Genomic DNA, 230,686 nt, shown 5'->3' on the forward strand with positions numbered 1-230,686 from the left:
GCGAACTCCGATGGAAACCCTTGTGGATGGAAAGACAGTATGGCAGGATAAAAACTTGAACTGAATTTGATCTGACAGACACCTGCAAAAAACTGGTAACTGTCAGATCAAGTCGTAACTACTACACCTAATCGTTCCTAATAGCTTGGTGAAGGGGTCTGGGAATGAAGGTCGAAATTGTTTATAGGAGTCTATACCGCTTAAGCTTTTGTGCAAGGCATTGCCTGGTCAAACAAAGCTGTTTAGCAGCCTGAGATTTATTGCCGTTAGATATCTTCATAGCTTTCTCAATTAGTTTTTTCTCTAGGTAAGTCACGTGCTCGGGAATGGAGAGAGAGGTGAGAGCAGGACCGCCATTGCTGCCAGGAATTTGACTGAATTCTTGAAGGGGTGAAGAACACTGCGAGAGGCGAATTATCTCATTATCGGCTGTTAGAGCGACAAGTCTTTCGACCTCCCGGATCAGTTGGCGCACATTGCCTGGCCACTGGTATTGTTCAAAAAGATCCAAAACATCAGTGTCAAATCCTGCGACATTCCTGGCGTAACGAAGGTTGGTCTGTTCGAGAAAATGAAGTGCCAATGGAAGGATGTCCTCCCGTCTCCTACGAAGTGGTGGGACTGTGATTTCAACAGAGAAGAGGCGAAAATACAAGTCTTCACGGAATAGGCCTTTTTTGACCAGTACTGAGATGTCTTTGTTCGTGGCGCAAATAAGGCGCAAATCATAGGATATGGTTTTATTGCCTCCCAACCTTTGACCTTCTTGTTCCTCTAGGGCGCGCAGTATTTTGGGCTGAACGGTAAGCGGCATTTCGGCGATCTCATCAAGAAACAAAGTACCACTGTCCGCATCTTCAAATTTTCCTTTTCTACTGCTGTCTGCGCCTGTAAAGGCCCCCCTTTCGTGTCCAAAAAATTCGCTTTCGACGAGACTTTCAGGAATGCAGGCACAGTTGACCGGGACAAACGGTTTGGTTTTTCTTGCGCTCTGTTCGTGAATCATGCGGGCAATAAGTTCCTTCCCCGTACCGTTTTCACCGAGGATCATGACGTTTATCGGAGTGGTGCTTACCACCTTGACGAGATGGAGCACTTCACGCATAGCCGGGCTTTCAGCGATGAAGAGTTTTCCCCGAACAGAGCTCTGTCCGAGTCTGTCCACTTCCTGGCCCAGAAAATCGGCTATATGAAGGATTTCCTGGTTAAAAGCGGTTGATTTGATAGAGGTAGAAAGGATATAGGCGACTTCTTCTAACTGTAATCGATCATCTTCAGAAAACACTCCTCTATCCAATTTGTTCAATAATTGTACAGCACCAAAAACTTGATTATCATCCTTTGCTTTGATAGGGCTACAAAGCATGCTGTGGCATGCAAATCCTGTTTGTTCTGCAATTTGTATGTGATAGCCCTGGTGACTGGTTAGGTCATTGTCAATGACACTTTTCCCTGTGGATATAACCCTGCCGACCACACTGCCATCCATTGGCGGAACAATTCGTATTTCTTCCAGCCCCGTACCGAACATTGAGCATATCCGGTTTGAACCTATTTCCATAATGAAAATAGTGCAGCGCTCCACCCTCATAAGTGTTGGTAGTATCTTTGTGTAAAAGATTACCGATTCCTTGTGGTCGTCCAAAATTCTTGAGGTGGACACTTGGGCTAAACGCTTACGAAGGTGGCTGATTTCAGTTTTTATTGGCAGCATCTTGGAGGAGGTGGTTGAGTTTGTTGTGTAAAAGCTATTAACAACATTGTTAATTGATTTGATATGGCTTGACACCTTCAAAGGGTGAAAGTGTTGATATGCATTAACATATTAAATAGATTGTTTAATCTATTAAGTAGATGATAAAAAAATGACAGATATATTAACAAGCTGGTTCCTTCATGTGTAATATATTTTACCACAATTGTAAAAGGTTAAAGAGAAAAGGATAACCGAGTCAGAGGTAACATATATTTTATTTACTTGTATTATCAGGCTGTTGTTGGGTAGAAGAGGTGTCCTTGATATGGTTGGCATGGAAAATGCTCTCAAATTCGTCGTGGTGCAAAATGTATCATGAAGAGAATCACAACATCGTAACCAGTTAGGAATGAAGTTGGGGGGGACCCGCCGATTTCCTGCCAGCAAATTGATAAAAAACACCGATGGATTTAATAAAAAATTCAAAATCCGGCGGATATTTTTTGTTCTTTGCTGTGTAACCATGAATCCGCAAATGGCGACGCTTTGTTCGTCATCAGGAAAAGGGAAAATGAACAAAAAAAGCATGTTAGTAAAAGAACACGAAAAGCTACAATTTCGCGAAGTGGGACGGGGGTTCATTGTAACGAAGGCCGTCTCAGGGATGCCTCAGGGAAGAAAACTCGCAAAAACCTATTTGGATCAATTCAATCGGCGACATGTCCAAATCGATGGCAACATCGAATTGCTCAAAGAACACCATTGCTATTTAGGGGCAGATTAGTCTCTGTTATTTTTTGGTTCTCGTTAACCGACTTTTTCCAAGAGATTATGTTTTTTATTAATGCGGTGGAAAAGTCTGACTGAGGAGATCTTGTTTCGTTATACAAGGCCACAACCAGATGACTTGTCTTGAGAGGCTATCAAGGAGTTATTCGCAACTCGGTGAACGCTCCTCCCTGAGGAGATCGGTAACGAACCATTGCCGAGATATCGCCGCTCAATGGACTCTTGAGCTTAATTGATAGAGAAAGAATGCCGTCTTTGGTTTTTTTGAACAGCCATTTGACTTTACCTTCGGCCTTATCTATTTTCCTCGCTTGCGGTGAGGTACTTATAATCTCGTTGCCAGACGCAATATGTTGTTCGACTATGAGATTAGCTGGGGCAGGATTTGGGATGGAGATGTTCAAAATTATTTCAGTCTCGGACGAGAAAAAGTATTTTCCGGATACCAGGTTGTCTACAGCATAGGCCGGAACGGACCATGATGCGGCCACAATTATAGCATAGAGGAGTATAGTTTTAGGGTGGCACCAAGTTGTATGTGAGTTTGACAAGGGGTGTTCTCCGTATAACCAAATAAACAATCTTTTTTACCGGCCCGAATTACTTTAAAATTTCGATCATCTGAGTCGATTCATTCCACTTATACCCCGATCCCAGCCACATTTTCTCTATCATATTGATATCCAGATTGATTCCCTCAATTTCATTGTAACGGTCATGTACTGCGAGAATTTCACTGTCGCTGATGGTGTTGTCTTTATCAGTATCGGCCCAGTGGTGATGACCTATGCGCACTGAACTGCTTCCTCCTATCGGGGGGGCAGTGTTTGGATCGCCACTTATTGCGGCAGTACCATGAAAGCCAATTTGTTCGTCTTTCCCGCCATTTACGCTGATAACGTAGGCAAATACAGCGGTTTCGTTAATTTTTTTTAGCCATTTGATGGTATCCTTTTTTTTGCTGCCTCCCGAAATCTCCGGCGATATCTTTAAAACTGTCGCATTTGCCGGTAGATTCTCTCTAATAACGACGGCAGTTGCTTTATCCGCTGGGCCACCGGTAATTCTGATGAGCACGGGAAAGGACTGTCCCGCGATACAGTGCTCTGGCGCGCTTCGTTCGGCGGTGATAACAAGACGGGGAGAAGAAGACAAGGAAAACCAGGCAAAGGTCGCAAAGACTCCGAGGAGCGTCAAGGAGAGCATCAAAAGGGGCCAGACTTTATAAATGCCGGATTTTTGCTTTTCGGCGGATAATGGCTGCGAAGCAGTAGACTGGGGGGGAGGTGCGGCGATTTCGGCTATAATTTCATTTTCAAGGATATCCGCCAGCTGAACGTTGAGTGCTTCCGCTAGCTTTATACCGTTTTCCTTTTTAATGCTTGGATAACGCCGGTTCTCCCACCTTGAAATAGTATCGGTGGTGACATGAACGGCAGTAGCCAAATAGAGTTGCGTCAATCCTTGCTCTTCACGCAGACGTTTGATTTTTGCCCCGTCAACGTGCACCATACTCATTGGGCCAGGCAGCGGATGATCTGTCATCAAAGATTCTGGGTTTAGAGAAAGAGGCTTTAATAGAAAAACTCTCTCCGGGCATCAGAGTTCCACACATAAAAAGTTGGGTTCTCTACACGAAGGAGTAGAATGTTCTGCTGTTTCTGTACAAGCAAAACTTCCATAGTTACCGCTATGACAGAGGTGCGGATTGCATTCAATCGCACCATATATACCAATTTCCGTAAATCCAAGAAAGAAATAATTCCAGTCGATTATGTCGAGAGTCTAATGGTGTCAGGATGGGTAGCTTGAGTTCATGTATTCGATTTCTTTTCTTATGTTACGAGGGAATTAGAATACTCAAGAAGATTTACGGGAAATGGCACTTACCAATCAAGGCGCAGAACATTATCAAGCGGATCGGATTTGACAATCAATACTTTAACACACATATTCGGGCTTACAGCTTTACCACCTGGTGGTGGAAGGTCTATATCCATGAGAATATCGGTGAGCAGAAGATTTATTCTTTTTGGGTTGGTTTGGATTACCAAGGCGTCAACGTACTGCCCCTGTCGGTCGGCCAAATATTTAAGCAGCCAGTAACGTTGGCGTTGTTGGCGAACGATTTGCGCGGCAGTCAGGGTTCGAGTAAGAACCGAATTGAAATCCTTGCACATTTCCTCAGTAAAACAAGGTTCTTTGCGACGGATAATGGAATTTAACTGGTGCTGCATAACCAAGTCAAGGAGCCGGCGGATCGGTGATGTGACAGTTGTGTAATGTGACACGCCGAGGCCGCTGTGTGATTTTGCGGTAGTTGACAGCTCGCCGCGCGGAATGTTTTTTCTCTGCAAGGTGTTTTGGAACAGATCATCATCTTCTCCAAAAACGATTCTGTTTTGGAGGACCGGCTGTGATCTGAAGAGCCCAGGTACCATACGATCAGCGACATATTTTGCGGCTTCGCTGTTGGCCAGAATCATCATTTCCGACACTATTGTTCTTGCCGGGGTATCACTCTTTGAAAGGTTGACATGCACTTTGCCTTGATGATCAACAAAAATATTAACATCGGGAAATGGCAGAAGGAGCGCCCCCTTTTTCAATCGACGTGATCGCAGTTTCCGGCGGAGCATATCAAGTAGGCGGATCTCCTTGTCTGTATCAAGCATCCTGTCAACTTCATCATAGGTGAGTCGTCTCTTTACTTTGATGATTGATGGAAATATTCGTACTTTCAGAATTTCTGCGTCTGCTGAGAGCAGGATCATAAAGCTTAAAGCGGCACGAGTTTCATCCTGTATCAGGCTGCATATTCCCTGAGAAAGATGGCGGGGCAACATCGGTATCTGGCCCTCCGGGAAATAGATTGAGGTGCCTCTATGCATGGCCTCAAAAAAGAGTGGATCACCGGGGCGGACATAATGGGCTACATCTGAAATATGAATACCAACCAGATAGTTGCCATCTTGTTCCACGACTGTTAGTGCGTCATCGAAGTCAAGGGTTGTCGGTCCATCGATGGTGATAGGAGAGAGATAGGTAAGGTCAGTTCTGCCTGGGTCATCGAATAATTCTTCCTGCCCTCGCTGGAGGATAAGTTCGGCCTGTTGACGTGCAGCCAGGGAGAAATTGACGGGTAGTTCCTGCCGGAGGAGAGCAATATTCTCATTGACTGACCAGATGCCGGCCTTGACGAGCAGATGAAAAGGATCGTGCGGTTTGGTGAGTCCTGCGGTTTTCAATAATTTTTGGGCGAGATCCGCCTCAGTTGCTTCATTACCAAAAAGATAATAGTCACGAATAATTTTCAGAGTTTCCTCCTCCAACTCTCCAAGTTTTTCAGGAGCGGAGTTGGAAGTGAATAGTGCAGTGAAAAATTCTGCACCTTTTTCAATGAGTTGTTGTCGCTTCGCCTCCTTATTCAATTGTGTCTGCAGTTGTTCAACTTTTTCCGGTTGGTTGGCAAGAATCAGACCTTCTTTGTACTTAAAGAAGAGTTTGTCCTCAAATACACAGCGAAGGAGGGCGGAAATGGAATCATCATTGGCAATTTCGCCAAAGGTCAATTCGGCAAGAAAGGCGGGAGTGAAAGAATGAGGGCCATCTTCAGAGATTACTTCCCACACTTCTCGCAAATTGACGTTGTTCATCAGAGAACAGCGTTTTTCAAAGGCCTCGCGCAGCTGTTTAGTGAGGAGTTCTCTGTTTTCACTGATAGGGTGTGTTTGGTTTGAACAATGAATAACCCGGGATACTGGCAGATTGAGTTCTCGGCCATTTTGGTTGATCAAGCGAAGCCGTTTGAGCTGGCTTTCGACCACCAAGGCGCAGACAAATTTACCATTATCAAGGTATTCTATGAGTTTCCCGGCGACAATCATCGATCCTTAAACCGTTCCAAGCCTTTTTGCCCAAAAGTATTATTTTTATTCCGCATATCTTGGAAATGGTATAAAGCTGAGTTGAGCAGCTTGTCTGCTCAAAACGAAACTTATGCCCTTGCGGTATAAGTACAGGTGAAAGGTCGTATAGTACATAAACAGTACGTTTGCTTCATTTTGATAGTCTCTAAGACAAACGTCAGACAGTATAGTGTGGAATGAAATTTTGCCCACACTTATTCTTCTTCTCTCCATATTATCTTAATTATTCTATGAATCTTTCGGAAAAACCAGTCAAATCAGGGATGGTGGCCATTGTTGGTCCGCCAAATGCCGGGAAATCAACCTTAATGAATCATTTTCTTGGCCAAAAAATTTCTATTGTAACTCCTAAACCGCAGACCACAAGGAACCGAATTGTCGGGATAGCAAATGAAGAAGAGTACCAGATAGTATTTCTTGACACACCAGGACTTCACCAATCCAGGGAGCCCCTCAATATAGAAATGGCGAAGATTGCCATGGACAGTTTAACGGAGGTCGATCTTGTCCTTTTTTTGCTCGATGTTTCACTTCCCCTTCCGAAAAAACTCAAGGAAGAGAAGCAAGCTGAGCTGTTCTCCTATTTTCAAAAGATAAAATCGCCTGCCGTAATGGTTTTAAACAAAATCGATCTTATCGACCGAAAGCTGGTCCTTCCGATGATCGAGGCATACGCCAGTTTGTTCCCATTTAAGGCAATTATTCCAATTTCCGCTCTGCGTGAAGACGGCCTGGAGGGTTTGCGCAAGGAGATTCTTGATTTGTTGCCTCTTGGACCAAGGTTATTTCCTGAGGATATCCCAACCGACGCTTCTGAACGGTTCCTTTGCGCCGAAATTATCAGAGAGAAAGTGTTTCTCCTCACGGGACAGGAAGTTCCATATTCAACTGCAGTTCTCATTGAATCTTTCAAGGAAGATGAGTCAAGGCAACTGGTGACTATTCATGCCGCAATTATAGTCGATAGGGATTCGCAGAAGGGTATTGTTATTGGCAAGGGCGGGCAGAAATTGAAAAGTATTGGAACGGCAGCACGAAAAGACATGGAAACGTTACTTGGCCAAAAGGTTCTGCTGAAACTTTGGGTAAAAGTTCACAGGAACTGGTCAGAGGACAAGCGCTTTCTCAGGGAACTTGGCTTTTAGTTTTCGCTCTTGTTGTATCCCGAGAAGAGAGTAAGGCTTTTCAAGACATTGAAGGCAGTGCGCAATTGATTGTCTTGCTGGAGGCGTTCCTCCAATTTAGGCGCAATATTCTCTCCTTTCTTGCCTTTTTCCTGCAATAAACCAGGCAGATGGTTGGATAGATCGGCCTCTTTCATAAGTTTTTTATCGGTCTTTGGTTTTTCCGGTTGAGCGCAGGCAACGAAGGGCACCTCGACATCAGGCGTAATTCCAAGAGCTTGGATAGATCGATCGTCCGGGGTGTAGTAGGTGGCCGTCGTCATGCGCAGGCCTGCACCGTCCGGCAGAGGAATAATTGTTTGCACTGAGCCCTTGCCAAAGGTTTGCATGCCGACGATTATACCTCGTTTATGGGCCTGGATAGCCCCGGCCACGATTTCCGCTGCACTTGCCGATCCTTCGTTGACCAAGAGAACCAGCGGGAATTGGCGCTTCTCACCGCTGGCATGGGCGGTAAAGACTGTATTTTGATCTGGCCGGCGACCCTTGGTGTAAACTATTTTGCCCTTTTCAAGGAATATGTCGGCAATACTTACGGCCTGATGTAATAATCCACCGGGATTATTGCGCAAATCAAGAATGAGACCGTCTATTTGCCTTTCGTTCTTTAGCTGTTGCAATTTTGTTTTGAACTCACTGCTGGTATGGCTTTGGAATTTGGTGATCCGTGAGTAGACGAGGCCCGGGGAGAGAAATTCTGCCTTTACCGACTGAATTGGAATTATTTCTCTTTTAATGGTCATTTTTTTTAACTCGTCCCATCCCTCTCTGTAGATCGACAGGGTCACTGAGGTGCCTGCCGGTCCCCGAAGTTTTTCAATTGCATCATAGGGAGCCATGTTTTTGGTTTTTTGACCGTCGATTTCAAGGATTATGTCATTGGCTTTAAGGCCGGCTTGATCGGCAGGGGTATCGGCAATAGGGCTGACGATTGTTAAAAGATCGTTTTTAATCGTCACCTCAATGCCGATTCCGGAAAATGATCCCCGCGTTTCATCTTGCAGGTCTTTGAAGCTTTCCGGGGCCAGATAAGAGGAGTGGGGATCAAGAGAATAAAGAAGCCCCCTGATTGCTCCATTGAGAGCCTCTTTCGTATTGATTTCTTCAACATAATTCTCCTGGAGTATGCTCAGTATATTGGAGAAGAGTTCCAGCTGTTTATAGGTGGTTTCCTTGTCTGCCTGAGAAATCTCAGCAGATGCTGGGGGACTCAAAGACAACAGGCTAAGCAACAGGAGAACGGCGGAAGAAAAAGAATATTTATTTGAGGTGAACATAGCGTTCCTCGAGGTTAAAAAAAATAGTTCATTGAACAGGACTTCCTTTGTCAGGCGGAGCTGTGGATTGCTCAGTTGCAGTCCTTAATCTGTTAGGATTTAGCCAGATGAGTGGGTCCAGTGGTTGGTTGGAGTGGCGAACCTCAAAGTAGATACCTTCGTCAAAGAGGGTAGCGGTGCTCCCTACTATTCCGATGGCTTCATCACGTTTTAGCTTTTGTCCCTGGGTAACGAGGATTTTTTCGATTCGGGCAGTTACGGTGTAATACTGAAAACCATGGTGTATTATAACAGTGTTGCCATAACCACGTAAGTATCCAGAGAAAATCACTTCCCCATCACTAACGGCGACAATATTGGTCCCATCAGGCGCCTGCAGTTCGATGCCAAGAGATTTTCTTGAGATTCCGAGCTTATTAACCTTTTCTTGTTGGAAAAGGGTGATGAGTTCGCCGTCCACAGGGGGACGGAGATTGCCTTTGTTGGCTAGAAAATTCTGGTCTTCACTTTGGTTTTTGCTCTTTATGGCAACGATGGACTTCGTCAAATCATCGGAGGCCCGTTGCATTTCTTCCATCGCTTGCTTGTGAAGCTTTGTCTGGGTACGAACTTGGGTTAGGAGGATATGTTTTTCCGTCTTTGCCGCCTCTAAAACCTCTTTTTCGGCAATTGCCTGATTGATAAATTCCTGGAGAACCGATTTTTCTAAATCAAGAGCTGATTTTACTCGCAGAAGCTCTTTGATGGTGTCTCCATACACGCGAAGGAGATTCTGGTCATATTTTATGAGTACATCAAAGGCGTCGTGGAAGGTAAGAAGTTCGGGAAGGGTCTGGGTGGAGAAGGTTACATTGAGAAGGCCAATATCACCCATGGTGTAGTATGCGGAAATTCTTTTTTTCAGATGTTCTTCTACTCTGCTTTTGTCGTCACGAATCTTTACCAGAGCTTCCTCTTTCTTATCGATTAGAGCTTGTTGATTGCGCATTTTTTCTTCCAGCTCTGAGAGCTTGTCCTGTTGCTGGATAATTTTATTATCAAGGATCTCAAGCTCATCGAGGATATTTTGTTCCTTGATCTCCGTCTCAGTGATTTGATTTTCTTTGGTGAGGATTCCCTGTTGGAGACGGCGGATTTTTATCCTGAAGCTACCAATTTCCTTGCTCTCGGAAATATCGTTTTCTCCGGCGAAAAGGGTCGTAATCGGCGAACACAGCCAAGAAAGGATGATACAGGCAATAAAAAGGCATAAAAACGGCAGAGGTTTTCGTCGGCAGAGGGAGGTTCGGCTGATACCCGCGGTGATGCAAGAAGCGCTGAATCTCATAGTTCGAACGAAAGGAAGAGAGAAATGGCTCAAATACGTAAAAACTTCTGCATGGTCGAATAGCTGCCAACAGTGCAGAGGAGTATTGAAACGCAGATAATGGTTAAACTGACCACAGGTGGAAAGAATGAAAATTCAAAAAGATTGAGAAAACTGGGGCCGGAAAATCGTAGCTTTATCCATTTATATAGAATGAAAAGCGAAACTATCCCAAGACTAGAACCAATAATCCCTTGGAGAACTCCCTCAAGCAGGAAAGGAGTTCTGATATAGTTATTTGTAGCGCCGACAAGCTTAAGCAGTTCTAGCTCATCCTGTCGGCCTAGTATAGTGAGGCGGATGGTGTAGGCTACCATAAAGATGGTCGTCAGGATAAGCAGGGTGCCACTGAGAAGAACGATAATCGATAGCAGCTTGGTGAAATAATAAAATCTCTCCACCCAATCTTGTCCATATTGCACTTTGAGTGTACCCGGGAGGCGCGAGAGATATGCTGAAAAAAGCTTTACCTGATTGAGGCTCCGCAAATTTTTCAGGGGAATGACTTCAATTGAAGGAGGCAGGAAATCCTTCGGCATGTCATTAAGGACGTCCTGATTTGGCCCGAGTTGGCGCTCAAAACGCTGGTATGCTTCCGCTCTTGAAATGAAACGGATTTTTTCGACCTCGTCAAAGGTGGTTATTTTTTTCGTCAGCTGTTGCTGCAGTTCAGGGCCTGCTTCTTCTTCGAGGTAGACAATGAGACTGAGGTCGTCTCCAAGTTTTTCCCCAAAGGTTAGCATGTTAGCATAAATAAGGTAGAAAAAGGCGAATATCAAGACCGAGAGACTGACGGTGAGCAGGGTCATCAGTTGCGACGCCCATGTCTGACGGATATTGCGGCCAACCTGCCTGAAGACAGTAAACCAAAAACTCATATGAGTTCTCCGGAGATTGAGTGTAGTCGACCTTTGCGGAGTTCCATTACTCGGTGCGAGGTGTGGCGATAGATTGAATCATCATGGGTGGCTATAACGATAGTTGCCCCGGCTTTATTACATTTATTAAGAAGATTCATAACTCTTTCGGTGGTTATTGCATCGAGGTTGCCAGTTGGTTCGTCGACTAAAATCATTGTTGGCGAATTGGCGACAGCTCGGGCAAGTGTAACTCTTTGCTGCTCTCCCCGGGATAACTCACCGGTAATAGTGTCATGTTTGTCAGCAAGGTCGAGTTGGTCAAGCAGATCACGCACCCGCTTTTTGATGATTTGCGGTTTTTTGTAAGATACCTCCATAGAGATTGCTATATTTTCGGAGGCCGTTCTGTTAGTGAGCAACTTGAAATCTTGATACGCTACACCTATTTTCTGCCGAAGTTTAGCAAGGTGGTATCCTTTCAGCTGGTTGATTGGTCTTCCGGAAATTTCAATGAGGCCATTGGTTGGCAATTCCATGCTGCAGAGTAATTTGAGCAGGGTCGTTTTGCCAGCCCCGCTCATTCCGATGACAAAAAACATCTCGCCACTGGCTATTGACAGGGAAAGGTCTTTTAAGGCGGTAACATCGGGTGGGTATTCTTTCGAGACTTTAATCAGCTCGATCATTATCTCATTGTTGTTGTTCGAATTTGTCTTCATTTTTCAAACGTATGAAACAAACAAGATTTTTGACGCAGTATGCCGCGCTGGGCGCAAAACAATCAACCGTATGTGGGGATGGCAAGAGCGTTCCTGGTTTGATGGAGCAAGGTACTCTATTTTAAGAAAAATTGGGAAAAAATAAAGCATTTCCCGATGAAAGGTAATTCTATCAATAGTTGGCCAAGAAACTTTGGCGAAAAAAGACAATTTCCCTATGTGTAGGCTTTGCTTGCCCCTTGATGCTTGGCAATCAGACCTACAAAACGTAGGGAATACATGGGGATAATCTCGATTAAGCTGACTATGGGTGATGGCGTTTGAATCATGTTTCCGGGTGGCGGCGGTTCCTTCGATCATAGCCATAAGCGGCGAATTTACACTTGCAACTTAGCCTGCAGTTGGTATTGTTACAGGTTTCGCAGTTGACCTGATATAAAGAAATTCTATAAGTGAGTCGCGGAATTGAGGATCAAATACCTCTAACCCGATTAGCGAAATATATGAAGGAGAATGACATGGATTACAGGGAAACCCTTAATCTGCCGCAAACCGCCTTTAATATGAAGGCAAATCTTGCCCAGAAGGAGCCTCAGGTTCTGAAAAGATGGGACAAGGAAAATTTATACCAGCGCATTCAGGAAACAGCCCAAGGCAAACCGCTCTTCGTTCTTCATGACGGGCCTCCATATGCCAATGGCAATATTCACCTGGGTACTGCCTTTAATAAAATACTCAAGGATATCATTCTCCGATCAAAAAGAATGGCCGGTTTTAACGTTCCCTATGTTCCGGGGTGGGATTGTCATGGTCTGCCGATAGAGCATAACGTTGACAAGGAACTTGGCGAGAAAAAGAACACTATCCCTAAACTGTCAAAACGCAGTGCCTGTCGCAAATACGCTAATAAATGGATAAAAATCCAAAAAGAACAGTTTAAGAGACTCGGTGTTTTAGGTGATTGGGATAAACCGTATCTCACTATCGATTATTCGTACGAGGCGGCCATCGCCAGGGAATTTAACACCTTCCTACACTCAGGGGCAGTAATTCGCAATCGTAAGCCAGTTTATTGGTGTACCACCTGTACCACCGCTTTGGCCGAGGCTGAGGTTGAATATGCCGATCATACCTCGCCTTCCGTGTACGTTAAATTTGCGGCAGGGGAGGATTTTTCCGATATCCATCCATCCCTGACTGGCGGCAAGGTTTTCTTCGTTATCTGGACGACCACCCCCTGGACCCTTCCAGCCAATCTCGCCATTGCCCTCAATCCTGAATTCATTTATGCGGCTGTGGCTGTTGCCGGTGAGATCTGGATCGTGGCGAAAGATCTGGTAGAAAATGTAATGGCCGCAACGGAGATCACGGATTTCAAGATACTAGGCACATTCGTCGCAACGCCTTTTGAGCATCGTAAATGCCGGCATCCTTTTATGGACAGAGAATCTGTCTTGGTGCTCGCTGACTATGTCACCGCCGATGCCGGTACCGGCTGTGTCCATACCGCGCCTGGGCACGGTGCGGACGACTATCAGACCGGCCTGAGATACGGTCTGGATATCCTGTCGCCGGTTGACGACAAGGGAATATACACTAAAGACGCCGGACCCTATGCCGGACAGCAAATACCGCGGGTTAATAAGATAATAATCACCGACATGGCGGCCTCTGGAGCACTGTTGAAGGAAAGTGCCATCAGACACAGTTATCCGCATTGTTGGCGGTGCAAAGAACCGGTTATGTACCGGGCCACGCCGCAGTGGTTTATTTCCATGGAAAACAATGGATTGCGGACAAAGGCCCTGGCAGCCATAGAGACCGTGCAATGGACTCCGGCTTGGGGCATGCAGCGCATCTACTCGATGATTGAAGGTCGACCTGACTGGTGCCTTTCCCGCCAACGAAGTTGGGGCGTGCCGCTCACAGTGATTAGCTGCCGATCTTGCGGTGAGATCGTCAAGTCAACGGAGCTTGTTGAAAAGATAGACGAACTCTTCAGAAAAGAAGGGGCTGATGCCTGGTTTAGCCATCAACTAGAAGATTTTATAGGTAATGATACCACCTGTCGAAAGTGTGGCTCAAAAGAGTTTGCCAAAGAAGAAGACATCCTCGATGTCTGGTTTGACTCCGGGGTGAGCCATGCCGCTGTTTTAGAGGAGCGAGAGGAACTGTGCTCGCCGGCGGATCTCTATCTGGAGGGTAGCGACCAGCATAGAGGCTGGTTCCATAGCTCCCTGTTGGCCTCTACCGGAACCCGAGGGCGTGCACCCTTTAAAGGTGTTTTAACCCATGGATACGTCGTCGATGGTCAAGGGCGAAAGATGTCCAAATCGGTTGGAAATGTCGTTGCTCCTGGGGAGGTAATTGAAAAATATGGCGCCGAGATTCTCAGGCTGTGGGTTGCAAGCGAAGATTACCGCGATGATGTCAAGGTTTCCGACGAAATTCTCAAGCAGGTTTCCGATTCCTATCGCAAGATTCGCAATACAATTCGCTATTTCTTAAGTAATCTAAATGACTTCGATCCAGGAAAACACCGGGTTGCAGACAGCGAACTGGCTGAGATTGATCGATGGGCCCTGGCCAAATTCGAGGAACTGAAAAACAAGATCACCCAGAGTTATGAGCGGTATGAATTTCACGCCATCTATCAAGGGCTGAACTATTTTTGCGGCACCACCATGAGTGCCTTCTATCTCGATATCTTGAAAGACAGGCTGTACACCTCAGCCCCCGATTCAAGGGCAAGACGGTCGGCGCAAACGGTTTTGTATGATATCCTCGATGGCATGTTACGTCTGATGAGCCCCATTCTCTGTTTTACCGCCGCAGAGGCTTGGAATGTCCTCAAAGGGATTGGCGAGAATGGACCTCTTTTGCAGGAGATTCATTTTGCTGAATTTGCCCCAGCAAAGTCTATCGATTGTGACGAGCAAATGATGGAAAAATGGGCGAAACTTATCAAAATTCGCTCAGAGATTACCAAGGCCCTGGAAATAGCCCGTCGTGACAAAGTGATTGGCCATTCTTTAGAGGCAGAGGTTCTCATTGCCGCTGAAGGCGAGATGGTCGGTTTTCTCAGTGGTCATTGGGACCTTATCAAAGAGATATCGATAATCTCGGAATTGGCCATGGCCCAAAAGGACAGCCCCGTTACCGGTATACAGTTTGCAAGCGATGAGATCCCCGGAATGGTGATTCAGGTGCATCCGGCCCGGGGAGAGAAATGCGAGCGCTGCTGGATACGGTCGACAACTGTGGGGACGGTCACAGCCCATCCGGCAATTTGTGAGCGGTGCGCCAGTGTGCTTGCGGAAATGCAGCTGTAGGAGAGGAATAATTCGTGGTGTACATCGCTTGCATAGTAAGTGCAATTGTCCTTGACCAACTGACCAAGGCGTGGGTTATCGGTTACTTGCGGTTATATGAATCCGTGGAAATCATCCCGGGCTTTTTTAATCTGGTATACGTGACGAACACCGGCGCCGCATTCAGTATGCTCGCCAATTTCGATTCACCGTGGCGGCATTATTTTTTCCTGGGGATTGGACTCATTGCACTGATAGGTCTTACTGTCGCCTATTGGAAATTACGAAAAGTCAGCAGGTATTACTCGCTGGCATTGGCCCTTATCGCCGGCGGAGCTGCGGGGAATCTTATTGATCGTGTGCGCTTTGGAGCGGTCATAGATTTCCTCGATTTTTACGTTGGCCGTTATCATTGGCCGGCGTTCAATGTCGCTGATTCGGCGATTTGCGTTGGAGCCGGATTGTTTCTTGTCGTCAATTTCTTTGAAGTCAGAAATCAGGAAGTGAGGAAGTCATAATGAAAATAGCGGTTCTGTTTCCCGGTCAGGGGTCACAATTCTTAGGAATGGGGCAGGAATTTATTAAAGATGATCCAGCCAGCGCTGACCTTATGGCCATGGCTGAGGCAGTATGTGGTTTGAAGCTCGGAGCCCTCATTGCCGATGGTCCAATGGAGGAGCTCACCAGAGCGACAAACCTTCAGCCTGCTATCACTATAACCAATCTGATTTGTTGGCAGAGATTACACAATGAACTTGGCGGTCAAGTCGCAGTGAGCTGCATGGCAGGTCACAGCCTCGGAGAATATTCCGCCCTCTGTGCCTCAGGGGTTATCGGGGTTGAGGACACCATTCGTTTGGTTGGGGAACGTGGCGCCCTTATGGAAAGGGAGGGAAATAGTAATCCAGGTGGAATGCGGGCGGTGCTTGGCTTGGACAGTCAGACCCTAGATGCAATCATTGAAGGGTATAAAGGGGAGGGGGTTGTTACTGCTGCTAACCATAATACCCCGGAACAGATTGTCATCTCAGGATCTCTTCCGGGATTGGATGGGGTAACGCGGCTAGCTGAAGAGAAAGGTGCCCGGGTAATCCCGCTAAATGTCAGCGTTGCAAATCATAGCCCACTGGTTGCTGCGGCTATACCCGATTTCAAAAATTTTATGAGAAGAATTACCTTCAATCCCCCAAAAATTCCTATCTATTTTAATGTTTCAGCGAAGGTAGACAGCGATCCAGAGACCATTAAAGACATGATGGCCAGGCAAATTGCCTCGAAGGTGCGTTGGTGTGAGATTATTGAGTCCATGCTAGCAGATGGTGTCGATACCTTTATCGAGGTCGGACCCAAGGCGGTTCTCAAAGGGATGATAAAGAAAATCGCCCCGAAAGGGACAAAGATTACGGCATTGCAATTTGATTCGCCGTCTTCTTTGGCGAGTTGCCTTGAGGCTCTTCGCAAGGAACAGTAGAAACCTGTCGTTAAGAGAAATAATCATGGTCTGTGGCTCCAGGTGAAATGAGATGGACGGAACCGGGGTGATTAAAAAAGCACTTCAACAGATTGTATCCGGCCGGCAACTCGGGTTCGAGCAGGCTCTGGAACTGGCCTTGCTGGGCAACTCACTGCCGACTGCGTTGTTTCAGGCGGCAGACGAGGTGCGAAGGCATTTTCATCATAAGGCTCTTGACCTTTGCTCAATCGTCAATGCTAAATCAGGCAGATGCAGCGAAGATTGTAAATTCTGCGGACAATCCTCCCATTACCAGACCGCGGTTGCTAACTATGACGTCATCGCCGGCGAAAAGGCCATTGCTCTTGCCAAGGAAAATGAGGCACACGGTGTCAAACGATTTTCCCTTGTGACCGCCGGTCGAACGGTAACTGATGACCATCTTGAGGAGTTTAGTGCTATTTACCATGGCTTGCGAGAGAAAACCACGCTGTCGCTTTGCGCCTCTATGGGCTTTCTGACAAAGGAGAAGGCCAGAAAAATAAAAAAGATGGGGGTGACGAGATATCACTGTAACCTTGAGGCCTCTAAAAGCTTTTTCCCTCACGTCTGCACTACCCATACCTGGGATGAAAAGGTGGCAACCATTAAGATAGCCCAAGAATCCGGTATGGAGGTTTGTTCCGGGGGGATTATCGGAATGGGCGAAAGCCTCGGCCAAAGATTGGAGCTGGCCTTCGAGTTACGGGAATTGGGAGTGACTTCAATTCCTCTGAATATTTTGACCCCCATTAAGGATACCCCGTTTGCCCATTTGTCGCCGCTCACAGTTGACGAGGTTCTTATTTGTGTGGCGATGTTCCGACTTGTTAATCCCTTGGCAGTAATTCGACTTGCCGGTGGCAGAAATCTGCTGGGGAGCGAGCAGCATAAATGCTTCACCTCCGGGGCGAATGGCGCGATAGTTGGTAATTATCTGACCACTATCGGCAACAACCTCACCGAGGATATTGCGATGTTCAGATCGCTGGGATTTTACCTGGCCGACAATATACAAGGTAGGTAGGAACTGCGTGGATAAGAAGAATTCCGAGCTGTTGCTGTTTGACCGACACCATATCTGGCATCCCTATACCTCTATCGACAATCCACTGGAAGTGTATCTCGTCGATTCCGCTGAAGGAGTACGGATTCGCCTTGCCGACGGACGGCAATTGATCGATGGAATGGCCTCCTGGTGGTCGGTCATTCATGGTTACAATAATCCTCACCTCACAAGTGCTGTTCAGGGGCAGGCGGAACGCCTTTCTCACGTCATGTTTGGGGGCCTTACCCATAGGCCGGCAATCGAATTGGCGAAACTATTGATCGATATTACCCCCCCCGGTCTTGAACGGGTTTTCTTCTGTGATTCAGGGTCGGTAGCGGTAGAAGTCGCAATGAAAATGGCGATCCAATACGCCTATGCAAAAGGACGTACAGGCAAGAATCGGTTTCTTACTCTTCGCTCTGGCTATCATGGTGATACCTTTCATGCGATGGCGGTTTGCGATCCGGTATGTGGCATGCACCAAATCTACCGGGGGGTTTTGCCACAGTACTTTTTTGCCGATGCACCGCGTTGTCGTTTTTCTGACGAATGGGATGAAAGCGATATAGATTCCTTTCAAAACACACTCAAGCAAAATCACCAGGTGATATGCGCGGTTATCCTTGAACCGATAGTCCAGGGCGCGGGGGGGATGCGGTTTTACCATCCCGAATATCTGCGCCAGGTACGGCAGCTCTGCGACGATTATCGGGTCCTGCTGATTGCCGATGAGATTGCCGTCGGTTTTGGACGAAGCGGCACAATGTTCGGCTGTGACCATGCCGGCATATCGCCGGATATTCTCTGTCTCGGTAAGGCCCTTACCGGCGGCTATATGACCCTTGCCGGGGTGCTGGCAACCGAAGAGATCGGCCACGGCATCTCTCAAGGAGAACCCGGAGTGTTTATGCATGGCCCGACTTTTATGGCCAACCCCCTTGCCTGCAGCGTTGCCGTTTGCTCTATCCAGTTACTTCTTGCAGGTGATTGGCGGAAGAATATCGCACGCATTGCAAGCGGTCTACGGCAGGGTCTCGAACCATGCCGGAGCATGCCCGGAGTGGCTGATGTGCGGGTGCTTGGGGCGATCGGTGTAGTGGAGCTTGAGAGACCGGTGGTGATGGCCAGAATTCAAGAAATGTTTGTTGAACACGGGGTTTGGATACGGCCGTTTGGCCGTCTTGTGTATGTCATGCCACCATATATTATTAGCGATGCAGATCTGCGAACCCTGACAAGTGCACTTTGCCGGGTCGTAGCTCTGGAGGTATCGGCATGACCGATTCCTATTCGGATTCTCTGGCAAAACTTCAGGAGGGTGGAAGGCTCAGGACCTTAAAGCCTCTTGTCGGCCGGCATGGGTGCCGGATAACTTTTAAAGGCCGGGAGATGCTCAATGTAACCTCCAATGATTATCTCGGCTTGGCCGGTAATAAAGGTCTCCATCAGAAATTTTATTCTCATTTAGACAAAGATTCTATCCTGGATGATTTCGGCCTTGGGGCGGCCTCATCGCGGCTGCTGACCGGCGATAGCACCAACGCCCAGGCGCTTGAAGATACCTTGAGGAATGCCTACCGCAGAGAAGGGTGCCTTCTTTTTAATTCCGGATATCATGCGAATATCGGGATCTTACCAGCATTGCTCGGCAAAAATGACCTCATACTGTCCGACAAACTCAACCATGCCTCGATTGTCGATGGCATGCGCCTTTGCACGGCGCAGCATAAACGCTACCGCCATTGCGATTATAATCATCTCGCTGAACTATTGCGAGAATACAGGAGCGACTTCAACCGGGTGGTTATCGTCAGTGAGTCGGTCTTTAGCATGGACGGGGATGTGGCCGATCTTTCCCGGCTTGTGGCCCTGAAGGAGCAATACGGTTGTCTGCTTTACCTTGATGAGGCGCATGCAATTGGGCTGTACGGTGCTTCTGGACTCGGGATGGCCGAAGAACAGGGGCAGTTGTCGGGCATTGACCTCCTGGTAGGGACCTTTGGCAAGGCCCTGGCATCGATTGGGGCCTTTCTATTGTGTTCGGCAGTCATTCGCGACTATTTAATCAATCACAGCCGTTCGCTTATCTTCACCACGGCCTTGCCCCCTGTCGTAATGTCTTGGAACCATTTCGTATTTAAAGAAATGCTCGGCTACAACAAACAACGAAATGCCCTCAAGGCACTGTCGGTAGCTTTTCGGCAAAGTCTTCGGGATAATGGTTTGGTCACCGGCGGATCGACTAATATTGTCCCGGTGATGCTCGGTGATGATGCATTGGCGGGGAAATTAGCCGACGCCATGCAGGACAAAGGGTATTTGATCTTTCCGGTCAGACCGCCGACGGTACCCGAAAAAACCTCGCGCTTTCGTATATCACTCACTGCTGATATGCGCTGGTCCGATATCGCCGCCATGGGTTCCGACATTGCCCAGCTGATCCAGCGTTTAAAGCATTAATATCCGAAAAAAAACGATGCAAACAGAGTGGCTACACCAGGGAATAGGATCCGAACTGATTATCTTCTGTAATGGCTGGGGGATGGATGGCACCCCTTTTCAGCCGCTTGCCAGCAGTGCCTATGACGTCTACATGCTCTATGATTATCGGGAACTTGCTCCACCCGAGCCTTTACTCCCTATTATAGAAGGGTATAAACGAGTCTATTTGATAAGCTGGTCTATGGGGGTATGGGTGGGACAAAAACTGTTTGCCGATATGGCCGGTCTTTTTTCTCGAATTATTGCCATAAATGGCACACTGTGTCCCATAAACGACAAGCTGGGAATTCCAGGAAAGATTTTTCATGAGACCTTATCCGGGTTTAACGAAACAACCCGGATGAAATTCTATCGGCGTATGTGTCGGGAAAAAACCAATCTGAAAATGTTTTTAACACGGCAACCGCAACGATCGCATTTAGATCAGCGTGCAGAATTGGCGTGTCTGGAGAGTACTGTCGATTGTCTTTCGCCAGACCAATCTATATATCGGGAGATTATTGTGGCCGAATATGATTGGGTGGTGCCTTCGGAAAACCAGAGACAATTTTGGTTTGGTAAACAGGTCACCGAAATTGCCGGATTCCATTTCCTCTTCTATCTCTGGCAGAGTTGGGATCATCTACTGACATTTGCTGAGTCTACAGTGAAAAGGTAACTATACTACCCGGGTACTGCATTTTGGAAAAGCGCCATACAGAGCATCCTGATAAGGAGCTGGTTGCCAGCTGTTTCAAGGCCAGTGCGACAACCTACGACGGAAACGCCGTTGTGCAAAGGGGCATCAGCCGGAATCTGGTCAAGCTACTGTCGCAATTTACCAATATAGGCTACTCTCGGGTCCTGGAAATCGGCTGCTGCACCGGTATACTCACGGAGATGCTTTGTGAATCAGCAGCTATCAATACCCTTTTTGTAAATGATTTGGTGCCGGACTATTGCCTTCATACCCGAGAGCGCATTCTTAGACGAGTGAAGGCTGTGCAACTGTATCCCGGTGATATTGAAAAGGTTGTGCTCCCACATGATCTTGATCTGGTTGTCTCTTCCTCTACCCTCCAGTGGATTGCTGATCTGCCAAACCTTATCTACAATATTGCGGCGGCTTTGCACCGCAACGGCCACTTGGCCTTCTCCATTTTTAGCCCAGGAACGATGGGGGAGATAAGTACCCTTACCGGTCGAGGCCTTCACTATCATACCGGTGAAGAACTTGCAGCCATACTGGCTAAGGATTTTAATGTGCTGTCTGTACACGAAGAAAAAATGCAGCTGGTTTTTCCTTCGCTGCAGAAGGTGCTTCAACATATCAGGCAGACCGGAGTAGGGGGCCTTGGGAAAGTGCGATGGAATCTGCGAGAGTTACGCGATTTTGAGCGACGATATACCGCTCAATACGCAACGGAAGAAGGTTTGCCGGTAACCTATAACTCGATTTTTGTCGTGGCGGAGAAAAGGAAGGAAAGAATTCGATGATTGAGGCGAAGGTATACTGCGTAAGTGGCATAGACACTGGCATCGGCAAGACCATTGCCACAGGGCTCCTCGCCTGTTCCTTTGCCATTCATGGGGTGAAAGCTATTAGCCAGAAGATTGTTCAGACAGGATGTCTTGGCCTGAGTGAGGATATTCTTTGTCATAGGCGACTAATGGGAATTGAGCCTTTGCCCCTGGATTATTCCGGCCTGACTTGTCCCTATGTCTTTCCTGTTCCCTGTTCCCCTCATCTTGCAGCGAGACTGGCGGGACAGGCGATAGACACTTCGGTTCTCCGCAGGAGCATAGCTGAGCTCGGGAGCCAATATGAGGTGATCTTTCTTGAGGGGGCAGGAGGCTTGGCGGTACCCCTTACCGAAGATTACACCTTTCTCGATTTTGTAACAGAAGAGAAATATCCTCTTATTTTGGTGACTTGTGCGCGTCTTGGGTCGATTAACCATACCCTTGCCGCCTTGGAGTTGGCATACCATAGAAAGATCAAGGTCGAAGCGCTTATATACAACCGGTTTTTCGACACTGATCAGAGAATTGCCCAGGATTCTCGGGAGATATTTGCGAAATATTTAAAAAAATATGGGTTCCCTGGTCGGATTATTGATCTCCATCCCCTTGATCAGTATGATCAGAAAGGAAAACCAGACGATTTATATACCTGTTTTTTGTAACTGAAAACCACCCATGAGGTATCACCTCACAGTTATGGATTGTTGAAGATGAAGGATGCAAAAGGGCTTTGCTTGAGCTGTCGATTTTTCCACCTGCAGGATACTACGGTGGGGATTTGCCGGATAGATAAAGAGATGGAAATTGATTATCCGCGTAAAAAGATCGATGATCAATGTTCCCAATGGAAGAATGGTGGACAACAATATTTTATCAGACTGGGATGGATCAAGGCACAAAGGGCTTTGGCGAACACTTGAATTGAGGGCAGGGGGAGAAAGGTTTTCACTTGGTTGGTCTAACTTGTTCCGATAGTAGCGAATGGCCTGCAGGCAGCTGTTTTACGGTATTTCTTTGTGAATAGGGGTGGCAGCGACTTCCGCTTGGTCATTCAAGGAATATATGGTATGTAGGGAGTCTTTTTCATACGACTGACTTCTATGACCATCTATTTCTAAATAACAGCATTTGCTGTCTTGCCTATGTGTACGTCCTTGAGACAATTTTTTCATTTTCCTGCAAACTACTCACTAATGAACTTAAATCGCCGGATTTGTCTTTAGGTTTTCCCCTTCTCAATGACCTTGTGGTAGGTTGGTAGTTATATGCTAAAGATTTCCAAAGCAGCAAAAACGATTTTTAAATTCATTGTCAGTTTCGCTTTTTTTTCGGTGTTGCTCTCTTTTGTCCGGGGAAATGAACTGGTTGCGGTCTTTCAAAAAGTCAGTTGGCCATGGTTCGTCGTTTCCTTTGGAGTTACCATGATCTTACTCGCCGCAAGCTGTGCTAAATGGAAGATCATTCTTGACCTCAAGGGGAAACCGCTTTCCTACTGGGAACTTTTCAAAATATATCTCATTGGATATTTCTTTTCAAATATCCTGCCCTCGACTTTTGGCGGCGATGTCGTGCGCTCCTATTATTCAGGGAAGATAATCGAAAATCAGGCCTACGCGGCAGTCAGTATCGTTGTCGAACGACTTTCGGGTGTTTTTTTCCTCTTTCTTCTTGCTGCTATAGCACCATTCTTTCGTATCGAACTGCTTGGCAATCCCTATATGTTTGTTCCTGCTTGTGCCGGCCTTGTTTTCGCCGCCATTATCGTTTGGGTGTGCATTGCAAAGAACCCCTTTGCTATTCCCAAAAAACTTGCGGAGATTTCATTTTTATATCTACACCGGCTTACCGCATGGAAATATCTGGGGCGACTAGCAAAGTCAGTAGTCTGGTGTGAAAACCTGTACCATATCATCCTTGAACGCCTTGAAAAACTCAAGTCGGAGGTACAGATTGCCAGTGATGCGATGAAAAGCAATCAACAGTTTGTTCTTCGTTTGATCGGCCTCACCATATTCTTTAACGTACTGACCTGGATAAATGTTTACACGGCATTCAAGACATTTCATGTCGATGTCAGTTTCTTGGCAATTTGCGCAATGGTGCCCGCTATCATGCTGGTCGCCCAAGTTCCAGTTACTCTGCTCGGCAACCTCGGTTATTATGAATCGGTCTTCGTTTTCTATTTCCTTCTTATTGGCGTTGAGGGTGCGGAATCGCTTGCTATGGGATTATTTTTGCGATTAAAGATGTTGAGTCTTGGGGGCATGGGATTTGTCAGCTATCTTGTGTACCGGCAAAAACACCGCCTGCAGATTGAACAGAGGGATTTTACGGCATGATCGATGAATTCTTGGTATTATTGCAAAAATCTCATTAATTTTCGGTTGTCCTTCACGGTAATGAGGGTTGCAGTTTTAGCTTTATGAACACCTCAGGCAACTCCGGCAATCGGCTAACGACAATCACCCACCTATACTTGGAGAAATCACTGTGTTAGTCTCTGTTGTTATTCCACTCTTAAATGAGGAAGAAAATATTCCGCTTCTTTATGAAGAATTGAAGCAGGTTCTCAATGCGCTTGAAGATGACCATGAAATCCTGTTTATCGATGATGGCAGTACTGATCGGAGCCTTGAGTTATTACGCAATCTGCAACAAAAAGATAGCCATGTTGTGGTTGTCAATTTTCGCAAGAATTTCGGACAGACTGCAGCTATGGCGGCGGGCTTCGATTACGCCCAGGGCGACGTAATCATCACTATGGATGCAGATCTGCAAAATGACCCGAGAGACATCCCCCGATTACTCGAACAGATCAAAGCTGGCAATGATGTCGTTACCGGCTGGCGCTATGATCGCAAAGATGCCTTTATTAATAGGCGTCTTCCCTCGATTATTGCCAATAAAATTATTTCCAAGACAACCGGAGTCAATCTTCACGATTACGGCTGCACGCTCAAAGCCTTCCGCAAAGAGGTCATAAAGAGTGTGAAGCTTTATGGAGAGATGCACAGATTTATCCCGGCAATAGCCAGTGGCATGGGAATCGATTTCACCGAGGTGAAAGTCAACCACCGGGCTCGGCGCTTTGGTTCGTCAAAATATGGCATATCACGAACAATCAGGGTGATCCTTGATCTGATGACAGTGAAATTTCTTCTCAGTTACTCCACCAGGCCAATCCAGGTTTTTGGCCTGATGGGTGTCGTCTGCGGAGGACTCGGCTTTTTGATTGCCATGATTATGACCTTCCAGCGGCAGTTTATGGGGGTGCCCTTATCCGACCGTCCCATGCTGTTTCTTGCGGTCCTCCTTATATTTATAGGTATTCAGTTTATTTCTCTTGGCTTAATAGCTGAACTTCAGGCCCGTACCTATCACGAATCCCAGAATAAACCGGTGTACCACATCAAAAAGGTCTACCGCGCTGATAGTGAAACGCCTGATGGTAAAGAGACCGATGGTCGGTGTTGAGCCACTGATTGAGATCATCATTCCCAACTGGAATGGAAAAGAAATGCTGGAACACTGTTTGGTATCGCTTCGCCGGCAGGTATTCAGCAATTTCCGGGTCATCGTCGTCGATAACGGTTCTAAGGATGGTTCAATTCAGCTTCTTCGGGATACGTTTCCCGAAGTAAAGATTATTGAGCTCCTCTATAACACCGGTTTCTGTGTTGCCGTCAATAAAGGGATTGAAGCCAGTAGAGCTCCGTGGTTGCTGCTTCTCAATAATGATATGGAGGTGGCAACAGACTGTCTGGAAAATCTTCGGTTGGCCATGGAAAGGTATCCTGGTTGCGATGTTTTTGCCCTGAAAATGTTGAATTACCACCAGCGTGATTTCATCGATGGGGCCGGCGACGCTGTACTCCGCGGCGGAGTTGGCTATCGACTAGGAACCATGGAGCGGGATGGCGAAAAATACCAAGGTGACCGTGAGTCGTTTGGAGCCTGTGCTGGGGCGGCCCTGTACCATAGAGATGTCTTTGCCAAGATTGGCCTATTTGACACCGATTTCTTTGCCTACCTCGAAGACGTTGACCTCAATATGCGGGCAAGAAGGCATGGTCTGCGGTGCATGTATATTGCCGGATCCAAGGTTTTCCATATAGGCAGTGCCAGTTCCGGGTCAAAGATAAATCGGCTGACTGTTCGTCTGTCCACACGTAACAACCTTCATGTGATCGCGAAAAATTATCCTCTACTGGTGTTGTTGCGGTTTTTTCCGGCTATTGTTGTCTACCAGTTCGCCTGGATGCTTTTTTGTTTAAAAAAAGGTATGCTGCCTTCCTATTTTGCCGGGTTTTTTCAAGGAATACTGAGGATTCCCTATTTTGTTGTGAAGGGAAGGAGGCAGCGAAAATCCGATACAGTGATACCCTCGGAGCAATTTGCTACCATGATTCAGGCAGCTGAAAGAGAGGCTGTAGGTTCCATTATGGACAGAAGGATCGCCGCCGGTAAGAATAACTTTTTGTTGTCCTGCTATTGTAAACTCTTCTTTTGGTAAGCTTTGCTTCGCAGAGAATGGCTATCCCAATTTATGTAGTAATAGTAACCCATAATTCCGCTGAAGTTCTCGATACCTGCCTTTCCCATCTGGAAAAACAGACTGTACCGATCAAGGCGGTGGTAATTGTTGACAGCGGATCGAGTGATCCGAATTACCTCGATGATGTGGTTCATCCATGGGAAACACACATAATCAAAACGGAAAATATTGGATTTTCTCGGGCTAATAACATCGGTTTCCGGCAGATTGGTTCGGGTCGAGAGGGAATGGTCGTTTTTTTAAATCCAGATACTTTTTTGTCAGCCGATTACCTGGCCCAGGCCATCACTGTCCTTAACGAAAATCCCGATGCAGCAATGGTATCCGGCAAATTGCTCGGGTATGACGCGAATGTTGGCAAACCTACCGGATTGATCGATTCAACGGGAATATTCAGGCGCTGGTATGGGCGGTGGTATGATCGGGGGCAGGGAACAAAAGATCATGGTCAATATGACCTGATTGCCAATCCCCTAGCTCTTTGCGGGGCACTGATGTGTTGCCGCTTGAAAGCTCTGGTGCCATTTCAAGGAGAGGTGTTTGACGGGGATTTTTTCCTGTATAAGGAGGATATTGAACTCTGTCTTCGTCTGAAAGAGGCTGGCTGGAAATTGATCTACGACCCAAGGCTCCTCGCCTATCATTGTCGAGGCTGGGCCGGCAAGAGAAAGCATATCGATTACAAGCTGCGCCTGATGGCCGCGAGAAATGAAGTCCTGCTGTATCGCAAACACCCGGATCCAATGGTAGTTTGGGCCTTATTGAAGCTATTCTTAGTGCGGGTTTTTCATCTTTAGTTTCGTTTGGTTCAAACCACCAATGAGTTGCTTTTCTCCAGAATCCATTGAAGCTACGGATATAGTTACAATTCATTGGCAATCCGGGCTATGAGCCTCGAACCTAAAACATCTGGCAGACGACTGGCCGTCTGAGCGCAGGATGCATGAATATAAAGAATCAGAATTGTACGATTTCGGTTATTATCCCCACCCGCAATGGCGAGGCAACGCTTGGTGAGTTTTTTGCCGCCCTGAAACGGCAACACCGGCAACCTGAAGAAATACTTGTCGTTGATTCGTCGTCGGATGACCAAACTGTTGCCATATGCAAGTCTGCCGGGGCAGAAGTCACAAGCATAGCTAAAGAGAAATTTGATCATGGCGGAACCCGGGCAGAGCTGGCAAGAAAGGCTCGGGGGGAAATATTGCTTTTTTTCACCCAGGATGCAATACTGGCCTCCCGCGACGCCCTGGAACTTCTTGTCGCACCCCTTCTCCAACACCGGACAGTGGCCTGCAGCTACGGGCGACAATTACCCGGAGCAAATGCCACGCCCGTTGCCGGCCATTTGCGTCTGTTCAATTATCCGCCTGAATCAGTTGTGCGAGGTTTTGCAGATCGTAATCAATATGGTCTGAAAACCATTTTTATTTCCAATTCCTTTGCGGCGTATAGAAGGCAGTGCTTAGCCGAGGTCGGCTATTTCAAGAACGGTTTGATTTTTGGTGAAGATACCTGTACCTTGGGAAAGCTTCTTGCGGCGGGACACAAGGTTGCTTATGTTGCAGAGGCGGCCGTATACCACAGCCATAACTACGCAATTGCTGAAGAGTTTCGACGATCATTTGACATCGGTGTACTGCACACAAGAGAGAAATGGCTCCTTGATACCTTCGGCGGGGCGGAGGGCGTGGGGACGCAGTACGTACGGTCGTTGTTTTCTATGATCCTTAGGGATAAGCACTATTATTTACTGCCCGACTGTCTTCTGCGTACTGCCTTTAAAATGATCGGCTACAAACTCGGCAGATCGCACAAATATATACCTGCCGCCTGGCGCTCTTTTTTCAGTATGCACAGGTTGTGGTGGCAGGGACAATCATGAACGACGGTACACTGCAGATCCTTACCGGGATTTTCCACTGCGGTTGTCGATTACCTCTTATGAAATATGCTGTCTATTAATCTTCGGGAACAAAGCTCGCTCATCGCAAGATTCCTTCATCTCTTTGATTGTGTCTTCGCTGTCAGTTATCTTGCACTGCTGGTTGTCTGGTATAGGGTGCCATGGAGCCCCTATTATACAAGGCTTGTCGTCATTGCTTTCGTTTTATGCTTTATAAGCTTCCAATCTTTTCAATTGTACCGGTCGTGGCGGGGCTGGAAGTATATTCTTGAATTTTTAGTGATTCTCAAGGCTTGGGGCGCAGTTATCGGGCTCTTGCTATTCTATTTTTTCATCTTCAAGATATCAACCGCCTATTCCCGGGTGGTGATCATGATCTGGTCGACCACTACCCCCCTGTTGATTTTTGTTATGCATGTCGTAATCAGAAAATTACTGCGCAAGATACGGCAAAACGGCAAGAATGTGCGTCGGGCGGTAATCGTTGGAGCTGGCGACCTCGGTCTCAACCTTTTGAAACAGGTTGAGACCATGCCTTGGGCAGGAATTGAGGTCATTGGCTTTTTCGATGACAAGATTGACGATGAAGCGATAACCGAGGTCAATGGCAAACCGATTCTCGGCAATACCGCCGCGATAACCGAATTTCTTGAAATTCACGATATTGATTATGTGTATATCGCTCTGCCGATGCGGGCTGAAAGAAAGATTTTCAGAATTCTCCGGGAGTGCCGATCTCTCGGAGCGCGTATCTACTTGGTGCCGGATTTGTACGTTTATGGGCTCCATCATGCGGAGATTCAGTCACTTGGCGATCTTCTCATCCTTAATTTCAATCCGAACACCGAGTGGAAGCGGAGCTTTGATCTGATCTTTTCAATTGCGGTGCTTATTGGCACCCTGCCCCTCACCCTCCTTATTGCTCTGCTGGTAAAGTTGAGCGATGGTGGTCCGATCTTTTATCGCCACACAAGGATAACCTCCGCCGGTAAGACCTTTAATTGCTTAAAGTTTAGAACCATGCGAGTTGGTGCCGACCGGGAACTGGAAAAGCTGCTTGCCGAAAATGAGGATCTTCGCCAGGAATGGGCGCACAATTACAAGCTGAAAAATGACCCGCGGGTGACAACCATAGGCCGCTTTCTGAGAAAAACGAGCCTTGACGAGTTCCCTCAGTTTATCAATGTAATCCGAGGCGATATGAGTGTTGTCGGGGCCCGGCCGATCGTCGGCAATGAATTGAATGAGTTTTATAAGGAAAGTGCCGGCAGATACTGCTCGATGAAACCTGGCATAACCGGGCCATGGCAGGTAGGGCGTCGTTCGAACATCGAGGATTATGATGAGCGCGTGAAGATGGATGACTGGTATATTCTCAATTTTTCCCTTTGGACCGATATTAAGATCATCATTAAAACTGTGTTCTGCATGTTTAAAGGAAAGGGGGCGTATTGACCTTCCTCAAGGATTGTTATCTGTCTTGCCGAGGGTAGACAGCGGAATCACTTCCCATTGCGATCGAGGTTACTTGAAATGACTCAGAATATTTTTTCCGGCAAGAAGATAGTCGTCGGCATTTCCGGATCGATAGCGGTTTTTAAGGTCGCCGGCTGGGTCAGTGATCTTGCCAAGGATGAGGCAATGGTATCAGTAGTCATGACCTCGTCGGCAACCGAATTCGTTGCGCCTTTGACCTTTGCCGCATTGTCGGGTAACGATGTGCATACCGCGATGTTCAGCTCTGGCAAAGAAGAGGCAATGGCTCATATCAGCCTTGGCCGGGATGCGGACCTGGTCCTGATTGCTCCGGCAACGGCCAATGTTATCGGAAAACTTGCTGGTGGCATAGCCGATGATCTCCTGACCACGATGGTTCTTGCAACCAGGGCGCAGGTTCTCCTTTGTCCGGCGATGAATAGCCGAATGTACAGTCATCCAGCGGTTCAGAAAAATATCGTAAGACTCAAAGAGCTAGGCTATAAAATACTCGATCCAGCCTGCGGCAAGATGGCCTGTAAGGAGGAAGGGGAGGGACGTCTTGCCGAGTGGGACGGCGTTAAAGAGGCGCTTGCCCAAAACCTTACTCCCCAGGATCTGCAGGGGGTGAGGTTTCTTGTGACTGCCGGACCAACAAGAGAACCTATCGATCCGGCTCGGTATTTAAGTAACCGGTCAACGGGGAAGATGGGCTACGCGGTAGCTCAGGCGGCGAGTCGCAGGGGGGCGGAGGTGCTTCTCGTAAGCGGCCCCAGTTCCTTGCCCTGTCCTCCTGGAGTAAGCCTGCTGAAAGTGCAAACGGCCCAACAAATGTGCGAGGCGGTGTTGGCAAGTGCTGCTGAGCAGGCGGTAATCGTCAAGGCCGCGGCAGTTGCCGACTACCGGCCGGCGACGGTTTCTGAACATAAAGTGAAGAAGGAAAACATCGCCAAAGAACTGATTCTGGAGCGTAATCCCGATATCCTCTTGGAGTTGGGCAAGAGAAAAACACCGGGCCAGATATTGGTAGGCTTTGCGGCGGAAAGCACTAACCTCCTTGAAGAGGGGAGGCGAAAGCTCAAGAGTAAAAACCTTGACCTGATAGCGGTCAACGATATCAGCGGTGAAAGTACTGGATTTGAGGTCGAGTCCAATCAAATCCTGCTCGTTTCAGCGACGGGGACGGAGACCCTGCCCCATACCAGTAAACTCCATTCCGCTGATCTTCTTTTGGATAGAATTAAGCAGCTTCTGCCAAAGGCCGCCCTGTAGACTGCAGCTTTGAATCCTTTGTTTCGCCGTCGATTTTCGTGAACGACCGAATTAATGGACGGGGGTGTTGACAAGGCAGCAGCGCTTGAATTTTTTCCCAGATCCGCAGGGGCAGGGGCCGTTGCGTTCGACTTTTTGCCGTTTTACCCGGCATTCTCCGCGTAGGTAGTACCACAAGCCATCTTCACGGACAAATTCGCTGTTTTCTCGCAATATGGAGATCTGGCCATTTTCCAGATAGGTCGAAGTGAAATCCACAGAGCCGGTGCTGTCCTGATCAGAACCTCCTAAAGTTCCGTGGATTTCAAGCCCCAGCCATACAACGGGATGATTGTCGAAGTTGAGTTTTTCCGGACGGTTAGTGTGATGCCAACTGGCGAGGATATGCCTTTCGTGCTTTTCAACAAAGGCGGTGTACCTCGATCGCATCAACATCTCGGCGGTTGTTGCCTTGCGGTGGTCATCGAGAATGGGCAGACAACAGTCGGTATACGGAAGACTGCTGCCACAGGGGCACGGGTGCGAATTGGTCATGATTTGTTTTTTAGCCCTGAGGAGGAGGGGGAGAGATTGTATCTTGGCATGCGGGATTATCTCGTGAATGCCGCTACGAAAAATTGTGCAAGGATACGCAAACAGTGTAAAAACGTCTGTATACATACAATGGACAGGGCAGCTGTTCAATGAAAAAGCGTGGGCACAATGGCCAAGATTCCTCTTATCTTCAAGCGTATTCGCAGTCTCTCCCTGCCTGGTTTGGTACGGTATTTGTTCATGCGAATCCGGGGAAAATCCATTCTCGTTACCGGGAGTTGCCGCGGCTGCGGTATGTGTTGCCGGAGTATTTCCCTTGAGGGCCGAGAGGGATGGCTTCGTTCCGAGAAGGCGTTTCAGGAAATAGTCTCCAACTATCCGGAATACAATAGATTTACTATTACCGGGAAGGACTCGCAAGGTTTTCTGCTATTTAGCTGTAGCTGGAGTACCGCTGACGGAACCTGCGGTGATTATGATAACAGGTTGCCTCTTTGCCGAAAGTTTCCGGAGAGTTCTCATGTCTTTGCCGGAGGCCGGTTGCCGCCATCCTGCGGGTACCGATTTGTTGAGGTGGAACCGTTTCAAAAGGTCTTGAGCGCTGCAATGCAGAAAAGAAAATGAAACGCATTCTTATTCTTGAACCATATTATGGAGGCTCACACCGCTTCTTTCTGGAGGGTTTACAGAGGCATATTGCCGCTGATTACGTCGTCTTCACCCTGCCTGCCAGGAAGTGGAAGATGCGCATGCAGCTCTCGGCTCTGTGGTGTATCAAAAAAATAAAGGGTCTTCCCCTGGAACAGCGACGATTTGATACCGTACTCTGTTCATCCTTTGTCGATGTCGCGGTATTCCGAGCCTTGCTTATCAAAGTAAAGGGATGGGATAATGCAGCGAGGATCTGTACCTATTTTCATGAAAACCAACTGCTTTACCCACAGAGACGGGCCGATCCGAGCAACTTTCAATTCGCGGCAATCAATTTCCATTCGGCTCTTGCCTCCGATCGCATTGCCTTCAATTCGGACTTCAATGCTCAATCGTTTTTAAGCGGTTGCCGGAAGTATCTGCAGGCGGCTGGAGAAATGGAGTTGTCTGGGATCATTGAAGAATTGCGGGGGAAGAGCCGGGTTTTGTACCCGGGGATTGATTTCTCAGGTATCGATCAACAGACGAGGAATCCGGGGTCGGACGTACCGGTTATAGTCTGGAATCATCGTTGGGAGCATGACAAGAATCCCGAACGTTTTTTTCAGGCATTGCACGAAATTGCATCTTTGGGGTTTGATTTTCGTCTGATCCTTCTTGGCCAGACATTTCCGGATAGTCCGCACTGCTTTGCCGAGGCAAGGAATGTATTTAAAGATCGAATCATCCATTACGGCTATGCCGCTTCGTACTCGGAGTATGTTGCCTTGCTTTGCCGAGGGGATGTGGTGATATCAACGGCACTGCATGAGTTCTTTGGGATTGCCATTATCGAGGCGGTACGGGCGGGTTGTTTGCCTCTATTGCCCGATCGACTTTCCTATCCGGAGCTGTTTTCTGAAACCTATCTCTATCAGGAAACCGAGTTGACCAAGAAACTCGTTACAGCGCTCAGCAATACATCTCGTCTCTCACCTGAAAACGCCAGGGCAATTACCGAAAGGTTCAGCTGGCAAACGCTTGCCCCGAGCTATAGCCAATGGCTTTTCGATAATGATACTGGAAGGGAAAGTGCAATCCCGCTCAGCTCTTTTTCATGTTCGCCGCAAAGTCAAGCATCCTGCGGATCGGAATCCGTGCCTTTGCCGCCAGTTCAGGGCTGACTTCAATCTCGTTTTTGCCTGTTTCAAGGACCTCCACCAGATTTTGCAGGGAGTTCATCCCCATCCAGGGGCAATTGGCACAGCTCTGGCAAGTTGCGCCTTCACCAACAGTCGGGGCTTCGAGCAGGATTTTCCCTGGTGCTACCTGACGCATCTTATTAAAAATTCCCGCATCGGTTGCCACTATAAATTCCGGGTTGGGGAGAGTCGCCACCGCATTTATGAGGGCTGTAGTCGAGCCGATCACGTCTGCATGGGCAAGTACCGCCTCTGGCGATTCAGGATGGACGAGGATGGCGGCATCTGGATGGAGTTTGCGCAGTCGTTCTAGGGCAACAGCCCGAAATTCCTCGTGTACCACGCAGGACCCGGGCCAAAAAAGCATGTCGGCGCCGGTTAGTTTTTGCACGTAATTACCGAGATGCTTGTCGGGTGCCCAGAGAATTTTTTCCCCACGCTCGGCAAGATGGCGAATGATGGGAAGAGCGATGCCCGAGGTTACCACCCAATCGGAACGCGCCTTGACCTTGGCGCTGGTATTGGCATAAACCACTACCGTATGCTCGGGGTGCAGGTCGCAAAAAGAAGCAAATAGTTCATACGGGCAGCCTTCATCCAGAGAACAGGTCGCGCCGAGATCGGGCATCAATACCCGTTTTTCATTGTTGAGTATCTTCGAGGTTTCTCCCATAAATCGGACCCCCGCTACAACCAGGGTATCGGCTGGATGGGTGGTACCGAAACGGGCCATCTCCAGGCTATCGGCAACACAACCTCCCGTTTCCTCAGCCAAATCCTGTAGAGAACCGTCGGTATAATAATGGGCGACAAGCACGGCATTTTGCTGTTTTAAGAGTCGCTTGATCCTTTCTTTAAGGGCGGTCAATTCGCCGGCTGAAAGGGGTGGCCATTGCCGATGAGGCGGGACGGTAATCTGTGGAATATTCTGAATATCAAGAGTTTTTTTGGGAGCAGCGATCATGGCAGTGTCTTTAACTTGGGTTTACAGAGAAAGAAGCGACGGGATAGACCTCAGGGAAAGCCTTGTGCAGCCTTACAAAAACCCGCCGAAGTGAGTCGATATACTAGGACAAGGTCGGCAGACCTGCAATGTGAAAAAGATCTTAAGCCTTAAAATGACTGGCTAGAATCGGCTTTTTCGCATTTTTAATAATACTATTGCAGCTGCTGTATGGCCCTTGATAAGCCTATAAAATCAGCCACAGTAAGCGTTTCCGGCCGGGCGGCAGGAGAAAGGTCGGCGGCAAGAATTGCATTCTCGGTGAGTTGTTTCTTTTTGGGGTGATCGATTTCTCCCGGAATACCTAAACAATCACTGTGGCTCAAGGTGTTCAAAATGGTTTTGCGCCGCTGATTAAAGGTCGTCCGAACGATTTTTTTGAGGAGAGAGAAATCAAAAGAGGGGCCTTTGTTACCTTCTGCCAGCTTGCGATGCGTCGCAAAATCAATATGAATGACCACGGAATCAATTTTCGGCCGGGGGTGAAATTCAGCCGGTTTTAGGGTCATCAGCTTTTTCACCCTGGCACAGCAGGCAAGGAGGACCGTCGGGACACCATAATCTTTGGAGGACGGTAGGGCAGTCAGACGATCCGCCACTTCCTTTTGCAGCATGATAGTTGCACAATCGATGAGCGGTGCGTTGTCGATGAGTTTAAAAATGAAGGGATTTGATATGGAATACGGCAAGTTGGCTAAGATTTTCAATGAACCGCCACATTGCTTGGCGATAGCTTGAAAATCAGCGGTGAGGATGTCCTGGTGAACGAGAGTCACATTGGCTGGGAGGTCTCCTTCTTCCTCATGAAACCGGATGATACCACTATCGATTTCATAGCCAAAGACATGCTGGACGGCAGCCGCGAGGGGTGTAGTAAGCGCCCCAAGCCCAACACCTACCTCCAAAATGATGTCGGTTGCGGTTACATTGCCGGCACGAACTATCGCTTCCGCGGTATTTCTGTTTACCAGAAAGTTTTGGCCAAGGCGCTTTTTCGGGGCGAGTTGATGGCCCTTGAGGGCATTTTGTGTCTGTCGTCCGTATTTAGTCATTTTTGTTTTGTGTTTTCTGTAATCATGACATTTAGGCGGCACCCGGAGCGGAAGAAACCTTGCCTGGGCATATAACCTGCAAAACTATCAGAAAATTCAACCGAGAGGGGATCGTGAATAGACATCCTGATCGCTGTCATATGCCCCGGCATGGTTGAATGTATGAAAGCCGGCAAGAGCAATCATCGCGGCATTGTCCGTACAGTATTTGGGTTCGGGGGCGTGAAAGACAATTCCTTCCGATGGGCATCTTTGGGCAAAGGCTTCCCGCAGACGTATGTTTGCCGACACGCCGCCACCCAAGACAAGGCTGGTAATATTGTTGGTTCGGGCTGCGTGGAGGGTTTTTTCGACTAAGACCTCGACTATCGCCTCCTGAAAGGAAGCACAGATATCTGCCACCCGCAATTCAATGCCTTTGGTTTTTTGCTGATTGACGTGGTTAAGAACCGCTGTTTTCAGCCCGCTAAAACTAAAGTCAAGAGATTGATTATCGAGCCACGCCCTGGGGAAACGCACATATTGTGGGTCGCCGTCGGTTGCCATAGCCGCGATGTGTCGCCCACCTGGATAGGGAAGATTCAGTAATTTTGCGACTTTATCAAAGGCCTCGCCGGCTGCGTCGTCGCGGGTCCGGCCTAATAGGCGAAAGTGATGAAAATCCTCGGCGAGAAATATGGAAGACGTTCCCCCGGAAACAATGAGGGCAATAAAGGGAAAGTCCGGTTTTTCCTTACTGAGAAAGACCGATAGAATATGTCCGGCCATGTGGTCAACTCCAACAAAGGGAATCTTCCGCACATGGGCCAAGGCCTTGGCATAGGAAAATCCGACGAGCAGCGAGCCGATGAGTCCCGGCCCCTGGGTTGCGGCGATCAAGTCAATGTCGGCAAGGTCGACGCCGGCCTGGTGCAGTGCGCTTTGCACCACAGGGTAGATGGATTGCAGGTGCTTTCGCGACGCAAGCTCTGGAACAACACCGCCAAATTTGGCGTGAATGGCATCTTGACAATTTAGCACACTGGAAAGGATACGATTATTGTCGAGAACCGCTGCCGCAGTATCATCACAGGAGCTCTCTATACCAAGGACAAGCATGCCGAAAAGGTGTATCCCGAATTTGTATGTGCTGTTTGATAGAATTTGTGACGTTCTTATAGTGTTCTTGCAAGTAAGCGTCCGCCAGTATATAGATGGAGAGTTTGAAAGTCAATGTTCGTACACTTTATTAATTTATCCCAAGATAGCATCCTGTGACTCAGAATACCTCCCCAGCTCCACTGCTTGTTGATCAATTTTCCCGGACAATCACCTATCTCCGTCTCTCTCTCACCGATCGCTGCAATTTGCGCTGTATGTATTGCATGCCGGAAGGAGAGCTGAACCGGGATGATCAGGTCAAGACTGGAAAGTTCCTCTCCCATGGCGAATTGCTCAGTTACGAAGAACTTTTGCGCGTGGTTCGCCTTGCAGTTTCGATGGGAATGAACAAGTTGCGTCTCACCGGCGGCGAACCGCTGGTCAGGAAGGGGATTCTCGAATTTATTGATCAGCTATTTTTACTAGAGGGTCTTAACGAAGTGCGGTTGACCACCAACGGTGTGTTGCTGGCCGATTACGCGGAAAGACTCTATAGCGCTGGGATACGTCACCTTAATGTGTCACTGGACACCTTGGTCCCAGGGAAATTTACCAGGATAACCGGTAAAGACTATTTTACCAATGTTTGGAATGGCCTTCTTGAGGCAAAGCGCCTTGGTTTTAAAATTAAGGTGAACGTCGTCGCAATGAAGGGCATCAACGATGATGAATTTGCTGCTTTCGCGCAATTGGCCGTAGTACAGCCTTTTAAAGTACGTTTCATCGAATTTATGCCGGTCGGTGCGAAAAGCACCTGGCAAAAGGACCAGTTCATCAGTTCCGAAGAAATTAAGGCCAAAATTGCCGAGGTGGGAACACTGACGCCCTTTACAAAGAGATACGGTGAGGGACCGGCACGGATGTATGAATTGCATACCCCCGACGGTAAAATGGGCGAGGTAGGCTTTATCAGCCCAATAAGTCATCATTTTTGCGACCAGTGCAACCGGCTCCGCTTAACCTCTGAGGGAAAACTCCGTTCCTGTCTGCTCAACGACCGCGAAACCGATTTAAAGAAGCTGCTGCGCGGTGGAGCTTCCGACGAAGAACTCATCGGAAGCATACGGCAAACCATCATGGACAAGCCCCAGGGCCATGCCCTGAGCAAGGACCTTACCGCGGGAGAGCGCCAGTCCTGCTCGGGACAAATGTCAAGAATCGGTGGCTGAGTCCTCACTTTGCGGGTAGGACCCAAGCCACTCGAAGTACGAGCACATGGCCTTCAACCTATCGCAGCCCCGTTGTATCTTCTCATCCTCAATATGTCCAAGCATGTCGAGGAAGAACAGATATTTCCATTGTTTTCCTTTGATCGGGCGGGACTCGATTTTCGCAAGGTTTATATCCTCTTCCGACAGTGCCGTAAGGATCTCGTTCAAAGATCCGGGGCGATCCATCAGGCCGATGAGCAGGGAGGTTCGGTCAAGGCCGCTTCGTGAAGGGGACTTCTTGCCAATCACCAGGAATCTCGTGGTGTTACCCCGATAATCCTCGATGCCTTGCACGACAACTTGCAGTTGATAGGTGGTGATAGCCAGAGATGAGGCTATGGCGCCAATGTTAGGATTGTTGGCTGCCATCTGGGCCGCCGCACCGGTAGACAGTACCGGCAGGGTGGGGATTGCCGGAAGATGTTTGCGCAGCCATTCCCGGCATTGAGCCAAGGGCTGCACATGTGATGCAACTGTTTGGATGTCTTCAATGTTTCCAGATCTGCAGACGAGATTATGGCTGATTTCCAGCTGTATCTCACCGCAGATCTGCACCTTGTATTTCATAAAACAATCGAGGGTGGAAAAAACTGCCCCTTCAATGGAATTTTCTACCGGCACGATGCCGTATCTGGTCCGACCTTTGTCGACTTCGGCAAAGACATCGTCGATGGTCTCCATGGCTTTATAGTCGGCTGAATGGCCAAAATATTTCACACCGGCCAGATGGCTGAAGGTGGCTTCCGGTCCTAAAAAGGCAACTACCGCCTTTCGTTGTGACAGTCTGCATGTCGTAATTATTTCATGAAAAATCGACCGGAGAGAATCCTCCGGAAAGACCTCGCTATTATCTCTCAGTAAACGTTCATAGATCTGTCGCTCGCGGAGGGGGTCCCATTTGGCGCGGTTTCCCTCATCTTTGAACCTACCAATTTCTTTAGCACAGGAAAGTCGTTCCTTGAGCAGGGTTAATATATTATTGTCTATCGCATCAATTTTTTCTCGGCCTGAAGCGATTGCTTTTTTCTGCTCGGATTCCATGCTGCTCCTTGATATTTGTTCTGCGAAAGAGTTTTATGTTGACTGTACTGGTCAAAGAAGCCAATAAATTAGGCCAAAGAAATGGCTATGTCAAGCTGTAAAAGAGCGCTATAGTGGGGCCCTGCCGGGCAACGATGATTGCCCATAATTGCTTAAGTTTTCCTTATAAATCTATCATAACGCAGGATTTGAAAATGAGTGAAAAGACAATTAAGAAAACCTATGAGGAAATTAACGCCAGAATCAAGGCTGGTGAAGCCGTCGTCGTTACAGCAGAGGAAATGGTTGGAATAGTACGAGAAAACGGCCCCGAAGGGGCTGCCAGAAAGGTTGATGTGGTGACCACGGGGACCTTCGCGCCGATGTGTTCTTCTGGGATGTTCTTTAACTTCGGTCAAATGATACCAACAATCAAGGCATCTAAAGTCTGGGTCAATAAGGTTCCTGCGTATGCCGGACTTGCGGCGGTCGATGCCTACATTGGCGCCACAGAACCTGCCGAAGACGATCCTTTGAACAAGATCTATCCCGGTGAGTTCAGATATGGTGGTGGTCACGTCATTGAGGATCTGTTGCGCGGCAAAAAATTGCTGCTCGAAGCCAAGGCCTATGGCACCGATTGTTATGCGGGAAAGAAAATGAAGAAAGAAGTTGGACTCGCCGACCTCCCTTATGCCTTGCTTTGCAACCCGCGTAACGGCTATCAAAACTACAACTGCGCGGTTAATCTCTCCGATAAAGCGGTTTACACCTATATGGGCATGCTGAAGCCAAATTGCCGCAACGCCAATTACTGCAGTGCCGGGGAACTGAGTCCTTTACTCAATGATCCCTATTATAAAACAATAGGTGTTGGAACGAGGATCTTTCTTGGCGGGGCCACCGGTTATGTCACCTGGCGAGGAACACAGCATAACCCCAGAGCTCCTCGAGGCAGCAACGGTGTACCGAGAAAACCAGCCGGCACTGTCATGGTGCAGGGCGATTTGAAATCCATGTCAGCTGAGTGGGTGCGGGGCGTATCAATCTTGGGCTATGGAAATTCACTCGCCTTGGGGCTCGGCATTCCGATACCAATTCTTGATGCGGAAATGGCTGCATATACCGGTGTGTCTGATGCGGAGATTTTTACGCAGGTGGTGGATTACGGCTATGATTACACTAACGGTATTGCGAGGAGTTATGGTGAAGTAAACTATGCCCAGCTGAAATCCGGGGAAATTGAAGTAAACGGCAAGAAAGTTCGGACGACCCCTCTGTCGAGTGTCGTTAAGGCACGTGAGATAGCGGAAATCTTGAAAGTCAAAATCGCCGATGGCAAATTTCTGCTCAATCCTCCCGCGGAATTGCTGCCCGATGGGCTGGATTAGTCTTGCCCCACTATGTCTGAGGAAAGCAAGTATGTCGAGCTGGTGAATAGGCTCCGGCAGTTTGAAAAACTCGCCATTGCCTTTTCCGGTGGGGTTGACTCAACTTTGCTTTTGCATGCAGCTTTGGAGGTATTAAAAGCTGGGAATGTTGTTGCATTTTTTGCTCACTCATCTTTAATTTCTTCTCGGACTGTGGCACAGAGAAATGAGGTGATTGCTAGAAACTTCCCGCATGGCGTCGACTTGCGAATTGTTTTAGTTGATCCGTTAGAATGGCAGGAGTTTGTCGTAAACGATAAAAACCGTTGTTATTTTTGCAAAAAGAGGATGTACACCACCCTCCAACTTGCTATGGGTGCAGCGGGGTACAATAGACTTGCCGATGGTACCAACTGCGACGATATATTGGAGAGTCGGCCAGGGTTAGAGGCTATCAGAGAATTAGATGTGCTAACCCCGCTTGCGGATGTTGGTTTGGCTAAGACAGAGATACGAAGGTTGGCTGAGAGATTTGGACTGTCCAATTTTGCCATGCCATCCAATTCATGCCTCGCAACCAGGGTCCCACTCGGCCAACCTATTACTGCCAAGATCTTGGACCTCATAGATCAAGCGGAAAACTTCCTTCATTTAAAAGGATTTATGGGATGCCGTGTACGGATTGGCCATGCTTATACCATTATTGAGGTTCGGAGAGAAGATGTCGCTGCCTTTATGGATCTGTCGAATAGAGAGGAAGTGCAGGCGTACTTCAAAGATTTGCAGCTCCCTCAGGTAGCACTCAACTTGATTGGTCGATGACTTTTTCTGCTAATATTGGAAAAACTTATTAAAAAGTGAACGAATTATTACTTGATTCTGATTTCCGATTCAATTATGGTGCCTTGTTATGAATGTAATGCCCCGAATATAAAGGGTTGTAGCATTCTAGTTTTTTAATCAGAAAGAGCTTGCGCAGAGTTTTTTTTTGACAATTAAGAAGAGTTTGAGTAAAGCATCGTCTTCAGGGGAAAGAGGGCAACGTGCGTTGTCCTATTAGACTTGTAAAGAAAGATTAAGCAGGGAGGAATTCATGAACAAGAAGGAACTCATTGAAAGCATCGCAGGGGCAGCTGATATAAGTAAGGCAGCTGCCGAAAAGGCACTGAACGGCACGCTCGCAGCGATTGCTGAAAGTTTGAACAAGGGTGACAAAGTAACCCTGGTGGGTTTTGGCACGTTCTCTGTTTCCAAACGTGATGCTCGTCAAGGCAGAAATCCACAAACAGGAAAAGCAATTAAGATTCCTGCGAAGAAAGTTGTGAAGTTCAAAGCCGGCAGTAAACTGTCCGAGGCTATTAATTAGTTCCTGTTTCGTCTTGTTAACATAAAGATACGGTAACTGTTATTGTGCTGACGCAACAGAAACTTTCCAAAGGGTTACAGTATCTGTTCGAATGCTTGCAAGAATGCGATGGCGTAGAAAGGATATTTATTTAGATAATGTAACTGCGTTGCGCCGCATGTTTTGATAGTTTGTATCGCCGTAAAAGGCCGTTCCTGTTATTGGGACGGCCTTTTTGTTTTTTGTGATTATCGATTGACACCTTCGTTTCTCGACAGGTATTCTGCTAAAATTTCACCTCGGATTTGGCAAAAAGGAAGAAGGCTATGAAATCTTTTGAAGAACTGTTGCAGGTATCAACTCGAATTCACGGTCATATTTGTGCCGGTCAAGTTATTGGCGTTCGAATGAGCATCTTGGCATTGCGCCTGCTTGGATTGTCCGATCCACAGGGAGCTGACAGGAAGAAGATATATGTCATCGTGGAAATCGATCGTTGTGCAACAGACGCAATTCAATCTGTTACCGGCTGTAGCCTTGGCAAAAGGTCCATGAAATGGCTCGATCATGGGATCATGGCGGCAACATTTGTCAATCTCGAATCGAGCCAGGCGGTACGGGTTACTGCCCTTGAAGAAGCTCGTGACTTGGCCAACAAGTATTGTTCGGAGATTGTGGATAAATATTCGAGACAACTTGAAGCCTATAAAATTATGCCTGAGACCGAACTGTTTCGTGTTGAATCGGTGTCGCTCACAATCCCTCCTGAAGATTTGCCCGGCAAGCCGCTGCGAAGGGTTAAATGTGTAAGCTGTGGCGATTGGGTACAGGATTGCAGAGATGTAGTCGTGGATGACAAGATTTTGTGCCGGAGTTGTACACATGGCCGTTATTACAGTGTCATAGAGCAATAGCCACTCAGCTGCTTGGTTGCTTGGTTGAACTCTCTAGAAATTTCATAATTTTTGACTAAAGAAGGTAGTGGCGATGCAGATAACTCTTTTAGATTATGGTGCCGGTAATGTCCGAAGTGTCCGGAATGCTATTCGCAAGCTCGGCTATTCGATACAGGACGTTCAATCGCCAGAGGATATCTTAACAGCTGAGAAGCTGATTTTTCCCGGAGTCGGAAGCTTTGGCCTGGTAATGACACGGTTACGGGAAAAGGGATACATTGCACCACTCAAACAGCGGATTGCCGAAAATAAGCCCCTCCTTGGAATATGCGTTGCCTTGCAGGCCCTGTATGAGGGAAGTGAAGAATCTCCCGGTGTAGAAGGCTTGGGGATCATTCCTGGGCAGGTGGTACGATTTGCCAACCGGCAATTGGCAGTGCCGCAAATTGGCTGGAATAACATCAAGCTTAAGAAAAACTCTTCACTGATGAGTGGTTATAAAAACGAGAAATTGTACTTTGTCCACTCATACCACGCCCAAGTCAGCACGACGGATGCTGAGTGGCTGCTGGCGCTTACCGATTATGGCAATGCGTTCGTTTCAGCGGTTGAAAAGGGAAATGTCAGTGCCTTTCAATTTCATCCGGAGAAGAGTGGTAAGGCTGGGTTGAGGATACTCGAAAATTATCTGGCAAAAGGCACCGATCAACCATTAATGATGGCATCCAATTTATCAGCCGAAGGTTCGGAGACAAAGATTGCCAAGCGTATCATTGCCTGTCTGGACGTTCGTAGTAACGATCGCGGAGATCTTGTCGTCACCAAAGGTGATCAATACGATGTCCGGCATGACGGCGAGGTGCGAAATCTCGGTAAGCCCGTCGAATTGGCAAGAAGATACTACGAAGAGGGGGCCGACGAAATCACCTTTTTGAATATTACCGGATTCCGCGATTTTCCGCTGCAAGACCAACCCATGCTGGAGGTTTTGGAAAGAACATCTGAAAATGTTTTCGTGCCGCTTACCATTGGTGGCGGGATACGAGAGTTTACGGATTCAAATGGAAAATCCTCGACTTCATTGGATGTCGCCTCTGCCTATTTTCGATCAGGAGCAGATAAAGTATCTATCGGCAGCGATGCGGTCTATACCGTTGAAGAGTATCTCAAAACCGGTATGAAAAGCGGCCGGAGCTCGATTGAACAAATCTCTATTGTTTATGGAGCTCAGGCGGTTGTTATTTCGGTTGACCCCCGGCGAGTTTATGTGCAATCACCTGGAGATACCTCGCATACTACTATACCTACTGCCCAGCCTGGCCCCGAAGGAGAGCGCTATTGCTGGTATCAATGTACGGTTAAGGGAGGAAGGGAGGGGCGGGATGTCGATGTCGTGCAGTTGGTCAAGAGCTGCGAAGAGTTGGGTGCAGGGGAGATATTATTGAATTGTATTGACCGGGATGGCACCAATAGCGGGTTCGACCTTGAACTTATCAAAATGGTCAAAGGTGCCGTATCAATCCCGGTCATAGCATCAAGCGGTGCCGGCATTGCCGCTCATTTTGTTGATGTGTTTAAGCAAACAGAGACTGACGCCGCCCTTGCCGCAGGAATATTTCATAGGCAAGAAGTGAGCATACAAGAGGTAAAAGACGCCGTTCGGTCTGCTGGTATTGAAACGCGGTAATACTATTGAAGCCGATAGCAATGCACAGGAGAGCACAAATCTGTCGTTCCGTCGGCTTCACCTCATTTGCGCGGAGGAGTGAAATTTCAAGCTGCTGAGAAAAAACTCACCTTCGTCTTTGTAAGAATGCTCACGATTGGCAGGGGATTGCCGGAAGCTTTCGACATAAAACATGTCTATACCATTTTCGGGGGTTTCCGGATGCATGCACACCAAACCGCTTTTTTGTACCCGGATATACTCGTTGTTGTTCGAGTTCTTGGCTCCGTGGTCCTCATAATTCTGAACGTATCGGACACATAAAGGAGAGATCTCTTTGTTCAGACTGAACCGGGAAGAGATGTTTCTATAATCTTGCGTTGTGGTATCGAGCTCCTTGCCGATTTGTACATATTGCAGGAATCTGTCGACATCACGTATTGAGCTATCCAGATGTATCTCGGTTGCCTTGGTGTAGATTGAATAATTGTCTGTCTTAATTTTCTTTAAATAATACAAACTCTTGTCGTTTAGTTTTTCATACCAGTTGAGTCCGGTGGGTGGCGCTATGGAGAAACCTAGGCTGTTGGCCCGCTGATCTCGGTTTTCCACAGGGAAATAGCGATTTGTCGTGCTGAGGGGGGCGCAGGCCCCGAGGGACATTGAGAAAAAGAGGGTAATCGATATTAGCCAGGAGCAAGTCCGGAAACGCGAGGGGGACAACGTGGAGTACATAGGTGATATTATCCAGAAGAGTGTTAATGTCAGTCTCCACTATGTACCTGATTTTTCGCCCTCGTTCAACAAGAAGATTCGTGAGAAGTTTAACGATAATAAATTATTAAACGTGAAATGATAATGTCGAAAACGCAAAAAAACATTATCAGCATCCTGCCTTTTATTCTTCTTCTGATCTTGATTCTTAACGCGGTTTCTGCCTGGACCTATAAGCGAGGCTTTGCTGAACTCAAAGAACAGGGAAGCGTTCGGCTTGAGCTTTACAGCAACTATCTGCAGGGTGTTTTGAATAAGTATGAAAGTCTTCCGGAATTGTTGGCTATTGACAGTAATCTAGTAAGAACGCTTCTTAATCCTTTTGATATCGTACAAATTGAAGGTCTTAATCAATACCTGGAGACTATCAATAGAGTAAGCGATGCCCTTGACACCTATCTGATGAATAAAGATGGGTTGACTATCGCTGCCAGCAATTGGAAGGAAGAACATTCATTTGTTGGGAGGAATTTCGACTACCGCCCCTACTTTCAGGAGGCAATGTCAGGCAAACTTGGACGATATTTTGCCATCGGTACGACCTCGTCAAAAAGGGGATATTATTTCGCCTATCCGGTTCGCCACGAGAAAGAAATCCTTGGTGCCTTGGTTATTAAAATTGACATTGATTCAGTCGAACAAAAATGGGCATATCGAGATGAAAGCTTTCTGGTCACCGATCCGGACGGGGTTGTGTTTATTACCACCAACCCGGAATGGCGATACAAGACCTTACAGCCACTTCACCCCGATGTTTTGAGAAGTATAGAGGAAACCAAGAGATATCCTGATGCCGAGCTGACTCCTTTGGCTACCTCGACAACCAGTTTTGCGGATGATGTGCAGCTCCTCTCCATAGAAGGGGAAGAGGGCAAACAGAAAAAGAAAGTAATGAAACAGTCACATGCAATGCCTCATGCCGGTTGGGCCGTACATATTTTGTCGGATACCGGGGCATTGAAAACCAGGGTTTTGTTCGTAAATATCCTGGTTACGCTGGGATTGGTGGTTGTTTATATTATGACTCTTTTGTTTGTTCAGCGAAAACAGCGTGTTGCTGAGCTTTCTCGAATTGAGGAAGAATCCAAGAAAGCCTTGCGGGAGGCGAATGAACTTCTGGAAACCAGGGTTCTTGATAGGACGCAGCAACTCACCTTGGCCAATGAAATGTTGCAAAGAGAGATTCTCGACCGAAAACAGACGGAGGTGAAGCTCATGAGAACGCGGAAAGAGCTGATCCATGCAGCAAAACTTGCGGTACTTGGTCAAATGTCGGCGGGTATCAATCATGAGCTCAACCAACCATTGGCTGCTATTCGAAGTTATACCGATAACGGTAAACAGTTTTTAGAGAAAGGCCGTTTGGAAGAAGCAATGTGGAATCTTGAGCAAATTGGCGAATTGACAGACCGGATGGCGCAGATCGGCATGCAGCTCAAACTTTTTTCAAAAAAATCGAGTGGACAGATAGTCACCGTTCCCCTGCATGGGGTCATTGATGGCGCATTAGAGATACTGAATCCGAGTCTGAAAAAGGCCGGTATTGAGATGTATATCAAGGTTGATCCCGCCGACCTTGAGGTTCGTGCCAACCATGTGTTGTTGCAACAAGTGTTGGTAAATCTACTGTCCAATGCCTTGCAAGCTATGGAAGGACAGGATGATGAAAAGAAAATTGTGATAGAATGTACCGTAAACGATCATAAAGTGGTTATCGCTGTTGAAGATACCGGGCCGGGGATTGCTGGCGAAAATCTGCGAAAAATCTTTGAACCGTTTTTTACAACAAAAAAATCGGGGCAGGGTCTTGGCCTGGGTTTGACTATAAGCGATCGGATAGTTCGAGATTTTGGTGGGCAGATTGTCCTCGTTCAGGGCAAAAAGGGCGCCCGTTTTGAGTTCACTTTGGAAAGATCATAATTGTGCGATGACGACGAAAGCAAAGGTACTTTTCATTGACGACGAGAAGCACATCCGGCAAGCCAATAAACAGACTCTTGAGCTTGCCGAACTTGAGGTTATCTGTGAGGAATGTGCGGAAAATGGATTGGCGATGCTGACCAATGAGTGGCCGGGAATCGTCGTCTGCGACATTCGTCTTCCCAATATGGATGGTCTGCAGTTTCTTCTGGAGGTACAGAAAATTGATCGGAATTTGCCGGTCATCCTTATCACCGGCCATGGTGACGTTACTACCGCAGTCCAAGCAATGCGGGACGGTGCCTACGATTTTATTGAAAAGCCCTATTCGCCCGAGCGCTTGGTGAAAACTGTTTTGCGGGGCTTGGAAAAACGTTCTTTAACCTTGGAGAATCGCACCCTTCGCCGTGAATTGGAATTGCACAGTGCCCCCGGACCCCGGCTCATCGGCAGGACACAGGCGATGGAAAAGCTTCGAAGTACTATTGCCCAAGTCGCCGACACGGGGGCTGACGTCCTGGTGTTTGGTGAAACCGGTACCGGGAAGGAACTCGTTGCCAGGGCTTTGCACGAAAATAGTAAAAGGAGAGAGAAGAATTTTGTGGCGATCAATTGCGGTGCTGTCTCCGAATCGATAATGGAGAGTGAGTTGTTCGGCCATGAAGCCGGTGCTTTTACAGACGCAAAATCGACGCGAATCGGTAAGTTTGAACACGCTAATGGCGGGACTCTCCTCCTCGACGAAATAGAGTCCATGCCCTTAAGGGTACAGATAAATCTGTTGCGGGTTCTTCAGGAGCGTTCAATTGAGAGACTTGGTTCAAATCGTCTTATTCCGGTAGATCTGCGGGTTGTTGCCGCTTCAAAAGTTGATTTGCTGACGGCAGCTGAACAGGGGCTGTTTCGCCAGGATTTGTATTATCGGCTCAACGTTGTATCTTTGAAAATTCCTCCCTTACGTGAAAGGAGAGAGGATATTCCCTTATTATTTCACCACTTCTTGTTAGTCGCCGGACATCGGTATCAACAGGAGGTGTCCATGCCCGGCAGTGCTCAGATGAATGTTTTAATGGCCTATTCATGGCCAGGTAATGTTAGGGAGTTGAGAAATATTGCAGAAAGGTATGTTTTGTTGGGGAGTCAATTCGATTGGTCTTTAGAAAAGATGCTTTCTGGACAGGATTCTGAGGAGATTCGATCACTTCCGCAACAAATCGATCGTTTTGAAAAGGGTCTCCTTGAGCATGCCCTTGTTGCCTCAGGGGGAAGCATCAAGGATGTCATGGCCAGTCTCAATATCCCCAGAAAGACCCTTTACGACAAAATGCGTAAGCACGGTTTAAAGAAAGCTGACTATAAATAGTTAAATATCTATTTGATATTCGTCTTTTTGAACATAGCAGGTGAACAAAGAAAAAGTTTCCTGCTACGTTCAAGAAGACCCGTTCAACTACATCATCCCAAGTGTCTTCGGCAACCAGATCGACAACATCGGCCAGTAGGTGACGATGCCGAGGAAGGTCAGCATGGTCAGGAGCCACGGCCAGACGGCGACGGTCAGCTCGGTAATACCCATCTTGGTGAGCCCCGAGGCGACGTAGAGGTTCAAGCCGACCGGCGGATGACACATACCGACCTCCATGTTGACGACCATGAGGATGCCGAGATGTACCGGGTCGACGCCCAGCTTGACCGCCACCGGAAAGACGATGGGGGCGAAGATCAGCATGATCGACGACGGCTCCATGAAGTTACCGGCCATGAGCAGGAGGACGTTGACCGCCAGGAGGAAGGCGATGTGGCCAAGGCCCATGTCCAGCAGCCAGTTGGTCAGCTCCTGGGGGATGTTCTCGTTGGCGAGGATAAAGGAGAACATGACGGCGTTGGTGATGATATAGAGCAGCATCGCCGACATATTGGCCGAGTTGAGGAGGACCTTCGGGACATCTCGCAGGCGCATGTCCTTGTAGATGAAGACGGCAACGAAGAAGGAGTAGACGGCGCTCATCGCCGCGGCCTCGGTGGGGGTGAAGATACCGCTGTAGATACCGCCCATAACGACGATGATGAGCATCAGGCCCCAAACCGATTCGCGGAAGGTGCGGAGACGCTCGCCCCACGATGCCTTGGGCTGGCGGGGATAATTGAATTTTTTGGCCCGGTACCAAGTTATGCCGCCGAGCATGGCGGCCATGACGATGCCGGGGATGACGCCGGCCATGAACAGGGCGCCTACCGAGGTGTTGGTGGCGATGGAGTACATGACCATGACGATGGACGGCGGGATGAGAATCCCCAGGGCGCCGGAGGTGGCGATAACGCCTGCCCCGAACTTCATTGGGAAGCCGGCCTTGACCATGCCCGGGATGAGGATGGCGCCGATGGCGACAACGGTTGCCGGCGACGAGCCGGAAACGGCGGCAAAGAGGGCGCAGGCAAGAACGCCGGAAAGGGCCAGGCCGCCATGCCAGTGACCGACCATGGAGGTGGCGAAGTTGATCATCCGCCGGGCGACGCCGCCGTGGGTGAGAAAGTTACCGGCCAGGATAAAGAAGGGAATGGCCATGATCTCAAACTTCTCGATCCCGGAAAAGAGCTTCAGGGCCACCGATTCAAGCGGTACCTGGGTCATGGTAAAGAGAAAGGTCAGAACCGTCAGACCAAGGGAGATGGAGATCGGCATGCCGGTCAGCATCAGGGCCAGCAGAATTCCAAAGATGACAATTGAACTCATTGTTTATCCTCCTTGCGGGCCTGATCGTCTTTAAGGACTTCCCGTGCAACAATCCGCTCCGTCAACGATTCAACGGCATCGGCATCGACACCGTCGACATGGCTGTGGTCGTGGTGGGGGAGCTCATGGGTCTTCAGGAAATTGACCATGACCTGGAGAAAACGGAAGCACATGAGGGTGGAACCGAAGGGTACGGCGCTGTACACCAGCCAGGTGGGCCATTCGAGATCGGGGGTGGTTGGGCCCTCGGGCAGGACACCGGTATCCAGGCCAAGCAGGGAGAACACCGCATGGTGCATGCCGTTTTCCCAGATGAAGCGGTAGCCGAGAACGCCGACGATTGCCGTAAAGGTGGCGCCGGACAGCAGGCCGAAGACGATAAATTTGTTGCGCAATTTGGGCTGCATCTGATTGATCAGTACATCAACCCCGACATGGATGCCGGTGCGCACGCCGTAGGCGGCACCGAACTTGGCCATCCAGACGAACATGATAATGCACAGTTCCTGGGCCCAACCAAAATTCATGCCGAGCAGCACATCCTGCACGACAGGAATCGGCAGGCCGGCCATATAGCGATGGACGACCGCCGCAAAGATGATCGCCACCGCCCCCGCCATAAGAAAGGAAATAAATATTTCCTCAAGATGATTAAGAATTTTCATTACTGCCGTAGCCTCCCCGAAAGAGAACGGGGTGGCGGGCAAAGGCCCTCCACCCCTGCTTCTTCCCAGCTTTAAGAACTATTTTTTGAAACCGACCGCCTGGTAAACCGCATCAATGGTCTCTTTGCCGATCCGGTCGGCCATCTTGTCGTGTACCGAGACCATGGCCGCTTTGAAGGCAGCGCGCTGGGCATCGGTCAGGGCGGTGACCTCGGTCTTGCCGGATGCCTTGACCGCGGCGAGATCCTCATCATTTTTCGCCTTGGCGATGTTGTTGGCGTAATCGGTGGATTCCTTCATGGCAGTTTCCAGCTGGCCACGGACATCGGCCGGCAGCTCTTCCCAGAACTTCTTGTTGACGATGACCGCATAGCCCAGGTAGCCGTGATCGGTAATGGTCAGGAATTTTTGGACTTCATGCATCTTCTGGGTGTAGAAATTGGAGATGGGATTCTCGGTACCGTCGACAACGCCGGTCTGCAGCGCCTGATATACCTCGGAGAACGGCATTACCTGCGGAATGGACTTGATGGCCTGCATCTGGGCCTCAAGGACCTTGGAGGACTGGATGCGCAGCTTTTTGCCCTTCAGATCTTCCGGGGTCTTGATCGGGGTATTGGCGGAAAACGACTTGAAGCCGTTGTCCCAGTAGGCAAGACCTTTTATCCCCTTTGGTTCCAGTTTGGCGAGAAGGCTCTGGCCAACCGGGCCCTTGGTGATTTTATGCAGATCATCGTAGTTATTGAAGATAAAGGGCAGGTCGAAGACCTCGAACTCCTTGGCGCCGAGAGGGCCGAATTTGGCAAGCGACGGGGCGAGCATCTGCACGGCACCGAGCTGCAGCGCCTCCATTTCTTCCTTATCCTTATAGAGTTGGCTGTTCGGATAGACCTCGATCTTTACCTTGCCCTGGGTCAGCTCTTCCGCCCGTTTCTTGAAGAACTCGGCCGCCTGGCCCTTCGGGGTGTCAACCGCTACAACATGGCTGAACTTGATGGAGATCGGTTCGGCAAACACCGGGGTGGCTAAAAGAGCCGTTGAAATCGTCAAGATCCCCAATGCCTTTGTCATTGTCTGAAACATGTTTTTCCTCCGTTATAAGTTGGATTGAAAATGTCGCCCTGCCGGCTCTGTTCCCCTGTTTTCGATCATCACAGCATGTTGCCGGCAACCTGCTGTGATGCGCCTAAAGTCTAGCAAGATTAAGACCATCTTGAGAAATTAACGTATAAACCTTTTAGAAACAATTAACGGATTAAAATTGAAAGAGGATTTCACTTTAATAAATTGGCGGATATTGACCAATATCTCTAATATAATTGGGGGAAAATCACCCATCATCTAGAAGATTTTCTAAAAGGATAAGGTGTGAATTTGCGGGTTGACAGAAGCTTTGTCATTCTTGATGATTATTCATATGCCTTTATACATTGTGCAGGTATGAAACAGGGTTACAGGCATATGCTTTGCATTATAAATATTCAATTATTTTGATCTTGCCACATATGTTTTGCTAGAGAGCATGCCTATAATATTAAGAAAAGTATTTTTTAAAATTTACCACCAGGAGATGGAAATGAAAAATAAACCTAAGATATCAACTATTTTGTATGCTTCTGATCTCGGAGAGCAGACACGGCCGGTATTTCGGCATGCACTGGCACTGGCAAAGCTTTATGATGCCAAAATAATAATGATGCATGTGGTAGAGCCAATGGGGGAGACGGCAAAATCTATATTAAGTGCTTATATTTCCAAAGAATTCTCGGATGACATGTTGAAGGATTCAATGGATGGATTGTTAACCAAGATGAAGGACAGATTGCGACGTTTTTTTGAAGAGGAATGTGAGGAAGAGAAGGTTTGTTCGAATGTCAAAGAAATCATAGCAGTAACTGGGAGTCCAAGCGAAGAAATTTTGCGGGTTTCCGAGGAAGAAAAGGCAGATATAATCGTTTTGGGAAAATCAACTCGAAAAGTACGTGGTATTAGGGTGATGGGGTCGACAGCACGAAGGGTGAGTAGGATGGCTACTGTTCCTGTGTTAATTGTACCAAATTACTAATGTAAATATGTATTGTGGAATCAAAGCGTTATTTTCTAATTGGCCTCCCATTATTAGCTAAGGAGCAGTTATATCGCCAGGTGTTGGTATGGTTAAAGAATTAACGGTTTTCCTTGCATCCCCTCGCGGCTTTTGTGCAGGAGTGGAAAGGGCAATTGCAACGGTCAAGATCTGTTTGCAGCGGTACGGTAAGCCTGTATACGTATTACATGAGATTGTTCACAACAAACATGTCATAACCGAACTTGAAGGATTAGGGGCCGTTTTTGTAGAAAATCTTGGAGATATACCGGCTGATGGCGTCTGTATCTTCAGTGCTCATGGCGTATCCTTGGCAATTGAAAAACGGGCAGTACATCTAGGCTTGCGCACTGTCGATGCTACTTGCCCGCTAGTGACGAGTGTCCATGGTATGGTGGAAAAATACCATGCCATGGGATACGATGTGCTCATTATCGGCCATCATAAACATCCTGAGGTTGAAGGCACCGCTGGAAGGGTTGAAGGGCGGGTGCATATTGTCGCAAGTGAGCAAGAGGCCGAGGAAGTTCAAGTCGCCGATGAGCTAAAAGTGGCTTATGTTACCCAGACAACACTCAATAGCAATGATATTATTGGAATTGTCAGGATTTTAAAAAGACGATTTGCAAGGATTCAGGGCCCCAGATCCAATATCTGTTTTGCGACGCAAAACAGACAGGATGCTGTTAAAGAACTTGCCGAAAAATCCGATTTGCTTTTCGTAGTCGGTTCAAAAAACAGCTCAAATTCTAATAGGTTGAAGGAAGTTGCTACACTTTGCGGTGTCGAGGCTCATCTTATTGATGATTATCAGGACATTGATCCAACCTGGCTTCTTGGGAAAAGCCGGATAGGAATTACCGCTGGAGCATCAGCGCCGGAGCGACTTGTTGATGGCGTAATCCAGTGGCTTCAAAACCATGGAGCAGTCAGGGTGATAGAAATAGAGGGTATTCGGGAGAAAATACATTTCAAGCCGGCGATCCTTTCTCATTAACGAAATAGAAGGCTTTGTTTGGCAGCAAAGGACAGAGCGACATCGTGTGATGCGCTCTGTCCGGATACAAGCCCTTATCTCGCTGACAGCACAGCTGTCAGTCGTTGCATTGCTTCCTTGACCTTCTCCTGGCTGTTGAATGCCGAAATTCGTATATAGCCATTTCCACACTTGCCAAATCCAGCACCCGGTGTGCAGACGACACCAGCCTTGTCGAGAAGCATGTCGAAAAAAGCCCAGGAGTCCATCCGACCGTCGATCCAGATATACGGCGAATTTTTGCCGCCAACGTACTCATAACCCAGTTTATCCATGGTTGCGCAGACCATGTCGGCATTCGCCATGTAGTAGTCTATCAGAGCCTTTGTCTCTGCCTTTCCCTCAGGACTATATATTGCTTCGGCAGCGCGTTGTACAGGGTATGAAACGCCGTTAAATTTAGTGCAATGCCGGCGGTTCCAGAGGGAGTGGATAAAATGCTGATTTCCCATTTGATCAAATGCCCGGCATTGTTTTGGGACTACAGTGTAGGCACACCGCGTACCGGTAAACCCGGCGCTTTTCGAGTAGCTGCGAAATTCTATAGCAACTTCTTTTGCGCCTTCGATCTCATAAATAGATTTTGGCAGAGATTCGTCACGGATAAAGGCCTCATAGGCTGCGTCAAAGAGGATGAGGGCTTTGTGTTTGTGGGCATAGTCAACCCAAGTTTTGAGCTCGGCCTTGGAAATTGTCGAACCTGTCGGGTTATTTGGGAAACAGAGGTAAATGAGATCGACCTCTTGGTTTGGCAGGGAAGGCACAAAATTATTTTCTTTGGTGCTATCAAGGTAGACAATACCTTGATAGCGGCCGTCGGCAAAATCACCAGTCCGCCCGGCCATGACGTTAGTGTCGAGATATACCGGATAAACGGGATCGGGAATGGCAATTTTTATGGTCTGGGTGAACAGTTCCTGGATATTGCCGGTATCGCACTTTGCGCCGTCGCTGACGAATATTTCGTCGGCGGAAATATCCGCACCGCGACTTCTGAAATCATTTACAGCAATGGCCTCTCGTAAAAATTCGTAACCCTGCTCCGGGCCATATCCTTTGAAGCTTGCATCTTCTGCCATTTCATCTACTGCTTTGTGAAAAGCCTTGATTGATGCCGGAGGTAGTCCTTTGGTGACATCGCCTATTCCGAGTTTGATGATATCTTTATCAGGGTGATTTTTTTGATAAGTGCTGACACGTTTAGCAATATCGGAGAACAGGTAAGAGGCTTGTAGTTTCAGGTAATGCTCATTGATTGTAATCATTTATAGGTTTCTCAGTTGTTTTATAAAGAAAAGTAGTTAAGTTGCTTTGATCCAGTTAATTCTGATCGAAGTGTAAATATAATTGAATGGAGTTTGCTGTCAACCAGCAACTCTTAGGATGGGATGTTTCCGAAAAAAAGGATGTATCTATGAAAGACGAGAAAAGGGTGCCTGTCTATCGAAAAGATTATGCTGTTTTCGATTATATTGTCGAAGACCTGAATCTACGATTTGAGCTTTTAAATGACCATACCGTGGTTACAGCCTCTGCAAAATTTAAAAAGAATCCTCTTTCAAAACAGGAAAATCCATCACTATTGCTGTTCGGTGAAAATCTCACATTAGTGTCCATCGAAATGGACGGCGTGGTTTTGAGTAACAAACAATACCACATTGATGAGAAGAGCCTGCTCTTGAAGGATACACCTGCTATCTTCACCTTGAGGATAGTGACAATCATTGAACCGGATAAAAACACCGCCCTGGAGGGTCTTTATCGCTCCAGCGGCAATTATTGCACGCAATGTGAGGCCGAAGGTTTTCGCAAGATAACGTATTATCCGGATCGTCCTGATGTACTCACCAAGTTTACTACCAGGATTGAGGCAGATCGATCAAGTTGTCCGGTTTTGTTGTCAAATGGAAACCTTATTGAACGGGGCAGCCTTGAGAATGACCGTCATTATGCGGTTTGGCAGGATCCCTTTCCCAAACCGAGTTATCTCTTTGCCTTGGTTGCCGGTCAGTTGGTCAGTTTAGATGATCAGTTTATTACCCGGTCCGGAAAAAAGGTAGCATTGAAAATATTTGTGGAAAAAAGGAACGAGGGAAAGTGTGGCCATGCTATGGAATCGTTGAAAAAGGCGATGCTTTGGGACGAACAGGTGTATGGCCTTGAATATGACCTCGATACCTTTATGATCGTTGCAGTCGATGACTTCAATATGGGGGCCATGGAGAACAAGGGTTTAAATGTGTTCAACGCCAAATATGTCCTTTCCTCTCCGGAAACTGCAACTGACCAAGATTATTTGGGAATTGAGGGAGTCGTCGCCCACGAATATTTTCATAACTGGACCGGCAATCGAGTGACTTGCCGGGACTGGTTCCAGCTCAGCTTGAAGGAGGGACTGACGGTATTTCGCGATCAGGAGTTTTCTGCTGACATGAATTCGGCCGCGGTGCAGCGAATTGATGACGTACGAATATTAAAAAATGTCCAATTCAAAGAAGATGCCAGTCCGATGGCTCATCCTGTTCGCCCTGAGAGCTATATGGAGATTAATAATTTCTATACGGCAACGGTCTATAATAAAGGCGCTGAGGTCATCAGAATGATCCATACCCTCCTTGGGAAGAATAAATTCCGCGCCGGTATGGATCTGTATTTCGCCAGACATGATGGTCAGGCTGCGACCTGTGACGATTTCGTCGCCGCGATGAGCGACGCTTCCGGTGTTGATCTGTCGCAATTCAAGAATTGGTATAGCCAGGCCGGCACTCCAGTGTTGGCTATTCAGGAGCAATGGCTGGAAGATGGAGAAGAATTCCAGCTGACTGTCACCCAAGATTTGGTAAGCGTTTCTGTTAAAGCCCCCAGCCACGCCTTCCATATCCCCATTGCAGTAGGCCTTCTCGGGGCAAGCGGTAAGGATTTACTTGAGAGAGAAACTCAGGGCACCGCTATTCTTCAGCTGAAGGAGAGAAACCAGACGTTTGTCTTCAAGGGGATCAAGGAAAAGCCGGTCGTCTCATTTTTGCGCGATTTCTCCGCACCCGTCAAGGTTACACCGTTTCAATCGCGGGAACAGTTAGCTTTTCTCATGCATCACGACTCGAACCTTTTTAATCGTTGGGATTCATCGGCCCGATTGGCCGGTGAGATAATCCTGGAAGTCGCCGGACAACTCAATGAAAAGGTTTCTCCTGTTCTTGATGAGCGGTTTACTGAAGCAGTCTTTCATAGTCTTCGGCGAGAGGTTGAAGATCCTGCGCTTTTGGCTCTGTCCCTGACCTTGCCCGCGGAAACCACCCTGGCTCAGGATATGACAGTTATTGATCCGGATTCTTTGCATACAGCTCGACAACTGGTAAAAACCAGTTTGGCAAATAATAATAGGGAGGCATTCCTGGAGCTTTATCAAAGAAACGAGGGGGGAGAGGGTTACCAAATTACTGCTGAGGCAATTGGGCGAAGAAGTTTGAAGAATGTTTGTCTCAGTTATCTTATGGCGTTTGATCCGCTACCTGAAGAACATCTCAGAATTTGCCTTAAACAATACCAATCGGCCACCAACATGACAGATTGTGTGGCGGCTTTAGCTAATCTGGTCAATCTCGATCATAAAGTACGCGAAGAGGTTTTGGCCGATTTTTTTGCAAAATGGCAGGCCGATCCTTTAGTACTTGATAAATGGTTTACACTACAGGCGCTCTCAGTTCGTCCCGATACCTTGGCCAATGTAATACTATTGCTCGACAACCCGTCGTTTTCCATAGAAAATCCCAATAAGGTGCGAGCTCTCATCGGCGCATTTTGTGCAAATAACCATGTTCGGTTCCATGTAGCGGATGGGGCTGGGTATCGATTCCTCGCAGACAAAATTATTGAATTGAATGTAATCAATCCACAAATTGCTGCTCGCTTGGTGACACCTCTAATTTCTTGGAAACGCTATGACAAAAATCGTCAAGAACTCATGCGAGTACAATTGGAGAGAATAGCTGGAACGAATGGTCTATCGAGGGATGTCTTTGAGGTTGTTGACAAGAGCAGGTAAGGACACGGTGTTGCCCAGGGAATACGGTGAAAGCTACTGATTGCGTTTGTGGCAAAAGAGACAGCGATATTTGGGTGGATGGTTTTCAGATAAGGGGGCTTCTTTGTCTTGATCGTGACAGGAAAGACAGGAAAGCTCCGCCTCTTTTTTATTTTCTATAGCATAGAAGCGGATGTGTCGTTCATCACGCGGAAGTGGGGCAGTTGTCTCTTTTGGCGCCCGGAGAAGGAAAACGAGAATTCCCACACAAGATACGATAAATAGTGAATTTATTATCAATAATTTCTTCTTCTGCATTCCCTGATCCTTCATGTTGACCCTATAAGAATCAGCGGGCCATCTCGATAGAATTAAAATTAATAATCTTTGTCTTCAGGCAAAAAGTAACTATCTCGGCGGCAAGTGTTGCCAAGATTCGGTTTTTCCCAGTGAAGGCTACCATCTTTCGGTGCCGGGTATGATTCTTAATCAGATTTTGCAATGGGGTTGTGTCGCATTCCGGATTGGCGATATAGGTACCAATTGTTTCTCCTGAAATTATTGCCGAAAAAATACCTTCGCCTGTCAGACCTGAAGCCAGGCCGGCGGCGTCACCAACGAGAAATGTATTGGCGAACCGCCAACCGCGAAAATCAAAATTAATCAGTTCCGCTGTTGCCTTATGCTGTCGGAGCGGATAGCCGTGGTGCTCTCCCCAATTCAAGAGATTGGCCTTAAGGTCACTTGCCTTCATACATTTGGAATCGACATATGCTCCAATCGAAACGGTATTGCGGTGGGGGAATACCCACGCATAACCATTGGCAAAAAGGGAACTGTCTAAATGCCACTGCATTTCCGGGTAGTCCCCAGCAATTTGATAATTTATCCCTATACCGACATCAGTAATGGGTAAACCGAGATTTCTTCTTACCAGTGAAGATGAGCCATCGGCACCGACCAGATTTTTAAAGGCCAGTCGCTGCTCTCTGCCTGTTACTTTGTCGAGATACAGAATGTTGCTATTTTCTATAGAGAGTACCTGACAGCCAATGCGAACCTCTGCTCCCGCCTCAGCGGCACTCTGAGCCATTCTTTGTCCCAGCTTTTCCCTGTTTACCGTCGCTATAATCGGGCTTGGTTCAGATACACAGGCGCGTTGACTTTTTGTAAAAATATGCTGCTTCGCAAACTGTTTTTCGGAGATATCTGCCGGGACTTTTTTAAGTAATCCATTCCAGGTGATACCTCCGGCGCATACCTTTTTCCCAATCTGCATTGACCGGTCAAGAACCAGAGTGGAGAGGCCATTCATAGCTGTGGCTTTGGCACAAGCAAGTCCACCTGGTCCGGCTCCTATAATGATAACATCATAGTTCATAGAGTGATTGTCCGGCAATAAAGTGCTTCCAAGGAGTGGTAGGTTGTTTGGATGTCTTGATACGTTTTTCTAGATATCCTAGTGTGTTGTAGTGAGTTTTCTGCAATTTTGTGAGTACTTTGGCTGTCTGGTGAAGAAGATATACAACAAAAAACCTGCTTGACGCTAATAAAATGCATCAAGCAGGTTCGCTTTGCTTTTTGGGCAACAAAAAATATGAAGGCCTATCCTTCAGTGAGCATTGCCATGTAATATTCTTTATTCATCCGAGCGATGTTACGAATGGAAATTCCCTTGGGACAAACAGCTTCACATTCACGGGCATTAGTGCAATTGCCAAAACCTTCTTCGTCCATTTTGCTTACCATTGCTATGGCTCGTTTTTTTCGCTCAACCTGACCTTGGGGGAGAAGGGCGAGTTGGGAGATTTTAGCGCTGGTAAAGAGCATGGCGGCGCCATTCGGACAGCTGGCAACACAGGCTCCACAACCAATACAAGCTGCCGCATCCATTGCCAGTTCAGCCTGCTGGGATGGGATCGGCATGCTGTTGCCGTCTGGTGTGCCGCCAGTGTTGACAGAGACATAGCCGCCTGCTTGGATGATACGATCAAGCGCTGAACGGTCGACCAAAAGATCTCTCTTAATGGGGTATGCCCGTGACCTAAAGGGTTCTATGACGAGAACATCGCCACTTTGGAAATGACGCATATGAAGTTGACAGAGGGTTACCTCCTTTTCCGGACCGTGAGCGACGCCGTTGACAACAGCACCGCACATTCCACAGATTCCCTCCCGGCAATCGTGGTCGAATGCCACCGGATCCTTTTGTTCCTTTGTCAGTTTTTCATTGAGCACATCGAGCATCTCAAGGAATGACATGTCGGTATGGATTCCGTCCAGAGCGTAGGTTTCGAAAGCACCCAAGGCGTCACTGTTCGGTTGTCGCCAGATTTTCAGCGTCAGGTTAATGCTGCTCATAATTTCTTTACCTTAAGAATTCAATTTGAAGTCCGCTGCTGTGCTGCCTGTAGACGTTTATTTGTAGCTGCGTTGACTGGGAGTCACATACTCAAAAACCAGTTGCTCCTTGTGCATTACAGGCTCTTCTCCTTCACCGACGTGTTCCCAAACAGAAACGTGTGAAAAATTTGCGTCATCCCGTTTTGCCTCATTTTCCTCAGTCTGGCTTTCTTCACGAAGATGGCATCCGCAGGATTCCTCTCTGGCAAGAGCGTCGCGGATCATGATTTCGGCGAATTCCAGGAAATCGGCGACTCTGCCCGCTCGCTCCAGCGATTGATTTATTTCTTTATTGGTGCCTGGAAGATACACAGAATCCCAGAATTTTTGCCTGATTTTGGGCAGTTGCGAAAGTGCCGATTCAAGACCGGCTTTATTTCTGGCCATTCCACAATTATCCCACATCAATCGGCCAAGCTCTTTGTGGATTTCATCAACAGTAAACTTGCCTGCTGGACCACCCACGCTATTTTTCAAAATCTTCGATATTCTGTCTTCAACCCATCGTTTAGATTCGATAAAGGAAGGCTCATGCTCGCTTACCTTATTGAACTTATTCGTTCCCAGGTAGTGGGCAATCGAGGTGGCTATAACAAAATAGCCGTCGGCCAGACCTTGCATCAAGGCACTTGCCCCAAGACGGTTGGCGCCATGGTCAGAGAAGTTGCACTCGCCAATGGCAAAAAGGCCGGGGATAGTGGTCATCAAATCGTAGTCAACCCATAGTCCACCCATGGTGTAGTGGACCGCGGGGTAGATCATCATCGGCTCAACCATCGGGTCGCTGTCGGTGATCTTTTCGTACATCTGGAACAGGTTGCCATATTTCTTATAGATGGTCTCCTTGCCGTCACGCTTAATAGCTTCGGCAAAATCCAGATATACGGCAAGGCCAGTGCTGCCAACGCCCTTGCCAAGATCGCATTGCTCCTTGGCATTGCGGGAAGCGACGTCGCGGGGCACTAAATTTCCAAAACTCGGATACTTGTTTTCGAGATAATACTCCCTGTCGGCCTCTGGAATGTCGGCAGGTTTTCGGGTGTCACCCTTGGTCTTTGGCACCCAAACACGCCCATCATTGCGCAGACTCTCGCTCATCAGAGTGAGTTTTGATTGATAATCACCGTGAACCGGGATGCACGTTGGATGAATTTGCACAAAGGATGGGTTGGCGAAACCCGCGCCGCGTTTATGAGCCCGCCAGGCCGCTGTAACGTTGGAGGCCATGGCGTTAGTTGAGAGAAAATAGACATTGCCATATCCTCCCGTTGCCAGAATCACGGCATCAGCCGAATGACTTTCAATTTCTCCGGTCATAATATTGCGGACGGTGATGCCCCTTGCTCTTCCTTCAACGATAACGACATCCATCATTTCTCTGCGGGTATACATGGTAACCCGGCCACTGTGTATCTGTCGCGAGAGGGCGCCGTACGCTCCAAGGAGAAGTTGCTGTCCCGTTTGGCCTCGGGCATAAAAAGTCCTGGAAACCTGGGCTCCGCCAAAAGACCTGTTGGCAAGAGTACCGCCATATTCACGGGCGAAGGGAACTCCCTGGGCAACACATTGATCGATTATTTGGTTGCTCACCTCGGCAAGTCGGTACACATTTGCCTCTCGGGCACGGAAGTCACCACCCTTGATGGTGTCATAGAAAAGCCGATGGATCGAATCACCGTCATTTTGATAATTCTTGGCTGCGTTGATACCCCCTTGAGCGGCTATAGAGTGTGCTCGTCTAGGGCTATCTTGAATACAGAAGGTTTTGACCTGGTATCCCTGCTCGGCAAGGGTTGCAGATGCCGAGGCGCCAGCAAGGCCAGTACCAACGACGATTACGCTGAATTTCCTCCTGTTGGCTGGGTTGACAAGCTTGTTGGAAAAACGGTGATTGCTCCATTTTTTCTCCAGGGGTCCGGACGGTGCACGCGAATTGAGTTCCATATAGCAAAGCCTTGTCTGATTTCTTTTAGTTGAGAATCTCAGAAATGAGATTTTCGGGAAAAAGTATACTATGCGTTACTTTGGGCTATTAAAAAGAAGCCCCTAAACCGGTCATAAAATAAAAGGCAATTCCACCAAATATCAAAAAGAAAAACGCCGGGACAATTATGCTGAGCCGCGCGATCAGTGTGTTGTATCTGGGATGGTTCACGCCAAAGGTCTGCAGCATGCTCCAGAAACCATGGCTAAGGTGAATAGCCAGCGCGATGAAAGCAAGGATATAAAAGAGTGCGTAAAAAAAGTTACTCAAAAGAGTTTTAACGGTTACAGAGATAAGAATGGTCTTTGGGGAAAAAGTGAAACCAAAAATATGTACAACAACAAATAAGAGGATGAAGAGCCCAGTATAGGGCATGGTTTCTGAGGCGAATGAGTTCTTGACAACCCTGGTGGAAACGGCGTATCTGCTACTGCTCACAGCCCTGTTTTGGTAGAAAAGGTAGAGACCGAACAAAATGTGGGCCAGGAAAATAACAAGTATTGCCAAACTGAAAACAAGAACTATAAGTGGATGGCTGTGAAGTTCGTCGGCATAGCTCTGAAAAACCTTACTGCTCATAAAGATGGTGGCGTTCCCGGCGGCATGCGAACACAGAAACAAAAACAGGAGCAATCCTGAGGTTGACATAATGAGTTTCTTGCCGATAGAAGAAGTTACTAATCTGACAAACCACATAAGCGCACCTTGGGAAGAAAAGTTGTGAGTTAGGGCTTCCATGTATTTGCAGTGATAATATAAAAAATGACCAAAAAAGGAAGAGAAAACTGGCTTTTCGCTGATTTAACCACGAAGCACGCCCTCCGTTTCATTACTTTCAATGAACATTTTTTAATAATCTCATGGTATTCCCAAAATAGGCTAATTGATGCATCGGTTATCAATAATATTTGATCTGGACGGCACTCTCCTTGATACTCTGACTGATATTGCAGAAACTGCCAATAGCGTTCTTGCCTCGCGAGGTTTTCCAACGCATCCCCCTCTTTCCTATAAACATTTCATTGGCAATGGCTTGAGCGTTCTTATTGAAAGAATGGTCCCACCGGACACCGAGGAGTACATTCGTAACGATCTGAAAAAAATGTTTTCCCAGTTGTATTCGGAGAACTGGACAAACAACTGTTGTCAATATGACGGGATCGGTGACATGCTGAGAACTCTGCAGGATAAGGGGGTAGGCATGGCGGTGTTATCCAACAAACCCCACGTATTTACTACGATGTTTGTAGAAAGATATTTCCCCAGGGGACTGTTCTCCTGTGTTTATGGCCAACGGGAAGGGGTAGCTATAAAACCTGATCCAACCGTTGCGCTGGCAATAGCAGAACAACTCGGTAAGAGGCCAAGAGATATGTTATTTGTCGGAGATACTGCGGTCGATATTCGAACCGGAAAGGCCTCTGGCATGACCACGGTAGGTGTCTCCTGGGGGTTTCGTAGCGTTCATGTATTGCAAGGCGAAAACCCCGATCTAATAATCAACAGTCCAATGGAACTTCCTCAATATGTTCAGCGTCTCACCTGATGTACTCACCATCATAAAATATGCTGCGCCGCCAGTGACGGGTGCTTTAATAGGGTATCTCACCAATCATGTCGCAATAAAGATGTTGTTTAGACCTCTGCGACCCTGGAAAGTTGGGGGTATCAGAGTGCCGATGACGCCCGGTGTCATTCCTTCGAAACGGCTGGAACTCGCTAGTAATTTTGGTGAGGTAGTCGGCGATCACCTCTTAACCAGTGAAGAAATCGGCAAGGGATTACAAAATGCAGCCTTTCAAGAACATTTGTTTCTTTTAATCAAAGAGAGAATTGACGGGGTTTTGCAGAAAGATCTCGGTACACTTGCCTCTATCGTGCCTGAGAAATTCAAGATTTATTTTGATATTGGCAAAAAGACCCTTGTCTACCAAATTAAAGAGAAAATTCGGAATTTCATTGGATCTGCTGAATTCAAAGAAATTGCCGGGAGATCTATAGAATTAAGGATTGAACAATTTCTTGCCGGCGAAGTTGGGGCGATAATTTCCGGCTCTCAAAGAGAGCTTGCCTATAAATTCATTGAAGACACCATCGCCAGAATGTTTCTGAGTGAGGCGATGGAGCAATGGGTGGAAGATTTTGTCCATCAAAAGGTTTATAGCGTTTTCACCCAAGAAAAATCATTACAAGATCTTCTCCCGGAATCCTTGCTGGCTTTATTGCAAACGACAGTAGAGCAGCAAACTCCCGCACTCCTGAACCGATTGGCACTCATTATTTCCGAGCCGGAAGTAAGAGACAAAATTGTTCAAGGTGGTTGTGCAGGGGTAGACAGTTTTATAGATTCTATGGGTCCGATGGCGGACATGGTTCGGGGATTTCTTCGGATGGAAAAAGTTGAAGAAAAGATCCGTGGGTACCTTGTCGATAAAAACGATGATATTGTTGCCTGGCTTGAATCGGAGGAGGTGCAAGCCAGGGTAATTCACATTATTCGCGAAAAAAGCAGAGAGTTTTTCGATAAGCCCATAGTCAAGATGATAAAAGCTGACGATCAGGCGATTGTGGAGGAGTTTTGTGCCAGCTGTTCTTTCCAGATATTACAGGCGATTCGGGGAAGAGACATGTCGGCAACCCTCACCTCAATGCTGAAAGCCAATGCTGAGAGCCATTTTGAAGTAGGTACTACCAGTTTGCATCAAATTGGGGTGATGCTGCTCGGTGAAGACTCATTTGCTGCCAAAAAGATCTGGCTGAAAGAAGAGTTGTGCGCCACACTCCAGTCTCCGGAAACTCTTGAAACTATAGACTCGCTGATTGATTCGATGGTTGCCGCCATATCACAAAAAAAGATTGGAAAAATGGCCAATATTATACCCGTCGGGGTACGAGAAGGTCTCGCCAAGTCTCTGCAAAAGACGACTTCCACCATGCTCGCAGCAGAGGTGCCGGGCCTTGTTCAGTCACTCAATATCAAGAACATTGTCACTGAAAAGGTTAATTCCCTTGATATATTGAAACTAGAAGGGTTGCTGCTCTCCATCATGCAGGAGCAATTTAAGTATATCAATCTGTTTGGGGCATTACTGGGATTTATTATTGGGTGCGGCAATCTGTTTTTTCTATAGCAACAGCGCTATTTATTGGGCAAAGATTTGGTGGCGAGTTGTCCGCATGCGGCGGAGATATCAGAGCCGCGACTGTTTCTGATGAACACCGTAAAATGGGCATCAAGAAGGATTTTTTGAAATGCTAAGAGTCTTTCCATGCCGGAGCTTTTATAGGGCAACCCAGGCGATTCATTATACGGGAGTAGGTTGATTTTACATGGTATGTTCTTCAGTTTACGCGCCAACTCGCTAGCATCATGATCGCTGTCGTTAATACCTTTAAGCAGAATATACTCAAACATAATTCGCTTTCTTTTGGGCATAGGGAAATCACGACAGGCATTCAACAAATCATCAATCGAATAGCGGTCATTTATCGGCATCAATTTACGACGAGTTTTGTCATCGACTGCATGCAATGATATTGCAAGGTTTACCGGAGATTTTTCTCCCAACTCCCTAAGTTTCGGTACTATTCCGCAGGTTGAAACAGTTATTCGTCTACAGGTTAAATCCAAACCTTTTTGCTCGGTGATGATCGACAACGATCTGAGAACGTTATCTAAATTGTTTAACGGTTCTCCCATCCCCATATACACAACATTGGTTACTCGGTCGGGACCTATCAATTTTTCCTTGGGTTGTGCATGGAGATAATCCCTTACAGCGCATATCTGATTGACAATCTCCGCTGCAGTGAGATTTCGTTTAAATCCCAGAGTTCCGGTAAGACAAAAAGAGCATCCCATGGCACAACCGACTTGTGAAGATATACACAGCGTGTTTCGGTCCGGCTCGGGAATAAGTACTGCTTCGATTATACTGTTGTCGACAAGGCGAAAGCCAAACTTGACGCAGCCATCCGCAGCCTTTTCAATAATCGGATTGGTGAAGCGCGAGATAGAGGCATTTTCTTCAAGAATCGCCCGGAAAACTTTGGCGAGATCAGTCATCTGTGAAAATTCCAGTATCTCGGGACGATACAGCCAGCCCATGATTTGTTTCGCGCGAAAAGCCGGTTGACCAAGACCGACAACAAAGTCGGTCAATTCAGTCTGCGTGAGATTCTTTAAGTCGGTTTTATATATGATATTCATAGGGCTCTTTTGAATTCCGGAACAAGTGACACTGCACCATTTTTTGCATTTTCAATCAAGTCCATGAAAACTGTCCGATCCCTAGGCAGACGGCCGGTTATTGGCAAATAACTTGAAGCGTGGTTGGCATGGAACTGGCAACGAACATCCTTGAGGTTGGAGAGCAATATGTAGAGCTCAGTGAGAATTTCCTGTGGATTGAGCATGGTGAATCTTCCGCTCAGCACTTCCTGGCCGAGAATAGTGTTGGATAAAGGCATTAAAGTCAATATAGCGATTTGACGGGGTTTCATGGCCTTCAGCGTCCAGGCAGTTTCCTCAGCATGTTGCTTCGACAAGGACACGCCGCCAAGGCCCAACAGAGCGGTAACAGAGAGGAAAATGCCGGTGCGGTGTATTTTTTCGGCGGCATCAATCATTGTCTTGGCAGATTCGCCTTTAACAACGCGCTGCAACACGGCATCGCAACCGCTTTCAAGCCCCATGTACACCCGATCAAGGCCCAGGTTTTTCAACTCACGCAAATTTTCTTCACTTTTACCACGTATCGCTCGTGCATTACCATAAAGAGAAATTCTAGAGATCCAGGGAAGATACTCACTAATAAGGTGAAAAATTCGGACCAGATGCTGTTGGGAAAGTGCAAGAACATCACCATCAGCGAGAAACAACCGCTTATGATTACGGCAATATCGCTGGGCAAACTGAAGATCCCGCTCTATTGTCGCATAATCCTTTATGGCGAAGGCGACTTCTTTGTAGGCACCGCAGAATGTACATTTATTATAGGAACATCCGACCGACACCTGGAGGATAATGGAATCAGCCTCGCTGGGCGGCCGGATGACATTGCCTACATAATCCATTAGGCAGCAGGATTTTTCCTTTCGAATTCTTGCATGAATTCAACAAGTTTCACAACGCCTTCGCGGGGGAAGGCGTTGTAGAGCGAGGCACGACAACCTCCAACAGAACGATGGCCCTTCAGGCCATTGAGGCCGATTGCCGTTGCTTCGGCAATAAACTTCGCCTCAAGTTCCTTGGTCGGAAGGTTGAAGGGAATGTTCATGAGTGAGCGGGAATCTCTTTCAGCATGTCCTCGATAGTAATCAGTGCGATCGATTGCAGCGTACAGCAGACCGGCCTTTTCTTGATTGATCTTTTCAATCGCAGGTACACCACCAATCTTTTTCAACCACTTCAACACTTCTCCAACTACATATATTGCAAAGCAGGGTGGGGTGTTGAACATTGAATCCTTGTCGGCGTGAGTCTTGTACGACAGCATAGTGGGGATATTTGCCGGGGTACGCGTCAAAAGGTCTTCGCGGATGATAACAAGAGTGACTCCAGCAGGTCCGAGGTTCTTTTGCGCACCGGCAAAGATGAGACCGAATTTCGAAACATCGATAGGGCGGGAAAGGATATCGGAGCTCATGTCACTGACCAGCATTTTTTCTGATACAGGCAGATCGGGGAACTGCGTGCCATAAATGGTGTTATTAGACACATAATAGAGATACTCTGAATCGCTATCTGTTGAGTATTCACCTGGTTTAGGAACACGTTTAAAACCAGTTTCTTCACTTGAAAAAGGGACTGCTATCTCACCAAACAACTTAGCTTCTTTAATAGCCTTTTTTGACCATACACCGGTATTGAGATAGGTAGCCTTTTTCCCCGGCCCTAAAAGATTCATCGGTACCATAAAGAATTGGCTTGAAGCGCCACCTTGGAGAAAGAGAACCTTATAGTTATTTGGGATACCCATGAGCTCACGGAAATTGGCCTCGGTTTGTTCGGCAACCGCGATAAACTCCTTAGATCGGTGACTAATTTCAATAAGACCGATTCCAGTCTGTTGAAAATTGACGACATCCTGCCCAGCTTGTTGCAAAACTTCATAAGGAAGCGTTGCCGGCCCAGGACTGAAATTGAATACTCGATCAGCCATTGAATAATTCTCCTATAGTAAGTGTTAGGTAAGGAATGAAGGACAATGCTTCAGTTTTCAATATTACGCCCGGGGCCACTGCTGTTATCGACAGCGACCAGTGGCGGACATTGACGTAATGCTTCATATAAGACAATCCCGGCGGTCATGGCAAGGTTCAAACTACGAATATGGAGGTTCTGCATTGGTAAGGTATAACTGCGATCCTGGTACAACCTGAGAAGATCTTCAGGTAATCCCTTTGTTTCCTTACCAAAAATCAGAAATGATCCTGGTATAAACTGGGCTGTAGTATAATTTCTTTTAACTTTCGTGGTAAAAAAGAAGAGTAAGAGTTCATTTTGTGCCGAGAGAAAATCCTCTAAACATGGCCAATGACGAATTGAAACATGGTGCCAATAATCAAGGCCTGCTCTTTTTAGATGCTTGTCATCTATTGAAAAACCAAGGGGATGAACAAGATGCAGAACAGTATTGGTTGCGCCACACAACCTGGCTATGGAGCCGGTGTTAGGGGGGATCTCAGGTTCAACGAGAACAATATTAAAGGGCAGGGTGTTAGTCATGCTGGTTTTGCTGCAGAAAAATATAGAAACTAAAGAAGAACCTATATACCCCTAAACCGTAGATCAAACAACGAAAAAAACTTGAAAAGAAGAAATTTGCAAAAACATTGCATTTTTACTGCGACCGTATAGATTTTAAGAACAGAAAGCTCCGCTGAGCAGCTTTGTCTTCTCAAACGAAACTTATGCCCTTGCGGTTATAAAACTAGTTATGTGTTTCTAATCGTCAAAGAGAGTATTTCTTCATGCCATTCATCAATTTGCCAGCCTCAGAAAAGTGCGAGAAATATGATGGGAGGTTGACCGTTGTCCTTCTGATGGTTTTCTTTTCTCTGGCTGTAGTTGCTAGTAAAGATCACGGTATCTTTTATAGTAAATATCATCACATATATAGAGAAATAGGGGTCAAGTCTAACCAAATACTTTATGTTGCCAATTTTCAGGTGGGTGAACAATACTCTTTCCCGATTTCAGCTCAACTATGCCCGCTATTTTTTCAACCTCTGCCGATTAACAGCGCCAACAAGGAGCTATTGATGACCATAAAGGGCGTTGGGCCTATTCTTGCCGAAACGATAGTAATTTACAGACATCAATATGGATCGATTATGAGTATTGCCGAGTTGTCGAGAGTTAGTGGAATAGGTGAAAAACGTGGGGCTTCTTTAGCGACCGAATTGGTCTTTAACGCTGTAGAGTGAAAGGTGAAATTGTCAGTGCCCCTATCATTGTTCTGGTGGGGCCAACAGCCATAGGCAAAACAGCTCTTTCTCTTTTTCTTGCCAAACGTTTTGGATGTGAGATCGTCAGTGTTGATTCCATGCAAGTTTACAGGCATATGGATATTGGTACAGCTAAGGCATCCAAAGAAGAAAGGATGGAAGTGCCACATCATCTTATCGATATTGTCGATCCAACCGAAAATTACGATGCAGCGCGTTTTGCAGTTGAAGCATTAAACGCTATACGACAAATAATAGGCCGCGGCGGGATACCGCTTATAACTGGTGGGACAGGGTTATATTTACGGGCCCTTGTCAATGGAATATTTGCCGGTGTTCCAGTTAATAGAAAGATTCGGGCAGAACTGCTTCATCGCCTATCCGTAGAAGGTGGTTATAAATTACATAAGGAACTGTCCTCAATTGACTATACTTCCGCAAAAAGAATCCAAATGAATGACACTCAAAGAGTAGTGAGAGCACTAGAAATATTTTATACTTCCGGTGTGACATGGTCTGAACATCTCAAGGAACAGCAGAGGCAAAAACCAAGCATATCGTTCTCAAAACTATTACAGATAGGCTTGACGTGTGATCGGCAACATCTTTACAATCGGATCAATTTACGTTGCCAAAAAATGATTGATGACGGCCTTGAAGGTGAGGTTCGAAAGCTCATGTCGATGGGATACAGCAAATCTTTGAAACCCTTTGGTGCAATCGGATATCGTCATATGATCAGCTATTTAGAAGGAGAACTGAACTTTGATGAAATGGTTAGCACCCTTGCAAGAGATACCAGGAGGTATGCTAAAAGACAATATACCTGGTTTTCAAAAATCGAAGATTTACTCTGGTTTGAGACAGGTGATCAATCCCAAATTGCTCAGTTAGTCGATAAATGGCTGACCTCAGAGTGTTGAGAGTTGAAAAATGAGCAAAAACCTATCGCATCAGAAAGCGAACACCAGGATGGAAATCCCTCCAGTATTAAGAGAATTATTGAAAAAACGTGGGATTGAGGGAGATGAAGAGCTTTCTAGGTTTCTTTTTCCACGACTTGTTGATTTGTTAAAACCAGAAAAAATGCAGAATTTAGCTGCGGCGGCGAATCTTGTCGTCGAATACATGATGTCCGGAAAACCGATTGTTATTTGGGGCGATTACGATGTCGATGGTACGACCGGCACAGCATTATTGGTTAATTTTTTTCAAAATTGCGGTGTTACTGTAACGTGGCACATCCCTGATAGAATTTCCGAAGGGTACGGCCTAAACAAAGAGTGGTTTTATACTTTTAAAAAGTCCTTAGAAAAAAATGATTTTCTTCTAATTACAGTTGATTGCGGGATTTCAAATAGTGCAGAGATCAACTTCATTCAAGAAATGGGTGGTAAAGTAATAGTCACTGACCATCATAGCCTGCCAATCCATGGATTACCGAATTGCTTAATCCTTAACCCGGCAATGCCAACATGTGGTTTTCATAAAGAACAACTCGCGGGTGTTGGAGTGGCTTTTTACTTAATTGCCCGGGTAAGAGCTGAATTATTAACCAATACACCGTTTGCTGATAGAGTCACCCAGATAAACTTAAAGCACTTTCTAGCTTTTGTGGCTCTTGGAACTATCGCAGACATGGTAGAATTAACATCTACCAATCGGATTCTTGTTCGTGGAGGTTTAGAGGCGCTCGACTGCACAATTTTTCCTGGCATACAAGAGCTTCTTGCTTCCTGTGATATCATTAATGGTGGGGTTCTTTCTGAGGATATTGGGTATCTGCTTGGTCCAAAGATTAATGCAGCTGGACGATTGGGCGAAAGTGACCTTGTGGTAAAAATGTTAACAACCTCAGATCGACAACAAGCAAAGAAAATGGCCGTAAAACTCAGTGCTTTAAATGAGGACAGGAAGAGAATAAGCCTTAAAGATCTCGAAACAGCATTAACTAAGACCTCTAAAAGCAAGGCTGAGAACGATAAATGTGTCGTTGTTGAGGAGAGGTTGCATCAGGGCGTGGCCGGCATAGTTGCCTCTAGGCTGGTTGAAATTTATGGTTTTCCGGCGATTGTATTTGCGGAAAAAACATTACCCGACGGCTCCTTGGTCTATGTTGGCTCTGCTCGATCAGTGGAAGGGATTAATATTATTGAGATCCTAGGCACTTGTGCCAACCTTATTGAATATTTTGGTGGGCATGAAATGGCTGCAGGCTTAACAGTTGCTGCTGAAAAGTTTCCTGCATTTGCAACCGACTTTACTGAAAAAGCCAAGAAATCCTGGAATAAAAGGCAGTTTTCTCGGAAAAAAAGATACGATATTGAATGCCCTGTAGAAAACCTTATGTCTGATGAGTTTTTAACCTTCCTGAAACTATTAGAACCTTATGGGCCGGGAAATCCGCAACCGATATTTCAGGACAGCAGCGCCCAAATTATTGATTCTCGGGTTATTGGAAAGGATGCGCAACATTTGAATATGACTATCCGAGGAAAATTCGTCAATTTGAAAGGGATCGGCTTCAGTCTTGGTTCACGCATTCATGATGTGCAAAAAAATGCTGAAAGAACATTGATCTATACTCCAACCATTAATCGTTTTCGAGGTAATGTCAGTTGGCAGGTGAGGGTGATTGATGTTTGATGGGCGGTTTCTTAAAGACAATTATTCCAAATAATTCAAGTTGGTTTCGCCTTGTGAATGCTTTTTAAGTTGAAGGAAGGATTCCTCGCCGCTGGAATTAATTCTTTAGTTATCTCGACCTAGATAGAAGGGTAATAAACAACGTTGTGTTTCGAAAAGAGGGTAGTAGGCTATTCATTGCTGCTACCAAGTAATTGATTTATTGGCAAAATAATTATATACACATAATATACATTATGCGACATTTAATATTGCGTTAAAAATGGCTCCTTTGGGGGTTGATTTGTTTATCTTGGTTTATTTACTAAGAAAATGATGATATAAGTGCACGTCATCATGCTTTGCTGGGAAAATTGAATTTTTCCTATGTCGCAAAATAAGACTGTAGCTACGGTGTTTTAATAATTATATCTAATGGTAATTGGAGTTTGTATGTCTCGTGAAATATATCAGGAGCCACTTGTGAGTCGTTACACTAGTCTTGCAATGCAGAAGCTTTTTTCAGAAAAAACTAAGTTTACGACTTGGCGAAAATGTTGGCTCGCTCTCGCGGAGTCTCAATATGAACTTGGTTTGACTGATCTTGTAACTGAAGAAATGCTTAACGAAATGAGAGCAAATCTTGAAAATATTGACTACGAGATTGCCGCTCAGAAGGAAAAAGAAATTCGCCATGACGTTATGGCTCATGTTTATGAGTTTGGATTGAGGTGTCCGAAGGCAGCCGGAATTATCCACCTTGGTGCAACCTCTCAATTTGTCGTCTGTAATACCGATCTTATCTTGCAAAAATTAGCAATGAAGCAGATTCGTTCCTTGGTGCTTCAGGTTATTAAAAATCTTTCTATTTTTTGTGAAAAGTACAAAGGACTTGCGACACTTGGTTTTACGCACTACCAGCCAGCTCAGCCTACTACTGTTGGAAAAAGAAACACTCTTTATATTCAGGATCTTATCATAGATTTGGAGTACATTGATAATTTCTTGCGACAGATAAAAGCAAGGGGGGCAAAGGGAACTGTAGGTACACAGGCAACTTTTTTGGAGTTGTTTAAGGGGGATCATCGTAAAGTCCGCCAAATGGATCAGTTAGTAGCAGAAAAACTCGGGTTTGACTCAACATTTAATGTAACAGGTCAAACATACACAAGAAAACTTGATATGAAGCTTGCCGAAACCCTTGCCGGAATCGGAGCAACCGCTCATAAATTCGCAGTTGATTTGCGTTTGCTGTCAAATCTCAAGGTACAAGAGGAGCCTTTCGAGAAGAGCCAGACGGGTTCGTCGGCAATGGCCTATAAAAGAAACCCAATGCGTTCAGAGAGGATGACCGGTCTCGCTAGAAAGCTCATGAATTTACCACAGAATTTCGCCGCTACGTATAGCAATCAATGGTTTGAGAGAACCCTTGATGATTCTGCTATCAGGAGGATGGATATACCTCAGTGTTTCCTTTTGACAGACGCAATCTTGAAGTTGTTTGCTAATATTACGTCAGATATGGTTGTTTATCCAGAGCAAATTAAGAAACATTTATTGGCCGAGTTGCCATTTATGGCAACTGAAAAAATATTAATGGGCGCCGTTGAAAAAGGTAAGAGTCGACAAGAAATGCACGAAGTAATAAAAGAGCACTCAATTGCCGCGGGATTTGCAGTTAAAAAAGAGGCAAAAGAAAATGATTTGCTCATTCGGCTCGCAGCCGATGAGCAAATCCCCTTCTCTCTTGAGGCGCTAACCGCAATGATCAGTGATTATTCTCAGTTTACGGGAAGGGCCAAGGAGCAGACAGAGGAATATATCCAGGAGGTGGTGTTTCCTCTTCTGGAAGCGAATGCAACGGAAATGCAATATGTTGACTCTACCCTCTGGGTCTAGGTAATGCTAAAAGAAAGATTATCGGAGGTATATTTACGGATACTGCCCGGCAAGTTTCATTACTTGAAATTTATTCTTGAGGGGTATGATAATCTTGCAATTCTTTCTGTATGCAACAATTCTGCAGATATTGTCGTGATCAGATATCCGCAAATAATGGCCCGGGAGCTCTTCGAACTTTTGTCCGAATTAGCAGGGGTTTTATCTAACATTGACACTCAAGAATAAGTGCTATCCTCTTTATTTATGGAACAAAAAGTATTTTACATCAAAACTTTCGGCTGCCAGATGAACGAAAGAGATTCTGAGATTATGGCCCAGACCTTGTCGGGACATGGCTATATCGAGAGTATGAATTATGAAGAAGCTGATTTAATAATTCTCAATACATGCTCAATTCGAGCCAAGGCCGAACAAAAAGTGCTGAGTTTACTAGGATATCTCAGAAAAGCAAAAACCAGAAAACCGTCCATGAAAATTTGTGTTGCGGGATGCGTTGCTCAGCAGGAAGGCTTGCGTCTCATTGAACGCATGCCGCATGTTGATCTGGTTATAGGTACGCAACATATTTACGATATAGCAAAGCATCTTGATCGCATAGATTTAGAAGGACATCTTGTGGTTACAGATCTTCAGGAGAATTATAAAATTCCCCAGTTCCTTCCCGATTTATCACGATCTGGAGGTGGTGTGGCTCCACTTGCCGGTGTCTCCCCTTCCCCGAAATCCTTTAGTAATTTTGTAACGATAATGCAGGGGTGCAATAATTACTGTACCTATTGTGTTGTCCCTTACACGAGAGGGCGAGAAATATCACGATTCGTCGATGAGATAGTGAGTGAGGTTAAGAAACTGGTTGATGATGGCGTCAAGGAAATCACCCTTCTTGGTCAAAACGTTAACTCCTATGGAAAAACCAACGTTGTTACTCCCACCGGAATTCATTATACTTTTCCTGATTTACTCAGGGAGGTTTCGGAGATTTCAGGTGTGGCTAGATTACGATTTACCACATCAAATCCAAAAGATCTTACCGATCAACTGATGAAAAGTTTTCGTGATATTAAAAATCTTTGTCCACAGTTTCACTTGCCCGTTCAGTCGGGTTCCGATCGAATATTGAAGAAAATGAACAGAAAATATACCATCAAGGAATACTTAGAAAAAGTTGACAAGTTACATGAGTATTGCCCAGAAATAGCCTTAACTACAGATATTATTGTCGGGTTTCCAGGTGAAAGTAACCAGGATTTTCAGAAAACCATGGACCTTCTTGAAAATGTCCGTTTTCACGGATCATTTTCCTTTAAATATTCCGACAGGTCCGGCACCAGAGCCAGCGAATTTGCAGACAAAATTGACGAGAAAGTAAAGGCCGAGAGGCTTAGCATCTTTCAAAAAAGACAAGACGAGATAAGTCTCGAAAGAAACCAAGAATATGTCGGAACTGTAACGCAGATTATGGTTGAGTATTGCGGCAAAGATGGAGCAAGGGGACGCACCGGAACAAATCACATTGTACATTTAAATGATTACACTGACGACAATCTTCTGCCAGGCGACATCATTTCGGTTAAAATATGCCACGCCGGGCAGCATTCTTTGCAAGGCCAAATTGTCGAAGAAATTGATATAAGTGGTTGTTAATCATCCTCTTGGATGGGGTCTTCGCTCTCCCTGTTAATTTCTTTTACTGGTGGTTCAAGACCTGGAAGCGGAAGGTTGTGCCTTTCGGGTTCAACCCCGTTGGTCATGGTTGGTATTATTTTTCTTACTACTCTACTTGAAAGCCTTTTCCCTTTTGCAGCTGGATTTTTAATTAAATAATCGCCAAACGCTATCTCGATGCTGTTTGTCTTTGCCCTGGATGATGGAACCAGATAAATTTTTACCGTTTTTTCTTCACCAAACTCCAAATGAAGAATTTTTGACCTTTTATGTTCCGGGAATAATCGATATTCCTTTTCCAATATAAAACTTGGAGTTGTGAATCTCTTAACATAGGCAAGATTCTCCGCTCCATCCCGGTAGATCACGTTGAAAACTATATCTTTTTCAACCACTCCAAACCATTCGAGTTCTTGACCGACATAGAGCTTTTCCGTAACCGGAATGATTTTGTACAGTCCATCGGTAAAGAGCAGAAATAACTTATCATATTCGGAGCAGATGACCGAGATATCCTCTTTTGGATCCTCTTCCTTGATCTGATGGCCAAGGAATCCGGATTTTCGGTTATAGATTACAACTAGATTGGAAATGGCCACTGTCCTGATACTCACCTCCGAGAAGCTGGTGATCTCTGTCAGCCGAGGGTAAAGGTGCCCATATCTCTCCAGGAGTTGATCGATAAAAGAAATGGTGAATTTGATCATGTCCTGCAAGGACTTGATAATCTCCTTAATTCTCTTTCGTATCTCTTTGATTTCTTTCAGCTGTTTGTTAATGTCATATCGAGATATTCTTTTGATCTTGATTTCAAGTAGTCGTTCTACATCTTCTTTAGTGATAACACGAAGTAATTGCTCCTGATAAGGAACAAAAGATTTCAGCACTGTTGTTACCACCGAAGGATAGCTTGTCTCCTCTTCAATGTTTTTATATAGACGTTCCTCAATAAATATTTGTTCAAGAATTTTTCCGTGGAGTTTTTCTTCAAGTCTCCCCTTCTCTATCTCAAGTTCTTTCTGAAGATCATCCTTTAAACGGGCGGTATTAAGTCGTAATACCTCGTTGACAGTGGATGTCTCCGGGGTCATGCCATTGATAAGGGTGAGGTTTGGAACAATAGATACTTCGCAATCGGTAAACGCGTAAAGGGCTTCGATGGTGTCTTTTGCGTAGATTCCCCGAGCTAATTTGATCTCAATCTCAACATTTTCCGCTGTATAATCGTTAATAGAAACAATCTTGATCTTCCCGGCTTTTGCCGCTTTTTCAATTGAATCGGTAAGGGATTGCGTGGTAGTTGAGTAGGGAATTTCTTTAATAATTATAGTTTTCTCGTTTAATTCTTCGATGCGTGCTCGACACCTGATTTTGCCATTGCCATCTTCATAGTTACTGACGTCAACTAAGCCACCTTGGGGGAAATCCGGATAAAGGGTGACCTCGTTGCCGCGAAGGATCTCCTTTTGCGCCTCAAGTATCTCACAAAAATTGTGGGGAAGAATCTTGGTTGCCATACCAACGGCAATGCCTTCAGCCCCCATGAGCAAAAGCAATGGGATTTTAGCCGGCAATGTCACCGGCTCCAACATCCGGCCATCATATGATTCAGTAAAGACTGTGAGATCCTTATTGAAAAGGATCTCTTTACCAAGTGGGGAAAGGCGACATTCGATATACCTGGCAGCTGAAGCACGGTCCCCGGTGTAAATGTTGCCGAAATTGCCCTGTTGTTCTATCAAATACCCCTTGTTGGAAAGATTGACCAGAGCCGCAAAAATCGATTGATCGCCATGGGGGTGGAGCTTCATAGTCTCCCCGACAACATTGGCCACCTTGTGAAAGCGGCCGTCCTCCATGTTGTGAAGGGTCTGTAGGATGCGGCGCTGTACCGGTTTTAATCCGTCTTCAACAGAGGGAATTGCCCGTTCGCGAATAACATAGGAAGTGTATTCGAGAAAGTTCTTGTCGAATAGTTGATGCAGCTTACCAGGATGTGATTCCATCATGTTGATTATGCGGTTTTAACAGGGTTTACCTCTTCAATACGAGGAGAGGCCTAAATTAAAGAATTAGTTTGTGAGAATGAGGTGATCCATAATATATTTTCGTCGCATTGGGGTATTTTTTCCCATATAGAAAGTGAGCACCTTAGTTACCTCACTGAGTGAGTCAAGTGTCACACTTTTGAGACGAATATCCGGCCCGATAAACTGTTTAAATTCTTTCGGGGAAATCTCCCCAAGCCCCTTGAAACGGGTGGTTTCTACTCCAGCACCCTTGCTGCCTGGACCTTGAAGTTTTGCCGTGGCAGCCTGTTTCTCCTGTTCGGAATAGCAATAGATGGTTTCTTGTTTGTTACGAACGCGAAAAATCGGTGTTTCTAAAATATATACGTATCCAAGCTTAACTAATGGCTCGAAATAATGGAGGAAAAAGGTGAGAAGCAGATTTCTGATATGCAGTCCATCGACATCGGCATCAGTTGCCAGAATGACCTTGTCATAACGGAGATCAGAAATTGATTCCTCGATATTGAGAGCACGCATCAGGGCGTACATTTCCTCATTTTTATAGAGCATAGCCATTTTTTGCCCGTAGACGTTGAGCGGTTTTCCCTTTAAGGAAAACACCGCCTGAGTCATAGGATCTCTCGATGACACTATAGAGCCAGCGGCTGATTGACCCTCAGTGAGAAAAATCATGCTCTCACGGCCTTCCTGAGAGGGTTTTTCTTTTGAGGGGTGGTATTTACAATCTTTGAGTTGGTCTATTTTTAAAGCGACCTTTTTGGCATTGGCACGTGCCTCAGAGCGGACACTTTGCAATTCCTTCCGTACATCTTCGTTTCGATGAATTTTTTCAATCAGCTTCTGAGCGGCCTCAGTATCCTTATAGAGAGCACTGGAAACAGCTTCTCTCACCTTCCCAGCAATCCATGAACGAATTTCAGTATTGCCGAGCTTGTTTTTGGTTTGCGATTCGAAAACCGGGTCCTTGATCTTAATCGCCAAGGTTCCGACTATTCCGTCGCGGACATCGGTATTAATAAATTTTTTTCCGGAGAATTCGTTTATGCCTTTAAGAATACCTTCCCTAAATGCCGATAGATGCGTCCCTCCTTCGCTGGTATAGGTGCCGTTAACAAAGGTGTAGTAGCAATCACTGAAGGTATCGGTGTGCGAAAAGGAAAATTCGAGAGTGGCGTCCCTGTAGTAAATAGGCCGGTAAAGCTGTGCCCCTCCTAATTCCTTGTCAAGAAGGTCCAGAAGGCCGTTGGCCGAGTAGAAAACTTTCTTGTCGTAATAAATTTTCAGGCCGGCGTTGAGGTAGGCGTAACGCCACAAGCGTTTTTCAACAAATGCAGGATCAAAGGTAAATCCGGGAAACATCTTGGCTGACGGCAAGAATTCAATAAAAGTGCCATTCTTTTCCTCGGTATCACCTTCATTCTTGCTGATAAGTTTGCCATCATTGAATGTAGCGGAAACAAATTTTCCTTCTCGGTAGGACGTTACTATAAAGACGTCAGATAATGCATTGACTGCCTTGGTTCCTACGCCATTCAGGCCAACAGAAAACTGGAAAACATCAGTGTTATATTTGGCTCCTGTGTTGATGGTTGACACACAGTCCACCACTTTCCCGAGTGGTATCCCCCTGCCGAAATCTCGAACCGTCACATAACCAGTAGGACTTATGGAGATATTGATCCGCTTTCCCACCCCCATGATAAATTCATCCACGGCATTATCGACAACCTCTTTGAGGAGTATATAAATACCATCATCATGGTTAGAACCATCTCCGAGCCGACCGATATACATTCCAGGACGCTTACGGATGTGGTCGAGGGAGCTCAGGGTCTTTATCTTGCTTTCATCGTAACTATGTGAAATATCATTCATAATAACACAATCCACCGAAGAAAATGAGTGTTTGATAAGGCGGCATCTTATTGTATTTCAGAACAAGACGCAACCCTGTTGAGTGTCATTCACCAAGATGGAAAGACGCTTCCCCGGTACCTCAGGAGTATTGTTCGGAGGAAATAGGCTGACAGTACCTGTATGTGAGATTTGCAATCCAAGACACCGTATTTACATCATTCTTATTCGCTCACAATCAGGACAAATCCAGGTTGGGCCATTACTTATGCCCCATTTATTTTCTTCGAAGCAATCTTTGCATATCATAAATCCACAAGGACAACTCCAGCAGAACTCCTGCTTCTTCTTGCAGCAATGGCAAACATATTCACCGCTTTTACGTTTTCGGTATCCTTTCTGGCGCTCGCCTCGGTCACTCATGTTACTTCCTTGGTAATCCAATCTTTATAGGTCTTACTGACAAAATTTATTTCTTGGGCTATTATTTCAGGGGTCTGATAAGGATGCTCTTTGAGGATGAGGCGTTCCACTGCGGGATAATGTCTGGCGAGAGTCTTAAGGCTCAGTAGAAATTCAGTCGCCGTAACCACCCTTCCCTGCCATCGGTAAATGCTGGTAATAGGCGCAGAAATCTGTGCACAAGCGGCCAGCCGGGAATTGACCAGGATAGTTGCTATCCGTTCGGCATCTTCCTTTCGTTCGCAGGTTGTCATAATTAGCAGAGGTTTTTTCATTATAATATCGAATAGATATAGGTGGCTAGCCTGTTTTGTCCAGAAAAAGCGTGGGCAACGTTACCTTGCCATGGAAACGAAATTATGCTGATTTGTTTTGAATGCTTTTCCCTGACTGTCTATTATAATGACTCGTCTAACATTTCCAATAAATAGCTTTATCTCAAAAAATAAACCATCAGGTGCATAATGTTTTTGGTTATAGATATTGGCAACTCACACACAGTTACAGGCATGTATGACGGTGATAAATTAATTGCCCACTGGCGATTAAAGTCGGATTCAAAAAGTACCGCTGATGAACTGGCTATTCGTTATCATACACTTTTTGAAATGGCCGGAATGAGAGAAGAAAAGATCCACGGCATAATTATCGCAAGCGTGGTCCCTACCCTGGAAACGGCATGGGTTGCCTGTTGCCGGAAGCATTTTGCCGCGCATCTCGAACATGATATTATTGTCATTGCTGTCGAACGGTTGAGAAACCTGATCACCGTACAACTCGACAATCCTCAGGAGGTTGGCGCAGACAGGTTGGTTAACGCTATTGCTGCGTGGGATCTTAGACCCTGCAAACAGATCGTCATTGATTTTGGAACAGCTATTACCTTCGATTGTGTTACTGAGAAATGTGAGTATCTAGGCGGAGTTATTCTTCCGGGGATTGCTATATCCCTGGAAGCATTGTCAAGCAGAACCGCCAAGCTTCCCCATATCGATGTATCAGCGGCACCTGCCCACCTTATCGGAAAATCAACCGTTCAAGCGATGAAAAGCGGTATTCTTTATGGTTACGGGGCGATGGTCGATGGCCTCGTAAGCGGCATTAAAAAGGAAATGGTTCCCACCCCTGAAGATGATTTTCGTGTGGTTGCCACAGGCGGCATGGCTGCCCTCATCGCCCCTTTTGCAACCTCCATCGATATTATCGATCCAATGCTTACCCTTAAAGGATTAGCTATTATTTACCGGAAAATAGTAGGCAAATGAAACCCTCCCTCGTGCCACTCCCTCTGAAACGAGGTGATACTCTAGGAATAATTGCTCCGGCAGGCCGGTTAACCGACGTTGATCGTTTTCATCGTGGTGTTGCTGTACTCCGCGAAATGGGTTTTGATGTCAGGTATCCAAGAGATCTCTGGCCAGGACTTGACCATCTAGCCGATACCGATGGAAATCGGTGCGCGGAATTTAATGAACTTCTACAAGATTCTGAGGTCAAGGCTCTGATTGCCTTGCGAGGTGGTTACGGGTGCCTGCGCATGATGGATGAGATTAATCTCGCCGCCACCACCACCTTTAAGAAGCTGGTGATTGGTTTTTCAGACATTACCTTGCTCCTTAACTATCTGTATCAAAAGACCGGTCTCATTGGTCTGCATGGGCCTGTCGTAACCTCTCTCGGGGATGTGGATTCAATAAGTTTGGAACGTTTATTTCTTTGTCTTACCGGCAGGTGGAGTGAACCGGTTCGTGCTAGAGAAATTGAGCTTGTCAGAGATGGGCCTGTCGCGACCGGACCCTTGGTTGGAGGAAATCTGGCCAGCCTGGTTAGCGTTATTGGCACACCCTTCGATTTTTCCTGGGATAATAAGATTGTTTTTCTTGAGGACATCAACGAACCAGCCTACAAAATCGACCGAATGTTGACACAACTGTATCTTGCCGGTAAGTTCGCTCGTGTCGCAGGAATTATTCTGGGTGGTTTCTCGGGTCTTTTCTCCTCCGACAAAGTCCAGCAAGACCGCTATATGGAGGGTATCTGGAAAAGAGTTCTCGAACTTTGCGGTGATCGAAATATTACCGTTTGGGGTAACTTCCCCTGCGGCCACGCTGCACGCAACCTCACCTTACCTTTGGGGGCCCTTGCCCAAATGCAGAGCTCAAAGTCGCGGTTGGTCTTTCCTGAACCTCGCTCCGGCAATGTGATATGATGTTTGACTTGTCATGTGTTCCGTGCTATAGGGAGGACAAAACGCCTTAAACGTAGAGTCTAAATTACTCATAAACCACAATAAAACAGAATTGTCTGCCCTTGCTGCCATGAAAAAACATCTCGTAAAGTCTCTTGTTTTAGGATTGTTTTCAGCCTTCTTGCTCTCCACGGCGTATGCTGCCGATTACTTAACGGTAACCGCTGATAATGCCAGTATAAAAACCGGTCCGGACAAAAAGAATCCGACGTCGATGGAGCTTTTCCAGGGGTATCCGCTGAAGGTGCTGAGCAAAGAAGGCGAATGGTATAAAGTTACCGATTTTGAAGGTGATACCGGCTATATTCATCAAGGGATTGTCAAAAAATGCGACACTGTAATCGTTATTTCTGAAAAAAGTGTCAATCTGCGTGCCGAACCCTCACAGACGGCTCCAGTTGTGGCCGACGTTGAACGAGGTGTTGTTATGACCAAATTAACAACAAAGGACAAATGGACACAGGTCCGTCATAGCGGCGGCACTACCGGTTGGATTTTCAACACCCTCCTCTGGCCTTGATGGAGGATTGACTCTATTGTTTTTTCTAAGTTAAGGGGAAGACGCACCTTTTGTTTGGCCTTGTTGGTAAACAAAAGGAAGCCCTGCTCCAGGGCATAAAGCAGAAGATCCCGGGTGATTTCGACGTCTTTTCGGCAGTATTGCTGTATAAGATCAATCCTTCCTTCTTTATACCATTTTAGTGCCTGTAGTCCATCGGCGGATTTTGCCTGGCCAAGAGTGTGCTCCGCAAGACTATTGAGGCTTAGTCTATAACCCAAATATTTATGGGCTTCTTCTAAAAGATCAAGAGTCGGAAGGCTTTGGAGATCGATGTCGGTATACGCTGACAACACAATATTGTCGAAGCGTTTATTATTAAAACCGACCACCAGTTCAAATGTTTGAAGATGTTTTACCAAATCACTCATCTCATGCTCGAGGTACGTGACACAGTCGCCTATTTCCGAGTCGTAAACCACTGCGACGGATATCCCCATTCGTTGCGCCTGATGCCACCCGCCAACCTCCTCTGCTGAGCGGATTGTCTCAAGATCAAAAACCCCGAATTTCTTTGGCAAGGCTGCAAGCTTTTTTGGTCTATCGGGCCGCACGATTCCCTGGCTATTGATTTCCATGCCTGTAATATTTTCAAGAGATAACTGATCTTGCCCGACTGTTAGTTTATCCCGTTGCTGCTCTTTGAGAATAGCTTCAAGAAGAATCAGGCATGCTTGTTTATCGATTGGTCTGTTTCCCGAACCACATTTCGGGGAGTGGACACAGGATGGACAGCCGTTTTCACAACTGCAGGACTTGATCGATTGAAAGGCCTGTGTGAGAAGCAAATCGATTTTATCAAAGGCCTCCTTCGTCAAGCCGACTCCCCCGGGGTAGCCGTCGTAGATAAAGACCGAAGCCATTTCCGTCTGGGCATGTAGAGGGCAGGAAATACCGCCGATATCATTCCTGTCACAGAGAACCAACAAGGGGAAAAGGGCAATGAGCGCATGTTCCAGAGCATGGATTGCACCCATGAAATGGTATTTTTCACGCTCAAGCTTTTCAACAATATGTTGTGGAATATCAACCCATAATCCTTCTGTTTCAATTACCTGCTCGGGTAAATCCAGGGAGAAGGAGGAAATCAGCTTCTGGGTATGATTATTGCGCTTCTGATATCCGGTGACTTTTTCGGCAACTCGAACTCGTCCAAAAAATATCTGGACCCCAAAACTATTCTTTTGTCTCAATACCTCAAGTATCTCAGTTCGTTTCTCAGTAGTTGGGCGGGTAAAATAGTTGGTAGATTCCCGCCTCGCGACAACTTCTTTTCCCAGAAGGTCGAGTTTTTCAACAACCCAGGTAGTAGACCGGTGCAGATAGAGTGCGCCGGGGTGACATTCCTTCATTCCTCGTCCACCATCAATTTCCCCTATTATTTCACCATTCTCTCCATCAATGATTGCCATCTGCGTCCCGCCACCGCGTAAGTTCACTTGGCGATGGGGATATTTTCGAGAGGAAATCCACCTATCCCCTTGCGCCGTTTGGAGCAATGCACCCGATTCAGTGAGTCGTACGATGCTATTATTAATGACTTGATTTTGCAGAAGTGCTTCAGTGGCTGAGATCGGGAGTTCAGCACTGCAACAATGGAGATGTTGTTCCATGACTGAAACGTTAGTAGGATTGAGAACTGCGGCTTCTGGCGACCTGGAAAAGAAATCGTCAGGTTGGCGCATGAAATGCTGATCCAGGGCATCTTCCTGAGCGATGAGAATTGTCGCCGATTTCCTTGAACCTCTGCCGACCCGCCCTCCCCTTTGCAAGGTTGCCATGATTGAGCCGGGATAGCCTAATAAGATGCAAAGATCCAAGTTTCCTATGTCGATGCCGAGTTCCAGAGCGGAGGTCGAAATGACGCCGAGGAGAGCTCCGGAAAAGAGCATTTTTTCAATCTCTCGCCTTTCTTCTGGAAGAAAGCCAGCCCTGTAAGCACTCAATTTTCCTGAGAGATTGCCGAGGCGCGGGGTCGTCCACAGGTTGATAAGCTCGGTCATTTTCCTCGATTGGGTATAGACGATAGTGCGAAGACCTCTTTTTATTGCTGCCTCTAGTAATTGACTCGCCGTGTAAGCGGGACTGTCCCAGGGATTAAGAAAAAGCATATTTCTTTCCGCCCTGGGTGCTCCTGATTCGGTAACGACCTCGACCGGTCTGTCTAATAGCAGTTTTCCTAGTTCCTCGGGATTACCAATGGTTGCGGAAAGCAAAATAAAAGTCGGGTTTCCACCATAGTAGGCGGCAAGACGCTGAAGCCTTCTGACAACCCAGGCCATGTGGCTGCCAAGAATACCACGGTAGGTATGCACTTCATCAATAACAACGTAGCGTAATGCTGTAAAAAATGACTGCCAACTTTGATGATATGGCAGAATCGACAGGTGAAGCATATCGGGATTGGTGAAAAGTACCCTTGGGTGGTGGTCGCGGATTTTCCTTCTTTGATAACTTGAGGTGTCACCGTCAAATATTGCTGCAAAATTCTTATGTTGTTTCTGAATGCCCGAAGGAAGTTTTGAAAATGTTCTTGTTAACACCGAGTATTGATCTTGGGCCAAGGCCTTGAGTGGGAAGAGGTAGAGCGAGTGGCCAGGATCGTTTCTAAAAAGATCGTTTAACACCGGCAGATTGTAAACAAGGCTCTTGCCTGAGGCGGTTGGTGTTGCCACAACGACATGATGTCCTTGTAAAATGCGTTGAATGGCTTGACTTTGATGTGTGTAAAGCTTTGTTATCTTCAAGTCGGTTAAGCAATCTTGCAGAGCCGGGGAAAGCTGTAGATCATCTTGGCAATATTGACCGTTTTTTGCAGGATACACCTTGTGGCAAACAACCTGATGGCCGAATTTGGGAGAATTTTTTAGAGAATCCAGGTATTCGGAGACATCATTTTGCATAGTCGGGAACGGTTGACGAGCAGATTGCCGTGTTTTTATAAACTGTTGCTTAAAAAGCTGAGAATGTATATTTTGCAGCCTGTTTCTTTTTGCCTACACTTTTTTCTTCATGACCGAATTCAAGATAAAGCCGAGTTGAGAAGTTTGTCTGCTCAAACGATACTTATACCCTTATGGCATAAAAGAGGATAATCACGAACTCTTTGTTTCTTCTCCCACTACAACTATGATCTCGATTGCCACCTTAGGCCCCGTTGGTTCAGATAGTCATCAGGCTGCAATCCAATTCTCTCCGGAAGCAGAATTGGTGCTTTTTACCCGTATTACCGATGTTCTCGCCGCCTTTACCGCAGGCAGGGTGAAGAACGCTTTCGTCCCTGTGTACAACACCCGAGAGGGAGAGGTAAAGGACTATTTCCGGTTGGTTGCCAAAATGGAGCACGGGTTCTGGGTAGACAATGTTGTCTTGCCTATTCATCTTTCTCTTGGTGTACTTTCCGACCATTCGGAATCAGGGGCAAAGATTACCACAATAGTCGGCAGAAGTTCAGTGTTTAGACAATGCACTGAATACATTGAGGCGCACTACCCCGATGCGATTCTTATGGCCGTTCATGATATTGAATCGGCAATGCAGGAAATTCGCGAAAAAGGTCAAACTGATTATGCGGTAATTGAGTCAGAGGAGATTATTCTACGCCATGAGTTCTCACTGATCGCCAGAGAGGTGGTAGCGTATAACCGCACGAGATTTGCCGTACTGGGACACAATTATGCACCTGTCACCGGTTATGATGCAACCGCAATAATTACCAAGCCGCTTCGTGACCGAGTGGGTTTGTTGGCAGACATTCTCGGGGAGTTTACCAGGCGAGGAATCAATATCCTTGACCTGCAGAGCGAAAACGATATTAAAACACAAAAATTGCTTATTTATGTTGAGGTTGAGGGGCATCTCCACGATCCTCTTCTCAAAAGTGCTCTGCATACCATTGAAACGTTAATCATTGAAGAAGAAGGCGCGTTAAAGGTTCTCGGTTCCTTTCCCAGAGTTGAAATGCGGGTAAAGCAAATCAAGTCCTTTGGCTTTATCGGCAGCGGCGAAATGAGCAAATGGTTTGCCGATCGCTTGCGAAATGAGGGTTACAAGACCTTCATTACCGGTCGCACCTCTCCCCTTACTCCAGAGGAGATGATCAGCAAGGTGGAAGTGGTTATTGTCTGCGTGCCAATTTCAGTAACATCCCAAACAATCAGGAAATACGGTCCATTACTGAAAGATGGTCAGGCGTTGATTATCCTAGCGGGTGAATCAGAAAACACCATAAAAGCATCATTGGAAGCAACCAGTCAAGGTGTTGAGGTGATGTTCGTTCACAATCTTTGGGGACCGCAAACACTGACCATGAAAGACAAAAACGCCGCAGTGGTCAGAACCCCTCGGAGTGGTTCTTTCTGTAGTGAATTTGAAGCATTCCTTTATAAGCACGGAGCAGACATCTACCACGACAGTGCGATAAAACACGATCTACTAATGGGGGTTGGGCAGAAACTCCCTACTACCATTTCTGTCGCTCTTGCAAAAACCTTACGGGAATTCAATATCAATTGTGATGATATTGGTAGCCACTCGACCTTGACTTCACTGTATGGAATACTGGCAATGGCCCGAACCCACAGTCAAAACCCGCGAACCTACGCTGAGATTATGGCAACAACCGGCGAAGGACGTAAAATAGTCAAGACCTTTGCCGCCAACATTATCTGTTTGATCGACCTTGCTGAACGGGGAGATATAGCGAAATTATCTGAAATAATGGAGGAAAACAAAAACTTTATGTCTCCAGCCTTCCTTCAACTGCGGATGAAACAAGCAAAGGCCGTTGATGAGGTGATGAGCAACCCCAATATGAAGGTCTGATTGAGCGGTTGTATTTTGACCGGTTGGAATTATAGTTGTTGCGTTGTCCAATTTACTAATCGTTGTCAATCCGTTTACGCAGACAACATGGAGATTTCTGTGTCGGGCGGTTTAAATTTTTAAAGGAGTGGCTGTATGTTTCATGATTTAAGTTTTCTTGATGAAGAAAAAATCTGTCCGCATTGCAAGACCTTATTGTCTTGTTGTGAAGCGCCGCCTATTCACGTCGGAGATGGCTTGGGTTGGGGTGCAGAGGTTATGTTTATCTGCCTGAATGATTCCTGCTCCCTTTTTCTCAAAGGATGGGAACAGATTGAAAGAAATTACGGACATCATGCCTCTTATCGATATATGGAGTTACCGGGAAGCCCGGAAGGCAATTTGATGATGGTCGGCAATGTCGATGCGTTTAAAGCTTGTGTTATTAACAAGGAAGTTTTGTTGGCGCAAAATGAAAGGTTTTATCGGGAGAAAGCCGCCGTTGAAGGATTGAAAACCTGCGTCGAGAAAAAGGACCTGCAGCCGGTATTGACGCTTCTCCTTGATGAGGCTGCGTCGAAAGATAACCGATTGGCCGCTCTAGACTATCTCCAAAAGCTCAATGATCTTGAGTGTATTGATCCCCTTAGAAATCATACATTCAGGGATCCGGCAACGGAATTTGCGGTCAAACAGATAATCGAAAAAGTATTGCAGGCAAACTTCAAAAAAGAGTGCCCTCATTGTCTCGAAATCATTAAGGCACAAGCCAAAAAATGCATGTTTTGCAAAGAAAACCTGTAAATATTTTGCCCTTGCAAAACATTTCTTGAACGAGTATAAAACACCTGCTTTTCACAGTGGCAATCCATTTATGTGGTGGGCGTAGCTCAATTGGTTAGAGCACCTGGTTGTGGCCCAGGAGGCCGTGGGTTCAAGTCCCATCGCTCACCCCACATATAAAACGACAAAAGGGCGGCAGAAATGCCGCCCTTTTGTCGTTTGTACTCAACATATTGACTTTGACGAGTGTACGGGAGTAGCTTTTTAGCGAAAGATCTCTTAGATTAAGTCCTCTCTCGAAAAAACCTTAAGCCCCTTTTCTTTTTAGCCAAAGAAACTACCTGTTATGACCGAATCTAAAAAGCTTGATCGACCAATACTTCAAACTTCTCTCGATCACCCTGCTCCTACTGATAGTGAGTGCTGCTCGGCACCCACCGAAGACCTCAGCTTTTCCATAGGTGAGGATATTCAACTCTATTGCAGGTTCTATTGTGCTGCCCCTGATGCGCCAACTATCGTCTATTTTTATGGATGGAACGAATCTTCCGATCTTTTAGACTTACTGGCGACATATTTCACTGCGTCCGGTATCAACGTTTTTCTCACCGCACGTAGAGGTTTCGGAAGAAGCGAAGGAACTGTTTCCCTCTCGACCTTGGTGAGCGATTCTGAACCACAATTCTCCCAGGCGATCGAATGGCTTCAAGCAAAGGGTTATTCAGGAGCAGTAGTGGTAATGGGCAGATCCCTTGGTGTCATCCCGGCGCTGGAGGTTGTACAAAATTCCCAAGCCATGATCAAGGCAATGATCCTTGAAAGTGCATTTTGCAGCATCATCCCTTTCCTTGACACAATTTGTCCACATCTTTCGGTGGATGGAATGCTTGAGGAGGATTGTCTTTCTACTTTAAAGAAAATCAGCAAGATAAAGATACCAACCATGATTTTCCATGGTTCGCGGGACGGGGTGGTGCCTGTCGCTCAGGCCGAGAAACTGCAGGCAGCCTCGGCGGCGAGAAATAAACAGTTTCTCATTATCCCGGGAGCTGAGCATAATACGGTTTGGCAGGTTGGTGGCAAGCTATATTTTCAAACGATCAAGGGATTTATAGACACTGTTTGTGGAATTAATACTTGGCGGCAACGACGGAAAAAACTTAAGGATACCCCAAGGGGGGAAGCTTCGTGAAGAGAAAGAATTACCTGTCTTGGGATGAATATTTCATGGCCGTCGCGCTTTTGTCCGCCCAGAGAAGCAAGGATCCAAATACTCAGGTTGGAGCATGTATTGCCAACGACCAGAACAAGATTGTCGGAGTTGGCTATAACGGTTTTCCCTGGGGCTGTTCCGATGACGAGTTACCCTGGGACAGACAAGGAAAATTTCTCGATACCAAATACCCCTATGTCTGCCATGCGGAACTCAATGCAGTGTTGAATTCTATTTCCACCGATCTCAGAAACTGCCGGATCTACGTAGGATTGTTTCCTTGTAATGAATGCACAAAGGTAATTATTCAATCGGGCATCAAGGAAATCATCTATCTGTCGGATAAATACAGCGAAACCGATCAGGTCAAGGCGGCGAAAATAATGTTGGACAAGTGCGCCCGTATTACCTACCGGCAACTGGAGACAAAGCTTGCGTCAGTCCTCGTGAACTTCGTACCGCCATTACCCTGAAATGTCGAGGCTGATGTTTTTGGGTTGCTATAAAACTTTAGAATCCCTTGCTTTTGATCTCAGTAATGTTACTTCACTCTCTTTATCAGGGGAATTATCTTTTTGGACCCCAGCTTATTCACCTCTTTTTCTCCAATAACCACAGCTTGTAAAAATCGCTCTTCTCCACCCATAGTGAAAATTTCCTGCCCGCTCATTTGCTCTGTGCGAAGGGTCCAGGTAATCTTTTGCAAAGGAATGGAAAGTATGGTGAGAGAAAGATGCCACCATTCGTCGGTTCTACTGTTGTCTCTCTCGATTTTGTTGACATAGGCATAAAAGAGCATGTGTGGCTCTTTGGCGGCTATAAGAACGATATCACCCACATCGGTGGTCTTCTTAAAGGTTATCAATCGTTTTAATTCTTCTACTAATTTTTGCATATTCTCCAAATGGTTTAAGGGTGAGCTGAAATAGTAGTGGTTACATCTACAACTACGTGTTCTGAGATTAGATAGCTGCGGAAGATGCTGGTGTCGTACATTTTCATTTCATCAAGGAGAGGACCGATGATCGCATCGTTTATTAATTTGATTTTCTGGGCCAACTGACGATCTTCCAGGGCGACAAGAGTTCCCATGATGCTGAGAAAATCTTTAAGAGTGTCTATTAGTTGTGGATTACTACTGAAGGCGATGAGATTATTCGGTTCGGCCAGTACTGTATCGTCTTCTTTTAATAAATCGCCTTGTAACGAAGAAGAGCCACTCTCATGCGCATCGATGACCTTATGCAACAAGGAGGCGCTGTTACCAAGAAAAAAGTGCTCGCCCAAAAATCCATAGAGGGGCAGCAGGCCGTCCTGAGGAGATTGCGGCGATTGCATATATACAACATTGCCATGCTGGACTGTTTTAACCACAATACTGTGGGTGTCAACGATATCTTGGATTGCCTTTTTAAGGCCGTCACTGTTGGTAACCGGAAGAAAAGCTAGTGCCAGGGGTACGCGCAAAGGACGGTCCTCTGAGCCAGGTTCGACAATGATGGCCATTTCCTCCCCTAATGTCTCCGGAATAGGGTCGAAGCTTTTTCCAACACCAGAAATCAACTGGCTGATGCTGCCTGTTGGACTTCCCGGTTGCTGTCGATCTTCGGAAATGCTGAACAACAAACTCTTTAAATTAAAAATATTTGTCCATAAGTACAGCATGGGATTTTCAGTAGTCAGAGAAAACCAGAAATGCTTCGGGGTTACTGGCTTGCGGAAGGAGGGCTGTTTTGTGAACTCATCTTTCTTATCATGATCGTAACGAAGAAGTATCCAGTCCTTTATGATTGACTGCTGATGTTTTGCTGCATACCCGAAATCTCTAAAAAATGTGGGCAAAAGGGATTCTTCTTTTAATAAGGAATTGCTGGAAAGGTCAAACTCAGCCAGAAGTTTCGGAAGATATTCTTTTAGATTATCAAATGGTAGGATCAACAAACGGTCCGCCTCAGGAAAGCGGGTTTTCAGGGTAAGGAACTCTTTATTGTTGGCAAAGGCCGGTTGCGCATCATCAAACACATCGATACATCGACGTAATTGTCTTTCGTTCATGGCAGAAAGATAAATGCGATCAATTCTCACCATGGAAAACGAATTGCCTTTATATTCAATTCTCTTGATATGGTGTTTCCCATATTGGACATTGGTTATAGTCGCCCCCTCTAATGCCCCTGGCAATAGAGAACCAAGCATCTCGAAGACACTCTCCGGATAGGACGGTTCGGCGACAACTACAGAATTTTCCAAGAAGAAATCCCTCCTTTCGTGAGGGGCTCTTGTATAATTAATGGGCGGTAATATGGCTAATGCAATCCTGTTGCCGAATAATTCCTTGAGAAAAGGATCGCTCTTTGCGGTAGTAATGATCTTAACAAGATTGTGCATGGTAACAATTGCACCTTCTCCGGCACCGATATCTTTAGCGACACCGGCAAAATCTATTGATTCAATTTTCTTACCAAGTGAAGATCCTGAAAAACTTACAAACGTATCAAAAAAATTTTCTTGTTCAAGATATACCAAAGCAACACTGGGAATGAATCTGGCCAGGTACTCTGGACGATCCGGTTGGATACGCAGCACCAGTGCATAAACAATCGCCAGCGATATGGTGGCAGCAATAGTAAAGATCTTGATCTTCACAGGACTCGTTCCGTGGCAGTAAAATGAAGTATCGCGGCTATTGATCCGTCCGGCAGAATTGCACCGCTTCGGAAACGTGGATTGATTGGATATTCGGCGATTGACACATATCAGCAATGGTTCTCGAAACCTTCAGAATACGATGGTATGCCCGCGCCGAAAGCCTTAACCTGGCGACACTTTTCTCCAGGATTTGCCCTGAAGGTTTGTCGAGAGAACAATGCTTCTCCATTAGTTTACTATTCATTTGGCTATTGCAATATACCCCTGGATTGTCGGCGAATCTTTTTACTTGAAGCGCCCGGGTCTGGTCAACTCGAGCTTTGATATCTATTGAAGCTTCTCCTTTGACAGAGCAGTTCATTTCCCGGTAGTCAAGACCTGCCACCTCAAGATGCATATCAATCCGGTCCATCAATGGACCGGATATCTTTCCAGTATAGCGTTTTATATCATTTTCATTGCAGTTACAGCTATTGCGGCTGTCACCGAGAAAACCACAGGGGCATGGGTTCATGGCGGCAATCAAGGTGAAGCGTGCCGGAAAGGTCAAGGTCATGTTTGCCCTGGCAATTGTGACTTCACCGTCTTCTAGAGGCTGACGCAATACCTCTAAAACATGCTTCTTAAATTCGGGTAATTCATCGAGAAAAAGAACTCCATTGTGGGCAAGGGAGACCTCTCCCGGCTGTGGAGTGCTCCCGCCACCAACAAGACCTGCATCGGAGATGGTATGGTGAGGAGACCGAAATGGACGAGTTGTGAATATCGCGCTGCGCTCGGAATTGTTACCGGCAACGCTATAGATTTTTGTGGTTTCGATAATTTCTGCTGGAGTCATTGGGGGCAGGATTGTCGAAAATCGTCTCGCCAGCATGGTTTTTCCGGAGCCCGGCGGCCCCTTTAATAAGATGTTGTGGCCGCCAGAAGCGGCAACCTCAAGAGCCCGCTTGACATGTTGCTGACCTTTAATATCTGAGAAGTCTACATGATAGGCAGTGGTATTCGGAAGTGCCCAAAGGTCTGTACGGCAAAGAGGTTCGGCAGTTTCCATGCCTGCCAGGAATTCGACCGCCTGGGGTAAAGAGGTGACGGGAATAATATCAATTCCTTCTGGAGCAATGAGTGCCTCTTCCTTGTTCTCTTGAGGAATTAGGATACCACGGCATCCTTGCTCTCTTGCGGCAAGAATCATCGGCAAGATACCATTGACCCGGTGGACGCAGCCATCAAGAGACAACTCGCCAACCACGCAATAATTACCGGCGCGTTGCCTGATTAAGGTTTCCGTCGCTTCGAGGATACCTAAGGCTATTGGCAGATCAAAGCCGGCACCCTCTTTTTTGATATCAGCCGGTGCAAGATTGACTGTTATTCGTTTGTTGGGAAATTGATAACCACAGTTTTTTATTGCAGCTTTAACCCGATCCTTGCTTTCCCGAACAGAACTGTCTGGAAGACCCACCGTCGAAAAGGTTGGAAGACCTTGGGCAACATCAACTTCGACCTGGATTAACCAGCCATGAATTCCAAGAACCGAACAGCTGGTAACAATTGCAAGCATAGCAAGATGCGCCCTTAAAGTAGTTTAGACATCGTTACAAAAGAATCCGGCCACGTGTTCCCATTTTGTTACGGCTCTTTTCGCGGGTTTAGGCGTTACTTTAATATTCAGCTTCCAGTACCGGATTATTAATGCAACGCATCGTTTTACTTATATAATTTTTGCATTTCCGGTGAATAATCACCGTCTTTTTTTTGGTAAATATAGAACGGAGGACAAATCTTAGCGCCATCACCACCGTTTTTAGTGCACTCTATAAGAACCAGCCGAGCATTGCCATCCTTCTGCGGATAGCTGTAGATAAATTGCAGCCGTTTAACTGTAAGTTGAAATTTTTCAAGACTCGCAACAAATGTTCCTGTTTGCGTCGCTGGATATATAAAATAAACCGAACCTTTGTTCCTCACTGCTTGACTTGCAGCGAGTAGAAAGTCATCAAGGGATGCAAGAATCTGATGACGCGCAAGACAGGCTTCCGGATTAGAGCTTTGCCGACCCGATCCATGAGGGAAAAATGGGGGATTACAAATAATTGTATCAAATGTTTTATTATGAAGGAGTCGAAGAATGTCTTTTATGTCTCCTTCAACGATGCGGCCAGTGGATGTAAAACCATTTATTTCCAAATTTTTTCTGGCGAGACTCACCAGGCTTTTTTGTAGTTCGATTCCAACGATTTCCTCGATCAAGGGACCCCATCGGTATAAAAGGAGCAGAATAATAATTCCACACCCGGCACCCATCTCAAGGATTCGCTCTCTTTCTCTGACTCTGACAAAATGGGCGAGCAACACCGCATCCACCGAAAATCGGTAACCGGCGGTTGTTTGAAGGCATTGCAAATCACCATCAAAGAGGCTGTCTCTCGAAATCCCTTCATCCGCAATAAATTGGCCGTTATTCATCGCCACTTTAAATTACTTCGAAATGAAAAGGAATGGAGCAAGGAAGCAGGCATGCCCAATCCGTTGTTTTTAATTTCAACAACTATAACCCAGTTGAAATGTAAATCAAACTTCCCTTATAAAGATTGCCCAAGAAAAGGGGAACAAATCATTTGAGGGATTATTCTTTGTAACCAGCTTGAATAAAAAAAGAAAAACAGGATGGGTTTTGAAAGTTATCTTGAGGCAAAAAGAGATGACTATTGGGGGGGAAAGTATTAAGTTTGCCAAAGATTTAGCGTTCGCCTGCAACTGCGCACATAGAAAAAATCTCATTTAGGGAAGGAGATCAGGATGTTTGATATTTTTATTAAAACCCACTTTGCCGGGGCCCATCATCTCCGAGACTATCCCGGAGACTGCGAAAAACCGCATGGTCATAATTGGAAAGTAGAGGTTACTGTCCGCGCCACCGCTCTTGATCAGTACGGAATGGGCATTGATTTTAAGGTATTAAAAAAGATTGTCGGCGCTGCTATTGCTAAGCTTGATCATCAAGACCTGAACACCCTCCCCTACTTCCAGGACAAAAATCCCTCCTCGGAGCATATTTCTCGCTTTATCTATGATGAGGTTATGCCTCAGCTGGCAGATGATCGGTACCATCTCCTTAGTGTCACCGTCTATGAAACCGACACTCAAGGCCTGACCTATTATGGGAATCAAGACTGATTTATTTGACGACAAGATGCAAACACTACAAAACATTCGTTTAGGTATTATTGGCTTGGGGTATGTCGGATTGCCCCTTGCAGTTGAATTTGGCAAAAAATATCCGACCCTTGGTTTTGACTTGAATCGTACTCGAATCGAAGAGCTCCGCTTAGGTAAGGATAGCACCCTTGAAGTCTCCGATGAGGAATTAAAGAGTTCGCAATTCTTGAACTTTACATCCAATTCAGGGGAAATTGGTGAGTGTAACATATTCATAGTTGCTGTTCCGACACCGATCGATGCCGCCAAACGCCCCGACTTTGGTCCCCTTGAAGGTGCGTCACGGACGGTGGCAGCTGCTCTAAAGCCTCGGGATATCGTAGTCTTTGAATCAACTGTATACCCAGGTGCAACCGAAGAAGTCTGCGTGCCGCTCCTTGAAAAGGGCTCGGGTCTTAAATACAACAGCGATTTTTTTTGTGGTTATAGCCCAGAGCGTATCAATCCTGGGGATAAGTTACACCGTCTGCCGTCAATCGTTAAAATAACCTCCGGCTCAACCCCGGAGACTGCGCGGATGGTAGACGAACTGTATAAATCAATCATTACTGCCGGTACCTTCCCGGCGAGCAGTATAAAGGTTGCGGAGGCGGCAAAGGTTATCGAAAATACCCAGCGCGATGTGAATATTGCATTGATTAATGAACTGGCGCTTATCTTTGATAAACTTGATATCAATACCAGCGAGGTGCTTGCCGCGGCCGGCACGAAATGGAACTTCCTGCCCTTCCGGCCGGGTCTGGTCGGAGGACATTGTATCGGTGTTGATCCGTACTATTTAACCCATAAGGCGCAAGAGCTTGGTTACCATCCCAATATGATCCTTGCCGGCCGACGGCTCAATGACGATATGGGCCATTATATTGCTGCAACCGTCATTAAAAAAATGGTGCGCAAGGGCATAGATACTGCCGCTTCGCGGATCTTGGTGATGGGTCTCACCTTCAAGGAAAATTGTCCCGACCTGCGAAATACAAGAGTCATTGATATTATCACTGAATTTAAAGAGTATGGTATCGCCGTTGATGTCTATGACCCGTGGGCAAATCCAGACGAAGCTGAAAAGGCATATGGCATCATGCCGGTTCAAGAACTTCGGCAGAACACCTATAGCGCAGTAGTTATCGCTGTGGCACACAGGCAGTTTGCTCAGTTTACCATTGCCGATCTTCGCGGATTTTGCCGCGAAAAATCAGTTATTTATGATGTGAAAAGTCTGTATCCCCATGATCAGGTTGACGGTTGTCTTTAACGGATTTAAGCAGTAAAGGTTCTTTATGTCGAAAAGTGTTCCTGTTGAAAAGGCCATTGGGATGGTACTTCCCCATGATATTACCGAGATCGTCAAAGGTGAGAAAAAGGGCGCTGCCTTCAAGAAAGGCCATATTATTCGCCAGGAAGATATTGCCCACCTGAAACGTTTGGGGAAGGATAATATCTTCGTTCTCACTCTAGCTGCCTCTGACATTCATGAAAATGAGGCAGCCTCCATTCTCGCTCGCGCGCTTGCGGGTAGAGGCGTTGAATACACCGACACACCAGACGAAGGGAAAATCGCCCTTAAAGCGGCGATTGATGGTCTGCTGCGTATTAACAAGCTATCGCTTCTGCATTTGAACATGCTGGGCGAGGTGATGTGCGCAACCCTGCACGACCACACCCCTGTGAAAAAGGGTGAGACGGTCGCTGCGACACGCCTCATTCCGCTCATCACCACCCGAAAGCTCATGGCCGAGGCGGAAAAGATTGCCTTATCCGGCCCACCGATTGTTGAAGTGCTTCCCCTTCGCAAGGCGAAAATCGGCTTAGTTATCACCGGTAACGAGGTATTTTACGGCAGAATTACCGATCGTTTTGAGGAAGTACTGCGCGAAAAGGCGCAGGCACTCGGCTCTGAAATTTTAGTGGTACGATTTGCCCCGGACGACAAAGAGATTATTGCTCAAGAACTCAAGTATTGTATTGATCAAGGGGCTGACCTGCTTGTCACCAGCGGCGGAATGTCCGTAGATCCAGATGATGTTACCCGGGAGGGAATAAGCCTTGCGGGGGCAGCCGATGCAGCATATGGAACTCCTTTGCTTCCCGGGGCGATGTTTCTCAGCGGAACTATCGACAATCGGCCTGTTTTAGGAATCCCTGCTTGCGGGATGTTCCATAAAATCACAGTGCTTGACCTGGTCCTGCCTAGAATTTTGTGCGGCGAAAAAATCGGCAGACGTGAACTTGCCGAGATGGGGCATGGTGGTCTGTGCCGCAATTGCCCGACTTGCCAATACCCAATTTGTAACTTTGGCAAATAGCATCTTACTTCGTTCTCTACCTCTTGTGCGTTTTGAGAAGATTTTCCGCGACAAGCGCAGCCTTTTCAGAAGCACCTGCGCTGCCGAGCTTTTCTCGAACCTCACGAAGCGCGGCCTGCATTCGTTGCCGTTTCTCCGGTTGAAAAAGGAGGGCTGACAGTTCTTCAGCTATTTTGTGAGGAGTCACTCCATCCTGCAGAAGTTCAGGTACGGCAGTATAGCCGGCGATCAGATTAACAAGAGAAAAATGTTCGAGTTTAACCAGCAGCTTACCAAGGTAATAGGTAAGCGGTGCGAGCCTATAAGTAACAATCATCGGTACTTCCAGGATGGCCAGTTCAAGGGTGACGGTTCCGGATGCGGCGACGACCGCAGTACAGGCCGCCATCATGCTGTACCTTTCATCGCTGATGACACGAATATCGAGATACTTCCTCGCTTCAAGGATCCCCGCCTCTTCAAGATCCTTGCTGGTGATAGTGGAGGCTTGGGGAACCAGAAATACAAGCTTCTCAGGGGATGCGTCCTGGATAATTTTCGCTGCTTCGAGAAAATCCGGCAGCAGCGAATACACTTCCCGTTTCCGGCTGCCCGGTAGCAGACCGATACATATGGCATCTAAAGGGATGCCGTGCTGTTCACAAAAGTGTTGTCTATCGATGGAAGAATGGACCGTATCAAGAAGAGGATGACCGACGTATTCCGCGTTTACCCCGCGTTTTCGATAGAACTCTTCCTCGAAAGGCAGAATAACACCGATTTTATCTACCCGTTCGCGGATGGTTTTGACTCGGCCCGACCGCCAGGCCCAAACCTGTGGGCTGATATAATAGAAAACAGGAATGCCAAGTTTTTTAGCCTGTTTGGCAAGCAAAAGGTTGAAGTCTGGCAGATCAATAAGGATAAGCAGATCAGGACGGTGGGTTACCAGTCTTCGGCGAAGCGTTTTCTGGGCCAGAATAATATCTTTGAGATGAGCAAAGACCTCAAAGATACCAACTACCGACACCTTACCCGCGTCATAGAGGATATTTACCCCGAGGGATAAAAGCTCAGTCCCTCCCATTCCGCAGGCCTCGATATCCGGTACTCTCACCCGCAATGCACGAATGAGATTTGCGCCATGGAGATCACCGGAGGCCTCTCCGGTAACAATCATGATATGGGCGGTCATACCCTGTTTCCGTCCAAGACCTTTTTGTATAATTCCAGGCTATGCAGCGCTTTGATTTGATCCATGACCTGTAAGGCCACTTCCAGGGCCCGTCTCCCTTCCACACCGGATACTGCAGGTTTTGTGCGGTTTTGGACATGCTCCACAAAGGAGATGATCTCGCTTTTTAATGCATCCCCGTCGGAGAATTTCTGCAGTTTAACAATCTGTTTGGGCATGCCGTTTTCACGGAGTTCTTCGGAGAGCTCAATAGTCATGACCCGTTTATTGCCGAAATCGACATTTATATAGGACCCCGGCTGAAAAATACGCATTTTTCGAACGTTTGTTCTAGAAATCCTGCTTACCGTGACATTCGCGGTGGCCCCGTTTTCAAACATCAATCGGGCATTGGCAATGTCGGTATTGGCTGTGACAACAGGAGCACCAACGGTATGAATGGTCTTAAGTGGTGATTTGACAATATTAAGAATGATATCGATGTCATGAATCATCAAATCAAGAACCACGTCGACATCGACACCTCTGTTTTTAAAGGTGGCAATTCGATTGCTTTCTATAAAAACCGGGGTGGTGAGAAAGGGTTCCATGGCCTGTACTGCTGGGTTGAACCGCTCAAGATGGCCTATCTGTAAGAGTAAGTTGCGGGCCTCCGCTTTAGCGATGAGTTCGTCCGCTTCCGCCAAGGTAACGGTCATTGGCTTTTCCAGGAGGACATCGAGGCCATGATCAAGGCATTCCCCTGCTACCAGATGATGATAGGAGGTGGGGACGACAATAGAAACAGCATCAACAAGAGGCACCAACTTCTTGTAATCATGAAAGTATTGACACTTGCACTCTTCAGCAACTTTTTCACCTTGCTGGACACTTACATCCGCCACGCCGATCAGGTTTACATTTTTCAAGGCAGCATACTTCTGCGCATGAAAACGACCTAAATAGCCTACTCCAATTACCCCAACTCGTATATTCTTCATGCCTGTTGTGTGAAATGAAATTAATGACGGAATCCCCCGACGGGCGGAGAACAGAAGTGCGTATTGACAACGTATACCGCAAGGGCATACGTTTCGTTTGAGCAGGCTAGCTGCTCAACTCAGCTTAATCCAGGCATATGAGTGCCGTTACAATGACTTACAACAATTCATAGCGGAAAGAGCGAGCATATCCTCCGGGGAAATGATATTAGTCTTTTACTGTGTATTTTGCAAAATCTAAAGTGAAAGCCTGTTGCCGGAGTACCCCTCTCATCCAAATCATCATGTCAAAGTACTTACAATATTTGTATTTTTTCGGTCGCCCCTTTGGCCTTTGTTATGGATTGGCAATGCGAATCAGGGAGAAGCTCTATCAAAAGGGCATCTTGCATCAATATTCTCTACCGGTTCCGGTAATTTCCGTTGGCAACCTGGTAATGGGCGGTACCGGCAAGACGCCAACTGTTCGTTATCTGGCGAATCTTCTTGTGCTGCAGGGGTATCAGCCGGCAATAATCAGCCGGGGATATAGAGGAAAGGCAAAACAACGTGTTAACGTGGTTTCCGATCGCAAGACAATTTTTCTCTCACCGGAACTTGCTGGTGATGAACCATATATGCTTGCCGAGTCCTTACCCGGAGTTCCAGTTCTCACCGGAACCCGTCGCATTTACCCCTGCCTGCATGCCATAGAAAATTTTCAGGCTGACGTTCTTCTCCTGGACGATGGATTTCAGCACCTGGCAGTACAACGCGACATTGACATCGTTTTGTTTGATGGAACCAGTCTTGCCGGCAACCAAAGGGTATTTCCCGGCGGAACTTTAAGGGAACCTGTATCCGCCCTGGGGCGCTGCGATGCCTTTCTTCTTACTGGAATACGAGAACAGAACAAAGACAATGCCAGAAAGTTTGCTGCATTCTTAACCGCCAAATTTCCAGAAAAAACTGTCTTTTATGCCACAACAAGCAAGTTGTCCATCCAATGTCCGGATAAACACATTTCTTCCGGAGCTGTCCCGGAAGAACCAATTTTCGCCTTTTGCGGCATTGCCAATCCGTACCGATTTGAAGAGTCACTGAAGAACATCGGCATTCGCCTCAATGGTTTTTTGGCTCTGCCCGATCATGTCAACTACACCCAAGAAACAATGGTAGATATTTGTGAAAAAGCTTTGGCATCAGGAGCAAAGCGGCTGGTCACTACCAAAAAAGATTTTGTCAAACTACAAAAGATAAACTCGCAATTAGTTTGCTATGTTACAGAAATTGAATTTCACGGAGACGCTGACTTTGATCTCTTTGTCATAAATGCTGTTAAGACATCTGAAAAAGAAAAGACTCGGCTGGATGACTTGCGGGTGCAGTAGATATTTGTGGCAAGATTACCGACCTTTCACCATACAGTGTTTTTTTTCACACAGATCTCATTCGTTTCTTACGGAGCAGAATTACTGTTATCGCCCCGTTTTTAAAGACTATATTCAGAATTGACTGGAGGATTCGCCGCGGCACGTAAATTGCAAAAGGCATCAAAATGTAATTTACCTCAAAGGACTCAATATGTCGCTGCCCATCGATCCATTTCAGTATACCTTGCGAAGCCCGGTCAGTTGTTGTGGGGTTGGCTTGCACTCCGGAAGAACAGTTAATCTCTCAATCAAACCGGCGCCGGTCAATAACGGTATCCGCTTTTTTCGGACCGATATGCCAAGTGATACCCACATTCAGGCGCACCTGGATAAAGTAGTGGATACACAGCTGGCGACTACCCTCGGCAATGAATTCTTCCAGGTCTCTACTACTGAACACTTGTTGGCCGCGTTTCAGGGTTTTGGAATCGACAACGCTGATGTGGAATTGGATTCTACCGAGGTTCCGATTATGGATGGCAGCGCCGCACCATTTTTCCAACTTCTCAAGATAACTGGAAAAATGAGGCAAAATGAGCTTAGAAAGATTATACGAATAACCAATTCGATTACGTATAGGGATGCCGAAAAATATCTGACGATTTCCCCGCATAACGGTTTCAAGGTGACCGGTGAAATCTGTTTTGACGATACCCTGATCAAGGAACAACGATACACCTTCGATCTATCCGCCGATCGTTTTAATGACGAGATCGCCAGTGCCAGGACATTTGGGTATGTCGAACAGGTCGAAGAACTGTGGGCCAACGGGTTAGCCTTAGGCGGTACCTTGGAGAATGTTATCGCCATTCACTGGGATCGAAAATCGGTTCTTAATGAGGACGGCCTGCGCTACCATGATGAGTTTATCAGGCACAAGGTCTTGGATCTCGTGGGCGACCTGGCGCTCCTGGGGTATCCGGTGCTTGGCCATGTTGAAACTTACAAGGCAGGTCACGCCCAACATCTTGGACTCATGCAGGCCATTGCCGCTTCTCCTGAATGTTGGGAGATCGTCGAAATGAAGGAAAGAGGTTCTTATACAGTACTTGACAGAGTCGCGGCAGAGTCAAAGGCCGCAACTAAAATTCTTGCGCCGTTCTTTACCTACAAACCGGCTCCCTTTGCCGTCACCTGACACGAGCCCTGAAAAATAACTGCAAACACAAAGTGCTGCCGGCAGATGTAAATCAGTAGCGGTTACTCCCCTATTATTTTCACGAGAACCCGTTTTCTTCTCTTGCCATCAAATTCACCGTAAAATATCTGTTCCCATGTGCCAAAATGTAGTTTTCCAGCGGTGACGGCGACAACTACCTCCCTGCCCATGACCTGTCTTTTTAGGTGCGCATCGGCATTATCTTCGTATCCATTGTGAGAATACTGATCAACCGGGAGATGCGGTGCAAGTTTTTCCAACCATGTTTCAAAATCATTATGCAATCCGGATTCGTCATCATTGATAAATACAGATGCTGTTATGTGCATAGCGTTGCACAGGAGCAGGCCCTCTTTAATGCCGCTTTCCGTAAGACATTTTTCAACATCCTGGGTTATATTGATAAATGCCCTTCGGCTCGGCACCTCGAAATGGAGCTCCTTGAAATATGACTTCATAAACCATATACTCTTTTCAGGTAAGATGTGGAGAGAATTGCAGGATGATGTACGATCCTGCCTAAAATGTCAGGAAATTTACTAAAGATTGCAAACTGTTGTTGTGCATTAGGGTAAGCGCACAGCGCTTTGCTTCAGCTAATAATTTGATGGAGAAGGATTTTTATGGCGATATTAGAGGGCCTTTTATGGCTGACGCTGAATGTTTACCATGAGGCAAGATCGGAGCCTCAGGTCGCTCAGGTGGCCGTTGCCTTGGTGACAATGAACCGGGCGGCAGAGAAAAACCTGCAGATTAAAGAGGTCATTCAGCAACCTCGGCAATTCAGTTGGACCTCAAAGAAAGACTCCTATTTCCCCGATGATCCAAAGGCCTTTCTGCAATGTATGCAATCAGTGTATCTTGCCCTGCAAACCCAAGATTTTACTCAAGGCGCAACCCACTACCATCTCGATTCCGTCGAACCCTCATGGACTGCCGAATACACCTTCCTCGACCAATACGGCTCGCACAAATTCTACAAATAGCGGTAATACCACCGCGAAAGGTGCGAGGGTATTACCGAATTCTTGCCTTCCTTTAGATCTGACTTGCCTTTTGCAGGGCGTTTCGCATTTGTAGCAGTCTTTCTTCAGCCATCTTGATCGAAACTGGATACACTAAGGTTCGCTCAAGAATGGCTGCCGATTGGGGTAGAGCCTGAGGGTCATAGACGATCTTTTTCTTGCCGCCCGGTTCAGTGAAGGGATGACCGGATCGGGTTATTGTCTTGCCACCCAGCAAATGCTCCCATTGTGGATAATAGTGCCAGGTGTTTTCCGAGAAATTGACTGCGCCGAGGCCATCTTTTCGTAAAGAGGCATTTACCCGCAGGCAGTGTTCTCGGTCCTGGAGAATGAAGGCGAGGTGGGTGGCAGAATCCCCCTGCGGGTCAATGAGTTGCCGAAACGACACGCCGGGAATGCAGGCTGCAGCTTCCTTGAGGATTGTCTTGTTTTTTTTTTGGGCTACGACCATGGAATCAAGTTTTGCCAGTTGGGCAAGGCCCATTGCCCCCTGCAGTTCCATCATTCGGTAGTTGGAGCCGATAAAGCGCCGCCCTTCCCCACCCCGGCCACCGGGATTGACCTGATGGTCATGGCCGTGATCGTGGTATTCAGACATCGATCGCCAAAGCTCGGCATCATCGGTAATGATCATTCCGCCCTCGCCAGTGGTCATGGTTTTTACTGAGTCAAAGGAGAAGGTACCGCATTTTCCAAAGGTGCCAAGGTGTTTGCCGTTAATCCGAGCCCCGGCAGCCTGCGCGGTATCCTCAAGCACTGGAATACTGTGCTGTGCGGCTATGGCGACAATCTCGGCAATTCGGGCCTGAGCCCCGAGCATATGAACGGGGATAATGCACTTTGTCTTCGGGGTGATTTTCTTTTGCAGGTCTTGTGGATCCATATTGAGGGTGGCATCAACCTCAGTAAAGACCGGCGTTGCCCCAACTTCAAGAATCGCCTCCCAGGTTGCCACAAAGGTAAAACCTTGGGTTATGACTTCGTCACCCGGCCCAACACCCAAGGCGGAAAGTGCAACTTTCAGAGCACTGGTGCCTGAGGTAACCGCCTGAGCATGTCCAGCCCCGCAGTATTGAGCAAAATTTTCTTCGAACTGGCGAACCTTGAAAACACCCTTTCGTTGATCGATAAATTCATAGCGAAAAAGGACGCCTGTCGCCAGGACATCCATGATTTCTTTTCTTTCCTCTTCCCCGAATATTTCAAATCCTGGCATAATTTACTCCATTAATTCTGATCTATTGCAAACATTATAAAGACAATTTCAGGCCTGAAAAGCTTTTCAGCGAAAGGGCAAACTGCCTCAATTATTCCTTGCCTGGATAGAGCCTGGCGTTATCGATGAGGCGAACCTTTCCGCCAATTTTGACAGCAATCGCCAGTACACTGCTCCGTCCGACCACCGCCTCCGGCTGTAGAGTATGATCATTTATCACAACCGCATATTCAAGCTTCCCCCCAGCTTCAGCGACGAGTTTGACGGTCGCCTCGACAAGTGTATCGGCCGCTATCGGTTGTGGAGATTGTGCCACCAGTTGCTGCGCCATTTTTATTGACTTAGATAAACAAAGAGCTTGCCCGCGCATCTCGCCCTGTAAGTATTTATTGCGCGAGCTCAAGGCCAGCCCATCTGGTTCGCGAACAATTGGTCCACCAATGATCTTCACGGGGAAATTGAGGTCGCGCACCATCTGCCTGATAATTGCCAGTTGTTGAAAATCCTTTTCTCCAAAGACAGCTATATCCGGTGCGGTCATGTGAAATAGTTTACTGACCACGGTGGCAACACCATCAAAATGTCCGGGCCTATCTGCTCCGCACATGCCTTTTGCCAGATTGAGAACGCTGACTGTAGTCTGGAACCCTTCAAGATAAACGTCCTTTGCCTCAGGACAAAAGACCACATCAACCCCTTCCTTTGCAGCAAGAACACAATCAGCCTGCAACTGCCTTGGATAGGCGCCAAAATCTTCATTTGGTCCAAACTGCATGGGGTTAACAAAGATACTGACGACAACCTTGTCGGCATTCTGGGATGCTATCCGCATGAGAGAGAGGTGTCCCTCATGTAAACAACCCATGGTTGGGACAAGAGCAACTTTCTGTCCCTGTTGTTTCCAGGACATAACCTGGTTATACATTGCCGCAGGTGATTCTATTTTGTCCATTGCGTACCTATGCAATTAGAGGCGGGCCTTTAGCCGGGCCACCTTACCTTCAATTTGTTCCTTTGACTGTGCCTTAGAAGAATCTTCACCGAGACTTAAGAGGAAATTATTATATACTGCAATGGCCTTTTCAATGTTGCCTTGCACTTCTTCCAGCCGACCCATGCTCGTGTAGCCAATATGCTCGTATCCCTTGAGACCTTTTAGGATATCATATTCTTTTGCCGCCTCAGGGTATTTCTTCTCTGCCTCATAAGCCTGAGCAACACTCAACAAAACCAGGGGGTAAAGGGGATTTTTTTTGTCAATCTCCGCCAGGATCTTCCGATATTTTTCGCCGGCATCGGCAAAGGCCCCTTTTTGCATTTCAAGATGGGCAAGTTCGACCTTCGCCCAGAGTGCCGACGATGTGCTGCCATAGTCATTTGCTACCTTGAGCAGGGCATCTGCCTGAATATCTTTACCTTGTTGCAAGGCCTTAGAAAGAGCAGTCGCTGCCTCCTCTCTGATTTTTTCCTTGTAGGAACTATAAAGTGAGGTGAACACGATAGTTGCAACGATGATAGCAATGGCCACTTGGATGATTCGCAAGTTGCCGCGAATAAAGCGGATGACCTTTGGAGGAAGGTTGAAATGTTCCAACAATCCCTCAACTTTATCGAACGTGGTTTCGGCAGTAAGACGTTTATTGAACGCACTTTCACTGGCCATATGCTTCCTCCTCGGAACGGATGAGTTATTTTATGAATAAATGACAGGACATAGACCGTGCAATATAATATATACCCGTATGTCTGTCCATGCGTAATCGGAGAGTTTCGCGGTGCTACCAATTCCTTTCGTGCAGGTGATGAATACCTTGAATACCGAGACCATTTTCACTGTCAGCCAGCTTACCGCATCTATTAAAGAAATCCTCGAAAACCAATACCGGTTTATACGAATTTGCGGTGAGGTTTCGAACCTGAAGACGCCCTTTTCCGGTCACTGCTACTTTACATTGAAAGATTCAGGTGCACAGATCAGGGCTGTGCTTTTTAAACAGCAAAAACGGTTTGTTGACCTTGCATTGCAGGACGGCCAACAGGTCGTGGTGTTCGGGAGAATTTCGCTGTATGAGCCGCGCGGTGAATATCAGATTGTCGCTGACAGTATCGAGCTCTACGGCATCGGCAAATTATTGCGAGAATTTGAGCAACTCAAGCGAAAACTTGCCGAAAAAGGCTATTTTGCCGCTGAATCGAAAAAGGCGATTCCCCCCTACCCCGCAAAAATAGTTGTTATTACCTCCCCTACAGGGGCTGCTATCCATGATTTTTTAAAGATTGTCAACAATAGAAGATCACCGATTCATATTCAGATCCTACCCGTGAAGGTTCAGGGGGCAAGCGCGGCAGGAGAGATTGCCCGTGCCATTGACCTTGCACAAGGAATTACCGATACCGACATCATTGTCCTGTGCCGTGGCGGAGGTTCTATTGAAGATCTATGGGCTTTCAATGAGGAGATTGTTGCCGAGGCAATCCACCGGTCAAGCATTCCGGTAGTGACCGGTATTGGCCATGAGGTTGATTTCACCATTGCCGACTTCTGTGCTGATTTCCGCTGCCCCACTCCTACCGGAGCTGCCGAAAAATTAGTTCCTAATGCTGAAATGCTTCGCAACCATCTTAGGTCCGTGCACACCAGCCTGCGGCTTCGCTTCGAGCGGAAAATATACTTTCTTGACCAGCAGCTCTTGCACCATAAAAAAATGCTGGGCGATATGAAAAATGTCTTTTCCGGCCTGGAATTTCGTCTGCATCTCGGTAAAGCTCATCTGATGCAGGCGGCACAGGAATTTCTTCAGGAAAAAGAGAATGCATGTCGGATAGTTACAAGGCGCCTACAGCAAGAAATGCCTGCCAATAGAATTCTCCTGCAGGAGCAGCACGTTTCTTTTTTGGCCAGCCAATTAAAAATTCTCATGCAGCGCGCAATCGAGCGAAAACAGGCATCACTTGCCGAACAGGCAGGTCATTTAAATGGCTTGAGCCCGCTGGGAACCTTGGCCCGGGGATATGCAATTGCACGTAAAAAAGAGTCGGGAGATGCAACCTGGCGAGTAGTTTCGCGAGCAAGGGACACCCGGGTTGGCGAAGAACTCAACGTTCTCTTACAGGAAGGGCAATTGGACTGCGTGGTTACCAGGAAGAGCGAGTAGGAGGCAACTCTTTGTAGCGGAGCAAATAATATCGAACTGCACTCGTTGCAGAAACCACTGGAAGAGGATCCGAAACGAGTGCGATGGCATTTACAGAAGCTCGAGGCCGGAGAAAAAATAGCCGATTTCAAAGGCAGCGGTTTCCGGTGCATCTGAACCGTGGGTGGCGTTTTCACCGAGCGACTTGCCAAACTCCCGGCGCAGTGTCCCTTCTGCCGCCTGGGCCGGATTGGTTGCTCCCATAAGATCTCGCCATTTCAGAATGGCATTTTCTGCCTCGAGAACCATGGCGATGCAGGGCCCACTGGACATGAACTCGGTTAATTCACCAAAGAATGGTCGGTCTTTATGTACATAATAAAAACCTTCTGCCTCAACCTTGCTCAGATACAGCTTTTTAAGCCCGACAATGGTGAAACCAGCTTGATAAATGCGGCTGATGATCTTGCCGCTGTTGCCATCGGCAAACGCATTGGGCTTGATAATTGCAAATGTTCGTTCCATATGGAATTCTCCTTCAATGTTGATAAATGATGTTTTTATTTCCTCAGCTACAAGCGGGAAAGCATTTGCTGGGTTTTGGTACTGTACACCCAGCTCAACCTGATATTTAAGCAGCCAACAACCTCAATCCGATCAATAAAAGTAAAAATATCGATACGCCAACCATCACAAGACGATTGGTTTTCTTGATATCTTCCGGGACCGGTTCACGGATGCCATCGCCAAGATACGGTTTTTCGACGATTTTACCGAAATAAGAAGATGGCCCACCAAGTCGAAGGCCAAGTGCACCGGCGGCAGCTGCCTCGGTATGGCCGGCATTGGGGCTCGAATGACGTAACCTGTCACGCCGGAAAATCCTGGCTGCACCCCTGTAATCCAATTTTAAAAAAATTGCAGCCATTATCACACAGAGACCACTGATTCGGGCCGGCAGGAAATTTAATATATCGTCCAGTTTTGCCGCACACCTGCCAAATTGCAGATACTTCTCATTTTTATAACCGATCATTGAATCCATGGTGTTAGCGGCCTTATAAAGAAAGGCTCCTATAACTGAACAACTAAGTGGGCTCATACCGAAAATGGGAGCGGCAAAGCTTGCAAGAACCGCGAAAAAGAGTGGCGCGGTGATTCCATCGACCATATTCTCGGCAACCGTCTCAATACAGGCCTTGGTGATCTGTGGCTGGCTGAGATCTTTGGTGTCTCGCCCGACAATTCTACCGACAGCCTCTCTAGCTTTTTCAAGGGAACCGCTTGGTTGGAGTTGTTCATATACTGCATCACTGTGGCGCAGCAGGTCGCGGATGGCGATGCTTGTATAGAGAAGAATTATGGCAATCGCGGTTCCAAAAACCGGATGCAATGCAGTCGCACCAAGCATCAACAAAAAAACGATGCCGCCGGTACCAGCGACCACCAGCAATACAGTTATAAAGCCAGCAACATAAAGGTTTGAAAACACCAACCGGGTGCTTTTTTCGGCCCAAATACACAACCGGCCGATGCCACGAACCGGATGGGGTAACCAAGGGGGATCTCCAAACAGAAGATCAAGGAGTATTGCTAAGAACAACTGTCCAATATAACTCATAGTATTCCAATAAAATCCGGCTAAGGGCGTCCTCTTCAGATTTTCAGAAGCTTATAGAGGACATCCATGTCGACACTTTTCCGAACCTGTGCCGCCAATCGTTCGAAGGCACCCTCAAGTTCATAGGGAGCAAGGACTTTGCCGATCGGCTGCAGGCCGATGGCAGTACGCAGACGGTCAATAAACCACCTTCTGAATTCATCACCATCGAATATCCCGTGCAGATAACAACCCCAGATTTGTCCTCCCCTTCCGGAAATTCCGCAGGTCGTGCCATCATTGAAAGAAAGCAGTGTATCAGCCGGCGCGGAGGTTATGCCGTGATGAATTTCATAGCCAAAGACTGATTTTCCGGACGCTTGGTGTATCCCGGTTTTTCTGGTGAGTTGTTTGTCTCGCTCAATTACAGTCTCTACCGGCAGGTAACCAAGGCCTGCCAACTGGCCATCCACCATAGACTCAATGCCATAGGGATCGCGTATCACCTGGCCAAGCATTTGATATCCGCCACATATCCCGACTATTTCGCATCCCTTATCGCCACATTCGGTAATTTTTTCGGCAAAGCCAGCTGATTTCAAGAAGTGCAGATCATGGATAACGTTTTTTGAGCCCGGCAAGATGATCGCCTGTGGGTCGCCAATTTCTTCCGATTTATCGACAATACGAAGAGATACGTCTGGTTCGTCAAGGAAAGGTTCGATATCGGTAAAGTTGGAGATATGGGGAAAGCTAATAACGACAATCTCCACCCCCTGACCGCTATGTCGCCGATTGAAGCTGCCTTTCTTAAAGGACACAGAATCTTCTTCCGGGAGGCCAAGGTTATTTAAAAATGGCACCACGCCGACAACAGGTTTGCCGGTGTGCAGGCGAACATACGAATGGGCTGCCGCAAGAAGTGAGGCCTGTCCGCGAAATTTGTTCACCAGAAAACCTGCCACAAGCTGCCTTTCCCACTCGGCAAGGACCTCCATAATGCCAACAAAAGAGGCATATACCCCTCCCCTGTCAATATCGCCAACGAGAATAACCGGTGCCTCTGCGTACCTGGCCATTTTCATATTGACGATATCGTCAGCCTTCAAATTCACCTCGCCGGGAGAACCAGCGCCCTCAAGGACAACGACATCGAATTCGCCGGCAAGCGAGTCATAACTCTTGCACACTGAATCCCAAATTGTCGGTTTAAATGCGTTATATTCAAGAACCGACATATTACCGACCGGTTTGCCGGAAACAATTACCTGACTGCCGGTATCGGAGTTCGGTTTTAGAAGGATCGGATTCATTCGGCAATCCGGCTCAAGTCGGGCCGCCTGTGCTTGAACGACTTGAGCACGCCCCATCTCATCGCCCTGCCTGGTAACAAAGGAATTCAGAGACATATTCTGAGCCTTAAAGGGGGCTACACGCAGGCCATCCTGGTAAAGAATTCGACACAGAGCGGCGGTGATAATAGACTTTCCGGCATCTGAGCAAGTTCCTTGGAACATGATTGATTTGGCTTTCTTGCGCGGGGCCTTTCTGGCCTTTGTGCTGGGGAAAAATTGCTGAAATACCTCAAGCAAGAGCTTGTTTTCCTCCCTGCTGCGCACGGCAATGCGAAAGAAAGAAGTATCAAGGCCGGTATAATTGGCACATGTGCGGATCATGATTCCCTGTTTCAAGCAGAATCCGGCTAAATCCTCAGCCGTTTCCCCAGTTACAATTTTAATAAAGAGATAATTGGCGGAACCCGGATAGACCTTGAGCTGTCGGAAGCAGGATAGTCCTTCTGCCAGTTCATGGCGAAGTTTGTTGCTCGCAATCCGGCTGGCGTGTTGATAGTTGGTATCCCTCAGTGCTCTGGCGCCAAATTCCTGCGCAAGACTATTCACGGTCCAAGGGGGCAGGTTTTCTCTGACCTTTTGGGCCAAAGGGACCGGCAGGATGGCATAGCCGATCCGTAAACCGGGAACCCCGTAAAATTTGGTCATGGAATTGAGGGTCAGGACATTCGCTGCTTTACCGCCAAGCGACCTCCTGTCATCCATAAAATCAAGAAACGCCTCGTCAATAAGAAAGGTGCTATGCGGGCAATCACGAACAAGTGCCAACAGGGATTCACTCGCAACCGAATTCCCGGTAGGATTATTGGGAGTAGCGATTATCACCAGATCACCGGGGCGAATTTCCGCTCGAAGTGCAGTGCAATCAAGTGCAAAATTCTCTGATTCCAACATGAGAAAGGTGGCTACATCCAAGCCGCCGAGCTTTGCCGCACGCACATAATCGACATAGGAAGGAACCGGTATGAGAGCCCGTTTCACCGGCAGTATTCTGGCGATCAGGTACAACAGCTCGGTGGTTCCATTGCCGACGACTATCTGCTCTCCGGCTATCCCAGTGTGTTCGGATATCGCCTTGATGAACTCGGTATTTTCAGGGTCCGGATAATGGATCAGATTGGTCAGTTGACTGCTGATCAGCGGACGGAACCACTCGGGTGGTCCGATTGGATTGATGTTGGCGCTGAAATCAAGGATGGCTTTTTTGCCATCTTTTGTTTCACGAAGCACTTTGTGAATATTTCCGCCATGTTCAAAGCTTTGCATTATTTTCAGGATTTTTTATTAGGAAGATATTGAGATACATGCAGTCAGAGAAACGGCCACAATCATTTCCGTGAGCTCACACAGAGCGCCCAAGGTGTCGCCGGTGGCCCCGCCAAGTTTTGCTTTGCACCATCTGTTGAAGAGGACAATAATTGCTACGAACCCAAGAAACACTGGCAGGAAGGCGTCGGGTGCAAGAGAAATCAGGCAAACAATAAAAAGAATACAGGAAATCGACGCTGCCTTTTTACTGTTCCCAGAATAAAATAGCGCTCCAAGCCCCCCTTCCATTCTAGCATAAGGGAGAAAGGCCATGGCCATAAGGATCGCGCAGCGCCCGGCCACAGGCATAAGAAAAACTGCGAAAGGAAGTTTTTCAAGAGGCATGGCGGTGAGCGCGGCATATTTAGTTATTATGACCAAGACGATGGCAATTATCCCCATTGCCCCGGCCCGACTGTCTTTCATGATTCTCAGGCAATCTTCTCTTGGTCGGGAACTGAGCAATCCGTCGGCACTATCCGAGAGTCCATCGAGATGGAGACAGCCGGAAATAAAGGCAAGATAGGTAATGGTGATGGCAGCGACCACCGACTGCGGGAATATTTTACTTAAAACAACAAGGCCGAAGGAGCCAAACATGCCAATCGCTATTCCGACAACTGCAAAGAATACCAGCGAGTCGGGAAAATGCTTCGCATCCTCTTGGGCCCGCCAGGATATGGGGATGAGGGTCAAAAATCGTATCGCAGTACACAACCTCGCAGCCATGTTGAGCCATGTATCGATATGAAAAACCATGGGCCAGCGCATCGCAAGCCTACTTGTCGGCCTCAGCCACCGAGGCCTCGGCAAAAGTCGCCACCTTGGTGAGGATAGCCACCGCCCCTTCCACAAGATTCATGGCTACAGCGGCTCCGGTCCCTTCACCCAGCCTGAAATTGAGGTCGAGGAGTGGTTTTTTGCAACCCAGCATTTCCTGCATTGTCTTATGCCCCGGTTCGACTGAGCGGTGGGAAAAAATCAAATAATCCCTGACAAAGGGCTCGATGCGGTAGGCAATAAGTGCCCCGGCGGTTGAGATAAAGCCATCCACCAGCACCGGTTTCCGGTGGGCGGCGGCACCAAGAATCAGCCCGGCAATGCCCCCGATCTCAAAACCACCTACCTTGGCAAGGATATCTATCCCATCCTTGGGATCTGGTTTATTTACTTCGAGGGCCCGCTTGATTACGGCGATTTTGTGGCTGAGTTGGCCATCATCAAGACCTGTCCCCCGACCGGTCAGTTCTTCGACACTTTTCCCGGTGCAAACAGCTGCGATCGCGGTGGACGGTGTGGTGTTGCCAATACCCATATCGCCGGTTCCGAAAAGATCAAAGCGCTCCGCAAGGTCGTTGGCAATATCGATTCCCGATTCAATGGCCCGTATGGCCATGGCCTTACTCATTGCCGGGCCGACGGCGATATTACCGGTTCCCAACCCAACCTTTTTATTGATGATTTTTTTTGCTTCGACAAGGCCTTTAAGGTCAGCGGCAACACCCATATCGACTACGAAGATCTCAGCCCCGGCTTGTCCGGCAAGGGCATTGATGCCAGCTCCACCGTTGACAAAGTTATGGACCATCTGCTGAGTGACTTCCTGTGGAAATTTGCTGACATTTTCGGCAACCACACCATGGTCTCCGGCCATGGTAACAATGACCTTGCGCTTAATCTCTGGAGTAATCGTTCCGGTCATGCCGGCGATGTCAATTGCCAGATCCATCAAGTCCCCAAGGGCCCAATGCGGCAAGGCGAGGTTGTCGAGTCGATCTTTTGCGGCAGCGCGGCTGGTGCTATCCTGCGGATAAATATTTTTAAGGGTTCTTTCAAGGAAATTCATGACATTATCGAACTGTTACCGTTTATCTTTTTTTAAGATGGAGGGGGATTCCACAGCTGACGAGAATCACCTCATCCGCATTTTTGCCGATTATCTGGTTGCATGTGCCGACGAGATCCCGATATTTGCGTGCCAGGGCGTTATCTGGAACGATACCGAGTCCGACTTCATTGGTAACGCAGACTACAGCACCCGGATAAATATTTGTTTTTGCAAGCCATTCACTGCACATTTGACCGATAAGGTGATCGTTGACTATGGTCCCGGAGCGATCATGGAGAAAGAGCAGATTATTGACCCAGAGAGTAATGCAATCGATCAGGACTACATCAAATCCTTCAGTTTTGGCTGGGAATAAAGACCCCAACTCGGTCTCACATTCAACGGTAGTCCACCCCCTGCCCCGTCTTTCTTCCTGGTGCCGCTGGACTCTATCAGTCATTTCCCGGTCGATAACCGGGCAGGTTGCAACAAAAAGACGTTTGGCCCCTAGAGATTCGCCAAGTTGCAGAGCATGTGCGCTTTTGCCGCTCCTTGCCCCACCGGTGATCAGTATGATTTGAGCCACGATCTCATCCTCTTTGGTTCAATCCGGTAAGAACGCCACCCTCTGAATGTAAGGTAAGGGAGCTCAAACTCCCCGGCTGCACATCAAACACCAGATATTTTTCCCTCGGAATTCCTAGATACCGGCAAAGCAGATGGCGGATGATACCGCCATGGGTCACCAGCAGAACGCGCTTGTGACGGTATTCTTCAAGAAGGTTTTGGATTGACTCAATTCTACTATAAAAATCCTGCATCGACTCACCACTGGGAAAACAAAAATGCTCCGGGTCGGTAGCCCATTGGGTAACGATGTCAGCATGGTCTCTTGTTATTTCCGAGAAGCTCTTTCCTTCCCACACACCAAAGTCAATTTCTTTAAGAAGGTAGTCAAAACGGCAAGGACATGAAAGGCGAAGAAGCTCATAGGACTCCCGGCAACGAAGCATCGGACTGCACAGTATTGCATCAATTTTTTGCAGGCCAATGATTGTGGCGATATTTATTATCTGCTGCCTCCCTGTCACGGACAGAGGCAAATCGGTACTACCAATGTAGCATCCCTGCTTGCCGATATCACCATGCCTCAACAGATAGAGCTCTCTTTCAGTCACGCAAATACCAGTATCAAACAAATAGTCCGTTGGAGAATCGCCGTGCCCGGCAACTGTTCAAGCGGATTCAATACCCTAAATGGACCGTATAATCAACACACAAAGCTCATGCGCAGAACCTTGTTGAAGCTCTGGCGTGGGCGTGTAGGCCATTCCCAGCCTAGAAGGGCGACCAGAGGTGAGTCTATCAATTCCCTTGACTTTGGGCTGAAAACAGCGAGACAATACACCTATGTCCGAGAAGTATTCTGCCAATCCTTTCTTCCCATCACCAATGAGCATACAAACTGTAACCAGCGAAATAAATAGGCAATTCCCATCTCGGAAAGTACCAACACCCGGCGAAAGCTTGATTGTTGATGCTTCTGGGCGTATTCGCTTCGTCGGATCTCATGAGACCTTCATCGGAATGACTGGTTTGGCACCGCTTCATGGCAGGAACCTTGCCGAAATTTTTGAACCCCTTCTTGTTCCTGGGGATCTGCAGGAACTAATGTCGCTTCTTGTTAATTCTCCGCAACGGAATTTTACTCGGGAATTTAAAACTATGGGGCGAAATATTCGGACTTTGCTCATTGCCGGCCAGCCATTTCCAGCCAGTGATGAAGAAAGACAATGGCTCCTGACAACCCAGGATATATCCGATCATCTCGCGCTAATAAACAAAGTCGTCACCCTTGAAGAGGACTTGGAAGCCGTTAGGCAAGCCGACAAAAAAGAGAGGGATGAAGCGACGGCATCACTCATTGAAACCAATGTCGCCTTGCGGAAAGAAATCCGCGATCGCCAAAACACCCTTGAAAGACTCAGCATCAGCGAGGCGCGATTTCGTGACCTGACGGAGACTACCAGCGACTTCATCTGGGAGATCGACACGGCCGGTACCTACACCTACGCCAGCCCGAAAAGCGTTAAACTTCTCGGCTTGCAACCACAAGAACTTATAGGAACCCCATTGTTTCTATTGCGAAAAGCAGAGACCACAAGCCAATTTATAAATGTTATTGAGTTTGGTGGCCACCCCCAACGCGGTTTTACAAAGATGGAGTACCAATATCTTCGAGACGATGGCCTTGAGGTAACTGTTGAGTCCAGTGGCGAGCCAATATTTTCAAAACGTAATCAATTCATTGGCTTTCGAGGAATTGACAGGGATGTTACCGAGCGTCGGATCTATGAAACCCAACTCAAAGAGGCTAAAGATTTGGCAGAGTCGGCTAATCTGGCCAAGAGTGAATTCCTGGCAAATATGTCCCATGAATTACGAACCCCTCTGCACGCTATCCTCAGTTTCGCCAGATACGGTGAAAAACGCATAGAAAGCGCCAGTCGCAAGGAAATTCTCCGTTTTTTCAGTCAAATAGCTGTATCCGGTGAAAGGCTGCTGCCTCTTATTAATGGCTTGCTCGATCTAGCAAAACTTGAGTCGGGAAAGATGACCTATGATTTCCAGATTCGCGATCTGGTTCCTGAAATCAGATCGGCAATCCATGAAATTATGCCGCTTGCCGAGAAAAAAGATCTGTTTATCAGGTTTCTTCCTGACAATGTTGCGACAATTGCCTGTTTTGACCAGACAACAATCGCTCAGGTAATACGCAACATCTTAGGCAATGCGGTCAAATTCAGTAATAATCAGACCATTATCTCCATCACCTTCTCACCGATGACAGATGAGTGCAATGTGAGATACTTACAGGTAACTATCAGTAATTTTGGCATATCAATACCTGAGGATGAACTGGTAAGCATCTTTGATAAATTTGCTCAGAGCAGCAAAACAAAAAGTGGAGCCGGTGGTACTGGACTCGGCTTGTCAATTTGTAAACAGATAATCGAAGATCATCTTGGTAAAATTTGGGCAACTCATGGCGAAAATGGCGAAACCATGTTTCACTTCACTTTGCCAACGTGCAGAAAATAAATATATACAACCGAAAAGCTACGTCCCCTGACATTAAGATTTCAGATCTGTGTATGTCGGCGGGTTAGCTTTCGTTCAAAAAAGCCAGCCTATCATGGAAATATCAAGCATTCTTATCGTCGATGACAACGAAATAAATCGCGATATATGCGCCTTAAATCTCGAACATATGAATGTACCGCTGCATTTTGCCGAAAATGGTCGAGATGGTCTTAAGATGGCGAAGGAAATCGTACCGGATCTCATTCTTCTCGATGTCATGATGCCGGTGATGGATGGTTTTGAAATGCTCCGCTGTCTAAGGGAGGATGCCGCTCTTAGACATATCCCGGTTCTCATGCTCACTGCAAAGGCGGAAACCGCCAGTATCGTCAAAGCTCTTGACTTTGGTGCCAATGATTACCTCAAGAAACCCTTTGCCGAAGAAGAAATGGTTGCGCGGGTAAATACCTTGCTCAGGAACCGTTATCTTGAGAAAAGGATGGCGGAAGATCTGGCCGCTGGGGCGAGAATGCAACAAAAATTTCTCACTGATTTTCTTACCGCTAAAAATCTTTGTCATGAAGCTGGCCTGATTGTCGATATTTACAATAGACCATACTCGGCAATTTCCGGAGACTTTTTTTACTGTTACCGGCAAGCAGATGGCGCAATAGGATTCTTCTTAGGCGACAGCTGTGGCCATGGTCTTCCTGCTGCCCTCATTTCCATGCGAGTAATCGGATTTCTTCAGCAACTTGCCAATCGCGGATATTCCTCTGGAGAAATTTTGACACTTCTCAATAATGATATGGTCGATCTGTTGCCTTTAGGAAAATTTGTAGCGGCATCTTCTCTCATTTTTAATAAAGAGGAGGTTACGGTAAGTAATGGTGGACAACCCTATCCCATCCATATATCGCAAAACGGAATTGTTGAAATAGAGGCCGACGGTTTGCCTCTAGGGCTTAAAGGGAATAATGAATACCAGGAAACCACCTTCAAACTTCGCTCTGGGAGCAAACTGGTCATATATACCGACGGTATTGTTGAGGTTAGCGATAGCAAGGAGCAAATTTATGGAAAAAAAAGATTGTATGGATGTCTTAAAAAACAGCAGTTTAGCTCACAAAGCTACCATCTTCGTCAGGCAATTGTCGATGATATCCAAACCTTTGGCGACAAGACCCCGCTAGATGATGATCAAACACTAATAGTTTTCGAGAAAAAATAGTAATTTAAGACAGATAATGGCAATGCTTGTTACATTTCCTGGGAATTCGCAAAAAAAGTCTGCACATATTTGTCATTTTTAAGAGGAAATGATAGCATTCACCCTGTGGTATCTTTCAAATACTTGAAAAAGGTGCAGGGTGTTGATCAACCTTTCTTCCCTTGTGCTGGAAAGTCAATGATCGTTCCTTTCTCATATACAGAATTAGAACATGAGGTGAATGAATGAGCGGAATTTCTGTGAGCGAAGGTCGGGTTTGTATCATCAAGGTGAACGAGATGACCTCCGTAAAAGAGGGCCTCGATCAAATAAAAAACTCCCTGATTGATTTTACAACAAGCGCAAAAGTCCAGGACAGTGCGTTGGACACCTACATTTTTCTCGACCTATCCCCCTTTAACATAATCAATTCCAGCCTCATAGGCATTCTGGGTTCGATAATTATGGATCCCAAAATTCAGCTTTTGGCTCTCTGTGGCGTTCAACCCTCAGTGGCCGACATTCTAAAGCGTTTCGGCGTTGTTTCTGAAGAAGGCAGAAAGAGAACGTATACCAGCAAGAAAATAAAGGAAAACCTGAGCAAGGTATTCACTTTCAACTCGATCGAAGAAGGGTTGGCCTGCCTCAATCCAGCCTAACAGGAATCCACTTACGAAAAGTACCAGTTGTGTGAAGTTTTTATCAAGAGACTTAGTCCGTTTTTCGAGATGAGGATGGAGCTTGCGAAGGAACTAGATGCAACTGAGAGATTTCCTTCAGTAGTTCCTCCGAGTAATTCTGAGCAGCCTGCAACTCACTTTGAGCCAAGATGCTTTCAAGGTAGGTTCTAGCTCCTTTTGCAGGTTGGTGACCGCTTGCTGCTGCCAAATTCAGCCATGCATATGATTTCTCCATATCGGTCACCTTAACCCCTTTGCCAGTTAAATACATAATTCCCACGTTGTACTGCGCCACCGCCAATCCGTTATATGCCGCTCTAAAAAAAAGATCCGCCCCTTTTTCCAAATTTTGTTCGACACCATTTCCGACAAAATACATAAAACCCAACTCATTCTGCGCTTCTCTGTTACCATTTTCAGCAGACGAAGAATACCACTCCAGAGCCTTCTGATAGTTTTTAGGGACACCGGACCCAAGCAGAAATCCTTGACCAAGGATCTGTTCCGACTCAGCACTCTTTTTTCCCTTCTTTGCTGCTTCCAGGAGGAGTTTGAAGGCCTTGGGGAAATCTTTGTTGGTACCGAGACCTTTGAAGTACATCCCCCCGGCAATGTATTGTGCTTCTGGATCTCCTGCTTCGGCAGCTCGCAGATACAATTCCAAGGCTTTTTCATAACTCTGTTCGCCGCCTATCCCCAGATAATACTTTTTCGCCTTCTGTTTCATATTTTGAGCCGAATCAGCACTGTAGCCTGTCCCAGCGAGACAGAAACAGACAACTACCGTTGCGACAATATGCAACAAAACATTTGGTGGGTGTAGGTCATTCATGGCAACGACACATCGCTATTCGCTGATCTCCTCTAAAAGCCTGCGGGCGAAATCGAGACTTGGATCAAGGCTCAAGGCAAGGGAAAGAAACTCTATAGCCGAGTCTTTCTTACCGATTTTATGGTAATTCACACCAAGATTGGCGTAATCGATACCTGATGATGGATTTAAGGATACCGCCCTATGAAAATGGTTAATGGCTGTTTCGTACTGCCCTGTCTTAAAATAACAGACACCTAGAGCATTATGAATATCGGGCCGCTCCTCGTCTTCTGCTAAACCTTGTTGAAGAATATCTATAGCTTTATCGTACTCTCCAAGATCCTTCAGACAACTGCCCATGTACGAATAAATATATGGCAGATCCTCAGCCTCAGGGTGCAAGGCAAGCGCTCTTGCAAAGTGGTCAATTGCCGACTCGGGAAATCCAATCATTGAAAAATTCCGGCCTCGGTAGAATTCAAGATAATAGGCATCCGGTATCAACATCTCCATCTGACAAAGCTTTTGTTCAAGCAGATCCGGGTCTGTTACCAGTTCAACCAGCAGTTTTGCAGCAAAGAGACCAACATCATTAATCATTGAACGCTCGCGAAAATGAGCTCCAGGCACAATGGTATATAAAGCAGGAATCTGCAGATCGGCGTGGGTTACATCAATCATGAGAATTTCGAGGCCGATCTTTTTAAGAGCGGTGATACAGTTCTGGATTTCCTCACGGATATTATTATCGGAAAGGTCTGCCATCATATCAATAGTAATATGGTCTGGCGTTTCGGTGATGTATTCAACCTCTTCCATAGCCAGTGGTTTTGGTAAACCGGATGCTACGTAATTTGAATCGGTGTTGAAATCACCGGCGAGTTGAGCGACCTCAGTGATTGCGCGGATGAGTGCCTTTTCCGGATTAGGGGTTGTGCCAGCGGTATAAACGATCTCACTTTTCCCTGGGAATGTCGACCTGTCGATAGCAAGGGCCCCAACAGTACAGATGCCGGTGTCAAGACTAAAATCATTCAGATACAACTCGATACTGTGTTTCTTGAATTTTTCCAGAAGTTCCCGAGCAATTTCGTCTTTAACAGATTCAGTATCAATACGAGGAGTTACGATTTTCCGGTTGTTTATAAGAGAACAAACGTGTCGTTCGACGATCTCGCAGATTCCTTGCATTGCCGCCTCTTCAATGGTGTTACCGGCGGAAGGGCCATTGAATTCGTTAATGGCGAAGAACCATGAAAAAGGAATGAGAACATCCTCTCCTCTGGTGATATTTGTTCCCCAAGCCCATTGCATAGGGATGTCTTCCAAAAGTTGCTGGAGCATATCAAGGCTGGTGTGATTGTCATGGACGGAGGCCAGAAGGTACTCCATACCGAGTACCGGATATCCAGCTTTAACCATTGCTTTATAGTCGCCCCTGAGAAAGTTACCTTGATTGCTCTTAAAGGAAAAAAATGAGAATCTTTCGGCAAGTTCCATACAGGCAGAGGCTTCTGCTTGGATGGGAGAAGCCCCCTTTCCCATTTGCTTTTTTGTACCGGTGAGGGCCTTTGCATCCTCACCGCATACACTGAAATATACCGGAATATCCAAACGACCATTATCTATCCTTTTTACTTCGCTAAGAATATTAATGTCGAGCGAGGCTACTCTCGCATAGAAATACTTTAATGTTTCCTCAGGGGTAATAGCCTTATCTTGATCAATAGTAAATTTCTTTAAACAATCTTTAAATTGGACGGATTTCATTTTCATAAAAATTATTTGAGGGTTGATGCGTGAGGTTTAATCATATCGCTTAAATTATTACCAAGAGCGATATGTGCAAATGTAAAATATCAAAAACCAATGATCACTGACTGCTCATTTCAGAGTGCACTATTATAAGGTAGTTTACGCCAATATCAATGAATGCAGGAGTGCATTAACGATTTAATGGAAACGAGCAAAGGCGGATTGGAGCGCGGTATATCTTCAGGTTGCGCTTACAGGCTAAAGATTAGGTTGTTCGAGTATCTCGAATTCTTCAAGGATTTTCAGAATTCTTTTTTTATACTTGGCTGTTGCGCGAATAACAACTGTTCTAAACACTTCATTGTCACAAAAGATTTCAAGGGACAAGCGTTCTTCGGGCAAAATAGAAGTCGCTCGTACCGACCACTCGATAACAGTTAAGCCAGACAGGTAGAAGTATTCGTCAAAACCCATCTCAAGGATCACATCCTCACCATGAAGACGATAAAAATCCATGTGATACATCGGTATTCTCCCTTCATATTCATGTAGAATAGTGAAGGAAGGGCTGGTTACGTAACAGCTCTTGGGCACCTCCAAGCCTCTGGCGATTGCCTGTGAAAGAGTCGTTTTTCCAGCCCCAAGGTCACCATCCAGACAGATAATTTCTCCTGGACAGGCAGTTGTTCCGAGAAGTTTGCCAAGTTTTTCGGTGTCTGAGAGGTTTTTAAGGAGAATTTTGTAGGTTTCCATCTATGGCTTCATTCCCGTTCTTGAACTACAGTCTTTCAAAGCTGAGTAGGGCAGCTTGCCTTCTCTAACAAGAGACATACCCTTTGTGTGCGCGTAACTATCTATTAATTAAATAAAAAATATATTCTAAAAGGGTTGTTAAAAAAAGTAGCCCCGATTCAGGTTTTGCCAACACATCCTGAATCGGGGCAGCAAGTTAGTGGTATCGATAGTTCAGCTCACCTTGCGGACATTTTCAGCCTGCAGTCCTTTGTCGGTTTTGGCAATTGTGAATTCGACCAACTCTCCTTCTTCAAGGCTGCGAAATCCTTCTCCTTGGATTGCACTATAATGAACGAAGATGTCGGACTCTCCATCTGGTCGTTCTAAAAAACCATAGCCTTTGCTGGCATTAAACCATTTCACCTTTCCTTTCACGCAATCAGACATCCAATTCGCCCTCCCGAAAAGTCCAGACTGAGGTCTGCATGTGAAAAATACACCAATTTAAACCAGTATTAATGAGACAGCCTTCTATCAATTGATCCAAACAAGCCCTTTTTAAAATTTTTCTGAGAAAATTGCCCTGTCTTTGAGTTCTTCACTGCATCGAAGAGAGGGGCATATACCATATTGGTTAGCAGGAAAAGTCAGTATGCGTCAAGAAAAATGATTATATTCATTTGTCAATTAAGGGCTCTGCAAACTACCGGCTTCGCTTTTTACTTTTTCACCCACCATGTCATAAGCAATTGAAACGGATCATAATAAAGTGGCAATTGTGGTGGGGTAGAAAATTTATTGTGATAACTTAGGCGATGCTCTGGGAGGTACCAGTTCGGTACAAGATAGTAGCCATACCAAAGAACCCGATCAAGCGCCCGACAAGCTGCTACTAATTCTTCCTTGGTTGTGGCATAAATAATTTTATCGACGAGGCCATCCACTGCAGGAGATTTAATTCCCGCATAATTATGCGACCCCTTCCGGTCAGCCGAAGATGAATGCCAATAATTTCGTTGTTCATTTCCAGGTGATTGAGACTGGCCATAACTTGTTACAATAACATCAAAATCGAAACTCTTTAATCGTTCAGCATATAGGGCCGGGTCAATCGTTCGATATTCAGCACGGATTCCGAGTTTTTCGAGATTTTTCGCATAAGCTGCCATCACTCTTTCAAAGGCTGGTGAGACGAGGAGGATATCAAAGATAAATTTCTGACCGTTGCTATTTACAAGAGTCCCTTCTTTTATTCGCCAACCAGCTTCTTCAAGAATCTTTTTTGCTTCTAAAAGATTCTTGCGCATACCATCCTGTTCAGTAGCAGCTGGAGGAGAAAGGGGTTGAGTAAAAACCTCACTGGGGATAACCGCCCGATAGGGTTCGAGGTACCGAAGCTCCAATTCTTCTGGCAGCCCTTTCGCAGCTAAGAAAGAATTGCTGAAAAACGAGTTGCTTCGGGTGTATTGATCATGGAAAAGTGATTTATTAATCCATTCGAAATCAAGTGCCAGACCCAAGGCTTTACGGACTCTAACATCCTGAAAAAGCTCTTTTCTTGTATTAAAAAGAAATCCTTGAATGCCGGCGTTGTTTTGGTGAGGAAAGGTTTTTTTTATAATTGCGCCATCAGTGAATTTCTTGCCATCCATATCGCGCGCCCATTGCTTGGCAATATTGATGGAAATAAAATCAAACTCTCCCGCTTTAAAAGCCTCTAAGGCAACTGTTTGGTCTTTGTAGTATTTAACGATGATTTCATCAAAATTATCCATCCCTTGCCGAACCGGATGATCCTGCGCCCAATACTGAGGATTTCTTTTGTAGGTTATGGTCTTGCCAATATTGATTTTATCGACGATGTACGGGCCGGAGGCAACTGGGGCAACAAGTTCCTGTTTTTCTGCTTGATCTTCAAAACCATGTTTCTCAAAAAATCTCTTTGACATAATTCGCAACTGCCCAGCAATCATATGTAGCTCTCGATTGGCTTTTTTAAACTTCATGCGAATCTTGTTGGCATCGATAATCTCCGAACCTTCAATATCTTGATAATAATAATTAAAAGACGGGTGAGCGCGATCACTCTTAAGAATTGCGAGGGTAAAGGCAACGTCTTCAGCGGTAACCGGCTGACCATCGGAGAATTTTGCTCGTTGATCGAGAGTGAAGGTCACCGATTTTTTGTCATCGGCAACCTCTATATCAGAAGCGATCAGGCCGTACTGTGAAAAAGGCTCGTCAAGGCTAGCCACGGCGAGGGGTTCATAAACTAATGACTCCAATCCCATGGGTGCCTCACCTTTCAGGGTGAAGGGGTTCATTTTATCATAGCTGCCTATATCATGCAAAACGAGGGTGCCGCCCTTCGTTGCATCAGGTGAGGTATAGGCAAATCGGCTAAAGCCTTTGGCATATTTAACCTGACCGTCAAGAGATACACCGTGTGTACCAAAGCAATTTGTTGCAAAGTAAAGACCAGCAACAAGAATGAACGTGAAGGTTTTAAAGATCGGCATAATTAGCAACTCTACAGGAAATAATTCATAAAGCTTGGGAGGTTATTGAAACACTCGTGGCGCCGGCTTCCTACAATATCCTGGCGAGAATACCATTTATTGTGTACTGTGTCACACTCTCCAGCCTGACTCAATGAGATTTATTCGATACCGCGCCATGAAACCCGGACAGTATTGAAACGCTCAACTCCTTTTACATACCGGAGCACACACAATGGGAAAAACAATAGCTGAAAAGATTTTTGCGACACATCTCCGTGACCAACCTACCCCGGAGAACATGATTCTAAATCTGGACGTGGTGATGTGTCACGAAATCACTACTCCTATCGCCATTATGGATTTGGTTGAGAAAGGCATGGATCATGTCTTTGACAGTAGCAAAATCAAGGCAGTCATCGACCACGTTACTCCCGCCAAAGATTCCAAAACCGCAACTCAGGGCAAAATTATGCGTGATTGGGCAAAAAGGCACCAAATTAAAGACTTTTTTGATATTGGCGAAAATGGAGTATGCCACGCGCTGTTTCCGGAAAAAGGTTTTGTCCGACCGGGTTACACTGTCATTATGGGAGATTCGCATACGTGCACTCATGGCGCCTTCGGAGCCTTTGCGGCAGGAGTCGGAACAACTGATCTGGAGGTAGGCATTTATAAGGGTGTGTGTTCCTTCCGGGCCCCAAAAACCCTGCGTATTAATATTACTGGCTCCTTACAACCAATGGTCGCTGCCAAAGATGTTATCCTGGCGATCATTAGAAAAATCTCGGTTAATGGAGCAACGGACAAGGTCATCGAATTTGTCGGGCCGGTGGTCGATACATTTAACATGTCCGAACGAATGACTCTCTGCAATATGGCTGTCGAGGCAGGTGCTACCTGCGGTATCTGTATGCCAGACCGGACTACCGCTGAATTCCTCTGGCCGTTTATTAAAGGTGAGTATCCCTCTCTCGATGCAGTCGTTGAGGAATATAAAGGCTGGCATTCCGACCCTGATGCGGAGTATGCAGCCTTGCTTAATATCGATGTCAGCGCTCTCGTTCCTCAAGTTACCTTTGCTTACAAGCCTGATCAGGTGAAAGACATTAACGAGATGGCCGGAACGCACATTGACCAGATTTATATCGGCTCCTGTACCAATGGCCGGATTGAGGACCTCAGAGATGCGGCAAAAATTCTGAAAGGACGAAAACTGGCTTCGGGAGTGCGAGGAATCGTTACCCCAGCCACACCATTGATCTACAGCATGGCACTTGACGAGGGTATTATAAAAATCTTCATGGATGCCGGGTTTTGCGTTCTCAATCCGACCTGTGGTGCATGCCTTGGCATGAGTGCCGGAGTCCTTGCGACAGGTGAAGTGTGTGCCTCAACCACCAATCGAAACTTCAACGGAAGGATGGGAAAAGGTGGAATGGTACATCTTATGAGTCCCTTCTCGGCTGCGGCTGCTGCGATAACCGGAGTCATAACCGATCCGCGCGATTTTCAAGAGTCGTTAGGAAATAACTAGACCATTTATAATACTGCCTTACGGCTCCACATGCCGTTCCAGGCATGCTTTTGGCCTTGTTATTTTTCTTTCAACGGGTTAGCTGACTACAGCAGCTTGTCTGTGCAAACGAAACTTATGCCCTTGCGGTACAAGAACTAATTATAGAGGTACTTGCAATGAAAACATTTGGTGGTCCGGCCATCCTTCTGGATAGAAGTGATATCAATACCGACGAAATAATTCCAGCCAAATATCTCACTGAGATAACCAAAATGGCCCTTAAACCGCATCTCCTGGAGGATCTACTCCTGGGTGGCCAACCTTTTGCTCCAGCGTCCGAGGTGATGCAACGAACAAGAGTTGTGATAACACGGGCCAATTTTGGTTGCGGTTCCTCTCGGGAACACGCTGTTTGGGCCTTTGAGGTAAATGATATTAACGTTATTATTGCCGAGAGTTTTGCCAGGATTTTTCGGCAAAACATGTTCAATTGCGGGATATTGGCAGTGGAACTGAGCAAGGATCAGGTTGATGCTCTCTTCGCCATGCGCGGAGATATTACGATCAATATAGATCTTGAGAAAGATCTATTAACGGCATCTTCAACCGATGCATCTCAATCAAGTCTAACGTGTACATTTTCCCTAAATTCTTTTGATAAAGAATTGGTTTCAGCTGGTGGCTGGTTGTCCTACGCCGCCCGAAAGTACTAAACTGTTGTACTAAGAAACCTAAAATAAGAACGCAACGGGCCGGGATCTTTTCCGATCTCAGCCCGTTGCGTTCTTATTCCTGAAGAAATGCTTATAATCCACAGTCACGCAATTCCTGAATCACCTTCTGCTGTTCTTCTGTTAATTCCTTGGGAACCTTGACACCTATCCGCACATAAAGGTCTCCTCGTTGCCCCAAAGGACCAATCGGTAACCCATAGTTTTTCAAGCGAAGTCGAGAATCATGGGTTGTTCCTGGAGCCACCTTAACCATAAATTTTTTACCTTCCAAGGTTTCCACTTCAAGCGAAGTACCAAAGCAGGCCTCGCTGAAGCTAATAAGCTTTTGGGTTATAAGGTCGTCGCCATCTCTTGAAAAGGTGTCATTAGATTCAATATCAACTTTCAGATAAAGATCACCGGGTGGGCCACCATTGCGCGAGGCTCCCCCCTGCCCCTGAAGGCGAAGTTTTTTTCCGGCCTCAATCCCCTTAGGAATTTTAACCGATACATTCTGCGGAGTGCCGTTCTTACGCAAGGTTATGGTTCGTTCCGCTCCATTCAAGACATCTCCAAGGGTGACGGTGATTTGATAGGTCATATCCTGACCTTTCTCCGGCGCACTATGGCATCCACCGCCACATCCACCCTGTCCGCCCTGATTAAAAAATGATGCAAAGTTATTGCCGCCACCCATGGTGGAGCGAAAATGACCAGACTGGCCACCAGCACCTCCAAAACCAAATTGGCGAAGCACATCGTTAAGATCAAAGCCACGAAAAATATCCTCTTGGGAATACCGCTGGTGAAAATCCGCGGAGCCGTAGAGATCATATTGTTTCTTCTTTTCCGGATCGGATAGCACGGCATATGCCTCGTTTATTTCTTTAAACTTCGACTCAGCCTTCTTATCGTCCTTGTTTTTATCCGGGTGATACTTATGCGCAAGTTTTCTGTACGCCTTCTTAATCTCCGATAAAGAGGAATCCTTTTTTACTCCGAGCAATTCATAGTAATCCATTGTGGCAAACCAGCAGATTTAGCTTTTAACAATCTTCAACTCCCAAGTAATCGTGCAACAGACGATACGAACGGATTGTGGTGCAGTCAATCAACTTTTGGGAGAAATATCATTGGCATTAAAAGCAAGAAGAGCGTGATACCCTTTCAGGTTTCACACTCTTCTTGCAACTGACAATGTCGGTGCTGAAAATGTGTCGGGCGAGTTACTAGAACGGAACGTCTTCTCCGGTACTGCCACCCATTATGCCTCCGAATGGTTCCGGTGGTAAAGGCGGTTGTTCGTAGCCGCCGCCACCATCACCACTGCGCGGGGTAAGATTTTGGACGGTTGTTGCAATAACTTCGGTGGTATATCGATCGACACCGGCCTGATCTTTCCATTTTCGAGTTTGCAGCCTTCCTTCAACATACACCTTAGAGCCCTTGGAAAGATAGTTGCCGCAAAATTCAGCACTTTTATCCCAAACTATCACTCTATGCCATTCTGTCTCATCCTGCATATTGCCGTCACGATCTTTCCATTTTCTGTTAGTAGCAACGCTAAGTGTGGCCACGGCGGTGCCGCTTTGAGTATAGCGAAGCTCTGGATCGGAACCTAAATTTCCTATAAGTATAACCTTGTTGACCATGATAGAATCCTCAGATGGTTAAATAAGTTAGCCATGTAATCGAATTTCCCTCGGCTAATGGATACTGCCAATATACGAAAGAATGTAGAAAGAACAAGATCAAATTTGTCGCCCCTAGACTCCCAACCGAGTGGTAAATAGACCAGCTGTCAACGAACAGAACGATCCAGCATCTTTGCAAGCCCACCCCTATCGGCGGGAACGAAGCCCATGACCTCTCGCCAGATCTCTTCACTTTCCATGCAAAAATATATACAGGTGGCCTTATCAGCTTTTTCCTTTAAATGCGAGTAGATATGCTTATAGAGACTAACCCTTTGCGGCCGGAAATACCTCGATTTGCCGTCAAGCCCGGTGATAAATTCCTGAAAATATATCCTAGACCGAGGAAATCGTTGGATTCCGATTTCTTTTAAGTGTGGGAGAAAACGCAAAGCTCCCAAGGATATCCAGGCAATCGACGATGCCGGGACTTTTTCAAAGAGCCTGTTGATCGTTGCCGTATAACCATCCTGCCATCCCTGATAATCGATGATCGGATCGAAATGAAAAGCCAGCCGATACCCCCAATCAGCACATTGCCGGGCAGCATCAAGCCGTTCCTCCAGAGTAGCAGAGCGTATTTCATAGCTGGCCATTATATGTGTGCTGTTCAATGACCAGGCTATAATTGTCCGGCCGTTATGGGACAGCCCTTCCAAATTATCGATGACTGCACTCTTGGTCTTCAGCTCTAGGACTGCATTGGTTTTTTGTCCAATAAATTCAACAAGTGGACGACTCAGGCAGGTTATCCGGTCAATGGCCAGAGAATCGGTGAATTCTCCGGTGCCAATTCGAAAAAATTGCTGCGGATTTTTCGCTAAAGACTGGGAAAGCTCGTTAAAAAGCTGGCCGGTATTGACATGAAAGGTCAACCAGGGTGTATTGAGATATGTCTGGAGAATACAATAAATGCAATCTATTGGACAGTTTGTCCCGGTATTGAGAACCTGATACGCACAACATTGGTATTCCCTGGTACCTGGGCAGGGTTTAAAGAAGAGACCTCGATTGTTGCAGAGGTAAAGCTGCTGCTTTCCTGCAGTAAGATTCCCAACGAAATCATCACCCAAATCGTTTGGTTTTTGCCGTTCCGGAACAACAAACCATGGAAGTTTTGCCCGAGCAAGAATCTCCTGGGTATAGTCAAGTTCGAGACATGATTCTTCTATATACAGTGTATTGATATAGCGTGAAGGATCTTTCCAACTATGGTTCTTCACCATTACCTCCCATTCTGAAAAGATTTTCCGCCTAAAAAATTGGCTTAAACAATCAGTGGTAATGCCAGGACATCTGAAGGCATTTTCGAGAAATTGCCAGGCCTGACACGGACGATACTTATACCAGTTCCACCCCCACTACACTATTTTTTTATTGAATTACTATCAACAACACTTACTTTACTCATTGTTTTTTTTAAATATATTATATTCATTAGGTGTGGCAGACTTTGCTCCCTATGCTGTATATTAAAAAACCTCAAAGACATATATCCCTTCCACTAGTGGAAGTCTTAGTTTTGCTTCAAACGGTTGACCAATGGCTACGGAAATACTCATTAACGCTACAAGCTACGAGGTGCGTCTTGCGCTTGTAGAGGACGGAAATCTCAGCGAATTTCACATGCAGCGCCCCACTGAGAAGGGCCTCATGGGGAATGTTTACAAGGGCAAGGTGGTCAGAGTATTGCCCGGAATGCAAGCTGCTTTCGTCGATATCGGCCTTGAACGCACTGGCTTTCTTTACGTTGACGACATATGCCTTTCCTCAGATTCGCCAGAATATAGTCCCTGCATCACCGATTGTGCTCTAGCGAACCCTCGTGCCCAAGGCAAGCATATCGAGGACATTCTCCGTGAAGGTCAAGACATTCTCGTCCAGGTCAGCAAAGATCCTATAGGCACCAAGGGAGCAAGACTTACCTGTCATATTACCTTGCCATGCCGCAATCTCGTTTTTATTCCTCTGACCGATCATATTGGTGTTTCACGAAAGATCGAAAATGAAGAAATACGTACCCAACTAAAAGTACTTATAGAAGAAATGCGCCCCCAAGGCTCTGGTTTTATAGTTCGAACCGTAGCTGAGCATGCCAGCAGAGAAGAGCTTGAGGCGGACATGGAGTATCTCATGCTCCTCTGGGAAAGTATCATTGATCGATCACTCACCATGGAAGCCCCGTGCATAGTGCATGAAGACCTTGACATCACCCTCCGGTCGATTCGCGATTTCTTTACCCGGGACGTCGATGCCCTGATAATTGACGACCAGAATGCCTACGAGAAACTCCTCGCCCATGTAAAAATCTTTGCCCCACTATTAGCAGAAAAAATCACTCTTTACGATGACAGCACCCCCCTGTTTGAAGCCAATAATATTGAAGTCGAGATCACACGCGCTATTGAGAAAAAGGTCTGGCTGCGATCCGGTGGGTATATCATTATTGAAAGTACTGAGGCCTTGTCTGTCATTGATGTAAATACAGGAAGATATGTCGGGAAGAGTGATCTTAATGACACCATTTTCAAGACCAATATGGAGGCGGCCATTGAAATAGCCTACCAGTTGCGACTGCGAAATATCGGTGGAATAATCATTATTGATTTCATCGATATGGAGGATGATGGCCATCGGGAAGAACTGTATGCAACCTTCAAAGAAGCTGTCAAAAAAGATAAAAGCCGAATCAACATTCTGAAGCTCTCTGAATTCGGCCTCGTGCAAATGACCCGCAAAAGAAATAGTGAGAATTTACACCAATTGATGTGTGAGCCATGCCACTATTGCGCCGGGGAAGGTATGATAAAATCGCGACGAACCATTTGTTACGATATCTTCAGAAAAATCACCCGTCACTCACGAAAGCATAAAGGCACGACCATAACACTCAGGGTTCATCCCAAATTAGCGGACCTTTTACATAATGAAGAGGAGTTGACTAAAGCGCGGGTTGAAAAAGAAATTGGTAAACGAATTATTGTTGCCCCTTCGAAAGATTTACACATCGAAAAATATGAAATTATCTGGCAGAAATAACGGATTCCCTTCATATACCCTTAGGTCTACGTTTATTTTTAGCAGACAAACTGTTCAACGCACTTCAAACAAACACTTGACATCCACATAAGGACAAAGCTTAGAAGATGGCATTAAGCACCAATAGATATATTGCTAGTCACACAACAATTTTTATTATTCTTGGACTTGTTCTAGGCGTTACCGGAATAGTTCTTTTCATTCTCTTTTTCGAGGGTGAACCTCCCGTTGTGAAGCTCGATCAACCGGGGGATCATATTGGCAAAAAAGGGGTTACTCGTTATTCGGTAACCGATGCGCAAAGTGGTTTACGGAGCATTACCGTTTGGGGATCACAGGGCGATGTGAAGAAGGTTTTGCATTCAGTAACGTTCCCGAGAACTTCATACACCGGTAAAATCGGACCTACAGAGGCAACAGAAAATTTAACCTTCGACACCAAGAAAGAGGGCTTTATCGATGGCCCAATGAATATACGATTTGAGGCAGTCGATTACTCCATGCGATGGCTGCAGGGAAACAAGACAATTATCAGCAAAGATGTGACAGTGGATACAGTCCCGCCACAACTGCAAATCCTTCAAAGCGAAAAATATATATCTCCAGGCGGAGCTGGAATCGCCATTTATCGTTTATCAGACAATAAAAGTGCAAGCGGTGTTACTATAAACGGTCGGTTTCACCCAGGTTTTCCAGTCGGTGACGGAAGAGACGATACTTACATCAGCTATTTTGCCCTTCCGTATGATGCGCAGCGAATTGAAAATCTGACTGTCTCTGCCACCGATCAAGCAGGAAACGAGACTACTACGCCATTTACTACTGTATTCAAAGCTGTTTCGCAAAAGACCGATACCATCACTATCAGCGAAAATTTTCTTGGCAGCAAAATACCGGAATTTCAGCAATATTATCCCGAAATGCAGGGAGAGTTTATAGACCAGTACCTCTATACCAACAGCACAGTCAGAGATCAAAATAATAAGAAAATCAGTGAACTCTGTCGGAATCCTCTGCCAATGCGACTTTGGAAAGGCAATTTTGGCCGAATGCCTGGCAGTCCTCGGGCTGGTTTTGCCGATCACAGAAGTTACATGTATAACGGCAAGATCGTTGACAACCAGGTGCATCTTGGTGTCGATATCGCTTCAACCAATCGAGCGGAGGTTCGTGCAGCCAATAAAGGAAAAATTGTTTTCGCTGATTATCTTGGTATTTATGGCAATATGATCCTTATTGATCATGGACAGGGGATTTTCAGTCTCTATTCACATCTCAGTCAAATGAATGTTGCTCCAGGTGATGAGGTTGATAAAAAGACTGCCATTGGCTTAACGGGAACGACGGGAATGGCTGGGGGGGATCACTTGCATTTTTCTATGCTCGTGAATGGTATTTTTGTTACACCGAGGGAGTGGTGGGACGAGCATTGGATTGAGGTAACTATTGAAGCCCCGCTCAGCCATTCTAAATTTTAATAATTACGTATCGTATCAAGAGAATTTCTTGTAAAACTGTGTGGACATAATGAACAATCGCGCCATCAAGTTTTAGTTTGATGGCGCTTGAGGGGTGTGCCGGGATAGGCAAGAACAACAGGCTATCAAGCAAAAAATATCGCTTTAGTCCTCGAAATCATAATCTGAATGCCCACAAAGGGAACAGCGGAGGGTTTGGTCATGACGGTCAAAGATCCATTGCCACCCTTTTTCCTTGATCGCGTCCTCTTCTTCGACGCCGCAAGTGATGCAAACCCATTTATCGCCCTCTGCTGTTTCAAACAAATGCATGGTTAACCTCTATAAATTTGACATATAATATTTTTCGGTCCATCTGTTGTGAGCTTAAATTAGAAACATGGCTCGGTTGTGCCCAAACCATGTACTTGAAAAGAACCACTTCTGCCCGATTTATTTTTGTGATGTTCCACTAGCCCGCTACGTGTAATGAAGATATACTCTAAGACACCACAGCTTCTCTACAGTTACCTTGCAACGGAAATGCTTGCACCGTTTTTTGCAAGTTTCATAATTATGAACTGTGTATTTTTTCTGGTCAAGCTTATCCCTTTTCTTAATTTTGTTCTTGATCTTAATATCGGTTTTGCCGATTTTGTTCGCCTCTTTTCCTACCTCTTTCCCAATATTTTTCTGTATTCCCTGCCAATGGCCGCCATGATGGGAGTGACCATTGGCTTTGCAAGATTATCGAGTGATTCAGAGATACTTGCTTTCAAAGCCAGCGGTATAAGTATCTACCAAATACTCCCACCGGTTATCATCGTCGCATCATTGATCGCCTTATTGACAAGCTATTTTTCAATTAAGCTTATTCCATTAAGTGAAGTATCAATGAAACAATTGACGTACCAACTTCTCAAAGAAAAAATTAACGAAGGTGTCAAAGAGCATGTGTTCACCGAAGCACTTGGTGAAGTAGTCGTATATATAGATAAAATCGACAAAGAAACCGGAGAATGGCAAAATGTCTGGGTTTCCGATACCCGTGGGGTAACAAATCCCGTCATCACTATGGCCTCCACCGGATCTATGGTTAGCAATATCTCCAGCATGATGGTGTCTATCATGCTGCGTAATGGAAGTCTTCATCGCCCTAGCAACGAAAGCGCCCAAATTGTAGAGTTTGAACAATATCAAATAAATATTCCCCTCAAGCCACCAACCGGAAAAGCAACGACCTTGAAAAAAACTGCTTTATCCATGAAGGAATTGCAGGAAGAAGCACGGATAGCAGTGGTCGCTGAAAACCACCGAAAATACTTGATCGAATACCACAAAAGACTCGTTCTCCCAGTCGGCTGTCTGATTATAAGTCTTATCGGACTTCCCTTGGGGTTACAAGCCCGTCCTGGAAGGAAGGCCATAGGCATTCAGCTAGGCCTTGCTATCTTTGTTCTTTACTACATTTTCTTTACCGTCGGTAAAACCCTGGCCGAAGAAGGTGCCCTGCCAGTACCCCTAGCGATGTGGGCGCCGAACACCATCTTCCTAGTTCTCGCAATCTTTTGGATAGTCAGAATCGCAGGTGAGAAACCTCTCATTCCTGACAAGCTGTCACAATTTATTAAAAAATTTTGGGACAAAATTACCACACCAATCACCGCTTTCTGGAAATCGCTGCTAAGCCGGCGGAAGAAAATGACCGGCGATAGTATCGTCAATTCAGATATCGGAGCTGATTTGGTGATTGATGAAAATGTCATTAAAGGTAACGCTAAAAGCCGGGTTTTTCATCTGCCAGTGTGTGAATTTTATAACTGTAAAAATTGCACCCTAACTTTCAAAAATGTTGAGATTGCGATCGATGCCGGTTTTGAACCGTGCAGATTTTGCAAAGATATCATAGAAGACCACCCGGAGGAGAGTGCATCGGAAAACCAACCGTCGAACCTGACTGACGAAAAGGAGTAACACCATGAAATTGCCCACTGCGCTTGAAATGCAAAAACTTGACCGTGCGGCAACCGACGATTTCAACATTCCGAGTATTGTGTTAATGGAAAATGCCGGAGTTGGAACGGTTGCCATGATCGAACGAGAACTCGGGCCTTGCGCAAACACCTTTGCTTTGATCTTTGTGGGTCCAGGTAATAATGGCGGAGACGGTCTGGTTATTGGCAGGCATTTGCACCAGCGTGGGTGTCAGCCGGTATTCTTCTTTCTTGTCAATCCAGACACACTCAAAAAGGATGCGGCAATCAATCTGGCAATTATAAAGAAACTCAGATTACCGTTCCATATCGCTGACAATAAAAAAAGAGTTGAGACTATTCCCGTTCTCTTACAGCAGTTTGAAACCCGAGGACTGCCCTGCTATGTCGTTATAGATGCCATTTTTGGTATTGGTTTGGATCGCGATGTTACCGATCATTTCGCGGATACCATTAACCTTATAAATAAACCAGGATTCGCGCAAAAAGCTCCAAGAGTGTCAGTTGACACACCTTCAGGAATTGATTCCGATACCGGCAAGGTTCTTGGCACCTGTATCCGTGCCGACTATACCGCAACTTATTGCTGCGCTAAGCCCGGCCATTTCACCCACGGCAGTTCTGAATGGACAGGCAAGTTAACCATTATCGACATTGGTATACCAAATGAGGCAATTGATCGTGCAGAAATTGCAACAGAACTAGCAACAATAGACACCTACCGACAATTATCGCGATCCTTGCGGCGGCAAAAAGCCTCACACAAGGGGACCCACGGTCACCTGCTTATTCTCGCTGGCTCACCGGGAAAAACCGGAGCTGCAATTTTGTCTGCCAAAGGGGCGTTGCGAACTGGCGCAGGCTTGGTTTCTCTCTGTGTTCCCAGTAGTCTTAACCCCATTTATGAGACATGCCTGGTCGAGGCGATGACCATCCCTCTTCCTGGCAGTTCCGACACCCTATCTGTTGAAGATTGGGATACTATTTCTCGTGCTGCCGCCGGCAAACAAGTGGTAGTGATTGGCCCTGGAATTGGAACAGGTCGACTCACCGCCGAATTGGTGATGCGGGTCTATGCAGAAATCAAATGTCCTGTGATTTTCGATGCCGATGCCCTGAACATTATCGCTGAATACCGTAACAACCTGCATTCTCCCGGCGGACCAAGAATTTTCACTCCCCATCCCGGAGAACTCGCCAGATTGCTGGAGAAAGAAGTTGCTGATATCCAGGACAACAGAATTGATGCCGCCTTACTTGGCAGTAGTCTCTTTCGTAACGATTTGCACGAGACTATCTTAGTGCTGAAGGGTGCCGGAACTATTATAGCCAATGGTGAGGGTGCAACCTTTATCAATACCACGGGTAACCCTGGGATGGCTACAGGCGGCATGGGAGACGTGTTAACGGGAGTAATTGGAGCGCTCATTTGTCAGGGCTTTTCACCGATGAACGCCGCGGTAGCCGGAGTGTTCCTCCATGGCTCAGCTGCCGATCTCCTGTATGAAGAACGTGGAGTTGGTTTTTCTGCCTCCGAGGTAGCCGATATGATCCCCTGTGCGGCGAAGAAGCATTTACTCGACAGGTAAATCCAAACAACGGCAAGCGACTACCATTTGATAGGCTGAAAGCCATGCTCAATGAGATATGCGTTGCACTTGACAAAGACCCCAGACCCCAAGAAACCCTTGTGCGCTGATAAAGGCGAGGGATGACTGGTGGTCAGGACAAGGTGTCTGCTGCGGTCGATCAGTGTGGCCTTCTTCTGTGCAAAAGCCCCCCACAACATAAAAACAACGTGGTCTTTTTTCCCGGATATGGTGGCAATGATATCGTCCGTTAACTGATGCCAGCCAAGACCAACATGGGAATTCGGTTGTCCGGCTATGACCGTCAGACTAGCGTTGAGCAGCAAAACTCCTTGCGCAGCCCACCGAGACAAATCACTCTCAACACTGACCGATCGTCCCTCATAAATGCTATCGTTAATTTCTTTTAGAATATTGCGAAGAGATGGAGGTACGGGAACACCCGATTTGACTGAAAAGCACAAACCATGAGCTTCCGGTCCAACTCCTGGGTGTTCGTTAAAATAGGGGTCCTGGCCGATGATAACTACCCGGGTTGCCGCAAGACTGGTTTGCCGCATCGCTGAAAATACGTCCTCCCTCTCGGGATACACCTTGGTTGGACGCTTGTGATCTTCGTAAGCCAGCTTGACGAGCTTTTTGTGCAGACCTTGTTGCATCAAGGGAACATTGTCCTCCCAAAGCATCGATTCAGACCGCATTTGATGTTCCATATCCGCCATTTTACTGCTCCGGCACAGAGTATCTGCTAAATATTAATACGCCATGCATTGGTCTTGTATGGTATTAAATGCCGATGACCGAACCATTCTTGGCCTTGTTATGCAACAATTTGATCGTTGCCAAAATATCTTCGGTATTGTGAGTTTTTGCTATTTTGGATTTGCTCAACACATATTGCCCCATGCTCTTGCAATAACACTCGCTCCCGTCAAGAACAAGCGGTGTGCCACCATTTTTCATCAAGATGGCCATACCCTTGTCGCCATCGTCCTCGTTCCCCGACAGAATAACACCGCAAACCTTCTTTTTGTACAAGGTACTTACAGAAGCGAGAAGAATGTCGAGGGGGCCACAATTGAGAGCAGATTTCTGTAATCGCTGTAAGGATAATTGAGCACTGTAGGGTTTCAAATGCATAAAATCATGGCCGGAAGCGATATAACAGTTTCCCGCTTCGATGTTTATTCCTTCCCGGGCCCTGATCACTTTCATTTCCGAGTTGGCATCAAGATACTCTGTAAAACTATTCAGGTGTTCGGCCTCTTGATGCACTACGGCGATCAAGGCCCCACCCATCTCCGGGTCAAGGCGAGGAATAATTTCCAAAAGATTGTAAAAGCTCCCCTCTCCACCGCCAAGTACAGTGATAAAGGTGTTTCTCCGGAAATGCGAGCTATCAGTGAAACCAAACTCAATGCTGTCACCGCATTGTGAACAGTTTATACTGCGTAACGGCTCGGATTTTTTATAGATGACCGTTTCACGATGTCCACAGTCTTCACAAAACACTACTCTACTGATCTCTTCACTTATTCCGGCCTGCAGAGAAGAGGGAGAAAAAATTGGCTCCCGCGCCTTGACTTTATAGGTGGCGGCCTTTCGTACCTTATCAATGAGAAGTTTTTTTTGAATCGGTATGCTGCTTTTCTGAAAGATAAAATCCTTACAGATGAAATCAAGCGCACCGTTTTTTAAAGTATCATATGAACGAGCCGTGCCCTCTTCGGTTAGGCTCGAAAACATGATTGTCGGAGTGGGCCGATGAATCATTAAATGTTGTAAAGCGGTCATTCCATCCATGAGAGGCATCTCAAGATCGAGGAGGATTACCGAAGGATTGGTTTTCAACACCATATCAAGGGCTTCAATACCGTTTTGCGCCTCTCCGATAATGAGAAAATCACTGCAGTCCTCAAATATATCTCGAAGAAATCTTCGAAATACCAGCGAATCATCAACTATCAGGATTGATAATTTCTGAGGAGCAGAACTGTCTTGCGCATGGTCCATATTGGAATCCCCTCGCCATTTTCTCGAATTCATAAAGGAATTGTAATGCGTTCCGGCTGATATAGATTGTGCTGTTTGATGTATTCTATCACTTCTCCAGGAACATCTTGATCTGAAAAGACGCCTTTTTGTAATTTCCCCCTGATAGCAGTAGAGCTGTAGTCTCCGGGTAAAGCGTTAAGCAAGTATACTGTATTCTTACCATTTCTCCCCTGCCAGCAATGCCCTTGGTCGACATAATTGAGCATCATAAGAAAGGTATATAGTTCCTCAATAGAATAACCTTTGCGTTGAGCAACAACAAGTGCCACCCGCCGAAGAATTTCCTCGTAAGATTTCCATGTTAATAAATCAAGAAAAGCATCAATGCCGATTATGAAAAAAATTAGAGCATCTTTTGGAAAGGTCCCTTCAAGGGCACGAAGGGTGTCAATCGTGTATGAAGGGGTCGGCAACTGTCCCTCAATGGTCGTGCAGGTAAAGCGATTTTCATTTGCCCCAGCTTTCTGGAGCATGGCGACGCGGTCGGCAAAGGATGCTATGGATGTTTCATCTTTGTGAGGAGGCAAAGCCGATGGAATAAAAACAACTTGATCTAAATTGCACTCCCTCATGGCCGCCTCAGCCAGGTGGAGGTGACCGAAATGCACGGGATTAAAGGTGCCGCCGAGCAGTCCAATTCTTTTTCTGCTCACTCTCTAACCTGGCCCTGGCCATATACAACAAATTTTCGAGTGGTGAGCTCCTCAAGGCCCATTGGACCGTATGCATGTAATTTTGTAGTACTAATTCCAATTTCTGCACCCAAACCGAGTTGCCCCCCATCATTTAACCGGGTCGAAGCGTTGACCATTACCGCTGAGGCATCTATCTCCGCAATAAATCTTTGGGCCGTACTATAATTTTCGGTAACAATAGCCTCAGTGTGCTTTGAACCATATTGCTGAATATAGGACTTGGCATCATCAAAATCGCGAACCACTTTCACACAAAGGGTAAGGTTGAGAAACTCAGTTCCCCAGTCATTATCGGAGACATCGATAATAACTGACGATATATCCTTGCTTTTTCGACATCCGCGTAACTCCACCCCCTTTTCAGTTAGGGCAGCAACTAAACGAGGCAGGTACTCTTTCGCAACATCCTGGTGGATAAGGAGGCCTTCCAGGGCATTACAAACCCCTGGTCGGTGAGTTTTCGAATTGACGACTAAAGGAATGGCCTTATCAATATCCGCATCCTTATCGACAAAAATATGACAAACGCCTTTGTAATGTTTAAGTACAGGTATTCGCGAATTTTGACTGACAAATCTGATAAGACTCTCCCCTCCCCGAGGTATGACGAGATCAATGAGTTCATCCTGGGCGAGAAGAATATCAATGGCTTTTCGGTCGGTTGTCGGAATAACTTGCACAGCATCACTATTGATGTTTTCTGCAATAAGTGCCTTTTTCAGGATATCGGCGAGGGCAAGGTTTGAGTTGATGGCCTCTGAACCACCCCGCAGGATAACCGCATTGCCGGTTTTTAAGCACAGGGCAGCTGCATCAATAGTAACGTTTGGCCTGGATTCATAGATCATAGCGATAACGCCCAAAGGTACCCGCATCCTGCCGACCTGCATGCCATTTGGCCGTTTGGCAAAATCTTCGATTTTCCCTACTGGATCTGCAAGAGCACAAAGTTCGTGTAAGGCAGTGATCATCGAATGTATAACATTGTCTGTTAATTTCAATCTCTCCAGCATTGCCGTGGAAAGACCCTTTGCAACCCCTATTTCGAGGTCTTTGTCGTTCGCACGCTGGAGAACAACCTTTTCTTGCAGGAGTAATTCGGCGACCTTTTCGAGAACGCGATTCTTTTTTAGAGTGGACACCGATAATAGCGATGCCGATGCCGTCTTGGCGCGTTGAGCCACGTCGATAATTGTTTTTTCAAGTATCATGGGGTACCTTCTGTATAGTAAAAGCTTGGAGCCGGGGTAACTATAAAATTACCAGATTATCGCGGTGCAAGACCTCATCACTTTCTTTAAAGCCAAGCACATCAACAATTTTGTCGGATCGCAATCCTCTGATTTTAATAAGGTCGGCGGAGCAAAAATTGACGAGCCCTACTGCAATTGGCTGATTTCCCCGGTCGACGCAACGAACACAATCACCCTGTTCGAACTGTCCTTGGATATCTACAACTCCTGAAGGAAGAAGGCTTTTCCCCTTCACGGTAATTGCAAGGCACGCACCATCGTCGAGCACCAAGGTCCCTTGTGGCTTAAGGACATAGGCGATCCATCTTTTGCGGCTCTGCATCTTCTCGGTACGCGGCAAAAAGAACGTCCCAACCATTTCTCCGGAAAAGAGTTTTTTGAGGATATCCTTTTTTCGGCCGGGCCCGATAAAAGAGCTCCCCCCACCGACCGATACCATTTTGGCTGCATGTATCTTGCTCCGCATTCCCCCAGTTCCCAAGGCGCTTTTGCTGTTTCCGGCCATCGCCTCAATCTCTTCGGTAACCTCAAGGACAGTATTGATGGCTTTGGCATTGCTGTCGGTTAGCGGATTGCGATCGTACAGGGCATCGACATCAGTGAGACAGATAAACATATCCGCCTCAATAAGATTCGCCACCAAGGCCCCAAGGTTGTCATTATCACTGAATTTCAACTCTTCGGTAGAAACTGTGTCATTTTCATTGATGACAGGGATGGCTCCGAAGTTGAACAGGGTTAAAATCGTGTTACGAACATTCAGGTAGCGTTTGCGATCGGCAAGGTCGGAATGCGTAAGCAGAATCTGGGCTATATTTTTCCCATACCTGCTGAACTCTTCATCGTAGTCATGCATAAGCCGGGACTGGCCTATTGCGGCAAGTGCTTGTTTGTCGCGCATAGTCAGTTCCTGATCGTCACGGAATTTGACCTTGCGCTTGCCGGCGGCAACTGCACCAGAGGTAACGAGAATAATCTCTCTACCACTATCATGCAGGTCGACAATATCCTGCACAAGGTTGCCGATTACTTCTCGATTAAGGCCTTCTCTGCCGGCAAGAATGGCGCTTCCGACCTTAATCACAATCCGTTTTGCTTTATTGAAAAGCGCTTGTCGGTCGCTTACCGTATCATCAAGATTAACCTGGCTATCCATATGTATCCCAATCGGTTCAGAAAGGGCCTCTTGTGTCCACCCAAATGGTTTTAATTTTTCTAAGTCAACGGCTGAACGATGATGCCCCTTTTTGCTTATTTCAATGAAATGTTCGCCCCGGAATCGGTTGTTTCCATTAACGCTTATTTTTCTCAAGAATCACGGCAATACTCTCTTTGAGATCATCAATGCCCCTGTCGGCTAGACCGGACACGCACACAACATACTGGCAAATTTTCAGAAAACTACTTTTCCGCTGATTCAGAGAGCTCTCATCTAAAAGGTCAATTTTATTCAATACCAGAATTTGGGCACGATGAGCAAGATCCTCTTTGTAGAGTGCCAGTTCTTTAGAAATTGTCTGATAATTTTCCTCATAATTTTCATCGGCTGCGTCCAATACATGCAGAAGAACCTTGGTTCGTTCAATATGACGTAAGAATTTATGTCCAAGTCCAGTGCCTCCGTGAGCCCCAGCAACAAGACCAGGAATATCAGCGATGATACACGGTTCGTAGTAGCGGTGCTGCATTACCCCCAACTGTGGCTCAAGGGTTGTGAAAGGATAATCAGCAATTTTAGGGTGAGCTGCTGAAAGCTTTGAGAGCAGAGTAGATTTCCCGGCATTTGGGAGACCTACAAGTCCAACATCGGCAAGCAGCTTGAGTTCGATTTTAAGCCAGAACTCTTCTCCAGGTTTACCCTCAGTTGCAATACGCGGGGTTCGATTAGTGCCGCTTGCAAAATGAGGATTCCCCATCCCTCCTTCACCTCCGGCGGCAACGACGAATGTTGTACCATCTGTGGCGAGATCCACAATGATTTGACTTGTTTCGGCATTGCGTATGACTGATCCGATGGGAACATCAATGAAACAATCTTTACCGCCTCGGCCATGCATGTCCTTGCCCTGACCGTGTTCACCTCGTTCTGCCTTAAAGTGAGAACGAAATTTGAAATCAATCAGGGAACGCAAATCTTTTTTTGCTCGTATGATGACGCTGCCACCCTTACCGCCGTCGCCGCCATTGGGGCCACCTTTTGGGACAAATTTTTCTCTTCGGAAGCTTACGCAGCCGTTGCCACCATCTCCGGCCTTCACAAAAAACTTTGCTTCATCAATAAATGCCATGCTTTGTCCCATTTTATTGCAATACATTAATCAACAAATCATGTACGCAGAAGAAAAAAAAACTCGACCATCAATATATAATTGAGGTCGAGTTATACTCCCGAAAGAACCACTCAAGAAGTGATTCCAGGATAGGATGTGTTAAAACAAATCAGACTGCAGTATAAACACTGACCCGTTTTTTGTCTTTCCCGAAATTTTCATAGGTGACAACACCATCAATCTTGGCGAAAAGTGTATAATCCCGTCCACAACCAACGTTGGACCCCGGATGAATCTTCGTGCCAAGCTGACGAACCAAAATATTGCCCGCTTTTACCACCTGGCCGCCGAACCGTTTAACGCCACGCCTCTGTCCCCCGCTGTCACGACCATTGCGTGAACTGCCACCTGCTTTCTTATGAGCCATCTCTACTACTCCTTCATTGCAACAGCATTCGTATTGTGCTGCTTCTGTTTATCCTTAGAAAATAATACATTAATGCATTATGCGGATATCGTTTCAATCGTCAAGGCAGTGTAGGATTGCCTGTGGCCTCTTTTTAAACGGTATCCTTGGCGTCGCTTTTTCTTGAAAACTATAACCTTCTTGGCTCTGCCCTGTTCAGCAATTTTGGCAGTTACCTTGGCGTTTTCGATAAGCGGCTGACCTACTTTGACATTTTCTCCGTCAACGATCATCAAAACATCGTTCAGGTCAACGCTCTCACCAATATCACCTTCAAGTTTTTCTACCCGAAGCTGATCACCACACGCTACCTGATACTGTTTCCCGCCGGTACGAACAATCGCATACATATGTAAACCTCTTTGAGTAAATCTTCACTATCTTTACCTAATACCTGAATAACATTACAAGAACGTGACATTTAACCATTTCGCATAGCTTTTGTCAACATATTTCAAATCACTCAAATGCTAATATTGACTGATTTATTGCTTTTTTGAGGGACCCGCAACAGAGTACCGACGAAACAGTATCTGACAATGTCCGAGCCGCTTCGTGCAAGGCATTGTCAGATAATCATAGCAGCAACAGGCTAACCGGCAAACTCCAGCCGCGATTTCTCCTTTTCTGCACGGATGACACAGGCCCGTGCAAAAGCAGCCTTTTTCCCATGTTTGGCTATGGAAACTGAAGTTTTGCCTTGTTTCCCCTGATGAGTAACCCAACTCACCTCGTATCTATTGAGTTTGTCGTTGAGCCGAACTCCAACAACACCTGTACTGGAATTGCTCACGGTAACCATATGCTTATTGGTCCGAATCTTCCCAAGTTTCTTCTCAGTCTTATCACGCCAGGAGATCGCTGAGAGCAAGCTTGAGTAGCGCCCACCACATTTTCTGTCGGAGAAAAACTTGGAGTGGGTTCTTCCGAGAAATCTGACTCGAACATACCAGCCATGGGTTCTTTTTGACTCTTGATCAATCCTTGCTATATCTTTATGTTTTTCAAGGAGTATTTTTTGTTTCTTGTCGTCTTCCATAAAAGTACCTCAAAAAATGATTTTTTCACTATTGGACAACGGGGCCTTGAAGCCCTGATATTAAAGATGCCTCTTTAAACTGAACATTTCTCCAAACCATGGTATGCTGTACAGGCATTTCGGTAAAACCTGACAACACACTCCAGCAGAGCTACTTAGTTGGTCAGGGGATCAAAGTCAACTGTTTTTTAGCCAAAAATCAAAAAAACATATTGAATTTTCAACGCCTCCATCGTTTGTCCTGAGAATTATAACACTTTCCAATTCCTAACACTAATCATTCCATGAAAAACAACAATGCAGCACTACAAACTCTTTTTAATACTATCGGGACCCTTAGAGGTGCGCAGGGATGCCCTTGGGACAAAAAACAAACATGCTCCAGCCTTATCCAATACTTGCAATCGGAATGCGACGAGCTCATCGCGGCAATCGAAAACAATGATCATAAAAATATTTGTGAAGAACTTGGCGACGTCCTGTACGTCCTCATAATGATTTCGGCAATTAACAAGGACAAGGGGGTATTTGATTTTTCCGATGTCATACAGACAATTAATGAGAAGCTTATTCGGCGTCACCCTCATGTCTTTGCAGGTAAACCTTACGAAAGCGAGGAACAGCTTGCAGTCCAATGGCAGGAAATCAAGGCAAGTGAGAGAAAATGAAATACCATTTGACACGACAAGATGTTTTCTGTATTTTTAAAGGCTTTTATTGTCCGGCAGACTGAAATGGGTAATGGTTTGCTGTGAATTTTCTTTTTACCCTTCTCGCTCTCTAAATCTTTAAACACATACTGTGTGAGAGCCGAAACATACGCAGGCTAGCGCCTTCGTAAACAACGTGAGTCCATGAGGAGGAACCACATGCGCAGGTATGAAACGATCTTTATTCTTCGCCCAGGTGCTGGAGAAGAAGAGATCAACAGAGTTGTTGGCAGTACCACCCAGATTATTCTTGATGCTCATGGCAGCATTATTGAATTGAACAAATGGGGTATGAAGAAACTTGCTTATCTTATTAAAAAAGAAAGCCTGGGATATTATGTTTTTTGTGACTTTGCCGGAACTCCTGAAGCGGTTGCTGAAATCGAACGAAAGTTTAGAATCGATGATCTGGTATTAAAATACATGACCATCAAAAAGTCCGCATCGATTACCGAGGAACAAATCCAGCAAGCAATTGCCGCAGTATCAGAAAGAGCAACTGCTGTTATCGATGATGAGAACTCCGAAGATCATGATTCTGAGCAACTGATCGAAGAACACGAAGAGGAAACTGACGAAGAGTAATGTCAGTTGAATCTTAATAATAATCCCCAGGAGAGTACAAATGGCACAAAGACCACAGAAAAAGCTTTTTACACGGAAGAAAACCTGTAGATTTTGCGGCGACAAAGAACTGCAAATTGACTATAAAGATGTTAAAACACTACGGAATTTTGTATCTGAAAGAGGTAAGATCATTCCTCGAAGAATCATTGGAACCTGCGCCACCCATCAACGACAGTTGTGTGAAGCCATAAAACAGGCTCGGCAGATCGCCTTCTTGCCATATTCAGGCTCTGCACAAGGATAAGGATGGAAACGGACAGAGAGGATTGATTGTGGTGACACAGGCTTTTGAACAGCCTAAAATCGGCAGAATTTTAACAACGGTTCTGCTTACTTCCTTAGCCTTAGTTCTCCCAGGAATCCAATTTTTTCTGTTCGGCTGGTCGTACATTTTTTTGCCACTAGTGGGATTTCTCATTTTTGGTAATTTCGGTTGGTACGCCGGGAAAAAAATAGTGCTTGTAGCGTTGGTGATTTCTCTTATTGCCAACCTATTTTTAGGGAGTTTCGATCTTTTCCTTTTTTCCTGTGCCATGCTTGCGCCGGGAATAGTTTTGCATAGATCGGCAACGCGTGGTGATTCACCTGCGTTGAGTGGGTTTAAGGGGTGTTCGGCGCTCGTCGGCGGTTGGCTTCTTGTTGTGGCCTTTGCTTCCTTCGGCGCTGAGATTTCCGTTTACGGTCAGATGCTCCGCACTCTTGACCAAGCTCTCACCGAAACCTTGGAGCATTATCGAAAGAGTAGCGATTTTTCAGCGGATGCCCTTATCGTCGTTGAGACAACTGTTCACCAGATGAAACAGATTATCCCAATTATCCTTCCCGGAATATTGGGAGGAGTGGTGCTGATTGTCACCTGGATAACGATGGTTCTCGGCAATTTTTTGATGAAAAAAACTGGCAACGTTAGGGTGTGGCCAAGTTTTCGTCAATGGCAATTGCCAGAAAAGCTTATTTGGACGGTTATTGGCATGGGAGCATGCATTCTAACACCCATTGAGCCTTTGCCGAAAATCGGTATCAACTGCATACTATTATTGTGTGTGGTTTATTGTTTTCAGGGATTCTCAGTAACTGTGTTTTTCATGAACAAGTGGCAAGTGCCCCTGTTTATACGTTCATTTTTTTATGTTATGATCGTTTTTCAGTCGCTTGGCACATTGATTCTTTTGCTTTTCGGCGTGGCGGACATCTGGGTTGATTTTCGCAAGTTGAAAACAAAAGCAGTAATTGGAAAAGATTAAATCATTTATATGATAAGCTCTAAGATAATGCTGCAGTAGCCTTTCATTGCTTATAGAAATAGAGAAAAAAAGGAGTTTAAAAATGGAACTCATCTTAAAAGAAACAATTAGTTCTCTTGGCCAGGAAGGCGAGATAGTGAAAGTAAAACCAGGCTACGGGCGCAATTATTTGTTGCCCCAGGGCAAAGCTGTCCTGGCAACTGCCAACAACCTGGCTGCTCTTGAAAAAAATAGAGCAGTTATATCGGCTCGTCTTGCCAAAGAACAGAAGATTGCCGAGGACCTCGCCAAGAAAATCTCAGGTCTTTCGATTGTCATCGAGCAACTTGCCGGTGACGATGAACGTCTTTTTGGTTCTGTCACCAGCGCCGATATATGTGCAAAATTAGCTGCCCTAGATGTTCATATCGATAAAAAGCAGGTCATCCTCGCCGAACCTATCAAAACCCTCGGGGTAGTTAAAGTTCAGATCAAGATCGGTTACAACGTAAATGCAGAGATTACTGTGAGTGTCGTATCGACCAAAGCGCAGTAAAGAACCAAATAATCTCTTCGACCAAACAGCGATCGAAGAGATTATTTAGTTCTTGCATCAACCGACCTGCTGTTTACAAAAGGTCCCATTAAACACACCTTGAGGCTTGACCTTAATGGTGTGTTTTTGTTTAATGGCCTATTCTACAGTCCTTCACCGATAGGGCATAATACACTCGCCACCCTCCGTTTCCATCTGAGATCAACACGCAAGAGCCATGAATGAACTGAACAAGTCTCCCCTACCTGCCCGGATGCCACCGCAAAACATTGAGGCAGAACAGGCGGTTCTCGGCTCAATCCTTCTAAAGGCCGATGTGTTTGGCGTTGTCTTGGAGATTCTTAAAACCGGTGATTTCTACAAAGATGGCCACAGGCTTATCTATGAGGCGATGATTGGGCTCTTTGAGAAAAATGAGCCCCTGGACCTGCTGACTGTCTCCAATCACCTTCGTGATATCAACAAGCTTGACCAGGCCGGAGGGCCAACCTATCTTGCCTCGCTTACCTCAATAGTTCCCGTAACCGCAAATATTACAAGCTACGCCAAGATCATCAGGGAAAAATCAATTCTCAGGCGGTTAATATCGGTGAATACCGATATCGCGGCCCGCTGTTTCGAAGAACAAAACGATATTGATCTTCTGGTTGACAGAGCGGAACAAGCTATCTTTGATATTGCTGGTACCAAGGGTGATCAGAACTTCACGCCAGTAAAGGCTATTGTCCCCAAGGCCTTTGCGATGGTTGAGCAGCTGTATAAAAGAAAAGAACTGATTACCGGCGTTCCAACCGGATATATAGAAATTGACAGAATGACCGCTGGATTGCAACCATCTGATCTTATCATTATCGCCGCAAGACCATCCATGGGCAAGACCTCCTTTGCGATGAATATTGCCCAGCATGCCTCCCTTGTGGAAAAGACCGGTGTCGCCGTATTTAGCCTGGAAATGTCCAAAGAACAATTAGTTATGAGGTTGTTGAGTTCAGTTGGCAGAATTGACTCCCAACGCATACGTACCGGGAAACTGCGCAGTGAGGACTGGCCGAAGCTCACCAGGGCGGTCGGTATGCTCTCCGAGGCACCAATGTTTATCGATGACACCCCGGCTATTTCCGTCCTGGAGATGCGTGCTAAAATTCGGCGCCTCGCGTCTCAGCACGAAATCGGGTTAGTTATAGTTGATTATCTGCAGTTGATGCGAGGGCGTTCAGATATTGAAAACCGCACCCAAGAGATCAGTGAAATCTCCAGATCACTCAAGGCACTCGCCAAGGAGCACCATGTGCCAGTTATTGCCTTATCACAGCTCAACCGTGGTCTTGAAAGCCGTACCGACAAAAGACCGATGATGGCTGATCTCCGGGAATCGGGTGCCATTGAACAAGATGCTGATGTTATTTGTTTTATTTACCGCGACGAAGTGTACAACAAGTCCGAGGATAATCCCGAAAAAGGGGTTGCCGAGGTTATTATCGGTAAACAACGTAACGGACCGACCGGGGTTACCAGATTGACTTTCATTAAGGAATTCACGATGTTTGAAAATATGAGCAATTTTGATGAGCCGGAAGGTTTCAACTAATCCCCAAGAAGCGTGGATACCAACCTTTCTCCTGATATTCCCATCTACCAAAAAACGTATTTTGAGGTATGAACATGACCAGCGACAGTGGTGTTTCAAGTAAATATGATTTCAAAACCATAGAAAGAAAATGGCAGGCGCTATGGGAAGACGGTCAGATTTATCGAGTGGAAGAAGATGCCACAAAAGAGAAATACTATGTCCTGGAGATGTTCCCCTACCCTTCCGGTCGCATTCACATGGGGCATGTCCGTAACTACTCGATTGGCGACGTGGTTGCACGATATAAAAGAATGCGCGGCTTCAATGTCTTGCATCCGATGGGCTGGGACGCTTTCGGTTTGCCAGCCGAGAATGCAGCCCAGAAAAACAACAGCCATCCGGCAACGTGGACCTACGCCAATATCGATTACATGCGCAATCAACTGCGCCAGCTCGGTCTTTCCTATGACTGGAGCCGGGAGATTGCAACCTGCAACCCAAAATACTATCGTTGGGAGCAGCTCCTGTTCATTGAGATGTTTAACAAGGGGCTAGCCTATCAAAAAACCACAACCGTAAACTGGTGCGAATCCTGTCAAACGGTTTTGGCTAACGAGCAGGTCATTGATGGCGCTTGTTGGCGCTGTGACGAACCGGTTTATCCTCGCAAAATGAACGGTTGGTTTTTCAAGATTACTCAATATGCCGATGAGTTATTAAACGATCTTGAGAAGTTGCCTGGCTGGCCAGAAAAAGTTCTCACAATGCAGAGGAACTGGATTGGCAAATCCACCGGGCTCACCTGCGATTTTCCGGTTGAAGATGCGGATTGCAAAATCTCCATTTTCACGACTCGCCCCGACACTATTTTTGGTGTCACCTTTATGTCGATTGCTCCGGAACATCCTTTGCTCGAAACTCTCATTTCCGGAACTGCAACCGCTGAAAAAGTAAGAGCATTCGCTTTACAAATTCAGATTGAGAAGCAACGTCGAGCACTCGACGAGGAACCAGAGAAACAAGGGATGTTCACCGGCCGGTATTGTCTCAATCCCTTTAATGGCCACAGAATTCCTATATACGTTGCTAATTTTGTCCTGATGGAATACGGCACCGGGGCAGTCATGGCGGTGCCGGCGCATGACCAACGAGATTTTGAGTTCGCAAGAAAATATCAATTGCCGATCCTTCCGGTGGTTATTCCAGAGGGCCTGAGCATTAACCCGGAAACCATGGAGCAGGCCTCTACCGTACCCGGCATACTTGCTCATTCAGGAAAATTTACAGGGATGGATTCTCTGCAGGCCCAGAGCGCCATCATTGGATACGCTGAGGAAAACAAATTTGGTTCGGCCTATGTCACCTACCGATTGCGAGATTGGGGCATTTCTCGACAAAGATACTGGGGCGCCCCCATTCCGATGATCCACTGTGAAAACTGTGGTGTGCAACCGGTGCCGATAAACCTGCTGCCGGTTGTCCTGCCTGAGGATCCCGAGGCAGGGAGTGCCTGTCTCCCCTTGCACCAACGGCCGTCCTTTATTGCCACCGTTTGTCCGAAATGTGGCGGTCCGGCTCGGCGGGAAACCGACACCATGGATACCTTTATGGAGTCGTCCTGGTATTTTGCCAGGTTTGCTTGCCCGAGGCTGACGGAGCAGCCGCTTTCAGCTGCGCAAACAGCCTATTGGTTGCCGGTTGACCAGTACATTGGCGGGGTCGAGCACGCTATTTTACACCTCCTCTATTCCCGGTTTTTTACAAAAGTCTTGCGAGACCTCGGGCACCTGGCCGTCGATGAACCCTTCACCAATCTCCTGACTCAAGGAATGGTCATCAAGGATGGTTCAAAGATGTCCAAGTCAAAAGGCAATGTTGTTGACCCAAATGATCTCATCCAGGAATACGGTGCAGACACGGTTCGACTCTTCAGTCTCTTCGCCGCCCCGCCTGAACGAGATCTTGAATGGAGCGCCCAGGGTGTTGAGGGCTCATCGAGATTTCTCAATCGGGTCTATAGATTGATCATGTTTAATAAGGAGCAGTTTCTAGGATCTTCTTCATTCCCCCAAGACCTTGGCGCGGCGGGAAAGACTCTGCATCGAAAAATTCACCAGACAATTAGACGGGTCACCGAAAGCATTGAACAAAACTTTCATTTTAATACCGCTATCAGCGCGATGATGGAATTGTTTAACGTCATTATAACAACAACCGGCGAAAACAGCTCTGAAAAGGCTGAACCAGCCGTTGTCCGTGAAGCAGTATCCGTGCTCCTCCTTTTGCTTTCACCCATGGTTCCGCATTTCGCTGCTGAGATGTGGCAGCAGATCGGTAACAACGACTCCATCGAAAGTCGTCCCTGGCCGAAATTCGACGCCGATGCCGCCAAAGAAGACCTTCTGACTATTGTTCTGCAGATCAACGGCAAGGTGCGATCCCGCCTCCAAGTACCGGAAGATATCAGTGACGATGAACTCAAACAACTTGCCCTTGCCGACGATAACATTGGCAAATTTATCGAGAACAAGCCTATTAAAAAGACCATAGTCGTAAAGAAGAAACTTGTGAATATTGTTGTTTGATACTAGTATGTTTGTACTATGAAAAAAGGTAACACAGAAGAATTGCTTATAATTAAAGGAGATGACAAGTGAAACCGGTTTATCGACTTTGTCTGCTGCTGAGTATTATCTTAGGCGTTGCTGCCTGCGGCTACCATAATCCGAACATTTATAATGGGCCCCACAAAAGCATCTATATTACAGAATGGAAGAACCGCACCAGTGAGCTTGGCTTAGACTCGAAAATCTACAGGTCCATGACCAAATGGTTCCAAAAATCGGGATCTATTTCTACGGTCAGAAACAAAGAAGGCGCTGATTTAATTTTGGGCGGAGAAATTGTTTCTCTCGAATTACCAAGCCTTTCTTACGGTATAAACAGGTTAACCGCCGAGGTTAAGGTACGGCTTCGGGTTCGCTATATGGTAAAGGAAATTTCCACAAATAAAATCCTCATCGACATACCCGATCAAATTTGGGAGGAGAGTTACTTGGTTTCAGCAAATGGCGCAGCGAATATGGATAACGAAGCCAAGGCCATAGATAAAATTATCGAGGATCTCTCGCAAAAGATATATCAAAAAACGATCTCCGGAATACCAAAGCTCTAGATATTCTTTCCGATTTGCCGGGCAGAACAGGCTCCCTGTTCTGCCCTTCTTGCCTCTGTTCCCTCCCATGTTGAAAATTGCTCATCTTTCCTTTTCTTCACCTTTTGTTCTCGCCCCTCTTGCCGGCTATACCGATCTGCCCTTTCGACTCCTTTGCCGTCGTAACGGCGCGGGGTATTGCGTATCGGAAATGATCAGTTGTCATGGACTGGTTTACCAACAGCAGAACACCCTCAAACTCCTTGCATCCGTAGCCGAAGAACGTCCAATCTCTTTTCAGCTTTTTGGCGCCGATCCGGAAATTATGGCAAATGCCGCGGAAATTCTCGCTTCGTATTCTCCGGACATGATTGACATCAACATGGGATGCCCGGTCAGAAAGGTAACCAAACGAGGTGGTGGAGCAGCCTTAATGACCGACAGTAACCTTGCCGAAACAATCCTTAAAAAGGTCGTAGCAAAGGTTTCATTACCGGTCACTGTAAAGATACGATCGGGCAAAGATGCAAATTCTATTAACGCCGTTTCCTTTGCCAAGATGCTTGAAGATCAAGGAGCTGCGGCTATTACCGTTCACGCAAGGACATGGGCACAGGGGTTTTCCGGGCACATCAATAGGTCTGTCATTGCTGACGTTAAAAAGAATGTGAAGATTCCTGTTATCGGTAATGGTGACGTTTTATCTTTGCAAGATGGTTGGGAAATGATGGCAGAAACCGGCTGTGATGGAGTAATGATTGGCCGTGGTGCACTTGGCAACCCATGGATTTTTCAAGAAACGGGGAGACCTGAAAGTTTAGCGGAGGTGGCAGCCGGGGCTCGCGAACACCTGCAGCTCATTGAGGAGTTCCTTCCGGCAGAAAGGATTCTTGGTCATATTAAAAGCCAGATATCGCGTTATTTCAAAGGATTGCCCGGGAGTTCAATGGTTCGGGAAAAGGTGTATGCGGCGATGAATCTTCAAGATTTACGTGAGATTATTGAGACTTGCTCGAAATAGCTCAGGATACCTCGAAGAATTTCTTGTATTGATACCTAGAACTGCAAACAAGCAGTTGTACTTTGCCACTGTAGAACCGGGTAGTCGGTATCGACAAAATGGCCTGCGGCTATCAATGTAACTTTTCGATCTTTTTCAGAAGCATCTTCGCTTCAATCTTACTCTTTTCCGGAAGTGTCTTGTCCCGCAGAGAATTTTTCAAACTCTGCTCGGCAAGCTTTAGCTTGCCGCTATACAGGTCGAACTTGGCAAGATAAAGTGCTGCCATGCCATATTGTTTGTTCTCCGTGGCAATCTGCCCCAGTTCAAAATAAACCTGTGCGTATTCAGGAAGTTGAAATCCCACCGTTTGAAAATACCGTTCCGCCTCGGCGGATTTGCCGGTTCTTGCCAACAGCTTGGCCAGGGTAAAAGCCGCATATAAATCCGAGGAATCAGCTTGCAGCGCCGCACGCAATGTTTCTTCCGCCTCCACAAAATTACCGGCAGCAAATTGTAGTACTCCTTTATCCACCTTTAAAATGTTTTTATCCGGAAAAAAATCAATAATCTTCAGCAATAACTCCATGCTTTTGGCAAAATCGTTTTCATTCCGTGCTACCTGGGAAAGCCCGTAATACGCCATAGTTTTGGCAAAATCGCTTGCCTTGTTATCCGCTACTACGGTGGCAAGATAGTTTTTAAATATTTCGTTATCGCGAAGATCAGCGAGGATTCGGTACTTACAGCGCAAGAAATTAAAATCACCGGCGTTCCTGGTATCGTTGCTCGTGCTTATCTTATCGATATCCATCAAAGATTGGATATAATGCAGCCTTGCCTCCGGATCGGGGTGGGTAAGAAGGTATTGCGGTAATTTTTCGCTGCGATACCTGGAAATCCGCCGCATCGACTCCAGCATCTTGACCTGACCTTCCGGATTTTTTCCCAGCTTCTTCAGCCAATCATAGGCCAACAAATCGGCCTCTTCCTCGTGCTGACGACTGAAATGGAGATTAACGCTTTGCCCTGCCGCCAAGGCCCCGGTAAGAAGGACCGGGGCAGTTGCTCCGCCAAATGCCACCGCAGCAAGAGCCAAACCGAGCGAGGCTATTCCTGTATAGGTCCCTGTCTCAACCCTTGAGGCAAGGTGGCGTTTATAGATGTGGCCGATTTCATGGGCCATTACCGAAACCAGTTCGTCTTCCGAATTCATTGTGCCAATAAGGCCTGAATGAAAGAATATCAAACCGGAAGGTGCGGCAAAGGCATTGAATTCTTTATCGTCGATGACGAAGAAGTGGTAGTCAAAATATTGTATCCCGGCGACCTCAAGGACACTCTGGCCAAGCTTGGAAATGTATTGGATAATATCCGGGTCATCTTCCAGGACAAAAGCCGATCGAACCGAATACAGGAGCTTTTCACCAACCTCACGCTCGTCGCTGATGGAAAAAGACCATGCCGGGCAAACGGTACTGAGCTGCATAAAGGCGAGCAGTATCAGCCATGTCAGCTTTTTGCTTTGTAACAGTTTCATTGCGTTTTCAACCATTGCACCGTTCTGGCCAACCCCTCTTCGGCAGAAACTATTGGCTGATAGCCTAGATCTTTTTCCGCATTGGCCGTTGAAAAGTAATGAGATTTTGCCAACTGTTCGGCAACAAAACGAGTCATTCTCGGCTCACTTTGCAAACGGCAAATGGTATAAAAGAGTTCTAAAAATCCACCAAGCTTGTAGGCCAAAGTCTCGGAAATCGATGCGTGGATTTCCGGAACAGCCATTTTCGCAAACAACTCATTTATCCACTTCCATAAATTTACCGGTGTCCCTTGGCTAATAAAATAGGCGTTTCCGGCGGCTGTACCCCTCTCTGCGAGATTTTTAGCCGCGAGAATGTGGGCATGAGCAACATTGTCAATATAGGAAATATCGACAAAATTGCCACCGTCTCCGACTCTCTTTAGCTTCTTTTCCCTCCCTTTTGTAAGGAGTCGAGGCAAGAGGTGGGGGTCGCCAGGTCCCCAGATGAGATGTGGTCGAAGGGCGCAGGTTCGGAAGTTGGCGGAATTGGCAGCAAGAACCATTTTCTCGGCGATAATCTTAGTTTTTGCATAGTGACAAAGCGGCTTCTCCGCATATCCGAGACGCTCATCCCCACCGCAAATATCAGTGCCATTGAACACCACGGAAGGAGTCGAGGTGTAAACAAGCATGGCTACCTTATTGGCGATGCAACTTTCCAGCACATTTTTGGTCCCGAGCACATTGGTATCATAATAGGCCTTCCAGGGGCCCCATATTCCGGCAAGAGCTGCAACATGGAAAACAACATCAACTCTACTTGCGGCCTGGGTAAGAGTTTCCGGACAACTGATATCACCAATAAAGCATTTTGCTCCCAGCGCCTCAATTTCCGGGTAGCGATGACGGCCGACAACGCGGGTCTCAACCCCCATCTCCAGAAGTCGTTGCACAACAGCCTTGCCGACGAAGCCTCCGCCACCGGTAACCAGGGCGGTTTTTATTGTCCGGGAAAGATTTTCTTTTGCGCCCATATTGCCAGTTTTTCACGAAATATTTTTGCGTTATGGCGGATATCAACCGGGAAAGCATCGTGGATGAGGAAATTCTTTATTTCTTTTGTAAGTGGACTTTTGCCGGCCATTGACTTTACTTCCGCCAGAACCAAACTGGCATCGACCCGCCTTTCTTTATGCACTTCAATAATGATCACTGGTTCCTTGTATTTTTCGCCTCTTGCCATAATTCCAACAAGAGCTGAACGGTAGACATCAGGATGTTCATTAATGATAGCCTCACAGGGGATTGTGTAAAGGGGTCCGGTCTCAGTCAATACGCGATGGGCCCGCCTTCCGCAAAACCATAAGCGATGCTGTTCGTCGAGATAACCGACGTCGCCCATTCGGTGCCAGAATGAATTACCATCGGCCATTTTCGACAAGTGCGTCTCTTCAGAATTATTTTGATAGGCCCTGGTCACCACATCGCCGCGCACAATGATCTCTCCTATCACTCCGATTTCAAGCAACATTTCCTGGCGCAATTCAGCGATAGGACCATCGGAAATTGTCATAATTCGAATATCGATCCCGGGTAAAGCCCGGCCAACACAGGTCCCTCTTCCTTGGCGGCTGAGTAGCCAGGTATCAGACAAGATTTCACTCCCGGCAATGGAGGCGATCGGCAGGCTTTCAGTGGCGCCATAGGGAGTAAAGATCTCGGCGTCGGGTGGTAAAATCGAGGTAACCCGCTGTAATAGTTCATAAGGGACAGGTGCACCGGCCATCAATACCTTACGTATTGACTGCAGGATGATGTGGTTTTTCTGGCAATGCCTACTTACCACATTCCATATTGCCGGTGACCCAAAGGAATATGTTACCTGGTATTTTTCAATCGAAGCGACGAATTTTGCCGGATCGACCTCCGCCGGTTTCGTGGCGTCCATGTCGGGAATGACCGAACAAGCGCCCAGTGCCGCAGAAAAAAGAGCAAATAAGGGGAAAGCCGGTTGATCGATATCAACCGAATCAATACCGAAGTATTCGCTGATCAGTTTACGCTGGGCACTGAAGATAGAATGTTCGTAGCGAACTCCTTTGGGAGGGCCAGTAGACCCAGTGGTAAAGATTATTGCGGCGAGATCATCATTGCCTGGTTGGTGAACCGGAGGAGAGCTTTCGGTGGCCGCCGCGCAGCTGCGTATGTCCGGCCCAAACAGCCCAAACGAGTTGCCGCAGCAAAAATGCCGTTTCACTGAATGAAACGGTTTGGCAAATATTTTGGAAAAGGCAATGGCCTTCGGAATGCCGACAAGTATTCTTGGCTCCACCCTTTCGATACAGCGCAGCAAATTTCTAAATCCCATACCAGGATCAATCAAAACGACAGGGGCGCCGATCTTAAAAAGGGCCAAAGTGAGGCAGATGAAATCAGCGGAAGGCGTGACCATAAGGATCACTATATCGCCATAGCTGACGCCGTTTTGGCAGAAATAGTTACAATATCCGTTAGATAAGTAATTTATCTCGGCAAAAGTCAGTGTTTTGCCGGTCTTTGCTTCTATTATTCCCTGGCGATTGCCGTATTTTTCGGCAACCTCTACAAATGCTTCGGCAATATTCATCGTCACCGAGCAACTCCTTTCCTATTTACGGGTAAAGAAGATCTTAAGAATAGGCACTATTTCGGCAATTTTATCCTCAAGGACGTAGTGCCCCCCATCGTCAAAATAATGGCTTTCCGCCTCTGGAAATCGTCGTTTCCATTCAGTATAAAAAGAATCGTTAAAGCAGAAATCACGAGCCCCCCAAAGAATCAGTATAGGGATTTTCTTCTCCTGAATCTGCGACAGCTTGCTCTCAACCGCAACCAATCTACCGTAACTAGGGTGTTGAGCATTCATTGGGATATCTTGAACAAATCTGGCAATTGCCACCCTGTTCCGCCAGGTATTGTACGGCGCAAGGTAGCCTTCTTTAATCTCGTCATCGAGTTTTTTCTCAACAGCCATAAAGCAGGCCGGACCAGCAAATCCATTGAATAATCTGACAATAATTTCGCCGAGCACCGGCAGACGGCAGATACCAATTCGCCAAGGCATTCTCGTTGAGCGAAAAGCGGCGGTGTTCATCAGGACAATTTTCTCGATCTTGTCAATATGTTGGACTGCATAGCCAAAACCAATAGCCCCACCCCAGTCATGGACGATGAGAGAGAATTGTCGTAATTCCAAATGATTGATCAGACTCTCGAGGTTTTCTATATGTTGCGCCAGACAGTAAGGGTAATTCTGCGGCTTATCGGAAAGCCCACATCCCATGTGGTCGATGGCTATTACACGATGGGTCGTTCGAAATTGGGCAATGAGGTGCCGGTAGTAGTATGACCAGGTCGGATTACCATGGACCATGACGATAACCGGACCCGATCCTTCATCAATATAATGAAGCCTCCTGCCCTGAAGACTGAGATAATTATTTTTGAAAGGATAGTCTTTATACACTGTTACGTCATATTCTTTGTATGTGAAAGAAAATTGCGTTCTCTAATTTCATTTGATTAGACAAGCTGCTTAACTCAGCTTTATACCCTGGGAAAACCCGGTGTCAACTATTTATCTTTTCAGCAACCTGACCTCCGACAACTGTGTTTGCCGATTGTTACTGAATGTTGAAAGGTCAACGATTCAACGCATTGCCAGAAATCAGTTTATCAACCCAGTATTGTGATGTATTTGATAATTTTATTGATTTCCAAATTTCGTTATGATAAACGGGAGACTGTGTTGCGCTCCGAGATGTTTTCGCTATTTTTGATTTGCCCAAAAAGGGTTTGAATCCTTGGATATATTCCTTCTCCCGAATGGGCATACGTTTCGTTTGAGCAGACAAGCTGCTCAACTCAGCATTAACCATAAGGCCGGTATTTTTCCCCACCAGCAAGGTGAGAGGAAGAAGTTGATGCACGTACATGCAGATGCGGTGACATGAGAGCCAACCACAAGGATGCCCGGACGAAAATGTACCTGGGAATTTTATTAAGGGTTCGCCTTTGAACCGAGTACGAAAGGAGTAAACGATGGCTGAGGGTACAGTGAAGTGGTTTAACGATGCAAAAGGTTTTGGTTTTATCGAGCAAGATGGCGGACAAGATGTCTTTGTCCACTATTCCGCAATCCAAACCGAAGGTTTTAAGTCCCTGGAGGAAGGCGCTCGGGTGACATTTGAAATAGTCGACGGTCCTAAGGGTCCGGCCGCAGACAAGGTTAAAAAGATGTAATTTCGCTGCAAAACTAGCAAACAGAGGCCTCTCGCCGTTTAGGGCGTGGGGCCTCTGTCGTTTCCATCTATTATTCCCGAAAATGCGATTACATCGCAATGAGGGGAAGATACTCTGGCTTCCATCTGATCCGGTCGATCAGCTTCTTCATTCGCGCTTCGTCGTTGTCGTGTTGAAAATCAGAATACACGCAAGGCCTGCTGACTCCATTTTTCACCGCGGCCATGGCCACAGCCAAGGCAACTTTCTTCCCAACCTGGCGAATGGTGCTGATGGGTGGCATCAACCGGCCCTTGGCGAGATCCTCCGGCGACATCATATCAGCTATCGCGTAGGCTGCTGCGGTGAAGAATTCCGGCAACACCTCTCGAGCGCCTGAAGCCAGCACGCCCAACCCAACTCCTGGGAATATCAAGGCATTATTGCACTGGCTGACATAAAATGACTCTTCCATGGCATCCATTGCGGCACAAGGATTACTGGTGGCGACCATCACCCCCTCTTCGTTCCATTTTTGGATATTCAGACAAAAAACCTCAGGAATAGCTATATGGTGGAAAAGTGGAAGGATGAGTGGCCGGGGTGTATTCAACTTGAGCGACTCTACCGCCGCCTGGCGGAAGAAGAAATCCTGACCGGTGGTCCCAATGAGTACAGTAATTCCTGCATGTTGAATAATCTCTGGTATATCAATGATATTTATTGTGCCAATCCAGGGGAACTTCTTTTTATCTTTGGCAAACTTCTTTTTATATTGAGCCAGATCGCGGCGATTAACAATCAATCCTTCTGAATCGATCATGAAAATACAATCCACCGCCTGTTTTTCTGACAAGCCCTGACCAACCAGAGCATTACGAATCTGCTCAGCGATACCTACTCCGCCGGCACCGGCGCCATTGATCAGAAAACGCTGATCGGTGAGCTTTTCTTTCTTAATCTTCATTGCGGAGAGCATGGCTGCCAGCGCCACCGCACCCGTGCCTTGAATATCATCATTGAAGGAAATCACCTCATCAACAAAGGCATCCCGGATACTGAAGGCGTTTTGTTGGGAGAAATCCTCCCACTGGCAAAGGGCGTTGGGAAATACATTGCGAAAAGCCCGGACAAATCTACCGATGAAGGACAGATATTCCTCCCCCTCTAAGCGCCGGTGACGCCAGCCGAGATACTGATCGTCGGCTAGCAGATTTTCATTATTGGTACCGACGTCGAGAGATATCGGCAGGCAATGCCAGGGGGCGAATCCCGCACCTTGGGTATAGAGCATCAACTTCCCGAGACAGACCGCGATACCTCCCGCTCCTTGATCGCCAATACCGAGCACGCCCTGGTTATCGGTTACTACGGCAACCCGAATATCCCGATGGTGGAATTTTCGCAGGATATCTTCCGCTCTATCAATATTCCCCGGATAAAAATGCAGACCGTTAGCCTGACGAAACATGGAGGAATATTTCTGAACCGCCATGCCTATCGTCGGCGTGTAGATGATCTTTATATATTTTTCAATATCGCTTTGGATGAGTGCATGGGCCAGGGTTACATTGCGATCAAAGAGAGATCGGATAAAAATGAATTTCTCTATATCATCGGTCTTTTCACTGAGTTTCTGCCTGGAACTCTGCACTTGTCCTTCAAGCTCACGTACTCCTGGAGGAAGAGTTGCCTCAAGATTCAACAGTCGTCTTTCTTCCTGGCTGAACGCCGTGCCCTTGTTTATATAACTGCAGGACCTGGCCGATGCACCGCTGGCATACACAATGATTTCCCTGGTATTACCATATTCATCATATTTAAACCTATAAAGATTTGCCGCCATACTAAACTCCCACCATGTTCTCTCAATAAATTGTGCGATTGACAAGGATCATTGTTTGCCGCATAATGCCCGGCCATGGAAACCTGGCAACTCATACTGCAAAACAGTATTACCACACTTGATGGATTAATGAGTCAATTGGAGTGCGATGATCGCGCGCTCGGGAAAGTAATAGCAGACTTTCCCATGAGAATAAATCCATATTTTGCAAAATTGATACAATCCCCTGGTGACCCAATCTGGAAGCAGGCGGTTCCCGACATCGCCGAGCTCGACGATAAGGTCTGTATGGCCGATCCACTCGGAGAAGATGCCCTCAGTCCTGTCACCAACCTTGTGCATAAGTATCCCGACAGGGTGCTGTTTTTGGTATCCAACCAATGCGCTATGTACTGCAGATTTTGCACAAGAAAGCGAATGGTCGGTTCGGCGAGAATGCGCATCACCCCTGCCACTCTTGCCGCCGGTTATGACTATCTTCGAAATCATCCAGAGGTCCGAGAAGTCCTTTTGTCCGGTGGCGACCCGCTGTTGTTACCTGATGAAGAAATTGCCGACATCCTCGGCAATCTGCGAGCAATCCCCTCCATAGAGGTAATCCGCATCGGCACCCGTGTCCCTTCAGTACTGCCCATGCGCATTACTCCAGGGCTTGTCGACATCCTGAAGAGGCATCACCCGCTGTATATTAACACCCACTTCAATCACCCACTGGAAATTACAAAGGAATCATCTCTTGCTTGCACTATGCTGGCCGACGCGGGAATTCCCCTCGGCTGCCAGACCGTCCTGTTGAAAGGGGTGAATGACAATGCTGAAACCATCAAACAGCTGTTGCTTTGCCTCCTTCGTATCAGGGTAAAGCCCTACTATTTATTTCAGGCCGATCTCACCCGCGGAACCAATCATTTCCGTACTTCCACCGAAACCGGAATTGCTATCATGCGGCAGTTATACGGCCATATCTCCGGCATGGCCGTTCCGACTTTTGCACTCGATGCCCCGGGCGGGAAAGGCAAGATTCCTCTCACTCCGCAATATATCATGCTCAAGGGTAAGGACCTTGTTTTCCATAATTATCAAGGCGATGTCTGTACCTACCCTGAGGCCGGTGAAGGGTTCTAAGATGCACTCCTTCGACCAATATCTGCTTTTGTCAGATTGCTGACAGACAATCGAGTGTAAACCCATTACCACCGAATGATCTGCTCATAAGCAGGGATCAGAGCAATTGGAACCCCGGTGTACGGCCGGCAATCCGTCGGCTAATCGTTATAATCGCCAATACCCCTCGGCTTTCGGTGCTGATTGGTTTTTCAGATGCCAGAGGAAAAAGCTTGCCTGTATCGCGAATGGTATAATTGCCGGTTTTACCATCAACAATCACCTCAAACACCTCGTCAAGCAGGAAATTCAATGGGAACTGGCGTCCCTTCATGACCTTATGACCTTTTGTGGGAATCCTGGAAGAATTGATGGTCGGTGGCAGTGTGTAAAGGGGGGCGGTTTGAAAATTGGAGCGTATCGCTGCATGAACTGCACATTGCGCCGCCAGTTTTGTGGCACATTCCAGTTAATCCATGGCTGGTTCGGTTTTGCCGACGCTTGCAGTAACTGAGGGAAAATAGCGCCACAAGCAACAATCCGAAGCTGATGATCAAGGTAAGAATAAAAGTAGCCATAAAATGCTTATAAGCATTAAAGAGTCTAACCGCCAAAGTTGTCGTAATGGATGTTGGTCTTTTCCACTCCGAGGCCCTCAAGCATGGTAAAGATTGCCTTGTTCATCATGGGTGGCCCGCACAGGTAATAGTTGATATCCTCCGGCGCCGGGTGGTCTTTCAAGTATTGGTCGAGGAGAACCAGGTGGATAAAACCGGTTGACCCAGTCCAGTTGTCTTCTGGCAAGGGGTTTGACAGGGACAAATGAAACGAGAAATTGCTGAATTTTCTTTCAAGTTCCTGAAACTCTTCGGTATAGAAAACCTCTTTGAGGCTCCGGCCACCGTACCAGAAGGACACCTTCCGTTTAGTGTTTTTATCCTTAAAGAGATCAAAGACATGACTTCGCAGGGGAGCCATACCGGCGCCACCACCGATCAGGATAACCTCAGAGTCGCTGTCGTCCATAAAAAACTCACCAAAAGGACCGGAGATAGTCACCTCATCGCCGGCCTTAAGATTAAAGACATAGGAAGAAGCTTTGCCTGGAGGCAGTGTATCCTGGCCCGGAGGTGGGCTGGCGATTCGCACATTGAGCTTGATTATGCCTTTTTCACCCGGATAATTGGCCATCGAATACGCCCTGGTGACCGGCGTGTAAACATGGGATTTGTACTGAAACATCTTGAACTTGGTCCAATCGGCGAGGAATCGGTCATCGATTTCAAAGCTCTGGTATTCGAGAGAATGGGGCGGAACCTCAATCTGAATATACCCGCCGGCCTTAAAGTCGACGCCATCGCCCTCCGGCAAGCCGATTACCAACTCTTTTATGAAGGTCGCAACGTTGTTATTGGAGAGCACCTTGCAATGCCATTTCCTTGCCTCCAGTGCCTCAGTCGGCACCTTGATCTTCAAATCCCTTTTAATCGCCACCTGACAGGACAGGCGCATGCCAAGCTTGGCATCGCGGTTATTGATCTGCGATTTTTCCGTGGGCAGGATGCTGCCGCCACCCTCTTCAACGATGCACCGACATTGGCCACAACTGCCCCCGCCACCACAGGCCGACGATAAGATGACCCCCTGGTCGGAGAGAGTGGTTAACAGCTTGCCTCCCGGTTTGACCTGGAATTTCTTGCTGTCATTAACCTCAATGGTAACCTCACCCTCCGGCAACAAGGTTTTCTTGGAAATAACAATAAGGGTCACCAGAATCATCTGAATGGCGAGAAAGCAAAGCACTCCGTAAAGTATTTCTATCATTGCACCAATCCCTCAAGCACTTGCCTTTACGAGTATTTCTCCGTGAGAAATCATCACATCTCAAATCCGGCCAGGCCCATAAAGGCCATGGCAATCAAGCCGACTGTTACAAAGGTGAGCCCGAGTCCACGTAAACCTACCGGTGGATCGGCGTATTCAAGCCGTTCTCTGATCCCGGCCAAAACGACCACTGCCAGGAAAAATCCGGCACCGGAGCCGAAACCGTAGGCAATACTTTCGCCGAAGGTATAATCCCTTTCGACCATAAAAAGGGTGCCGGCAAAGATGGCGCAATTGACCGTCAACAGGGGCAAAAAAATACCCAAAGTGTTGTAGAGGGCCGGGAGAAAGCGGTCTATGACCATCTCAAGGATCTGCACCACCGCGGCGATGATAGCAATATAGGTCAGCAATCCGAGGAAACTGAGATCAAGCTCCGGTTGCCCGGCCCAGGCCAAAGCCCCCGGCTTTAACAAATAGGTGTAGATCAGATTATTGATCGGCACAGTAATCACCTGGATAAACAGCACCGCCGCGCCGAGACCAACGGCCGCCTTCACCTGCTTGGAGATGGCGATAAAAGTACACATACCAAGAAAAAAGCTGAGCGGCAGATTCTCAAGAAAAATGGAGCGGATAACAATATTAAAATAGTGGTCCATTATTCCTTCTCCTGCTGGCTGGGATCGATGCTGCGCAATCCCCAGATGATCAAGGCGATGAGAAAAAAGCCACATACCGGCAGAACCAGTATACCGTTGCGCAGATACCAGCCGCCGTTGGTGGTCAGCGGCAGAATCTCAATACCGAACAAGCTGCCGGAGCCGAACAACTCCCGGACGAAAGCCACCGACATAAGAATGAAACCATACCCGAGACCATTGGCGATACCATCGATAAAACTTGGCAGCGGCGGATTGGACATGGCAAAACCTTCGGCCCGGCCCAAGAGGATACAGTTGGTGATAATCAGCCCGACATAGATCGAAAGCTGTTTGGAGAGGCTGAAATAATAGGCCTTGAGAAGCTGATCAACAAGGATGACCAAGGTGGCGGCAACGATAATCTGCAGACCGATCCGCACACTGCTTGGGATCTGGTGGCGAACGAGACTGATGGTCATGCTGGAAAAGGCGGTTACCAGCCCAACACAGATCGACATTACCAGGGCGGTGGTCATCTGGCCGGTTACCGCCAGCGAAGAGCAGATACCGAGGACCAGCAAAGCGATGGGGTTGCGTTTGAAGACGGAGTTGGTTAGCAGTTTAAGATTGCTTTCAGCCATGGATTTCTTCTTAGGTTGAATTTAGGTTAGAGTATTTGTTTGACACCTTTTTTCATGCCTTGGTATACCTTAGCCTCTTCCTGAGTTTGCGGATCCAACAATCTTCTGCTGGCTGAAAAAGGGTTTGAAGCCATGCTCACCAAACCAGAATTCCATAAGGTTGTTGACGCCTTTGGTGGTGAGTGTTGCACCTGACAGGCCGTCGATCTGAAAGTGCTTTGCCGGCTCCTCGGTTGCTGCCTTGCCTTTGACGACGTTGAGGCTGATTCTACCGCCATCATCGTATACCTTTTTGCCCCGCCAACCGTCTTGCCACCTACTGTTTTCTACCTCGCCGCCAAGACCGGGGGTCTCTCCGTGTTCATAAAAAGAGATGCCGCGAATGGTCGTCAGATCGCCGTCCAGGGCAACATAGGCAAACATCGTCGACCAGAGACCCTTGCCGCGCACCGGCAGGATAAACTGTTGCACTTTTGTGCCGTCTTTAACGAGGTACACCAGGGAATACTTTTCCAGGCGGCGCAGCCTGGCCCGGTCTTCAGCGCTGCTCAGCTGGCGGCCGGTGTCATCGGACAAGGCCGCCTTCAATTGCTTGTAGGTTTCCGGCCGGATCGTATCATCCGCTACGAAATTACCGGTGGCAAGTTCGACGACTCTCGTCTCGATCGGCGCGAACATCTCCTCTATGGTCCGGTTTTTATCATAGAGGCCTGCGGCGTAGAGAATATGTTTCTTACGGTCGAGATCGCGATTGGCGTCCTGCTGCGGTCGCAAGCCAACCGCCGCAACGGCTACCAGAGCCGAACAGATAAAGGCGAGAATGAGCACGGTATAAAAGGGTTTGGCAATGGATTCTTCAGCCATGGCGTACCCTCCTTCGTTTTATATTGGCCTGGATAACAAAATAGTCAAACAGTGGAGCAAAAACATTACCCAAGAGAATGGCCAGCATGATCCCTTCCGGATAGGCCGGATTGGCGACCCGTATCATGATCGCCAGCACCCCGATCAACAGGCCGTACAGCCACTGGCCGACCGGTGTGTGGGCTGCCGACACCGGATCGGTGGCCATAAACACCAGGCCGAAGGCAAACCCACCGACCACCAGATGCCAATGCGGCGGAATCCCGTACAAAGGATTGACGCTGCTCCCTTGAATGTAAAAATAACAGGCAGAAAGTAAAGCGCCGATAAGGGTCGAGGCCATGACCCGCCAGGGGGCGATGCCGGTAATCAGCAGGATGAAGGCCCCAATGAGGCAGGCCAAGGTCGAGGTCTCGCCCATAGAGCCGGGTATGGTGCCGAGAAAAGACTGCAGCCAGGTAACATTCAGCCCGTCAAGGGTATGACCGGGTTGGGCGGCGGCAAACTGACCAAGGGCGGTGGCACCGGAGACTCCGTCAACCGCCGTCCACACCGAATCGCCGGTCATCTGCGCCGGGTAGGCAAAGTAGATGAAGGCCCGCGAGGCGAGGGCCGGATTCATGAAATTGCGGCCTACCCCGCCAAAGACTTCTTTCGCGAATACCAAGCCAAAACTGATGCCGATGGCCACCTGCCAGAGAGGAATGGTCGGCGGCAGGGTCAGCGAGAAAAGCAGGCCGGTGACGAGAAAGGCCTCGGAAAACTCGTGGCCGCGAAGCATATTGAAGAGGCCTTCCCAGATCGAGCCGACAACCATGGTGACAATATAGATCGGCAAAAAATAGAGACTGCCGTGCAGACAGTTAGAAAGCAGGCTTTGCGGGTCGCAGCCGACCAGGGCCATGATTTCCCCCCGCCAGCCGTCCGGCCCGGACAGGCCCATGGCAGCGATAACCGAATTCGCCTGATAACCGGTATTCCAGACCGCCATAAAGACGCAGGGCAAAAGGGCAATCAGGACGGTGGTCATTATCCGCTTCAGATCGATGGAATCGCGAACATGCGGGGCGGCCTTGGTGGTCAGGCTAGAACCGAAAAGAAAGGAGTCAAAGGCCTCAAAGAGCGGATACCAACGCGCAAAGCGGCTGCCCGGGGCAAAGTGCCGGCCTGCTCGTTCCATTATTTTATTTAACAATTTCATCTGCAAACACTCACCCTGGGAAAAGAATTTGGGATATGGATCATGACCATGTCAGCCTCCCTGCTCAATCGCGGTAAGCATCTCTCGCAAAAATGGCCCGAATTCATTCTTGCCCGGGCAAACAAAGCCACAGAGGCCAAGATCCTCCTCAATGAGTTCCAGGCAGCCGAGGGCCTTGGATTTTTCGGTGTCGCCCTTGGAAATCGATTTAAGAAGCGAGGTGGCAATGATATCCAGGGGCATAACCTGATCATAGGTGCCAAGGGGATAAACAGCCCTTCTCCCGCCCCAAAGCGCCGTGCTCATCGGGAAGGTGGTACTTTTGAAAAATGCCGAGGCGAACACCGGTTTCATGGAAAATCGGCCTTTGCCCGGCAGCAGCCAGTTGAAGAGTGATCTGCCGTTCGAATCGGCAATAATGGAAACCTGATTATGGAAACGCCCCAGGTAGGCGGCTGTGCCCTTCGACTCACGGCCACAAAGCACGGAACCGGAGATGGTCCGTGATTTTTCAAGCGAGACCTCCCTTTTGCAAAGGTCAGAAAGCGAGGCGCCCAATCTGGTTTTTACCAAGGCCGGCTGAATAACTCCTGAGCCGGCCAGGGCGACAATCCGCTCGGTGAACAACCGACCGGTATGCAGCAAACCACCAATGGCAATGACATCCTGATAGCCGATGTGCCAGACGGTCTTGGTGTCGTGAACCGGATCGATAAAGTGGATATGGGTTGAAGGCAGCCCTGCCGGATGGGGGCCTTCAAAGGACCAGTACTCAAGGCCGTCCACCTGCTCATAAGCCTGCAATGCCGTGGGCCCGGTGCAATAGTGGATGGGGACGGTTAAGAGGCGTCGCAAAGCTCTCAGGCCCAGCTGATATTCCGCCTGGTATTCCTGAAGAACAACATGCGGCTGGGCTGTGAGCGGCTCGGTGTCGATAGCGGTGATGAAGAGGGAGGCCGGGTCCGAACCGATGAACGGCGTCTTGCCGTAGGGTCGGGTCCGAAAGGCGGTCCACAATCCAGAGTTAATCAACAATCCTCGAATGACCTCCGGCTGCAGTTTCTCCGGGGTATCCATCGGTTCGCAGAAGTTCACCCCTTCATCGCCGTCAAGGTCGATGATGACCGACTCAAACTTGCGCTTTTCACCGCGATTGACAGCCGTCACCACACCACAACCGGGCGAGGTAAAGATCACCCCAGGGTTACGTTTGTCGGTGAAAAGCTGTTGTCCGGTACTAACCCGGTCGCCCGGCTTGACCAGCATGGTTGGTTTCATGCCGATATAATCGTCGCCGACAAGGGCCACCTGCCGCAGCTCATTGCCTTGCCGGATCTTCTGTTCGGGGGCACCGGATATCGGAATGTCCAGCCCCTTTTTCAGCTTCACTGTCTTCATATCAGCTAAAAAACCCTGTCGTATGAGAGATCTGCAGATCCTTGCCAACCATATATGCCTCGCAATCGTCCATCGACTCAACAAGGTCCAGGGAATCAGCCCTGCCGAGCACCATCAGCGCTGTTGCCAGCCCGTCGGCAAGAGCTACGGTAGGGGCGGTAACGGTGCAGCTTGCCAGTTCCGGTGGCGAAAAGCCATTGCGTGGATCGATGATATGGTGGTGCCGCAAGTCAGGGGTAAAGGCCTGGAGATAGTCGCCGGAGGTGGCAACCGCCTTGTCGCTCACCGCCAGGGTCACCAGCTTGTGTTCCTGTTGCGGCCGTGGATTTCTAATGCCGATCCGCCAAGGATTCTCAGCATCCTTTTGGCCGCTGACCATAAGATCACCGCCCACCTCGACATAGACGTTGTGAAAACCAAGGCCCTTAAGGGCAGCCACACCCCGGTCGACAATATAGCCCTTGCCAATACCGTCGAGGCTCACCCCCATCCCGGTATCCAGCAAGCGCAGTCCAGACCCATCCAGGACAAGTCTTTCATAGCCGACGGCCTTTTGCGCCTGGAGCAAGCGTGTGGAATCTACATGGTCATTATTGCCGCGATTCTCCTCATGCAGGAGCAGCAGCGGCAGCATAGTGACATCGAAGGCGCCGGAAGTCTTCCGGCTGATATCGCCGGCCATGGCGATCACCTGCAGGAGATCTGTTCCGGGTGTTTCAAGAAAGCCGTTGTGGTTGAGGGCAGCAAGTTCGCTGGTCGCCATATGCCGACTGAGCTTTGCCTCAAGGCCCTGCATGGTGGCGATTGTCTGTGTTAACGCCTCTTCACAACGATCCCGGTCCAGACCATAAACGGTGAGGTTCAGTACCGTACCCATAATCGGCTGGCTTCTTCTTGCCGACTGTAGGCGCTTGCCGGCTCCGAAAAGACCGAGCTGCCAACTGGCGGTTGCCGCTCCGGCCACGGCGACAATCTGCATAAACCTTCGGCGGCTGAAAACATTCAATGTCCTTGACTGCGTGCCCATTTCTTTATCCTCAATGAAGATTGCAAACAGGGAACTGTCCTTAAAGATTGGTGTTTAGTTACTATAAACACAAACATTAGTTGAAAGAAATGAAAATACCAAGACGAAGAAAAGTGGCCTGCGAGTTCTGTCTGAACACTGGCGGGAATATAAATGAGGTATCCAACTCCCCCATTATGTCGGGAACAAGCTTATTCCCCACCAAAAACAGGGTCAAGTACCTCGCGCAAACCGGCAAAACTGCCAAATTTCAGTTCATAGGAGACGACATTCCGGCAATTTTCCGCAAGCTCGCTGAAGCCATGTCCGGAAAAATTCCGGGCATTAACATAGCAGCCGAGAAGTTGCATGCACCCCTGGGCCTTGGACAGTCTGGTAAGGACGGGTGGCTGGTTGTTGATGAATTCCGGAAAAATTATACAGGAAAGCTGCGGCGTTGCAGCAGACCACCGGGGATTCAGCAGGCGATGCGGCACCATTGCCCCTTCGGCTCCGGCTATGCACTTCGACAAATCCAGGCCAATCGTGCCGCCGGACAGAGCTTTGATCGTTGCTCTGCGCAGGGAAATTGGCCTGGTAAAAGCGCCGATCAATCCGTCCTGGGTCAGGAGTACCAGTTCATCGGTGAGATAGGTGCAGCCCTGTAATGCCAACCAAGCGGCTAGGCTGCTTTTACCGGAACCGCTTTTACCGGGCAGGAGGATACTCTTGCCGCCCCAGAGTACTGCGGCAGCATGGATTGCCTGGTCGATGTTGTTGTCAACAATACACTCGTGGAGGATTTCATTGGCAAGGATATAAGCCAGAGTATGCGCTGACTCACCAAAATAGATCTTCTTCTCGCCCTCCCAGAGTGACATCCGTACCGGTTTACCTACAAAAATGAGCTCAAAGCGCCGCTTGGCGGTTGGGCCATCGCCCGGCGGCAAATCCTGAAAGAGAAAGTTGATGAAATCCCCAGCCTCTTTGCAGTTATATTCAATCTCGACGTTTCGCCCGAAAAGCCCCACGGTATAAACCTGATGCCCGCTAATCATTGAGGACAACAGCTCCGTTTTTGACAAGCTGCTTGAGGGCAAGGATCACATCGCCCCTGATGGCGGCTTTGTCCTCGGGATAAGCATCCTCCAGCAAAGCAATGATTTCCCCAATATTCCGCCCTGACGAGCATATGCCGTACACCAGGTAAGCGGTGTCGTTGAGGTACACAGCCCTGGTATCACTCACCGAGTAGAGAAGAACCTCATTGTCAAATTTCTCCAGTTTAAAGCCTTCATTTAAAACGGGTATCTGACTATCTTTCATTTGGCAATTCCCTCCGGGCAAGAGATTCAAAATGTATGGAATTTTGGACAGTCGCATTTGCCAATGCCAATCTGACGGTGGCATACCAGAGACAGCCTTTTCAGTTCCTCAGATGTTTTACCAGAGCGGTAACGAAAATATTAAAATCGGTCAAGGTATTTCGAGGAACTGCATTTACAATGTGGAGTTTACAGGTAAATCAAAAGCCGACAAACGCCCAAAAAGATCGAATCCTGTCGCCAAATATTCCTTTCAAAAACAGGTCTTTTCCGTGTCGGCCTTTGCTTCTTCCTCAGTAATCGGTATAATTTACCGAACAACTATTGTATTCACTCCTCATCTTTACAATGGGATTTCGCGATATGACCCAAGAAGAACTGCTCAACCAAATTCTCCACTCCACCGAGCTTCCGACCTTACCAACAGTCGCTTCGAAGCTCATTTCACTGACCGCCAAGGAAGATGCCACCCTCGCTGACATAGGTGACCTTGTTTCCCGCGACATTTCTTTATCGGCAAAGATATTAAAGGTCTCTAATTCGGCATTCTACAGTTTTCCCCAGCAGATTGGTTCCATTCAACAGGCTGTGAGTATCCTGGGGATGAATGCGGTGCGCAGCCTTGTCCTGTCGTTTTCATTTCTAAGCATAAAGGCCGGAAAAACGCCCAATCGCTTTGATTTCGAGAAATTTTGGGAAAAATCTCTGGCCTCGGCGGTTGCGGCGAGACTGATTCTTGAGCAGGTGAAGGGCGTTGACGCCGAGGAAGGATTCGTAACCGGATTATTGCAAAATCTCGGGGAATTGATCCTTGCCAGAACCTTTCCACAGGATTATGAAAAGGTCATTGAAGGAATCAGTTCTGAGCAGCAAGAATCCTTTGTCGCTGAGCAATCGGTATTTGGTGTTGATCACACCCTTATCGGGACGACGGTTGCCAAAAGCTGGGGTTTTCCTGAATCGTTGATTGCCCCCATTGAATTTCACCATGATCCGGAGAAGTACACCGGCAGCAACGCTACTATCCGGACGACGATCAGGGCGGTCTATCTCTCCGACCACCTTACCAATATTCTCTTTTCCAGTAAGCCCGAGGCGTATCACAAAAAATTCCAGAAAGAGGCCGCAAAACTCCTCGGACTGAACACCGAGGCAATCGACTCGATCCTCGAACAGCTGCACATCCGTGTAAAGGAGGCCGGCACCTACTTCAACTTGAAGGTGCAGAGCAGCAAATCCGTCCAGGAGATCCTTCAGGAAGCCAATATCCGCCTCAGCCTCATTAATTTAGATTATGAGCAAATGAACAAACAGTTGATCCAGGCCAAGATTAATCTGGAAAACCTCACCAAGGCCCTTGAAGAAAAGAATAAAATTCTCGACAACCTTGCCAACGTCGATGGCCTCACCGGTATTTTTAATCACCGGTTTTTTCAAAATGCCCTCGACCAGGAAATCAGCCGGGCTATTCGCAACAGCACCTCCCTTTCTCTTCTCTTCATTGATATTGATTACTTTAAGAAATTCAATGATACCTACGGTCACCAGGTGGGTGACTTCGTCCTTGCCCAATTCGCCAAGACTATTCGTGAAAATATTCGGCAATACGATATTCTTGCCCGCTATGGCGGCGAGGAGTTTGTGGTCATCCTCCCGGAAACCACCTCACCTGAGGCACTTGTGGTGGCTGAAAAGTTACGTGCGGTCATTCAATCGACGGTTTTTAGAGATGTTCGCGAGGAATATCGCGTAACTGCAAGTTTTGGCCAATCCTGTGGCAAACCGGCTGTTGAGGATGATTTCAGCAAGGACGCACTCATCAGCCAGGCCGACCAGGCACTGTATGAGGCGAAGGAAAAGGGTCGCAACAAAGTCGTTGGCTACACCCCGAAGAAGAAATGGTTCGCATTTTAGGGTTTTCTCCGAGGGGGCATCGCCCCCTTGTTTGGCACCGAGATGACACCAACTGACCGTACTGCCTACGAGTACTCCTTCTTGCTGCCGGACCTGCGGTGCATCACCTTTTCGGTTATCATTGATCCCCTCTCCCATGAGATAGCCACCTGCCCAATCATTGCTCCTGCATGGGCCAGGTTAGAGTTTCATCAATGTGCCCCGTGCACGCTCAAGGTGGAAGAGCATCCGTATTGTCCGGTTGCCTTGTCCATCTCCGACCTTGTTACCACTTTTAAGGCAACTCCTTCCCATGTCGAATGCACCGTTTCCTGTAGATCTCCGGACAGGACGGTAATGAAAGAGACGAAGATCCAGGAAGGCCTGACATCAATTCTAGGTCTACTCATTGCCATAAGTGGCTGTCCTATTATGGAGTTTTTTAAGCCACTGGCACGCTTTCATCTGCCCTTTGCCACGGTTGACGAATCAATCTTTCGCATCGTCGCCATGTATATGTTGAGAAAATACTACCAGAATGAGGGAATGGTGAGGGATCATTTTTCCCTCGGCGATATCAAGGATCATTACGCCTTGGTGCGTCTGGTAAATAAGGGCATTTTCGATCGCGTCCACAGCGTCACCCAATTCGACGCCGATAAAAATGCCATCATCACCCTCAATAGCCTGGGGCAGATCCTTGAAATGGAGATTGATTCAAACCTCGAATCCTTGGCGCATCTTTTTAAGCCGCAATAGGTGCTGCTCCCTGCCGCATTAGTCTTGGCGGCAGGTGGCAAAAGCTCACATCATATTTTCCGGATCGACATCGATAATCAGATCGCAGTCGCGCTGCTGCAGAGTATTTCTTTCGGCCTTCACGGCAAGGCATAGCGCGTGCAGTTCCTCGGTATCGGTACCTTTAAGAAGGACCTGCCACCGATACTTATCCTTAATCTTGTCCAGAGGCGACGGGGCCGGGCCAAGGACTTCAATGCGGAATTTTTCCTTCTCAACAAGCTTCCGGCAGAGCCGTGCGACGCGCAAGGCAAGGCCCTGCACATCCATCTCAACCCGCCCCTGCAGCCTCAGAACAATCAGGCGAACAAAGGGCGGGAATACCGGATGTTTGCGAAGTTTCATCTCATGGTCAAACATCTTGTCGTATTGGTGGGCCCGGGCATAAACGATGGCATAATGATTCGGCCGCATGGTCTGGATGATCACCTCCCCAGGTTCATCGCCCCGGCCGGCCCGGCCGGTTACCTGGGTGAGGAGCTGAAAGGTTTTCTCCGCCGCCCGAAAATCCGGCATACTCATCCCGCCGTCAGCCCATAACACCCCGACCAGGGTAACATTGGGAAAGTGGTGGCCTTTGGCGATCATCTGGGTGCCGATGAGGATATCGATTTTGCCGTTATGCATATCGGCAAGGGTTGCCAGAAATTTCTTCCGGTCCGAGGCAGTATCCGAATCGAGTCGGGTGAGCCTTGCCTCCGGCAGAAGTTCCCTGACCTCCTCTTCCACCCTTTCGGTACCAAATCCGGCAGGGACAAGATCAGTCGAACGGCACTGCATACAGATTGTTTGGCCGTGCATGGTGAACCCGCAGTAATGGCAGACCAATTGGTTTTTACCCTTATGGAGGGTCAGTGACACATGGCAATGACTGCACTGCACCGGCGTGCCGCAATCCCGGCAGAGGACTACCGCGGAAAAACCCCGCCGATTGAGAAGAAGTATGCTTTGTCGGCCACCGGCGAGGTTCTCGTGCAGCTTCGCCAGGAGATCCGGTTGAATGATCTTTTTATGATCCTTTGCCTGCTTTGTATTGAGATCAACGAGCCTTACCGCCGGGAGCGACCGGCTGCCCACCCGTTCAGTCATGGTCAGGAGGGTATATTTGCCCGACTGGGCATGGGCGTAGCTGGTAATTGAGGGCGTCGCCGACCCAAGAATCACCACGCTGTTATGGTGGCGCGCCCGCAGCACGGCAAGGTCTCGTCCATGGTAACGAAAGCTGTCATCCTGCTTGTAGCTGCTGTCGTGCTCTTCATCGACGACAATCAGCCCCGGATCCTTGAGCGGGGCGAAAATTGCTGACCTTGCCCCGATAACTACCCTGGCCTTACCGGTCAGGGCGAGAGAAAACTGATCGAACCTTTCGGGCGCCGACAGACCGGAATGCAGCAGGACTACCTGGTCGCCAAACCGCGACAGCAGATGGGCCTCCAGTTGTGTTGCCAGGGCAATCTCCGGAACCAGAATCAGCACATCCCTGCCTGCGGCAAGGCTTGCCTCGGCCGCCTGAAGGTAGACCTCGGTCTTGCCGCATCCGGTTATTCCGTGGAGAAGAAAGGGGGTGAAAACAGCCTTTTTAATGGCCGGCAGAATACTGCTCAGTACGGCATTTTGTTCTTCTGAAAGCCTCTCCGGCCGTGGATAGTAGCGGAACTGTTCACCGAAGGGGGTACGAAAAACCCGCTTTTTGCTTGCAACCACCAGGCCCTTTTCGAGCAATTTCGCCATGGCCTGGGAAGCCCCGGCGCCGCAGTGGCTTCGCAGGTCCTTCAGGGAAACGGCCTTGTCGTGATAGTCTTGGGCGAGTTGCTGAAGGGTATACAGAGCGCGAGCCTCGGCAAGACCAACCATTATTCCCAGTTCATTGCTAATATCCTGCCGATAGCACTTTATCGCCTCGGGAAGTACCTCAGAATTGAGAGGCAAGGGTAAATCCTCGCGCGTTATGGCATAACAGGTCTCGGATTTTTCCTTGACCGCATCTTTGGACAGGGCAATTTCCAGGGAGAGGGCTTTGCTTTTCAGCAACTTACCGACCAGTTTCTTGCTTTCTTTGTCTGCTAGAACCCGGGCGCTTTCCCGTAGTCCTAGTTCGCCGTGGGCTTTTATTTCTTCCAGCCATTCCGGGAGCTTTTCCGGAAAATGAGCGGCCAGGCTTTCGCCATCCGTTGCCAAAACGAGCTTTTTCTGGCTGCGAGTGGTAAGGCCGCCGGGCAAGGCGGTTTTCATCACCAAGCCAAGCGGATAGTGGTAGTAGTTGGCGACCCAGCGGTAAAAAGGTACGAGATTTTCGTGGAAGAGCGGAGAATCGTCTGAGAATTCAAGGATCTCCTTTACCTGATAGGCAGGTTGCACCGCAGGTGATTGGAGGCCGACGACATATCCGGTCACCCTCCGGTTGCCAAGCCACACCAAAACCCTTCGGCCGATGAGCCCTGGTTTCTCAGAACCAGATTCACCGTTCTCCAGTCGCGCCGGCAAACTGTAGGTTAAGGTGTGTTCAAGAGGGGCGGTTACAGCGACCTCCAGATAGGTCATTGGCCGGCCACAATCTCCTTCATATGCTCCAGCAGCTCTTTGCCGAGGGCTGGATGCCTGAGACCATAGGCGATGATCGCCTTGAGGTAACCCATTTTGTCACCGGCGTCAAAACGTGTGCCCTGAAACTCGTAGGCGTACATGGCTCGCCGTTTGGTCAGGGCAAGAAGGGCGTCGGTGAGCTGAATCTCGCCGCCATGGCCGGGAGTGGTGGTATCGAGAATCTCGAATATCTCCGGCATAAGGATGTATCTGCCAATGATCGCCATATCGGAATCGGTGGTCCCCGGTGCCGGTTTTTCGACCATCCGTGATACCTTATAGGTGTGCTCGCGGCTCTCGTCCTTCTCCCCCTCGACAATACCGTATTGAAAGGTTTCTTTCTGCGGCACATGCTGAATGGCGACGATAGACTCGCCGACATCTTCAAACAAGTTAAGCATTTGCTTGGCACAGGGAACCTTGCTGAGCACCAGATCATCGCCAAGAAGCACCATAAAAGGCTCATTCCCCACGACGTGGCGGGCGGTCCAGATGGCGTGCCCCAAACCAAGTGGTTTTTTCTGACGAACGGAAACGATATCGATCAGGTTGGAGATGTTATTGAGTTCCTCACCCAATACAACCTTCTTTTTTTCCTTTAAAACCGCATCGAGATGGAAGTTGTAATCGAAGTGATTTTCAATTGCCGATTTTCCCTCGCTGGTGACGAATATCACCTGATCGATTCCCGAAGCCACGACCTCCTCAACGATATACTGGATGGTCGGACGATCGACTATGGTAAGCATTTCCTTGGGAATCGATTTGGTCGCAGGGAGAAACCTGGTGCCCAGGCCGGCTACAGGAATAACAGCTTTGCGTACTTTCATAAAACCCTCTTTTTTGGTAACAGGAAGCCAGTTGGTATGGTAAGTATCCGGGCAAATCACTTGCGGGAGACTTACCACACTTTATCTACGACGGCCATTTTTTTCATGAACATTCTTTACCCCGACAGCCTGCCGATAACCGCCCACCGGGACGTCATCATCGCCGCCCTGCAGCAAAACCAAGTTATTGTTGTCGCGGGAGAAACCGGATCGGGTAAGACTACCCAACTCGCTAAAATGGGCCTTGAGGCCTTTCCCGACAGCCGGCTCCTGATCGGTTGCACCCAGCCGCGACGCATCGCCGCCTCCACCGTTGCCGCACGAGTCGCCGAAGAACTCGGGCCACTCTCCGACCTGGTTGGCTATAAGATCCGTTTTCAGGATTGTACGACTAAAACAACCAGAATCAAATTTATGACCGACGGCGTGCTCCTCGCCGAAACCCGCCAAGACCGGCGTTTATCCCGCTACGGAATACTAATTATTGACGAGGCCCATGAACGAAGCCTGAATATCGATTTTCTCCTCGGCTACATCAAGCAACTCCTGCCCCGCCGCCCTGACCTGAAAGTCATTATCACCTCGGCAACCATCGATACCCAGGCCTTTGCCAAGCATTTTGGCGATGCGCCGGTCATCGCCGTCGCCGGCCGATCCTATCCAGTGACCATCCGCTATTGCCCACCAGAGGAGGATGTCTCGGGCGACAAGGACGAGGAGCTTGATCATTGTCTGAAAGTTGTAGCGGAACTGTACGCCAACGAGCCGAGGGGCGACATTTTGGTGTTCCTGCCGACCGAGAGGGACATCCGCGAGGGCTGTCAGCTGCTGGAAAAGAAAATTCCCGGCGCGATTATTTTACCCCTATACGGAAGGCTCCCGGCCGGGGATCAGAGGCGAATCTTTCAACGCTTTAGTAAGGTAAAGATTGTCCTCGCCACCAATGTCGCCGAGACCTCCATTACCGTGCCCGGCATCCGCTATGTCGTTGACAGTGGTCTAGCCCGCATATCGCAATATAACGTGCGCGCCAAGACCACCAGTTTGCCGATCACCAGAATTTCCCGGGCGGCGTGCGACCAACGCAAAGGCCGGTGTGGGCGCATTGGCCCGGGTATCTGCATCCGTCTCTACTCGGAAGATGATTATCTTGACCGCCCGGAATACACCCTGCCGGAACTGCTCCGCTCAAATCTTGCCGAGGTCATTCTGCAGATGATCTCGCTGGAGCTTGGTCGTCCCGAAAACTTCCCCTTCCTTGATCCTCCGCATAAAAGCGCCATTAAGGAAGGCTACCAGCTGCTCAGTGAACTTGGGGCGATAAACGACAGGATGCGCCTCACCGAAAAGGGCCGGATCATGGCCGATCTGCCTATTGATCCCTGCATCTCACGGATCATCATCGAGGCGCGGGAGAACAATTGTCTGAGGGAAATAAAGATCATCGCGGCGGTTCTGGCCATTCAGGACCCGCGCATCCGGCCGACCGATCATGAAAAAGAGGCCGATGAGGTGCATAAAGTCTTTCTCCATCCCCAGTCCGACTTTATGACCCTTTTGAACATTTGGAATTCCTTTCACGATGTCCAAGACAAGGTGAAATCCTGGTCACGCCTGAAAAAATACTGCAAGGGCTATTATCTTTCCTACCAGCGAATGCGCGAATGGATTGATCTGCATGACCAGCTTGAGCGTATTCTTGTGCAAAGAGAGGACTTTGCCAATAACGCCGCCAACGCCTCCTACGAGCAGATCCACCGGGCACTCCTCGCCGGATTTTTACGCAACCTTGCTCGAAAAAAGCTCGGCCAGCAATATCAGGGCGCCCATAACCGGGAGCTGATGATCTTCCCCGGTTCGCACCAGTTTATGAAGGGTGGGCAATGGCTCGTCGCCGCCTCGTTTCTCGAAACCTCGCGACTTTACGCCCTGACCGTCGCAACCATCGAACCTGAGTGGATTGAGGCAATTGCAGGTCATCTCTGCAAATATTCCTGGTCCAACCCGCATTGGGAGAAAAAGACCGGACAGGTTATCGCCGAGGAAACCGTTTCCCTGTTTGGCCTGATCATCAGCTCCGGCAAAAAGGTCAATTTCGGCAAGAGAAACAGCAAGAATATTGCCGAGGCCAGGGATATCTTTATCCAGGCGGCGCTGGTTCAAGGCGAGATCCTCGGGTCGTATTCTTTTCTGCAGCATAATCATGAACTTATACGCAAGTGGCAAGATGCGGAGGAGAAATTGCGGGTGCGCAGCATAGTCGCCGATGACCTGGCTTTTCATAGGTTCTATGGGGAAAGAATCCCTCTCGACGTCTATGATAAAAATACCTTGAATCGTTTTCTGAGGGGGAAAAAAGATCAGCACGCCCTGATGATGGGCGAAGACGACGTCCTCATACGTAAACCAGACGACATGGAGCTTGTCGATTATCCACCGACCCTTGCCATCGGCACCATGCGTATTCGCCTGGAATATCATTTTGAGCCCGGCTCCGAACACGACGGGGTGACCTTCCGCCTGCCCATCGATTCTGCCTTTTCTGTCTCCCCCGCCATTTTTGACTGGCTGGTGCCCGGACTGTTGCAGGAAAAGCTGACCTTCCTTCTCAAGTCCCTGCCCAAGGCCATTCGCAAAAAGCTGGTGCCGATCATTGACACCGTAACCTGGCTGCTCGATGATATGTCACAGGGCCAGCGCTCTTTGTATGCCGCCCTTGAGGCATCTCTTCTGAAACGTTTCAAGGTATTGGTGCTACGCACCGATTGGACTGAGGAATTGCCCCTGCACCTGCAACCGCGTTTTTTGCTCTTTGACGATGAGGGCCGAGAGATTTGCGCCGGCCGGAATCTCAAGGATCTGCTCAGCAGCGGGTCGGGGGTGCCGCGCTCTCAGCAGGAACCGACCCTGCAAAAGGATGGCGAAGATTTGGTCGGTAAGTGGCAGAAAACGGAGCATACCGGCTGGACCTTTCATGGGCTACCGCCTGCCATCCCTGCCTTTACTACCAAAGGGGAAGTTGCCGGTTTTCTGTACCCGGTGCTCGTCCCCCATCTCGATCGTGGCTGTGTTTCCATCTCCTTTGAAAAAAATCAGATGGTGGCGGAAAAGTTGAACAGAAGTGGCACCTTGTTTCTTTTTCGTCTGCAATTCACCGACCAGTTCAAGGCCTTGAAAAAGATGTGTACGACCGCATTTTCCGGTCCATCGGCGGTATATCTGTTCGATCTCAACGTACCGCGCAAGGAGGTTGTCGACACCCTGCTCGACTTTCTCCTCTACAGAATCTTTGGGCCGCTGCCTCCGGCGCTACTTTCAGAAGAAGAGTTTACCGCCAAAGTGGCTGACATCAAGCAGCGAGGCCTGTACGCCACCGGCAAAAAGCTCTTCGACGAGCTTCTGGCCCTGCTGCGAAAGAGGCGTTTGGTATCCGATGCCCTTCGAAAAATATTTGATCCAAATACTAAAAATCGCCTCAATCTCCCGGCAAAAGAGGCGGAACTGTACGCGCATCTCGAAGATATCTTTCCTCAAGATTTTCTCCAGCAAGGGAGCAGCGGCTCATTTATCGACCTCGACCGACAACTGCAATGCCTGCTTATTCGCGCCGAGAGGATGTACGCCAATCCGGCAAAAGACAGCAGTAAGGCCGCTCCGCTCGGCAAACACCTTCGTAATCTGGCTGGGATCAAGGCAAAAAAAGATGAACTCTCACGGGAAGCCCTGGAGTCTCTTGGTAACTACGAGGCAATGATCGGCGAATACCGGATCGCCCTGTTTGCCCCGGAGATTAAGACCCGACAATCGATTTCCGAGAAGAAACTCGACGAACAGTGGCGAGCAACCCTGGCTTTATGCTGATACCGCCATGGGAAATGCCGACACCGAGTCAGGATGGCAGAGGCACGGCTGGGAACCTATGAAAACGATTCAGATATTGAAAATCATTCCAGTGACATGTTTAAGACTGTCCATGGTATAGGGCTTGGCCAGGGTATTTACAAAGCCGTACTTGCGGCAATCGATCATCACCGGTTCAAGGATGGTGCCGCTCATGGCGATGACCTGAAGATCGCTGTCAATCTCACGCAGAAGACGACAGGTCTCAATCGCTGATTCACCGTTGGCGTCCGACAAATCGAGAATGACCAGCGGTCTCGGCAGTTTCGGGTCGCCAGCATATCGCTGCAACTCCCGGAGAGCATCGGCTCGGTTCGATGCCTTGGCTACCGTATAGCCCAAATGCTCGAGCATTATCCTGCCAACCTCGTGCATCTGCTCGTCCGGCTCAATGAGTAGAATGTGCCTCTCTCCGACTCTACGATTGCTTGAGCCTCCCTGTTCTCCCCGGTTCTGGAACACTGGCAAATAAAAAGACACCGTGGTGCCAACTCCCGGCTCAGAGTGGACAACAACGTGGCCACCATGATTGCGGAGGGTTGCATATACCACGGTCAGGCCAAGGCCCATTCCCTTTAAGGCCCCTCTCTCCTTCGTTGAATAATAGGGATCAAAGACCTTCAGGAGTTGCTCCCGGTCTATTCCTTTACCACAATCGCGAAATTCCACTCTGGCATAGGTTCCAGCCGAGACATATTGTCCGGACATCAGCTTCGGAGCAGTGAAGGTGCTTCTGCTTATTACTATCTCAACCTTCCCATCTTCACTGGCTTCACGGGCATTTTTTAAAACATTGGCAATTGCCTGGCCGATTTCATCCGGATCGACACTGACCAAACAATCTTCACCTTCCATCCGCAATGAGTAATCCAGAGTTTCATCCTCAAGAAAATTGAGTACCCCGGCCAGAATGAGTTGTCGGATACCGATATACTGGCGACTTACAATACCAAGATTGGAAAAGCAGGATATTTGCCGGGTCAGATCAACCGCGACGAGTGCCGCCTTCCGCGCCTGATCGATGAGTTTTTTGCGCTCAATTTCATTCTGCCTTTCTCCGTAATGGGAGATAATGTCGAGATTGCCGCAGATGACCGTCAATAAATTATTGAAATCATGGGCAACCCCCCCAGCCATACAACTCATCGCATCCATTTTTTTAACAAGCTTTATTGCCGCATCCAGTTCCTTGTTGTGCCGCTCTGCTTGATACTGTCGGGTAATATCGCGGAGAATACAGAGGCCAAAGACACTGTCGGCCTCGATGACCGGAATGAGCGAACCAACTATTACCCTATCATCCAGCAATAGCGGCGATTCTTCTAGAATCTCAAATCCGCCCATTCCCCGGCCTATCAGTTGCTGCTCACTCCATTGTTGAATATGCGCCTGGAGGTGGCCCCAATCTATCGCCCCGGCAATGGACAAGCCAACAAGCTGTTCTTCCTGGCGGTCAAGAATATTGAGTGCCGCCCTATTGGCAGCAACAATTTTTCCTTTACTGCTTAATTCGAGGATACCTTCATCGAGATTGGCGAGAATCATCGCCAAATGCCTTTTTTCCGACAAAAGTTCCGACGTCACCTCTGAGGGCTTGAGGCCCGTTGGAATTCGAGCGTTCTTGCCTTGCTGTCTGGAAAGGGAAACCTTCTTCTCTTCAAATGCCTGCAAGGCCTCGCGGATGTGATGGCGGATCTCCTTCAGATTGCCTTTAGCAATACAGAGATCACAGTTGATATCGTTGATGATTCGTTCTTGATCCTCAAGAAAAATGGCAGAGAGCACGACAATAAAGATGCCCTCATGTTTCTTTGTATGCCGCAAAATCCGGCACAACTGCTCACCGCTCACCAGCGGCATAATCAAGTCGGTGAAAACTATGTCCGGCTCATATTCTTGTAGGATTTCAAGAGCCTCAAGTCCAGTTCCAGCTGTCTTGACAAGGCATCCTTCCTGACTGAGGATGGTCGATACGGCCTTGAGGAGTACCGGATTGTTATCGACGACGAGAGTTTTAATGATCATCCTTTTTTTCTCAATAAAAAATTACAATTCATTTCGAGCCCTGCGAAAGTCGCCATTCTTTGATTGCTGCCGTCAAAGAGGGCATGTCAAGTGGTTTGGCAAAAACCTGCCATGCCCCAATTTGTTTGGCAACTGCCAAATAAGAATCCGGGCAGATTTTTCCGCCTCCGGAAATGGCGATTATACCGACTTCCGGAAATTCCTCCCTGAATTGTGTGATTGTCTCAATACCTTCCTGGACCGGCATGATAAGATCGCAGATCACCAGATCAACAGGGCAAAGGCGATGTTTTTCAACGCCCTTCCGGCCATTTTCAGCTTCATGTATCGTAAATCCCTCCCTCTCCAACCATACACGGATAAGGGAGCGAATGAGCTCATCATCATCTATTACCAGAATTTTCATCTTCTCATCCCTCATAAGCCGGATTAGGTTCTCCGCTAGATGGTTGCTGTCGAAAAACCACCTCTTTGAAAAAACTGACCATTTTACGTCTTCTGCCGGCCATTTTGAGTTGTTCGGGAATGAGGTCGGTTTGGTCAATCTTCATTACCGACATCTTATATTCAATATGGCTTGCCAGCCGGTTATCAATGTACCAGGCATACATAAGCCCCATCAGCAAACCCGGCGGGGTAAAACCCTCCCCCTTATTTATTAACCTGGTGTAATGATTCTCGTCCTCAGTAAAGCACATTCGGGCGAGGGCCAGGAACGACCTGACCTGTTCATGGGTCAGGAAACAACTGCGCTGCTTTTCCTCCCTTAGATAGAGATGGTATACACGGCCAAGAGATATTGTATCCATCTGCACATCCTGCATCTCCTTCTTGAGGGCGTAGTTGCCGAGAAGCGATTCGCCAAGGGCAATCATCAGGGCTATTTCTAGTTTCTGCCTGACACCAATCTGGTCACCTCTGATTTTTATTGCCTTATCCTCAGGATCAAAAAAGGAGAAGACATTGTCCCACTGTTGATCCCGGTGCCAATTGTTACGATCAATGCAATGAATGGAATTAAAGTAATCGAGGTGGTGAAGGGGGATGATTGGATGATTCCAAAGAATATTACATATCTCCTCTTTGAGGGTGTCAGTATCAATACCAAAATTGTTACCGATACAATGAACCTCCACCTTTGCAAGCTTTTCCTTAATGCCGAGAAAACGTTGGCAAGGCAGCAAACACGATGCTTGACGCAATAGGCTGTTGCCAGGCAGGATGTTCTCATCGCCAACCTTGCCGGTGCGTGAGTAAAAACAGCTCCGGCCGTTGTAAAGTGCCTTAATGGCCTGGGCGAGAATGTCGGGATCGTGCTGAATGACCCCTCTTTCAACCAATGCCTTGCGGGAATACACCCCACATTCTATAGGAATATAGCTACCACGAAAGAGCTCCTCTTTATCAACAAAGATCGGCACCTTCCCTTCAACCGCATACCGTTGTAAAACCGAAGCGGGGATATCGTTGAGCGAAATGCAAAGAACCTCATTAAAAAGCCCTCTGGTGCCACCCGGGATGTTTTTTTCATAGGCCCGGATCATATCCGACACATGAAATTTTCTTTCCGGATCAGCTATGCTCAAATCGGTTTCTCCTGCTTGAACCCAGAGATTTGACACTAACACCTTTAAAGCATTGCGATTGCTGCGCACTGTATCGGCAAGGCCTGGCACCTTGAAAACCGGAATAATAGAAGAATACAAACTCCCGGGAGCAAGAATAAGAATATCGGCGCCGGCTATGTCCGCCAAGACTTCATCATACACCCGGACCCTATCACAATAATCTATCTGAACGCTGTCTACAGGAAAGCCCCTTCTTGACTCGCTCAATTTATGTTCACCGATGATCTCGACTCCGTTGGTATACAACACCCGGAGTTGGGCTGGTGTTGAGGTGCACGGGAGAACTGCCCGTTCACAAGCGCCGACCATTCGTGCCAGGGCATTCATGCCTTTAAAGATGGCCTTGTGCAGCAATTCCTGTCTTATGGCCAATTGTTCATTGGATATATCATGATCGACTTCGCGATAGATGGCCGCGGCGAGCAAGAGATTTCCTAGGCAATGCGGGCGATGCAGGGTTTCGGCAAAACGCCGATCGAAAAAAAGATATTCAAGGAGATATTTCAGATACTGTTCTAAGGCCCTTGGTAAGGTACTAAGTCTACTAAGTATCTCCTGAATAATTGGGGAGGTCTTACTAAATGGTTGGCTTGATCGGCAGTTGAAGATCTCAGCGAGGATAGTTGCAGTCTTGATCGCTTCAAAGATATCAATATTGTATCTCTTCTGGAGATTGCTGCTTTCTATCGACGACAGAAGCACATGGCGCATGTCGCCTACAGCCACAAGGGGCAGGTCTTTTAACAACTCGCCGGTCGAGCCGCCATTATCGGTGATACAGACAATCGACCGTGTTTGCGGGAAAATTTCTTTGAGGCCGACAAAAGGCTTTTTCGCCCAGTTTTCCTGACGGGAATCGCCGCCAATAATATTTGACAGACCCGTGCCCCCGCCAAAAACAACGACCTTCACCTCTTCGACACTTGTCTCGACGAGCTCGTTACGCAAGGAAAGAAGCAGCGTCCGGGCCTGAGAATGGACGTTTTCGGGAACGCCGCGCAAGACGAGGTCAACAATCTTTTCACGCAGATCGTGCTGTGGAAGAAGGTCCAGTGGGGAGAGTTGAACCTTCTCCATTTCCTGAATTGTATCAAGTATCAAACCCGGCCTCACGAACTTCGAATCTGAATGTTCTCCACCTAGTGTCTGTTTTTTTCAGCCAACAGTCAACCGGATATCAGGTTCTTTTGAGAAGATACTGTTCCACCCGTAGAAGTTCCTCGGGGGTATCAACTTCTATGGAGTCATGTTGCGTTATAACCAGTTTTATTTTATACCCAAACTCCAGCGCACGCAGTTGTTCGAGTTTTTCGAATCGTTCCCACTCGCCCTCAGGCAAAGCGACAAAGGATAAGAGAAAGCCTTTCCGGTAGGCATAAAAACCGAGATGCTTGTAATAGGTCGGCTTGATGGTTTCACTCGGATTGCGTTGAAATGGTATGGGGGACCGGGAGAAATACAATGCGTAATAATCGCGATCGAATACTGTTTTCACATGGTTAGGATCGTTGATCTCTTCCGGGCGGATGATTTTATAAATAAGGGTTGACATAGGCAGCGCCGGGTCATCAAGCAGGGGTTGCGCTACCTGTTGCACCACCTCGGCTGGGAAAAGAGGCTGGTCACCCTGGATATTCACCACGACATCGTGCTCCGAGATCTTCAGAATTTCAGCGGCCTCGGCAAGCCGGTCTGATCCGGAAACGTGGTTTTTTCGTGTCATAACGTACTCACCCCCGAACCCTTCGACACAGCGGGCGATCCGTTCGTCGTCGGTTGCGACAACCACCCGTGAGAGCATTTTTACCGCCCGGGCTCTTTCCACAACATGCTGAACCATGGGTTTACCGGCAATGAGTGCCAGAGGTTTGCCGGGAAATCGATTGGAGTCATAACGTGCCGGGATAATGGCAACAACTTCTGGTTTTTGAATCGTCATGGTAATCATACTGGTTATTTCGGAATAAGTCGGGTACCGTTGCTCCTTTACCCGGGCATTAACGCTTCATTTTGATGGAAGGCAAAAGCTGTGAATCCCCCCCCTTCAATACTCGTTTCATCTACAATAAATTCGGTTGGAATTCTACAAAAAGCGGCCGACCTGGCGAAGAAACTCGGGCTTCCTTTTGTTGAGCGGGTGACCGAAGATTTGTCTGATTTCGTCCTCGCCTACACCCCGGAAGGACTGGCACTTCTGCACGCCTCAGCGGGTGGCAAGAAGACCCTGCACCGCCTTCTCTTTGTCGATTTTGTCGGCGGCAAAAATGCCTACCGCTTGCATAAAGACTGTTCAATCAAACAACCGCTCGCTCGGGCGGCCGGCATCAAATCGGGTCTTCGGCCTGAGGTGTTGGATGGCACGGCCGGGCTGGGCGCCGATGCCTTTGTCTTGGCAAGTCTTGGCTGCCAGGTAACGATGTGTGAACGATCGCCGGTTATCGCCGCCCTTCTGGCCGATGGGCTGCAAAGGGCCAGGGAAAATAAAGGTACTATAGCGAATATAACCCAGAGAATGCGCCTGATGGAAGGCGATGCCGCAAACTATCTGCACCACTGTGCTGAAAACTATTCCACGGTGTATCTTGACCCAATGTACCCGCATCGTGAGGATTCGGCTCTCAACCGCCAATCCATGCGGATTATCCGGGCACTGGCCGGAGATGATCAGGATAGCGGCGAATTATTAACGCTGGCCGTTGCCCATGCCACCAACCGGGTAGTAGTAAAGCGACCTCGCCTGGCACCGCCCCTCACCGAGGACGCCCCCTCGCACATTATTTCCATGAAGAACAGCCGATTCGATATTTATCTCACCTTCAACAGCTGCCGATCATAACTATTTATGGTATTTTTCGCCGGCCTTGATGGTGTACGCCCGGTAGAGTTGTTCGACCAGAATCATCCGGGTCATATCATGGGTAAAGGTCATCGACGACAGTGATAAAAGAAGATCTGCGGCTTGCAGAACGCTCGGTGCATGGCCATCAGGTCCCCCGATGAGATAACAAATCTGCTTCATCCCCTGTATTTCCCAGGATACAATCTTCTCAGAAAATGCCTCCGAAGAAAACTGCTTTCCTCGTGCATCCAAAGCGACGATCAATGCCCCCGGGGCAACCGCCTGCAACAGCAACCGGCCCTCGCAATCAATGACAGTCGCTTGATCCCGCGTCTTTGTCTTTTCCTTCAGAGTTGTTATCGAGAATGTGGTGTAATGGCACAATCTTGCGGCATATTCTTTTATACCGTCGGCCAGAAATCGGTCCTTTGTCTTTCCCAGAAGCAGCAATTCATGTTTCATGACTGATGGACGGCTAACACAAGCATTTGGAGTTATCCAGCAGTTGTCGCAGAATGCCGCAGAATTCCTGCCACGAAAGGTTCTTGTTGATGCCGGGGCACGACTCGGCAATGGTACGCAGATTATTTTCATCAACAAGAATGGATGGATGGAGTGGCCACTGCGCACAACGCCATGGCCTGCCGTCGTGTACCTTGCAGCCTTGATCGTAAAAAACACAATGGCCATCGACCGTTTTCATCTGCACGATGTTGCCGGTGATTCGCCAATATTGCCGTCTGACCTCACCTTCCGGTATTTTCAAGGTTTGCACCATTCGCTTCCGGTCATCTTCGTTAAGGGATACCGTGGTTTCACCATGGCAGCAGTAGCCGCAGCGCTGACAGGAAAAAATCTGGGAGACTTCTACCATTCTGAGACCTCTCAATCAGGCGTTACCGATAACATCTTCGAACGTTGCGATATCAATGCCATAATGCATAGCAGCCGCCTTCCATTTGAACTCATCAGGACTATTGAAAATAATCTCATCATTGGCTGGAACGCTCAACCAGCCATTTTCCATCAATTCGCGTTCCAACTGGCCGGGCCCCCATCCGGTATAACCAAGAAGAAAGAGAAATTTCTCAGGTCCTCGCCCTTTTGCTATATCTTCAAGCACTTTTGTCTCCCGGGTGAGAGATACCGTTTCACTAACATCGAGCCGGTGTTCGGCAGAGTATTCTGAAAGATAGAGGATGAAAGCCGATTCCAGGTCGACTGGTCCCCCGATATACACCGGTGGTAATTCACATTCTGGAATGGGCAGATTAGCGCCGCGGAGAACCTCGGCAAGAGAAAATGCTCGATTTGGTTGATTAATTGCCACTCCCATAGCTCCATCTTCATTGTGGGCACAGATATAGATAACATGCTCTTCAAACCGTGGATCGGGCATCTGTGGCGTTGAGACTAAAAAGGTACCGGCAAGGGAGTTTTCTCCCGAATGTATTTGCCCGTTCATAGCCCCTCCTTCTTCTTTAAAAAGTGATTGTCGTAAAGGACTATCTGTACGGTGATCGTTTCCGGTTTTGAAAAATTCGCTAACGGGAGACCATCAACCCATTTACCAAAAGTCTATCAGATGCCTGTTCAACCCGTCAAGGGAGCGGCGTTGTTCTCTCTAGACGGTTTAGTTATTTGGAGTACTCATTAGCCAGGAAGCCATTCTTTTCTCGGGAAAGCCTTTCCAACGCACTCCCTTTACCAAAGTTCGAAACAATACAAAACATGAAAAAAGATAGGTCATGACAAATCCTTGTGTATATCATACTATGGATGAATACCCTACAACACCAAGAACAGTTCAACCTTGGCCAATTTCCTTAGGCAATCTCATGAATAGCAATTTCGAAAAACTGTTGACCTGTGATCATTACGACCCCTTTTGTTATCTCGGCAGCCATTTTGATATACCCAAGGCCGGTTTGGTTACCATTCGCACATTCCAGCCGCATGCCAGGGAGGTACGCCTTCTTCTAGCCGATCAATCCATTGAAATGGCCAAGACCTTCCGAGAAGGCCTTTTTGAGACCGTTTTGCCTGTTGACGAATTGACCGATCCTTCCCTCGACCCCTTTTCCTATCGCTATGAAATACTTTTTCACAGCGGTGTGGTAATCACCACCAATGACCCGTACCGTTTTCCAGTGTTGCTTGGCGAACAGGACCGATTTCTCTTCAACGCCGGAAGAAATTATAAAATATACGACCATCTGGGAGCTCATCGAACTCACTGCCACAATATCGCTGGATCGGTGTTTCGTACCTGGGCCCCGAACGCCAGGGCCGTCTCGGTGATTGGCAATTTCAATGGCTGGGATGGCCGGGTGCATCCCATGCGTTCTCTCGGGGCATCGGGAATATGGGAACTTTTCATTCCCCACCTCCAGGAGGAGGAGATCTACAAATTCCAAATAAAGACCCAAGAAGGCTACAATCTGGAAAAATCCGATCCCTATCAGTTCTATGGCGAACTGCGACCAAAGTCGGGATCTGTGGTCAAGACTATCGACAAGTACACCTGGAATGATCAGCAGTGGCAAGACGCACGGCGAACAACCGCGCCTTACGATCAGGCCATGACTATCTATGAGGTGCATCCCGGTTCATGGCGCAGGGATCCCGCTGACCCCGAGAGATTTCTGACCTTCAAGGAACTTGCGGACACCCTCGTTCCATACGCCAAACAACTGGGATTCACCCATATCGAACTGTTGCCGGTCATGGAGCATCCGCTCGATGAATCCTGGGGATACCAGGTCACCGCACCCTATTCCCTTACCAGCCGGTATGGAACGCCGCAGGAATTCATGTATTTCGTCGACCATTGTCACCAGAATGGCCTGGGGGTCATTCTCGACTGGGTTCCCGCGCACTTTCCCAAGGATGCGCACAGTCTCGGTCGGTTTGATGGCTCAGCACTGTATGAACACGAAGACCACCGCCGCGGCTCGCATCCCGAGTGGGGAACCTATATTTATAACTACGGCCGCAATGAGGTGAGTAACTACCTTATCGCCAATGCTCTGTTCTGGCTCGACAAATACCACATCGACGGCCTTCGGGTCGACGCCGTGGCATCAATGATCTATCTCGATTATGCCCGAAAGGATGGAGAATGGCTGCCCAACTGTTACGGCGGCAAGGAAAATCTTGAGGCCATTGAGTTTCTCCGTCACCTCAATGCGATAGTCTACGAACACTACCCCAACACCCTGCTCATTGCCGAGGAATCAACCAGCTTTTACGGCGTTTCCAAACCGACCAACCATGGCGGTTTGGGTTTTGGCTTTAAATGGAATATGGGGTGGATGAACGATATCCTCGGGTATTTCGCCAAAGATCCGCTGTATCGTAAATTTCACCATAATAGCCTTACTTTCTCAATAATGTACGCCTTTTCGGAGAATTTTGTTCTCCCTTTATCCCATGACGAAGTTGTCCATGGCAAAAAGTCTTTGATCGATAAAATGCCCGGCGATCTCTGGCAGAAATTTGCCAACCTTCGCTTGCTGCTTTTAACCATGTGGATGCACCCCGGCAAGAAACTGCTCTTCATGGGTGGAGAATTCGCTCAATGGTCGGAGTGGTATTGTAAACAGAGCCTTGACTGGCACCTGCTGGAGGAAAATGACTATCACCGAACACTGCAAACCTTTGTTGGTGACCTTAACCGGCTGTATACCTCACACCCGGCACTCTGGGAACAGGACTTCAACGGCGAAGGTTTCTCCTGGCTCGACCTGGAAGATAGAAACAACTCAATCATCTCCTTCGCCAGGTACGGAAAAGACCGGCGCGATCACCTGGTGGTACTCCTGAACTATACCCCCCAGGTCTTCACCAATTATAAAATCGGTCTGCCCAATTCCTGTCGTTACCGGGAGATCTTCTGCTCAGATAACGCCGTATACAGTGGTTCGGACAAGAGTGGCCCGAAGATCCTTACTCCGATCCTTCAGCCGTATGCCCAGGCACCATTTCACGCAACCATTACCGTACCGCCGCTGGCGGGTGTGGTGTTTGCACCAATCAACGAGTAATCAGGTGACGCCGTTTACAGGAGAATTGTCATGACAGAGAATGTAGTCCAACCGCCGGGGGACAAGATGAAGAAAGCTATCAAGGAATTTTCGGAGCAACTCGTGCGTAAGCCCGAGAAAAAGCGCCGCCAATTGTTGCAGGATGTGGCGATACAGTTCGATCTGTCACCAAATGAATGTGCTTTTCTCGAACGCCACTTTATGGAGGAGTGAGAACCTAACCAGCACTCCTCTCTGTATTCCCTCCTCAATTGACCGAAGTCGGCTTGTCTCGTTTTTGAATGAGATCGTAGTAAAATGCCAGGGTTTGTTCGCACATCGCCTGTGCTGTGAAGTTTTCAGATACCCTCCGCCTGCCGTTCTCCCCATATTGCCTGAGTTGCCCCTTATCCATCGCCAGTGCTTCGTCTATTGCTGCGGCCAGTGCCTTGGGATCTGAAGGTTGAACCAACCAGCCATTTTCCCCATGTACAACCGTCTCCAAGCTCCCGCCGTGGGCAGTGGCAATAACAGGTTTGCCCATGGCCATCGCCTCGACGGTTGTTCGGCCAAAGGCTTCCGGCTCAAGGGACGAAGTGGATAAAACTATATCGGCGAGGGTGAAGGCAGCCGGCATATCGGTGCAATGGCCAACGAGTCTGGCCTTGCCAGTGAGATTATTCTTCTCTATAAATTCATTGAGTTCAGCAGTATATCCAGGATTATCCTGTGTATCGCCAACCAGCACTGCCTGAAAATCAGGATTATTAACGTGCAATAGACTTTTTAGAAAGAATTCCTGGCCTTTCAGTCTGGTCAACCGGCCAGGCAACATCAACACCGGCTTATTCCTGTCGACATTCCAGGCACGATAAAGTGTATCAACCCGTTCCCTGGCAACAATTGCAGGATTGAACGATTCCGCATCGACGCCACGAAATATCAACCGCACATTGTCCTGACGCTGATATTTCTCAAGGATATGTCTTTTGATACTCTCTGAAACAGCTATGACCCCATCGCCCTTAGTCATAATCGCACTGTAGGCATTCACCGAGTAAAAACCATGGAATGTTGTAATCAGTATCGGCCGATCATTTTTAGGCAGAGTTAACCAGGCAACATAACCTATCCAGGCCGGCATTCTCGAACGAAGATGCAGGACGCTGACACGATTCTCTTTAATAAGCTGCCGTAAAGGCCAGATATGGACCAGAGCTATAGGACTTTTTGAACCAATATTCTTTCGTACATGAACACTACCTTCCCGTTCAAGTTGCTCAACCAGTCGCCCACCTCCTGATACAACAAGTGATTTGTGGCCTTTTCTTATGAGATGACGCCCCATCTCAACCGTGCCTCTTTCAACACCACCACTATTCAATTCAGGGAGTAGCTGCATAACAGTCAATGTCTCGAGCCTGCGAACTCTCTGGCGCGATGAGTGAACCTCTTGATAGAGTGCGACCGTCTTTTCGCACATGGTTTTGGCAGTGAAACGTTTATTCACCCAATCCCGTCCTTGTCGACCCATTATTTTGGCATTTTCGGGATTTTCGAGCACTTCTACGATCGCCTTAGCCATAGCATCTGAATCAAGTGGCGGAACAAGCCAGCCGGTCACACCAGGGAGAATCGTTTCCAGACTGCCCCCATGGGCTGTGGCAATAACCGGGGTACCCATTGCCATGGCTTCTATAGCGACCTTACCAAAGGCCTCAGGTTGGGTAGAAGAGGCAGAGACAACAACATTAGCAAGTAAAAGGGCTGCCGGCATATCGGTGCAATGACCAACCAACATGACCTTATCTTCCATTTCGTGGTATTTTATCCGCTCCAACAGCTTTCGTGTAAATGAGGGGTTTTCGACCGTATCGCCTATCAATAATCCGACAAAATTCTTATCTTTGATTTTGGCAAGACTTTCGATAAGTAAATCCTGGCCCTTCAATTGAGTAAGCCGCCCGGGCAGAACGATAACCGGTGCATCTTCTCGACCGGCAAGCCATTTTCTTCGCAGAATTTGAATACGCTCAGGCGAAACCACCTCAGGTGAAAATTCTCGCACATCGAACCCGCCATGGATCAGACAGATCTTTTTCTCATCAATCTTGTAATTTTCAATGATATGATCTTTGATTGTCTCGGAAACTGCAGCAACCCTCTCGCCTTTGGTCATAATCCGCGAATAAGAGTTTACTGAGTAAAATCCATGGAATGTTGTAACCAAGGAAGGTTTTTGTTTTTCAGGTAAAAGTGTCCAGGCAAGATATCCGATCCACGCAGGTAACCGAGAGCGTAGATGGAGGATATCAACTCGTTCATCTCGCAGGTAATTTCTAAGTTTTGAAACGTACTGCAGGCAACGAATACTTTTCTCGCCAATATGCGGCCAAAGTACATGGATGCAGCCGTTCTTTTCTAATTGAGGCACCAATCGCCCCCCGCCGGAAATTACGATGGAGCGGTATCCAATATTTGCCAGATATATAGCGAGATCAAGTGTTTCACCCTCGACACCGCCTTCATCGAGTTCAGGAAGCACCTGAACAACAGTCAGTTTTTCGGCGACCATTTCTTTAAAATCCGCTCGGCGCAAAGCTGCGCTTCATTGAGTTCAACATTCTCTTGCCACATGGCATCACCCTGCATCCAGGATGAAAGGGACTTAACCAGACCTTTTTTTAGTAACAGATCTTCATTTCTCTTGAACTTACTATCTTTTCTCAGCCATTGCATGGGAAGGATGCCAACCTTGCAGCCGGCAGTCAAAGCCTCATAGATCATTGAAATGGAATCAGAGGTGACCCAAACTACACTGCAGGTATCGTATTGTTCTTCAATCCATCCCGGCCCAGTCTCTTTATAGTTAAAGAAATTGACGTTAGGAAAATCAGCGGCGAGGTTCACCAATATTTTCACGGTCTCAACCGGGGTCCTCGGAGAAGAAGAGATTGTCCAATGCTTTTGGTTCTCTTTCCTGACTATTTGCCGCACCATATCACCGATCTCCGCAGAGTCCCAGCGATGGCTTTTGGCATCGATTCCGCCAAGCAAAATCAGCCCATGGTCGTCCCGATGTAGACTTTTGTTTCGCGAGCAATTTGGTGCACCGATGGTTTGTATGATATTTTTTCGTTCAAGTAAGCCATCATGCTCTGGTACAAAGCAGAGGTCAAAGCGGTTACGAAGGAAGAGAGGCGGTGACATGCATACAACGGCAGGAATGCCGTATTGCTTTTTAAAAAGCAACAACGGCAAATGAGTTCGGCTCCCGGCGCCCAACAAGAAATCAGCACCGGCAAGTCGTGGATGGCAAAGCCCCAGACCAGGCAAAACCAGTAAAAGTATCTGCCGGAGCATATTGAAAGGTGTTACCGGCTCGGCAACGATCTCCCGCACTTCGACTTCCACCATGGTCCGCAAGGCCTGAATTATCCCTTTGGTCTGCTTTTCGTGTCCGGGCCGCCCATCCAATATGGCCACGACGCAAATGCCTTTGCCTCTGGCTTTTTTCATAAAGACCCAGGTGAGAATTGCACGTCGATTCGATTGTTACTGACGGTCATGCGCAGGGGCGCTGGAAGGGTGTCCGCCACCAGGAGGAGGCGGTGGCGGGCGGCGGACTCCTCCGCCTGCCAATTTAACGATTATCTGGTTGGATTTCTGCAGACGCTTGGTCATAGTTGTAAAAAGATGTCTGGAAACATCCGGGTACTTTTCAATGATCTCTTCGAGTTTGTCGCCGGGATAGCGTTTGACGGTAGACCGCCCTTGGGAGATAATCGAAGCTGTTCGCTGCTCCCCGGTAATGGAAGCCATTTCTCCGAAATATTCGCCAGGCTCGGTGAGTTCGGCAATTTTTTTACCGCCTTTAATTACCGTCAGAGCCCCACGTATAAGCTTGAAAAAATCGATATCCTTGTTGCCTTCTCTAATGATCACATCGCCGTCGTCATAATTTTCCTGATCAGGGTTTACCAGGTAAGCCGGCAGACTGTCCTTGTGGGCGACCGTACGGCGCAGAGCCTCCTCAATACTGGTGGTACCTTCACGAACCTTTTGCAGGGCGGCTTCACGCAGAGGTGTCATACCCTCCTGAATGGCGATTTTCCGCAGCTGATCTTCCGGCACCTCGGCGCTGATTGCCTTTCCAACCTCATCGGTTACCTCCATGAGCTCGAAGAAACCAACCCGCCCCCTGTATCCCAAACCATTGCATTCCGGGCATCCGTTAGCCCCATAAATAGTAAGGTCCTTCAATTCATCTTCTCTAAAACCCACCTTCAGGAGCTCCTCCGGTGGATATTCAACGACTTTTTTGCAATTGCTGCAAAGCCTTCTTCCCAATCTCTGCGATAGAACCATCGTTACCGAGGAAGCCAGCATGTATGGCGGAATACCAATATCGACAAGACGTCCAATGGTTGCTGCGCTATCGTTGGTATGCAATGTCGAGAAAACTAGATGGCCGGTCATGGCCGCCTTAATTGCGATCTCTGCGGTATCAATATCCCGGATCTCACCGACCATGATAATATCTGGATCTTGACGAAGAAATGCCTTCAGAGCGGCCGCAAAGGTCATACCTATTTCTTTATGGACATTGACCTGATTGATTCCTTTGAAGTTGAATTCCACGGGATCTTCCGCGGTGAGGATTTTAATATCCTCACTATTCATCGAGTTGAGGGCAGAATACAGCGTAACCGTTTTACCAGAACCGGTTGGACCGGTGACGAGTAACAATCCTTGTGGGCGGCTGAGACATCTTTTAAGCATCTCGAAGGTTTTTTCTTCAAAACCAAGCCTCGTCAGATCAACATTCAGCGAGGCTTTATCGAGAATACGAAGGACCACCGATTCACCAAAAAGGGTCGGAAGGGAGGAAACCCGGAAATCGACTGAGCGATTTTTCCCCATGCGCATCTTTATACGCCCATCCTGCGGCACTCTGCGTTCGGTGATATCAAGGCCGGAAAGAATTTTCAGCCTGGCCACCAGTGCATTCTTGATAGTCAGGGGGAGATTCATTGATTTAAAGAGAGACCCATCTTTCCGGTACCTGACCTGCATGGTCTTTTCGTACGGTTCGACATGGATGTCGGAGATTCCTTCCTGAACCGCTTTTATCAGGATACCGTTCACCAATTTAATGATAGGAGCATCAGAAGCCGCGAATTGATCACCAATGTCATCTGCCGAATCGCCTTCTATCTCAAAATCGTCGGCAGCCTCAGCAACAATCGATCCGAAGTCGTCCACCTGAGTGACGTCCATCTCTCCGGAGGTTTCTTCCACCGCTCCGAGAAATGTTTTAGCCTCTTCATCGTCAATGCCATAGTACTTCTGATATGCCTCTACAATGTCCGCCTCAGTGGAAACGCAGACCGACAGCTCCTTATTGACAAGATTTTGAAGTTCCTCAACTGCAGTTGCATCGGAAGGCTCTGCCATGGTGATCTGCAACGTGTTTCCAGCCATCCGCAGAGGGAAGGCCAGATACGCTTTGGCATCACTATAGGGCAATAATTTTATAGCTTCTTTGGAAGGAGGTTCATTTTTTATGACGACTGCCGGATAGTTGTGCTGACGGCTCAAAAGGTTGAGGACCGTATTCCCGTCAATGTACTCGAGTTGCCGCAAAATCGTGCTGAGTCTTCCGCCGCTTTTCTGCAGTATTTTTTTTGCCGTCTCTAATTGGCTTGGAGTGATATAACCGGCCTTACTCAACAGTTCGCCGATCTTAATTTTACCTGCTCCGGACTGATCCTTAACAGTCTTCTTCATCGAAGATTTACGTTGAGAGTCGTCAGTTTTTAAAGCCATAAGCATCAACCATTATAGAATACAGACACATCAAATACGCTTCGCACAGCGCTCACCGAGAAGACGAACATCTCTTCCTAACCCCAAAAACCGGGGATATGTAGCTTCACAAAAGTGATTTCCTACTAAGAATAGTAACGAATTTCCTTCTGCTACATTAAAATAAACCACACAAATTGTGTTCTTGAAAGATTTTCCTTACGGCAAGAATAAAATAAGCAGCTCATTTGATTAAATATCGCGAGCATGTAACAGGTTAAATCGTTAGGCTCCTGTTGATCCTAAAAAAACCACTCAGGCGTCACAGAAGCGAATAACGCCTTCGCATCTCTTTCTGCAACGGAATCATAATTTCTCGCATCGACGGCTCAGCAGCTGGGGATGTCCTCAAGGCAAAAATATGCTGCCACTCAATAAGGTTGCAAAAAACAATAATCTCCGTCTTACAGGAATTTGGCAGCACTGTTCTTGCCGCTTGAGGTGTGGATGTTTCGAGGAGTTTGAAGTAGGTTGCTTCAGTTTGTTCCATAGCTGCTTGCCATAGCCGATATTCGTTGCTTCCTTCCTGGAAAAACATAGGTTTTATAAAGGTAACCTGATTATCAAACTTGTCCTCACTATACCGGCAATATCTTTGACTTTCTTGAAGAAAAGAGCAAGGACGGTGGCGAACCAATTCATGAGTTACGGCCCTGTTTATGATGAACCTCACCGCGACAAACCGGTGGCGTGTACGCAATTCGATTGGCAGCTGGTCAACATCGGCAAGGCTTAATTTGGTAATTTCAGTGCTCGCATCTCTTTTTTGCGACTTGTCCAAATCGAAGATAGTTTCAAACAAATACGGTAAAGTCGCAAAAAGGGTAAGGATCAGGTCATTGACCAAAGAATTATCAGGATGAGAAAGATATAATTCGCGAAAGGCGCGAATAGACCCGGTTACCACAAGACCATCGTCGAGTTTGTCGATAATCAGGTACTTAGGCTGGCAAGAAAGTAACCCCTGGGTTTTATCAGGGGAACACCGCACACGAAATGAGACAACGGCCATTTCCAAGACGGAATTATGGCCGTGTGCCGCTATCCGTGTGACAAAGGGAACCGCCGAATCGTCACTAATTTTATCTTCACTTTTATAACAAACACGACCACAAGCCTCCAGTCGTACCGCAACTGAGCAGCTATCCAAATTGTCGAGAATTTGAAAGGAAGGTTCAATTATTTTCATGCGATCAGCCTTTCCAGAATGGTGAAAGTTTGCGCAGTGATTCGATTATCGCCGGCATTTTCGTGGTCACCACATCGACCTCTTCTTCGGTGTTGTATACGCTGAGGGAAAAGCGGATGGAGCCATGTGCTGCGGTAAAAGGAACCCCCATCGCCCGTAGGACGTGGGAAGGTTCAAGTGATCCGGAAGTACAGGCCGAACCGGAGGATGCACAAATGCCATGCTGGTTCATATGCAACAGAATTGCCTCACCCTCGACATATTCAAAACTGATATTGGCAGTATTTGGTAACCGCTCGGTTTTATGGCCATTAAGCATGGATTTCGGGATAGCCGCCAGCAGCTTTTCCTCCAGCCTATCGCGCAGCTGTTTAACTCGGCTGTTCTCTTCAACCATCTTTTCTTTGGCAAGTTCACAAGCACGGCCAAGGCCAACGATAGAGGCAACATTTTCGGTCCCACCGCGCCGGCCATGTTCCTGATGCCCACCAGCCATAAAAGGCACAAAGAGCGTGCCTCGCTTAACATACAAAACACCTACACCCTTTGGCGCATGGAGTTTGTGTCCAGATAGCGAGAGGAAATCAACATCGAGATTTTTCAGATCGATGTTAACCTTGCCAACAGCCTGAACCGCGTCAGTGTGAAAGAGAATCCCTCTTTGCTTGGCCATTCTTGCCATTTCAGCGATTGGGAAAATGACCCCTGTTTCGTTGTTAGCCCACATCACACTTACTATTGCGGTATCCTCGGTGAGCGCTGCCTGGTATTCGGCCAAATCGAGCATACCCTCGGCATTGACCTTAAGGCGTGTCACCCGGTATTTGTGACCAGTAACCGTCTCAAGATTTTCGCAAAGATTTTTCACCGCCGGATGCTCTACCCTTGTGGTAACGATGTGTCTTTTTTCCGGGAAGGTTCTAAGTGCAGAAAGGATGGCCGTTGAGTCGCTCTCTGTTCCACAGCTGGTAAAGGTGATCTCGCCAGGTTCCGCACCAAGCAAACCAGCGACTTTACCCCTGGCATCCTTGATTGCCTGCCCAACCTGCCCACCAAAAGTATGCATACTCGACGGGTTGCCATAGAGTTCCTTTAAAAATGGCATCATTGCCTCAACCACTTCCGGGGCTACCATCGTGGTGGCATTGTTGTCCATATAAATGACATTGGGGTTAGTAGCAGTCATTAGTTGTTCTCCTCAACGATCAGGCTGGGTAAAACCAATTCCCGAAGTTTCTTCTCAACATATTCCTTGATGGTAGTTTGTGACTTATTGCAGCTTTTACAAGCTCCACGCAGAGAAACAATGACAAAATCACCATCAACATCAATGAGTTCGATGTCACCCCCGTCTTTCTTCAAACCTGGTCTGATCTCTCGTTCGAGTACTTCCTCGATCTTTTTGATCTTCTGAAGGGATGTCATCCGTTTGGGTGCCATCTGGGGAATGGTGATTTCTGCTTTACCGCTGACTGTGTCCAGCAAAATTTGGCGAAGCTTATCCTCACACTTGCCACAACCGCCTCCGGCCTTGGTAAAATTGGTGATCTCTTCAACCGATCGCAGGCTTGATTCTTTAATTGCTCTAATAATTTCCAGATCAGTTACCCCAAAACATTCACAGACAACCTCGCCTTCGGCCATAGGCAATTTTAGGCCACGATAATCGGCAATTGCCGCTTCAAGCGCCTCTCTCCCCATCACCGAACAATGCATTTTCTCTTTTGGCAGTCCGCCGAGTGCCTGGGCAATATCCTCATTGGTAATCTTCGCTGCCTCATCAACCGGCATCCCTTTCACCATTTCAGTAAGAACCGAGGATGAAGCGATAGCGCTCGCACAACCAAAGGTTTTAAACTTTGCGTCAGTAATGATATCGTTTTCGTCGATTTTGAGAGTCAGTTTCAAGGCATCGCCACAGGCCAACGAACCGACATCGCCCGTCCCACTTGGCTTTTCTATCTCTCCAACATTTTGAGGGGTTAAAAAATGTTGCTGAACTTTATCGGTATATTCCCACATGACCTACTCCTAAAATGAATGATTATAAGTGCTTTCAATACATGCTGACAATAATACTATAATGGCAAATTGCAACCGCCAAGAGCGGTATAAGAGTATGCTATCCCTCTCACAAGAAGGCGAGAAAAGCCAATAGATTGTTTATAAAATGCCTATCTCGATTAACATATTTTTTGCAGCTGCAACTAAATCGTCGGTTCCCGAAGGTGTTCGTGACTCAACATAAAATCGCACCTTGGGCTCAGTCCCCGACGGCCGGATCATCAACCAGGATCCATCTTCGAAAACCATTTTCGTTCCATCGATGCTGATGACCTCCTTAATTTTCCGTTCCGTATCACCGACTTTAACCGAGTCTCCTTTTTGATATTTTTCAAGCACCGACAAAAGCCCCAGCAATTCCTCGCCTTTAACGCTTACCCCAACACCATCTCGCTCAGGGTAATACGCGCCATATTTATCCTCTATTGCCTTAAGATACTCGCCAAGATTCATGTTTGTTGCAAGTATCGTCTCAAGCGCCAGTAAGAGGCCAATATAGGCATCTTTTTCGGGAGTGTGGCCAATAATCGAAATGCCGTCCGACTCCTCAAAATAGACGAGAGCCCGACCGATTACCGGCTTAAAATTTTTAAAACCGACTCGCGGCTCGTATAATTCCTCCCCGAAACTCGCTGCGATACCGTTGGCAAGATTGGAGGTGGCAACGGTTTTTGCGACCATACCTTTCTTTCCTTTGTACTCATGAAGAAAATGATACGCCATGGCCCCGAACTGGTTCATGGTTATCTCGGTCGTGCCGTCGGTAAAACGGATTCGGTCACCATCAGGATCAATTATCGCACCGAGCTTGAACTTCTCGGTACTATTCCTTAAAATATCAACAACATTACGCATATTAGCAGATGAAGGCTCAGGTGCGACACCACCAAAGGTCACATCAACGGTATCACGCAACACAACTACAGTTGGCTTGTTGATGTTGCCAAACAACTCTCGTATATGCAAACGACTTGCTCCATGGACACAGTCAACAACTACAATGATATCGTTACGATTGTTTAAATCTCGGACAGCCATACCAAGGTCCAATCCATGCTTCGATCGCCCCTCTTCCACTAGATTTTTCCAGGTTTCGAGAGAATTAAAGGCCTGCACCAAAGAAAATTTAGCCATTACTTCCTCTATCGTCGCGGGAAGTCTATTGACAGTGAACTTTTTTGCCACAAGATATCGAGCATTGGCGGTTATCCTCTCGGTAACCTCAGATGAGGCAGGTCCTGCATCTGCGGCGTTGAATTTATAGCCGCCATAATCAAGAGGGTTGTGGGAAGGAGTGAGGTTAATAGAAAATGCAGCCCGAAGTTTGAGAACTGCAGCTGAAAGCACACCTGTGGTCGACTCGCCGGCGTAATGCACTCGAAAGCCATTTTCAGCGAGGACATAAGCTACACTTGCAGCAAGGGCAGCTCCACCAAATCTATTATCAAAGCCGAGCACACAGCCTCGTTGCCTGGCCTCATCCAATGTTTCTACCCCGAGAAGGATTTTGAGCGCAGGATCAATCTCCAGTTTCTCATACATTTGAACAATAGCGGTAGTCACCAAAGCAGTTGAACAGGCAAAAATATCTTTTCCGAGGGTACCCCTCCAGCCTGAAGTACCAAAGGAGATAGCTTCAACCGGTTTACCACGGTTTTCTATGATTTCTTGAAAAAGCAGCTGGTAGGCATTCTCTAAAGGTTCTTGCCATACCAAACCATCCCTCTGCTTGCGCGCTACAATCTCCTTGATAAGGCCGAAATAATCACTCCGACTATGGTCGCCAGGAACGACAAAACGACGAAACAACTCAGCAGAACTTACGGAAACGTTCATTGTTCTCTCCTCCATATCACAGCAATATTCGGTTGGGATGGTGCGCATATCTGTACAAGTTAAACGTCGTGTAGCCGTTGCCAGAACAGAGGGTAACTACATCTGAATATTCTCGTACAGCTCTGAATACCTGTCAAGAACTAATAAAGAAGAGCTGAACAGCTTGCCTGCTCGAATAAAATTTAAGTCCTTGCAGTATCAAATGAGTAAAGCTTTCGACTTGGCCTCGACAAACGAGTTGCTCAAAGTGGTTTGCCAGGTTTCTCTAACTTCTTTGCCTGGTCAACGAGCATAATTGGGATATCATCACGGATCTCATATAAAAGGGAACATTTTTCGCATAGCAAACCGTCTTTACCTTGCAACTGCAAGGCACCTTTACACTGAGGGCATGCAAGTATCTCCAGCAAATCTTTATTAATCATCATTCTCCTCACAGGGAATTTGAAAGACTCTTGTCTACTTCGTCACAGTCCAATAGTGCGGTTTCCAAGAATCGAAATTGATATTTACTTGAAACCGATTATGATTGCATGGATAAATTCCACCGGAACCATCCCTATCCCTCTCACATTTTGGCTTTAAAATGAAACAACAAATCGGTTTTATCGGCGGCGGACAAATGGCAGAAGCACTCATCAGAGGAATTATCGCCTCTGGCCTATATCACAAGGGTAACATTCTTGTTTCTGAGCCCAACGACTTCCGCCGTGAGTATCTGGAAGAGACCTACGGCATTAAAACCTACCAAAATAATCATACCATGTTCGAGAAAAGCAAGGTGGTCATTTTGGCGGTCAAGCCTCAAACCATGAAGGCTGTACTGGAAAATAGCAGGGAATGCATCCAACCACATCATATTCTAATCAGTATAGCGGCAGGACTGCCAATTTCCTCCTATATCAAAACAATCGGTAAAAAAGACACCAAAATCATCCGAGTCATGCCCAATACACCGGCACTCGTCCTGGAGGGTGCCTCCGCCATCAGTAGAAACGAGAATGTCAGCGATAAAGAACTTCGCGTAGCCGAGGAGATCTTCCTGGCAGTTGGTGAGGTTGTCATCCTTGATGAAGTGCATCTCGACGCCGTCACCGGCCTCAGTGGCTCCGGGCCGGCATACGTTTTCTCGTTTGTTGAGGCCCTCGTCGATGCCGGTGTAAAATCCGGGTTGACCCGCGGCATTGCCGAAAAACTGGCGCTGCAAACCGTTTCCGGCTCAATAAAGCTTCTCAGAGAAAGCGGCGAACACCCTGCCGCTTTGCGGGGCAAGGTCACATCACCTGGTGGAACCGCAATTACCGCCATCCATGTTCTGGAAAAGGTAGGCTTCCATGGTATCATTATGGATATTGTTGAATCTGCCGTCATTCGCTCGAAAGAACTTGGAAAACTCGAATGACATACTCTATCACGCCTTTTCGCACGACGAAGAGACTTTCGATTCATAAGGCCGGGATCATCACCAAAATTGATGACAACCGCCCCGACGAATATGCCGCAACCCTTTCCCTCTGGTTGCAGGCAAGAGGAATCGAGACCACTCTTAATGACATCGATTCAGAACTCGATATCATCATTGTTCTAGGAGGAGATGGAACGCTTCTGCATATCGCCGCCACTGCCGCCCGTTACTCCATTCCTGTGCTGGGCATCAATATGGGTAACCTGGGATTTCTCACTGAACTCACTGAACATGAGACATTTAACGCATTAGAAAGAATACTCTCAAGCGACGTGACCATTGAAAACCGCTTGATGCTCCGCGCCCGTTTAATCTCAAAGGAGCAGCAGACAGCCTACCGATATGCACTCAACGACGTAGTTATCACCAAAAACGTGCTGGATCGACTACTGAACCTCTCGACAACCGCCAACGGTGAATATATCACCACATATAGAGCGGATGGACTGATTTTTTCCTCCCCAACGGGTTCGACGGCCTACAACTTATCAGCGGGAGGACCCTTAGTCTATCCCGGTCTTGCGACAATAACCGTCACCCCCATTTGCCCCTTCATGCTGAGCAGCAGGCCAATTATCCTCCCGGCCGACAAGCTGATAAAAACCCGGTTCGAAACCGACGGCAGAGGCGGACAGGCCCAAATCATCGTTGATGGCCAACCACTGTGGGAGATGAAGAACCAACATGTCTTAGAGATTCAAACCGCTGAACACTTCCTGCAACTTGTTGTGTCATCTACTCGGGATTACTTCACAATTTTACGTAACAAGCTCAATTGGGGGTATCAGAAAAACACCGATAAAGGCACCCCCTGATACCTCGTCCGCAGTGGCTTACCGTTTCTTTTTGATCTGATATTTCTTCATCTTATACTGCAATAGACTCTTAGTGATACCAAGTTTTTCGGCGGCTCTGGCCTGGATATAATCGGTATCACTCAATGCCTGGGTCAGCATTTTTTTCTCGATAACAAAAAGTACATCGTTTAAGCCAGCGTCTTCAGGAAACATCAGACGAAGGTCCACCTCATGTCCGAGAGGCTGGGGTTCTTCAGCATATTGGATGTCAGGATGCACATCATCCGCCTCAATTAGGTCGTTACTACAGAGGATAGCAGCGCGCTCGATGGTGTTTTCAAGCTCCCGGATATTCCCCTCCCAGGGAAGTTTCATTAGTAATTTCAGGGCATCAGGGGAAATTGCCAGCTTAGGCTTTACCAATTCCTTTCGGTATTTTTCGACAAAATATTCAGCCAACAGACGCATATCGTCCATGCGATCCCGGAGCGCCGGTAAATTAATAGGAATAACATTAAGTCGATAAAACAGATCTTCTCTGAATCTCCCTGCAGCAACTTCTTCGCGAAGGTCCTTATTGGTGGCGCTGATTATGCGCACATCCACCTCAATGGTTTTCCCGCCACCAACCCGTTCAAAGGTCTTTTCCTGAAGAATTCTTAAGAGCTTTGACTGGAGGGCGAGTGGTATTTCTCCGACCTCATCCAAAAAAATGGTACCGGTATCGGCAAGCTCAAACCGTCCTTTGCGCATAGCGACAGCTCCGGTAAATGCACCTTTCTCATGGCCAAAAAGCTCACTTTCCAGGAGATTTTCCGAGAGGGCCGCACAATTTACGGCAATAAACGGTCGCGATTCACGGGGACTATTGACGTGAATCGCTTTCGCCACCAGCTCTTTTCCGGTTCCACTTTCCCCGGTTATCAACACCGAGGCGTGGGTCGGGGCAACCTTTTCGATTAGTTGATAAACCTGGAGCATCTTCGGGTTCTTCCCCACCATCCCACTAAAGCTACTCTTTACTTTGATTTCATCTCGTAACCGGCTATTTTCACGCACAAGAGAATAATGCTGCGCGGCTTTTTTCAGGGTGATGATCAATTCATCATTAGAAAACGGTTTGGCAAGGTAATTAAAAGCACCGGCCTGCATTGCCTGCACCGCCTTGTCTACCTCGGCAAAGGCAGTAATTACGACGACTGGAAGATCTGGCTTCTTTTCTTTGACCCGATAAAGGAGTTGCAGACCATTCATACCGGGCATTTGCATGTCGGTGATGACAATATCAAGATCAACAGCTTCGACTATCCTAAGCCCTTCTTCCCCATCGGAAGCGGTAAACACCTCAAAGCCCTCATCCTTCAGGAGTTCGGACAAAACAACAAGATAGTTAGGCTCGTCATCAACTACGAGGATTGAATACATGGTCATGATTTTTTCCTTCAAGCTTATAAACCCTGTCGCGAGGGATATTGTGAATTTTCTAAACGGTGTTTCATTTCCGCTAAAAGGTTCAGAGGTACTGAACAGTTTTTTCCTCCGGCCAGAGTGGTACCGGGACGAATAGAACCATGATAATCGCTCCCCCCTGTCACAAGAAGATCAAGTTTCTTGGCTGTGGTCAGCAGTTTTTTCTTAAATTGACGGGAATGCGTAGGATAATACACTTCAATCCCTCCCAGACCAACAGCTCGAAGTTTTCCTATAAGCCGGTCTACATCCTTCCCGGATTTCTCCACTTGCTGAGGATGGGCCAGAACGGCAATTCCACCTGCATCACAGATTAATTTAATGGCCTCATCCGCTTGCAACACGGCTCTCTGAGCGTATGCCAATCCGCCTTTACCAAGATAGCGATCAAAAGCCTCGTCCATATTCCGCACCACGCCTCTTTGTATTAGAAGTTGTGCTATATGCGGTCTACCACTCTGGCCGTGGCCGGATACCTTTTCCAGTTGTTCGAGCTGTATGTCCACACCAAATTTTTCCATATTGGCGAGAATGGTTCTATTCCGCTCTACTCGATCACTCTGAATGCGTTTCAAGGTAAGGAGTAGAGCTTCATCCGATTGTTTAAAGAAGTATCCCAACAAGTGCACAGAATCATCTTCATGTTTTACGCTCAGCTCTACACCAGGAACTATTTCCACACCGGATTGAGTGCCTGCAGATATGGCTTCACCAATTCCATCTATCGTGTCATGGTCGGTAATTGCAATTGCCGAAAGTCTCTTACTCTTGGCATAATATACCAACTCAGTTGGACTCATGCTGCCATCAGAAAATGTTGAATGAACATGGAGATCAATTGTCATTTTTTATAATTCACCTGAACAAACAAAAATCAGCCCCGGTCTTTGGCTGATAATAAGAAAAAACATTTTATACTTGGCTACAATATAACAATGATTTGTCAACAATCACAATATAGCTATGTAGAATCACATATTTTCCTTTACTTTTCCGAACGCTGTCCGATAAAGTCCCGACAGCGTCACCTTCACCCTCTGAGGAGTTTTGTTATGCGCTCATATCTTTTATGCTTTTTTGCACTTTTTCTTATTGGCGGCTGTTCCAGCCGGATTCCTGAACCCATTGCCTACCCTTACAGCCAGCAGCAGAAGATGCAGGCATCATACCATTGGCAGGTTTTGGCTGGGGATCTTGCAAACCGCATAAATAATGAGCTGATCACTACAGACAATATGAGTAAAAATGTTTCCGTCAAGGAAACCTGCGGCAACGAAGCAACTCCCTGCGATCCAACTGAAATCAGCACCTTCAGCGAGGCGTTCCGGGATCTCTTGATTACCGACTTGGTCGCCTTGGGTATTCCTACTAAACAGCAAAAAGATGAAGAAACATTAGAAATTCTCTACAAAGTACAGATCGTCCGCCACAACACTGACAGGTCCCGTTCTTTGCAACCCGGTGTTCTAACAGCTCTTTCAGCAGCAATTGTTGTGCTTCGCGATGCCCCTTCCAATTTGGTCACCCTCGCCATCGGGGCAGCATCGGACGTGGCAAATGCCAACATGACAATTAGTGGCCATTACGAAATTATTATTACAACATCAATGGTCGCCAGTGGCAAGTATCTCTTTAGGGCATCAGATATCTATTATATTAACGACAAGGATTTCTGGCATTATCAAGACCATCCGCCTCGGGCCAAAGCGATCAAACTTACCGGCCCTGAACAGCCCTTGGCTAAAGACTCTGGGAAGGTTACAAAAGAATCAGCCAAACCTGCACCAGAGACAACCGTAATAGAGCCTTTTCCGATCCCTGAAAAAGAAATTTGAAGGAGAGCGAACCCATGTCCACCTGTCGATTTCACCGTAAGCCGAGGACGTTTCCTTCCCTTCACCACTTAGTATTGTACCTTCTGCTTGGAACCCTCCCAGTGTTTGTGGGAGGCTGCTCCTACTTCAACGACACCCGGTTACATAAAGTTCTCGGCAAAGACACCGATCTTATCAGTTTTTCATATAAAATTGCCGACAGCCTTATTGAACGAGCCATGCCGCCACTTATGCCTGGCCACCCGGATATGCCCATAATGGTTACAACCTTTGTTGACAATAATGACCTTAAGAAAACCAGCCGCTTTGGCAGATTGCTCCAAGAACACATCTCTTCACGGATGGTGCAAATCGGGTATACCGTTCGTGAAATAAAGCTCACCCGCACAATAACCATGGAAGCAAAATCAGGAGAAACGGTACTCTCAAGAGATCTCACAAAAATCTCAGGGGAAATTCAGGCCCAGGCGGTTGTTGCCGGAACTATTTCCCGATCTGGACGCATGCTGTACCTGTCAGCAAGGCTTATTGCTCCGGAAAACAGTAATATTCTGGCGACATGCGATCACCAGTTATTTATGGACGATAATCTCTTGGCAATGTATGGACTGCGGCTTAATGATGATATCGACACCCCAATAACCGAGCCAATTCAGCCACCACTCAACGCTATTTTTTGGTAGGCCCATGCAACTCCGAGGAAAAATTGCATTGATCCCAGGGGCCTCCCGCCCTATCGGCCGAGCGATCGCCCGAAAGTTCGCAGCACTTGGGGCAACCCTTGTTCTTCCGGTTTTCGATTGGCCAGAATCGATAGTCGAGATGGAAGCGGAATTTAATACTCACCATTATCAATTTCATACAATCGCCGTCGATCTAAGAAACAACCAGGAAGTCGAAAAACTGGCTGAAACTGTCAAAACCAGGTTTAAAGCTCTCGACTTTCTCATCAACAATATCGAACGGGGAGGTATGCCAGTGGTGCATGGTGGTTATGAACTGCCCCACAATGAAGGCCAATGGAACCTCGAGATAGAAACAACAATGAAGTCCAAATGGCTGCTTTACCATCACTTAAGACCACTGATGCAAGACCGCACCGGAGCTGCTATTGTTAACATCTCGTCCATCGCTGGAATCATCGGCCGCAGTGGTCCTGCCGCAGCCTTTTTTAATGATGGCTACAGTGCCGCCAACAGGGCAATTCAAACCTTTACTGAAACATGGGCAAGGGAGATGGCCCCAGCTATTCGGGTCAATGAGCTAATGCTTGGCTTAATCCGAAGCCGACATGGTGAAGGTACCCGGGGTTGGGACATTCTCTCCGAGCAAGAAAAACACGATATCAATTCGACTATTCTTCTCAAACGTACTGGTTTCCCAGATGAAGTGGCAGCCGGTGTTTACTACCTCGCCGTAGAGGCGAGCTATATCACCGGCTCCATCTTGCGAATGGACGGTGGTTTGGCCCTCGGCGGCAATGTCGTCCCACCTTTCCCATCCGGTATTTTGGCCTGAAAGGTACCATTTCTGAGACTGACTCTATGAATTTTTAATGATATCGCCTTTTACGGCAGGCAGAATCAAAGAACAACACTGCTCAAAGCGCTGGGCCATTGATGGTGTCATAGACGAAAGAGGGAAAACCGCCCCAACACAACCAAGGGCTGCATAAACCACCAGAAGATCAGTAACTGCGTCTGCGCTTTCTTGCCGGCATGGATTAGAAATTTTGGCGGCAACAATCAGATGATCACCAAGCCGTCTGGCACCCTCCAGGGTATCAATATCTTCGACCAACGAACCACCAAGTTCCAGGTAAATCAGAATCACCCTTTGCCCAGCACGACTGCGTCTTTCCGCATCATCAACACAGCTGTCCGCAGATGCAATTTTCTCTGTATTCGAAAAATGAAATGGAGAGATGACAAAGGATTTAAATTGTCTCTGAGCTTCTTCTTTCAGTGACCATTGCACAGGAGTGCACGCAGCACTTGGAGACTTTCCCGCCTCACAAAGCACAGTACCATCGGGAGAAACAATCAGCGAATTCCCGCCGAGATCAAACTCTCCATTTTTCCCCGTACCGTTGCAAGCGACGAGATATGTTTGGTTTTCAATAGCTCGGGCGATTGCCAATGCCCGCATATGGCCGATTCTTTTTTCTGGCCAGGCCGAGACACAGAGAAGCATATCCGCCCCCTGCTGGCATTGAGCCCTCGCTATTTCCGGGAACCGGATATCATAGCAAACCATACAGCCAAAGGCGCCAAAAGGCGTCTGCAGAGGGAGAGGAGTTCGTGTTCCTTCGGAAAAAGCCTGTTCCTCACCAGGAAAAAGATGCTGCTTCCGGTATTTCCCGTAGCAACCATTTTCTCCAATAATTTTCATGGTGTTATAATAATAGCCGTTATTTTCAGGTATTCTCTCCGGCAAGGATCCAGCCAGCAAGATACCATATCTCACAGCAAGATTTTGTAACTCCAGGTCGAGACGAGTGATATCATCGTGCAGATTGTCAAGTTCTTGATAACAAAACCCGGTACCCCACAATTCGGGGAGAATAATGAGAGACCGTCGAGGTGGCTGCAAATCTTGAAGCGCATGTTGGAGACGTTCAAGGTTAGCACGGACAGCTCCCGGCACGATGAAAAGCTGAATAAACCCGGCAAAATCTATAACGTTTGGATTTTGCATCTAAATGATTTTCCGTTTTCCCTCTGAAATTATTGGTGATTTTGTCTGTTTTATGAAACAGAGGCATGAGCAGCTGGACTTTTCTCCAGCCCCACACAACCTCTGACTAGTTCACCAAGGGTTACCGTTGTCAAAACATTGTTGAAGAATAATCGTATTTCTCCGGAATTATGTAATAATCCGGAAATTTTTGTTGTATCGAAAGGCACCCCCAGCAATCCCAAACACCAAGCCGCCATGCCAACGACATGATGGTCAGGAGAAGTGAGATACGCGGCAATATCGTCAACAACACGCCTTTCCACCATTTCAATTCTGTGTCCCTGACATATCCTGCCAATGCCCCATAGCAAACCTCTCTGGAGAAGTGGAAGTTCAAGATAGTTGCCATCCTGAAAGGGTTCTGTTCCATCCTCCCGCATATAGGAAATAAGCATGTGCAGATACTCTTGGCGGAGGTACGGAATATGGTACATTATTTCTGCCATCGCCTCCGGAGCACCCCACCCTATCCCTCCGGATTCATCATTCAGTGACCAGAGAAGACGGCGCATGATAATTCTCCCAGACTCCTGATTTTCATCAGCGAGAGTGGGCACAATCAAACCAAATGCGTATACCCCGTGCCAATGTACTTGTTCTTGAGGATTGCTGAGAGCACTAAAAAGTGCATTGAGAAGAAGTTTCGGTGGATAACTTTCAAGAAATCTGTCGACAACACGCAAATCCGGCTGAGCCAAGGTAGTAAATAGCGCTTCTTTTAACGATCTTCTGTTAATACCACCCTTTGAATCGTATCCTGCAAGTTTCATCTACCATCAAGTCTCTAAGGGAAGAACAAGTCGGTTTTTACCGGTTCCTGTCGTCAAGACGTTTCATGCCTTCCATAAGCATACCCATAAACCCGCCAATAACATCGCTTCGTTTTTCTTTATCCGGCAAGCCTTGGGTGAATTTAAATCGACCGTTGTTCATGGCTAAAATTTTATAAAAAGCCTCTTTGCCAACCAAACCATCAATTTCGGCGTAAACCAGTTCTCCTTCGTTGAACATGATTGCTGCCCTTTTTTCTTCGAACTCGATCTTCAGTCGTCCTGTCTTCTGATTGACATTAATCATCTGGCAAAGCTCAACTGGCGAGATATCGGTTAATTGTCCAACCATTCCGGAAGCCAATTCTTCAGCTCGCTGAATGTTCATTTTAGTAATTCTGCTGACCAATAATTTATAAAAGAAAACCTGGAGCTTAGGAAAACGAACGAGAACATGGCGGAAATTCTTATGATTCATTATTGCCACCAGACAAGGTGTCGCCGCCATAATTGTTGTCGTTACCCTTTCCCCGGAAAGCAGGCTCATCTCACCGAAGACCTCGCCCTGATCCAACTCAGCCAAAGTTACACCATGATCATCGATAACCTCGGCCTTACCAGAGAGAAGAATATACAAACGATTTCCGGGGTCACCCTTCTGAGTAATCGGAAATTGCCAAGGATAGTCAACGACCTCAAGAAGGGTCGAGAGATCAAGCAAATCCTCATTGGACAAAGGGGAGAAAATCTCAATGGATCGAAGTAATCCGGTGAAATTAGAGGTTTCCTTGATCTTTTCTCTCCGTTCGGCCGCCGCCAGCAGCTTCATTTGCAGTGTTGCAAAACCCTTTTCTTTTTTATATTCAAAACGGATTACTCCGACACAACCGCCACATTCAAATTTTGCCTTTGCGGCACCTCCGCCCATAGAATAGCTCTCTAGAATATTTTCTGTCGAGGCTATAACTATTAACTCCCTGGCCAGGGTAAGGCACGTCGGTTTACCGGAGGGCAAAGTCAAAATACCCTCACTGACACTCAACTCTTCTCGAACATTGTAGAGTGGGCAGTGATCTTCCTCGGTAATGACAAATATTCCATTACGATACTCCATACAACTCCTCGCTCAATCAGATCTGCCAAAGAGCAGGTAAATAACCACTCCCAGGGCTCCGGCCCCACCAAATATTACCGGCAAAATCTTGTCTATCTGTAGCTCATCGCCAACAATGAGAGTGTTCATATACTCAGTTCCGGACACCCACCAAACTCCAACAAAAACTGATACTATAATCAGATCCCGCCATTTTTGTTTAAAAATGAAGTAAGAAATCATCAACCCAAAGGGAACAATAAACCATGGGTTGGAAAACAAACTTATATAATCGACATCTTTTATTTGCTGTTGCAAATGTGTCGATTCAAACCAAGCGCTGATTTTTTTAAAAAAATCCATACCATTTTCCTTTATCTCTCATATCAACAATCATACAAGGCGGTTACGAGCCAACGTTGGAATTGTTTATCCACAAGCGTTACATTACTACATGATGATTCCAGTGGCATTATTTTTCATTTCTATTTTCAATCAGATAATCCTCCCCATAAAATATTCACCATGGTTACATAAATCCATACAACGTCGGGTTCATATATGGCTTTAACCAGCTAACAGATGTAATGTCCAGGCTGACCTCTTCTGTAAATGTGCAATTCAATTTATCAACATGTCTTTCACCCTCAACAACGTAAGATGAACCAAGATAAAACCAATATAATTCTTATCGGCATGCCCGGCTCCGGCAAAAGTACTGTCGGTATAATATTAGCAAAAATGCTTGCCAAATCCTTTATTGATACCGATATTCTTATCCAGCAATCGAAGGGGAGAACCCTGCAAAATATCGTTGACCGGGAAGGGCATATGGCCTTACGAACAATTGAGGAGCGGGTATTACTTACTATCTCCTGCCGTGATCACATTATTGCGACCGGTGGCAGCGCTGCGTACAGTGAAAAAGCGATGAAGCATCTTAAACAACAGGGTGTCGTTGTTTTTTTGCATGCCGACCTACCAACACTACAGTTAAGAATCGGCAACTACGAAACCCGTGGTTTGGCCAAACGACCTGAACAAAGCTTCCAGGACCTTTTCGATGAGCGATTGGGACTCTATCAAAAGTACGCCGACAAGACAATTAATTGCTCCGAGTTAAGCCAGGAACAGGTCTGTGAAGAGATTATTCAGTGGCAGCACCAAGCATGACTGCCCACATCGACATAATCTCTTTTGCGTAGAAGCAACATTTCTCAATACATTCTCTATGGGATAGCAAAGAAATGAAGACATTGATGACCGGATGTTCCGGATTAGTAGGCAATGCTTTGATTGAGTACCTCTTCCAGAGGGGGCACTCCATTCAGTGTTTAAAACGCAATAAAGATAACAACCAGAATGCATTCTGGGCCACCCAATCTCTGCCCAAAAACACCGAGAATGTTTTCGACACCATAATCCACCTCGCCGGGGAAAACGTGGCAGAGGGCCGTTGGACAGCCGCACGAAAGGAGAAAATTCTTTCCAGCAGGGTTGAAGGAACGAGACAACTTATCGATTACATTGCCATACTTCCTCAAAAACCAAAGGTCTTTTTGTGTGCATCGGCAATTGGCTACTATGGCCACAGTATGGACGATATTTTCAGTGAAGACAGCCCATTAGGCAAAGGCTTTCTGGCAGATGTGTGTAGGCAGTGGGAAAAAGAAACAGAACGATTATCAGCGATGGGCATTCGAACCGTGAATCTTCGCTTTGGTATGGTGCTTAGCCCAAAGGGAGGTGCACTGCATAAAATGATTCCCCCATTCAAGGCACGCCTGGGTGGTGTCCTTGGTAACGGACAACAATTTATCAGCTGGATAAGTATAAGGGATTTGGTTGCTATCGTTGATTTTATAATCAATCAACCGCTCATCCGAGGGCCGGTGAACGTCGTCAGCCCCATCCCAACCAACAATCGGATTCTTACCGCAACTCTCGGCAGAGTTCTTAAATGCCCTACCCTCTTCAAGATTCCGGCATTTGCCGTAAAACTGCTGTTCGGCCAGATGGCTGAAGAAATGCTGCTCTGCAGCACGCGGGTCACCCCGAAAGTCCTCCTTGAGGCTGACTATACCTTTCAGGATCAATCCCTTGAAGCAGTCCTTCGGTATTGCCTAGACGAAAACACTTGACTAGTTTTTGGTGATTAATAGACGATCTCCTGATTATCACTCTTTATTTGCTTAGACTATCTTTATAAATTACAAATGCCGGCCGTATACGTTAAAGAAGGTTGACGACCGGCATCTCATTAAAACAACCCTAAAAAAGAAATTGCCTAAGTTTTCACAGGCCGGTTATCCTGCCGACAGCCTCCTCGTAACGCAACCTGGTTTTAGTGACGATCTCCTCCGGCAGAGCCGGTGGCGGCGGATTTTTATCCCAATCCAGAGACGAAAGATAATCCCGCAGATACTGTTTATCAAAACTTGGCTGAGCTTTTCCTGGACAGTATGTATCAACCGGCCAAAATCTCGAAGAATCAGGGGTCAGCACCTCATCTATCAGGATAAGTCTTCCATCTCGTTCGCCAAGCTCAAACTTCGTATCGGCAATTATTATTCCTTTGGACAAGGCATAGTCTGCAGCCTCTTTATAGAGTGACAAGCAAATCCTGCTGATATCCCGAGCTTTTTCCGTTCCCAAAAGACGCTCAGCCTCGGCTAAAGAGATATTTTCATCATGTGCTCCCAAGGCAGCCTTAGTCGATGGGGTGAAAAGCGGTTCGGGCAACTTATCCGATTCCTTCATTCCTTGCGGCAACTGAAAACCACAGACCACGGGATTCTTTTTATAGGCGCTCCAAAAAGAACCAGAAAGGTAACCACGAACAATACACTCGATGGACAGCGGCTGGGTCTTTTTGACCAACATCGATCTTCCCCTTAGTTGTGCAGCATAGGGATGGCAAATTTCCGGATACTCTTCAACGGCTGCAGTAATCAGGTGATTCTCTACTATCCCGCCCAAGAGTTTAAACCAAAAGAGGGAGAGCTGCGTCAGTACCGCACCCTTGCCGGGAATGGCTTCATTCATGACAACATCATAGGCGGAAATCCTGTCCGTTGCGACCATAAGCAAGATGTCGGGATGCCCGGGAATCTCGTACATATCTCGGACTTTTCCACGATGCTTGAGCACCAAGGCCGGAAAATCAGTCAAGAGTAACGGTGAGGTCATTTTCTCTACTCCTTAAAAATTAACATTATGTAATATCTATTTTTTTCTTTTCACTTCCGCAGCTGGATAGCGAGTACATGCTGGGTTCTTATATCCGACCAAATCCGCGGTAAGCGATCCGATGAGAATTTTTGAATTAATCTGCACCGGAACCCTGCATTCATCGTCGGTATACCAAATAACGGTATCACCTTTTTTATCATATAAACCCTTAAAGGTCATCACCGGCATGATCTCCACGGTTGTCACCGGGCCAATAAGCGATTCATCAAAATGCTTTTTGGCAATAGCATTAACAACAACCTCAACTCTTTTTTTATCTGCAAAAGTCGGAACGATAAACTTCCCCCCGATGGGAAAATCCATCAATCGACTATTAAAGAAAGAAGAGAATTCATTATTGGTTTCGCCATCGACCTTAAACAACCCTTCAAGTTTATTGTTTTTGGTATACTTGATATTACCAGTCGTCTGATCAAATTCAATTACTCGATGGGCTCGATACTTGTACCCTTCTTTTTGCCAGATTTCGTAGTGATACGGCAACCGTTTTGGCCCTCGAACCTTTGTAACATGCAGGTCTTTAATCGGATAAATGAGATCTATTGCGGCGTTTTTTGTAGTCACCGCGGCCCGAATCTCGTATTCGTCTTCTCCGGGTAGAGATGAAACCTGGAGATGCAGTTCACCAATCTTTATTCCGCCGGTCCAGGACACATCATAGACAAGATCTTCCTGACCTGAATACCCAATGGCGAGTAAGGATGAGTCAATCACCCCATAATGGGGAGTTTTACTGTCGATAACCGCTTCCGCATCACCGGCAATAGTGGCAAAAGGCAACAAGACTTGGAGAATCACAAGTGCTATCAGGCGAAGCAGGGTCATAAACCTTACCCACCCAAACTGAGGAGAGACAGCCAAGTTGCCACAAAGAGAGTAACGCTAATAAAACCGTTCATCGAGAAAAACGATGCATGGATACGGGACAGGTCTTCTGGTTTCACCAACATGTGTTGGTACAAAAGAGCCCCTGCAGCCAAGGCAACTCCTCCATAATACAAGCCGTTTAAATGTGATTGCCAGCCAGTAAGGAGAAAACAGCCAAACGCCATAACATGGAAAAGACCAGCCAGCCGAAAAGCCCTGTATTTGCCCAACTTTGACGGCAGCGAATACAAGCCGATGTTTTTATCGAAATCGGCATCCAGACAAGCATAAATGGTATCAAAACCGGCAACCCAAAATAGCACGCCAAGTGAAAGCATGAAGGGATAATCCGTCAAGGTTCCGGACACTGCCACCCAGCCCCCAAGAGGTGAGAATGCCAAAGCGACACCGAGGATAAGGTGGCAGAGAAAAGTAAACCTCTTGGTGAGGGAATAAAAAAGAGTCAAACCGAGGGCCAGTGGTGCAAGCTGCAAAGTCAGGGTATTAAGCTGTAAACAGGCAAGGAAGAAGAGTGCCCCGGACACAACAACCATTACCCAGGCATCGCGAAGTCGAACCGCCCCGGAAGGAATTGCCCTGGTGGCCGTTCGGGGGTTTTCTCCGTCAAATTTTCGATCAACAATCCGATTAAAGCCCATTGCACAGGTTCTGGCACCGACCATAGCCAAAACTATCCATAAAGCTACCGCAGGTCGGGGAACGCCCCTGCCAGCTAAGAACGCACCGGTAAAAGCGAACGGCATTGCAAAGATCGTTAACTTAAACTGGATCATCTCCAGTAATATTTTGATTTTCTCTACAATTTGATCGAATCGCTCCATCTCTTTCTCTCAGGAATGACAAGTCCCAGTTGATCGGCCAAACGCCAGGAATAGGTCTCCGCAGCCTCTCCCAGTGTTTCCGGACGCAGATAAAAGCTTGGCATGGTGGGACAAATGATAGCACCCGCGTCATGCACTTCCAGCATATTTTTAAGGTGCGTTCTATTGAAAGGGGTTTCTCGAATGGCCAGGACGAGCCTTCGGCGCTCTTTTAACATGACATCGGCGGCACGGTGAATCAGATTAAGTGAAAGCCCGCCAGCAATAGCTCCCAGCGACCCCATGGTACATGGCAAAACGACCATTGCTGCATAATCACTTGAGCCGGAGGCCGGTGGTGCAGCCAGGTTTTCATGGCTAAACCAGTGTGATACAACCGGCAATTCTTCTGGCTTGATATCCTGCTCCATTCTCAAAACCTCTCGGCCTGATGCCGAGCAGATGCCATGTACACATAAATCTAATCCGGAAATGACTTTAAGAAATGAAGTGACAAAAAGCATCCCGCTCGCTCCGGTGACTGCTATTAGGATTTTTTGCTTTTCGCTCACCACAACCTGCTCTCTTTTTCTAAGATTTTTGATTTGAAATCGGCTGTTATTCGCCGGAATTAATAGAAGAAAATATTTTTAAAGGCAAGGCCTCGCTGGGGACCTCTCCCCTTTTTATGAGAAATTCGAAAAATGCCTCAAGGGCTTTGCGCTTTTGAACGTTCAAGTCGTGCTCTATGGCGAGAAGATAGTCGTAGCATTTTTTCTCGGACATGGGAATGCGCGCTGCCGAAATTTTACTGATCATTTTCAGATCCGCTTTACCTTCATCACGACATCTGAGTAATTCTCTATGAATTTCCGCCAGCATGTCAGCATGCAACTGACAGAATTCCTCGCGCACAGCGCACACGGAAAAAACAAATGGCAATCCGGTTTCTCGTTTCCAAATATCCCCAAGATCAAACTGATAAAGATAGGCAGCATTGTCAACCAGTCGCAACGCATCGTCTCCAATTGCCAGTATCGCCTTATAGTCTTCCCCCTTAGCGGTCAAAATATCACCCGTTATATATACCGGTGTGACATGGTGAAATTCTTCAAGAATAATTTTTACTAAACGGGTCGATGTTTCCGATTGCGAGGTAAACAGTATCGGCGCGCTATCAAGGTGTTCCATCGGCACATGAGAAAAGAGCACCACTGAACCAACGGGACCATTGGCGCTAATGGAAAGTCCAGACAGAATTCTGTACTTATTTGCGTTGGCAGCATACTCATAGCTCGAAACAAATCCTAGATCAATTGCTCCCTCATTCAATTGTCGGCATAGCACGGCCGGGGCACCCTCAATAATTTTCCAATTGGGGCGGTCAACGGAACTTTTCCATTTTTCATGTATGGGGGCAGTATTGAGGTACTTTACCATACCTATTCTTGCAACGGTTTCATCGGCTATCTTCATAGCAAAAACCTCTGTAATATTAGAAATATATTAAGAATCAGCTGTTATCCAGGATATTTTTGAAGGTCTTCCGTCAGTCACCAGTATTTCCATAATTTGCCGCATATCACGACAACCCTGGAGGGCTATCGATGAAACGTGAAGTATCTTGGCGCATCGACCGGGAGTCAAGCTCCCATAGTCATTGTCTCTATGGAGGGCATACGCCCCTCCCAAAGTGGCCATTGCCAGAATTGATTCATGTGGCACATCGGGATGTTCAAAAGACAACACCTGCATCTCGCGCCAGAGATCAATATCTTTGTTAGAAGCCGGTGAATCAGTCCCCAAAGCCGGTAGTAATCCGAGAGCAAGCATTTTTTTGACGGGAGCCTTGCCAACAGCCAGGAATCGGTTGCTGCCAGGGCACAAACAGATATGTGCTCTCCGTTCAGTCACGAGTTTTAACTCATATTCAGAAACGTGAATCGCATGAACCAACAAGGTTTGATCATCAAGTATCCCAAGATGATCAAAATAGACAACAGTCCCAGCAAAACCCTGCTCATCAAAGGTAAATACACCATCCCAGCTTTTTCTTTTCTCAAGAAAATCACGGAATTTGCCGCTACCATTTTGCAGGAAGTCAAGCTCGTCAGCGCTCTCAGCGGCATGTATTGAAAGAACCTGGCCAAGCCGCCTGCTTCTCAGTTTGGCAGACAGAAGCGCACGTGAAGCAGTTGAATAGGCTGCATGAACACATATGGGATAGCGATCAGCAAGATTGGCAATTTTCTCTTCTGCTGCCAGCAATGCCTTGTGACTGGGAGCCAGAAATTCAAGCATTCTGTAAACTTCTGGCCAATCCTCCTGGGGTTGATCATACAACTCAGGGTACATCTCATTACCAATATCGGCGACCAATGCAACGCCGGAGGCATACTGATCACAAAGAAGAGAAGTGAAAGCTGCGACAATCTCATAACGATTCCCCATCCAGCTTTCCCGCATAGAGATAACTTGCGAAATCCAGTCGGTAAACGAGCTTTCTTTATTTGCCGGTGCGATACAGTTAAGATGTGCTAATTCGAGGTGAATGTGGGCGTTGATGAGACCGGGCATGATAACCGAGTCATAACTTCGCTCCGGCAATCCCGGATACCTTGCAAGGATATCTTTACGCTTTCCGATATCTAGAATTCTCTCATTGCCTACTACGAGACTCCCCTCGGCAATAATCGGTGCAGCGATGGGAACTATCCATTGGGCAGAGAGAATTTGCATTACCACCCTATTACTTGTTATCTAGTTGGAATTTAAAAAGGAGACTTGACTTATCTTGCTGAGAAGTGACAACATGGCTTCTATTGTACCAAGCTGTAATCCATACGCCGTTGTGCAGGCTGGAACCCGGCATCCGTTACCAGTCTCCGAATTTCTTGTTCGGATAGTCTGAAACTTACTCCGGCGGCGGCAACGACATTTTCTTCTATCATAGTACTGCCGAAGTCATTAGCCCCAAATGAGAGGGAAACCTGGGCAACCTTTGGTCCCTGGGTCACCCATGAAGCTTGAATATTGTCAAAGTTATCGAGATATATCCGAGACATTGCCAACATTCGCAAATATCCAACTGCGGTCACCTTAGTAATGTCTGTCAATGCGGAGTTACCGGGCTGAAATGGCCAGGGAATGAACGCTGTAAATCCGCCGGTTTTATCTTGAAGTTGCCTGAGCCGGCGGAGATGCTCAAGCCGTTCCTCCCGAGACTCAATATGGCCGAACATCATTGTCGCCGAGGTTTTCAAACCCTGATGATGCGCCTCTTCCATAACCGCAAGCCATTGATCGGCGCTGCATTTCTTCGGAGCGACTGTTTGACGCACCCGATCACTAAGAATTTCAGCTCCTCCTCCCGGAATCGAATCAAGCCCGGCGGCAATAAGTCGACGCAAAACCTCTTTTACCGGTTTTCCTGAAAGATTTGCAAAATGGCAGACTTCCGGAGGGGAAAAACCGTGCACATGAATCCCGGTTTGCTTCATAAACTGAAGCATTTCCTCATAGTATTCAAGTGGCTTATCCGGATGGAGACCTCCTTGCAAGAGGATCTGGGTCCCTCCTAATGCCTGAGTTTCATGTATTTTCTCAGCCAACTCGGAAAAGCTTAACAGATAACCGGTCTTGTCTTCTGGGTCTTTGTAAAATGCGCAAAATTTACAGGCTGATATGCAAATATCGGTATAGTTGATATTTCTATCGATAACGTAGGTTACAAGCTTTCCAGGATGTTTCCGTTGACGGACAATATCAGCGAGGAAACCGAGCTGAAGAAGATCTTCGCTTTGTTCAAGCTCAAGGAACTCATCGTCGTTTATGCGTAGGCCGGAAATTATTTTATTTCTAATTTCATCGAGTTGCATAAATTGTATCCTCTTTACCAGACTAGATATGCACTTCGATGGCGTTATACAGAGTATCTCTTTGTATTGGAATACGCCCCGCTTCCCGGATGAGCCTGATGAGTGTCCGGCTCCCTATAGCCTGGGCAGTTTCAGCACCGGCCATATGGGTAATAACCTCCTCTTTAACAGTTCCATCCATATCGTCCGCCCCAAAAGACAGGGCAATTTGTGCCATTTGTGGGCCAATCATAACCCAATAGGCCTTAATGTGCGGGAAATTATCGAGAAACAAACGACTGACTGCAATATTTTTTAAATCATCGTAACCTGTAGTCCTCGCGAGATCAGACATACTGGTATTTTTGGGATGAAAAGCGAGAGGGATGAAAGAAAGAAAACCTTTAGTTTCATCCTGTGCTTCCCTTAACGCCGCAAGGTGTTCTAATCGCTCCTCTATTGTCTCAATGTGGCCATACAGCATGGTCGCATTGGTATTCAATCCCTGTTTGTGCGCTATCTTTGCAACCTCAAGCCATTCATGCCCTGACAGCTTTTTCTCACAGGTGAGTTGCCGGACTCTCGAGCTGAAAACTTCTGCCCCACCCCCTGGAAGTGATCCAAGCCCGGCCACTTTTAATAATTGGAGGGTTTCAGCAACCGATCGCCCGGCCAATTCTGCCAGATGGGCGATTTCCACACAGGTGAAAGCCTGAATATGAACCTCCGGACGGACCTCTTTAATACCTTGCAACAGCTCAATATAATACTGAAAAGGCAGATCCGGATGAATACCGCCAACCATGTGAATCTCGGTGATCGGCTCATCCAGGCGCTCTCTGACTTTTTGTTTAACCTCCTCCACGCTCATTTCAAAGGCAAGCTCAGAGTCCTTATCCCGGCCAAAAGCACAAAATTTGCAGAGGTTCGTACAAATATTTGAATAGTTGATATGCTGATTGTAAATAAAGTAAGCATTATCACCATTCTTTCTTTGCTTAACCAGATTTGCAAGATATCCTAAAGCTATGATATCTTTAGTTTTATACAGCAACAAACCATCAGCTAAACTAAGTCTTTCTTTGCTTGAGATCTTTTCCAGGATAGTTCCCAATCCCGCATTATGTATGTAATTTTTCAAAGCTAATTATATAGTTAGGTGATTGAACCAATAGAAATCAAGGCGTTTTGTCAATCGATGAAAAATTTCAATTTATCGCGACGACTTGAATGACGTAAGCGGTTAAGGGCTTTTTTCTCGATCTGCCGGATACGTTCCCGAGAGACATTAAAAAGTTTTCCGATCTCCTCAAGGGTATATTCCGCCTTTTCACCAATACCGAAACGTAGACGAATTATTTTCTCTTCTCTCTCACTGAGTGTTTCTAGAATATCATTGACCCTACCGGACAATTCTCTCGTTTGCACAGCATCATACGGTGACTGGGATTCCTGGTTTTCCAAAAAATCACCAAGGGTTGAATCATCGTCACCGACCGGCGTTTCAAGAGAAATCGGTTCCCTCGATGCTTCGAGAATGGAGAGGATTTTATCCATCGGCAAATTGGTTGCTTTGGATATTTCCAGAGGAGTTGGTTCTCTTCCCAGCTCTTTAAAAAGAGCGTAAAATGCCTTAAAAAACTGACTTCTCAGTTCGAGAAAGTGGACCGGCAAACGAATCGTTCTGGTCTTGTCAAGAATCGCTCTTGTAATCGCTTGCCGTATCCACCAACTGGCATACGTGGAGAACTTGTTTCCCTTTGTGTAATCAAAGCGAAACACCGCTCTCATCAATCCAAGATTTCCCTCTTGAATTAGATCAGCAAGGGTTAGTCCTTGATGCATATAACGTTTAGCAATCGAAACTACCAAGCGGAGGTTGGCCCGGATCATGGTATCCTTGGCAACCTCTATCGAGCGGCTATATGCTTCAAGCTTTGCTTGGAGTTCGAACAATTCCCTGATATCCGGATACTTTTTAGCCGCACTCAAGATCGTATAGCGCATAAAATTAAGCTGCTGCTTTTTCGGCTTGAGCGTTGGATCACGTTTTTCCCAGAGGTCAATCCGTTCACAAAGGATGTGAACCTCTTTCACTCCTGAATTGTCCTCACGAATAGCACTTATTATTGCTTCAAAACCCTGGCGAATGGTTTTGCTGTATTTCGCCTCTTCGTCGGGAGTAAGAAGGTCAAAACGCCCCATTTCGCGAAGATAGGTGGTGGTGGTTTCCTCCGCTTCGTGGGTCTCGTCATCAGCCATGACAATATCTTCTTCTTGGCTAACCTCGGAAGAAGACTCATCCGTTTTTTCCCATACTTCACCCGACAGAGTCCGTTTTTCACCACTTTTTTCAACAGTAACGATCTCTATTGAGTTCGCTCCCAGAAAGTTAAAAATCGACTCTATTTCATTAGGGTCTTTAATATCATCCGGCAACAACTCATTGAGATCATCGAAGCTGATGCAGCCTTCTTCCTTTCCAGCTTTGAGGAGGTTTTCTTTTAGTTCAGGCAGCACTAGGAGCTACTCCATATCTTGAAATTGAAGGACAATCTACTGGACAAATGCAAGTGGCATTAACCAATAACATCAAGAGGACCAAACAGATGATATTAAAGATCTTTTGGCAAAAAAAAAGCCGACGAGAAAGACCTCGCAAGCATATATAATACTGAGAAGCACATATAAATACAGTATCTACCGGTAAAAAGCAATTTATAAAATAAAACCCTACCAGCTGCGAATTTTTCTATTTTTATCATTTTCGAGCTTATACTATAGCACTGGTAAAGTGATATTCAAGGTAGGTGGCAGTTTTTCTTTTCTTTACTTTCCGCACCGGAAATAGTGTTAAAATCTCCTGAAATCGAACCTCTATGCAAAAAAAACGATCTAGTGGCATACTCGCCCATATAACATCCCTTCCCTCACCGTTTGGCATTGGTGATATCGGGCCATCAAGCTATGCATTTTTAGATTATTTGGTCGATTGCGGCCAAAGCTATTGGCAATTTCTGCCAACTGGCCCAGTCAGTGAGATTTTTGACAATTCACCATACATGAGTACTTCTGCATTTGCCGGCTCCTCCCTGCTCATCTCCCCAGAGCTGCTTTTCCAAGAAGGACTTATAGCCCGATCGGATCTAGACCATGTTCCCAGTTTTTCTCCATACACCACTGACTTTGAAAAAGTTCGTGGGTACAAGGATGCCTTATTGCGTCAGGCTTTTCGGAATTTCAAGCCCTTTAAAACTCCAGGCTACGAGTCATTCATCAATTCTAATACATGGTTGAATGAATACGCATTATTTATGACTTTGAAAGAAATTTTCAACAACTCTGGATGGTTTCAATGGCCATCGCAGATAGCATCAGCCGACAGAAAATCACTTAAATTACTTATCGATCAGCACGATGAAAAGATAAATTATTATCGATTTCAGCAATTTGAATTCTTCAGACAATGGCAACTGCTTCGTCAGTATGCAAAACAAAAGCAAATTTTCCTCATCGGGGACCTGCCAATCTACGTCAGCTATGACAGTGCCGATGTCTGGGCTCACCAGGCAATTTTTTCTCTCAATCGGCAAACCCTTCGACCAATAAATATTGCCGGCGTCCCTCCTGATTATTTCAGTGAGACTGGCCAACGATGGGGCAACCCACTTTATGATTGGCACGCCCGCGATATCAAGGTGCAAGAACAGCTACTAAACTGGTGGACTGCCCGTTTTTCAACACTTTTTGAGCTCGTGGACATGACTCGCATCGACCATTTCAGAGGTTTTGAGTCCTTTTGGGCTATCCCAGAGGAAGATGCCACAGCCATGGGTGGGAAATGGTTAAAAGGACCGGGTGCTGACTTTTTCCACCAAATTACCAAGAGGCTCGGACCACTCAATATACTTGCTGAAGACCTCGGTATTATCACACCTGAGGTAGAGGCGTTACGTTTAGAACTAGGTTATCCTGGGATGAAGGTCTTACAATTTGCCTTTGATGGCAACCCGGAAAACAGTTACTTGCCTTATAATTTCCAATCGCCGGAATGTGTTGTTTATACTGGAACACATGACAACGACACAACCGTCGGCTGGTATTTGAGCAATGCCATACCCGACAGCCTTCGCGAAACCATAAAAAGAACCGCGAACAGATCCTTACATGATGCGACTGGGGTTCACCACGATTTTATTTTTCTGGCCCATTCATCCATAGCCATACTCTCCATCCTCCCCCTCCAAGATGTTTTGGGATTCGGCAACGACTGCAAGATGAATACACCTGGCGTTCCCAGAGGAAATTGGCGATGGCGATGCGCCAAAGAATTTCTTACTTCCAACACAGCAGAATATCTAAAAAACTCAACAAATCTTTTTGGCCGGGGAAGACACTTAAGGCCAATTTGCTGATTAATGATAGTGTAAAATGGCAAGAGCAATAATTGTATCAAGAAATGGTTGACAACAAAACCGCGGTCAGTTATAAGACAGCACAATTTGGCCCCATCGTCTAGTGGCCTAGGACACTGGCCTCTCACGCCGGCAACAGGGGTTCGAGTCCCCTTGGGGTCACCAAGCAAATTCAAGCACTTAATGTAAAACGCATTAAGTGCTTTTTTGTTTTTTATTTATCAACTATCAAGTGTTTTCAGCATGAGTGTCAGAAGTGTCTTCGGTATTCCTCTCCATCAATCCGTTCACCACCCCAGCAGTTGTCATTAAAACAACTACGCACATTGGAAAGTTCTTCTAAGAAATCCGGTCACAAATAACCTGACACCCGAGTAATTTTATGCATAAGAATAGAACAAAGTTTAGCGCTATCACAGTTGCTCCACACTAAAGAGAGTGTTTTTCAATAGTATAGAACTAAAGGAGACCAAACAGTGGAAATCGATACATTAATCTTACTGACACTGCTGGCTGCAGCCTTCTACTGGTGGCTGAAATTGCAAATAATCGAAACAAGAGATCTCGCTAAAGAGAAGGAGAAACAGAGACAAGACCGAATGAGGCGCGTTGAAAGACTGCAACGGTTGGTCAACAAACAATAACCAGCATCTCAGCAAGATTGCCAATCCAATTTTTCGAAACGCTCGATCTGATCAGCACCAATTGTTGATAGCTGATACTGACCAGATCGATAGACTGAGCTGTGAGAAAGGGACTATTTGGTAAGTGGCTCTCCAAAAGGATTGAGACGCCCTGCAGTTGCTACGTCTACCGTCACATACAAATTCGCCTGGGTCTTTCCAAAGCCTGGAGTCATATCTTCGGTAAGTTCAACCATACAAGTTCTGCTTGGCTTGGTAAAAGCGAGAACGACGCTATCGGAAGATGCCTCGGCAACCAGCTTCCACTTGTGATTCCGCATCGCCGTAATCATATAATCACGTAGAGAACCGATCTGTACCCTGCCCCGGTATACATGTTTACCGCCTTGAAATGAATCGGTTCGCATAGCCATGCTCTTTTCCGGTTGAAGGATCATTTCAATTGGCAATTCTATGTCTCCGTAGCTTTCGACCATCGTTGAAACAGGAGTCAAATCGCCCTCTCTAATAGGCTGAGAACTGCTCTGACTGCTACTGGTGGAACAGCTGGACAGCAAATTGAGCATGAGAACAAAAGCACACCCACAGCCAATTTTCTTCGCCAATGAATTCATCCGCATAATCTACACTCCCTTGTGGAAATTAGTATATAATCAACCTGTTACTTTGTGAAAAAAAGATTCGACTTTTAGTCCTCCGTCCAAAGTGCCATTTTAAACGAGGAAAGAGGTAACAAATCAAGAAAAAACAACTTATTGCTTTATACCATACTCTTCCAAGAATTCGAACTGTTTTGCACTGAGAGCTCCTTGCAGATCGAACTGTTTGCAAACTTAGCGCTTTTTGGAAAAATGAATATCCCTAATCCACATGATGCAAAATCAAACCAATAAATTACTTAATCAACGCTAATCCCTAAGGAACTACTTAACAATGTCAGAACAATACCAGAACGTTAGAGTTGCTAGCTTGCCGATCCGTCTTGGGCAATTCCTTAAACTCGCCAATATTGCACAAGACGGCTATGAGGCGACTATGCGAATACAGAACGGTGAAGTGAAAGTAAATGGCGAAATAGAGACCAAAAGAGGTAAAAAACTTCAGGTGCTAGACACAATCTCCGTTGCCGGTATTGAATGGCGTATCGTACCTCCTGAATAACCTTTGTAGACAGTTTATGAAGACGTCGCATAAGCCAAACACCTTTTTACGACCTACTCGCTACCTTCCCATCGCCTGATCAATTCGATCAGGGTTCTCACTCCAAAGCCAGAAGGACCTTTTGGAATATATGATTTCTCCGTAAAATCCCAAGCCGTGCCGGCAATGTCTATATGAGCCCAGGGTGTTGTGCCGACAAACTGGTGAAGATATTCAGCTGCGGTTATGCATCCCGCCGGTTTCCCGCCGGTATTCTTAATGTCGGCAACCTGTGATTTTATCTGTTTTACATACATTTCGCCCAGAGGCAAGCGCCAGAGAGGTTCACAACAAACCTTACTAATTGCAATTAGTTTCTCAGCTAGTTGTTCGTTATTGCTCAACAAACCAGAATAGTGATGCCCCAACGCAAAAATCACTGAGCCGGTGAGTGTCGCCAAATCAATGACCCAATCAGGTTGATACTTCTCTATTCCATAGGCCAGTGCATCAGCAAGAATCAGTCGTCCTTCCGCATCAGTACTTTCAATTTCTACCGTTATTCCACCGTAATGAGTAATAATATCTCCTGGTTTCAAGGCACCGCCACCTGCCATGTTATCCGTAGCGGGAACAATTGCAACGACCCTGACGTTTGGTTGTTCACGGCCAATGGCTGCCATTGCCGCTAATACCGCCGCCCCTCCGCACATGTCATACTTCATGTCCATCATCCCTTGGGCAGGTTTAAGGCTCACTCCTCCTGAATCAAAGGTCAATCCTTTGCCAACTAAGAGAATGGTCGGTCCCTTTTTAGGAGGAACATATTCGAGGACAATCAGTTTTGGAGGTTCCTCTGAACCTTGATTGACAGCAAGGATCCCGCCCATGCCAAGATTAGCCATGTCTGCTTTTTCAAAAACCGTACAGTGTAATTGGAGCGTTTTGCCAAGGTCCATAGCATACTGTGCAAAATGTGTTGGAGTCCAACCATTTCCGGGCTCATTGGCCATATCTCTTGCTGAATTTACAGCGTTTGCGCTATTGATAGCCTTAGTAGCGCAACCACGAATACCCGAACTATTTTTGTTCACCAGCAAATCAATCTTTGAAAGCCCTGGGTAAAGGTCTTCCTTATCTCTTTTGGTTTTGTATTTGAGGAATTGGTAATTTCCAAGGAGTATCCCCTCGATCAGATATTCTCCTACGGCACTATCCTGAATATCTCCCGAGCTTGGAATATATATGCCAACATGCGATGCACTACAACTCTTGCACTTACTGGCAATTGATCCTCCGGCTATCCGTAATAATTCATATTGTTCATTTATATCGATAATTCCCTTCCAATATCCCAAACCAACAAACAGAAGCCTACGGCAGCGGAGTTTTCCCGCTAACACATCAAAGGGTGGATATAACAAAATCTGTTCGTCTTTTTTCCCTGAAAATTCTTTGTAATCCGCCATTGATTGTAAAAGTGCGTGAAAGAGATTATCACCCCTACAGGCTCCATTTTCATCTAAAGTTACCAAAACTACTAGAAGATCTCCGGAAAAAACCTCAATATTTTTATTTAAAACGACAACCTTTGTATTTTTCATGGAGCACCAAATATGGAATTCAATAAAATCAAGCTGTTCACTCTTTATAATTAGACAATATGCAGTATAATTCCCACAGGAATATGATAATGCGATACTTTTTTACTATCAAGCTCCCTCAACTACCCATAAAATATTTCTCCTTTGCAAGCCGAAAATCCTCTATCTATGGAGTTTTATTTGTTAATCGAGATCATCGCATTATCCGCTATTAGTACACTAATATTAGCAGCTCTTTGCACTCTTTGCGAAGCAGTTATCTGTTCAATTACCTTCAATCAGATAGAAATTCTCAAAAAGAGTCACCATGCTACTGCCGAATATCTCCATTCCCTCCGCACAAATATTGATGACTCTACAACCGCACTTCTTACCTTAAAAATCACAGCGATTATCATCGGCACCACTGTTGCCGGTATCGCTTCAGCAAAAGCCTTCGGCAATCAATATCTCTGGTTGTTCACCGTCTTCTTTAGCCTTTGCATCCTGATTTTTTCATTTTTTATATCGAAAGCTATCGGAGCAAACTATGCATATAAACTTGCTCCATACATCACATATCCACTGCTCATGCTGGTTGTCCTTCTCAAACCATTTATCAGACTTTGCCAAAGTCTTTTCAGATTGCTCCCTCAAAAAACAGAAGAAAAGATGTCGACACGGGGACAGCGGACCATCGCCCCATTCTCACTGGATTCCACTGACCTCGAAGCAAACGAGGCTAAAGTCATCAGCAATATAATCGATCTGAAACATAAAATCGTTAGACAGGTGATGACCCCGAGGACGGTCACATTCTCTCTCAACGAACACATGACGGTTGGCAACGCAGTGGCCAAACTTAACGAATTAAGCAGCCATAGCCGAATCCCCATATATAACCGTGAACCGAATAACGTTACCGGCATCATCATGCGCAAGGACATCCTTCAGGCAGCCACTGAAGGAAAAAACAAGCTAACCTTGACAAAATTTAAACATCCTGCGAATTTCGTCCCGGAAACTGCAAGATTAAACCGAATACTCATCGAATTTTTCGATCATAGGCAACATCTCTTCTTCGTTGTTGATGAATATGGCACCATGACTGGGATTATTTCCATGGAGGATGTGCTTGAAGAAATTATCGGAAGAGAAATTGTTGACGAATCCGACAATACTAAGGACATGCGCGAGCTAGCCCGCGCTAGAAATATCGAATCCCGCAGAAACCTTAGAAAAACCAGTAAAAACAAGGGACTCAGTTTATAGCGGCAAGGCGGATGGGCACTTCGAAGGTTTCACCGTCTCTCACAATTGTCAACATGATCTCCGCCCCGACGTTGAGACGTTCGAGTGCAGTGTGCAAATCTTCGTATGATTGGACCTTAGTTTTCCCAACAGCGACAATGATATCACCCAGTACCACGTCCCCCCGGTATTGGGTTGTTGGCCGCAACCCGGCTTTTGCTGCAGGACTGTCTTTTTCTATCCCAAGGATGAGTGCCCCTTGGATACCCATGTCCTTTACAATCCGCTCATCTACCAGAGTCACCCCTATTCCTGGTTTTATCACCTTGCCGTGTTTGATGAGTTGCGGGACGATCTGGTTGACAATATCAACCGCCACGGCAAAACCAATTCCTGCATACGCTCCGGATGGGCTGTAGATTGAGGTATTAATCCCTATCAATCTCCCAGCACTATCCAGTAGAGGTCCACCGGAATTTCCGGGATTGATAGCGGCATCAGTCTGAATCGCTCCCGGGATAACCCGGCCGGTTATTGCTGTAATTTCCCTATTCAGAGCAGAAATAATTCCCGAGGTTATTGTTTGGTCAAGACCAAAGGGATTGCCAATAGCAAAGACTTTCTGTCCAAC

Annotated in this window: 205 protein-coding genes, 2 tRNA genes and 1 pseudogene (1 of these 208 cut by a window edge); 92 read left to right on the forward strand and 116 right to left on the reverse strand. The window is 47.1% G+C overall.

Features of this window, described 5'->3' with window-relative positions:
- Positions 1–181 precede the first annotated feature (181 nt).
- Positions 182–1,591 (reverse strand): sigma 54-interacting transcriptional regulator, encoded by a 1,410-nt coding sequence (locus OEL83_11510; protein ID MDK9707665.1) that lies wholly within the window; start codon positions 1,589–1,591, stop codon positions 182–184.
- 676 nt (positions 1,592–2,267) lie between these two features.
- Between OEL83_11510 and OEL83_11515 the strand changes: the two genes are divergently transcribed.
- A complete protein-coding gene (locus OEL83_11515) occupies positions 2,268–2,480 on the forward strand; it encodes a hypothetical protein (GenBank protein ID MDK9707666.1) in 213 nt (70 codons plus the stop codon).
- A gap of 139 nt (positions 2,481–2,619) precedes the next feature.
- On the opposite strand, the gene OEL83_11520 is transcribed toward OEL83_11515, so the two are convergent.
- The 3 genes from OEL83_11520 to OEL83_11530 all read right to left on the reverse strand — a co-directional run bounded on the left by OEL83_11520 (position 2,620) and on the right by OEL83_11530 (position 6,372).
- Entirely contained in the window at positions 2,620–3,036 is a 417-nt protein-coding gene (locus OEL83_11520; GenBank protein MDK9707667.1) for a hypothetical protein, read from the reverse strand.
- Positions 3,037–3,085: 49 nt separating this feature from the next.
- Entirely contained in the window at positions 3,086–4,030 is a 945-nt protein-coding gene (locus OEL83_11525; protein MDK9707668.1) for a helix-turn-helix domain-containing protein, read from the reverse strand.
- Positions 4,031–4,371: 341 nt separating this feature from the next.
- The gene (locus tag OEL83_11530; GenBank protein MDK9707669.1) at positions 4,372–6,372 is read right to left on the reverse strand and encodes an RNB domain-containing ribonuclease; all 2,001 of its coding nucleotides are present in this window, start codon (positions 6,370–6,372) and stop codon (positions 4,372–4,374) included.
- Positions 6,373–6,590: 218 nt separating this feature from the next.
- Between OEL83_11530 and era the strand changes: the two genes are divergently transcribed.
- Positions 6,591–7,559 carry a GTPase Era gene (gene era, locus OEL83_11535; GenBank protein MDK9707670.1) on the forward strand — a complete coding sequence of 323 codons (969 nt, stop codon included), beginning with the start codon at positions 6,591–6,593 and terminating at the stop codon, positions 7,557–7,559.
- On the opposite strand, the gene OEL83_11540 is transcribed toward era, so the two are convergent.
- The 4 genes from OEL83_11540 to ftsE form a co-directional block, all read right to left on the reverse strand.
- A complete protein-coding gene (locus OEL83_11540) occupies positions 7,556–8,875 on the reverse strand; it encodes a S41 family peptidase (GenBank protein ID MDK9707671.1) in 1,320 nt (439 codons plus the stop codon). The two genes, era and OEL83_11540, sit on opposite strands and share 4 nt — an antisense overlap.
- Positions 8,876–8,903: 28 nt before the next feature.
- Positions 8,904–9,863: a peptidoglycan DD-metalloendopeptidase family protein gene (locus OEL83_11545; GenBank protein MDK9707672.1), complete on the reverse strand. Its 960-nt coding sequence runs from the start codon at positions 9,861–9,863 to the stop codon at positions 8,904–8,906.
- Positions 9,864–10,231: 368 nt separating this feature from the next.
- Complete coding sequence (gene ftsX, locus OEL83_11550; GenBank protein ID MDK9707673.1) at positions 10,232–11,119, reverse strand: permease-like cell division protein FtsX; 888 nt, start codon at positions 11,117–11,119, stop codon at positions 10,232–10,234.
- Positions 11,116–11,820 (reverse strand): cell division ATP-binding protein FtsE, encoded by a 705-nt coding sequence (gene ftsE / locus OEL83_11555; GenBank protein MDK9707674.1) that lies wholly within the window; start codon positions 11,818–11,820, stop codon positions 11,116–11,118. The genes ftsX and ftsE overlap by 4 nt, the downstream gene beginning before the upstream one ends.
- Before the next feature lie 518 nt (positions 11,821–12,338).
- On the opposite strand from ftsE, the gene ileS reads away from it, so the two are divergent.
- From ileS to coaBC, 17 genes are all read left to right on the forward strand, one after another.
- On the forward strand, positions 12,339–15,152 hold the full coding sequence (gene ileS / locus OEL83_11560) for an isoleucine--tRNA ligase (GenBank protein ID MDK9707675.1): 2,814 nt from the start codon (positions 12,339–12,341) through the stop codon (positions 15,150–15,152).
- 14 nt (positions 15,153–15,166) lie between these two features.
- Positions 15,167–15,649: a signal peptidase II gene (gene lspA, locus OEL83_11565; GenBank protein ID MDK9707676.1), complete on the forward strand. Its 483-nt coding sequence runs from the start codon at positions 15,167–15,169 to the stop codon at positions 15,647–15,649.
- Positions 15,649–16,602, forward strand: a complete 954-nt coding sequence (gene fabD, locus OEL83_11570; protein MDK9707677.1) for an ACP S-malonyltransferase — start codon at positions 15,649–15,651, stop codon at positions 16,600–16,602. The genes lspA and fabD overlap by 1 nt, the downstream gene beginning before the upstream one ends.
- A 52-nt stretch (positions 16,603–16,654) precedes the next feature.
- Entirely contained in the window at positions 16,655–17,650 is a 996-nt protein-coding gene (gene bioB, locus OEL83_11575; protein ID MDK9707678.1) for a biotin synthase BioB, read from the forward strand.
- 7 nt (positions 17,651–17,657) lie between these two features.
- Positions 17,658–18,953, forward strand: coding sequence for an adenosylmethionine--8-amino-7-oxononanoate transaminase (gene bioA, locus OEL83_11580; protein ID MDK9707679.1), 1,296 nt, complete (start codon positions 17,658–17,660; stop codon positions 18,951–18,953).
- Positions 18,950–20,134, forward strand: coding sequence for an 8-amino-7-oxononanoate synthase (locus OEL83_11585; protein MDK9707680.1), 1,185 nt, complete (start codon positions 18,950–18,952; stop codon positions 20,132–20,134). Before bioA ends, OEL83_11585 begins: the two co-directional genes overlap by 4 nt.
- A 16-nt stretch (positions 20,135–20,150) precedes the next feature.
- Positions 20,151–20,834 (forward strand): DUF452 family protein, encoded by a 684-nt coding sequence (locus OEL83_11590; GenBank protein ID MDK9707681.1) that lies wholly within the window; start codon positions 20,151–20,153, stop codon positions 20,832–20,834.
- A gap of 23 nt (positions 20,835–20,857) precedes the next feature.
- The gene (gene bioC / locus OEL83_11595) at positions 20,858–21,652 is read left to right on the forward strand and encodes a malonyl-ACP O-methyltransferase BioC (GenBank protein ID MDK9707682.1); all 795 of its coding nucleotides are present in this window, start codon (positions 20,858–20,860) and stop codon (positions 21,650–21,652) included.
- Positions 21,649–22,341, forward strand: a complete 693-nt coding sequence (gene bioD, locus OEL83_11600) for a dethiobiotin synthase (GenBank protein MDK9707683.1) — start codon at positions 21,649–21,651, stop codon at positions 22,339–22,341. Before bioC ends, bioD begins: the two co-directional genes overlap by 4 nt.
- A 48-nt stretch (positions 22,342–22,389) precedes the next feature.
- The gene (locus OEL83_11605) at positions 22,390–22,599 is read left to right on the forward strand and encodes a hypothetical protein (protein ID MDK9707684.1); all 210 of its coding nucleotides are present in this window, start codon (positions 22,390–22,392) and stop codon (positions 22,597–22,599) included.
- Between the two features lie 345 nt (positions 22,600–22,944).
- Complete coding sequence (locus OEL83_11610; protein ID MDK9707685.1) at positions 22,945–24,018, forward strand: flippase-like domain-containing protein; 1,074 nt, start codon at positions 22,945–22,947, stop codon at positions 24,016–24,018.
- A gap of 151 nt (positions 24,019–24,169) precedes the next feature.
- Positions 24,170–25,153, forward strand: a complete 984-nt coding sequence (locus tag OEL83_11615; protein MDK9707686.1) for a glycosyltransferase family 2 protein — start codon at positions 24,170–24,172, stop codon at positions 25,151–25,153.
- Complete coding sequence (locus OEL83_11620) at positions 25,125–26,192, forward strand: glycosyltransferase family 2 protein (GenBank protein MDK9707687.1); 1,068 nt, start codon at positions 25,125–25,127, stop codon at positions 26,190–26,192. The genes OEL83_11615 and OEL83_11620 overlap by 29 nt, the downstream gene beginning before the upstream one ends.
- Positions 26,193–26,209: 17 nt before the next feature.
- Positions 26,210–27,031, forward strand: coding sequence for a glycosyltransferase family 2 protein (locus OEL83_11625; protein ID MDK9707688.1), 822 nt, complete (start codon positions 26,210–26,212; stop codon positions 27,029–27,031).
- Between the two features lie 146 nt (positions 27,032–27,177).
- Complete coding sequence (locus OEL83_11630; GenBank protein ID MDK9707689.1) at positions 27,178–28,119, forward strand: glycosyltransferase; 942 nt, start codon at positions 27,178–27,180, stop codon at positions 28,117–28,119.
- A gap of 66 nt (positions 28,120–28,185) precedes the next feature.
- Positions 28,186–29,595: a sugar transferase gene (locus OEL83_11635; protein ID MDK9707690.1), complete on the forward strand. Its 1,410-nt coding sequence runs from the start codon at positions 28,186–28,188 to the stop codon at positions 29,593–29,595.
- Positions 29,596–29,673: 78 nt separating this feature from the next.
- Entirely contained in the window at positions 29,674–30,888 is a 1,215-nt protein-coding gene (coaBC, locus tag OEL83_11640) for a bifunctional phosphopantothenoylcysteine decarboxylase/phosphopantothenate--cysteine ligase CoaBC (protein MDK9707691.1), read from the forward strand.
- A gap of 51 nt (positions 30,889–30,939) precedes the next feature.
- Here the strand turns inward: coaBC and OEL83_11645 are convergent, their stop codons facing one another.
- On the reverse strand, positions 30,940–31,422 hold the full coding sequence (locus OEL83_11645; protein ID MDK9707692.1) for a YchJ family metal-binding protein: 483 nt from the start codon (positions 31,420–31,422) through the stop codon (positions 30,940–30,942).
- Between the two features lie 168 nt (positions 31,423–31,590).
- On the opposite strand from OEL83_11645, the gene OEL83_11650 reads away from it, so the two are divergent.
- Together OEL83_11650 and OEL83_11655 are read left to right on the forward strand one after the other, a co-directional pair.
- Complete coding sequence (locus OEL83_11650; GenBank protein MDK9707693.1) at positions 31,591–32,046, forward strand: YkgJ family cysteine cluster protein; 456 nt, start codon at positions 31,591–31,593, stop codon at positions 32,044–32,046.
- Positions 32,043–33,236 carry a DUF3524 domain-containing protein gene (locus OEL83_11655; protein MDK9707694.1) on the forward strand — a complete coding sequence of 398 codons (1,194 nt, stop codon included), beginning with the start codon at positions 32,043–32,045 and terminating at the stop codon, positions 33,234–33,236. Before OEL83_11650 ends, OEL83_11655 begins: the two co-directional genes overlap by 4 nt.
- On the opposite strand, the gene nadA is transcribed toward OEL83_11655, so the two are convergent.
- The 3 genes from nadA to tsaD all read right to left on the reverse strand — a co-directional run bounded on the left by nadA (position 33,157) and on the right by tsaD (position 36,407).
- Positions 33,157–34,218 (reverse strand): quinolinate synthase NadA, encoded by a 1,062-nt coding sequence (gene nadA / locus OEL83_11660; GenBank protein ID MDK9707695.1) that lies wholly within the window; start codon positions 34,216–34,218, stop codon positions 33,157–33,159. The two genes, OEL83_11655 and nadA, sit on opposite strands and share 80 nt — an antisense overlap.
- A gap of 194 nt (positions 34,219–34,412) precedes the next feature.
- On the reverse strand, positions 34,413–35,309 hold the full coding sequence (gene rsmA, locus OEL83_11665; GenBank protein MDK9707696.1) for a 16S rRNA (adenine(1518)-N(6)/adenine(1519)-N(6))-dimethyltransferase RsmA: 897 nt from the start codon (positions 35,307–35,309) through the stop codon (positions 34,413–34,415).
- A gap of 96 nt (positions 35,310–35,405) precedes the next feature.
- On the reverse strand, positions 35,406–36,407 hold the full coding sequence (gene tsaD / locus OEL83_11670) for a tRNA (adenosine(37)-N6)-threonylcarbamoyltransferase complex transferase subunit TsaD (protein MDK9707697.1): 1,002 nt from the start codon (positions 36,405–36,407) through the stop codon (positions 35,406–35,408).
- Positions 36,408–36,562: 155 nt separating this feature from the next.
- Here tsaD and moaA point away from each other — a divergent pair, with 155 nt between their 5' ends.
- On the forward strand, positions 36,563–37,618 hold the full coding sequence (gene moaA / locus OEL83_11675) for a GTP 3',8-cyclase MoaA (GenBank protein MDK9707698.1): 1,056 nt from the start codon (positions 36,563–36,565) through the stop codon (positions 37,616–37,618).
- Here moaA and pheA read toward each other — a convergent pair.
- Complete coding sequence (pheA, locus tag OEL83_11680) at positions 37,601–38,701, reverse strand: prephenate dehydratase (protein ID MDK9707699.1); 1,101 nt, start codon at positions 38,699–38,701, stop codon at positions 37,601–37,603. The two genes, moaA and pheA, sit on opposite strands and share 18 nt — an antisense overlap.
- Before the next feature lie 194 nt (positions 38,702–38,895).
- Between pheA and OEL83_11685 the strand changes: the two genes are divergently transcribed.
- The 7 genes and pseudogenes from OEL83_11685 to OEL83_11715 all read left to right on the forward strand — a co-directional run bounded on the left by OEL83_11685 (position 38,896) and on the right by OEL83_11715 (position 48,014).
- Positions 38,896–40,071 (forward strand): homocysteine biosynthesis protein, encoded by a 1,176-nt coding sequence (locus OEL83_11685; GenBank protein ID MDK9707700.1) that lies wholly within the window; start codon positions 38,896–38,898, stop codon positions 40,069–40,071.
- A gap of 12 nt (positions 40,072–40,083) precedes the next feature.
- Positions 40,084–40,872: an ATP-dependent sacrificial sulfur transferase LarE gene (gene larE, locus OEL83_11690; GenBank protein MDK9707701.1), complete on the forward strand. Its 789-nt coding sequence runs from the start codon at positions 40,084–40,086 to the stop codon at positions 40,870–40,872.
- A 265-nt stretch (positions 40,873–41,137) separates the two neighbouring features.
- Positions 41,138–41,416: pseudogene (locus tag OEL83_11695) on the forward strand (HU family DNA-binding protein).
- 305 nt (positions 41,417–41,721) lie between these two features.
- Positions 41,722–42,309, forward strand: a complete 588-nt coding sequence (locus OEL83_11700) for an FmdE family protein (protein ID MDK9707702.1) — start codon at positions 41,722–41,724, stop codon at positions 42,307–42,309.
- Between the two features lie 73 nt (positions 42,310–42,382).
- A complete protein-coding gene (gene hisF / locus OEL83_11705; protein ID MDK9707703.1) occupies positions 42,383–43,978 on the forward strand; it encodes an imidazole glycerol phosphate synthase subunit HisF in 1,596 nt (531 codons plus the stop codon).
- An 837-nt stretch (positions 43,979–44,815) separates the two neighbouring features.
- Positions 44,816–46,651 carry an ATP-binding protein gene (locus OEL83_11710; GenBank protein MDK9707704.1) on the forward strand — a complete coding sequence of 612 codons (1,836 nt, stop codon included), beginning with the start codon at positions 44,816–44,818 and terminating at the stop codon, positions 46,649–46,651.
- Between the two features lie 7 nt (positions 46,652–46,658).
- Positions 46,659–48,014: a sigma-54 dependent transcriptional regulator gene (locus OEL83_11715; GenBank protein ID MDK9707705.1), complete on the forward strand. Its 1,356-nt coding sequence runs from the start codon at positions 46,659–46,661 to the stop codon at positions 48,012–48,014.
- An 87-nt stretch (positions 48,015–48,101) separates the two neighbouring features.
- On the opposite strand, the gene OEL83_11720 is transcribed toward OEL83_11715, so the two are convergent.
- From OEL83_11720 to OEL83_11730, 3 genes are all read right to left on the reverse strand, one after another.
- Positions 48,102–49,385, reverse strand: coding sequence for a TRAP transporter large permease subunit (locus OEL83_11720; GenBank protein ID MDK9707706.1), 1,284 nt, complete (start codon positions 49,383–49,385; stop codon positions 48,102–48,104).
- On the reverse strand, positions 49,382–50,050 hold the full coding sequence (locus tag OEL83_11725) for a TRAP transporter small permease (protein MDK9707707.1): 669 nt from the start codon (positions 50,048–50,050) through the stop codon (positions 49,382–49,384). The genes OEL83_11720 and OEL83_11725 overlap by 4 nt, the downstream gene beginning before the upstream one ends.
- 78 nt (positions 50,051–50,128) lie before the next feature.
- Positions 50,129–51,133: a TRAP transporter substrate-binding protein gene (locus tag OEL83_11730; GenBank protein MDK9707708.1), complete on the reverse strand. Its 1,005-nt coding sequence runs from the start codon at positions 51,131–51,133 to the stop codon at positions 50,129–50,131.
- A gap of 493 nt (positions 51,134–51,626) precedes the next feature.
- Here OEL83_11730 and OEL83_11735 point away from each other — a divergent pair, with 493 nt between their 5' ends.
- Both OEL83_11735 and ispH read left to right on the forward strand, forming a co-directional pair.
- Positions 51,627–52,115 (forward strand): universal stress protein, encoded by a 489-nt coding sequence (locus OEL83_11735; GenBank protein ID MDK9707709.1) that lies wholly within the window; start codon positions 51,627–51,629, stop codon positions 52,113–52,115.
- Positions 52,116–52,203: 88 nt separating this feature from the next.
- Positions 52,204–53,133, forward strand: coding sequence for a 4-hydroxy-3-methylbut-2-enyl diphosphate reductase (ispH, locus tag OEL83_11740; GenBank protein MDK9707710.1), 930 nt, complete (start codon positions 52,204–52,206; stop codon positions 53,131–53,133).
- A gap of 74 nt (positions 53,134–53,207) precedes the next feature.
- Here the strand turns inward: ispH and OEL83_11745 are convergent, their stop codons facing one another.
- Positions 53,208–54,437 carry an LL-diaminopimelate aminotransferase gene (locus tag OEL83_11745; GenBank protein MDK9707711.1) on the reverse strand — a complete coding sequence of 410 codons (1,230 nt, stop codon included), beginning with the start codon at positions 54,435–54,437 and terminating at the stop codon, positions 53,208–53,210.
- A gap of 149 nt (positions 54,438–54,586) precedes the next feature.
- On the opposite strand from OEL83_11745, the gene pepN reads away from it, so the two are divergent.
- Positions 54,587–57,217, forward strand: a complete 2,631-nt coding sequence (gene pepN, locus OEL83_11750; protein MDK9707712.1) for an aminopeptidase N — start codon at positions 54,587–54,589, stop codon at positions 57,215–57,217.
- 33 nt (positions 57,218–57,250) lie between these two features.
- On the opposite strand, the gene OEL83_11755 is transcribed toward pepN, so the two are convergent.
- The 5 genes from OEL83_11755 to OEL83_11775 all read right to left on the reverse strand — a co-directional run bounded on the left by OEL83_11755 (position 57,251) and on the right by OEL83_11775 (position 62,321).
- Positions 57,251–57,514 carry a hypothetical protein gene (locus tag OEL83_11755; GenBank protein MDK9707713.1) on the reverse strand — a complete coding sequence of 88 codons (264 nt, stop codon included), beginning with the start codon at positions 57,512–57,514 and terminating at the stop codon, positions 57,251–57,253.
- Between the two features lie 31 nt (positions 57,515–57,545).
- Positions 57,546–58,577, reverse strand: a complete 1,032-nt coding sequence (locus OEL83_11760; protein MDK9707714.1) for an NAD(P)/FAD-dependent oxidoreductase — start codon at positions 58,575–58,577, stop codon at positions 57,546–57,548.
- Positions 58,578–58,801: 224 nt separating this feature from the next.
- A complete protein-coding gene (locus tag OEL83_11765; GenBank protein ID MDK9707715.1) occupies positions 58,802–59,557 on the reverse strand; it encodes a succinate dehydrogenase/fumarate reductase iron-sulfur subunit in 756 nt (251 codons plus the stop codon).
- A 57-nt stretch (positions 59,558–59,614) separates the two neighbouring features.
- Positions 59,615–61,543, reverse strand: coding sequence for a fumarate reductase/succinate dehydrogenase flavoprotein subunit (locus OEL83_11770; protein MDK9707716.1), 1,929 nt, complete (start codon positions 61,541–61,543; stop codon positions 59,615–59,617).
- A gap of 88 nt (positions 61,544–61,631) precedes the next feature.
- Positions 61,632–62,321, reverse strand: a complete 690-nt coding sequence (locus OEL83_11775; GenBank protein MDK9707717.1) for a succinate dehydrogenase cytochrome b subunit — start codon at positions 62,319–62,321, stop codon at positions 61,632–61,634.
- 148 nt (positions 62,322–62,469) lie between these two features.
- Between OEL83_11775 and OEL83_11780 the strand changes: the two genes are divergently transcribed.
- Complete coding sequence (locus OEL83_11780; GenBank protein MDK9707718.1) at positions 62,470–63,129, forward strand: HAD family hydrolase; 660 nt, start codon at positions 62,470–62,472, stop codon at positions 63,127–63,129.
- Entirely contained in the window at positions 63,110–64,714 is a 1,605-nt protein-coding gene (locus OEL83_11785; protein ID MDK9707719.1) for a DUF445 family protein, read from the forward strand. The genes OEL83_11780 and OEL83_11785 overlap by 20 nt, the downstream gene beginning before the upstream one ends.
- An 8-nt stretch (positions 64,715–64,722) precedes the next feature.
- Here OEL83_11785 and rlmN read toward each other — a convergent pair whose 3' ends face one another.
- The 4 genes from rlmN to OEL83_11805 are packed head-to-tail and all read right to left on the reverse strand — an operon-like array spanning position 64,723 to position 68,313.
- On the reverse strand, positions 64,723–65,793 hold the full coding sequence (gene rlmN / locus OEL83_11790) for a 23S rRNA (adenine(2503)-C(2))-methyltransferase RlmN (GenBank protein MDK9707720.1): 1,071 nt from the start codon (positions 65,791–65,793) through the stop codon (positions 64,723–64,725).
- Complete coding sequence (locus OEL83_11795) at positions 65,790–66,659, reverse strand: radical SAM protein (GenBank protein MDK9707721.1); 870 nt, start codon at positions 66,657–66,659, stop codon at positions 65,790–65,792. The genes rlmN and OEL83_11795 overlap by 4 nt, the downstream gene beginning before the upstream one ends.
- Positions 66,659–67,747 carry a 3-phosphoserine/phosphohydroxythreonine transaminase gene (gene serC, locus OEL83_11800; protein MDK9707722.1) on the reverse strand — a complete coding sequence of 363 codons (1,089 nt, stop codon included), beginning with the start codon at positions 67,745–67,747 and terminating at the stop codon, positions 66,659–66,661. The genes OEL83_11795 and serC overlap by 1 nt, the downstream gene beginning before the upstream one ends.
- A gap of 50 nt (positions 67,748–67,797) precedes the next feature.
- A complete protein-coding gene (locus OEL83_11805) occupies positions 67,798–68,313 on the reverse strand; it encodes a tRNA (cytidine(34)-2'-O)-methyltransferase (protein ID MDK9707723.1) in 516 nt (171 codons plus the stop codon).
- A gap of 245 nt (positions 68,314–68,558) precedes the next feature.
- Here OEL83_11805 and OEL83_11810 point away from each other — a divergent pair, with 245 nt between their 5' ends.
- The 5 genes from OEL83_11810 to miaB all read left to right on the forward strand — a co-directional run bounded on the left by OEL83_11810 (position 68,559) and on the right by miaB (position 75,206).
- Positions 68,559–69,014 (forward strand): helix-hairpin-helix domain-containing protein, encoded by a 456-nt coding sequence (locus OEL83_11810; GenBank protein ID MDK9707724.1) that lies wholly within the window; start codon positions 68,559–68,561, stop codon positions 69,012–69,014.
- The gene (gene miaA, locus OEL83_11815) at positions 69,011–69,958 is read left to right on the forward strand and encodes a tRNA (adenosine(37)-N6)-dimethylallyltransferase MiaA (GenBank protein ID MDK9707725.1); all 948 of its coding nucleotides are present in this window, start codon (positions 69,011–69,013) and stop codon (positions 69,956–69,958) included. The genes OEL83_11810 and miaA overlap by 4 nt, the downstream gene beginning before the upstream one ends.
- 10 nt (positions 69,959–69,968) lie before the next feature.
- A complete protein-coding gene (gene recJ, locus OEL83_11820) occupies positions 69,969–71,681 on the forward strand; it encodes a single-stranded-DNA-specific exonuclease RecJ (protein ID MDK9707726.1) in 1,713 nt (570 codons plus the stop codon).
- 432 nt (positions 71,682–72,113) lie between these two features.
- Positions 72,114–73,559: an adenylosuccinate lyase gene (gene purB, locus OEL83_11825; protein MDK9707727.1), complete on the forward strand. Its 1,446-nt coding sequence runs from the start codon at positions 72,114–72,116 to the stop codon at positions 73,557–73,559.
- A gap of 246 nt (positions 73,560–73,805) precedes the next feature.
- Positions 73,806–75,206 carry a tRNA (N6-isopentenyl adenosine(37)-C2)-methylthiotransferase MiaB gene (miaB, locus tag OEL83_11830; protein MDK9707728.1) on the forward strand — a complete coding sequence of 467 codons (1,401 nt, stop codon included), beginning with the start codon at positions 73,806–73,808 and terminating at the stop codon, positions 75,204–75,206.
- Here miaB and OEL83_11835 read toward each other — a convergent pair.
- The 3 genes from OEL83_11835 to OEL83_11845 all read right to left on the reverse strand — a co-directional run bounded on the left by OEL83_11835 (position 75,203) and on the right by OEL83_11845 (position 79,851).
- A complete protein-coding gene (locus tag OEL83_11835; GenBank protein MDK9707729.1) occupies positions 75,203–77,233 on the reverse strand; it encodes a DNA topoisomerase IV subunit A in 2,031 nt (676 codons plus the stop codon). The genes miaB and OEL83_11835 overlap by 4 nt on opposite strands.
- A 66-nt stretch (positions 77,234–77,299) precedes the next feature.
- Complete coding sequence (locus tag OEL83_11840) at positions 77,300–79,135, reverse strand: type IIA DNA topoisomerase subunit B (GenBank protein MDK9707730.1); 1,836 nt, start codon at positions 79,133–79,135, stop codon at positions 77,300–77,302.
- A gap of 398 nt (positions 79,136–79,533) precedes the next feature.
- Positions 79,534–79,851 carry a divalent-cation tolerance protein CutA gene (locus tag OEL83_11845; GenBank protein MDK9707731.1) on the reverse strand — a complete coding sequence of 106 codons (318 nt, stop codon included), beginning with the start codon at positions 79,849–79,851 and terminating at the stop codon, positions 79,534–79,536.
- Between the two features lie 189 nt (positions 79,852–80,040).
- Between OEL83_11845 and OEL83_11850 the strand changes: the two genes are divergently transcribed.
- The 3 genes from OEL83_11850 to OEL83_11860 all read left to right on the forward strand — a co-directional run bounded on the left by OEL83_11850 (position 80,041) and on the right by OEL83_11860 (position 82,344).
- Positions 80,041–80,841 (forward strand): type III pantothenate kinase, encoded by an 801-nt coding sequence (locus tag OEL83_11850; protein ID MDK9707732.1) that lies wholly within the window; start codon positions 80,041–80,043, stop codon positions 80,839–80,841.
- Complete coding sequence (locus tag OEL83_11855; protein ID MDK9707733.1) at positions 80,838–81,785, forward strand: LD-carboxypeptidase; 948 nt, start codon at positions 80,838–80,840, stop codon at positions 81,783–81,785. The genes OEL83_11850 and OEL83_11855 overlap by 4 nt, the downstream gene beginning before the upstream one ends.
- A 109-nt stretch (positions 81,786–81,894) precedes the next feature.
- Positions 81,895–82,344 (forward strand): SH3 domain-containing protein, encoded by a 450-nt coding sequence (locus OEL83_11860; protein MDK9707734.1) that lies wholly within the window; start codon positions 81,895–81,897, stop codon positions 82,342–82,344.
- Here the strand turns inward: OEL83_11860 and OEL83_11865 are convergent.
- The gene (locus tag OEL83_11865) at positions 82,293–85,286 is read right to left on the reverse strand and encodes a DEAD/DEAH box helicase (protein MDK9707735.1); all 2,994 of its coding nucleotides are present in this window, start codon (positions 85,284–85,286) and stop codon (positions 82,293–82,295) included. The genes OEL83_11860 and OEL83_11865 overlap by 52 nt on opposite strands.
- A 226-nt stretch (positions 85,287–85,512) precedes the next feature.
- Here OEL83_11865 and OEL83_11870 point away from each other — a divergent pair, with 226 nt between their 5' ends.
- The 5 genes from OEL83_11870 to OEL83_11890 all read left to right on the forward strand — a co-directional run bounded on the left by OEL83_11870 (position 85,513) and on the right by OEL83_11890 (position 89,655).
- On the forward strand, positions 85,513–87,207 hold the full coding sequence (locus OEL83_11870) for a prephenate dehydrogenase/arogenate dehydrogenase family protein (GenBank protein ID MDK9707736.1): 1,695 nt from the start codon (positions 85,513–85,515) through the stop codon (positions 87,205–87,207).
- Positions 87,208–87,342: 135 nt separating this feature from the next.
- A complete protein-coding gene (locus OEL83_11875) occupies positions 87,343–87,990 on the forward strand; it encodes a zinc ribbon domain-containing protein (protein ID MDK9707737.1) in 648 nt (215 codons plus the stop codon).
- A 75-nt stretch (positions 87,991–88,065) separates the two neighbouring features.
- A tRNA-His gene (locus tag OEL83_11880) sits at positions 88,066–88,142 on the forward strand.
- Positions 88,143–88,315: 173 nt separating this feature from the next.
- The gene (locus OEL83_11885; protein MDK9707738.1) at positions 88,316–89,161 is read left to right on the forward strand and encodes a lysophospholipase; all 846 of its coding nucleotides are present in this window, start codon (positions 88,316–88,318) and stop codon (positions 89,159–89,161) included.
- A complete protein-coding gene (locus OEL83_11890) occupies positions 89,158–89,655 on the forward strand; it encodes a dCMP deaminase family protein (GenBank protein ID MDK9707739.1) in 498 nt (165 codons plus the stop codon). The genes OEL83_11885 and OEL83_11890 overlap by 4 nt, the downstream gene beginning before the upstream one ends.
- 68 nt (positions 89,656–89,723) lie before the next feature.
- Here the strand turns inward: OEL83_11890 and OEL83_11895 are convergent, their stop codons facing one another.
- The 4 genes from OEL83_11895 to OEL83_11910 all read right to left on the reverse strand — a co-directional run bounded on the left by OEL83_11895 (position 89,724) and on the right by OEL83_11910 (position 94,297).
- Positions 89,724–90,077 carry a hypothetical protein gene (locus OEL83_11895; protein ID MDK9707740.1) on the reverse strand — a complete coding sequence of 118 codons (354 nt, stop codon included), beginning with the start codon at positions 90,075–90,077 and terminating at the stop codon, positions 89,724–89,726.
- Between the two features lie 14 nt (positions 90,078–90,091).
- Positions 90,092–91,828, reverse strand: a complete 1,737-nt coding sequence (locus OEL83_11900; GenBank protein MDK9707741.1) for a hypothetical protein — start codon at positions 91,826–91,828, stop codon at positions 90,092–90,094.
- Positions 91,829–91,865: 37 nt separating this feature from the next.
- Positions 91,866–93,392 (reverse strand): YifB family Mg chelatase-like AAA ATPase, encoded by a 1,527-nt coding sequence (locus tag OEL83_11905; protein MDK9707742.1) that lies wholly within the window; start codon positions 93,390–93,392, stop codon positions 91,866–91,868.
- Between the two features lie 146 nt (positions 93,393–93,538).
- A complete protein-coding gene (locus OEL83_11910) occupies positions 93,539–94,297 on the reverse strand; it encodes a methyltransferase (protein MDK9707743.1) in 759 nt (252 codons plus the stop codon).
- A gap of 333 nt (positions 94,298–94,630) precedes the next feature.
- On the opposite strand from OEL83_11910, the gene queD reads away from it, so the two are divergent.
- From queD to OEL83_11925, 3 genes are read left to right on the forward strand one after another with little or no spacing between them, the layout of a single operon-like run.
- Positions 94,631–95,008, forward strand: a complete 378-nt coding sequence (gene queD / locus OEL83_11915) for a 6-carboxytetrahydropterin synthase QueD (protein MDK9707744.1) — start codon at positions 94,631–94,633, stop codon at positions 95,006–95,008.
- Positions 95,009–95,024: 16 nt separating this feature from the next.
- On the forward strand, positions 95,025–96,302 hold the full coding sequence (gene tviB / locus OEL83_11920) for a Vi polysaccharide biosynthesis UDP-N-acetylglucosamine C-6 dehydrogenase TviB (GenBank protein MDK9707745.1): 1,278 nt from the start codon (positions 95,025–95,027) through the stop codon (positions 96,300–96,302).
- Between the two features lie 25 nt (positions 96,303–96,327).
- Complete coding sequence (locus OEL83_11925; protein ID MDK9707746.1) at positions 96,328–97,353, forward strand: molybdopterin-binding protein; 1,026 nt, start codon at positions 96,328–96,330, stop codon at positions 97,351–97,353.
- 16 nt (positions 97,354–97,369) lie between these two features.
- Here OEL83_11925 and lpxB read toward each other — a convergent pair whose 3' ends face one another.
- Together lpxB and OEL83_11935 are read right to left on the reverse strand one after the other, a co-directional pair.
- Complete coding sequence (gene lpxB, locus OEL83_11930) at positions 97,370–98,527, reverse strand: lipid-A-disaccharide synthase (protein ID MDK9707747.1); 1,158 nt, start codon at positions 98,525–98,527, stop codon at positions 97,370–97,372.
- Positions 98,524–99,507, reverse strand: a complete 984-nt coding sequence (locus OEL83_11935) for a Gfo/Idh/MocA family oxidoreductase (protein MDK9707748.1) — start codon at positions 99,505–99,507, stop codon at positions 98,524–98,526. The genes lpxB and OEL83_11935 overlap by 4 nt, the downstream gene beginning before the upstream one ends.
- A 284-nt stretch (positions 99,508–99,791) precedes the next feature.
- Between OEL83_11935 and lpxK the strand changes: the two genes are divergently transcribed.
- The gene (gene lpxK / locus OEL83_11940; protein ID MDK9707749.1) at positions 99,792–100,877 is read left to right on the forward strand and encodes a tetraacyldisaccharide 4'-kinase; all 1,086 of its coding nucleotides are present in this window, start codon (positions 99,792–99,794) and stop codon (positions 100,875–100,877) included.
- Between the two features lie 193 nt (positions 100,878–101,070).
- Complete coding sequence (gene lpxC, locus OEL83_11945; GenBank protein ID MDK9707750.1) at positions 101,071–102,057, forward strand: UDP-3-O-acyl-N-acetylglucosamine deacetylase; 987 nt, start codon at positions 101,071–101,073, stop codon at positions 102,055–102,057.
- A 62-nt stretch (positions 102,058–102,119) separates the two neighbouring features.
- On the opposite strand, the gene OEL83_11950 is transcribed toward lpxC, so the two are convergent.
- Positions 102,120–102,536 (reverse strand): secondary thiamine-phosphate synthase enzyme YjbQ, encoded by a 417-nt coding sequence (locus OEL83_11950; GenBank protein MDK9707751.1) that lies wholly within the window; start codon positions 102,534–102,536, stop codon positions 102,120–102,122.
- 165 nt (positions 102,537–102,701) lie between these two features.
- On the opposite strand from OEL83_11950, the gene OEL83_11955 reads away from it, so the two are divergent.
- Positions 102,702–103,064, forward strand: coding sequence for a cell wall hydrolase (locus OEL83_11955; GenBank protein ID MDK9707752.1), 363 nt, complete (start codon positions 102,702–102,704; stop codon positions 103,062–103,064).
- Between the two features lie 52 nt (positions 103,065–103,116).
- Here the strand turns inward: OEL83_11955 and OEL83_11960 are convergent, their stop codons facing one another.
- The 3 genes from OEL83_11960 to OEL83_11970 all read right to left on the reverse strand — a co-directional run bounded on the left by OEL83_11960 (position 103,117) and on the right by OEL83_11970 (position 105,982).
- Positions 103,117–104,319 carry a DegT/DnrJ/EryC1/StrS family aminotransferase gene (locus OEL83_11960; protein ID MDK9707753.1) on the reverse strand — a complete coding sequence of 401 codons (1,203 nt, stop codon included), beginning with the start codon at positions 104,317–104,319 and terminating at the stop codon, positions 103,117–103,119.
- A 91-nt stretch (positions 104,320–104,410) separates the two neighbouring features.
- On the reverse strand, positions 104,411–105,271 hold the full coding sequence (gene panC / locus OEL83_11965; protein MDK9707754.1) for a pantoate--beta-alanine ligase: 861 nt from the start codon (positions 105,269–105,271) through the stop codon (positions 104,411–104,413).
- A 15-nt stretch (positions 105,272–105,286) separates the two neighbouring features.
- Positions 105,287–105,982, reverse strand: a complete 696-nt coding sequence (locus OEL83_11970) for a tetratricopeptide repeat protein (GenBank protein MDK9707755.1) — start codon at positions 105,980–105,982, stop codon at positions 105,287–105,289.
- Between the two features lie 112 nt (positions 105,983–106,094).
- Here OEL83_11970 and xseA point away from each other — a divergent pair, with 112 nt between their 5' ends.
- Positions 106,095–107,474, forward strand: a complete 1,380-nt coding sequence (gene xseA / locus OEL83_11975) for an exodeoxyribonuclease VII large subunit (GenBank protein ID MDK9707756.1) — start codon at positions 106,095–106,097, stop codon at positions 107,472–107,474.
- A 90-nt stretch (positions 107,475–107,564) separates the two neighbouring features.
- On the opposite strand, the gene ndk is transcribed toward xseA, so the two are convergent.
- The 7 genes from ndk to OEL83_12010 form a co-directional block, all read right to left on the reverse strand.
- Positions 107,565–107,978: a nucleoside-diphosphate kinase gene (gene ndk / locus OEL83_11980; GenBank protein ID MDK9707757.1), complete on the reverse strand. Its 414-nt coding sequence runs from the start codon at positions 107,976–107,978 to the stop codon at positions 107,565–107,567.
- Positions 107,979–108,084: 106 nt separating this feature from the next.
- Positions 108,085–109,074: an adenosylcobinamide-phosphate synthase CbiB gene (gene cbiB / locus OEL83_11985; protein MDK9707758.1), complete on the reverse strand. Its 990-nt coding sequence runs from the start codon at positions 109,072–109,074 to the stop codon at positions 108,085–108,087.
- Between the two features lie 35 nt (positions 109,075–109,109).
- Complete coding sequence (locus OEL83_11990; GenBank protein MDK9707759.1) at positions 109,110–111,671, reverse strand: cobyric acid synthase; 2,562 nt, start codon at positions 111,669–111,671, stop codon at positions 109,110–109,112.
- 18 nt (positions 111,672–111,689) lie between these two features.
- On the reverse strand, positions 111,690–112,472 hold the full coding sequence (gene cobS, locus OEL83_11995) for an adenosylcobinamide-GDP ribazoletransferase (GenBank protein MDK9707760.1): 783 nt from the start codon (positions 112,470–112,472) through the stop codon (positions 111,690–111,692).
- Positions 112,473–112,491: 19 nt separating this feature from the next.
- Positions 112,492–113,559: a nicotinate-nucleotide--dimethylbenzimidazole phosphoribosyltransferase gene (gene cobT / locus OEL83_12000; protein MDK9707761.1), complete on the reverse strand. Its 1,068-nt coding sequence runs from the start codon at positions 113,557–113,559 to the stop codon at positions 112,492–112,494.
- Between the two features lie 22 nt (positions 113,560–113,581).
- Positions 113,582–114,127: a bifunctional adenosylcobinamide kinase/adenosylcobinamide-phosphate guanylyltransferase gene (gene cobU / locus OEL83_12005; GenBank protein MDK9707762.1), complete on the reverse strand. Its 546-nt coding sequence runs from the start codon at positions 114,125–114,127 to the stop codon at positions 113,582–113,584.
- 4 nt (positions 114,128–114,131) lie between these two features.
- Entirely contained in the window at positions 114,132–114,719 is a 588-nt protein-coding gene (locus OEL83_12010; protein ID MDK9707763.1) for an alpha-ribazole phosphatase family protein, read from the reverse strand.
- Between the two features lie 232 nt (positions 114,720–114,951).
- Between OEL83_12010 and OEL83_12015 the strand changes: the two genes are divergently transcribed.
- The 3 genes from OEL83_12015 to OEL83_12025 all read left to right on the forward strand — a co-directional run bounded on the left by OEL83_12015 (position 114,952) and on the right by OEL83_12025 (position 118,494).
- The gene (locus OEL83_12015; GenBank protein MDK9707764.1) at positions 114,952–116,643 is read left to right on the forward strand and encodes a PAS domain-containing sensor histidine kinase; all 1,692 of its coding nucleotides are present in this window, start codon (positions 114,952–114,954) and stop codon (positions 116,641–116,643) included.
- A gap of 94 nt (positions 116,644–116,737) precedes the next feature.
- Positions 116,738–117,856, forward strand: coding sequence for a fused response regulator/phosphatase (locus OEL83_12020; protein ID MDK9707765.1), 1,119 nt, complete (start codon positions 116,738–116,740; stop codon positions 117,854–117,856).
- A 224-nt stretch (positions 117,857–118,080) separates the two neighbouring features.
- The gene (locus tag OEL83_12025; GenBank protein ID MDK9707766.1) at positions 118,081–118,494 is read left to right on the forward strand and encodes an STAS domain-containing protein; all 414 of its coding nucleotides are present in this window, start codon (positions 118,081–118,083) and stop codon (positions 118,492–118,494) included.
- 52 nt (positions 118,495–118,546) lie between these two features.
- On the opposite strand, the gene OEL83_12030 is transcribed toward OEL83_12025, so the two are convergent.
- The 5 genes from OEL83_12030 to OEL83_12050 form a co-directional block, all read right to left on the reverse strand.
- The gene (locus tag OEL83_12030) at positions 118,547–119,347 is read right to left on the reverse strand and encodes a sel1 repeat family protein (GenBank protein MDK9707767.1); all 801 of its coding nucleotides are present in this window, start codon (positions 119,345–119,347) and stop codon (positions 118,547–118,549) included.
- Between the two features lie 15 nt (positions 119,348–119,362).
- Complete coding sequence (locus tag OEL83_12035) at positions 119,363–121,105, reverse strand: YcaO-like family protein (protein MDK9707768.1); 1,743 nt, start codon at positions 121,103–121,105, stop codon at positions 119,363–119,365.
- Positions 121,106–121,342: 237 nt separating this feature from the next.
- Positions 121,343–121,837, reverse strand: a complete 495-nt coding sequence (tsaE, locus tag OEL83_12040) for a tRNA (adenosine(37)-N6)-threonylcarbamoyltransferase complex ATPase subunit type 1 TsaE (protein ID MDK9707769.1) — start codon at positions 121,835–121,837, stop codon at positions 121,343–121,345.
- 213 nt (positions 121,838–122,050) lie between these two features.
- Positions 122,051–122,266 (reverse strand): cold shock domain-containing protein, encoded by a 216-nt coding sequence (locus tag OEL83_12045; GenBank protein MDK9707770.1) that lies wholly within the window; start codon positions 122,264–122,266, stop codon positions 122,051–122,053.
- 272 nt (positions 122,267–122,538) lie between these two features.
- A complete protein-coding gene (locus OEL83_12050; protein ID MDK9707771.1) occupies positions 122,539–124,338 on the reverse strand; it encodes an extracellular solute-binding protein in 1,800 nt (599 codons plus the stop codon).
- Between the two features lie 214 nt (positions 124,339–124,552).
- Here OEL83_12050 and OEL83_12055 point away from each other — a divergent pair, with 214 nt between their 5' ends.
- Complete coding sequence (locus OEL83_12055; GenBank protein MDK9707772.1) at positions 124,553–125,854, forward strand: 3-isopropylmalate dehydratase large subunit; 1,302 nt, start codon at positions 124,553–124,555, stop codon at positions 125,852–125,854.
- 158 nt (positions 125,855–126,012) lie between these two features.
- The gene (locus OEL83_12060) at positions 126,013–126,549 is read left to right on the forward strand and encodes a 3-isopropylmalate dehydratase small subunit (protein ID MDK9707773.1); all 537 of its coding nucleotides are present in this window, start codon (positions 126,013–126,015) and stop codon (positions 126,547–126,549) included.
- 91 nt (positions 126,550–126,640) lie between these two features.
- Here OEL83_12060 and OEL83_12065 read toward each other — a convergent pair whose 3' ends face one another.
- From OEL83_12065 to OEL83_12075, 3 genes are all read right to left on the reverse strand, one after another.
- Entirely contained in the window at positions 126,641–127,570 is a 930-nt protein-coding gene (locus tag OEL83_12065; GenBank protein ID MDK9707774.1) for a DnaJ domain-containing protein, read from the reverse strand.
- A gap of 208 nt (positions 127,571–127,778) precedes the next feature.
- Entirely contained in the window at positions 127,779–128,201 is a 423-nt protein-coding gene (locus tag OEL83_12070) for a single-stranded DNA-binding protein (GenBank protein MDK9707775.1), read from the reverse strand.
- 149 nt (positions 128,202–128,350) lie between these two features.
- Positions 128,351–129,469, reverse strand: coding sequence for a DNA photolyase (locus tag OEL83_12075; GenBank protein ID MDK9707776.1), 1,119 nt, complete (start codon positions 129,467–129,469; stop codon positions 128,351–128,353).
- Positions 129,470–129,785: 316 nt separating this feature from the next.
- On the opposite strand from OEL83_12075, the gene OEL83_12080 reads away from it, so the two are divergent.
- Together OEL83_12080 and OEL83_12085 are read left to right on the forward strand one after the other, a co-directional pair.
- Entirely contained in the window at positions 129,786–131,282 is a 1,497-nt protein-coding gene (locus OEL83_12080) for an Rne/Rng family ribonuclease (protein ID MDK9707777.1), read from the forward strand.
- Positions 131,283–131,389: 107 nt separating this feature from the next.
- Positions 131,390–132,760 (forward strand): M23 family metallopeptidase, encoded by a 1,371-nt coding sequence (locus OEL83_12085; protein ID MDK9707778.1) that lies wholly within the window; start codon positions 131,390–131,392, stop codon positions 132,758–132,760.
- A 144-nt stretch (positions 132,761–132,904) separates the two neighbouring features.
- On the opposite strand, the gene OEL83_12090 is transcribed toward OEL83_12085, so the two are convergent.
- The gene (locus OEL83_12090; GenBank protein ID MDK9707779.1) at positions 132,905–133,072 is read right to left on the reverse strand and encodes a hypothetical protein; all 168 of its coding nucleotides are present in this window, start codon (positions 133,070–133,072) and stop codon (positions 132,905–132,907) included.
- Positions 133,073–133,228: 156 nt separating this feature from the next.
- Between OEL83_12090 and lptF the strand changes: the two genes are divergently transcribed.
- Together lptF and OEL83_12100 are read left to right on the forward strand one after the other, a co-directional pair.
- A complete protein-coding gene (gene lptF, locus OEL83_12095; GenBank protein MDK9707780.1) occupies positions 133,229–134,713 on the forward strand; it encodes an LPS export ABC transporter permease LptF in 1,485 nt (494 codons plus the stop codon).
- A 4-nt stretch (positions 134,714–134,717) separates the two neighbouring features.
- Entirely contained in the window at positions 134,718–136,322 is a 1,605-nt protein-coding gene (locus OEL83_12100; protein MDK9707781.1) for an NAD(P)H-hydrate dehydratase, read from the forward strand.
- Between the two features lie 20 nt (positions 136,323–136,342).
- On the opposite strand, the gene ung is transcribed toward OEL83_12100, so the two are convergent.
- From ung to OEL83_12145, 9 genes are all read right to left on the reverse strand, one after another.
- Positions 136,343–137,044, reverse strand: coding sequence for a uracil-DNA glycosylase (gene ung, locus OEL83_12105; GenBank protein MDK9707782.1), 702 nt, complete (start codon positions 137,042–137,044; stop codon positions 136,343–136,345).
- Between the two features lie 64 nt (positions 137,045–137,108).
- Positions 137,109–138,335 carry a response regulator gene (locus OEL83_12110; protein MDK9707783.1) on the reverse strand — a complete coding sequence of 409 codons (1,227 nt, stop codon included), beginning with the start codon at positions 138,333–138,335 and terminating at the stop codon, positions 137,109–137,111.
- Positions 138,336–138,364: 29 nt separating this feature from the next.
- On the reverse strand, positions 138,365–139,030 hold the full coding sequence (gene nadD / locus OEL83_12115) for a nicotinate (nicotinamide) nucleotide adenylyltransferase (protein MDK9707784.1): 666 nt from the start codon (positions 139,028–139,030) through the stop codon (positions 138,365–138,367).
- On the reverse strand, positions 139,027–140,283 hold the full coding sequence (locus OEL83_12120) for a glutamate-5-semialdehyde dehydrogenase (GenBank protein ID MDK9707785.1): 1,257 nt from the start codon (positions 140,281–140,283) through the stop codon (positions 139,027–139,029). The genes nadD and OEL83_12120 overlap by 4 nt, the downstream gene beginning before the upstream one ends.
- Positions 140,284–140,323: 40 nt before the next feature.
- Positions 140,324–141,481, reverse strand: coding sequence for a glutamate 5-kinase (proB, locus tag OEL83_12125; protein ID MDK9707786.1), 1,158 nt, complete (start codon positions 141,479–141,481; stop codon positions 140,324–140,326).
- Between the two features lie 136 nt (positions 141,482–141,617).
- Positions 141,618–142,613, reverse strand: a complete 996-nt coding sequence (gene obgE / locus OEL83_12130; GenBank protein MDK9707787.1) for a GTPase ObgE — start codon at positions 142,611–142,613, stop codon at positions 141,618–141,620.
- A gap of 151 nt (positions 142,614–142,764) precedes the next feature.
- Positions 142,765–143,022 carry a 50S ribosomal protein L27 gene (rpmA, locus tag OEL83_12135; protein ID MDK9707788.1) on the reverse strand — a complete coding sequence of 86 codons (258 nt, stop codon included), beginning with the start codon at positions 143,020–143,022 and terminating at the stop codon, positions 142,765–142,767.
- Between the two features lie 77 nt (positions 143,023–143,099).
- Positions 143,100–143,411 (reverse strand): 50S ribosomal protein L21, encoded by a 312-nt coding sequence (gene rplU, locus OEL83_12140; GenBank protein MDK9707789.1) that lies wholly within the window; start codon positions 143,409–143,411, stop codon positions 143,100–143,102.
- Positions 143,412–143,653: 242 nt separating this feature from the next.
- Positions 143,654–144,100, reverse strand: a complete 447-nt coding sequence (locus OEL83_12145; protein MDK9707790.1) for an AP2 domain-containing protein — start codon at positions 144,098–144,100, stop codon at positions 143,654–143,656.
- Between the two features lie 284 nt (positions 144,101–144,384).
- Between OEL83_12145 and OEL83_12150 the strand changes: the two genes are divergently transcribed.
- The 9 genes from OEL83_12150 to dusB all read left to right on the forward strand — a co-directional run bounded on the left by OEL83_12150 (position 144,385) and on the right by dusB (position 152,961).
- Complete coding sequence (locus tag OEL83_12150; GenBank protein ID MDK9707791.1) at positions 144,385–144,768, forward strand: nucleotide pyrophosphohydrolase; 384 nt, start codon at positions 144,385–144,387, stop codon at positions 144,766–144,768.
- A 201-nt stretch (positions 144,769–144,969) separates the two neighbouring features.
- A complete protein-coding gene (gene rpsF / locus OEL83_12155; protein MDK9707792.1) occupies positions 144,970–145,395 on the forward strand; it encodes a 30S ribosomal protein S6 in 426 nt (141 codons plus the stop codon).
- 40 nt (positions 145,396–145,435) lie between these two features.
- On the forward strand, positions 145,436–145,681 hold the full coding sequence (gene rpsR, locus OEL83_12160) for a 30S ribosomal protein S18 (protein ID MDK9707793.1): 246 nt from the start codon (positions 145,436–145,438) through the stop codon (positions 145,679–145,681).
- A 28-nt stretch (positions 145,682–145,709) separates the two neighbouring features.
- Entirely contained in the window at positions 145,710–146,681 is a 972-nt protein-coding gene (locus OEL83_12165) for a YybS family protein (GenBank protein MDK9707794.1), read from the forward strand.
- An 82-nt stretch (positions 146,682–146,763) separates the two neighbouring features.
- Entirely contained in the window at positions 146,764–147,216 is a 453-nt protein-coding gene (gene rplI / locus OEL83_12170; protein MDK9707795.1) for a 50S ribosomal protein L9, read from the forward strand.
- 217 nt (positions 147,217–147,433) lie between these two features.
- On the forward strand, positions 147,434–148,804 hold the full coding sequence (gene dnaB, locus OEL83_12175) for a replicative DNA helicase (GenBank protein MDK9707796.1): 1,371 nt from the start codon (positions 147,434–147,436) through the stop codon (positions 148,802–148,804).
- Positions 148,805–148,878: 74 nt separating this feature from the next.
- Positions 148,879–151,371, forward strand: coding sequence for a leucine--tRNA ligase (leuS, locus tag OEL83_12180; GenBank protein MDK9707797.1), 2,493 nt, complete (start codon positions 148,879–148,881; stop codon positions 151,369–151,371).
- A gap of 68 nt (positions 151,372–151,439) precedes the next feature.
- Complete coding sequence (gene lptE / locus OEL83_12185; GenBank protein MDK9707798.1) at positions 151,440–151,961, forward strand: LPS assembly lipoprotein LptE; 522 nt, start codon at positions 151,440–151,442, stop codon at positions 151,959–151,961.
- A gap of 67 nt (positions 151,962–152,028) precedes the next feature.
- Positions 152,029–152,961, forward strand: coding sequence for a tRNA dihydrouridine synthase DusB (gene dusB / locus OEL83_12190; GenBank protein MDK9707799.1), 933 nt, complete (start codon positions 152,029–152,031; stop codon positions 152,959–152,961).
- Positions 152,962–153,073: 112 nt separating this feature from the next.
- Here dusB and OEL83_12195 read toward each other — a convergent pair whose 3' ends face one another.
- From OEL83_12195 to OEL83_12215, 5 genes are all read right to left on the reverse strand, one after another.
- Positions 153,074–154,480: a M48 family metalloprotease gene (locus OEL83_12195; protein MDK9707800.1), complete on the reverse strand. Its 1,407-nt coding sequence runs from the start codon at positions 154,478–154,480 to the stop codon at positions 153,074–153,076.
- Positions 154,477–155,499: an NAD-dependent epimerase/dehydratase family protein gene (locus tag OEL83_12200; protein ID MDK9707801.1), complete on the reverse strand. Its 1,023-nt coding sequence runs from the start codon at positions 155,497–155,499 to the stop codon at positions 154,477–154,479. The genes OEL83_12195 and OEL83_12200 overlap by 4 nt, the downstream gene beginning before the upstream one ends.
- Complete coding sequence (locus OEL83_12205; protein ID MDK9707802.1) at positions 155,466–157,091, reverse strand: fatty acid CoA ligase family protein; 1,626 nt, start codon at positions 157,089–157,091, stop codon at positions 155,466–155,468. Before OEL83_12205 ends, OEL83_12200 begins: the two co-directional genes overlap by 34 nt.
- A gap of 21 nt (positions 157,092–157,112) precedes the next feature.
- Positions 157,113–157,970 (reverse strand): alpha/beta fold hydrolase, encoded by an 858-nt coding sequence (locus tag OEL83_12210; protein MDK9707803.1) that lies wholly within the window; start codon positions 157,968–157,970, stop codon positions 157,113–157,115.
- 175 nt (positions 157,971–158,145) lie between these two features.
- Positions 158,146–158,433 (reverse strand): hypothetical protein, encoded by a 288-nt coding sequence (locus OEL83_12215; GenBank protein ID MDK9707804.1) that lies wholly within the window; start codon positions 158,431–158,433, stop codon positions 158,146–158,148.
- A 112-nt stretch (positions 158,434–158,545) separates the two neighbouring features.
- Between OEL83_12215 and OEL83_12220 the strand changes: the two genes are divergently transcribed.
- Complete coding sequence (locus OEL83_12220) at positions 158,546–158,746, forward strand: cold-shock protein (GenBank protein MDK9707805.1); 201 nt, start codon at positions 158,546–158,548, stop codon at positions 158,744–158,746.
- A gap of 88 nt (positions 158,747–158,834) precedes the next feature.
- Here the strand turns inward: OEL83_12220 and maeA are convergent, their stop codons facing one another.
- A complete protein-coding gene (gene maeA / locus OEL83_12225) occupies positions 158,835–160,571 on the reverse strand; it encodes an oxaloacetate-decarboxylating malate dehydrogenase (protein ID MDK9707806.1) in 1,737 nt (578 codons plus the stop codon).
- A 75-nt stretch (positions 160,572–160,646) separates the two neighbouring features.
- On the opposite strand from maeA, the gene OEL83_12230 reads away from it, so the two are divergent.
- Positions 160,647–161,696 carry a KamA family radical SAM protein gene (locus OEL83_12230; protein MDK9707807.1) on the forward strand — a complete coding sequence of 350 codons (1,050 nt, stop codon included), beginning with the start codon at positions 160,647–160,649 and terminating at the stop codon, positions 161,694–161,696.
- Between the two features lie 97 nt (positions 161,697–161,793).
- On the opposite strand, the gene OEL83_12235 is transcribed toward OEL83_12230, so the two are convergent.
- The 10 genes from OEL83_12235 to OEL83_12280 form a co-directional block, all read right to left on the reverse strand.
- Positions 161,794–162,009 (reverse strand): hypothetical protein, encoded by a 216-nt coding sequence (locus OEL83_12235; GenBank protein ID MDK9707808.1) that lies wholly within the window; start codon positions 162,007–162,009, stop codon positions 161,794–161,796.
- Positions 162,010–162,278: 269 nt separating this feature from the next.
- Positions 162,279–163,499 (reverse strand): NADH:ubiquinone reductase (Na(+)-transporting) subunit F, encoded by a 1,221-nt coding sequence (gene nqrF / locus OEL83_12240; GenBank protein ID MDK9707809.1) that lies wholly within the window; start codon positions 163,497–163,499, stop codon positions 162,279–162,281.
- Between the two features lie 53 nt (positions 163,500–163,552).
- Complete coding sequence (gene nqrE, locus OEL83_12245; GenBank protein ID MDK9707810.1) at positions 163,553–164,161, reverse strand: NADH:ubiquinone reductase (Na(+)-transporting) subunit E; 609 nt, start codon at positions 164,159–164,161, stop codon at positions 163,553–163,555.
- Complete coding sequence (locus OEL83_12250) at positions 164,161–164,784, reverse strand: NADH:ubiquinone reductase (Na(+)-transporting) subunit D (GenBank protein MDK9707811.1); 624 nt, start codon at positions 164,782–164,784, stop codon at positions 164,161–164,163. The genes nqrE and OEL83_12250 overlap by 1 nt, the downstream gene beginning before the upstream one ends.
- A 69-nt stretch (positions 164,785–164,853) precedes the next feature.
- Positions 164,854–165,648, reverse strand: coding sequence for a Na(+)-translocating NADH-quinone reductase subunit C (locus OEL83_12255; protein MDK9707812.1), 795 nt, complete (start codon positions 165,646–165,648; stop codon positions 164,854–164,856).
- The gene (locus OEL83_12260) at positions 165,641–166,849 is read right to left on the reverse strand and encodes an NADH:ubiquinone reductase (Na(+)-transporting) subunit B (protein ID MDK9707813.1); all 1,209 of its coding nucleotides are present in this window, start codon (positions 166,847–166,849) and stop codon (positions 165,641–165,643) included. Before OEL83_12260 ends, OEL83_12255 begins: the two co-directional genes overlap by 8 nt.
- 51 nt (positions 166,850–166,900) lie before the next feature.
- Positions 166,901–168,247 carry a Na(+)-translocating NADH-quinone reductase subunit A gene (locus tag OEL83_12265; GenBank protein ID MDK9707814.1) on the reverse strand — a complete coding sequence of 449 codons (1,347 nt, stop codon included), beginning with the start codon at positions 168,245–168,247 and terminating at the stop codon, positions 166,901–166,903.
- 1 nt (position 168,248) lies between these two features.
- On the reverse strand, positions 168,249–169,274 hold the full coding sequence (locus OEL83_12270) for an FAD:protein FMN transferase (GenBank protein ID MDK9707815.1): 1,026 nt from the start codon (positions 169,272–169,274) through the stop codon (positions 168,249–168,251).
- 191 nt (positions 169,275–169,465) lie between these two features.
- On the reverse strand, positions 169,466–170,311 hold the full coding sequence (locus tag OEL83_12275) for a hypothetical protein (protein MDK9707816.1): 846 nt from the start codon (positions 170,309–170,311) through the stop codon (positions 169,466–169,468).
- The gene (locus OEL83_12280; GenBank protein MDK9707817.1) at positions 170,304–170,579 is read right to left on the reverse strand and encodes a PqqD family protein; all 276 of its coding nucleotides are present in this window, start codon (positions 170,577–170,579) and stop codon (positions 170,304–170,306) included. Before OEL83_12280 ends, OEL83_12275 begins: the two co-directional genes overlap by 8 nt.
- A gap of 362 nt (positions 170,580–170,941) precedes the next feature.
- Between OEL83_12280 and OEL83_12285 the strand changes: the two genes are divergently transcribed.
- Positions 170,942–172,492, forward strand: coding sequence for a GGDEF domain-containing protein (locus OEL83_12285; GenBank protein ID MDK9707818.1), 1,551 nt, complete (start codon positions 170,942–170,944; stop codon positions 172,490–172,492).
- A 42-nt stretch (positions 172,493–172,534) separates the two neighbouring features.
- Positions 172,535–173,230 carry a hypothetical protein gene (locus OEL83_12290; protein ID MDK9707819.1) on the forward strand — a complete coding sequence of 232 codons (696 nt, stop codon included), beginning with the start codon at positions 172,535–172,537 and terminating at the stop codon, positions 173,228–173,230.
- Between the two features lie 45 nt (positions 173,231–173,275).
- Here OEL83_12290 and priA read toward each other — a convergent pair whose 3' ends face one another.
- The gene (priA, locus tag OEL83_12295) at positions 173,276–175,810 is read right to left on the reverse strand and encodes a primosomal protein N' (GenBank protein ID MDK9707820.1); all 2,535 of its coding nucleotides are present in this window, start codon (positions 175,808–175,810) and stop codon (positions 173,276–173,278) included.
- Complete coding sequence (galU, locus tag OEL83_12300) at positions 175,807–176,682, reverse strand: UTP--glucose-1-phosphate uridylyltransferase GalU (GenBank protein ID MDK9707821.1); 876 nt, start codon at positions 176,680–176,682, stop codon at positions 175,807–175,809. The genes priA and galU overlap by 4 nt, the downstream gene beginning before the upstream one ends.
- Before the next feature lie 105 nt (positions 176,683–176,787).
- Here galU and hrpA point away from each other — a divergent pair, with 105 nt between their 5' ends.
- On the forward strand, positions 176,788–180,543 hold the full coding sequence (hrpA, locus tag OEL83_12305) for an ATP-dependent RNA helicase HrpA (protein MDK9707822.1): 3,756 nt from the start codon (positions 176,788–176,790) through the stop codon (positions 180,541–180,543).
- 69 nt (positions 180,544–180,612) lie between these two features.
- On the opposite strand, the gene OEL83_12310 is transcribed toward hrpA, so the two are convergent.
- From OEL83_12310 to kdsB, 4 genes are all read right to left on the reverse strand, one after another.
- Entirely contained in the window at positions 180,613–182,607 is a 1,995-nt protein-coding gene (locus OEL83_12310; GenBank protein MDK9707823.1) for a response regulator, read from the reverse strand.
- A 28-nt stretch (positions 182,608–182,635) separates the two neighbouring features.
- Positions 182,636–183,013, reverse strand: coding sequence for a response regulator (locus tag OEL83_12315; GenBank protein ID MDK9707824.1), 378 nt, complete (start codon positions 183,011–183,013; stop codon positions 182,636–182,638).
- Positions 183,014–183,017: 4 nt separating this feature from the next.
- Positions 183,018–185,336: a YvcK family protein gene (locus tag OEL83_12320; protein ID MDK9707825.1), complete on the reverse strand. Its 2,319-nt coding sequence runs from the start codon at positions 185,334–185,336 to the stop codon at positions 183,018–183,020.
- Positions 185,337–185,412: 76 nt separating this feature from the next.
- A complete protein-coding gene (gene kdsB, locus OEL83_12325; GenBank protein ID MDK9707826.1) occupies positions 185,413–186,174 on the reverse strand; it encodes a 3-deoxy-manno-octulosonate cytidylyltransferase in 762 nt (253 codons plus the stop codon).
- A gap of 90 nt (positions 186,175–186,264) precedes the next feature.
- Here kdsB and OEL83_12330 point away from each other — a divergent pair, with 90 nt between their 5' ends.
- Positions 186,265–187,071: a class I SAM-dependent methyltransferase gene (locus tag OEL83_12330; GenBank protein ID MDK9707827.1), complete on the forward strand. Its 807-nt coding sequence runs from the start codon at positions 186,265–186,267 to the stop codon at positions 187,069–187,071.
- Here OEL83_12330 and OEL83_12335 read toward each other — a convergent pair whose 3' ends face one another.
- The 3 genes from OEL83_12335 to OEL83_12345 are packed head-to-tail and all read right to left on the reverse strand — an operon-like array spanning position 187,072 to position 188,539.
- The gene (locus tag OEL83_12335; GenBank protein ID MDK9707828.1) at positions 187,072–187,536 is read right to left on the reverse strand and encodes a 23S rRNA (pseudouridine(1915)-N(3))-methyltransferase RlmH; all 465 of its coding nucleotides are present in this window, start codon (positions 187,534–187,536) and stop codon (positions 187,072–187,074) included.
- 13 nt (positions 187,537–187,549) lie between these two features.
- Entirely contained in the window at positions 187,550–187,948 is a 399-nt protein-coding gene (locus OEL83_12340) for a YkgJ family cysteine cluster protein (GenBank protein MDK9707829.1), read from the reverse strand.
- A gap of 15 nt (positions 187,949–187,963) precedes the next feature.
- The gene (locus OEL83_12345) at positions 187,964–188,539 is read right to left on the reverse strand and encodes a YqgE/AlgH family protein (GenBank protein MDK9707830.1); all 576 of its coding nucleotides are present in this window, start codon (positions 188,537–188,539) and stop codon (positions 187,964–187,966) included.
- A 373-nt stretch (positions 188,540–188,912) separates the two neighbouring features.
- On the opposite strand from OEL83_12345, the gene glgB reads away from it, so the two are divergent.
- Both glgB and OEL83_12355 read left to right on the forward strand, forming a co-directional pair.
- On the forward strand, positions 188,913–191,120 hold the full coding sequence (gene glgB, locus OEL83_12350; GenBank protein MDK9707831.1) for a 1,4-alpha-glucan branching protein GlgB: 2,208 nt from the start codon (positions 188,913–188,915) through the stop codon (positions 191,118–191,120).
- 30 nt (positions 191,121–191,150) lie between these two features.
- The gene (locus OEL83_12355; protein MDK9707832.1) at positions 191,151–191,333 is read left to right on the forward strand and encodes a hypothetical protein; all 183 of its coding nucleotides are present in this window, start codon (positions 191,151–191,153) and stop codon (positions 191,331–191,333) included.
- A 34-nt stretch (positions 191,334–191,367) separates the two neighbouring features.
- Here OEL83_12355 and OEL83_12360 read toward each other — a convergent pair whose 3' ends face one another.
- The 8 genes from OEL83_12360 to OEL83_12395 all read right to left on the reverse strand — a co-directional run bounded on the left by OEL83_12360 (position 191,368) and on the right by OEL83_12395 (position 202,484).
- Complete coding sequence (locus OEL83_12360; protein ID MDK9707833.1) at positions 191,368–193,674, reverse strand: glycosyltransferase family 4 protein; 2,307 nt, start codon at positions 193,672–193,674, stop codon at positions 191,368–191,370.
- Positions 193,656–194,516 (reverse strand): mitochondrial fission ELM1 family protein, encoded by an 861-nt coding sequence (locus OEL83_12365; protein MDK9707834.1) that lies wholly within the window; start codon positions 194,514–194,516, stop codon positions 193,656–193,658. Before OEL83_12365 ends, OEL83_12360 begins: the two co-directional genes overlap by 19 nt.
- A gap of 138 nt (positions 194,517–194,654) precedes the next feature.
- Positions 194,655–196,889, reverse strand: coding sequence for a type IV-A pilus assembly ATPase PilB (pilB, locus tag OEL83_12370; GenBank protein MDK9707835.1), 2,235 nt, complete (start codon positions 196,887–196,889; stop codon positions 194,655–194,657).
- Between the two features lie 340 nt (positions 196,890–197,229).
- Complete coding sequence (locus OEL83_12375; GenBank protein MDK9707836.1) at positions 197,230–198,156, reverse strand: FAD-dependent thymidylate synthase; 927 nt, start codon at positions 198,154–198,156, stop codon at positions 197,230–197,232.
- Between the two features lie 4 nt (positions 198,157–198,160).
- Positions 198,161–199,342, reverse strand: coding sequence for a cysteine desulfurase NifS (nifS, locus tag OEL83_12380; GenBank protein MDK9707837.1), 1,182 nt, complete (start codon positions 199,340–199,342; stop codon positions 198,161–198,163).
- Entirely contained in the window at positions 199,342–200,178 is an 837-nt protein-coding gene (nifU, locus tag OEL83_12385) for a Fe-S cluster assembly protein NifU (protein ID MDK9707838.1), read from the reverse strand. The genes nifS and nifU overlap by 1 nt, the downstream gene beginning before the upstream one ends.
- Positions 200,179–200,319: 141 nt before the next feature.
- Positions 200,320–202,056, reverse strand: coding sequence for a phosphoglucomutase (locus OEL83_12390; GenBank protein MDK9707839.1), 1,737 nt, complete (start codon positions 202,054–202,056; stop codon positions 200,320–200,322).
- Between the two features lie 242 nt (positions 202,057–202,298).
- Positions 202,299–202,484 carry a Trm112 family protein gene (locus tag OEL83_12395; GenBank protein MDK9707840.1) on the reverse strand — a complete coding sequence of 62 codons (186 nt, stop codon included), beginning with the start codon at positions 202,482–202,484 and terminating at the stop codon, positions 202,299–202,301.
- Between the two features lie 158 nt (positions 202,485–202,642).
- Between OEL83_12395 and proC the strand changes: the two genes are divergently transcribed.
- Positions 202,643–203,458: a pyrroline-5-carboxylate reductase gene (gene proC, locus OEL83_12400; GenBank protein MDK9707841.1), complete on the forward strand. Its 816-nt coding sequence runs from the start codon at positions 202,643–202,645 to the stop codon at positions 203,456–203,458.
- Entirely contained in the window at positions 203,455–204,336 is an 882-nt protein-coding gene (locus OEL83_12405) for an NAD(+)/NADH kinase (protein MDK9707842.1), read from the forward strand. Before proC ends, OEL83_12405 begins: the two co-directional genes overlap by 4 nt.
- 18 nt (positions 204,337–204,354) lie before the next feature.
- Here OEL83_12405 and OEL83_12410 read toward each other — a convergent pair whose 3' ends face one another.
- The gene (locus tag OEL83_12410) at positions 204,355–205,743 is read right to left on the reverse strand and encodes a sigma-54 dependent transcriptional regulator (protein MDK9707843.1); all 1,389 of its coding nucleotides are present in this window, start codon (positions 205,741–205,743) and stop codon (positions 204,355–204,357) included.
- Between the two features lie 23 nt (positions 205,744–205,766).
- A complete protein-coding gene (locus OEL83_12415) occupies positions 205,767–206,633 on the reverse strand; it encodes a PHP domain-containing protein (protein ID MDK9707844.1) in 867 nt (288 codons plus the stop codon).
- A gap of 207 nt (positions 206,634–206,840) precedes the next feature.
- Here OEL83_12415 and OEL83_12420 point away from each other — a divergent pair, with 207 nt between their 5' ends.
- The 3 genes from OEL83_12420 (at position 206,841) to OEL83_12430 (ending at position 209,141) form a co-directional block, all read left to right on the forward strand.
- Complete coding sequence (locus tag OEL83_12420; protein MDK9707845.1) at positions 206,841–207,623, forward strand: hypothetical protein; 783 nt, start codon at positions 206,841–206,843, stop codon at positions 207,621–207,623.
- Between the two features lie 101 nt (positions 207,624–207,724).
- Complete coding sequence (locus OEL83_12425; GenBank protein MDK9707846.1) at positions 207,725–208,306, forward strand: FlgO family outer membrane protein; 582 nt, start codon at positions 207,725–207,727, stop codon at positions 208,304–208,306.
- Between the two features lie 4 nt (positions 208,307–208,310).
- A complete protein-coding gene (locus tag OEL83_12430) occupies positions 208,311–209,141 on the forward strand; it encodes an SDR family oxidoreductase (GenBank protein MDK9707847.1) in 831 nt (276 codons plus the stop codon).
- Between the two features lie 24 nt (positions 209,142–209,165).
- Here the strand turns inward: OEL83_12430 and OEL83_12435 are convergent, their stop codons facing one another.
- From OEL83_12435 to OEL83_12450, 4 genes are read right to left on the reverse strand one after another with little or no spacing between them, the layout of a single operon-like run.
- On the reverse strand, positions 209,166–210,320 hold the full coding sequence (locus tag OEL83_12435) for a hypothetical protein (protein ID MDK9707848.1): 1,155 nt from the start codon (positions 210,318–210,320) through the stop codon (positions 209,166–209,168).
- Positions 210,321–210,370: 50 nt separating this feature from the next.
- Positions 210,371–211,132 (reverse strand): hypothetical protein, encoded by a 762-nt coding sequence (locus OEL83_12440; protein MDK9707849.1) that lies wholly within the window; start codon positions 211,130–211,132, stop codon positions 210,371–210,373.
- A gap of 37 nt (positions 211,133–211,169) precedes the next feature.
- Positions 211,170–212,246: a DUF4388 domain-containing protein gene (locus tag OEL83_12445; GenBank protein ID MDK9707850.1), complete on the reverse strand. Its 1,077-nt coding sequence runs from the start codon at positions 212,244–212,246 to the stop codon at positions 211,170–211,172.
- A 12-nt stretch (positions 212,247–212,258) separates the two neighbouring features.
- Positions 212,259–212,588: a hypothetical protein gene (locus tag OEL83_12450; protein ID MDK9707851.1), complete on the reverse strand. Its 330-nt coding sequence runs from the start codon at positions 212,586–212,588 to the stop codon at positions 212,259–212,261.
- Positions 212,589–212,885: 297 nt separating this feature from the next.
- On the opposite strand from OEL83_12450, the gene OEL83_12455 reads away from it, so the two are divergent.
- Together OEL83_12455 and OEL83_12460 are read left to right on the forward strand one after the other, a co-directional pair.
- Positions 212,886–213,398, forward strand: a complete 513-nt coding sequence (locus tag OEL83_12455; GenBank protein MDK9707852.1) for a shikimate kinase — start codon at positions 212,886–212,888, stop codon at positions 213,396–213,398.
- A gap of 74 nt (positions 213,399–213,472) precedes the next feature.
- The gene (locus tag OEL83_12460; GenBank protein MDK9707853.1) at positions 213,473–214,366 is read left to right on the forward strand and encodes a TIGR01777 family oxidoreductase; all 894 of its coding nucleotides are present in this window, start codon (positions 213,473–213,475) and stop codon (positions 214,364–214,366) included.
- A gap of 154 nt (positions 214,367–214,520) precedes the next feature.
- Here the strand turns inward: OEL83_12460 and OEL83_12465 are convergent, their stop codons facing one another.
- From OEL83_12465 to OEL83_12505, 9 genes are all read right to left on the reverse strand, one after another.
- Positions 214,521–215,414: a phosphoribosylaminoimidazolesuccinocarboxamide synthase gene (locus OEL83_12465; GenBank protein MDK9707854.1), complete on the reverse strand. Its 894-nt coding sequence runs from the start codon at positions 215,412–215,414 to the stop codon at positions 214,521–214,523.
- Positions 215,415–215,450: 36 nt separating this feature from the next.
- On the reverse strand, positions 215,451–216,302 hold the full coding sequence (locus tag OEL83_12470; protein ID MDK9707855.1) for a DUF3108 domain-containing protein: 852 nt from the start codon (positions 216,300–216,302) through the stop codon (positions 215,451–215,453).
- Positions 216,303–216,307: 5 nt separating this feature from the next.
- Positions 216,308–217,186: a putative 4-hydroxybenzoate polyprenyltransferase gene (gene ubiA / locus OEL83_12475; protein ID MDK9707856.1), complete on the reverse strand. Its 879-nt coding sequence runs from the start codon at positions 217,184–217,186 to the stop codon at positions 216,308–216,310.
- Positions 217,162–217,737, reverse strand: coding sequence for a UbiX family flavin prenyltransferase (locus OEL83_12480; protein ID MDK9707857.1), 576 nt, complete (start codon positions 217,735–217,737; stop codon positions 217,162–217,164). The genes ubiA and OEL83_12480 overlap by 25 nt, the downstream gene beginning before the upstream one ends.
- A 46-nt stretch (positions 217,738–217,783) precedes the next feature.
- Complete coding sequence (locus OEL83_12485) at positions 217,784–218,641, reverse strand: menaquinone biosynthesis protein (protein MDK9707858.1); 858 nt, start codon at positions 218,639–218,641, stop codon at positions 217,784–217,786.
- A gap of 30 nt (positions 218,642–218,671) precedes the next feature.
- Positions 218,672–219,904, reverse strand: a complete 1,233-nt coding sequence (locus tag OEL83_12490; GenBank protein MDK9707859.1) for an amidohydrolase family protein — start codon at positions 219,902–219,904, stop codon at positions 218,672–218,674.
- Positions 219,905–219,984: 80 nt separating this feature from the next.
- The gene (gene mqnC / locus OEL83_12495; protein MDK9707860.1) at positions 219,985–221,043 is read right to left on the reverse strand and encodes a dehypoxanthine futalosine cyclase; all 1,059 of its coding nucleotides are present in this window, start codon (positions 221,041–221,043) and stop codon (positions 219,985–219,987) included.
- Between the two features lie 22 nt (positions 221,044–221,065).
- Positions 221,066–222,136: an aminofutalosine synthase MqnE gene (mqnE, locus tag OEL83_12500; GenBank protein MDK9707861.1), complete on the reverse strand. Its 1,071-nt coding sequence runs from the start codon at positions 222,134–222,136 to the stop codon at positions 221,066–221,068.
- Positions 222,137–222,213: 77 nt separating this feature from the next.
- Entirely contained in the window at positions 222,214–223,542 is a 1,329-nt protein-coding gene (locus OEL83_12505) for a sigma-70 family RNA polymerase sigma factor (GenBank protein MDK9707862.1), read from the reverse strand.
- A gap of 359 nt (positions 223,543–223,901) precedes the next feature.
- Here OEL83_12505 and malQ point away from each other — a divergent pair, with 359 nt between their 5' ends.
- The 3 genes from malQ (at position 223,902) to OEL83_12520 (ending at position 226,081) form a co-directional block, all read left to right on the forward strand.
- Positions 223,902–225,437, forward strand: a complete 1,536-nt coding sequence (gene malQ, locus OEL83_12510) for a 4-alpha-glucanotransferase (protein ID MDK9707863.1) — start codon at positions 223,902–223,904, stop codon at positions 225,435–225,437.
- Between the two features lie 89 nt (positions 225,438–225,526).
- A tRNA-Glu gene (locus OEL83_12515) sits at positions 225,527–225,602 on the forward strand.
- Positions 225,603–225,913: 311 nt separating this feature from the next.
- Complete coding sequence (locus tag OEL83_12520) at positions 225,914–226,081, forward strand: hypothetical protein (GenBank protein ID MDK9707864.1); 168 nt, start codon at positions 225,914–225,916, stop codon at positions 226,079–226,081.
- 113 nt (positions 226,082–226,194) lie between these two features.
- Here the strand turns inward: OEL83_12520 and OEL83_12525 are convergent, their stop codons facing one another.
- Positions 226,195–226,701, reverse strand: coding sequence for a hypothetical protein (locus tag OEL83_12525; GenBank protein ID MDK9707865.1), 507 nt, complete (start codon positions 226,699–226,701; stop codon positions 226,195–226,197).
- A 313-nt stretch (positions 226,702–227,014) separates the two neighbouring features.
- Here OEL83_12525 and OEL83_12530 point away from each other — a divergent pair, with 313 nt between their 5' ends.
- Positions 227,015–227,242, forward strand: a complete 228-nt coding sequence (locus OEL83_12530) for an RNA-binding S4 domain-containing protein (GenBank protein MDK9707866.1) — start codon at positions 227,015–227,017, stop codon at positions 227,240–227,242.
- A gap of 53 nt (positions 227,243–227,295) precedes the next feature.
- On the opposite strand, the gene OEL83_12535 is transcribed toward OEL83_12530, so the two are convergent.
- Positions 227,296–228,825 (reverse strand): leucyl aminopeptidase, encoded by a 1,530-nt coding sequence (locus OEL83_12535; protein MDK9707867.1) that lies wholly within the window; start codon positions 228,823–228,825, stop codon positions 227,296–227,298.
- A gap of 180 nt (positions 228,826–229,005) precedes the next feature.
- Between OEL83_12535 and OEL83_12540 the strand changes: the two genes are divergently transcribed.
- Positions 229,006–230,076 (forward strand): CNNM domain-containing protein, encoded by a 1,071-nt coding sequence (locus tag OEL83_12540; protein ID MDK9707868.1) that lies wholly within the window; start codon positions 229,006–229,008, stop codon positions 230,074–230,076.
- Here OEL83_12540 and OEL83_12545 read toward each other — a convergent pair.
- On the reverse strand, positions 230,066–230,686 hold the 3' portion of the coding sequence (locus OEL83_12545) for a trypsin-like peptidase domain-containing protein (protein MDK9707869.1). Its footprint extends 471 nt past the window's final position; only the last 621 of its 1,092 coding nucleotides appear in the window; its start codon lies beyond the right edge, outside the window; the stop codon is at positions 230,066–230,068. The two genes, OEL83_12540 and OEL83_12545, sit on opposite strands and share 11 nt — an antisense overlap.

The sequence above is a fragment of the Desulforhopalus sp. genome (assembly GCA_030247675.1).
Classification (GTDB): domain Bacteria; phylum Desulfobacterota; class Desulfobulbia; order Desulfobulbales; family Desulfocapsaceae; genus Desulforhopalus_A.

What these genes read in the sequence shown, in the direction of transcription:
- OEL83_11510 (MDK9707665.1), bottom strand. Translation starts at nt 1,591, where the DNA reads ATGAGGGTGGAGCGCTGCACTATTTTCATTATGGAAATAGGTTCAAAC.
- OEL83_11515 (MDK9707666.1), top strand. Translation starts at nt 2,268, where the DNA reads ATGAACAAAAAAAGCATGTTAGTAAAAGAACACGAAAAGCTACAATTT.
- OEL83_11525 (MDK9707668.1), bottom strand. Translation starts at nt 4,030, where the DNA reads ATGACAGATCATCCGCTGCCTGGCCCAATGAGTATGGTGCACGTTGAC.
- OEL83_11530 (MDK9707669.1), bottom strand. Translation starts at nt 6,372, where the DNA reads ATGATTGTCGCCGGGAAACTCATAGAATACCTTGATAATGGTAAATTT.
- era (MDK9707670.1), top strand. Translation starts at nt 6,591, where the DNA reads ATGAAATTTTGCCCACACTTATTCTTCTTCTCTCCATATTATCTTAAT.
- OEL83_11540 (MDK9707671.1), bottom strand. Translation starts at nt 8,875, where the DNA reads ATGTTCACCTCAAATAAATATTCTTTTTCTTCCGCCGTTCTCCTGTTG.
- OEL83_11545 (MDK9707672.1), bottom strand. Translation starts at nt 9,863, where the DNA reads ATGCGCAATCAACAAGCTCTAATCGATAAGAAAGAGGAAGCTCTGGTA.
- ftsX (MDK9707673.1), bottom strand. Translation starts at nt 11,119, where the DNA reads ATGAGTTTTTGGTTTACTGTCTTCAGGCAGGTTGGCCGCAATATCCGT.
- ftsE (MDK9707674.1), bottom strand. Translation starts at nt 11,820, where the DNA reads ATGAAGACAAATTCGAACAACAACAATGAGATAATGATCGAGCTGATT.
- ileS (MDK9707675.1), top strand. Translation starts at nt 12,339, where the DNA reads ATGGATTACAGGGAAACCCTTAATCTGCCGCAAACCGCCTTTAATATG.
- fabD (MDK9707677.1), top strand. Translation starts at nt 15,649, where the DNA reads ATGAAAATAGCGGTTCTGTTTCCCGGTCAGGGGTCACAATTCTTAGGA.
- bioB (MDK9707678.1), top strand. Translation starts at nt 16,655, where the DNA reads ATGGACGGAACCGGGGTGATTAAAAAAGCACTTCAACAGATTGTATCC.
- OEL83_11585 (MDK9707680.1), top strand. Translation starts at nt 18,950, where the DNA reads ATGACCGATTCCTATTCGGATTCTCTGGCAAAACTTCAGGAGGGTGGA.
- OEL83_11590 (MDK9707681.1), top strand. Translation starts at nt 20,151, where the DNA reads ATGCAAACAGAGTGGCTACACCAGGGAATAGGATCCGAACTGATTATC.
- bioD (MDK9707683.1), top strand. Translation starts at nt 21,649, where the DNA reads ATGATTGAGGCGAAGGTATACTGCGTAAGTGGCATAGACACTGGCATC.
- OEL83_11605 (MDK9707684.1), top strand. Translation starts at nt 22,390, where the DNA reads ATGAAGGATGCAAAAGGGCTTTGCTTGAGCTGTCGATTTTTCCACCTG.
- OEL83_11610 (MDK9707685.1), top strand. Translation starts at nt 22,945, where the DNA reads ATGCTAAAGATTTCCAAAGCAGCAAAAACGATTTTTAAATTCATTGTC.
- OEL83_11620 (MDK9707687.1), top strand. Translation starts at nt 25,125, where the DNA reads ATGGTAAAGAGACCGATGGTCGGTGTTGAGCCACTGATTGAGATCATC.
- OEL83_11625 (MDK9707688.1), top strand. Translation starts at nt 26,210, where the DNA reads ATGGCTATCCCAATTTATGTAGTAATAGTAACCCATAATTCCGCTGAA.
- OEL83_11630 (MDK9707689.1), top strand. Translation starts at nt 27,178, where the DNA reads ATGAATATAAAGAATCAGAATTGTACGATTTCGGTTATTATCCCCACC.
- OEL83_11635 (MDK9707690.1), top strand. Translation starts at nt 28,186, where the DNA reads ATGCTGTCTATTAATCTTCGGGAACAAAGCTCGCTCATCGCAAGATTC.
- coaBC (MDK9707691.1), top strand. Translation starts at nt 29,674, where the DNA reads ATGACTCAGAATATTTTTTCCGGCAAGAAGATAGTCGTCGGCATTTCC.
- OEL83_11645 (MDK9707692.1), bottom strand. Translation starts at nt 31,422, where the DNA reads ATGACCAATTCGCACCCGTGCCCCTGTGGCAGCAGTCTTCCGTATACC.
- OEL83_11650 (MDK9707693.1), top strand. Translation starts at nt 31,591, where the DNA reads ATGGCCAAGATTCCTCTTATCTTCAAGCGTATTCGCAGTCTCTCCCTG.
- OEL83_11655 (MDK9707694.1), top strand. Translation starts at nt 32,043, where the DNA reads ATGAAACGCATTCTTATTCTTGAACCATATTATGGAGGCTCACACCGC.
- nadA (MDK9707695.1), bottom strand. Translation starts at nt 34,218, where the DNA reads ATGATCGCTGCTCCCAAAAAAACTCTTGATATTCAGAATATTCCACAG.
- rsmA (MDK9707696.1), bottom strand. Translation starts at nt 35,309, where the DNA reads ATGACTAAATACGGACGACAGACACAAAATGCCCTCAAGGGCCATCAA.
- tsaD (MDK9707697.1), bottom strand. Translation starts at nt 36,407, where the DNA reads ATGCTTGTCCTTGGTATAGAGAGCTCCTGTGATGATACTGCGGCAGCG.
- pheA (MDK9707699.1), bottom strand. Translation starts at nt 38,701, where the DNA reads ATGGAATCCGAGCAGAAAAAAGCAATCGCTTCAGGCCGAGAAAAAATT.
- OEL83_11685 (MDK9707700.1), top strand. Translation starts at nt 38,896, where the DNA reads ATGAGTGAAAAGACAATTAAGAAAACCTATGAGGAAATTAACGCCAGA.
- larE (MDK9707701.1), top strand. Translation starts at nt 40,084, where the DNA reads ATGTCTGAGGAAAGCAAGTATGTCGAGCTGGTGAATAGGCTCCGGCAG.
- OEL83_11700 (MDK9707702.1), top strand. Translation starts at nt 41,722, where the DNA reads ATGAAATCTTTTGAAGAACTGTTGCAGGTATCAACTCGAATTCACGGT.
- hisF (MDK9707703.1), top strand. Translation starts at nt 42,383, where the DNA reads ATGCAGATAACTCTTTTAGATTATGGTGCCGGTAATGTCCGAAGTGTC.
- OEL83_11710 (MDK9707704.1), top strand. Translation starts at nt 44,816, where the DNA reads ATGTCGAAAACGCAAAAAAACATTATCAGCATCCTGCCTTTTATTCTT.
- OEL83_11715 (MDK9707705.1), top strand. Translation starts at nt 46,659, where the DNA reads ATGACGACGAAAGCAAAGGTACTTTTCATTGACGACGAGAAGCACATC.
- OEL83_11720 (MDK9707706.1), bottom strand. Translation starts at nt 49,385, where the DNA reads ATGAGTTCAATTGTCATCTTTGGAATTCTGCTGGCCCTGATGCTGACC.
- OEL83_11725 (MDK9707707.1), bottom strand. Translation starts at nt 50,050, where the DNA reads ATGAAAATTCTTAATCATCTTGAGGAAATATTTATTTCCTTTCTTATG.
- OEL83_11730 (MDK9707708.1), bottom strand. Translation starts at nt 51,133, where the DNA reads ATGTTTCAGACAATGACAAAGGCATTGGGGATCTTGACGATTTCAACG.
- OEL83_11735 (MDK9707709.1), top strand. Translation starts at nt 51,627, where the DNA reads ATGAAAAATAAACCTAAGATATCAACTATTTTGTATGCTTCTGATCTC.
- ispH (MDK9707710.1), top strand. Translation starts at nt 52,204, where the DNA reads ATGGTTAAAGAATTAACGGTTTTCCTTGCATCCCCTCGCGGCTTTTGT.
- OEL83_11745 (MDK9707711.1), bottom strand. Translation starts at nt 54,437, where the DNA reads ATGATTACAATCAATGAGCATTACCTGAAACTACAAGCCTCTTACCTG.
- pepN (MDK9707712.1), top strand. Translation starts at nt 54,587, where the DNA reads ATGAAAGACGAGAAAAGGGTGCCTGTCTATCGAAAAGATTATGCTGTT.
- OEL83_11755 (MDK9707713.1), bottom strand. Translation starts at nt 57,514, where the DNA reads ATGCAGAAGAAGAAATTATTGATAATAAATTCACTATTTATCGTATCT.
- OEL83_11760 (MDK9707714.1), bottom strand. Translation starts at nt 58,577, where the DNA reads ATGAACTATGATGTTATCATTATAGGAGCCGGACCAGGTGGACTTGCT.
- OEL83_11765 (MDK9707715.1), bottom strand. Translation starts at nt 59,557, where the DNA reads ATGAGCAGCATTAACCTGACGCTGAAAATCTGGCGACAACCGAACAGT.
- OEL83_11770 (MDK9707716.1), bottom strand. Translation starts at nt 61,543, where the DNA reads ATGGAACTCAATTCGCGTGCACCGTCCGGACCCCTGGAGAAAAAATGG.
- OEL83_11775 (MDK9707717.1), bottom strand. Translation starts at nt 62,321, where the DNA reads ATGGAAGCCCTAACTCACAACTTTTCTTCCCAAGGTGCGCTTATGTGG.
- OEL83_11780 (MDK9707718.1), top strand. Translation starts at nt 62,470, where the DNA reads ATGCATCGGTTATCAATAATATTTGATCTGGACGGCACTCTCCTTGAT.
- OEL83_11785 (MDK9707719.1), top strand. Translation starts at nt 63,110, where the DNA reads ATGTTCAGCGTCTCACCTGATGTACTCACCATCATAAAATATGCTGCG.
- rlmN (MDK9707720.1), bottom strand. Translation starts at nt 65,793, where the DNA reads ATGAATATCATATATAAAACCGACTTAAAGAATCTCACGCAGACTGAA.
- OEL83_11795 (MDK9707721.1), bottom strand. Translation starts at nt 66,659, where the DNA reads ATGGATTATGTAGGCAATGTCATCCGGCCGCCCAGCGAGGCTGATTCC.
- serC (MDK9707722.1), bottom strand. Translation starts at nt 67,747, where the DNA reads ATGGCTGATCGAGTATTCAATTTCAGTCCTGGGCCGGCAACGCTTCCT.
- OEL83_11805 (MDK9707723.1), bottom strand. Translation starts at nt 68,313, where the DNA reads ATGACTAACACCCTGCCCTTTAATATTGTTCTCGTTGAACCTGAGATC.
- OEL83_11810 (MDK9707724.1), top strand. Translation starts at nt 68,559, where the DNA reads ATGCCATTCATCAATTTGCCAGCCTCAGAAAAGTGCGAGAAATATGAT.
- recJ (MDK9707726.1), top strand. Translation starts at nt 69,969, where the DNA reads ATGAGCAAAAACCTATCGCATCAGAAAGCGAACACCAGGATGGAAATC.
- purB (MDK9707727.1), top strand. Translation starts at nt 72,114, where the DNA reads ATGTCTCGTGAAATATATCAGGAGCCACTTGTGAGTCGTTACACTAGT.
- miaB (MDK9707728.1), top strand. Translation starts at nt 73,806, where the DNA reads ATGGAACAAAAAGTATTTTACATCAAAACTTTCGGCTGCCAGATGAAC.
- OEL83_11835 (MDK9707729.1), bottom strand. Translation starts at nt 77,233, where the DNA reads ATGGAATCACATCCTGGTAAGCTGCATCAACTATTCGACAAGAACTTT.
- OEL83_11840 (MDK9707730.1), bottom strand. Translation starts at nt 79,135, where the DNA reads ATGAATGATATTTCACATAGTTACGATGAAAGCAAGATAAAGACCCTG.
- OEL83_11845 (MDK9707731.1), bottom strand. Translation starts at nt 79,851, where the DNA reads ATGAAAAAACCTCTGCTAATTATGACAACCTGCGAACGAAAGGAAGAT.
- OEL83_11850 (MDK9707732.1), top strand. Translation starts at nt 80,041, where the DNA reads ATGTTTTTGGTTATAGATATTGGCAACTCACACACAGTTACAGGCATG.
- OEL83_11855 (MDK9707733.1), top strand. Translation starts at nt 80,838, where the DNA reads ATGAAACCCTCCCTCGTGCCACTCCCTCTGAAACGAGGTGATACTCTA.
- OEL83_11860 (MDK9707734.1), top strand. Translation starts at nt 81,895, where the DNA reads ATGAAAAAACATCTCGTAAAGTCTCTTGTTTTAGGATTGTTTTCAGCC.
- OEL83_11865 (MDK9707735.1), bottom strand. Translation starts at nt 85,286, where the DNA reads ATGCAAAATGATGTCTCCGAATACCTGGATTCTCTAAAAAATTCTCCC.
- OEL83_11870 (MDK9707736.1), top strand. Translation starts at nt 85,513, where the DNA reads ATGATCTCGATTGCCACCTTAGGCCCCGTTGGTTCAGATAGTCATCAG.
- OEL83_11875 (MDK9707737.1), top strand. Translation starts at nt 87,343, where the DNA reads ATGTTTCATGATTTAAGTTTTCTTGATGAAGAAAAAATCTGTCCGCAT.
- OEL83_11885 (MDK9707738.1), top strand. Translation starts at nt 88,316, where the DNA reads ATGACCGAATCTAAAAAGCTTGATCGACCAATACTTCAAACTTCTCTC.
- OEL83_11895 (MDK9707740.1), bottom strand. Translation starts at nt 90,077, where the DNA reads ATGCAAAAATTAGTAGAAGAATTAAAACGATTGATAACCTTTAAGAAG.
- OEL83_11905 (MDK9707742.1), bottom strand. Translation starts at nt 93,392, where the DNA reads ATGCTTGCAATTGTTACCAGCTGTTCGGTTCTTGGAATTCATGGCTGG.
- OEL83_11910 (MDK9707743.1), bottom strand. Translation starts at nt 94,297, where the DNA reads ATGAATAACGGCCAATTTATTGCGGATGAAGGGATTTCGAGAGACAGC.
- queD (MDK9707744.1), top strand. Translation starts at nt 94,631, where the DNA reads ATGTTTGATATTTTTATTAAAACCCACTTTGCCGGGGCCCATCATCTC.
- tviB (MDK9707745.1), top strand. Translation starts at nt 95,025, where the DNA reads ATGCAAACACTACAAAACATTCGTTTAGGTATTATTGGCTTGGGGTAT.
- OEL83_11925 (MDK9707746.1), top strand. Translation starts at nt 96,328, where the DNA reads ATGTCGAAAAGTGTTCCTGTTGAAAAGGCCATTGGGATGGTACTTCCC.
- lpxB (MDK9707747.1), bottom strand. Translation starts at nt 98,527, where the DNA reads ATGACCGCCCATATCATGATTGTTACCGGAGAGGCCTCCGGTGATCTC.
- OEL83_11935 (MDK9707748.1), bottom strand. Translation starts at nt 99,507, where the DNA reads ATGAAGAATATACGAGTTGGGGTAATTGGAGTAGGCTATTTAGGTCGT.
- lpxK (MDK9707749.1), top strand. Translation starts at nt 99,792, where the DNA reads ATGTCAAAGTACTTACAATATTTGTATTTTTTCGGTCGCCCCTTTGGC.
- lpxC (MDK9707750.1), top strand. Translation starts at nt 101,071, where the DNA reads ATGTCGCTGCCCATCGATCCATTTCAGTATACCTTGCGAAGCCCGGTC.
- OEL83_11950 (MDK9707751.1), bottom strand. Translation starts at nt 102,536, where the DNA reads ATGAAGTCATATTTCAAGGAGCTCCATTTCGAGGTGCCGAGCCGAAGG.
- OEL83_11955 (MDK9707752.1), top strand. Translation starts at nt 102,702, where the DNA reads ATGGCGATATTAGAGGGCCTTTTATGGCTGACGCTGAATGTTTACCAT.
- OEL83_11960 (MDK9707753.1), bottom strand. Translation starts at nt 104,319, where the DNA reads ATGCCAGGATTTGAAATATTCGGGGAAGAGGAAAGAAAAGAAATCATG.
- panC (MDK9707754.1), bottom strand. Translation starts at nt 105,271, where the DNA reads ATGGACAAAATAGAATCACCTGCGGCAATGTATAACCAGGTTATGTCC.
- OEL83_11970 (MDK9707755.1), bottom strand. Translation starts at nt 105,982, where the DNA reads ATGGCCAGTGAAAGTGCGTTCAATAAACGTCTTACTGCCGAAACCACG.
- ndk (MDK9707757.1), bottom strand. Translation starts at nt 107,978, where the DNA reads ATGGAACGAACATTTGCAATTATCAAGCCCAATGCGTTTGCCGATGGC.
- cbiB (MDK9707758.1), bottom strand. Translation starts at nt 109,074, where the DNA reads ATGAGTTATATTGGACAGTTGTTCTTAGCAATACTCCTTGATCTTCTG.
- OEL83_11990 (MDK9707759.1), bottom strand. Translation starts at nt 111,671, where the DNA reads ATGCAAAGCTTTGAACATGGCGGAAATATTCACAAAGTGCTTCGTGAA.
- cobS (MDK9707760.1), bottom strand. Translation starts at nt 112,472, where the DNA reads ATGGTTTTTCATATCGATACATGGCTCAACATGGCTGCGAGGTTGTGT.
- cobT (MDK9707761.1), bottom strand. Translation starts at nt 113,559, where the DNA reads ATGAATTTCCTTGAAAGAACCCTTAAAAATATTTATCCGCAGGATAGC.
- OEL83_12015 (MDK9707764.1), top strand. Translation starts at nt 114,952, where the DNA reads ATGTCCGAGAAGTATTCTGCCAATCCTTTCTTCCCATCACCAATGAGC.
- OEL83_12020 (MDK9707765.1), top strand. Translation starts at nt 116,738, where the DNA reads ATGGAAATATCAAGCATTCTTATCGTCGATGACAACGAAATAAATCGC.
- OEL83_12025 (MDK9707766.1), top strand. Translation starts at nt 118,081, where the DNA reads ATGAGCGGAATTTCTGTGAGCGAAGGTCGGGTTTGTATCATCAAGGTG.
- OEL83_12030 (MDK9707767.1), bottom strand. Translation starts at nt 119,347, where the DNA reads ATGAATGACCTACACCCACCAAATGTTTTGTTGCATATTGTCGCAACG.
- OEL83_12035 (MDK9707768.1), bottom strand. Translation starts at nt 121,105, where the DNA reads ATGAAAATGAAATCCGTCCAATTTAAAGATTGTTTAAAGAAATTTACT.
- tsaE (MDK9707769.1), bottom strand. Translation starts at nt 121,837, where the DNA reads ATGGAAACCTACAAAATTCTCCTTAAAAACCTCTCAGACACCGAAAAA.
- OEL83_12045 (MDK9707770.1), bottom strand. Translation starts at nt 122,266, where the DNA reads ATGTCTGATTGCGTGAAAGGAAAGGTGAAATGGTTTAATGCCAGCAAA.
- OEL83_12050 (MDK9707771.1), bottom strand. Translation starts at nt 124,338, where the DNA reads ATGCCGATCTTTAAAACCTTCACGTTCATTCTTGTTGCTGGTCTTTAC.
- OEL83_12055 (MDK9707772.1), top strand. Translation starts at nt 124,553, where the DNA reads ATGGGAAAAACAATAGCTGAAAAGATTTTTGCGACACATCTCCGTGAC.
- OEL83_12060 (MDK9707773.1), top strand. Translation starts at nt 126,013, where the DNA reads ATGAAAACATTTGGTGGTCCGGCCATCCTTCTGGATAGAAGTGATATC.
- OEL83_12065 (MDK9707774.1), bottom strand. Translation starts at nt 127,570, where the DNA reads ATGGATTACTATGAATTGCTCGGAGTAAAAAAGGATTCCTCTTTATCG.
- OEL83_12070 (MDK9707775.1), bottom strand. Translation starts at nt 128,201, where the DNA reads ATGGTCAACAAGGTTATACTTATAGGAAATTTAGGTTCCGATCCAGAG.
- OEL83_12075 (MDK9707776.1), bottom strand. Translation starts at nt 129,469, where the DNA reads ATGGTGAAGAACCATAGTTGGAAAGATCCTTCACGCTATATCAATACA.
- OEL83_12080 (MDK9707777.1), top strand. Translation starts at nt 129,786, where the DNA reads ATGGCTACGGAAATACTCATTAACGCTACAAGCTACGAGGTGCGTCTT.
- OEL83_12085 (MDK9707778.1), top strand. Translation starts at nt 131,390, where the DNA reads ATGGCATTAAGCACCAATAGATATATTGCTAGTCACACAACAATTTTT.
- OEL83_12090 (MDK9707779.1), bottom strand. Translation starts at nt 133,072, where the DNA reads ATGCATTTGTTTGAAACAGCAGAGGGCGATAAATGGGTTTGCATCACT.
- lptF (MDK9707780.1), top strand. Translation starts at nt 133,229, where the DNA reads ATGAAGATATACTCTAAGACACCACAGCTTCTCTACAGTTACCTTGCA.
- OEL83_12100 (MDK9707781.1), top strand. Translation starts at nt 134,718, where the DNA reads ATGAAATTGCCCACTGCGCTTGAAATGCAAAAACTTGACCGTGCGGCA.
- ung (MDK9707782.1), bottom strand. Translation starts at nt 137,044, where the DNA reads ATGGCGGATATGGAACATCAAATGCGGTCTGAATCGATGCTTTGGGAG.
- OEL83_12110 (MDK9707783.1), bottom strand. Translation starts at nt 138,335, where the DNA reads ATGGACCATGCGCAAGACAGTTCTGCTCCTCAGAAATTATCAATCCTG.
- OEL83_12120 (MDK9707785.1), bottom strand. Translation starts at nt 140,283, where the DNA reads ATGATACTTGAAAAAACAATTATCGACGTGGCTCAACGCGCCAAGACG.
- proB (MDK9707786.1), bottom strand. Translation starts at nt 141,481, where the DNA reads ATGGATAGCCAGGTTAATCTTGATGATACGGTAAGCGACCGACAAGCG.
- obgE (MDK9707787.1), bottom strand. Translation starts at nt 142,613, where the DNA reads ATGGCATTTATTGATGAAGCAAAGTTTTTTGTGAAGGCCGGAGATGGT.
- rpmA (MDK9707788.1), bottom strand. Translation starts at nt 143,022, where the DNA reads ATGGCTCATAAGAAAGCAGGTGGCAGTTCACGCAATGGTCGTGACAGC.
- rplU (MDK9707789.1), bottom strand. Translation starts at nt 143,411, where the DNA reads ATGTATGCGATTGTTCGTACCGGCGGGAAACAGTATCAGGTAGCGTGT.
- OEL83_12145 (MDK9707790.1), bottom strand. Translation starts at nt 144,100, where the DNA reads ATGGAAGACGACAAGAAACAAAAAATACTCCTTGAAAAACATAAAGAT.
- OEL83_12150 (MDK9707791.1), top strand. Translation starts at nt 144,385, where the DNA reads ATGAAAAACAACAATGCAGCACTACAAACTCTTTTTAATACTATCGGG.
- rpsF (MDK9707792.1), top strand. Translation starts at nt 144,970, where the DNA reads ATGCGCAGGTATGAAACGATCTTTATTCTTCGCCCAGGTGCTGGAGAA.
- rpsR (MDK9707793.1), top strand. Translation starts at nt 145,436, where the DNA reads ATGGCACAAAGACCACAGAAAAAGCTTTTTACACGGAAGAAAACCTGT.
- rplI (MDK9707795.1), top strand. Translation starts at nt 146,764, where the DNA reads ATGGAACTCATCTTAAAAGAAACAATTAGTTCTCTTGGCCAGGAAGGC.
- dnaB (MDK9707796.1), top strand. Translation starts at nt 147,434, where the DNA reads ATGAATGAACTGAACAAGTCTCCCCTACCTGCCCGGATGCCACCGCAA.
- leuS (MDK9707797.1), top strand. Translation starts at nt 148,879, where the DNA reads ATGACCAGCGACAGTGGTGTTTCAAGTAAATATGATTTCAAAACCATA.
- dusB (MDK9707799.1), top strand. Translation starts at nt 152,029, where the DNA reads ATGTTGAAAATTGCTCATCTTTCCTTTTCTTCACCTTTTGTTCTCGCC.
- OEL83_12195 (MDK9707800.1), bottom strand. Translation starts at nt 154,480, where the DNA reads ATGAAACTGTTACAAAGCAAAAAGCTGACATGGCTGATACTGCTCGCC.
- OEL83_12200 (MDK9707801.1), bottom strand. Translation starts at nt 155,499, where the DNA reads ATGGGCGCAAAAGAAAATCTTTCCCGGACAATAAAAACCGCCCTGGTT.
- OEL83_12205 (MDK9707802.1), bottom strand. Translation starts at nt 157,091, where the DNA reads ATGAATATTGCCGAAGCATTTGTAGAGGTTGCCGAAAAATACGGCAAT.
- OEL83_12220 (MDK9707805.1), top strand. Translation starts at nt 158,546, where the DNA reads ATGGCTGAGGGTACAGTGAAGTGGTTTAACGATGCAAAAGGTTTTGGT.
- maeA (MDK9707806.1), bottom strand. Translation starts at nt 160,571, where the DNA reads ATGGCGGCAAATCTTTATAGGTTTAAATATGATGAATATGGTAATACC.
- OEL83_12230 (MDK9707807.1), top strand. Translation starts at nt 160,647, where the DNA reads ATGGAAACCTGGCAACTCATACTGCAAAACAGTATTACCACACTTGAT.
- OEL83_12235 (MDK9707808.1), bottom strand. Translation starts at nt 162,009, where the DNA reads ATGAAGGGACGCCAGTTCCCATTGAATTTCCTGCTTGACGAGGTGTTT.
- nqrF (MDK9707809.1), bottom strand. Translation starts at nt 163,499, where the DNA reads ATGATAGAAATACTTTACGGAGTGCTTTGCTTTCTCGCCATTCAGATG.
- nqrE (MDK9707810.1), bottom strand. Translation starts at nt 164,161, where the DNA reads ATGGACCACTATTTTAATATTGTTATCCGCTCCATTTTTCTTGAGAAT.
- OEL83_12250 (MDK9707811.1), bottom strand. Translation starts at nt 164,784, where the DNA reads ATGGCTGAAAGCAATCTTAAACTGCTAACCAACTCCGTCTTCAAACGC.
- OEL83_12255 (MDK9707812.1), bottom strand. Translation starts at nt 165,648, where the DNA reads ATGGCTGAAGAATCCATTGCCAAACCCTTTTATACCGTGCTCATTCTC.
- OEL83_12260 (MDK9707813.1), bottom strand. Translation starts at nt 166,849, where the DNA reads ATGAAATTGTTAAATAAAATAATGGAACGAGCAGGCCGGCACTTTGCC.
- OEL83_12265 (MDK9707814.1), bottom strand. Translation starts at nt 168,247, where the DNA reads ATGAAGACAGTGAAGCTGAAAAAGGGGCTGGACATTCCGATATCCGGT.
- OEL83_12270 (MDK9707815.1), bottom strand. Translation starts at nt 169,274, where the DNA reads ATGGGCACGCAGTCAAGGACATTGAATGTTTTCAGCCGCCGAAGGTTT.
- OEL83_12275 (MDK9707816.1), bottom strand. Translation starts at nt 170,311, where the DNA reads ATGATTAGCGGGCATCAGGTTTATACCGTGGGGCTTTTCGGGCGAAAC.
- OEL83_12280 (MDK9707817.1), bottom strand. Translation starts at nt 170,579, where the DNA reads ATGAAAGATAGTCAGATACCCGTTTTAAATGAAGGCTTTAAACTGGAG.
- OEL83_12285 (MDK9707818.1), top strand. Translation starts at nt 170,942, where the DNA reads ATGACCCAAGAAGAACTGCTCAACCAAATTCTCCACTCCACCGAGCTT.
- OEL83_12290 (MDK9707819.1), top strand. Translation starts at nt 172,535, where the DNA reads ATGACACCAACTGACCGTACTGCCTACGAGTACTCCTTCTTGCTGCCG.
- priA (MDK9707820.1), bottom strand. Translation starts at nt 175,810, where the DNA reads ATGACCTATCTGGAGGTCGCTGTAACCGCCCCTCTTGAACACACCTTA.
- galU (MDK9707821.1), bottom strand. Translation starts at nt 176,682, where the DNA reads ATGAAAGTACGCAAAGCTGTTATTCCTGTAGCCGGCCTGGGCACCAGG.
- hrpA (MDK9707822.1), top strand. Translation starts at nt 176,788, where the DNA reads ATGAACATTCTTTACCCCGACAGCCTGCCGATAACCGCCCACCGGGAC.
- OEL83_12310 (MDK9707823.1), bottom strand. Translation starts at nt 182,607, where the DNA reads ATGATCATTAAAACTCTCGTCGTCGATAACAATCCGGTACTCCTCAAG.
- OEL83_12315 (MDK9707824.1), bottom strand. Translation starts at nt 183,013, where the DNA reads ATGAAAATTCTGGTAATAGATGATGATGAGCTCATTCGCTCCCTTATC.
- kdsB (MDK9707826.1), bottom strand. Translation starts at nt 186,174, where the DNA reads ATGACGATTCAAAAACCAGAAGTTGTTGCCATTATCCCGGCACGTTAT.
- OEL83_12335 (MDK9707828.1), bottom strand. Translation starts at nt 187,536, where the DNA reads ATGAAACATGAATTGCTGCTTCTGGGAAAGACAAAGGACCGATTTCTG.
- OEL83_12340 (MDK9707829.1), bottom strand. Translation starts at nt 187,948, where the DNA reads ATGGTAGAAGTCTCCCAGATTTTTTCCTGTCAGCGCTGCGGCTACTGC.
- OEL83_12345 (MDK9707830.1), bottom strand. Translation starts at nt 188,539, where the DNA reads ATGAACGGGCAAATACATTCGGGAGAAAACTCCCTTGCCGGTACCTTT.
- glgB (MDK9707831.1), top strand. Translation starts at nt 188,913, where the DNA reads ATGAATAGCAATTTCGAAAAACTGTTGACCTGTGATCATTACGACCCC.
- OEL83_12355 (MDK9707832.1), top strand. Translation starts at nt 191,151, where the DNA reads ATGACAGAGAATGTAGTCCAACCGCCGGGGGACAAGATGAAGAAAGCT.
- OEL83_12360 (MDK9707833.1), bottom strand. Translation starts at nt 193,674, where the DNA reads ATGGTCGCCGAAAAACTGACTGTTGTTCAGGTGCTTCCTGAACTCGAT.
- OEL83_12365 (MDK9707834.1), bottom strand. Translation starts at nt 194,516, where the DNA reads ATGGTGGAAGTCGAAGTGCGGGAGATCGTTGCCGAGCCGGTAACACCT.
- pilB (MDK9707835.1), bottom strand. Translation starts at nt 196,889, where the DNA reads ATGAAGAAGACTGTTAAGGATCAGTCCGGAGCAGGTAAAATTAAGATC.
- OEL83_12375 (MDK9707836.1), bottom strand. Translation starts at nt 198,156, where the DNA reads ATGAAAATAATTGAACCTTCCTTTCAAATTCTCGACAATTTGGATAGC.
- nifS (MDK9707837.1), bottom strand. Translation starts at nt 199,342, where the DNA reads ATGACTGCTACTAACCCCAATGTCATTTATATGGACAACAATGCCACC.
- nifU (MDK9707838.1), bottom strand. Translation starts at nt 200,178, where the DNA reads ATGTGGGAATATACCGATAAAGTTCAGCAACATTTTTTAACCCCTCAA.
- OEL83_12390 (MDK9707839.1), bottom strand. Translation starts at nt 202,056, where the DNA reads ATGAACGTTTCCGTAAGTTCTGCTGAGTTGTTTCGTCGTTTTGTCGTT.
- OEL83_12395 (MDK9707840.1), bottom strand. Translation starts at nt 202,484, where the DNA reads ATGATGATTAATAAAGATTTGCTGGAGATACTTGCATGCCCTCAGTGT.
- proC (MDK9707841.1), top strand. Translation starts at nt 202,643, where the DNA reads ATGAAACAACAAATCGGTTTTATCGGCGGCGGACAAATGGCAGAAGCA.
- OEL83_12405 (MDK9707842.1), top strand. Translation starts at nt 203,455, where the DNA reads ATGACATACTCTATCACGCCTTTTCGCACGACGAAGAGACTTTCGATT.
- OEL83_12410 (MDK9707843.1), bottom strand. Translation starts at nt 205,743, where the DNA reads ATGTATTCAATCCTCGTAGTTGATGACGAGCCTAACTATCTTGTTGTT.
- OEL83_12415 (MDK9707844.1), bottom strand. Translation starts at nt 206,633, where the DNA reads ATGACAATTGATCTCCATGTTCATTCAACATTTTCTGATGGCAGCATG.
- OEL83_12420 (MDK9707845.1), top strand. Translation starts at nt 206,841, where the DNA reads ATGCGCTCATATCTTTTATGCTTTTTTGCACTTTTTCTTATTGGCGGC.
- OEL83_12430 (MDK9707847.1), top strand. Translation starts at nt 208,311, where the DNA reads ATGCAACTCCGAGGAAAAATTGCATTGATCCCAGGGGCCTCCCGCCCT.
- OEL83_12435 (MDK9707848.1), bottom strand. Translation starts at nt 210,320, where the DNA reads ATGCAAAATCCAAACGTTATAGATTTTGCCGGGTTTATTCAGCTTTTC.
- OEL83_12440 (MDK9707849.1), bottom strand. Translation starts at nt 211,132, where the DNA reads ATGAAACTTGCAGGATACGATTCAAAGGGTGGTATTAACAGAAGATCG.
- OEL83_12445 (MDK9707850.1), bottom strand. Translation starts at nt 212,246, where the DNA reads ATGGAGTATCGTAATGGAATATTTGTCATTACCGAGGAAGATCACTGC.
- OEL83_12450 (MDK9707851.1), bottom strand. Translation starts at nt 212,588, where the DNA reads ATGGATTTTTTTAAAAAAATCAGCGCTTGGTTTGAATCGACACATTTG.
- OEL83_12455 (MDK9707852.1), top strand. Translation starts at nt 212,886, where the DNA reads ATGAACCAAGATAAAACCAATATAATTCTTATCGGCATGCCCGGCTCC.
- OEL83_12460 (MDK9707853.1), top strand. Translation starts at nt 213,473, where the DNA reads ATGAAGACATTGATGACCGGATGTTCCGGATTAGTAGGCAATGCTTTG.
- OEL83_12465 (MDK9707854.1), bottom strand. Translation starts at nt 215,414, where the DNA reads ATGACCTCACCGTTACTCTTGACTGATTTTCCGGCCTTGGTGCTCAAG.
- OEL83_12470 (MDK9707855.1), bottom strand. Translation starts at nt 216,302, where the DNA reads ATGACCCTGCTTCGCCTGATAGCACTTGTGATTCTCCAAGTCTTGTTG.
- ubiA (MDK9707856.1), bottom strand. Translation starts at nt 217,186, where the DNA reads ATGGAGCGATTCGATCAAATTGTAGAGAAAATCAAAATATTACTGGAG.
- OEL83_12485 (MDK9707858.1), bottom strand. Translation starts at nt 218,641, where the DNA reads ATGAAGATAGCCGATGAAACCGTTGCAAGAATAGGTATGGTAAAGTAC.
- OEL83_12490 (MDK9707859.1), bottom strand. Translation starts at nt 219,904, where the DNA reads ATGCAAATTCTCTCTGCCCAATGGATAGTTCCCATCGCTGCACCGATT.
- mqnC (MDK9707860.1), bottom strand. Translation starts at nt 221,043, where the DNA reads ATGCAACTCGATGAAATTAGAAATAAAATAATTTCCGGCCTACGCATA.
- malQ (MDK9707863.1), top strand. Translation starts at nt 223,902, where the DNA reads ATGCAAAAAAAACGATCTAGTGGCATACTCGCCCATATAACATCCCTT.
- OEL83_12525 (MDK9707865.1), bottom strand. Translation starts at nt 226,701, where the DNA reads ATGCGGATGAATTCATTGGCGAAGAAAATTGGCTGTGGGTGTGCTTTT.
- OEL83_12530 (MDK9707866.1), top strand. Translation starts at nt 227,015, where the DNA reads ATGTCAGAACAATACCAGAACGTTAGAGTTGCTAGCTTGCCGATCCGT.
- OEL83_12535 (MDK9707867.1), bottom strand. Translation starts at nt 228,825, where the DNA reads ATGAAAAATACAAAGGTTGTCGTTTTAAATAAAAATATTGAGGTTTTT.